The organism is Novosphingobium sp. MD-1 (assembly GCF_001014975.1).
In the GTDB taxonomy this organism is placed as follows: domain Bacteria; phylum Pseudomonadota; class Alphaproteobacteria; order Sphingomonadales; family Sphingomonadaceae; genus Novosphingobium.
In genome coordinates this window covers 57,672-288,357 of sequence record NZ_BBXA01000029.1, presented here as the reverse complement: position 1 = coordinate 288,357, position 230,686 = coordinate 57,672, and the positions used below count along the sequence as shown (strand labels likewise).

Below are 230,686 nucleotides of genomic sequence, written 5' to 3'. Positions count from 1 at the left end.
GGCGAAAGCGTTCGGCGGTGCGTACGGTGTCCTGCCAATAGCCCTGCGCCACCAACGGCCCGGCGTGCACCAGTTCGCCTTCCTCATCCGGCGCGGCTTCGGCGCCGCTGTCGGCCACGACCATGATCTCGGCAAAGGGAATCGCCCGTCCGATCGAGGTGGGGTGACGATCGACCAGATCGGGATCGAGATAGGTGGAACGGAACGCCTCGGTCAGCCCGTACATCGGATAGAGCCGCGCTTCGGGGAACGTGCCGCGCAAGGCGCGCACCAGCGAGGGCGTCAGCGCGCCACCGCTGTTGGTCAGCCGGCGCAGTTGCCGGGCGGCGTCTTCGGGCCAGTCCTGCTCCACCAGTTGCAGCCACAGCGGCGGAACCGCGGCAATGCTGGTCACGCCATCGCGCGCCACGGCCTTCACCACATCGCGCGGGGTCAGGTAATCGAGCGGCACCACCGCGCCCCCGGCGTACCACGTCGAAAGCAGCTGGTTCTGGCCGTAATCGAACGCGAAGGGCAGCACCGCCAGCACGCGGTCTGCCGCCGTCACCTTCAGGTAATACGCCACGCTGACCGCCCCCAGCCACAGGTTCGCATGGCTGAGCACCACACCCTTGGGCCGGCCGGTCGATCCGCTGGTGTAGAGAATCGCCGCCAGATCGTCGGACATGGCCTGGCTCGGTGGCAGCGGATCGGCCTCCCCGGCAAGACCCGCGCGCACGCCGGCTTCCTCGCACAGCGCGGCCTGCCCGGCATCGCCCGGCTCCAGCGTATCGAGCCGCGCCGTGTTGGAAATCATCAGCCGCGCGCCGCTGTCGGCCAGGATATGCGCCACCTGCGCCCGCTTGAGCAGCGGGTTCACAGGAACGTGCACCAGCCCGGCGCGCACCGCCGCCAGCGGCATAAGGCACGCCAGTTCGGTCTTGGCCAGCCATGTCGCCACCCGCGCGCCCTTTTCCGGCACCTGCCGGGCGAGCCATGCAGCAAGCCGGCCTACACGGTCATTTAACGCCTGGAAGCTAAGGGTCTCGTTCCGCAGGACCAGCGCCGGAGCTTCCGGCGCGCCGCGCAACGGCAGATGGTCCAGCGGATGAACGGTAGGATCGGGATCGGCGGACACGCGGCTTTCGGACCTTCGCAACGGGGAATTCGGTTCTTGGGCGCCATCGTCTATCACGCCAGTCTTAACGAAGCGCAAGAAGACGCCGCGCTTTCGCGCCTGCTCGGGCGCGAGATGCAGCACGCGCCGTTCGACCGGCTGGACTGGTACGCGCTGCTGGCGCGCGAATGCCTCGATCCCGCGCGCTGCTTCCTGGCAACCGCCAGCGATGGGGACGAACGCGCGGTGCTGCCGGTGCGCCAGACCGCGCCGGGCACGCTGGAACCGCTCGGCAACTGGTACAGCTTCTTCACCCGCGCGCGCTGGACCGATCAGGGCGTCGCGCTGCTCGAAGGCATCGCGCGCGACCTGTCACGCACGCACGACGGCATCGTGCTGTCACCGCTGCCCGAGGAAGACGTGGCGCCGCTGACCGCCGCGTTCCGCAAGGCGGGCTGGCTGGCTTTCGCGACGCCCTGCGATACCAACCATATCCTGCCGGTCGATGGCCGCAGCTTTGCCGAATACTGGGCCGCCCGCCCCGGCCGCCTGCGCGAAACCGTGCGCCGCAAGGGCAAGAAGGGGGTAGTCGATCTACGCATCGCCACCGCGTTCAACGAAGCGGACTGGGCCGCCTATGAAACAATCTATCGGCTGAGCTGGAAGCCGGAAGAAGGCAGCCCCGCCTTCCTGCGCCGCTTCGCCGAAGCCGAAAGCGCGGCCGGCAATCTGCGGCTGGGCATCGCCACGATCGACGGCAAGCCTGTGGCCGCGCAGTTCTGGACGGTGGAAGGCGGCACCGCCTTCATTCACAAGCTGGCGCACGATGAAAGCGCCAAGGCCCATTCGCCCGGCACGCTGCTGACCGCCGCGCTGTTCGAACACGTGATCGATCGCGACCGCGTGCGCGAAGTGGACTTCGGCACCGGCGACGATCCCTACAAGCGCGACTGGATGGAAAGCACCCGCACGCGCTGGCAGGTGGCGTTCTACCGTCCGCTCGCTCCGCGCCGCTGGCCGGCCATCGCCAAGGCGCTCGTGCGCGGCGGGCGGACGTAACGCCCCTTGCTCCGGACTCCCGCGCTGGCTAGACGCCGCGAAAACCATGATATCAGGGAAGGTTCGATAGTGACCGGTCTGGCCAACGACGAAACCGACACGCTGCTCCGCGCGATCCTGCGCGACGTTCTGGGTCTCGCGGCGGACCGCGTTGCCGCGTTCGATGCGGATACCGGGCTGTTCGGCGCGCTGCCCGAACTCGATTCGATGGCCGTGGCCGGCCTGCTCACCGAAATGGAAGACCGCTTCGACATCGTGATCGATGATGACGAAGTCGATGGCGAGTTGCTGGAAACCTACGGCAACCTGCTCGCCTTCGCGCAGGCCAAGCGCGCGGCCGCCTGATCGCGGTGTTCGCCGACTGGCCCTGCCCCGGCCCGGAAGGCCCCGCCAGCGAACAGGCGCTCGCGTTCGACCGTGACCGCGCGCACCGCCTGCTGATCGTGCCCGCGCTGTTCGAGGAAGCGAACCGCACGCGGCGCTTCCTGGTCGAAACCATGCGCCGGCTCGACGCCGCCGGGATCGACAGCTTCCTGCCCGACCTGCCCGGCTGCAACGAAAGCCCGCAGGACTTTGCCGCCCAGAGCCTCCACGCCTGGCGCACCGCCATGGCACAGGCGGCGGCGCACTTCGCCGTAACGCGTGTGCTGGCGGTGCGTGGCGGGGCGCTGGTCTTTCCCACCTCGCTGCCGGGCTGGGTGCTGGAGCCGGTCAAGGGCGCCACGGTCCTGCGCCAGATGCTCCGCGCCCGAACGCTCTCCGCGCGCGAGGCCGGGCGTGATGAGGACAGCGCGACGCTGCTGGAGCACGGCCGCGCCGAAGGGCTGGACCTCGCCGGATACCGCTGCGGCGCCTCGCTGATCGCGGGGCTGGAGACGGCCGTGCCGGCGGACGAGGGGCAGCGCACGATCCGGCAGGCGGAGCTTGGCGGCGGCGCGCTTTGGCTGCGCGCCGAACCGGGCGAGGATGCTGCGCAGTCGGATGCCCTGGCCGCCATGATCGCGCGCGAGATCGCGGCATGAACCGCCTGCACCTGACCTTCCCGTGCGCGGGCGCGGCGCTGGCCGGTACGCTGGACATGGCCACCGCCACGGGGACTACGGGCCTGCTCATCGTTTCGGGCGGTAATGAGGTCCGCGCCGGAGCGTGGGCCGGACAGGCTCAACTCGCGGCCCGGCTCGCGCGCCATGGCGTTCCCGTGTTCCGCTTCGACCGGCGCGGGGTAGGCGACAGCGAAGGCGCCAACGGCGGGTTCCGCTCCAGCAGCGATGATCTGGCCGCCGCGCTCGCCGCGTTCCGCAAGGCGGCGCCGCAAGTCCGCCGTGTGGTCGCTTTCGGCAATTGCGATGCCGCCGCGGCGCTGCTGCTGCACCACGCCGGGCTGGGCATCGATGCGCTGGTGCTGGCAAACCCGTGGACGATCGATGGCGAGGAAGCGCCCGCGGCGATGCCCGCCGCCGCGATCCGCCAGCGCTATCTCGCCAAGCTGAGGAACCCGCGCGAAGTGCTGCGCCTGCTATCGGGCGGCGTAAACCTCGCCAAGCTGTTCCGCGGCCTGCGCAGCGCCGCCGCGCCGGCGGCCGCGCCCTCCTCCCTGGTGGATGCGTTGCGCGCCGGGGCAGACGCATTCGCCGGGCCGCTCACCATCCTGCTCGCCAGCGGTGACCGCACCGCGCAACTGTTCGAGGCGGCGTGGCCCAAAGACGATGCGCGCGTCCAGCGGATCGCCAGCGCATCGCACAGCTTTTCCGACGACGCGGCGCGCGAATGGCTGTTCACGCGCCTGCTGGACGTGCTGGATTAGCCGACCGCTTCGGCCTTGCTGGCCGCGAAATCGAGTTCGGCCACGAACCGTTCCGCATCCAGCGCCGCCATGCAACCGGTGCCGGCCGCCGTCACCGCCTGGCGATAGGTGTGGTCCATCACGTCGCCGGCCGCGAACACGCCGGGGATCGCGGTCTTGGGCGTGCCGGGCTGAACGACGATATAGCCGCTTTCGTCCAGTTCCAGCTTGCCCTTGAACAGTTCGGTGGCCGGGGCGTGGCCGATCGCGACGAAGGCGCCGTCCGTCTCCACCACCGACTGTTCGCCCGTTTCGGTATCGATCACCGCCACGCCGGTCAGGCCCTTGCCGGGTTCGCCCACGAAACGGTCGACCTTCTTGTTCCACAGCACCCTCACATGGGGATGCGCGAACAGGCGGTCCTGCAGGATCTTTTCGGCGCGGAAGGAATCGCGGCGGTGGATGATCGTCACGTCTTGCGAATGGTTGGTCAGGTAGAGCGCTTCCTCGACAGCGGTGTTGCCGCCGCCGATGACCACGACTTTCTTGCCGCGATAGAAGAACCCGTCGCAAGTGGCGCAGGCGGAGACGCCCTTGCCGCCGAACTCGACTTCGCCCGGCACGCCCAGCCACTTGGCCTGCGCGCCCGTGGCGATCACCAGCGTATCGCCTTCGTAGATGTCGCCGCTATCGCCCACCGCGCGGAACGGCGGGCCTTCCAGGCTGACCTCGGTGATCGTGTCCCACAGCATCCGTGTGCCGACGTGCTCGGCCTGGGCCTGCATTTCCTGCACCAGCCACGGCCCCTGCACAGCTTCGCGGAAACCGGGATAGTTCTCGACATCGGTGGTGATGGTCAGCTGCCCGCCCGGCTGCAGCCCCTGCACCACGATCGGCTCCATACCCGCTCGCGCGCCATAGATCGCGGCGGTGAGCCCGGCAGGGCCGGAACCGATGATGAGCATGCGGGTCTTGTGCGTGGTGGCCATGGTGAACTCCGGTCGGGGCCTTGGCAACGGATGCCGAAACTGGGCACGCGACATAGGAAACCGGGGCGCGGAATGCGAGTCCGCGCGGTCCGGTTATCCGGCAAATTCGCCTTGTGATCGGCGAGGTCAGACTATCAGGCGCCGCTCCAGCGCCGCGATATCGGCTTTGCCGAAGCCCAGCACCGCATCGGCATAGGCCTCTACCGAGCCATGTTGTTCGCGAATCGCGGTAAGGCTCGTGTCGAGGTAATCGGCATGGACCGACATCAGCACCCGCACCGCCGCATCGTCCATGTGGCGGCCGAACCCGGCGCGAACGTGGCGCGCGCCCGCCGCGATACGCGCCTCGGCGTTGCCCGCCGTGTTGGTCAGCAGGTAATCTTCCACGATATCGTCGGGATGGACGCCCAGCAGGTGATGCACCAGCGCGGCGGCCACGCCCGTCCGGTCCTTGCCGGCCAGGCAATGCAGCAGGCTTGCCCCGTCCCGATCGACCAGCGCGCGCAGATAGAGGCGATAGGTGCCGACCAGCACGGGGCGGAACGGCAGGGTTTCGTAGAGCCGGATCATCGCGGCGTGCGCGTCGGCGGCGGTGCGGACTTGCTCCGCCGCTTCCTCGTGCGCCGCGCGGCCATGAGCGCTGGCCGTCTCGCCCGGGTGGAACAGGACATGCCCTTCGAATTCGGGATGGCGCAGGCACGGACAGGCTTCGCGCTCGCTATCGCCGCGCAAGTCGATCACGGTGGCGATGCCCAGCCGATGCACCGCATCGAGATCGTCCGCCGTGGCATCGCCATGCTGGCCCGATCGCCACAGCACGCCCTGGCGGATGGCACCGCCGCGCGCGCGATACCCGCCGTAGTCCCGAAAGTTGTGAATACCCTGCATGGGCAGGACGCGGGTGTCCGCATCGATCATCTAGTCAGGCTCCTCGTTCGGGATGCCTTGTTGCCCTGCGGCAGGCCGATTGCAAGACAGTGACGGTTAACGCGGGTGGTTCATATCTGCCGGGCGTCACCGCAAGCGCATTGCAGGGCACGCGTCACCACGACGGAGGCCGGCGTCGGTTTGGGCACGAGAATCCCGCCAAGATCGCGCACCGCCATGTCCAGCCGCTCGACGTCCCCGGTATGCAGCACATAGGGCACGCCGCGCGCGGCGAGCGCCCGCGCGACCGGCTCGCAGGTCTTGCCCTGCCCCAGCGACACATCGAGAATGGCCGCGCAGACCGGCTCGACATCAAGGATTTGAAGAGCTTCGTCAGGTTCAAGGGCGGTCAGCGGCACGCACCCGGCATCAGCGACGGCGCATTCCAGATCCAGCAGAATCAACGGCTCGTCGTCCAGAACCAGAATCCGCTTGGGACTTTCATGGTGACCGGCACCGGTCATGCCCGAATAGCTGTTGTCCTGCGTCACCAAACCGATTTGTCCCGGGCGCGGCCGCATTGCCGCTGGTCTTCTATACCGCCGACAATGCTTTTCCCGCCGGATGGTTCCAGCACACGGTAAATTTTGACAGCGACCGTGTTGATAGTTGGCGGCACGTTACTTCCGGTCGAGCGGAATGATCGCCACGGTCAGGCGTGAAACGCACACCAGCCGGCCTTCCCCGTCCTCGATGCGAATCGACCAGACGTGCGTGGTTCTGCCCAGCGCCTCCGGCCGGGCTGTCGCATAGACCCATCCATCGCGGACGGGACGAACGTGGTTGGCGTTGATCTCCATCCCGACCCCGACAAACTTGTCCGGATCGACGGTCATCGCCGCCGCCATCGAGCCGACTGTTTCCGCCAGTGCCACCGAAGCGCCGCCATGCAGCCGCCCGAACGGCTGGTGCGTGCGTTCGTCCACCGGCATTCGCGCCCGGATCCAGTCCGGCCCGCAATCGTCGAACTCGATACCCAGCAGCGCGGGCATGGCCTTCGTGCCCATGCGCGTCAGCCGCTCGAGCGAGGGCATCGCCCCATTCCACCAGATCATGCGAAACCTTCCGCCAGAAACGCCTCGGCACATCCCGCCAGCAATGCCGTTCCCAATGGAAGAACAGCCTCATCCACAACCATCCGCGTCGAATGGATGCCGCAGGCGTGCCGCCAGTCGGTCCCCTCGTGCGCAACGCCCAGGAAGAACATCGCGCCCGGCACCTTTTCCAGCACGTAGGAGAAATCCTCCGCCCCCATGATCGGGTCGGTCAGGCGGTGAAACGCATCCGGCCCGCGCAATTGCCGCGCCACCTTTTCGCCAAGATCGACCGCGCGAGCATCGCAGACCGTAACCGGGAAACCGGGCGTGAGCGTCACGTCTGCCGTCATACCGTGCGCCGCGGCGATATGCGTTGCCAGCGTGCGCAATCCCTCGCGCAGAGCCTCGCGGTTGGTGGGCGAGAGCGTGCGCAGCGTGCCCCCCAGCGTCGCGGTATCGGCAATCACGTTGTGCGCCGTGCCCGCTTCCACTTTGGCCACGGTGGCGACGACGGGATCGGCGACCGGGAATTTGCGCGTGACCATGGCCTGCAGCGCGGTCACGATCTCGCAGGCCACCGGCACGGGATCGAGTGTGTAATGGGGCATGGAGGCGTGGCCGCCGCTGCCCCGAACCACGATCTCGAACTGGTCGGCCGAGGCCATCAGCGGGCCGGCACGCCCGGCAACAAGGCCATGCGGGCTGTTGGGCATGATATGCAGCGCGAACGCCGCCTCGGGCAGCGGGCGATCATCGCCGCCCAGCAGACCGTCTTCGAGCATGAAGCGCGCGCCGTGCCAGCCTTCCTCGCCCGGCTGGAACATGAAGCGGACCTCGCCCGCCCAGCTTTCCCGGCGGGCCGCCAAAAGCTCGACGGCGCCGGCCAGCATCGCGGTATGCGTGTCATGCCCGCAGGCGTGCATCGCGCCGGGAATGGTCGAGGCATAGGGCAGCCCGGTTTCCTCGGGCATCGGCAGGGCATCCATGTCGCCCCGCAGCAGCACGGTGCGCCCTTCCCCCGCGCCGCCCTTCAACGTGGCGACAAGACCGGTGGTGGACGGCCCTTCCCGCCATTCGAGCGGCAGATGGGCCAGCGCGGCGCGCACCTTGTCGCGCGTCTTCGGCGTCTGCAGGCCCAGTTCCGGTTCGGCGTGAATCGCGCGGCGCAAGGAGACGATCCGTTCGGACAGTCCACGCGCCTGATCGAGCAGTTGGTCGGTGAGCATGACGGACATCATAGGCACGCCGCCGAAACGGTGTCGAGAGGGGCGGATGCGGATGCCGCATGGTTGCGCCCGGCGAATTGGACTTGCAGAGACCGCTCACGCGTATTAATCGATCGATTAAATACTTCATCCAGCGAGCCGCCGGACACCGTTGCCCGGCACCGCCACAGGGAGAGACTGACCATGGCCGAAGCCTATATCATCGACGCCGTCCGCACGCCGCGCGGCGTGGGCAAGCCCGGCAAGGGCGCGCTTTCGCACCTGCATCCGCAGCACCTTGCCGCCACCGTGCTCAAGGCGATCAAGGACCGCAACCACCTCGACACGTCCACCGTGGACGACATCATCTGGTCCACCTCGTCGCAGGTCGGCAAGCAGGGTGGCGACCTTGGCCGCATGTCGGCGCTGGCCGCCGGCTATGACATCACCGCCAGCGGCACCACGCTCGACCGGTTCTGCGGCGGTGGCATTACCTCGGTGAACCTCGCCTGCGCCTCGGTCATGTCGGGCATGGAAGACTGCGTGATCGCCGGCGGCACCGAAATGATGAGCTTCACCGCCGCCCACGGCGCGCAACAGGCCAATGCCGGCATCAAGCCGCTGGGCATGGGTTCGGGCAACGCGGCGCTCGACGCCATTCACCCGCAATCGCACCAGGGCGTTTGCGGCGATGCGATCGCCTCGATCGAGGGCATCAGCCGCGAAGCGCTCGATGCTCTCGCGCTCGTCAGCCAGCAGCGCGCCGACGTGGCGATCAAGGAAGGCCGCTTCGCCAAATCGGTCGTGCCGGTCTATAACGAGGACGGCTCGGTCGCGCTCGATCGCGAGGAGTTCCCCCGCCCCGAAACCACCGCCGAGGGCCTCGCCGCGCTCAAGCCCAGCTTCGCCGGGCTGGCCGATTTCGACCTTGGCGGAACCACCTTCCGCAAGCAGATCAACCGCCGCTATCCCGACGTGGAAATCCAGCATTTCCACCACGCGGGCAACTCCTCGGGCGTGGTGGATGGCGCCGCCGCCATCCTCGTCACCTCGAAGGACTATGCCGACAAGCACGGGCTGAAGCCCCGCGCCCGCATCGTTGCTTACGCCAACCAGGGTGACGATCCCACGCTCATGCTCAACGCCCCGGTTCCGGCGGCGAAGAAGGTGCTCGCCAAGGCCGGGCTGACCAAGGACGACATCGACGTCTGGGAAATCAACGAAGCCTTCGCGGTGGTCGCCGAAAAGTTCATCCGCGATCTCGACCTCGACCGGTCGAAGGTGAACCCCAACGGCGGCGCGATGGCGCTGGGCCACCCGATCGGCGCCACGGGCTCGATCCTGATCGGCACCGCGCTCGACGAACTGGAGCGCACCGGCGGCCGCTATGGTCTCGTCACCATGTGCGCCGCCGGCGGCATGGCGCCCGCGATCATCATCGAACGGATCTGATACAGTACACCGTCGCCCCCGCGAAAGCGGGGGCCTCAGGCCTTTACAGGGGAACAAGGCACCGCCCGACCTCACGAGATCCCCGCTTTCGCGGGGATGACGCGCTTTACATGCCGCGCGTCATTCGACCGGCTGGATCGGCTCCGCCGCGTTGGCCACGACCTTGAGCACCGCCGTCCACGCCGCGACGTTCTGCGCCAGCGCCTGCGGATCGACCTTGTCGAGCGTATCGTCGGGCGTGTGGTGCAGGTCGAAATAGTGCGTGCCGTCCTGGTTGAGATCGACCACGGCCAGCTTCTGCCTGGCGATCACGAAGCCCACGTCGGTTCCGCCCTCCACCTCGCCATGGCCGGCGACGATGCCCATCGGCGCAAGTGCGACGGCGATGCGATCGCCCAGCGCCTTGTTGCCCGCGGCGAACTTCGTGATCACGCGCCACACCCGATCCGCGCCAAAATCGCTTTCCATCGCCAGCGCGTGCGGTTCCCCATGCTTGTCCGCATAGGCCTTGCCGCCGAAGCCGCCCAGTTCCTCGCTCCCCGCCCACAGCACGCGGATCGTGCGCAAGGGCTTGCCCCCTTCCTGCGCCTTCAGCGCGGCGGCCGTCACGATCGCGCAGCCGGCGGCATCGTCGATGGCCCCGGTGCCGAGATCCCAGCTATCGAGATGGCAGCCCACCAGGATCGGCGGCAGCGATGGATCGCTGCCCGGCAGTTCGCCGATCACGTTGCCGGACGGCAGGTTGTCTGCCGTCTTGCCGGTTAGCGTGAGCGCGATGCGCACCGGCTTGCCGCCGGCCACCGTGCGCGCGATCAGATCAGCATCGGGATTCGAAACCGCCCCGGCCGGGATCGGCTTCACGCCATCGGGCCAGTTGGTGGCGCCGGTATGCGGGTTGCGGTGGCTGTCGGTGCCGATCGAGCGGATCACCACGCCGATCGCGCCCTTGCGCGCGGCGATGGCCGGACCCTGCCGCCGGGCATTGCCATAGGGGCCGTAGCCGCTGCCATCCTGCGCCGCGCGCATGGCGTGGTCGATGTAGGCGATCTTGCCGGCCAGCGAACCGTCCGGCGCGGCCTTCAGCGCGTCGAGTGTGGGGAAATAGACGAGTTCGCCCTCGATCCCAGCATCCGGGGTGGTGCCGCTATAGCCCAGCGCGGTCACGGCCAGATTTTGCGGCACCGGCGCGACCAGCCGCGCGCGATCCACGCCGCGCACATAGCCGCGGATGGGAAACGGCTCGACCGCGACATTGCGGAAGCCCAGCGCCTTCAGCTTTTCCGACGCCCATACCCGTGCCCGGGCCTCTGCCTCGCTGCCAGCAAGGCGCGGGCCGACATCGGTGGTCAGCCCCGCCACGATGTTCCACGCGACATCGTCCTTCGGCGGTTCCGCCTGCGCGGCAACGAGGGGAACGAAGGCGGCGGAGAGCGCGAGCGCGCGGAGCTTGTTTCGCATGAAACCTCTCCTATCTTTGGGGTGCTCTCCTGCCAACACCCTATCCGCCAAAACGCCCGCTTGCCCGGCCCTTCCCGCTTGGCTAGAGGCCGCATCAAGTGCCGAGTTCGCACGCCATTCCACCAAGGAACGATCATGGCCGCCCAATACGCCTACGTCATGAAGGACATGACGAAGACCTTCCCCGGCGCACAGAAGCCGGTGCTGAACAATATCAACCTGCAGTTCTATCAGGGCGCCAAGATCGGCATCGTCGGCCCGAACGGCGCCGGTAAATCGACCCTGATCAAGATCATGGCCGGGATCGACAAGGACTTCACCGGCGAAGCATGGCCGGGCGAGAACATCACCGTCGGCTATCTCGAGCAGGAGCCGCAGCTCGACGAGAGCAAGACCGTGCTCGAAAACGTCAAGGACGGTGCGCGCGCGACGGCGGACATGGTCGAGCGCTTCAACCAGATCGGCATGGAAATGGCCGAGGAAGACGCCGACTTCGACGCCTTGGGTGCGGAGATGGCCGAGCTTCAGGACAAGATCGACGCGGTCGATGGCTGGACGCTCGACAACCAGCTCGAAATCGCCATGGAAGCGCTGCGCTGCCCTCCCGGCGACTGGTCGGTGGCAAGCCTTTCGGGTGGTGAAAAGCGCCGCATCGCGCTGACCCGCCTGCTGATCCAGAAGCCTTCGATCCTGCTGCTCGACGAACCGACCAACCACCTTGACGCCGAATCCGTCGAATGGCTGGAAAACCACCTCAAGGACTATGCCGGTGCGGTGCTGATGATCACCCACGACCGCTACTTCCTTGACAACGTGGTGGGCTGGATTCTCGAACTCGACCGCGGAAAGTACTTCCCTTACGAGGGCAACTACTCGACCTACCTCGAAACCAAGGCCAAGCGCATGGCCCAGGAAGAGCGCGAGGAAAGCGGCAAGCAGAAGGCGCTGCAGCGCGAACTCGAGTGGATCCGCCAGACCCCGGCCGCGCGCCAGACCAAGTCCAAGGCACGTATCCGCAAGTTCGAGGAACTGCAGAACGCGCAGGATAACCGTCCGGTCGGCAAGGCGCAGATCGTGATCCAGGTGCCCGAGCGCCTTGGCGGCAAGGTGATCGAGGTGAAGAACATCTCGAAGGCCTATGGCGACAAGCTGCTGTTCGAAGACCTGTCGTTCATGCTGCCGCCCGGTGGCATCGTCGGCGTGATCGGGCCGAACGGCGCGGGCAAATCCACGCTGTTCAAGATCCTGACCGGCAAGGAAGTGCCAGACACCGGTTCGGTGGAAATCGGTTCGACCGTCCACCTCGGCTATGTCGACCAGAGCCGCGACGACCTGAACCCGGCCAACAACGTGTGGCAGGAAATCTCGGATGGCCTCGATTACATGAAGGTCAACGGGCAGGACATGTCTACGCGCGCCTACGTCGGCGCGTTCAACTTCAAGGGTCCGGACCAGCAGAAGAACGTCGGCAAGCTTTCGGGCGGTGAGCGCAACCGCGTGCACATGGCCAAGATGCTTAAGGCCGGCGGCAACGTGCTGCTGCTCGACGAACCGACCAACGACCTCGACGTGGAAACGCTGGCGGCGCTGGAAGACGCGATCGAGAACTTCGCCGGCTGCGCCGTGGTCATCAGCCACGACCGCTTCTTCCTCGACCGTCTGGCCACGCATATCCTGGCGTTCGAGGGCAACAGCCATGTCGAATGGTTCGAAGGCAACTTCGCGGCTTACGAGGAAGACAAGCGCCGTCGCCTGGGCGACGCGGCCGACCGGCCCACCGCGCTGGCCTACAAGAAACTGACACGCTGATTTCCATCGGCGGAGCCTGAAACACGGTGCGGGGCGGGAGCACGGTTCCCGCCCCGTTTCGCTGTGCCGTTTCGGGAAAGCTGAACGAATGCCCTTGCAAGCGGTTCAGCGGCGCGACAGCGCGACTCCGGTAACACTGTGTCACATGACGTCACGGGATGGGCCGTGACCACAGGTGCATCGGAGAGCGGCCATGGCCGGGATCACATTCTTCAGGAACAGCCTGCTGGCGGCGGCCGCGCTCGCCTCGACGGTGGCCGCGCTTCCCACGGCCGCTTTCGCCCAGCAGGGCGACTGGCGCGGCGCGGGGCGCGAGGCGCGCGGGACTGAGCCCGGTCCGGGCCGTGGTGGCAACCGGGGTGGCGGCTGGAACGGAGGGAGCAATGGTGGAGGCGGCGGCGGTGGAGGCGGCTGGAATCGCCCCGCTCCGCAACAGGCCCAACCGCAGCCCCAGCCCCAGCCCCAGCCCCAGCCCCAACCTCAGCCGCAACGCAACTGGGGTGGCGGCAATCCGGGCGGCTGGAACCAGAATCGTCCTCAATCGCAACCCTCCATGCCCCAGCAGCAGGCGCCACGCGCGCCCCGCTCCTGGCAGGGAGGCGGCGATGGTGGTGTCCGTCCGGCGCCGCAGGACCGCGGTGATCGCTGGCAAGGGGGTGGCTGGCAGGGGGGTGGCTGGCAGGGAGGCCGCAATGGCGACTGGCAGCGCGGCAATCCGAACCCGCGCCCGGACGGTCGCCGGCCCGATGGCCCGCGTCCCGACAATACCCGCCCCGGGCCGACCTATCGCGATGGCGTGGGCGTCCATTATGGCAACGGCCAGTGGCGGAACGACAATCGCGGATACGATCGCGGGCGGGACAATCGCTGGCGTGGCAACGATGGTTGGCGCGGCAACGACGGCTGGCGCTCGGGTGAAAGCTGGCGGGGGGACCGCGGACGCTGGAACAATGGCGGTGGCTGGAACAGCGACTGGCGGCGTGACCGGCGCTACGATTGGCGCGGCTATCGTGCCGAAAACCGCAGCATTTTCCGGTCCCGGCCCTACTATGCGCCCTATCGCGGGTATTCGTACAGCCGCCTCAGGGTAGGCTTCTTCCTGGATAGCGTGTTCTTCGGCAACCAGTACTGGATCAACGATCCGTGGTCCTATCGTCTGCCGGACGTGTACGGCCCCTATCGCTGGGTTCGCTACTACAACGACGTCCTGCTGGTAGATGTCTATTCCGGCGAGGTCGTAGACGTGATCTACGATTTCTTCTGGTAACGCCCAGATACTTCTGGTGACATCCAGACCGGAAACCGCCGGTTCTAAAGACGCGACGACCCGCCGGTGGCCCGTGCCAACCGGCGGGTCGAACGCTTCAGGAACGCGCCAGCGACGGCTCGCAGCGACCGTCGGGAATCACCGCGGTCCGCCGCTTCTCAGCTGATCGGCCCGATCGCGCGCAACACGCGCCGCATCACGGCATGGCCTTCATCGGTCAGGCGCACGAAGCGGCGGCGCGCATCTCCCCGGTCAGCCTTGCGGTAAAGCAGGCCTTCCTTTTCCAGTCGGGCAATCCACCGCAGGATGGTGGTGGAAGGGACACCGGCCTCGATGCACACGCTGGAAACCTGGATTTCCATGCCGCGTTTGCTGGCGATGTACAGGTCCAGAAGTATATCCCACGCCGGCTCGCCGAAAATCCGCCTTGGCCCCAGGGCGGAATCGCGCTTACGGCGCAAGTTATACAGGGCTTGAGCGAGCCGATAAGCTTCGGCCTCAGTATCGATCAGGGCTTCCAATGGAATACGACCTCCCTATATCAAAAGTAGGTCATCCCAAATTAGCGAAAGAAGAACATAGAATTCCTTGCCCGCTATTAGGCATAGCATTCCAATTCGACCCTTCCGCAAAGTTAGGACTTCGATTCCTACTTCCCGGTATTTATTTAACGACTTCTTCCTACGCCAATATTCACAGTATTTGCCCTGACTGGCAACGGCTCGCCACCGGATCGGATCAAAACCGCATTAACCTTAAATCGCCCCTGAACGCGGGGTGTGACATCCGTCACAAGGCGCCCACGCCTCTTGCTCCCCGTCCCGCCTTGGGTCATGAAAGCGGCGCCCATGATCTCCCTGTCTCGCAAGTCCCGTCCGCATCCGGACGCCGCCCTTCTCAAGCGTATCGGCCAGACCGTTCGCGCCCGTCTGGATGCCGATCCCGCGGCCTATCGCCTTCCGGTTGAAGGCCTTGAAATATATGGAGTTTCCAACTTCCTTTCCGAAGCGGAATGCCAGCGGCTGATCGCGACCATTGACGACGTCGCGCGCCCATCGCTTACCTACGATGGCAACCGCAGCGGGGGCCGCACGAGCTACTCCGGCGACGTCGATCCGTGGGACCCGTTCACCCTGATGTTGCAGCGCAGAATCGATGACCTGGTGGGGCTCGACCCCGACACCGGAGAGACGATTCAGGGGCAGCGTTACACCCCCGGACAGGAATTTTGTCCCCATTTTGACCATTTTAATCCGGACCAGCCGTTCTGGGATCGGGAGATGGGGCGTGGGGGTCAGCGAAGCTGGACCGCCATGGCCTATCTCAACGCCGTCGAGGAAGGCGGCTCGACCGATTTTCCAAAGGTCGACCTGTCGATTCCCCCCCAACGCGGCGCGTTGCTGGTGTGGAACAACATGGCCGTGGATGGCACTCCCAACCCCAACAGCCTTCATGCCGGCCGGCCGGTGCTCAAAGGCACCAAGTACGTCCTCACCAAGTGGTACCGGACACGCGCATGGGGCTGATCCGGGGGGCGGGCACGGCAAACCCGATGGTTCCGGCAAGAGGGGCTGCAAGCTGGCGCCTGCTTCGCGGCACCGCATTGGTCCTTGCCCTGGGGTTGACGGCAGCGGCAAGCGCCCCGCAGACCTCCCCACTGGCAGATCGGCCCGTCCCGCAAGCCACCGCGAAGGCCGGCTTCGTCCGGCAAAGCGAAGCAGCCCTGGCGCTCGACCGGTTGTTCATGGACGACAGCCGGGCGGAACAGGCGCTCGACCCGCTCGGTGCGCTGGAACAGGGCGAACAGATTCCGCTCGACCGCTTCCTGCTGCTGTTCACGCCGGAAATCGTCCACCGCCTGCGCGAAACCAACGCTGCCACGCTGGCCCGGCTGGACAGGATCGATCGCAATCAGCTCGATGACGCGCACCGCATTTCCTACGACGTGTTCCGCGATGCCAAGCTCCAGGAACGCGATGCGCTGGCTCCGCAGGTGGAGGCGCTCACCGCGGTTCGGCCGTTCAACCACTTCGGCGGCTTTCACGTCGAGTTTCCCGGCCTTGCTTCGTCCGAAACGCCTGTCCCGCTGGAAACGCCCGCCGATTTCGACGCGCTTCTGGCGCGTGACCGGGCGCTGCCGCAGGTCTTCGACCATGCCATCGCCCGTTTCCGCGAAGGCATGGCGGGCGGCGCGATCGAATCCCGCCTGACCGTGCGCAACATGATCGCGCAGATCGATACGATCCTGGCGCAGCCGGTCCAGCGATCCCCGTTCTATTCGCCCGTCGCGCAGTATCCCGCGCGATACGGCACCGGCGCCAAACGGCGCATCGCCGCCGCCTTCCGGCAGACAATCAGTCAATCGGTGTACCCCGCTTATCACAAACTTCGGGCTTTCCTTGCGGAGGAATACTACCCTGTCGCGCGCGAGGATGCCGGATTGTGGGCGATGAAGGGCGGAGACAGGCTCTATCGGCTGCTCATCCGCAATCACACGACCCTGCCGCTCGATCCCGATGCAGTGCACGATCTGGGCCTTGGTGAAGTGGCGCGCATCCAGCGCGAGATGGAAGGGGTGAAAACGGAACTGGGCTATGCCGGTCCGCTCAAGGCGTTCTTCGACGAATTGCGGGTGAACCCCCGATACCATCCGCGGACCGACGCGCAACTTGCCGAGGGCTTTCGCGCCGTGGGCCGCAAAGTCGAAGCGCAGGCGCCGCGCTATTTCCTGCACCTGCCGCGCACGCCACTGCTGATCCAGCCCTACCCCGCCTATCGCGCGCGCTACGAAGCCGGCGGCAGCTATAGCCAGGGCGCCCCGGACGGCAGTCGACCGGGCGTGTTCTTCTACAACACCTACGACCTCAAAAGCCGCTTCCTGACCGGCATCACCACGCTTTACCTCCACGAAGGTGCGCCGGGGCATCATTTCCAGATCAGCCTGGCCCAGGAGAACGCCAGCCTGCCCGATTTCCAGCGTTTCGGCGGCAATACCGCCTATGTCGAAGGCTGGGCGCTCTATGCCGAGACGCTGGGCTACGAGATGGGGTTCTACAAGGACCCGATGCAGCACTGGGGCACACTGGACGACGAGATGCTGCGGGCCATGCGGCTGGTGGTGGACACCGGCATCCACGCCAAGCGGTGGACGCGCGAACAGGCGATCGACTACATGCTGGCCAATTCCGGCATGGGTCGCAGCGATGCGACCGCCGAAGTCGAACGCTACATCGCCAATCCGGGGCAGGCGCTATCCTACAAAATCGGCGCGCTCACCATCCAGCGCCTGCGTCGCAAGGCCGAAGCGGAACTCGGCCCGCGCTTCGACATTCGCGCGTTTCACGATCAGGTGCTGGGCAGCGGCGCGCTGCCCATGCCGGTTCTGGAAGCGAAGGTCGACCGCTGGATCGCGGGGCAGCGGGGATAGCGTCACGACGCCCATCCCGAGCCCCTCCCGCAAGCGGGAAGGGAGTTCGTGGAGCACTCGACCCCTGGCGGGTTGGGCCAGAAGCGCTCAGCCTTCCAGCGCCTCGGCGATCAGCTTGCGCGTGTTCTCGATGCCGTAGAGCGCGATGAAGCTGCCCATGCGCGGCCCCTGGCTGGAGCCGAGCAGCGTCTCGTAAAGCGCCTTGAACCAGTCGCGCAGGCTCTCGAAGCCGTAATGCGGGTCCTTGCCGATCTCGTAGACGATGTTCTGCAATTCCTCGGCGGTGGTGTCGGCGCTGGCGGCGGCCAGTTCCTCGTCCAGCGCGGTCAGCGCCGCGATCTCGCCGTTCTCCGGCTTGCGCCGCTGCAACGTGGGCGCGATGAAATCGCGGTTATAGGCCAGCGCGCAGGTCACCAGCGTATCGAGCGCGGGATGCGCAGCGGGATCGGCATCCTCCACATAGTTGGCAAGATACGACCAGACCTGTTCGCGCGTCGCGCCCGCGCCGAGCACGCCCACCAGATTGAGCAGCAGGCCATAAGTGACCGGCAGCTTCTCGCCCGCCCCGGCGGCATCGCCGTTGGCGCGCAGCAGGTGCCACACCGGGTTGCCCAGTTGCTGTTCGATCGGCTGCGCGGGCAGCTTCTCGCGGAACTGCCAGTATTCGTCCACCGCGCGCGGGATGATGCCAACGTGCAGAGACTTCGCGCTCTTGGGCTCGCGGAACAGGTAGAATCCCAGGCTTTCCTCGCTGCCGTAGTCAAGCCACTGCTCGATGGTCAGCCCGTTGCCCTTGGACTTGGAGATCTTCTCGCCCTTCTCGTCCAGGAACAGCTCGTAGATCAGTCCTTCGGGCCGGCGCCCACCCAGCACTTGCGCGATCCGGCCCGACTGCGTGACGCTGTCGGTCAGGTCCTTGCCGCACATCTCGTAATCGACGCCGAGCGCCACCCAGCGCATCGCCCAGTCGACCTTCCATTGCAGCTTGGAGCGCCCGCCCAGGATCGACTGTTCGACCATCTCGCCGGTCACGTCCTCGAACCGGATCACGCCCGCTTCCGCATCGACCACGTCAACCGGCACCTGCAGCACCTGATGATTGGTCGGCGAAACCGGCAGGACCGGCGAATAGGTCTTGCGCCGTTCCTCACGCAGCGTGGGCAGCATGATGCCCATGATCGCGTCGTAATGGCGCAGCACGTTCTTCAGCGCATCGTCGAAACCGCCGGCATTGTAGCGGTCGCTGGCCGAGACGAATTCGTAGTCGAAGCCGAAGCGGTCCAGAAACGCGCGCAGCATCGCGTTGTTGTGGTGCGCGAAGCTTTCGTGCGTGGCGAACGGATCGGGGATGCGCGACAGCGGATGGCCGATATAGGCGGCGAGCAGGCCCTTGTTGGGCACGTTGTCGGGCACCTTGCGCAGCCCGTCCATGTCGTCGGAAAAGGCGACGAGGCGCGTGGGATGGCCGCCCGTGAGCGCTTCATAGGCGCGGCGGACCAGCGTGGTGCGCAGCACTTCCTGGAACGTGCCGATGTGCGGCAGGCCCGAGGGGCCATAGCCCGTCTCGAACAGCACGGGCGCCAGATTTCCGGCGGCATCGCGTTTGCCGCCCGGATACCGCTTCACGATCTTGCGGGCTTCCTCGAACGGCCAGGCCTTGGAGACCTGCGCGGCTTCGAGCACGGACGGCGGACGGGTTTCGGTGTCGGTCATAGCGGGCGTCCTTTCGCCCGCCTGCCCCGCTTGCGCAAGGAAAAGCTGGCGCCGCTGACGACGTGGCCCGATCGTGGGAAGGACACCGCGCCGCGCAACCCAAAAAAAGAACGGCCGCCCCGCCAGGGTGCGGGGCGGCCACGCTGCGGCGCAAGACGCGGGGGAGAGCCATTAGCGCAGCAGCGTCAGGACGGTCTGCTGGGCCTGGTTGGCCTGTGCGATCATGGCGGTCGAGGCCTGGCTGAGGATCTGCGACTTCGCTAGCGCCGTGGTTTCGGCCGAATAATCGGTGTCTTGAATCCGCGAACGCGCTTCCGACAAGTTGGTCACGTTGCTGGTGAGGTTGTTCACCACCGATTCCAGCCGGTTCTGACCCGCGCCCAGCGAGGCGCGCGTCGCGCTGACATCCGAAAGCGCGGCTTCCACGTTGCTCATCGTGGTCACGGCCTTGGCCGCCGTGGTGACGTCGAGCGCGGCTGCGGCCAGGTTCGTGCCGTCGATGGCCGTGCTGGTCAGCGTCACGGTATCGCCGCTGTTGGCCCCCGCCTGGATGTCGATCGACACGTCGGTGCCGGCCGTGGTGCTGAACAGCGCGTTGCCGTTGAACTTGACCGTGCTGAAGACGCTGCCGATCTGCTCGGTCAGCGCGGTCACTTCGGTCTGCATGTAAACGCGGTCGGTGGTGTCCTGATAGGTGCCCGAAGCCGACTGGTTCGCCAGCTCACGGATGCGCTGGAGCATGTTGGTCACTTCGCCCAGCGCGCCTTCGGCGGTCTGCGCCAGCGAGATGCCATCGTTGGCGTTGCGGATGCCCTGGCTCATGCCCTTGATCTGCGAGGTCATGGACGTGGTGATGGCAAGGCCGGCCGCGTCATCCTTGGCGCTGTTGATGCGCATGCCGGTGGACAGGCGCTCCATCGAAAGGCCCAGGGTCTTGGTTGCGCTGTTGGATGCGTTCGCCGCGCGTATCGCGTTGATGTTCGTATTGATAACGGTCATGACAAGTACCTCCACTCTGTCTGCCGGAACGATCCGGCGCGGACCTGCTGGTCCCGGGGCAAAGACCGGTGTGGAAGCGGGGGGTTTCAGGGCATCCGTGTCAGTACGTAGACCGCGGGCAAAGATCGCTTCAGCATGATCTCTGCCAATCATATGATTGTTTTAGCTTGATAATCCCCAATCTTCGCCGTTTCAGGCAGCGGCGCATCGGGAAACGCGACAGGCCATGGCTTGCCCCGCGTTCCAGTTCCGTTCTATGCGGAACGGATGGCTGCCCTTACCCTTCCCGCGCTCCATGCCAGCCATGGCGGCTGCTGGCTGCGCGATGCCGCGCTGACGGGCAGCCCGTCCACGCGCGCGGTGGGCAAGGGCGATGCGATCATGGCTGCGGCCGATACGCCGCTGCTGCTGCTGAACGCCCCGCTGGTGGCAAGCCGGCTGGGCTATCCGGACCTGTCCGGGCTGGACCTGCTCGAACTCTATGCCTTCGTTCACCCGGCGCGGTTCGTGGTGCCCACGCCCAAGGGCCTTGCCCATGCCCTGAATCTTGCGGAGCCGGCCAGCGACGATGCCGTGCCGCTGCTGTTGCAGGAAGCGGCGGAGGCCCTGCTGGCGGTGTGCGAAAGCCCGGACTGGGCCGAGCGCGAAGGCGCCTGGACGGCGCTCCAATCGCTGGTGCGGATGCGCTGGCCCTGGGCAACGCTGCTTGCCCCCCGCATCCGGCGGCCCGAACGCGCCGAACGCTGGCTGTTCACGCGCCTGCCCGAATGGGAAGAAACGGCCGAACGCCCGCAGCCGGCGCAGGTAACGCTGTCCGGGGAGGACGTGGAGCAGCGGCTTGCCGTGCTGACCGGCCGCGACGCCGAAGCGCGACCAGCGCAGCGAGCATATGCGCGCGAGGCCGCCGGGATGTTCGCGCCGCGCCCGCCGCGCGGCACCGGTTCGGGCCAGCCGCACATGCTGTTGGCGCAAGCCGGGACCGGCACCGGCAAGACCTTCGGCTATCTCGCCCCCGCCTCGCTATGGGCGGAGAAATCGGGCGGTACCGTGTGGGTTTCGACGTATACCAAGGCCCTGCAACGGCAATTGCGGCGCGAAAGCCGGCGGGCGTTTCCGGCCGAGCGCCACGGCAAGGCACCGGTAGTGGTGCGCAAGGGGCGCGAGAACTACCTGTGCCTGCTGAACCTGGAAGACGCGCTGCAGGGCGGCTTCGCCGGGCGCGCGGCGATCCTGGCGCAACTTGTCGCGCGCTGGGCCGCTTACAGCCAGGACGGCGACATGATCGGCGGCGACCTGCCCGGCTGGCTGGGCACGCTGTTTCGCAAGCGCGGGATCAGCGCGCTGACCGACCAGCGTGGCGAATGCGTCTATGCCGGCTGCCCGCACTACCGCAAATGCTTCATCGAGCGCGCGGTGCGCGCCTCCGCCGATGCCGAACTGGTGATCGCCAACCACGCGCTGGTCATGGTCAACGCCGCGCGCGGCCGCGATGCCGCGCAGCGCCCCACGCGGATCGTGTTCGACGAAGGGCACCATGTGTTCGAAGCCGCGGATTCGACGTTCTCCGCCGCACTCACCGGTGCGGAGACGATCGAGCTGCGCCGCTGGGTGATCGGCCCCGAAGGCAAATCGCGCGGGCGGCGGCGCGGGCTTTCGGCGCGGCTGGCCGACGTGGCGAGCTATGACGAGGAAGGCGCGCGGGCGATTGCGCAGGCGCGCGAGGCGGCGGAGGCGCTGCCCTCCGACGGATGGCTGGCGCGGCTGCAGGAAAACGCGCCGATCGGCCCGCTCGAAGCCCTGCTCGCGGCGACGCGCGCGGTGGTCCATGCCCGCGATGAAAGCGGCGGGCAGGAAGCCGGCTATGGCCTGGAAACCGAAATCGCGCAGATGGATGGCGCCTTCATCGAGGTTGCCGGCCGCGCGCAGGAAGCACTCGAGGCGCTGCGGCAGCCCCTCGCCCGGCTGGCGTTGCGGCTGGAAGCGATCGTGGAGGACGGCCCCGACTGGCTCGACGGGCCGGCGCGCGCACGGATCGAGGGCGCGCGCGGCGCCATCGGCTGGCGGACCGATCTGGTCGCCGGGTGGATCGCCCTGCTCAGCCGCCTCGGCGGCCCCGCTGATCCCGATTTCGTCGACTGGCTGGCGGTGGAACGCTCCGACGGGCGCGAGTGGGACATCGGCCTCTATCGCCACTATCTCGATCCGATGAAGCCGTTCGCCAACACCGTGCTGGCGCCCGCGCACGGGGTGATGATGACCAGCGCGACCTTGCGCGACCGGGCCGGTGGCGGTCGGGGGGATTCACCCGACAACGGCGACTGGGACAGCGCGATCCGCCGCAGCGGCGCGCCCTGGCTCGACATGACCCCGCGCCTGTTCTCGGCGGAAAGCCCGTTCGATTATGCCAGCCAGGCCGAAGTGCTGATCGTGACCGACGTGCCCAAGGGGGATATTCCCGCGCTGGCCGGCGCCTATGCCCGGCTGATAGAGGCATCGGGCGGTGGCGCGCTGGGCCTGTTCACGGCGGTCCGGCGGCTGCGCGCGGTATATGGCCGTATCGCCGACCGCCTCGCCCGCGCCGGGCTGCCGCTCTATGCCCAGCATGTCGATCCGATCGATACGGGCACGCTGGTCGACATCTTCCGCGACGATCCACGCGCCTCGCTGCTGGGCACCGACGCGCTGCGCGACGGGGTGGACGTGCCGGGTCATTCGCTGCGGCTGGTGATGATGGAACAGGTGCCCTGGCCCAAGCCGTCCATCCTTCACCGCGCGCGCCGTCTGGCCGGCGGGGGGCAGGCATATGACGACCGCATCATCCGTGCGCGGCTGGCGCAGGCCTTCGGGCGGCTGATCCGTTCGGCCGACGACAGGGGCTTTTTCGTGGTGCTGTCCTCCGCCTTCCCGTCGCGCCTGCTGGGCGCCTTTCCGCCCGGCACGCCCGTTCGCCGCGTCACGCTCGATGTGGCTTTACAAAGCGTGGCGGGCGGTGTTTCTGGAGCTTCGGCAACCATCGCCAACGCCGGCGCCAGCGCCGGATCTGCCGGGGATTTTTCGTGAAGACGCTTGCGCTTTTCCGTCACGCCAAATCAGACTGGTCCGACGCGCGCGCGCGCGATTTCGACCGGCCATTGAACGATCGCGGCATCAAGGGCGCGCAAGTGATGGGGCGCTTCATCCGCGATGGCGGCTGGCGCTTCGACCGGCTGCTCGCCTCTCCCGCCGTGCGCGTGGCGGAAACGATCGAGCAGGCGAGCACGGCGTGGGGCCACGGCTTTCCGGTGGAATGGGACCGGCGCATCTACCTGGCCAGTTCGGCCACGCTGATGGACCTGCTGCGCGAAGTGGAAGGCGATCCCGCCAGCATCCTGATGGTAGGGCACAATCCCAGCCTGGAAGACCTGATCTTCGATCTGGTGCCCGACGACGGCAGCAGCCCGTTGCGCGACGTGGTGGAACAGAAGTTCCCCACCGCGACCTTTGCTGTGCTGGAACTGGATATCGACCGCTGGTCGGACATTGACGAAAACTGCGCGCGGCTGGTGGCGCTTACCCGCCCGCGCGATCTCGACCCCGCGCTGGGACCGGTCTTGATCGACTAAACGGCTTCGGCTTCCGCGAGCGCGCCGGCAAGCCCATCGCGCACCGCTTCCAGACGGCCGTACAGCACGCGCAGAGCCGAAAGGACATCCTCTGCCCGCGCAAGCTCATCGCTGCTGGCCGGCGCCGGATCGGACACGAATGGAACCGCGACAGGCCGCGCTCCACGCGCCTTGCCCCCGAGCGCCTGCCGCGCCCCGCGGATGGTATAGCCTTCGCGGTGCAGCAAACGGTCGATCTCGGAAACGAGCGCCACATCCTCCGCGCGGTAATATCGCCGCCCACCAGCCCGCGTCAGCGGGCGCAGCATGGGAAACTGTTCTTCCCAGTACCGCAGAACATGGGGCCGTATGCCCAGCCCCCTGGCCACCTCACCGATGGTGCGGAGCGCGCCAGGATCCTTGCCGTCCTGGAAAACAGAGACGCCCCGGCCGCTCATCCACCGGCGCAGATGCGATCCTTGAGCATCTGGCTGGCACGGAAGGTCAGCACCCGGCGCGGCGTGATCGGCACTTCGATACCGGTCTTGGGATTGCGCCCGATCCGTTCGGTCTTGTCGCGCAACAGGAAAGTGCCGAAGCCTGAAATCTTGACGTTCTCGCCCGTGGCCAGCGCGTCGCTCATGTGCGTCAGGATCGATTCCACCATATCCAGCGAATCCGCGCGCGACAATCCGACGCGCCGGTTGATGCTTTCCGCCAGATCAGCCCGGGTCAAAGTGCCTATCGATCGCATCCGTTTGGTTCCCCCAATGCAAACCCCTCCGTCACACCATAATGCAAAACGTCTGCATGGCAATGCAATGCCTTGGGGTTGAAGGGAATTCGGATGAAATCTCCGCGATCAGACGCGCGCGAGGCAGGCACCCCAGGTGAAACCGCCGCCCATCGCCTCCAGCATCACAAGGTCGCCAGGCTTGATCCTTCCATCGCGCGCCGCCGTGTCATAGGCGAGCGGCACCGAGGCGGCGCTGGTGTTGGCATGGCGATCCACCGTGACCACGACCTTTTCCGCCGGCAGCCCCAGCTTGCGCGCGGTCGCGTCGAGAATGCGGAAATTCGCCTGATGCGGCACCACCCAGTCGATGTCGGACGGCGCGTAACCCGATGCCGCCAGCACCTCTTCCAGCACCGAAGCAAGATTGACGACGGCATGGCGGAACACCTCGCGCCCCTTCATCCGCACCTTGCCGACCGTGCCGGTGGTCGACGGGCCGCCATCCACATAAAGCAACTGGTTGTGCTGGCCATCGGCATGAAGCCGCGAGGCAATGATCCCGGGCGCCTGCCGGTCATCATCGGCCACCGTGCGCGCTTCCAGCACCAGCGCGCCGGCGCCATCGCCGAACAGGACGCAGGTGGTGCGGTCTTCCCAGTCAAGGATGCGCGTGAAGGTTTCGGCGCCGATCACCAGCGCGCACTTAGCCATCCCCGTGCGGATCATGCTGTCCGCCGTGGCCATCGCGTAGAGAAAGCCGGAACAGACCGCCGCCACGTCGAACGCGATGCCGCCGTTGCAGCCCAGGTTGTGCTGGACGATCGTGGCCGTGGCGGGAAACGTCTGGTCCGGCGTTGCGGTGGCGAGCACGATCAGGTCGACGCGCGAGGCATCGACGCCGGCCGCTTCCAGCGCCCGACGGGCGGCATCGGTGGCCAAGCTCGATGTGGTTTCGCCTTCCCCGGCGATGTAGCGGTTGCGGATGCCCGTGCGCTCGACGATCCATTCGTCGGTCGTATCAACCATCTTTGCCAGTTCGGCGTTGGAGACCGACCGTTGCGGCAGCGCCGAACCGCTGCCCGTAATCACCGATCGAATCATCACGCCGCCGTCTCGTCTTGCGCGGCGGCGGTCTTGCGGCGGCTGGAGGAACGGATGGTCTCAGCACCGACGCTGGCAAGGTCGGCCGCGATACGCTCGGTCAGATTTTCCTCCAGCAACCGAGCGGTGACCGCCACGGCATTGGCCACGCCCAGCGCCGAAGCGCCGCCGTGGCTTTTCACGACAATCCCGTTGAGGCCCAGGAACACGGCCCCGTTGTGGTTGTTCGGGTCAAGATGATGCTTGAGCAGTTCGGTCGCCGGGCGGGAGATCAGGAAGCCCACCTTGGACCGCAGCGAGCTGGCAAAGCTGCGCTTGAGCAGGTCCGCCACGAAGCGGGCCGCGCCTTCCACCGCCTTGAGCGCGATGTTGCCCGAGAAGCCGTCGGTCACGACCACATCCACGTCCCCGCGCGAAAGCTTGTCCGCCTCGGTATAGCCATCGAACGACATCGCGAGGCTGGCGTTGGCGTCCTTGAGCTGCTGCGCGGCGGCCTGGAGTTCCTCTGTGCCCTTGGTCTCTTCCGTGCCGATATTGAGCAGGCGCACGCGCGGCGCCGGCAGGCCGGTGACGATGCGCGAATAGGCCGCGCCCATGATCGCGAACTGGACGAGATTGCGCGCGTCACATTCGGTGTTCGCGCCAAGATCGAGCATGACGAGATCGTGCTCGCCCATCGTGGGCAGCAGCGCCGCAAGCGCGGGCCGGTCGATTCCCGGCATCGTGCGCAGCGAAAGCTTGGCCATCGCCATAAGCGCGCCGGTGTTGCCCGCGCTGACGGCGGCGCCGGCATCGCCGCGCTTCACGGCGTCGATGGCGAGCCCCATCGACGTCGTCTTCGCGCGGCGGAGTGCCTGAGTCGGCTTCTCATCGCCCGAGACGACATCGGGCGCATGGAGGATTTCCGTCGCCGCGCGCAGATTAGGGTGGTTTTCGAGAGCCTGCTTGATGCGTTCTTCGTCCCCGACCAGCAGGAACTTGAAGCGATCATGGCGACGACGGGCCAGCGCCGCGCCTTCGACCATCACGCGCACGCCCTCATCGCCGCCCATCGCATCAACAGCGATACGCGGCAGGCTCATTGTGCGAATACCCCCCAATTGATGGGATCAGAGCCCGACGGCGATGACTTCGCGGCCGTTGTAGTGACCGCAGGCGTTGCACAGCATGTGCGGACGCTTCAGTTCACCACAGTTCGAGCATTCGTGGAATGCTTCCGCCTTCAGCGCATCGTGGCTGCGGCGCATGCCGCGACGGGACGGCGAGGTCTTTCTTTTGGGGACGGCCATTTCGGCACCTGTTCCTGATCTTGCGAAACTGTTTGTTACGGGCGCGATAGGGAAAACAAGCCTTCCGCACAACCCCTGCGCGCGTATGCGGCGGAACGGCAAGTCGGGAGTCGCCCCTATCGCGGGCGAAGGCGCGCCTATACGGAATTTCTCGTGCTTTGCAAGCGCAACAGGGCTAGCAATCGTGCGGACAACAAGGGGAGTGGACGAGAGGATGATCCTGCCTGTCACATTGAGCACGGCCGCTGCCGCCGCGCTGCTGAATATCTGGCTTACCATTCGGGTCGGCATGGTGCGCCGCGCCACCGGCATCAGCGTGGGCGACGGTGGCAACGAAGCGTTGATCCGCCGGATGCGCGCACAACTGAACTTCATTGAAAACGCACCGGTGGTGCTGGTGATGGTGGGCGGGATCGAACTGGCACGCGCCGGCAACCCCTTCCTGCTGGGCGCCGCCGCGATCTTCATCCTGGGCCGCGTGGCGCACGGCATCGGCATGGACGGCGGCCCGCTGGGCTTCCTGCGCGGCGTGGGCACGCTGACCACGATGCTGACGCAATTGTGCCTTGCCGTCTGGGCCGTTTCGATCGTGCTGGACGCCTGACCGATTACGGGCCGGCCGCGCGCATAGCCCGGCCGGCCCATTGCTTATCCCAGCACGTAATCGCTGACATAGGAATTGGTCTGGCGCTCGAGCCCGAACGTGCTGGTCGGCCCGTGACCGGGCACGAACGTGACGTCGGAGCCGAGCGGCCACAGCTTCTGCGTGATCGAATCGATCAGATCCTGATGGTTGCCCATCGGGAAATCGGTGCGGCCGATCGAGCCCTGGAACAGCACGTCGCCCACGATCGCGAACCGTGAGGGCGCGTGGTAGAACACGACGTGGCCGGGCGTGTGGCCGGGGCAGTGGATCACGTCGAGCTCCAGTTCGCCGATCGTGACCTTTTCGCCATCCTTCAACCAGCGGTCCGGCTCGAACGGCTCTCCGGGGATGCCCCAGCGCTTGCCGTCCTCGTCCAGGCGCGAAATCCAGAAGCGGTCCGCCTCGTGCGGCCCCTCGATCGGCACGCCCAGGTCTTTTGCGAGAATGCCGGTCACGCCGCAGTGATCGATATGGCCATGGGTGACGAGCAATTTCTCGATGGTGACGCCCGCCTTGGCGATCGCTGCCTTCAACCGCTCGGGATCACCGCCGGCATCGATGAACGCGGCCTTCATGGTGCGGGTACACCACACCAGCGTGCAGTTCTGTTCCAGCGGGGTAACGGGGATGATGGCCACCTTCATCGGCGGCTGCACGGCGGTTTCGGTCATGCAAGGGGAAATGGCGGGTCGCGTGGCGCTTGGCAAGGGACGAGCCATCCACCGTGCCATAATCGGCGCGCTACAGGCGCCCGCCCTTCCACACCACGCGTCCAACCACGTCGACCTCACCCATCGCGCGTTCGCTGGCCGGATAGGCCGGGTTGTCGCTGATCACACGCATCGTGCCGGCCGGGCCGGGTTCGAGGCGCTTGACCAGCAACATGTCGTCAAGGCGGATGACGTGGATACCGGCACGCAACGCGCGCGGCGTGCGATCGACGAGAATCTCGTCCCCGTCGCGCAAGGTCGGCTCCATCGAATCGCCTTCCACCGCGATCACCGACAGCGCGACGGGATCGAGCCCCTGGGCCTTGAGCCAACGGGCCGAGAAGCGCAGTTGGCCCGATGGCGCTTCGTCCCGCGCCAGCGCTCCGGGACCGGCCGAGGCCCCCAGCGGCAGGCGCGGAATATCCGCCCAATCGGCCAGCGCGCGGGCGACGCCGCCCACCGCGACCGCGCTTCCCGAAGCCGCATGGGCCGGCGCGCCGAGCTCGCTTTCCGACACGCCGAAGAAATTGGCGAGAACGCGGCGGTCGTCCTCCTCCAGCTTGCGCGGACTGCCCTTGCGCACGAACTGCTGGAGATAGGCCGGATTGCGCCCCAGCAGGCCCGAGAGCGCCGAAAGGCTAACGCCGCGCCCGCCGGCAAGCTCCAGCAGACGCACCCGTGCACGGGCCTGAAGATCGGTTCCGGTCATGCACCCACCACTGTCGAAGGATTTTTCCTAGACTTGTAGGATTTGTCCGTCAACATAAGAAAAATCCTAAATGGATTCGCGAGGGAGATTGCACCGTGCTCATCCGCAAGATCGAAAAATTCCTGCTGCGCACCGGGATGCCGGTGACTCGGTTCGGCCGCATGGCCGCGCACGACCCGCGCCTGGTCATGGACATGCGCAACGGACGCGAGCCCCGCCCCGAAATGATCTCCCGAGTAGAACATTTCATGAACACCTACAAGCCGGAGACCTTCGCGAGCGATGCCCATGCTGGTTGATCATGCCCTGTTTCGGGACGCGCCGCGCGCCTCTCGCCCGCCGCGCCGCCACCGCACCGCCGGCGAGCGGCTATGGCACGCCCTCAGCGCCCTGGCGGGCGCACGCGCCATCCTCATCAGCCAACGCGAAACGCCGTGGGCCAGCGTGACCTTTTCCGGCGCGCGCCACAGCTTCACGCTGCGCTTCGACGAAACCAAGGCGATCGAGGACGGCGAACACCTGATCGCAGTGCTGCCCGATCACCCGTTCCACATCCCCGGCCATCTGGTGGCCGACGCCAGCGTGGCGCGGGCAGACCACACCCTGCTGCCCGCCCCGCGGCTGGAGCTGGACATCGACATCCTCTTGCTGGAAGCATCGTGAAACCGATCGGGGCCTGAACGCTCAAGGGGCCGCGCCCGGGTAAACCCCGGTGCGCGGCCATTCCTCTCCACAAACCGTCAGAAGCGCAAACTAGCGGTCGGGGCGGGCCATCAGCTGCGGTGCAGTTGTCGCCCCTACCCAGAGATTCATGTCGACAGCGTTCGAGACCCGGAACGGTTCCCTGCGATCGTTGAGGAACAGTTCCTCCATCTCACCACGGTTGAACGGACGCGATCCCAGCCGGCCGAAGATAGCGATCTGCCCGCCGGTTTCATCCACGCCGCGATCGCGATCCAGCCCCTTAGAGAGCGCCAGCGCCGGGCTGGGCGTGTGCGCCCACGCGATCAGTTCCGGCCGGGGTTCGGGCGAGAAGCCGTAGAAGTTCGGCTGGCTGGACGGTGAGGTAAGCTGCACCACCTTCATCCCGTTCCGCCCGTCCGCGACATAGGCGAACAGCGAGGCGTTGGTGGAAGCGACGATCACATCCTCGGCATCGTTCAACTGCCCGTCGGCGGTGAACGATTGCTGGATCGCCGGGCGCGTGGGCGCGGTCACGTCCACGATCACCAGTCCCTGCGCTTTGGCCGCGACATAGGCATAGGTGCGGGCGACATAGACGCGGCGGGCATCGGTCAGCGGAACGGTGGCCTGCGGCACCGGCACCGGCTGCGCCAGGTTGGTCACGTCCATCAGCTCAAGGCCGTTGGCCGTCGTCACCCACAGGTAGCGGAACTGCACCGCCGTGGCGCGCGGGTCCTTGAGCGGCACGACCGAGGTGACGCGTGGATCGAGGCAGGTCTCACCGCCCTTCTCCTCGCTCGCCTCGCAGGGCTTGCCCGGCGACCAGGGCTTGGGCAGGTGGACGGTGACCAGCGCCTTGTCGGTGACGATATAGGCATAGTCACCTGCAAGCGTGATGTGCCGCGCGCCCGTCAGGACGCCGTCCGGATTGAACGTCAGCGCGCGGCGGAAGAAGTTGTTGCGGAACTCGCCATCGGCCAGCGTATCGACGTTGACCGCGATCAGCCCTTCCACGGCATCGGTGACGAAGGCGTAATGGTAGATCGGCGAGAACGGCTGCTCCTGGTTGAGATGGCGCAGTTCCGGCGTGTTGCGCGTGGGCGCGATCGCCTGGTTGGTGGGCAGCGCCATGCAGGTGGCGTTCTTCGTATCCACATGCGTGTCATGCCCCAGCGGCGAGAACGGCGCGGTGGTGATCCGTTCCGAGAAGCCCTTGTTGCTGACCGAGGCGATATCATAGGCGCGGAAGCCGCCCTTCCCTTCGGCCACGAACATGTATTCGCCGCGCATCTGCAGGCAGCGGACCGCGTCCGAGGTGCCTTTGGTGACGTTGGTGAACTGTTCGCGTCCCTTGGTCTCTTCGGAGAGCTTGCCATCGATCACGCCGCCTCGCGTCCAGTCCTTCAGCTCGCGGCCGTTCTTCTCGACGTGCTGCTTCCAATAATCCGGATAGGCATAGCGGTGCAGGTAGCTGCCGATCACCGCCTGCGGCTCGTCCCATTCGGTGACGCGCACCGCCTCGAACCCGCCGTCCAGCCCGAACCAGGCGTTCATGCCGACGAAGTTCACGTAATTGGTGCCGAGCAGCAGCAGCTGCGCCATGATCGCGTTGTTATCGTCCTGCTGGCTGAGGTGGCAGTCGGTGCACTGCTTGGTCTCGTTCTTGCGGACGGTGTGCGGGAAGTGCGGCGCGAACGCCTGCGAGGAATAACCGATCGCCGAGATCGGCGGCTGTTGCACGTAGATCCGTTCGCGGTTGATGTTGGTGGACGACAGGATCAGCGCCGAGGACGAGCGGATCGGCGCGGTGATCGCCTTGCCGCTGACGGGGTTGCCATCCTTGTCGAACTGCACCGGATCGGAGCCCGAGGTCTTGTTGCGCTGGTGCTTGCCGAGCTGGAACATGTCGTCGCGCGCGACCTGCGGGTTATAGGTCGCGTAGTTGCGGGTGTAGTCCTCTTCGTACTTGTGCGTGGTGGACTTCCAGTTCGCCTCGATCGGCAGGTGGCAGCCGGCGCACGACGTGGTCCACGAGAGGTGGCAGGTGAAGCACGCCATGTCGTCATCGCGGTGGGCGCGCTGCTCCTTGGGCACGCCGGTGCCGAACTTGTACACCCCATCCTGCGCGGCGGATTTCGCCATGAGCTTGGCGCGCGCCGCCTTGGGATTGAAGATCGGCTTGCCCAGATCATCGACCTTGCCGGCAAAACGCGCATCGACCGAATCCTTCACCAGGCTGACCCGCCAGGAGAGGTTGGGATCGATGATCGAACGCTGGATCAGCACGCGGCGCCCGTCGGCCGCCTTCATCCATTCGAACCGGCGCTGGCCGTCGGCGTTGCGCAGCAGGCTGAGGTTGTTGCCCTTGGGCGGCGCGGCGAGGTTTGACGTCATCAGCGTGGGATAGGCGTCGGGCGTGCCGTGGCAGTCCTTGCAGCCGATCTCCACCGCGTTGGCCACTTCGCCCATGATCATGCCGTTGCCGTGGCTGTCCTGCGAGAAGTGGCAATCGGCGCACTGCATGCCGAGCTGGGCGTGGATGTCCATCATGTGGACCGCCTTGCCGGGATTGTCGGGACCCGGCTCGACGAACTTGCCCTCCATGGCCCCATTGGCACCGTTCTTGCGCCACTTTTCCGGATCGTCCGGATTGACGATGTGCGCCTTGTCGGTGCCGTAGCTCGACATATCGCCTTCATCATCCAGCAGGTTGCCGCGCCGGTCGCGCTTCAGGATCGCGCGGAAGTTCCAGCCGTGGCCGTGGTAGTCCGCGAACTGCGTGTTCTTGAGCTGCGGGTTCAGGTCATAGACGTTGCGCAGGAACTCCACGTCGCGCCACAGGCCATGGGTCGAGGCCGCTTCCGGATTGCGATCGAGAATCTCGCGCGCCTCGGCCATGTTCGGGTGGAACTGCTTCTTGAAGATGCGCTGGTAGTCCGCATCGGACATGCCCGCCGGCTTCGGCGCGCGATTCTCCGGCCCCGGCCACATCGAATCCGCGTCGGATTCGTAGTCCCACATGATGTAGCCGAGATAGGTGTTCAGGAAGATGTTGGGCTGGTGCATGTGGCAGTTCATGCACTGCGCCGTGGGGATGGCGCGGGTGAAGGCGTGGACCAGCGGATGCCCGCGCTCGCGGTCCTGCATCGCCACCGGGCCATCGTCATGACCGCCAGCGGCAGGGGGCAGGGCATGGCCCGCCTTGTCCAGGCCCGCCGTCGCGTGGGCTTCGACCTGGCCCATCGCGTGCGTGTCCATCGATCCGTGCGGCGCGACGCCGGCAGCGGGCGAGAACGTGAGCTGTTCCGCCGAAGCAATGGCGCGCGCGCAATCGCCGGCGAGGTCCTTGGAGGCGGCGGAATCGCTGGCATCGGCTGGCAGATAGCCGCCCTGCCCGCCCAGCACGGTGCCGCGCACGCGCGTCTTGTGCTCTTCCTTCGCCGCGTCATAGCTGCCGTACTTGCCGGCACGGTGCTGGCCTTCGCGCAGCGAATTGATCGTGGGATCGGTGGTGATCGTCTGCCCGTCACGCCCGCACTTGCCATAGTTCAGGCTGTGGCGCGGTTCGCGGTCGTTGGCGTAGATGACGTGGCACGAGGCGCAGCCCGAGGAGCGATAATCGCCCGGCTGGTCGTTGGTGCCCATCTGGAACAGGAACGGGTCGTTCAGGCGCGTCTTGTGGATGTTCAGCACCGGAATGGCGACGCGCAGGCCGGTGGCGGGGCCGCGGTTCGACTGCTTGAGATCGGGGCGCCCCGGCTCGTCGAGCCGCTGGATCAGGCCGGTCGAGTTGGGCAGGCCGATTTCGGGGAACTGCGGGTTGATCGCGCGACCGCCATCCTCGAACACGCGGAACACGTCCGCCGGCGGGATCGTGTGCCAGCGCGGCAGCGGATAGAGCACGGGCAGCGCGCCGCGCGCCTTTTCCTGCGGCGTCACGGTGCCCCACATCGGCTTGCCGTCCGGCCCGATTTCCTTCGATGCGGACTTGAGCAGCGCGGGTTCGCCCTGGCGGGTGAAGCTTTCCCCGAACATGTAGTTCTTGAAGGGGACGATGCCGTTGTTATAGGCCGCGCCGCCCCACAGCATCGCGCCGGTGGACATCAGCGAGCGTTCCGACGCCTCGATGATGTTCATGTGGCAGGCCCCGCAGGAATCGCGCGCGACGCGATAGTCCGACGGGTTCACGAAGCGGATGAATTCCGGGCTTTCCTTGGCCAGCAGCGCGTAGGAGCGCTTGGGATTGGCCGAGGAAGGCCAGCCCCACGCTACCGGGAAGCGCGGCAGGACGTGGGCGTCCTTCATCGCGCCCACGTATTCCATGCTGCCCCGGTTCCAGCTCCGGTCCGCGACGACCTGGTTGTTGCCGCCATGGCAATCGACGCAGGAGAGCACCACCGCCGGGCTGGCATGCATGGTCTTGTGATCGCTGGCGGTGTGGCAGCTGACGCAACCGGCGTTCTTCTGGTCGACGAAGGCCCATTGCTCCTCCGCCGTATCGCCCGGCTGGCCGCGCGGGGCGGCGGGGGCGCGGACGTACTTGACCTTCTGCGGCACTTCCTCGCCCGAGGCCCACAGCGCGCTGGGCACGGCCAGGACGGCCAAAGCGGCGAGCAGCCACGCCAGCGGCAGGGCGCGAAGCCGGCGAAACAGGGCGGCAGGACGGCGGAAGGCGGAAGGCTGGGTCATCAGAAGGCCAGTGTCGCGTTGGCGAGGACGGAGTAGTAGCGGCTGCCGCCACCTTCCTGCGCGAAGAGGTCACGGAAACCGCTGCCGGCGTGCAGCACGGCGCCCGACAGGCGGAACACCAGGTTCTGCGAGGCGTTGGGCCGCCAGATCGCGGAAACGGAGGTATCCCAGCCGATGCTGTTGGGAATCGAGCCCTCGTTGCGCAGGACCTGCAGGATGCGGGTGTTCTGGAACCACAGGTGGTTCACGTTGGCGGAGACGCGCAGCGTGGGCAGCAGATCGAAATCCCCCCCCACCCCGGCCAGCACCGTGCCGGGATTGAGGAAGTTCGACTGGCCCAGTTCCTTCGACGTGCGCAGCGAATTGAGAATGCCGTTGCGGCCGTTGAGCGACACCGCGCGGCCACCGCCCGCGAACGGGATCGACTGGCGAATCCAGTAGCTGGTATCGGCCCCGGCGAACTGCGGGTTCTCGAAGATGGCGTCGAAGCCGCCTTCGGTGCCGTCATAGGGATTGCTGTCGCCGCTGGCCCACAGGCCGGAAAGGCGGAAGCGCATCCAGTTGATGTCGTAGCTGGCTTCGGCCGCCGCCATGAACGCCTTGATGACGGCCGGGCGGCTGGTGATGAAGCTGTTGCGATCCTCCCCCAGCGCGGCATAGGCCTGAGCGGTCAGGTTCATCCGGCCGACGTGGCCGTCCGCCGCATAACCGATGTAGACCACGTCGTACTGGCGCGGGCGGATATCGCCGAGCAGCGCAGGGCGCGCGGGAAAGCCGTTCTTGTCCGACTTGTAGCGGTTTTCCCGGTTCATGTTGTAGGTGAGCGAGACCTGGCTGGTCAGCCCGACGAACGGGAAATCCTGGCGGTAGATGTTGCCGGTGAAGATCCAGTCGCGGCGCAGCGGCTGCGTCACGTCGTTCAGCCCGGAATTGGTGTCCTTCTCGATCCGCCAGAACGCGGCGAGGTTGAACTGCCAGCGGTTGTTGTCGCGGTTGCCGAACAGGCGCACGCCGAGCTGGTTATCGTTGAACAGGAAGCCGCGAAAGTCCGACTGAAACGGCTGGATGCCGGCGCGCAGCGAGACGAAATCGTAGCGCTTCGTATCGAACCGGCCGATGTGATAATCGATGAAGGCTTCCTGCAGGCCGACGAAGCCGGTGGTGCGCGTGGTGCCTTTCGAGGGTTCCACATAGAGCACGCGGCGTTCGGGCACTTCGACATGGGTGATGTTGGCGCCCACGGCCACGCGGTATTCGATGACGGGCGGCTTGAACGCGGTCATGCCCTTTAGCAGCGAAAAGCCCGCGATGAAGGTCTGCGACAGCACCAGGCTGTTGCTTTGCCCGAACACGTCGATCGAATTTGGCCGCGTGGTGGTCTGGTTGCCGACGGGAATCGGGAAGGTGCGCGGTTCGATCACCGTATCGGATACGGCGTTGGCGATGAAGAACCAGTCGTCGCCCTTGAGGAAGCCCGGACGCTGGCCTTTCGACAGCGGATGATCGCCCTTCAGCAGCGAATGGTGGAAGGGATCGAGCGTGGAATGGCAGACGTATTCCAGCTTGGGGAACAGCGTGAACAGCGCGCGATCGCGCGCGCCGGTCTGCGGGTCCTTCTTGGGGCAGAGCGACCCCATGATGCGCCAGCGATCCGGCACGCCGACATCGAGGCCAAGCGCGCCCACGGGGCCTTCGCCATCGTACTTGTCGTAATAGGCTTCGGGCGGCGGGGCGGAAACCGCGCCGGGGTTGGTCTGGTCGACCTTGTCGGGCAGTTCCTTGTTGAAGCCGGGGCGGCGGCGTCCGTCGATCAGGGCGTCGTCCGCTTCGGTTGCGCCGCCGGGCAACGCGGGTGGTGATGCCGCCTCCGGCGCGCCCGATGTTGCCGCCTCCGGCGCCGGCGCCGGTGCGCTGCCGCCTGCCGTTTCGGCAGGCGCAGGCGCGGACTGCATCAGCGCCACGGCCGGGACCAGGGCGCCGGGCGCGACAGCCGCCGCCGGCAGCGGTGTGGTGGCGGTAAGCACAGGCAGGAACAGGGCGGCGGTTTCGATCACAGGCCCTCGCAGACGTTCTGTTCGTTGCTGTCGAGGAACGGCGCGAACGGGCAATTCACGTAACGCAGCCGCACGCCCTGCCCCACGTTGACCACGATCGTATCGGCCCGCATGTCCTTGGGCGCGTTGCCGATCGTGCCCACACGCAGCCCGCCGTTGTTGGCGCCCAGAAACGCGATCATGTCGTCCTGATCGATGCCGTCACCGGAAATACCGATTGCGCCGACCAGCTGGCGACCGCGATAGATCGGGACCGAGCCGGGAAAGATCTGGATGCCGTTGGCCAGCCGCTTCTTGCCGTTGGGTGCGTCGGGAACGGCCGTACATTGCTGCACCACATCCTGCGCCTTCAGCGAGCCTTCGACGAAGACCGCGTGCTGGATCAGGTTCGCCTTGACCAGCGCGATCTGCAGGCCGGTAGCGAACGGGCTGAAATCGGTGATCGGGCGCGAGAGCGGGCCATTGGGCCGCCCCACTTCGCCATCGGGGAAGAACGGGCGCGAAAGGTTGCCGCCCGAACGGTCGGCAAAGGCGACCTTGCCGGTCAGCGCGGTCTGATCGCCCAGAAAATCGCGCACGCGCTGGACGAATGCCGGAATTTCGGCGTCAAGATCGCCGGTCAACTGCGCGGCGGCATTCGGCCCGGAGAAAAACGCGGCGGTGCGAGCCTTCTGGAGCGAGACATCGGTGCCGAAGATCGGCGCGTCTGGCCCGCGCACCACGCCGAGCGGCGCCCCATAGGTATCGACCATGGAGATCGTCACCTGCGCGCGGCTGTCCAGCGGGCGGCGAATCTGCGCGCGGGCGCGGCTCATCACCTTGAACGCTTCCTCCAGCACCGCGCGCACTTCGGCGGCGGTAAGCGGCTGGGTAACGTCCGCGCCATCGGTGCCGCCGCGAATGGGGTAGCGATCGTTGCCCGATCCGTCCGTCAGCACGAAGGCATCGGCGTTCGCGAACTCGCCCGACGTGGCATAGCGGTAGCCGCTGGCTTCGGTGCCATAGGCCGTTCCCGCCAGCACCACGCCGCCGGGATAGTATCCGTTCACCGGAACCAGCGTGCCCACGGTGTTGTTGATCGCGTTGAAATCGGTCTGGAGCGCGTGCAGCCCTTCCACCCGCGCGTCCGAAAAGCGCAAGGTCGAGCCATCGACCGGAATCATGTTGGCGACGATGCTGTCCGGCGGGGCAAAGCCCTGGATGCCGGCCAGTGCCATGTATTCCTCGGGATCGCCGTCCACATCGGCAACATTCGGGTCATAGCCGTAATCGCCATCGGCCATGACGCCGATCCCGCCAACCACCACGCCGTTCTTGTAGAGCGGGAACCCGCCCGGATCGGCAGCGAGGCCCAGCGGCGACCGCTTCGGCCCGATGAACGCTGCCGCGCCCAGGTTGCTGGTGATGTAGCGCGTATTGAGATCGGAACAGGGCAACTGGCTGAACTGCACCCCGAACAGCGGCCCGCTTTCCAGCCCCGGCGTGTTCGGCGCGGGCGGGAAATGCTCCTGCACGATCATGCTGGCCGTGCGCGTGGAAAAGGCATTGCCACTGCTCGACAGATAGGCGCCCGTAATCGCCTTGGCGATCGCGCCCATCGTCGCTTCCACGGTCAGCCCCTGCGCATCGACTTCACGCGGGCTGATTTCCCCGGTGGCGGTGCGGCGGCTGGTGTCCATCCGCGTCAGCGCGCCGTTCATCCGGAACACCGCGAGCACGTTGCCGACCCGGTCGACCACCGCGACGATCGCCGGATAGTTGAGCGCGCGCGCCTCTCCCACCGCTTGCGCGATGATCTTCTTCACGTCGTCCGGCGTCAGCGCTTCCTGCGCGGGCGTGGCATAGACGCGCGCGCTGGTGGTGGGTGTCGGCGTGGGCGAAGGCGCGGGCGAAGAACCGCCGCCTCCCCCGCAACCGGCCAGCGCGAGCGAAAACGATGCCAGAATCGCTACCGCCCGGTTGGCGATCACACCGGAAGCAGCCGCCTGACGCAGGGCCAGCTTTACCTTCATCCGTGCAGACTCCGGCATCAGCGCAGGCTCCGGATGCTGCGAATGGCCCCGCCCAACGCGCGGCGGAAAGCGATCGGCTGGAAGCCGTTGGGATCCCGCACCGCCGCATAGGCCTGGTTGATCTGCACGCGCAGGCCGTTGGCGGACCCGCCCGAAACCGCGCCCTGATTGACCAGGCCGTTGAGCAGCGTGTCGATCGCCATGACCGACTGCACCGCGCCTTCGTAATCGGTGAAGCGTTCCGACACCGCGTCGCTGGCGATGGCGTCCATCACCGCGAAGGTCTGTTCGCGGGTGAATGAGGCGCCGGCGAAACGGGTCGAAAGCGTGTCCGCCGCCTGCCGCAAGGCCTGCGCCGCCTGCACCGTCTGCGGCCGGCCTTCGCCCATCGCGCGGTGGAACGCCTTGCTGCGCGCATCGAACGTGGTGGCCAGATCGGGCGCGATCACCCGCGCCGCCGCCAGCAGCATGATCATGTTCTCGTCGTTGTAAGGCGGCATCCCCGCGTGAATCGGGCGGCCAGGATTGGGCATCGCCGTCACCGTCGCCTCGTCGCTGTCATAGATGCGGCGGTGGCAAGAATGGCAATCGAAGAACGTGAATTCGGGGAAGAGGCCGTCACTGGCCTTGCCCGGCTGGCTGAACAGTTCGAGCGAGCGCTTGACCGCTTCCGCCTGCCCCACGGCCCACATCCGCATCCCGTTGGTCTTGCCCCCCTTGCGCTGGGCATAGTCCGAATCCTCGTTGTGGTGGGCCTGGAGCGTCGAGAACAGGTCCAGTTCGAACGAGATGCGCGGGTGGCCCGCCGCCATGATGCGGTGGGCGATGAACTGGCCCTTGCCGTCCCCGGACAAGTGGCAATCGAGACAGACCTGCGCGCGCACGCGCGGGCTGGTCAGGTCGGTCATCCCCTGCGCAACGTTGCGCCCGTGGCTGGCGCCGACAGTATAGTGGGTGGAGAGCCAGCCGCCGGCATTGCCATGGCAGGCTTCGCAATCCACGCCATCGGCCACGCGCACGGCACCGGGCGTCGCATGACAGCCCAGGCATTCGCGCTGCACACCGGCGGCATCCAGCCCCATGCGGCGGACGATCGCCTGCCCCCGCGGCTCCACGATGGCGCGATAGGCGCGGCTGTGCGCGCCGGTGGGCGAGGATTCTTCCTGCCAGCGCAGCAATTCGTCCTGCCGCACCGGGGTGCCATCGGCGACGCTGCGGCCGTGGCAGGTTGAGCCGGCACAGCTTGCCACGCCCTGATGCGCGCGGAGCGAGCCACCCGCGTTCTGGGCCTGCAGAGGCGCGGCGGGAACGAACAGGGCAGCCGACAGCGCAGCGCACGCCATCAAGACGCACAGAATCGCAGCCAGATAACCCAATCGCGGGACGGACCGGAAAGCGGTCGAAAGCCGCTTCGGATGGATCGAATTGCCCAGCATTGCCCCTCGTTCCTGCCGGTAGCGGAAAGGAGTGGAAGCTTTTGCCTCTTCACTCCACGCGAACCGGTAGTGCTGCAATGCGACCCCGCGACTGCAGACTAGGCGAGACACCCCTTCGGGTTCAAGCCCTGATTTCGCTTTGGCGCTGGGATAGAAGGCGTTTTTTGTGGCGCGCGCCGGCTCAGGCGGGACGAATGACGATCGTCTGTCCCGCCGGATCGAAGCCCACCGCGCCGATACCGGGCGCGCTGGCGCATTCGCCGGGCCGCACGGCTTCCCCTTCAACCACCGCCTCGCCACGACGCGGCACGAGCAGGCACGGCCCGGCATAGGCATCGGCCAGCGCGGCATCCGGGACGCCATCGACGCGATGCGCGGTGAAGTAAGGCCCGCTGGCCAGCTCCACGGTGCCTTCCGGCGGAATCACGCGCCGCAGCGCAGGATCGAGCGGCACGCCCCGCGCCACAGCCATCCCCCGGTCCAGATGCAACTCGCGCGGGCGGCCGTAGTCATAGAGACGATAGGTGATGTCGCTGTTCTGCTGGATTTCGATCAGGCTGACCCCCGCGCCAATAGCGTGGACGGTACCTGCCGGAATGTAGAAGAAATCGCCCGCCTGCACGGGATGCCACACCAGCATATCCTCGATAGACCCGTCCAGCGCAGCGGCGCGCAGCGTTTCCCGATCGACCGTTTCGCGGAAACCGACTCCCAGCGTTGCGCCCGGCTCGGCATCGATCACCAGCCAGCACTCCTCCTTGCCGCCATCGGATTCGCCCATGGCGGCCGCTTGCGCATCGGAAGGGTGGACTTGCACCGAGAGCTTTTCGGACGTGAAGATGTACTTGACCAGCAGCGAGGGCAGTTCGAGCGGCGGCACGAACCAGATTTCGCCAATGCGCGCGCCGCCATGCGGCGGTGGGAATGGGGCCGGCAGGGTATCACGCCCCCAAGGCTTCTCAACGGATCGGGTGGTGAGCTTCATCAACCGGACCTCAACGCGTGCCGCAACCCCTGCGGGCCATCCCGCGAGCGCTACTGGTTTGCCGCGCCCGACAGCTTACCGACGAGTTGCGCGCCTTCCGGCGTGCAGACCAGCACTTCGTCCTTGTCGACCACCACGATCAGGTTTGTGGCGCCGACCACGGACACGCGCGGGCCATCGGTCTGCACCAGAACGTTGGCGCAATCCTTCAGTTCCACCCGCCCCTTGATCGCGTTGCCCGCACCATCGCGCTCCAGCGCCTCGTGCAGCGCCTGCCAGTTGCCGATATCGGACCAGGTCATCACCGCCGGCACCATGGCCGCACGAACGGTGTTCTCCATCACCGCGTAGTCTACCGATTCGCCTTCGATCGCGGCGAAGGCGGCCGCATCGGGATGGAAGCGATGCCCTTCCTCCACGCCCTTCTCCACCGCTTCGCGCACGGCGGCGGCAAGCGCAGGGCGATGCGCTGCCAGCTCGGCTAGGAACGCCCCGGCGCGGAAGGCGAAGATGCCGCCATTCCACGAATAGCCGCCATCGGCCAGAAACTGGCGGGCACGGTCAAGATCGGGCTTTTCGACGAAGCGTTCGACCCTGGAGCCGCCGGTATCGCCGATCGTTTCGCCATGCTTGAGATAACCGAAGCCGGTTTCCGGCGCGGTCGGCGCGATCCCGAACGAAACCAGCCAGTCATCCGCCGCGAGCGCGGCCGCAGCCCGTGCCGCCGCCTGAAACGCCGCGAGATCGCCGATGTGATGATCGCTGGGGCAGACCAGCATGATCGCGTCGTCCGGCAGACGCAGCGCCGCCAGAGCAATGGCGGCGGCCGTGTTCTTGCCTTCGGGCTCGACGATGATGGCCGTCCGATCCGGATCGGGCAGCTGCGATTCCACGTGCCCGAGGTGCGCGGTGCCGGTGACGACCACCGGATCGCCAAAGCCCGCATCCGGTGGACAGCGCAGCAACGTCGCCTGAAACAGCGTGGTGTCGCCAACAAGGGGAAGGAACGGCTTGGGCATCGCCTTGCGCGAACGGGGCCACAGCCGCGTGCCGCTGCCGCCACACAAAACAACAGGAATTATGGTCTTCATGATACCCCGTCTTACCTGCCGCCGCTCTGCCATAACCCCAACGCCATGACAAACTTTTTCCCGGCAAGGTTACAAGGCTAAAAGAACCAATGTAGCCGACAAGCATGTCCCATGTTAGGAAACGCCGCGCGAACGCGGGCAACAGTGCCGAAATAAAGACGAACTACACCCGCCGAATAACCATGTTACGAATTTCGGTCATGTCTTCCATCGCGAAACGGATGCCTTCGCGGCCCAGCCCTGAATCCCGCACACCGCCATAAGGCATGTTGTCGACGCGGTAGCTCGATACGTCATTGACGACGATACCGCCCACTTCAAGCCTGTCCCACGCTTCCAGCACCTTGTGCAGATCGCTGGTGAACAGGCCTGCCTGAAGCCCGAACTTGCTGTCGTTGACTTCATCGAGCGCCGCATCCCAGTCGGTAAACTTCGACAGGATCACCACCGGACCGAACGCTTCCTCACGATAGACGTCGCTGTCGCGCGGGGCGTCTTCCAGCAGGGTCGCTTCCAGCATGTTGCCTTCGCACCCGCCGCCCGCCAGCAACCTGGCGCCGCCGGCCACGGCGTTGTCGATCCAGCCCTTGAGCCGTTGCGCCTCCTTCGCCGAAATCATCGGGCCGATAAACGTCTCGCGCAGCTTTGGATCACCGGCCACGAGCGTTTTCACCTTGGCCGCCAGCATGTCGCGGAACGTGTCGTAGATATCGGCATGGATGATGACGCGCTGCACATGGATGCAGCTTTGCCCAGACTGGTAGTAGCCGCCGAAGATGATCCGCGCGAGCGCGTGGTCGAGATCGGCGTCCTTGTCGACCACCACGGCCGCATTGCCGCCAAGTTCGAGCACGACCTTCTTCTTGCCCGCGCGCGCCTTCAGGTCCCAGCCCACGCCGGGTGAGCCGGTGAACGACAGCAGCTTCAGCCGCTCGTCCGTGGTGAACAGGTCCGATCCGGCGCGGCTGGCCGGCAGGATCGAGAACGCGCCTTCGGGCAGCACGTCGCATTCGGCCAGCACTTCGCCGATGATGATCGCGCCCAGCGGCGTCATCGACGCGGGCTTCATCACGAACGGGCAGCCGACCGCGATCGCCGGCGCGATCTTGTGCGCGGCCAGGTTCAGCGGGAAATTGAACGGACTGATGAAGCTGCACGGCCCGATCGGCACGCGCTTCCACATGCCCATGTAGCCCTTGCTGCGCGGCGAGATATCGAGCGGCTGGATCTCGCCATAGTTGCGCGTCGCCTCTTCCGCCGCGATGCGGAAGGTGTCGATCAGGCGGCCGACTTCGCCTTCGGCATCGGCGATCGGCTTGCCCGCTTCGATGCACAGCGCATAGGAAAGCTCATCGAACCGTTCGCGAAAGCGGCCGACACAGTGGTCCAGCACATCGCGCCGCTCGAAGCTCGCCAGTTTCGTCAGCGGCTCGGCCGCGCGCACCGCGCCGGCGATGGCTTCGTCGATCACGTCCGGCGTGGCCAGCGCGGTGCGGAACGCGACCTCGCCGGTGAACTTGTCGGTCACCTCCAAGTCGGCGTTGGGCTGCACCGCCTTGTTGTTGAGGTAGAGCGGATAAACGTCCTTCAACTGCACCATATCTCGAACTCCCCCCTCCCGCTGGCGGGAGGGGCCGGGGGTGGGCCTTCGACGGAGCGGGAGTAGCCCACCCCTAGCCCCTCCCGCGAGCGGGAGGGGAACAGGTTGCGCCTAAAGCGCCTTCGACAGTTCCTTGATGTCCTTGTTCAGGATCTGGTCGTTTTCCGAATAGTCGACCGGGCAGTCGATCAGGTGGACGCCCGGCGTATCCCGGCAATGCGCCAGCAGTTCGACAAGGTGCGCTGCGCTTTGCACGCGATGCCCGCTGGCGCCGTAGCTTTCGGCATATTTCACGAAATCCGGGTTGTTGTAAGTCAGCCCGAAGTCCTTGAAGCCCATGTTCGCCTGCTTCCAGCGGATCATGCCATAGGCGCTGTCGTTGAGGATCAGCACGGTGAGGTTGAGGCCCAGGCGAACGGCCGTTTCCATCTCCTGGCTGTTCATCATGAACCCGCCATCGCCGCAGATCGCCATGACCTTGCGATCGGGATAGAGCATCGCGCTCATCATCGCCGAAGGCAATCCCGCGCCCATCGTCGCCAGCGCGTTATCAAGCAGCACCGTGTTCGGCCGGCACGCGGTATAGCCGCGGGCGAACCAGATCTTGTACACGCCGTTGTCGAGGCAGATGATCCCGTCATCCGGCATCGTGGCGCGCACCTGCTGCACCAGATGCGGCGGGAAGATCGGGAACCGCGCGTCCCCCGCGAGCTTGTCGGTATGCGCGACCTCCGCCTTGCGGAAGGCCAGCATGTGATCGAACGTCCAGCTGCCGGAAGGCACGATGTCCTCCTTCATCTGCCAGACCGCGTTGGCGATATCGCCGATCACTTCGATATGCGGGAAGTAGACAGGATCGACTTCGGCCGTCTTGGTGGAGACGTGGATCACGGTCGGCCCGCCTTCGTTCTTCATGAAGAACGGCGGCTTCTCGATCACGTCGTGCCCCAGATTGACGATGCAGTCCGACGCCTCGATCGCGCGGTGGACGAAGTCCCCGGCGGAAAGCGCCGCGCATCCCAGGAACCGGGGGTGGCGTTCATCGATCACACCCTTGCCGAGCTGGGTGGTCAGGAACGGGATGCCCGTCTTTTCGATGAATTGCAGCAACATCCGGCTGGTCATCGTGCGGTTGGCGCCGGCACCGATCACCAGCACGGGCGATTTCGCCGCCTCCAGCGCCTGCACCGCCTGCCGCACCGACTTGGCATCCGCGTTGGGCCGGCGAACCAGGCTGCGCTTCAGCGGCCGTGAATCGGTGTGTTCGTCGGCAATGTCCTCGGGCAATTCGATGTGCGTGGCGCCGGGCTTTTCCTCCTCGGCCAGCCGGTAGGCCTCGCGAATGCGGCTGGGGATGTTGTCAGACGACGCCATCTGGTGCGTGAACTTGGTGATCGGCTGCATCATCGACACCACGTCGAGGATCTGGAAGCGGCCCTGCTTGGATTTCTTGATCGGCTTCTGGCCGGTAATCATCAGGATGGGCATGCCGCCCAGCGTGGCATAGGCGGCGGCGGTCACGAAATTGGTAGCGCCCGGCCCCAGCGTGGCGATGCACACGCCAGTCTTGCCGGTATGACGGCCATAGGTGGCCGCCATGAACCCCGCGCCCTGTTCGTGCCGGGTCAGGATCAGCTTGATCCTGTCAGAGCGGGAGAGCGAATCGAGCAGATCGAGGTTCTCCTCGCCCGGCACGCCGAAAATGTACTCGCAGCCTTCTTCCTCAAGGCATTCGACGAAAAGATCGGACGCTTTCTTGCCAGTTCCTTCGGCCATGCAACGGTCGCTCCCAGCAGGCGCGCGCAGCCAGACGCGGACCTTTCCCCAACTCGGATACGACCCCGGACAGGCTAGCGTTGTCGTTCTGGCTTCCGCGCCTGTCCCTTGGCGTCAGGCCTAACAAACGGCAGGCGCGAAGTCACCCGGCAATGCGCGGAGACGCCGCCTTAATATCCCCGCGCCAGATCGACCACGTGCGTCAGCGGTTCGCCCGCCAGGAAGCGCGGCATGTTACCCAGGAAGCGCTGCACGGAACGTTGGAACATCCGGTCCTGCGCGCGGCCCGAAAGGTGCATGGTGACATGCGCGTTGGGCAGCGACCACAGCGGATGGTCCTGCGGCAGCGGCTCGGGCGTGGTCACGTCGAGAAAGGCCGCGCCGATGCGCTTTTCGGCCAGTGCGGCCACCAGCGCGGGCTGATCGACCACCGACCCGCGCGCCACGTTGACCAGCGTCGCGCTCGGCTTCATCGCCGCCAGTTCGGCCGCCCCGATCATGCCATCCGTTTCCCCCGTGGCGGGAACGGCCAGGATCACCCAGTCGAATGCCCCCAGCCGCGCGCGCCAGGCATCCGGCGTCAGCACGCCTTCCCCCGGCGTGCGCCGCACCACCGTCACGTCCACGTCGAACGCGCTCAGCAGGTGCGCCACCTTCTGGCCGATCGCGCCATAGCCCAGCAGCAGCGCCCGGCTGCCGGCCAGCTCCATCTTGCCCGGCGAATCCATCAGCCATTCGTGCCGGTCCTGCGCGCGCACCACCTCGCGATAGCCCTTGGCGATCGAGAGCATCCCCAGGATCACGTATTCGGCGATGGTGATCGCGTTGATCCCGGCGCCGTTGGTGAACGTCACCCCGCGCTGCGCCATGACATCCAGCGGGAAACCATCGACGCCGGCATAGATCGAATTGAGCCAGCGCAGCTTGCCCGCGCGGCGGATAGCCTCGGCCATGTCGCCCTTGTCGTGCAGATCGAACCAGCCGATCTCCGCCTCGGGCGCCAGATCCATCAGTTCGTCCGTGTGGCGGAAATAGCGCGGCTCGATCCCGGCGGGCAAATGCCCTTCCACAAGCGGCGCCGCGAGGGCGTTCATCACGAGCACGGTCATTGACGCGGTTCTCTCCCCGGTGTTGTCTGATGACAGCGTAACGCGGAGAGTTCGTCAATGAAACTGGTTACAGGACTGATCGTGCTGGCAGCGGCAGTCGTTCCGACGATCGCACACGCGCAGGACGAAGGAGCGGCCGAAGTGATCGTCTCCGCCATGCGCCGGAACGCGGACGACTACTCGGCCGACATGCCTGCCGTCGGGCTGCGCCGGACAGCCGACTTCGCCATTCAGGAAGTCACCATCACGGGCGATACGCGCGATGCCGGCCAGCGCGCGGACGAAATCTACGCCATGCTTGCCAACGCCATCGCGGGGGCGTCAAAGGCCGGAGTCCAACTCGCTTTTGGAGAGCGGGTAGTGCAGGCGGTCACGTTGAAGAACTATCGCGACCTTTCACTAGAGCGCGACAGCCGCCCAGACAGCCAGCAGCTCAAGTTCCTGGTGAAATCGCCACTGGCTGCCGGCACCGATGCGGCGAGCGCTCAAGCGCGCATCAACGCATTCATCAAGGCCGTGAAGCCTGTGGGACGGGCGCTGATGGAAGCGAGCGGCGACCTCACTCTTTCCGTTGTGGCCCCGGATCAGTATCGGGGCGCTATAGCCGATGCGATCGCCGCGGATGCCCGAACCCTGTCCGCTCGTTTCGGACCCGACTACGCCGTCGAGGTCGAAGGGCTTAACCGGCCAGTAGAATGGGCGCGCGCCGGCCTGTCGGAAGTGCTGCTCTACATCCCTTACAAGCTCGTCATCGTTCCCAAGCGATAACAGGCGTCACAACGCACCGCGAAAGCGTTCGCGCATCGGCGGCGCATGAAGGCACTGCGTGAAGCTGAAGGGCCGCGTGGTCAGAGGTGATATCGTGTGCGCCGCAGGATGCAGCGGGTTGAGCATGACCACGTCCGCTTCGGGCAGCACGCGCGAACGGATCGCGGCGAGGAGCGAGCGGCGATCGGCCAGCCAGGCCGTGACGAAAGCGCGCGCCTCGTCCTCGTCGTCGTCGGGCACGCGTTCGGGGATCGCATCGGCTTCGGTCCAGCCCAGCACGTAGTCGTCCGCCGCGCTGGCGGGTCCATCGGGCAGGTAGCGTAGGGCGACCAGCACGGCGAGGCCCGCTTCGGACGCGAAGTTCACCACCGGAACGCCCGGCGGGGAATAGCGGCCGCCGTGGCGCAGCGTGCCCGCCCCATCCAGCGCGACATGCGCGGAACGGGTCAGCCGCCACAACCGCATCAGCCGAGCTTCCACTCCCAGCCCAGCGGATCGCCGTCCATCACCTCCACGCCCTGCGCCGCCAATTCATCGCGCAGCGCGTCGGACTTCGCGAAGTCCTTGTCGGCGCGCGCAGCCTTGCGTTCGGCCAGTACGGTCTCGATTTCGACTTCGGCAATCTCCGCGCCCTTCGGCCGCAGCCGCAAGGCGGCGCGGTCGAGCGTAAGCAGGTCCAGCCCGAGTACCGCGTCCATCGCGGCGATCGCGGCCAGCTTCTCTGCGGGATCGACCTTCTTCAGCGCGATCACCTCGTCCAGCACCGTCAGCGCGATCGGCGTGTTGAGATCGTCAGACACGGCGGCATCGAAGCGTTCGAGCAACGGCGCCAACTTCGGCCCCGGCGCCGCGGCCGGACCACCGGGCGCGCGCTCTTTCAGTTGCCCCACCGCCATCAGCATCCGCTTGAGCCGGGTCAGCGCGGCGGTCAGCCCTTCCCACGAGAACTCCAGCTCGCTGCGATAGTGCGCCTGCAGGCACAGCATCCGGTAGGCGAGCGGGTGGTAGCCCCGGTCGATCAGCAGTTGCAGCCGCAGGAACTCGCCCGACGACTTGGACATCTTGCCCGACCGTTCGACCAGAAAGTTGTTATGCATCCACACCTTCGCGCCGGAATTGGCCGGCACGTCGAGCCCGTTGGTGCAGCAGAACGCCTGATTCTGCGCGATCTCGTTAGGATGGTGGATTTCGCGGTGATCGATGCCGCCGGTGTGGATGTCGAACGGGAAGCCCAGCAGCTTGCCCGACATCACCGAGCATTCGAGATGCCAGCCCGGCGCGCCGCGTCCCCACGGCGAATCCCATTCCATCTGCCGCTTTTCACCCGGCGGCGTCTTGCGCCAGATGGCGAAATCGGCCTGGTGGCGCTTGCCGTCGACCTGCTCGATGCGGCCTTCGCCCTCTTCCGTGGCGGCGCGGGCCAGCCGGCCATAGTCCGCCACGGTCGAAACGTCGAAATACAGGCCGCTCGGCAATTCGTAGCAATGCTTGTCCGCGATGCCTTCGGCGAAGGCGATCATCTGCGGCACATAGTCCGTGGCTATCGACCAGTGCGCCGGCTGGCGGATGTTGAGCGCGCGAATGTCGGCCCAGTAGGCTTCGGTGTAATGCTTCGCGATGTCCCAAATGGATTGGGCGCTGGCGCGCGCCATCTTCTCCATCTTGTCCTCGCCCGCGTCCGCATCGTCGGTCAGGTGGCCGACATCGGTGATGTTGATGACGTGGGTGAGCCTGTAGCCCTTGTAGCTCAGCGTCCGCCCCAGCACGTCGGCGAAGACATAGGCGCGCATGTTGCCGATGTGCGGGTAGTTGTAGACCGTCGGCCCGCACGAATAGACCCGTGCCTCGCCGGGATGGACCGGCTGGAATTGCTCAAGGCTGCGGGTCAGGCTGTTGAACAGCGTGAGCGGGGCGGATGGCGGGGTGGGTTGCATGGGCCATGCCCTTGCCCCGCCCCCCGCCATCCGGTCAAGCGTCTCCGTTCAGGCCTCGCCGTTCAAGCCCCGTCATTCAAGGCCGCGCGCAGTTTCCGCCCTCTTCGCGACACTGGCCGTCGCCCAGCAGGTCATCGTTGCCCGTGCCGGTCACCGGTTCGTCGATCAGCGGCGCGAAGCCCGGAGGGGTGATCTCGTTGATCTGCACCAGCGGGCTCTGCGTGAAGCTGTCGGCCGTGGGCACCGTGTTGGTGCCCGGAGGCGGATCGAGATAGGTGACGATCACGTTGCGCACGTCGCCATCGTCGACCCGCTTCGGCGTGCTGTCGCACGATCCCGGATTGGCCAGCAGGCACCCGTTCACGGTGGAGCCGGTCGCAAAGGCGCCATTCACGGAAATCCGCGGAATGGCGGCAAGGCCGGTCTGACCGCCGACGATGCCGTTGATCGCGATCTGCGTGGGCGCCTGCGTCCCGCCCGCGCGGATGGTCAGCGCATCGACCACCAGCCCGCGCCGGTCGTCATAGGCGGTGCCGGCCGCCGTGTTCTGGACCAGGAACCGCTGGCCCACGCCAACATCCAGCGCGCCCGCCTCGATCACGGTGCGGCCGGCGGCTACGCCGTCGTTGGCGTCCAGCCGCTTGCTGATCGCACCGAGATCGGTGAGGTCCGCAATGGCTGCGCGCGCCGCGCCCGTCACCGCGACAAGGCTCGCGCCCGAAACGGACAGCGTGCCCCCACGGCCCTGCCCTTCGAGCAGGCGGATCGAGCCCGTTACCGCGTCGATGAACGTGCCACCGCTGGCGTCGATCGCCAGCGTATTGCCGGCCATGCCGTTCATCGTCACGGCGCCGCCGAACGAGGCCGTGCCCGCCGTAATCAGCCGCAAGGTGCCGGTCGCGCCGATCTGGCCATCCGTGGACACGCCGTTGGCCGCAACGGTGCTGCCGGCCGTGCCGGTAAGCGTGCCGACCTGGAGCGAAGGTCCGGCATTGATCGTCAGATCGCCGCCCGAATGGATGTTGCCGAACTCCGCGTTGGACAGGCGATAGCCGGTCTGGCCGGTCAGCCCGTCGCCCAGCAACATGCCCGACTGGCCATTGTTGATCAGCGTGATCGCGGTGGTGCGCGCCGCTGTGCCAAGCACGCCCTGCGTTCCCAGATCGAGGTCGGCCGACCGGAACGTGATGGTCTGCCCCACCGCACGCTGACTGACCGCGATCAGCCCTTGCGCCGTCACGTCCACCGCCGTGCCCGCGTCGATGATGCCGCCACGGATATCGCCACCGATCAGGGTGATCGAACCGGTCGCCTGCATCGTGCCGAAGGTCAGCGAGATCGGATCGATCAGGATGTTTCCGCCAGATGTTGCGCTGCCGATCTTCGCCGTATTCACCACCGTCAGCGTCAGGTTTCCACCGGCGGAAAGGCTGGTCACGTCAAGGTCGTGGGCGGTGCCCACCAGCGTCGTGCCCGCGCTGATGCCCGCGCCGGTGAGGCCGCCGGTGGCCGTCAGATTGACCGCACCCGTCCCGGAAATCGTACCGAGATCAAGCGCCGTACCGCTGATGGTGATGTTGCGCACGCCGGTCGTGGCGCCAAGCCGCACGCTGCCGCTGGACAGCAGATCGACATCGCCGTTGGACAGCACAGTGGAGCCGATCGCGATCGGGCCGGTAGCCGTGATCGCCGCATTCCCGCCGATCGACAGCGTATCGAGCACGGTGAAGGCGCCCGGCGTCACGAAACGGGCCGTCGGCGCCGCATGGTAGCCGGTCAGCGTGCCGGTCGCGATCAGGCTGCCGGCAGCAATGTTTCCGCCAAAGCCCAGCCCGATGTCCCCGGCCGTGGCCTGCACGATCCCGTTGCCCGATAGATCGGTCGCGCCCGACAGGTTCAGCGATCCGGCGGTCAGGTTCGCGCCGGTGAGGACGATGCCCGCGCCGGTCGATTGCAAGTCTATCGTGTCAGCGATGTCGGCGGAGCCGCCGTCGAACGCCAGTGTGCCACTGGTACGGATGTCGAGCGTGCTGCCATTCAGCGTGCCTTCGCCCAGGAAGCCGAGAGGCGCGCCGCCCTCGCCCAGACCGATCGCGATGGCATTGGCCACGTTGACGTTGCCCAGGCAGATCGAGCCGGTTGCGCAAGCGCCCGGTTCGGGAGCGCTTGCGGGCGCGTACGGGGAGAGCACGTCGGCCGAGAAGTTGCCGCCGAAGAAGGACGCGCCCCGCGCATCGATCGTTTGCCCTTCGAGCCGGATATCTCCGCCTCCGGCGTCAACCGACGTACCGGCGCCGACGAACAGTGTCGTTGCCGGCACTGACGGCGGGTTGGTTGGCGGCGGGAAATTGGTGCCCGCCGAAAGCGTGATGCCAGGAGTGCCGCTGACCAGCCCACGAAGCGCGCCGCCCGCCTGGCGCTTCTGCCCGGACGTGCCGGTGTTCGCCAGCAGGCTGTTGTTCTCGGCGATCCGGATATCGGCGCCGCTGCCCATGTAAATGGTGGAGCCGGCGGTCACGCTGTTGCCAGCCGGCATCCGGATGTCCCGCCCCGCCCGGATGTCGACAAAATCGGACGCAGCGATGGTGCCACCGCCGTCATCCTCGCCCAGAATCACGTCGGCGGGGTTGGAAAAGCCGAAGGGCGTGCCCGCGTTGGCGGTAATCGTCAGACCGCTGGCGTTACGCAGCGTGATCGTGCCGATGGAACGCAAAAGGATGTCGCCATCAGCGAAATAGCCAGTGTGCGCGCCGCCATCGATAAAGCCGGTGGCATAGATGTCGATATTGCCGCCAGCCTGCACCGTGGCCGTGTCCGACAGAGAGAAGCCATAACCGTTGTGCGTAAGGTCTCCATCGAACCGCAGCACGGCGCAGGACTGATCAGCGCAATCGATCGAATAGATCGAGGTGGTGCCGTAGACATTGGTCAGGCTGGAACTGCTGGCGTGGATGTAGCCGCCACCCCCGCCCGTGATGTCCAGGCCATAGCCAGCGTTGATGTTCAGCACGTCACCAATATCGATCACGCCACCCGACAGCGCCTGCAGGTTGACCGGACCGGCTCCCAGAAGCGTTAGCGAGCCGGCGACATTGATGCCTCCGCCATCTGTCACGATGGAAGCGGACGGATAGGCTCCATAGTAACCGGAGGCATCGACAAACAGCGACTGGAAGTCCAGCGTTGCCGCGTTTTCACCGCCACGGTTCTCGATATAGAAGGAACCGCTGCCCCCTTGTCCGGCATTGACCGGCGGCCCTTCGCCTCCCGGGTACACGAACTGGCCCGTGACGTTCACAGCCGTATTTCCGGCCGCGAAGCTGCTGACGCCACCGCTCTCATCGGGGGCGACGAGCAACCGCACGGTTCCGCCCGACGAGGCATAGGCAAATCCATAGCCGGTATAGCCTGCCGCGCCCGCTGGAATCGGGTTCAACGGTGTACCGCCAGCCGGGCCGCCAGCGCCACCAAAGCCGCCCTGCGAATTGAACTGCGTGGTGCCAATGGCATTGAATGCGGTTTCGCCCAGCGTCAGGTTTCCACCGTAGAGGCTGACAGAAATCTGGCCACCGACACCTTCGCGATCTACGCCGCCATTACCCCCGTTTCCTCCGTTCCCGCCTATGGCGCTGTTGCTGGCACCATTCCCGCCATAACCACCGCCGCTGCCAAAGCCATTCGCCTCGAACGTGATCGATCCATCGACGCCCAGTTCGATCCGGCTGCCGATCTCGCTGGTGACAAAGATAGCGCCGCCGGTGGCCACGCCACCATCGCCGCCATCGCCGCCCCGCGCACCCGTGCCATCCTTGGCGTTGGAACCGCTGCCGCCGAAACCGGAAATCGCGCTCGCCAGGAACTTAGCGGTATACTCCTGGCCCAGGGAAACCTGCCCGCCCTGCGTGGCAACAAGGTTGATGGTGCCGCCCGTGGCGTCGCCGCCTGTGCCACCCCGCGCGCCGGCGCCGGTTGTCGCATCGGTGCCGAGCGAGCCTGCTCCATCGCCGCCCCATGCGCTCGCCTCGGCGGTGAAGCTGGTTCCCAGAAGCCGCGAACCTTCATCGCTCACGGTGAACGATACCGTACCGCCGGTCGCCTGACCGCCATTGCCGCCCAGCGACGCACCGCTTTGTTGCGGGAAGATATCGCCCGCAGCGAAGCCCCCGCTACCGCCATAAGCGTTCGCCTCGATATACGAGCGCCCCAGATCGATCAGGCCACCATTGCGGACGCTGATATCCAGGCTGCCGCCACTGGCATTCCCGCCCAATCCGCCGTTGGCGACCACGGTGCCACCGCTGAACCCGGCGTTGCCGCCCTGGCCACCATTGCCCCCTTGGCCGTCGGCTGAAAAGCCGTAGGTGCCCTCGCCACTGGTGAGCGTGAGCGACGATGGTCCGTTGATCGCCAGTACCGCGGAGCCGCCGTTGCCCGCGCCACCATTGCCGCCCGCGCCCGCCTGGTCGATCTGGCCCCCGCCTTGGCCACCCCGACCGCCGTACCCGTCGGCGTTGATGTTGACATTGTTGATGATGGCGCCGGTCTGATTGCCCGATACATTCAGGGCGACCGCGCCTCCGGTTCCCATGCCGCCATTGCCGCCGGCGAACCCAAGGCTGCTCGATCCGCCATCGCCACCATCGCCCTCGGCGGAAAGGTATGGCGAGAACAACGTGACGTTGCCGCCGGTGACATTGATGGTGGCCGATCCGCCCTGGCCATCACCGCCGCCGCCGCCGCTCGTTCCGCTGAGGCCCGACTGCCCGAACCCGTCAGCATTGACCGAGAACGTCTGATAGTTTCCGTCCAGCGTGCGCGACGTGAAATCCGATTCGATCGTGAGCGTGGCCGTGCCACCGACGGCATCCCCCCCGCGTCCGCCGCCACCGAACACGCCACCATAGCCGCCGGAACCACCGGAGCCGTAGTAATAGGACGAGAAATCGCCCGGCAGGCCGCCGCGAGCTGAACTGTCGAGCAGGGTACGCGTGGCGTCGAACCGCCCCGCCCCGATGGTCAGTTCGACCGTGCCGCCCTGCGCCGCGCCGCCATCGCCGGTGATCAGACCGGCGTTCGCGGACGATCCACCGCTGCCGTATTGATAGATGTTTCCGCCCTGTCCGCCCTGGCCGGCTGCGGAAAGGGTAACTTCCAGGTTCGTTGGGTTGTCTGGATCGTCCGGCAGGTCGATCAGTTCGCCCCCGTTCACCAGCAGCGATACCGTGCCACCCTGACCATAGCCACCCGTGCCGCCCTTGCCGGGCGCGGTATCCACCGTTCCGCCCTGGCCATAGCTTTCGGTGGAATAGCCATCGAAATAGTCGGTATTGCCTTCGGCCCGCAGCACGACCGCATTGCTGGCGAGCGAGCCGCCGTTGAGCGTCAGGCTGGCATTGCCGCCCACGCCGGCGCCGCCGTTGCCAGCGTCGATCCCGGCATAGGAGTCCTGATACGAACCCGCCCCGCCGCGTCCGCTCGCCTCGATCGTGAGGCTGGCAATGCTGGACGTGCCGCCGTTGACGGTGAGCGAAGCGGTGCCGCCCGTACCCGCCCCGCCATCGACCGGGGTGGTCAAGCCATAACTGTCGCCCTGCCCGCCAAAGCCGTTGGCCGAGATGGTCAGTGTATCGATCGTCGCGGTGCCGTCGTTGATCGTGAATTCGGTCGTCCCGCCAACGCCTTCGCCCCCGTGCGGATGGCCGGAGGAAGGCGGAGCAGCGAATGCCGAAACCGTGCCGCCGGACAAGGCCGCGAAACCGAGATTGCGCACGGCGGTGCCAAGGCTGTCAAGCGTGACCGATCCCGCCGTCAGCGAAGCGTTGAAGCCATCGAGCGAGAGGGACACATGCCCGCCGGTGCCAAGGCCCGACCGCGCACCTCCGCCATAGTTGTACCCCGCATAGCCGGAGGACGTAAGCGAAAGGGAATCCGTCGAAAGCGACGAATCCTCGATCTGCAACGTGATGTCGCCCGCGGTGCCGTTGCCGGCGCCGTCCAGATCCTCCGCGCCGGTTGCTTCGGTGGATGCGCTGAGCGCGCCAGAGAGAGCAATGGCGCTGCCACCGCTGGCCGTGATGGAGATGTTGCCCGAAACGGCATCCGTGGCGGCGCTGCTCGTCCCGCTCGCACGAGCGCTGGCCGAAAAGTAAGACGAATCGATCGTGCTCGCGCCGCTGACGTTCACCACGATGTCACCGGTGCGCGATGCGCCCGCGAACGGAGACGTGCTATACGTCTCGAGCGAGATACCCTGCGGCGTATCCAGCGTGGAACCGTTGGTCAGAGACAGCCGCAGAGTGTTCGGGCCTATGGGCTGGCCGGTCTGCGGGTTGACGGCGCCTGCAGTCCCAGCTGCGGTGCTGTACAGCGACAGGCCGTAGTTCGAAGCATCATCGAATGTCAGATGCGCGGCATCCAGCGTGAGCGAGACATCGCCGACGGCAGCGGATTTGCTAGCCGAGGCATCGTTGGACAGGCTGAGTCCGCCCAGGCTGAAACTGCCGTTGGCGAAGCTGGCGGAAACGCTTCCGGTGCGGGCATCGTAGAGGACGTTGTCGCTTCCCAGCGCGGTGCTGGAGCCGGCTTCCAGGAACGTGGCGCCGGCCGCGAAGATGCCATCCGCCACGTTCAGCGAAACGTTGCCCGCGCTCGACCCCGCGCCCGCGACCGGAAGCGTATAGATGTAATAGCTAGACGGGCTGTCAGGCCTGCCCAGCGCTTGCAACCGCAGCCACTGCCGATCGCCATCCGGGCCGATCTCCACGCTGGAATTGACGCCGCTCTGCGTGAAACTGATGGTCCCGGCGTCGGAACGGCCGAAGTTCAACGCTCCCGCGCCACCATAGGCGTTGGCAGCCAGAAGCGCCTGGCCAGTCACGGCAAGCTGGCCATTGGTGATCGTGGTGGTGATCGAGCCGCCACTGGCATCCTTGCCGGTGCTGCCCGCCAGGAATTGCTGCGGATTCTGGGGATCGAATTCGATGCCACCCTTGCCCGAAACGTCCACGTTGAGATCGCTGCCGACCGCCAGACGCCCCCCGCCGGTGAGGGTTATGGTCGCCGAGCCGCCAACCGGGCCGGTCGTGGCGTCGATCTCCAGAATGCCGCCGGTGCTGATCTGGTGGCCCGCCGCGGCCGAAAGCCCGACCGCGTTGCGCGCGCGCAGGGCGACAAGCTGGGTGGACTGGAAGTTCGTGGACGAGGCGGTGGCATCGACATCAATGCGGTCGCTGGCCGTCGCGAGGACCTGGTTGGACGTGGTGAGCCCGGAGACGGATATCCGCCCGCCCGCTGCCGCCGGAGTCGCGGGGAAGTTCACGTTTCCGCCCGACACGTTGTAACCGGCGGACAGCGTGATCGTGCCATCGATTTCGCTGTTGGCGGCAACGGCGGGCGCATAGCCCAGCGAACCCGACACCAGCATGGTGGTCACATCGTTCTTGGGCACGGTGACCAGATATATCCCGTGGTAGGGATCGCTGAAGGTGGCGGCCGCACCGGTGGTGGTGCCGGTGTGGACCACGCCGTTGGCATCGGTGGTGCCGGTATCGACCGTGATGTTGAACAGGCCGTTGTTCACCGTCAGCGTCGCGGCTTCGGCCCCGACATAGGCGACCGCCCCGTTGGCGCTGACCGTGCCGCCCTGCACCACGCGCGGCGCAACCAGCGCCACATAGCTGCCCGGCGCCACCGTGGTGATCTGCGCGCCATTCTGCACCGTGATCGAAGCGCCGGCGTTCGGCGCCTGCCCCAGGGTGATCGCGCCGTTCGCTCCCGCGAACTTCTGCCCATCGGGATTGCCGGCATTGATCGTCACCGGGCTGGCCGTCAGCAGCAGGCTGCCGACGTTGAACGCGCCGGAGGAGCCGACCACCCAGCCGGTCGGGTTATAGAACCAGATGCGGCCGGCATCGCCGGAATTGACCGTGCCGTTGATCTGCAACGGCGATGCCCCCGCCGCGGACGAGCTCACACGGTTGAGCACGGTATAGTCGCCGGAAACGCTGGTATCGGCATTGAAGGTCAGCGTGTTGCCGGTGGGCAGGAACACCCCGCCCGCGTCGGTCGCCGTCCAGTCCACCAGCGCGTCGTGCGCGTTCACGGTGATCGTGTCGCTGCCGGCCGCACGGACCGGCGCGTTGGCCCCGAATACGACCGTGGGCGCGCCATTGACGGCTTGAGCCCAGGCCGGCCCGGCCAGCGGAATGGCGTTGATGATCAGCGCCGCCGCGCCGGTCGAGGCGCCGGCGAGCAGCTTCTGAAGAACCCGGCGCGTGCCGGCCTTGCGGGAAGCCGGAGCGTTGCGCCCCGCGTGGAGTGCCGATTGAACCATGGCCTTGCCTTCCGTTCGCATCTGGAACGCCCCCTTCACAGCCGCCACGGGGCGAGCTGGATCGAAAGATTGATCAGGAAGCGGACATCACCCTTGACCTTCTGCAGCACCGTATCGCGCAGCGGCACCGCCACCACGCCATCGACCCGCACCGCGTCGAACAGCGTGGCGCGGACGCCTGCGCCGGCCGAGAACAGCCGCTGCGGATTGGGCACGCCGGCTACCTTGTCGCGGTTCCAGATCCACGCCGCATCGAAGAAGGCATAGGGCTGGAACGCCGGCTTGCCGGGTTCCTTGGGAAATTGCGATCCGATCCGCAGTTCCGTGCGCAGCCCGATGCCGCTGTCGCCGATGGCCGCCCCCGGATCATACCCGCGCCCGACCGTGTAGTTGCCGCCGGAGAACTGTTCGTAGGACAGCAGGTTGTCGAACGCGTATTGCGCGCGCGGCGCCACCGCGATCGTGACATTGCGGACCGGGCGATAATCGAACTCGCCCGAAGCGCGGATCAGCGACCCTTCGGGATCGCCGCTGAACCGGCTGGGCGTGACCGCGCCGCAAGCCGCCAGCGACAGGCCGGCGCAGCTCTTCGTGGCGTCGAGGATCGACAGGCCGTGCCGCGCCTCGACCGACAGCCCCCAGTTCCAGTGCGGTTCATAGGGGGTGAAGCCATCGCGGCCGAGCAGGCTCTGGCGTGAAAGCCCGTTCAGGTCGAGCCGCACGAAGGCAACTCTCAGCCGGTCCTCGTTGAAGCGGATCGCACCGAAATCGACCTGCTGGTTGATCAGATCCAGCCCGCCCGAAGCCGACAGGTTGAACGCCTGCCGCCGCACGAACGGATAGCGCGCCTCCAGCGAGGCGACCAGCGTGCGCGAATGGAACTGGCTGGCCCCCACGGTGGTGGGATTGGTCCAGGCATAGGTGAAATCCCCGCGCAGCGTGAAGCCTTCGCCGCCCAGCCGCATCTCGTGCCCGATCTGCAGCACTTTCTGTTCGCGGAATTCGGGCGTGGCGAAGAAGCTGACTGTGGTGGTATCGCCAAGCCCCGTCAGCCCGTTGAACTGCGCGCGCAACAGGCCATTGAACCGGCCGACCGCCTTCGAGCCGAAATTCTGGACCGAGAAATCGGCATAGACCGGCGTGCGCCGGACCGAGACTTCGCCGATCACCTCGCCCGGCGCGCCATCCACCGGGCGCAGCGCCAGCCGCACGTCCAGCCCCGGCACGTCCTTGGCCAGCAACAGGTATCGTTCCGCCTGATAGGTGTTGAACACCGGCTCGGCAGTCAGCTTGTTGAGATAGCGCAGCAGCGCGCCTTCGGACGCACCCGCATCACCCTTGATCTGGATGCGCGAAAGATGCGCCAGCAGCACGTCCAGCCTGACGTTGCCATCGGTGATCTTCTGCGGCGGCACCTGCACCGCCGCCAGATAGCCGGCGCCGCGCAGCTTGGTGGCGGCGCGATCGCGGATGTCGCAAATGATCGAAACCGGCTGGTCGGTGCCGACATATTCGCGGTAGCTGTCGGACAGGTCCACGCCCGGGAGCTTGTCCATGCCCGCGAACGTCACGCTCGACAGCTTGAGGCGGATGCCGGCGAAATCGGGCGAAGACAGCGGACACGGCGCGCGCTCGACCGCCGACGTGTCGACCGCGACCGGCCCGCTCTTGTTCAGCGTGCCTTCGGCTACGCCACGTTCGATTTCCTCGCGCGTGGGCGGCTGCGCGCCGACGGGCGCGGGCGGCGGCACCGCCTGTGCCAGTGCCTGCCCGGCGGGAACGAGAAGCGCCGCGGCCAGCGCGGCCGACAGGACTCTGCCTCCGGCGGCAGGCCGGCGGAAAACAACGGAAACAGGCTCGCTCCCGAACGGGCGCGCTGCGACGTAATCGGGCATCCGATCCGTAACTCCATCAGGCGCGACCCTGTTATGATTATCGGTTGTCAAACAGTGGCGTGATCCGGCCTCGTGCCGCCCATGCCGTGGTTTTCAATGCAGGTGCAATCCCCTGCCTATCCTTGTGCAGCCCCGTCAAGCTGTTCGAGACTGGCGGCCAGCCAATCGAACTGGGCCTTGCACCCGTTGTCGAGCAGGAGCGTTCCCAGCGAGGCGGCGTCAGCCGGCACCGCTTCCGGGTCCAGCATCACCACCTCGAAGTCCACACCCTTGTTCGGATCGCCTTCTTCCGCAACCCGGTAACTGTGTCCGTCGAACAATTCCACCTGCGCCCGTGGCCAGGCGACCCCGGCCGTCCGGCTCGGCAGGGCGACCCGCACGGTACCGCCGCCAGCGCTTTCCCCCAGCCAGACAAACCGCCGGGCTTCGGACGCCTTGCGCCACAGATAAAGATCGCTGCCGCGCGGCAGACATACCCGCCCGCCCTGGTCGATATCGGCCAGCCAGATGCTGACCGGGATGGGTTCAGCTGCTTGCCCGCCTTCACCGCCCTGCGCCGGCAATCCACCGCGCACCGCGCCGGCACGCACCGACACCGGATTGCTGAGCGAGCGCGCCAGCAGCGCCGCCGAGCCGGCATCACGGCTGGCCAGCGTGTTCATCGCGAAACTGCCCGCCCCGCGCAACACCCGCGTTCCCGCGCGATCCAGCACGGTCACCACGTCGCCGGCGCGCAAGGTCACGGTCGCCCCGGCGGGCAGCCGCTTCCCCGGCGGATAGCTAACCGCCGAAGGACCGGTCGATCGCACCACCACCACCTGCGCCATCGCCATGCCGGACACCGAAAGCCCCAGCGCCAGCACAGTGGCCGCGATCGCGGATTTCAGCCTGCCTGTTTTCAGCCTGCCCATCGTGCCTGCCCCCTTCATCCGCCCGACGCCTGCGGTGCGGCGGAATTGGCGATGACGTCAAGTTGCGCGTTGCAGCCGTTGTCCGCAAACACCGATGCCACGGCCATGTCCTCGGATGGGACACTCGCCAGCAGTTTCAGCCGGATGTTCACGGTCGGGCCGACCGGGTTGCTGAAGGTATAGCTCTGCCCGTCCACCACCGGCACCGATGCCACCGGCCAAAGCTTCAGCGCGCTGCCGGCCTTCCAGGCGACGTCGGCCATCGAACCATCGGCGGAGAGCAGCTTGCCCGCGCCTTCGCTCGCGCGATTGGGTCGCCAGAGGACCAGCGCGGTCGGATCGGCCACGCAGAACGTGCCGCCCTTGCTGACATCGACATACCACACGCTATCGGGCGCGTTCGCTTCCGCGGTCGATGCCGCCAGCGGCGCGCCGCGCACCGCCCCCGTCCGCACACGGGCGCCGGGAGTCCGCACGGTCAGGCTGGCAAGCGCGCTGCCCGCCGTTTCGTCGCGGTTGATCGCGCCGTTGAGCGCGAAGGAACCAGGACCGGACAGCACCCGCGTGCCGGCCTTGTCGAGCACCGTGAGCCGGTCGCCAGCGCGCAGCGTGACGGTGGCGTTGGCGGGCAGCTTGCGCCCTTGCGGATATTCGGCGGCGGAAGGCCCGGTCGATCGCACGACGATCGCCTGGGCCAGCGCGGAACCGGCCGAAAACAGGCATCCCGCAGCCATCAGCCCCGCGACGACGGCCTTGCGCGTCTTCGTGTCAGCCAAGGACATAACTTTCTCCCTTATGCGTATGCTGCAATCTCTGGAGGAGATTGAGCACTGCATCGTCTGAATGCGCCATTTCCAGCAGCTTGTCTGTGAGTCCAAGCACACGGTCGCTGTCCCCGGCGTCGTGCGCGGTTATCAGATCGGCCACCGCCGCGCGTTCCGCCGCGGGCATGTCGGGCAGCGGTTCGAACACGTCGACCGGCGTGGCGCGACCGCGCAGCGTGATCGTTCCCATCGGGCGGAACCAGTCCAGCCCGGATCGCTCCATCGCCGCCCGGCTGACCAGAACAGTGGTGTCCAGCGGCTTGTTGGCGCCTTCCAGCCGCGCGGCGGTGTTCATGGCATCGCCCAGTGCGGTGTACTGGATGCGGCCTTCGCCGCCGAAGTTACCGACGATCGCCTCGCCATAATGCAGCCCCACGCGGGTGCGGCCGATCCGGGGCACGCCTTCGGGCACGTTCTTGCGAAATTCCTCGCCGGCCAGATACATCGCGTAGGCCGCGCGGACGGCGCGCTCGCCATCGTCGGGATAGGCGATCGGCGCGCCCCAGAACGCCACCACGGCATCGCCGACGAACTTGTCCAGCGTGCCACCATATTGCAGGACCACCGCGCTCAGACGGTCGAGATAATCGTTGAGCAGCCGGGCGATCACTTCGGGTTCGACCGCGTGGGTCAGTTTGGTGAACCCTTCGAGATCGCTGAACAGGCAGAATATCTCGCGCTTTTCGCCGTGCAGTGACAGCCGTTCGGGATTGCGCATGATTTCCGAAGCGACCGAGCGCGGCAGATACTTGCCCAGCGCCCCTTGCGCGAATTCACGCTGTGCGGCGTTGATGGCGCGCAGCGCCGCGCTGATCGCGGTATAGGCGATCAGCCAGCCAACGAGCCAGCCCATCGCGGGCATCCGCAGCGTATCCATCCCCGCCCGCTCGATCAGGAACGGCAGCCCCAGGAACAGGCCGAATTGCCCGATCACCGCCAGCGCCAGCAGCCAGGTGCGCGTGCGCACCGCCGCGGTCACCGCGCCGAGGCCCACCGCCAGCAGCGCCGCCAGCACCTTGATGGCCACCGGCGGCGGCAGCGTCAGCGCCTTGTCGAGCAGTTGCGCCAGCATGCTGGCATGGACTTCCACGCCGATCATGCGGGTTTCGCCGGTCACCGGGTTGCCGGTGCGGGTGAAGGGCGTGTCGAACTGGTCGAAGTCCGAGAAATCGCCACCGATCAGAATATAACGCCCCTTGATCGCATCGGCGACCAGCGGCGCGGTTTCCGGATCGGCCAGCAGGTCGATCGGGATCTTGTCGAACACCGGGCGATCGCTCGCCGTCGGGGACCGGAAACGGATCGGCCCCATGTACGTCGCAAAGCGCGGATCGGCATCCCCCGCCACATGCTGCGTCATCGCCACCGAAAGCAGCGGCGGCAGCCCCGGATACTGCATGGGCCACGCCCGCGCGACGCCATCGTTGTCGGTTTCCAGCAGGATGCTTGCCGGCTTCACGTTTGCGGTCTGCGCCGCCGAGATGAAGCGGCGCAGGTCCTGCTCCTGTTCATAGGTGATCGCGTCGCGATTGGTCCGGTTGTCGGCATAGGCCAGGAAGACCGGTGTCTTCATGCCTTTCAGCGTCGACTGGAGCAGTGGGTCATCATCCTGCGGCGAATCGAACAGGATGTCGATGCCCACGCCTTTCACCCCGATGCGGTCGATCTGGGCGAGCGCTTTGGCAAGGATGGTGCGATCGACCGGCGATATCTGACCCGTGGCGCGGTTGGTATCGGCGGTATAGACGACCATGGCGATGCGCTTGTCAGGGTCGACGCGCGGCGCGAAGTTGGCCGCCCGAATATCGTAGAGCGCGCTTTCCGCATCGCGCAGCAGCGGAATTTGCCAACTGAACAACGCCGCGAACAGCGCCGTCGCCAGCAGCAGCACCGCCACGGCCACACGCTGGCGGCCAAGCTGCGCCACGCCGCGCCGAAAGCGGCGGCCCCAGTCAGACACGTCCATCAAGGCCGATTTCGCCTCCGGCATCCGCTTACCGGACTCTTCCGGCGGCGGTTCCGGAACCGGCACCCGCCGGCGCCGCATCGCGCAGCAATGGCCGCGCCGCATCGCCGATCACCGCGAAGCCCGCCCAGTAATAAGGGTGCGAGGTATCGACATCGTCCATCAGCTTGCGCTGCGCTTTCAGCAGCGCCTCGCCCGAGCTTTCGCCCGGCACCGCCTCGAACAGCCCGCCGATCAGGCGGGTCGTGGCCATGAAGTCATCGGGGGCGGGCCAATGGCTGGCCAGCACGGCGCGTCCGCCGGCACCGATGAACGCGCGCACCAGCCCTTCCAGCGCCGATCCGCCGCCGGTCGCCAGGCCGGTTTCACGCGTTACGCTGATGTCGGCCTGCCCGGCCGTGTCGCAAGCGGACAGGATCACCAGATCGGCATCGAGCTTGAGATCGAAGATCTCCGAGAAGCTGAGCAAGCCATCGGAGCCGGCCGGACCGAACGAGGTCAGCAGCGCGGGCCGGGTCGGGCAATCGTCCCGCGGAGGTGTAACCAGCCCGTGCGTGGCGAAATGCAGGATACGGAAATCGGCCAGATCGCGCCGCGCCTTGATCGCGGTGTCGGAGAACGCCGCGCCGATCATCAGATCGGTGCCTTCGTTGCGCAGCACCTTCTGCGCGCTGACCAGTTCCTCCTGCGAAATCGGCCGGTTCCACGCGGCCAGCGGCCAGTCGCAGCCGCTGCGGTCCATCTCCGCCTCCATGCCGCGCATCCGCGCCACCTGGATGGCCCCTGCCCCGGACACCGTGGCATTGTGCCCCAGCCCGAGATAGGCCGAATGCGCCTTCGACAGCGGCTGTTTGCGCGACTCCATGAAGGACCGCGCCGAAACCGACGTGGACACGATACGGTCACGCCCAAGCCATGCCACCCCGCGCATGTCGAACGGATCGCCTGCGGGATTGTCCGCCTGCTTCTGATAGGCGGCGAGCGAGGCGTCATCGGTGATGAGCAGGTTCGCCGGCAGACTGAGCAGCGCCCCGTCCGGCTCGAAGATCAGGTGATGCACCGAGGCCATGTCGGCAGCGACAGGATCGAACAGCGCGCGATAGACGCCGCGTGCGTCCTTCACGTCGAACGGATTGGTCACGTACTGGCGGCCATCGAACTTGGAGATCGAATCGCGCATCCGCGCGACCGCCGCCTGGATCTCGCCGCCGGTCATGGGCACGCGATAGGCGACCGCCTTGTCCTTGGTGGCGAAGTACACGAACACGTCCGGCCCCAGCGCGGCCATCTTCACATAGGCTTCACCCGGTGCCAGCCCCGCCTTGAGCTCGGGTTCGGGAATGGCGCGCTGAGACACCACGCGATAGCGCGCGAACGCGGCAAGCTGGACGACGGTGGTCTGCTCCTGCGCCTCCAGATCCTGGATCATCTGCTGCGCCTGCGCGATTTCGTCCTTGCGGGACGCGGCGTCCTCCAGCCTCTGCAGCGCGGCGAACTGCATCCGCGCGCGTTCGATCGAGCGGCCAAGGCTGACCGACTGGCGGAACAGCCGCGCGGCATCGTCGCTGCCCGCCGACAGCTCGCGCGACAGCACCGCCTGGGTTTCGGCCACGCCGGGGCGGACAATGATCTGCGACGCGGCGAGGAAATCACCGCTCGCCGCCGGATCGGTGCCCATGCGCGCGACCAGCATGTCGAGATAGGGCGACATCTGGCGCGAGAGACCGGACAGGCCGTTGCGCCGCTCGATCGAGCGGGCCACGACATCATGATAAAGCTTCAGCGCCTCGTCCTGCTTGCCGTGGCGCGTTAGGAAGGCGGCGAGCCGGGCCTGCGTGACGGCCAGGCTGCGCGTATCGGGGTACTGGACGCCGACGATGTCCATCGCCCCGCGCAGCAACGCCTCGGCGGAGGCAAGCTTCCCCTCGCTCTCGTCGATCGCGGCCAGCTCGGTCATCATCTGCGAACGCATCCGCACGATCGAGACCACACGGCCATTGCGGATCGCGATAGCGCGCTCCAGCCCCTGCCGCAGCGCTTGCCGCGCATCGTCATTGCGCCCGAGCAGACGCAGCGCCGATCCCTTCAGGTGCAGAGCCTGCGCATCGAGAATCAGGGAGCGTTCGTCCTCGGTCAGCTTGAGGTCGTCGACCATGCCGATCGCGCTGGCAGAATTGTCGGAGGAATTCACCCGTCGCGCCACCGATGGCGTCAGTTCCATCCGCTCGCGCAGCGCGTCCGCGCCGGTCGCTCCGATCGTCCGCAAGGGCACGCCCAGCCGGTCGAGCGCTTCGGCGTATTTCTCGCGGTTGAGCAGGTGGATCGCTTCATAATTGCGGCGCAGGCGCTCGACCGCAGCGGTGCCTGCCGGCATGGCGTCAGCGCGCGTGAACAGCGCCTCCGCTTCGGCGAACTGGCCAAGGTTGGAGCGTTGCAGCGCCGCGTTCACGAGGAACTCGACACGATCGATCGGCACATCGCCTTGCGACGCCTGCCGCTGGTCCAGCGTTTCGAAATAGGCGGCAGCATCGGCATAGTCGCCCGAATTGTTCCGGCGATAGCCTTCGGCCAGGGCCGTGGCGGGATCGAGCGTGAGCGCCTGGATGCGGGCATAGGCTTCGGAATCGTCGATCGACGTCGTGGCGACCTCGATCGGTTCGTCCAGCGCCTTGTCCGCCATGATCGACCGGACCGCCAGTGAAAGCGCGCCGTGATACGCCGAGAAACCTTCTACGATATAGGTCACCTTGCCGCGATCGGCGCGCAGGACTTCGTAACCGAGTTCGGGCGAGCGCCAGCGGCAGTCCTCGCGCGACCAGGAAGCCGGCGCGGCCGGCAGGGCGCCCGTGCAATCGACCGAGGCGCGGCGCCGCTCCGCCAGCCGCACGGCGGGATCGCCCGCATTGTTCCGCAGCGCGAAGACATAGCCGACGGGCAGCGCCGAATCGCGGCACACGATCGCCCACGTCCGGTCGAACGCGCCGGCGTTGGCGCTATCCCCGGTGCGTGACTGTACCTGGCACAGCGCGCTTCCGCCGCCGCTTCCCAGCGGGAAGCTGTCCCTGAGCAACAAGGAGTCGCCCTGTGCCTGGGCCGTGCCGCCAGCAAACAGGCCGCAACCTGCCACGCCCAGCAACAGCGCCTTCAGCGCCGCCTTGACTCCGCGTGCGGCGCCAGTCGCCGCTCCTGCCGAATGATACCGCATATGCGCTCCCCATGGCCGGACGGCTGCCGCCGTCGCTCCACGCCAGATAAGCGCGACCCCGCTTTGTAATTATGCTTGCTGGCACACCATAGAAGGATTTCCCAGCCGGTGCCAACAGCCTCGCGTAGTAGCGGGCATAAAGACGGCGCGATTGTATGAACACGACGGACCGGAACGTTCCGGCGCGGCGTCCGTCAGAAACCCTCGAAGGTCAGGACTTCCGCGAGCGGCGCGCGCGGCACCGGGAACCGGTTGACGACAGCATCGGCATCGCCATGCCCGATGGCAAGGCCGCAGAAGAAGATGTGATCCTGCGGAATCGCCACGCATTCGCGAATCTGCCGCTGATAGACCGCCCAGGCCTCCTGCGCGCACGAATCGAGTCCTTCTTCGCGCAGCAGCAGCATCACCGTCTGCAACCACATGCCGATGTCCGACCACTGCGGCCGCCCCATCGTGCGCGGCGTGTGGATCAGCATCAGCACCGGCGCGCCGAACGCGCGGAAGTTGTCCATGAACTGCGTCAGCCGCCCGCGCTTGTCCTCGCGCGCGATGCCCAGCGCGGCATAGAGCGCCTCGCCCACGCCGAAACGGCGCGCTTCGTAGGGGCCGGACAGTTCCGGCGGATAGATATCGTATTCCGGGGCATGGGCCGCACGGCCTTGAGGGATCACCGCCGCCACATGCGCGAACAGGCGTTGCAGCGGCTCGCCGGTGAGCACCAGCGCGTTCCAGGGCTGCACGTTGCCGCCCGACGGCGCACGCTGCGCCTTTTCCAGCACGCGCTCCAGCACGGCCCGATCGACCGGATCGGGCAGGAACCGGCGGACAGATCGGCGAGTGGCGACGGCTTCGGATACGGTGCTGGCCGCGGAAGCGGGGCGTGATGGCGTGCTCATCGCATTTAACTGATCGATTAAAACAAGCGCGTCAATCGTCCTCGAACAGGTCGGCCAGTTGTTCGACCATCGTGCCGCCCAGCTGTTCGGCATCCATGATGGTCACCGCGCGGCGATAATAGCGCGTCACGTCATGGCCGATGCCGATGGCGACGAGCTGCACCGGCGACTGCTTTTCGATCCAGTCGATCACCTTGCGCAGATGCTGCTCGAGATAGCCCGCGCTGTTCACCGAAAGCGTCGAATCGTCGACCGGCGCGCCGTCCGAAATGACCATCAGCACGCGCCGGTCCTCGGGCCGTGCCAGCAGACGGGCATGCGCCCACAGCAGCGCTTCGCCGTCGATGTTTTCCTTGAGCAGCCCTTCGCGCATCATCAGGCCAAGGTTGCGCCGCGCCCGCCGCCACGGTTCATCAGCCTTCTTGTAAACAATGTGCCGCAAATCGTTGAGACGGCCGGGATTCGCCTGCCGTCCGGCGGCCAGCCATGCCTCGCGCGATTGCCCGCCCTTCCACGCGCGGGTGGTGAAGCCGAGAATCTCCGTCTTCACGCCGCAGCGCTCCAGCGTGCGCGCCATGATGTCCGCGCTGATCGCCGCGATCGAGATCGGGCGCCCGCGCATCGAGCCGGAATTGTCGATCAGCAGGGTGACGACGGTATCCTTGAACTCGACATCGCGCTCCACCTTGTAGGACAGCGACTGCCCCGGCGAGATCACGACGCGCGCCAGCCGCGCGGCATCGAGCAAGCCTTCTTCCTGGTCGAAATCCCACGAACGGTTCTGCTGGGCCATCAGCCGGCGCTGAAGCCGGTTGGCAAGCCGTGTGACGACGCCCTGCAACCCCTTGAGCTGGGTGTCGAGGTAGGCGCGCAGGCGGGTCAGTTCCTCCTCGTCGCACAGGTCCGTCGCGGAGACCACTTCGTCGTAGACGGTGGTGAAGGCCTTGTAGTCGAAATCATCGGGCAGGTCGGTCCACGGCCGGTTCGGGCGCGTCGGCAGCATGCCTTCCTCGCCCTCGTCGGCCATGTCGGCGTCGGCCGCGTCCTCGGGGCTTTCGATTTCCTGCTCGGTATCGGTTTCCTCGTCGCCCTCCGTCGTCTCGCCCGCCGCCTCGACCGGCTGGCTTTCGGCGTCGCTCTCTGAATTGTCCTGCTCGTCCTCGCGATCGTTTTCCTGATCCTCGCCCTCGTCCTCCTCGGTTTCGGGCTGGTCGGGATTGGCGGCCTGCGTCAGTTCGAGATGCTGGAGCATGTCCAGCGTGAGATGCTGGAACGCTTTCTGGTCTTCGAGCGCGGCGGCCAGCGCATCGAAGTCGCCGCCCACGCGCTGTTCGATCCAGCTGCGCACCATCGAGGTACCGAGCTGCGCGCTGGCGGGAATCGGCTGGCCGGTCAGCCGTTCGCGCAGCAACAGCGCGACCGCTGCCTGCAAGGGCACATCATCGGGCTTGGCCGCGCGCGCGATGGGATCGGACGCCATCCGCGTGGCCAGCGCGGCGTCCAGATTGTCGCGCATCCCGGCATAGCCGTCCGACCCCAGCGCCTCATACCGGACCTGCTCGACCGCGTCGTAGCACGCCCGCGCCACCGCCTCGTTCGGCGCGCCGCGCTGATGGAGCACGGGATCGTGATGGCGCAGCCGCAACGCCATGGCATCGGCGAAACCCCGCGCCTCGGCCACCTGCGCGGCGGGCAGCGATCGACCCGGCATAGGCAGGCGGAAATGCGCGCCGGACTGGCTGGGCGCATCCGCCGTCCACGCGACGTCCACTTCCGGATCGTCCGACACCACGCGGGCGGTGCCGGCAAGGACAGAGCGGAACTGATCGAGGGGCGTTTCTTCGGCCAAGGTCTTTGCGTTCTTTCAGTGGCCGCGCGCCCATCCCGGCAGGCGCGCGGCGTCATTTCCCGGTTCAGCCGATCTTCTGGCCGGTCTTTGCCCAGTCGGCAAGGAAGCCTTCGATGCCCTTGTCGGTCAGCACGTGCTTGAACAGGCCCTTGATGACCGCGGGCGGCGCGGTGATCACGTCCGCGCCGATCTTGGCGGATTCCAGCACATGCACGCCATGGCGGATCGAGGCGACGAGAATCTCGGTGGCGAAGGCGTAGTTGTCGTAGATCAGGCGGATATCGCGGATCAGTTCCATGCCGTCGAAGCCGTTATCGTCATGCCGGCCGACGAAGGGCGAGATGAAGCTCGCCCCGGCCTTGGCCGCAAGCAGGGCCTGGTTGGCCGAGAAGCACAGCGTGACGTTGACCATCGTGCCATCGCCGGTCAGCTTCTTGCAGGTCTTCAACCCGTCGATCGTCAGCGGCACCTTGATGCACACGTTGTCGGCGATCTTCCGCAGGATTTCCGCCTCGCGCATCATGCCATCGTGATCGAGCGCGACCACTTCGGCCGAGACCGGACCTTCGACAAGACCGCAGATTTCCTTCGTAACCTCTATGAAATCCCTGCCAGATTTGGCAATCAACGAAGGATTCGTGGTCACGCCGTCGAGCAGGCCGGTGGCGGCGAGGTCGGCGATTTCGGCGGTATCGGCAGTATCGACGAAGAACTTCATGGGTGTGGTCCTGACCGGAAAGTGATTCCCTCAGGCCTATAGCGCGTGGCGGGCGCAAGTGTATCCCCATGCCAGAGGCTGCGCCCCTTTGCCCGTGCACGATCCGCCCCATATAACCATCCACGCATGAACCGCGTCCGCTGCCTCGTCTTTAACGCCGCCCTCGGCCCGCTGGACTACCGCGTGCCCGATGGCATGGCGGTGGAGCCGGGCTCGGTGGTGGTCGCGCCGCTTGGCCCGCGCCAGATCGTCGGCGTGGTGTGGGAGGCAGAGCGGCTGCCCGGCACCGAGGTTCCCGATTCGAAGCTGCGGCCGCTTCTCGCCGTGCTGCCGGTGCCGCCCCTGCCCGCGCCGCTCCGCCGGCTGATCGAATGGTGCGCCGACTATTACCTCGCTCCGATCGCCTCGGTTGCGCGCATGGCGCTCTCGAGCACGGCAGCGCTGCGGGGCGGCGGCACCGTCACCGAATACCGCCTGACCGGGCGGGAACCGACTGGGCGGCTCACTCCGCAACGCGCGCAGGCGCTGGACCTGCTGATCGACCAGCAGGCGACGATCCGCGAACTGTCGGAGATCGCCGGCGTTTCCGACGGCGTCCTGCGCGGGATGGTCAATGCCGGGCTGCTCGAACCCGTGCTGGTGGACAGCGACCGCCCCTACCCCGCGCCCGATCCGCGCCATGCCGTGCCGGATCTTTCGGACCAGCAGCGCGAGGCGGCGGCCAAGTTCGTCGCGGCGGTGGAAGAGCATGCCTTCCGTCCGTTTCTGCTCGATGGCGTGACCGGTTCGGGCAAGACCGAAACCTATTTCGAAGCCATCGCCCGCGCGATCGGCAAGCGGCAGCAAGTGCTGGTGCTGCTGCCCGAAATCGCGCTGACCGAAAGTTTCCTCAAGCGCTTCGAGGCGCGCTTCGGCGCCGCGCCGGTGACCTGGCATTCCTCGCTCAAGTCCTCCGAGCGCCGCCGCGCCTGGCGCGCCATCGCGGGGGGTGACGCGCGCGTTGTGGTGGGCGCGCGCTCCGCTCTGTTCCTGCCCTTCGCGCGACTTGGCCTGATCGTCGTCGACGAGGCGCACGAAATCTCGTTCAAGCAGGACGATGGTGTGCGCTACAACGCGCGCGACGTGGCGGTGATGCGCGCCCGGTTCGAAAGCGTGCCGGTGATCCTCGCCAGCGCCACCCCCGCGCTCGAAAGCCTGCAGATGGCCGAAGCCGGCCGCTACGAGCGGGTGGTGCTGCCCGATCGATTCGGCGGAGCGTCGCTGCCCGATATCGCAGTGGTCGATCTGCGCGAACAGCAGCCGCCCCGCGGCCGCTGGCTGGCGCCTGCGCTGGTGGAAGCGCTGAAGGACCGGCTGGAAAAGGGCGAACAGTCGCTGCTGTTCCTCAACCGGCGCGGCTACGCCCCGCTCACGCTGTGCCGCAACTGCGGCTATCGCTTCCAGTGCCCGAACTGTTCCGCCTGGCTGGTAGAGCACCGCCTGTCGCGCCGGCTGGCCTGCCACCACTGCGGACACGAAGTGCCGACGCCCGACAAATGCCCCGAATGCGGCGAGCCGGACTGCCTTGTCGCCTGCGGGCCGGGCGTGGAACGGATCGCCGACGAGGTGGCGGAAATTCTTCCCGAGGCGCGGGTTGCACTGGTAACTTCAGACACGTTGACAAGTCCTGCCAAGGCCGCCGAATTCGTGGAGCAGGCATCGAACAAGGCGATCGACGTGATCGTCGGCACGCAGCTCGTGACCAAGGGCTATCACTTCCCCGACCTGACGCTGGTTGGGGTGATCGATGCCGACATGGGCCTGGAAGGCGGTGATCTGCGCGCGGCGGAGCGCACCTATCAGCAGATCGCGCAAGTTGCCGGGCGGGCCGGGCGCGGCGAGAAGCCGGGCGAAGTCCTGATCCAGACCCGCCATCCCGAAGCGCCAGTGATCGAGGCACTGGCCAGCGGCGACCGCGACGCTTTCTACGCCGCCGAGACCGAAGCGCGCCGCGACGCCGGCGCGCCCCCGTTCGGGCGCTGGGCGGCGATCATCGTCTCGAGCGAGGAGGAGGCCGAAGCGCGCGAGGCGGCGCGCGCGATCGGCGGCACCCGTCCGGAACTGCCCGACATGATGATCCTTGGCCCCGCCCCGGCCCCGCTTTCGCTGCTGCGCGGACGCTATCGCTACCGCCTGCTTGTCAACGCGCGCCGCTCCACCGAACTCCAGCGCGTGATCCGTGCCTGGCTGGACCCGTTGCGCTTCCCGCAAGGCGTGCGCGTGGCCGTGGACATCGATCCTTACAGCTTCGTCTAAATCCGATCGAAAAGCCCGTTGCAAACGGCTGAAACCTTGTGAAACTTGCCGCGATCTTGGGCGGGGGAAACAAGGCGAATGCGCATTGGGATCACAAGGTTGGCGGTTTTGGCGTCCGCCGGACTGCTGCTAATGGGAACAGTGCCTTCGCACGCGGCGGCCTGGTATCGCGCCCGTACCGCGCATTTCGTGATGTACAGCGAAGGCGATCCCAAGGCGCTGCGGATGCTCGCGCAAAAGGCGCAGAAGTTCGAAACGGTTCTCAACGATCGCTACAAGGCGATATTCGACCCCGATACCCCGCCGATCGACATATACATCCTGCGCTCGCAGGAAAACGTCGCCAAGCTGATGGGAGGCTCCAAGACCACCGCGGGTTTCTACAAGCCGGACACCGAGGGCAGCATCATCCTCTCCAACCGGGAAGGCGCCAGCAACGAACTGGATCTGGACCGGGACTCCACGCTTTTCCACGAATACACGCACTATTTCATGCTGCATAACTTCGTCAGTGCCTATCCCGCGTGGTTCACCGAAGGCTTTGCCGAACTGCTGGCGACCGTGGAGTTTCCGGCCAAGGGCGGATACGAAATCGGCCGCCCGCCGAAGTACCGCGCCTACGGACTGTTCATGAGCACACCGGTGCCGATCACGGCGATTCTGGGCGAATCGTCGTTCAGCGGCAACGCTGAACAGCTGGACTTCCGCTATGGCCGGTCGTGGCTGCTGACCCACATGCTGGTGGTCGGCACGAAGCGTAAAGGCCAGATGGATGCCTACCTGAACCTGGTCAACACCGGAACGGCGCTCTCCGAGGCCGCGCAGCAGGCGTTTGGCGATCTGGCCCAGCTGGACAAGGATCTCGACAAGTACCGGTCGGGGCGGCTGACCTACTACAGGTTCGATATGCCCGCTTCGGACGCCCCCGAACCGGCCATCGAGCAACTGGACGCGGTGGAAACGCAGCTCATCCCCTATCGCCTCATGCGCCGGGCCGGCGACGATGCCGCTTCGGCGGTCGAACCACTGGCCCTGATCGCGCAGGCCAACCCCACTTCCGCGTCGGCTTGGTTCGAATTCGCCCGCGCCGCCACCGTTACCGCGAACGAAGCTTCGGACAGCAGTGCCAAGGCGGCTCTGCGGCAACGCGCCGCCGACGCACTGGATCGCGTGCTCGCGCTCGATCCAGTGCATGTTCGCGCTCTGCTCTACAAGGCCGAGGCGCAGGCCGAACATCTGCACTTCATCGGCAATAACGATCCCGCGCGCTGGAAGGAAGTCGGCACGCTGCTGCGCAGGGCGAACGCGGGCAATCCCAACGATCCGCTCGTGCTGTATCAATGGTACAGGAATTTCGGGTTGCGCCGCGAGGCACCTCCGCAGAATGCTCGGGACGCGCTGGCTCGTGCATTCCAGCTTGCGCCCGACGTGACGGATATCCGCGTCGCCTATGCCTTTGATCTTGCCCGGCATGACGATTTCACCAACGCGCTGGCGGTGGTCCGGCCCATCGCTTTCGACCCGCACAACGCCCAGGCGGGAATCTCCGTGCTCCTATCGTTGCGGGAAATGCAGAAGCACCGGGATCAGGAGAAGAAGGACGGCAAGGCCTCGGTCAACGCGGCGCACTGAAATAGCGCCTGTCATCCGCTTCCTTGCCGGGCCGGACTGCTGCTTTCCCGCCCGGAATCAAGCGCTTTCGCGTTCCAGCAGCGCGCGCTTGATGTCGAGGCCATAGGCATAGCCCCCCAGCGTGCCGTCCGAACGAATCACCCGGTGGCACGGGATCAGCACGGCGATGTTGTTCGCGCCGTTGGCGGACCCGGCCGCTCGCACGGCGGAGGGCTTGCCCACCGCGGCGGCGACTTCGGCGTAACTGCGCGTTTCACCCGGCGGAATGCGGCGCAGTTCGCGCCACACCGCCTGCTGGAACGCGGTGCCATCCACATCGAGCGGCAGGTCCGGCATTTCCGCCGGATTGTCGCAGGCGACGATGGCCGCTTCGCGCAGGGCCGCCACGTATTCGCCGCCGCGCACCAGCGTGGCATGGGGAAAGCGGGCGCGCAGATCAGCCTCGTCCTCGTTGAACGAAAGCCGGCAGATTCCCCGCGCGGTTGCCGCCAGCAGCATGGGCGCAAGGCTCGTCTCCGCGATGTCCCAGTGAATCTCGACGTTCGCGCCGCCGTTGCGCCAGGCCGATGGAGTCATCCCCAATTCCTTTCCGGTTTCCTCATAGAAGCGGCTGGGCGCGGAATAGCCCGCCGCATAGACCGCCTCGGTGACGTTGCCCGCCGTCTCCAACGCCTGCCTCGCCCGTTCGGCCCGCCGCTCGCGCGCATAGCGGGCAGGCGAAAGGCCGGTTTCGCGCTTGAACAGCCGCTGGAAATGGTGCGGCGCATAGCCGACCAGCGCCGCCAGTTCCTCAAGCCTGGGCGCGTTTTCCTCCTGCAACAGCGCCACCGCCCGTTCGACCGCGATGCGATCGCGGCCGACCTCGTCAGGCAGGCAGCGCCGGCAGGCCCGGAAGCCCGCTGCCCGCGCCGCCTGGCCATCGGGATAGAACACCACGTTCTCGCGCCGGGGACGCCGCGCCGGGCAGCTCGGCTTGCAGTAGATACCGGTAGTCAGCACCGCGCCAACGAACCGCCCGTCCAGGCTGCGGTCCCGCCGCTCGAACGCGCCATAGGCCCAGTCGAAATCGATGCCGGAGCCGCTTCCGGCGGCCCCGTAAGGCGTGCTGTCGATCAGGGCTTCGGGCGATGTCATGGCCCCCTTCTATCGCCATCGCATGGCAGCCGCTTCCCGAAACTTGCGGTCAAAGCAAAACGGCGCGAGAACGCTCGGCTATGCCGAGTATCCGCCGCACCGCCCGCGTCATCGCCCTTCTGCTCCTTGCCTTTATCGCCATTCCGGCGCCGGCGCTGGCCGATCCCGCCGACATCGCCGCGGCGAGCCGGAGCGTGGTCCGCGTGGTCATCATCCAGAACGATGGCAGCAACGCCCAGCTCATCACGCACGGCAGCGGCTTTGTCATCGCGCCCGATCTGGTGGTGACCAACGCGCATGTCGTCGAGCAGCTGCGCCAGGACGATTCGCTGATCGTGGGTGTGGTGCCCGCCGAAGGGCGCAGCGGCTATCAGGCACGCCTTGTCGCCTATTCGCCCCGCAACGATCTGGCGCTGCTGAAAATCGACGGCAAGGCCGCGCTTTCGCCCGTCACCCTGTTTTCGGGCGCTCCGGCGGACAGCGCCGAAGTCTATGCCGTCGGCTATCCGGGCAACGTCGATCTGGCGCAGGGCCTGTCGATGGCCGATCTGGTGACGCCGCAGGCCCCCGTGAAAGCACGCGGTTACGTTTCGGCCGGGCGCACGTCCAAATCGTTCGACACGCTGTTGCACACAGCCCCCATCGGCGCGGGCAATTCGGGCGGACCGCTGTTCGATTCGTGCGGGCGCGTGCTGGGCGTGAACAGTTTCGGCACCGTCAGCGACAACAGTACCGATTCGGCGTTCTATTTCGCCATTTCGATGCGCGAACTGGCCGCATTTCTCAGGCAGGCCAAGGTGGAAGCCCACGTCAGCGGGCTCCCCTGCACCTCGATCGCCGACCTCGACCGCGCCGAAAGCGAACGCGCCGCCAGCGATCAGGCCCGCCAGGCCGCCGATGCCGAAGCGAAGAGCGCCACCAAGGCGAAAGCGCTGGAAAAAGCGCGTCGCGATGCGGAAATCGCGGTTCTTTCGGAACGCGACAACGGCATGGCGCTGGCGGCCTTGCTGCTGGTGGCGGCGCTGCTGGCCGGCGGCAGTGCCTTGCTGTTCGCGCAGCGCGACGAGGCACGCAACGTCCGGATCGCGGGCGGCGCCGGGGGCGTGCTGCTGCTGGCCGCGATCGTGACCTGGCTGGTGCGCCCCTCGCTCGAATCGATCGAGACGCGCGCGGAGGACATCCTCGCCACCGCCAGCCCGACGCCCGGCGCCACGCCATCGGGCGGGGCAACCGACGGCACCGGGCGCCTGGTCTGCGTGATCGACACCCAGCGCAGCCGCGTCACCGTTTCGGACATCACCGACGTGCCGCTGGCATGGAGCGCGGACGGCTGCGTCAACGGCCGGGCGCAATATGGGCTGGCCCAGGACGGCTGGACGCGAATCCTCGTTCCGGACAGCGAGGAGACGATTTCGGTCAACCGTTACGACCCGGCGACGCGGACCTACATTGTCGAGCGGTTCCTGATGAGCCTTGATGACATGAACAAGGCGCGTGCCGAACGGAAGAAAATCGTAGCCCCGGCGTGCGGCGCCCCGACCGACGCCGCGCGCCGCTTTGGCGAGGCGCAGCAGGCGATCAAGGCGCTGCTTCCGGCCGAACCGAACGAGCGGATGCGCTACAACTGCCAGCCACAGCCCTGAGAGTCCGTTTCAAAGCCGGCCGGCGCGATACGATCCGTAACGAATACGATTGCGCGACCTAGGTCGAAGGCGCGAAACTCGCATCTTGTAATACGACGGTTACGTTGCTAGGCGCGCCCCGTCTGCGGGCTACCACGTGTTAAAGCGTGTGCGTGGCCCAATCGGCTTATCCGAATGAAGGGGGACCTGAGCGCGTGGAAGTTTCCAGCGGCATTACGGCCAGTCTGCAAGGGCGTTACGCATCGGCGCTCTATGATCTGGCGCGCGAGCAGGACGCCGTTTCCACCGTGGAAGGCGATCTCGAAAAGCTGTCTGCCGCGATCCGCGAATCGGCTGATCTGGCCGCGCTGATCCGCAACCCGCAAGTCAGCCGCGAAGCCGCCGGCAAGGTCGTCGAGGGAATCGCCAGCCTGCTGGATCTGGCGCCGCTGACGAAGAACTTCCTGGGCGTGCTGGCCGGCAACCGACGCCTGTCCGCCCTGCCCGACGTGGTGCGCGCCTTCTCGGCGATCGCCGCCGCCGCGCGCGGCGAGGTGACGGCCGAAGTGACCACGGCGCACCCGCTCGACGCCGCGCAGCTTGCCGACCTTTCGGCCAAGCTCAAGGAACGCGAAGGGCGCGACGTGAAGGTGAAAGCCAGCGTCGATCCCGAAATTCTGGGCGGTCTTGTCGTGCGCATCGGCAGCACGATGATCGACAGCTCCATCCGTACCCGTCTCAATTCTCTCGCCCAGGCGATGAAGGGCTGAAAAGCCCCACAGGTTCTACGAAAGGCTGAACATGGAAATCCGCGCCGCTGAAATCTCGAAGGTCATCAAGGACCAGATCGCCAGCTTCGGCACCGAGGCCCAGGTCTCGGAAGTCGGCTCCGTGCTGTCCGTGGGTGACGGCATCGCCCGCATTCACGGGCTGGACAAGGTCCAGGCCGGTGAAATGGTGGAATTCACCAACGGCGTGAAGGGCATGGCGCTCAACCTCGAAGCCGATAACGTCGGCGTCGTGATCTTCGGCTCGGACGCCGAGATCAAGGAAGGCGATACCGTCAAGCGCACCGGCACGATCGTGGACGTGCCCGTGGGCAAGGGCCTGCTGGGCCGCGTGGTCGACGCGCTGGGCAACCCGATCGACGGCAAGGGCCCGATCGAGGCCGCCAGCCGCCAGCGCGTGGAAGTCAAGGCGCCGGGCATCATCCCGCGCAAGTCGGTGCACGAACCCGTGCAGACCGGCCTCAAGGCGATCGACGCCCTCGTTCCCGTCGGCCGTGGCCAGCGCGAGCTGATCATCGGTGACCGCCAGACCGGCAAGACCGCCGTCGCCATCGACACCTTCATCAACCAGAAGGCCGTCAACGCCGGCACCGACGAAGGCAAGAAGCTCTACTGCATCTACGTCGCCGTCGGCCAGAAGCGCTCGACCGTCGCCCAGATCGTCCGCCAGCTCGAAGAGAACGGCGCGATGGAATATTCCATCGTCATCGCCGCCACCGCTTCGGAACCGGCACCGCTCCAGTACCTCGCGCCCTACACCGGCGCGACGATGGGCGAGTTCTTCCGCGACAACGGTATGCACGCCGTGATCGTGTACGACGACCTTTCCAAGCAGGCCGTCGCCTATCGTCAGATGTCGCTGCTGCTCCGCCGCCCGCCGGGCCGTGAAGCCTATCCGGGCGACGTGTTCTATCTCCACAGCCGCCTGCTCGAGCGCGCCGCGAAGATGAACGACGAGAACGGCGCAGGCTCGCTGACCGCGCTGCCGATCATCGAAACCCAGGCGGGCGACGTTTCGGCCTACATTCCGACCAACGTGATCTCGATCACCGACGGCCAGATCTTCCTTGAAACCGGCCTGTTCTACCAGGGCATCCGTCCGGCCATCAACGTCGGTCTCTCGGTGTCGCGCGTCGGTTCGTCGGCGCAGACCAAGGCGATGAAGAAGGTGGCCGGCTCGATCAAGCTGGAGCTCGCGCAGTACCGCGAAATGGCTGCCTTCGCGCAGTTCGGTTCGGACCTCGATGCTTCGACCCAGAAGCTGCTCAACCGCGGCGCGCGCCTGACCGAGCTGCTCAAGCAGCCGCAGTTCTCGCCGCTGGGCTTCGAAGAACAGACATGCGTGATCTTCGCCGGTACGCAGGGCTACCTCGATGCCGTGCCGACCAGCCGCGTGACCGAGTACGAAGCCGAGCTGCTCAGCTTCCTGCGCACGAGCCATGCCGACCTGCTCGGCCTGATCCGCGACACCAAGGACCTGGGCGACGAAGCCAAGGGCAAGCTGGTCGCCGCGCTCGACGCGTTCGCCAAGCAGTTCGCGTAACACACGTCATCCCGGCGCAAGCCGGGATCTCGTGCCGCCAGGTACGGCCTAGTGGATAGGGACCCCAGCGTTCGCCGGGGTGACGAATTGGAGAAAATTGAGTGGCTTCGCTGAAGGAACTCAAAGGCCGGATCAACTCGGTCAAGTCGACCCAGAAGATCACCAAGGCCAAGCAGATGGTCGCGGCGGCCAAGCTGCGCAAGGCGCAGGCGGCGGCCGAGGCCGCGCGCCCCTATGCCAGTCGCCTGGCCGAAGTCATGGGCAGCCTTGCCGCCAAGGTCGCCGGGCAGGACAACGGGCCGCTGCTGATGCGCGGCACCGGTTCCGACCAGCGCCATCTGCTTGTGGTGGTCAACACCGACAAGGGCCTGTGCGGCGGCCTCAATTCGAACATCGTCAAGGAAGCCAAGGCCCAGGCGCGCGCGCTGATCGCCGCCGGCAAGACCGTGACCTTCTACCTCGTCGGCAAGAAGGGCCGCGCCCCGCTGCGCCGCGATTATCCCAAGGCGATCGTCGAGAACTTCGACACCAGCACGGTGCGCACGCCCGGCTTCGACGAAGCCAGCGCGATCGCGCACCAGATCCTCGCCATGTTCGAAGCGGGCAAGTTCGACGTCGCCCACCTCGTGGCGCCGAAGTTCAAGTCGGCGCTGGCGCAGGACCCCGTGACCACGCAGATCATCCCGGTTCCCGCCCCCACCGCCGCCGCCTCGGCTGATGCGGTGGTGGAGTACGAACCGGGCGAGGAGGAAATCCTCGAGGAACTGCTGCCGCGCTACGTCACCACGCAGGTGTTCGGCGCGCTGCTGGAACGCGAAGCGTCCGAACAGGGCGCGTCGATGACCGCGATGGACAACGCCACGCGTAACGCCGGCGAGCTGATCAACAAGTTGACCATTCAGTACAACCGCAGCCGCCAGGCCGCGATCACCACCGAACTCATCGAAATCATCGCGGGCGCGGAAGCGCTCTGACGATCGGGACAGAAGGCAAGGAAAGAACCATGGCCACCGCAGTAGCGACCTCCACCGGCAAGATCAGCCAGGTCATCGGCGCCGTCGTCGACGTGAGCTTCGATGGCGAGCTGCCGGCGATCCTCTCCGCGCTCGAAACCGACAACAACGGCAACCGCCTCGTTCTCGAAGTGGCGCAGCACCTGGGCGAAAACACCGTCCGCACCATCGCGATGGACTCGACCGACGGTCTGACCCGCGGCCAGCCGGTGAGCAACACCGGTGCGCAGATCTCGGTGCCGGTCGGCCCCAAGACGCTGGGCCGCATCATGAACGTGATCGGCGAACCGATCGACGAACGCGGCCCCGTGGGCGCGGACCAGACCGCCCCGATCCACGCCAAGGCTCCGGAATTCATCGACCAGTCGACCGAAGCCGCGATCCTCGTCACCGGCATCAAGGTGATCGACCTGCTCGCCCCCTATGCGCGCGGCGGCAAGATCGGCCTGTTCGGCGGCGCCGGCGTGGGCAAGACCGTGCTGATCCAGGAACTGATCAACAACATCGCCAAGGGCCACGGCGGCGTCTCGGTGTTCGCGGGCGTGGGCGAACGCACCCGTGAAGGCAACGACCTCTACCACGAGTTCCTCGACGCCGGCGTTATCGCCAAGGACGCCGACGGCAACCCGACGCCGGACGGCTCGAAGGTCGCCCTCGTGTTCGGTCAGATGAACGAGCCCCCGGGCGCCCGCGCCCGCGTCGCGCTTTCGGGCCTGACCATGGCCGAATACTTCCGCGACCAGGAAGGCCAGGACGTGCTGTTCTTCGTCGACAACATCTTCCGCTTCACCCAGGCGGGTTCGGAAGTGTCGGCGCTGCTCGGCCGTATTCCTTCGGCCGTGGGCTACCAGCCAACGCTTGCCACGGACATGGGCCAGCTGCAGGAACGCATCACCTCGACCACCAAGGGTTCGATCACTTCGGTTCAGGCCATCTACGTTCCCGCGGACGACCTTACCGACCCGGCGCCGGCCGCCTCGTTCGCGCACCTTGACGCGACGACCACGCTGAACCGCGCGATCTCGGAACTCGGCATCTACCCGGCGGTCGACCCGCTCGACTCGACCTCGCGCGTGCTGACGCCCGCCGTTGTCGGCCAGGAGCACTACGACACCGCGCGCCGCGTTCAGGAAACGTTGCAGAAGTACAAGTCGCTGCAGGACATCATCGCGATCCTGGGCATGGACGAGCTTTCGGAAGAGGATAAGCTCACCGTCGCCCGCGCCCGCAAGATCCAGCGCTTCCTCAGCCAGCCGTTCCACGTCGCCGAAGTGTTCACCGGCATCAGCGGCAAGTTCGTGCAGGTCGAAGACACCGTGCGTTCGTTCAAGGCTGTCGTGGACGGCGAATACGACCACCTGCCCGAAGCCGCGTTCTACATGGTCGGCGGCATCGACGAAGCGGTCGCCAAGGCCAAGAAGCTGGCCGAAGAGGCCTGATGCTCCGGTAAGCCCCTCCCGCCTGCGGGAGGGGTTTGGGGTGGGCAAGTGCCGCACCCCTGCCCACCCCCGGCCCCTCCCGCAAGCGTGAGGGGAGAAGAGGTTCAAGATGCTGCACTTCGAACTCGTCACCCCGGCCCGCCTCGTCCGCTCGGAACAGGTCTACATGGTCGTCGTCCCCGGCACGGACGGGGAATTCGGTGTGCTGGAAGGCCACGCGCCGTTCATGTCCACGGTCAAGGACGGCACGATCAAGCTCTACAAGAGCCAAGGCGTCGCGCCGGAGGAAATCCAGGTCCAGGGCGGCTTCGCCGAAGTCAGCGCCAAGGGGCTGACCGTGCTGGCGGAGCACGTCGAGGGCTGACGCCTCTCTCGCTTGCCGGGCTCGGACCCATGAAAAGGGCCGCTCCTTTCCGGGAGCGGCCCTTTTCGTTTTCCCGGTCGCGTCAGCCTTACCAGCTGCCGGTGTTGGGCATGCTGACCCACGGCTCGGCCGGTTCGAGATGCCCGTCCTGCAGCAGTTCCACCGATATGCCGTCAGGCGTCTTCACGAAGGCCATGTGCCCGTCCCGCGGAGGGCGGTGGATGATGTGGCCGGCATCGGCCAGCTTCTGGCAGGTTTCGTAGATGTTCTCGACGCGATAGGCGAGATGGCCAAAGTTGCGGCCTCCGGAATAGGTTTCGCCTTCGCCGTCCTCGGGCGGCCAGTTGTAGGTCAGTTCCACTTCGGCCACGCCTTCCCCGCCGGGCGCGGCCAGGAAGATCAGGGTGAAGCGGCCCTTCTCGCTTTCCATCCGGCGCACTTCGTGCACGCCGATAAGCTCGAAGAAGCGGATGGTGGCCTCCGGGTCGGTCACCCGGATCATGGTATGCAGATACTTGGTCACGCGGCACTCGCTCTGTCTGGAGGACGTCCGCGCCCAAGGTAGTGCCCTTCCCCGCCAAACCCAAGGGCGGTGCGCGGAAAGGTTTTCCCAAACGAAAGGCCAGCACCGATTTCCGGCGCTGGCCCCCGCGTCATCCTGCCTTTCGGCCGGAAGGTCAGAAGCTGGCGGTTACCGAGAACACGCCCACGGCCTTGGCCGCGCGATAGGTTTCGAAGGGCGAAGCCGTGCCGGTCTGGTCGGCGAAAGGCGCCGCCGCCGCATCCGACTTGCTGACGTTGGTGCCGACGACCGAAGCGTCGAACGTCAGGTTCTTCCAGGTGAGGCTGGCACCCACGTTATAGTCGATGTACTGCTTCGTGTAGTTGAAGCCGCCGCCGGTGTGGCCCAGGTGCGAGTGCAGCGTGATCGGCGTGCCCGGAATGCCGCCGCTCAGTTCACCATAGACATAGGTGCTGTGGTGCGTCGGCGTCGCATCGAGCACGGTCTGCTTCGGAGCGAAGAACACGCCCGCCTTGGCATTGACCGGGCCGACCGTCTTGGCGAGCGAGCCGTAGATTTCGTAGTAGTTGAGGCCCGGCGCACCCGGATAGATATAGCCATAGAGACCCGCGTCGATCGTCACGCCGCTGCTGCCCAGACCGTGGGTGTAGCCGCCGTAAACATCGATTTCGGTGCCGCCGATGTTGACCGTGCTGTTGCCGGCCGAGGCGCTCGACCCCCAAGTCGAAACGTAGAAGCCCGAGCTGTGGGCCACGGTGATCGCACCCTGAACCGCCGGGCGGTTGTTCGACTGCGAGATGCCGCGGAACCGGTACTGGCTGACCACGGCGGCGCTGCCAGTGATCTTGAAATCGCTCGGCGGTGCGGTCTCGTCCGCCAGAGCGGGCGAAGCAGCGGCCAGCGTCGAGACGAGAAGAGTCGAGGCCAGAAGGGCCTTGATGGACGTACGCATGAGCATTTCCTTTTGCTTGTTCTTGACGCGTCGTCCCGCCTGCGGAGCCCCGCCGGTCTCGTATATCTGGACCGGCTTTGGGCTTGCCGGCCGAGAAGTGCATTTCCGTGCTGCAATGCACAAGATGAAAATTGCCTGATGTTGCCCGATTGTAAATGAATGTGTCTTTTCTGCATCATCAAGCGCAATCCGCTTGTTTCGCCTCGCAGCACTGCGCATATTCGTTACTGGAATCCCGGAAAGTCATGATCAGTACGCTCCGTTCCCTGTTCCGGCGTCGCGCCACGGATGCTGCCCCGATGGTGTCCTGGGCGGCGGTTCCGCCTGGCCAGCGCCTCTATGCGATCGGCGACATCCACGGGCGGCTCGACCTGTTCCGGACGATGATCGACCGGATCGACGCCGACGACGCGGCCCGCGATCCGGCCGAAACCACGGTGATCCTGCTGGGCGATCTGGTCGATCGCGGCCCCGACAGTGCCGGCGTGATCGACGCGGCGCGGACATGGGGCCGGCAACGCCGGGTCCGCCTTGTCCAGGGCAACCACGAGGAGATGTTCCTCGGCAGCTTTGACGACGACAAAACGCTGCGCCATTTCCTGCGATACGGCGGCCGTGAAACCCTTGCCAGCTATCAGATAGATCCGGACGCGGGCGACCATGCTGCCATGGCGGATCTGCGCAAGGCCATGGCGACACGCGTGCCCCCGGCAGACATCGCCTTCCTGCAGGCGATGGAAGAACGCGTCCATATCGGCGACTACCTCTTCGTCCACGCCGGGATCCGCCCGGGCGTGCCGATCGCCGAGCAGACCGGATCGGACCTGCGCTGGATCCGTGGCGAATTTCTCCAGGACCGGTCGGTTCGCGAATTCATGGTGGTGCACGGGCACACGATCGTGGACGAGCCGGAATTCAAATCCAACCGGATCGGACTAGATACCGGCGCCTTTCAATCCGGCCGGCTGACAGGGATCGGCCTCGAAGGCACGCGACAGTGGCTGGTAACGGTGTCGGATAGCGACCCGGCCGGAATTTCCTGACCAGAGCGGTGCCGCGCCATTGGCGAGGCCACTCTGCATCGAAAATTCCTGCTGCGTTGCAGTATGGCAACATATGCAATAATATTACGCAAAGTGACCGCAGGGAGGACCTTTTGCGTCTTCTCTTCGCCAAAGATCGCACATTTTTTCCGCGTGCGTCGGCACATGTCGTCACAATGTCTAAACATTGCAATATCGGTGTCATCTGCAACCTGTTCGAGTCTTCCGGCAGGGCCGCTAAGAGTTGCCCGCCCATTGCTCCGAGGGGTGATTCCGCATCCGCGAAGGATACGGAAAACGTCGGGCGATGGACGCTCAAAGGCTGGTTTTCCGGTCCAAAACGGGGTTCGACATGCAGTTCAGATTCTTCCTTGCCGCCAGCGTGGCTGGCCTTTCGCTGGCGACCGCCATCGCCACGCCCGCTTATGCGCAGGAAACCTCCGCCTCCATGCGCGGCTCGGTTACTGACGCCGGGACCGCTATCGCCGGCGCGACGATCACCATCGAGCACCTGCCCACCGGGACGATCACCAGCGCCACCACCGACGGTAGCGGTGTGTTCACCGCCAACAGCCTTCGTCCTGGCGGCCCCTACTCCGTCAAGGTCACCGCCCCCGGCCACCCCGGCGCGACCGTGACCGATGTCTACACCGTCGTCGGCCAGACCTTCTCGCTGCCCATCGAACTGTCCGCCGCCGAAACCGGCGCAGACCAGGGCGCCCCGATCATCGTGACCGCGACCCGCATCAAGGGCGCCGGCAATCTCTCCGCCGGCCCGGTGACCGTGCTGACCTCGGAACAGATTTCGAAGGTGGCTTCGGTCAACCGCGACATCCGCGACCTTGCCGCACGCAACCCCTTCGCCACGCTCGACACCAGTTCGACCAACGGTCGCCAGGTATCCTTCGCCGGCCAGAACCCGCGCTTCAACCGCTTCACCATCGACGGCGTGCCGATCACCGACAGCTTCGGCCTGAACCCCGACGCTCTGCCTTCCCGCCGCGGGCCGGTGCCGCTGGATTCGATCGGCCAGTTCGAAACCAAGGTCGCGCCCTATGACATCCGCGAAGGCTTCTTCCAGGGCGGCGTCAGCAACGCGATCCTGAAATCGGGCACCAACGATTGGCATGGCACCGCATTCTTCACCTACAGCTCCGATGCGCTGACCGGCAAGAAGACCGCGCCCTATATCACGCGCCCCGATGGCCGGATCCCGCTGCCCTCGTTCGAAAGCAAGGACTTCGGCGCCACGCTTTCCGGCCCGATCATCAAGGACAAGCTGTTCTTCATGGTTTCGGCCGAGCGCGTTCGCGCGGCACGCCCCGTGCAGCCCGGTACGGTCGAGGACAATTCCGGCACGCCCGTCACCGGCGCGACCAATGCCGACCTTGCCCTGATCCAGAGCATCGCGAAGACCAAGTACAGCTTCGATCCGGGTGGCATCCTGAAGACCGACGGCGACAAGGACGATCGCATCGTCGGCCGTCTCGACGCCAACCTTTCGGAAACGCAGCGCGTTTCGCTGACCGGCCTGTACACCAAGGATTCGCTGATCGTGAACACCACGACCGGCAGTACCAACCTGGGCCTCTCGTCCAACGCCTATACCAAGCCCAACAAGCTGCGCGCCGGCATCCTGAACTGGAACGCCGACTGGTCGGAAAAGTTCTCGACCGAATTCCGCGCGCTCTACAAGGCCTATGACAGCGGCCAGTTCCCGCTGATGGGCCGCACCGCGCAGTTCGCGATCTGCGCGGACCACAACGCACCCAACCGTAATGCCGCCTTGGATACCACCAATGTCAGCGTGATCTGCCCTACAGGTACACCACAGTACATTATGGGTTCGGGCGGCCCCAGCCAGTCGAACATTCTCCGTGTCCGCACATGGGGCGGCTCGATTTCGGCCAAGCTGCGCGCAGGCGATCACAACTTCCGCCTGCTGGGCGAATGGAACCACACCAAGACGTTCAACCTGTTCGTCAATCCATCGGCCGGTACTTATTACTTCGATACCATCGCCGATTTCCAGAACGGCAATGCCCAGTCGTTCAGCTACAACAATGCGGGTACGCTGAATCCAAATGATGCGGCCGCAAATTTCGCTTACGATGCCTTCACCTTCGGCCTTCAGGACGACTGGCGCGTCAACAGCGTGCTGAGCGTTTCGGCGGGCGTTCGCTATGACCTCTTTGGCACGTCGTCGCACCCGCAACTCAACCCTAATTTCCTGCGTCGTTATGGCTTTCCCAACACCTACTCCATCGAAGGCATGGGCCTCGTCCAGCCGCGCCTTGGCTTCACTTTCAAGCCAACGCCGCGCCTGACCGTTCGTGGTGGCGGCGGCATCTTCGGTGGCGGTTCGCCGGACGTCTATCTTGGAAACTCGTTCTCCAATACCGGCGTGATCAATACCTCCATCTCTGCCTTGGTCACCGATGCCGGCAATTATCAACTCAACGGCTCGGGCGCGGGCAACAACCCGACCATTGCTTCGCAGATCCTGAACAATCCCTCATTCACGGTAGTCCCCAACGCAGCAAACACGGCAGTTCAGGCTGCGGCGGGAGCGCTGACGTCAAACCCCAACGCCACGACCACGATCAACGCGATCGACCCCAACCTGAAGATGCCCAACCAATGGCGCGCGACGCTGTCGGCGGATTATACTGCCGATCTCGGTCCGCTCGGCGATGGCTGGCACTTCGGCGCCGATCTGCTCTATTCGAAGGTCCGCAGCCAGGTGACTATCGTTGACCTGCGTTCGAAGGCTATATCAAGTGCTTCGCCAGGGGCATTCACGCCTGACGGGCGTCAGCGCTACCAGAACGGCCTCGAAGTACCCAATCCGCGCGACACCGGGCAGGATCTGCTGCTGACCAACACCGACTACGGCCGCAGCTGGATCGGTGTGGTTCGCTTCGACAAGACCTGGGACTTCGGCCTGACCATCGGCGGTGCCTATACCCGGCAGGACGTGCGTGATGCCGGTGCGCTGACCTCGTCGATCGCTTCGTCGAACTACGGCAACTCGACGTACTACGACCCGAATTCGATCTCGCCCGGCCACGCGAACGACGAAGTGCGCTGGGCGTTCCGATACAACCTGTCTTACGAACATGCCTTCTTCGGCGACTACAAGACCCGGCTCGACCTGTTCGGCACGACCCGCGCGGGCAGTCCGTTCAGTTACTCCATGCAGGATGTTTCGGGCAGTCGGTCGAACACTTTCGGCACGGCAGGTACCAACACCCGCTACCTGTTCTATGTACCGACGGGACTGAATGACCCCAAGGTGCTCTACGATACACCGGCGACGGGTGCGCGAATTGACGCGATCATCAACGGTTCGGGCCTCGCCGCCTATCGCGGGCAGGTTGCACCGCGCAATGCCTTCCGTTCCAAGGCGTTCACCCGCATCGACCTGCATCTGGAACAGGAACTGCCTCTGCCGCTGGGCGCGCGCTTCTCCGTATTCGGAGACATCGAGAACTTCACCAATCTGCTGAAGAGCTCGTGGGGCCAGCAACTGCGCGCCAGCTTCCCCTATCGCAAAACCGTAGCGAAGGTGACCTGCACCGCTGTCGGCGCAAACCCGTGTGGTGCCTACACCTACTCCTCGCCCAGCTCTGACACTATTCTGGCCGACGAACTGGTGACCACCAACGGCTCCTCGCTCTACACCATCCGCATCGGCGCGCGCATCAGCTTCTGATCGCAGCGCAGAACGGCACACGCAAAGCGCGGGGGGAAGCACGGCTTCCTCCCGCGCTTTTCGTTGGCGAAACAGACATCTCCGAAACGGAATAGTGTGCGGATCGGTGTGCGATTCCCCACTGCGTCGGCGCGCGCTTCATGGCATGACATCGCCGCCGGTTTCCATCTCGGACCCGGCGCATGGGACCGTTTCTCGAAATGAAGACCAGACTGCTTCTTTCCGCCTCGTTCGCCCTCGCCACGATCGCGCTTGCCGATCCGGCTCTGGCGGCCTGTTCCGCCGACGGCGCCCGCGCCTTGCCCGTGGGCAAGCTTGAGCAGGTGCCGGCAGGCTCCGCCCCGCGCTTCGCCGTCGATCTCGCGGCCGGCGAAGGCCTCCAGATCGAGCTGGCGCCGGTTGCCGCGGCCGGTTCCGACGACGGTGACGAACACGACAGCAAGGCACCCGCCACCGGTCTTTCCGCCTGCGACGCGACCGGCAGGATCGTCGCACCGTTGCCCAGCGAAGTCTTCGCCAGCGGCGGCAGCCTGGCGCGCGCGGACGATGGCACGCTGACGCTGCGCCTGTCCGCCCCCAAGGCCGGACGCTACGTGATCGCCACCGACGCCGCCGACGTGGCCCGCGAAATCCTGCTGCGCCCGCGCGCTGTTTCCGCCCAGCCCCGCCCGGCCACACCGCTGGAGATCGGCGGCAGCGATTTCGTGAAAATCAGCAAGGGCGCGCCGCGCGTCTGGTCGTTCGCCGGCAAGGCGGGCCAGTGGGTCAAGATCACCGCGACCTCGGAAAGCGATACCGTGCTGCACCTGGCCGCGCCTGTTGCCGGCGGCGGCTATGAAGTGATTGCCGACAACGACGACAGCGACGGGCTGAACCCCAAGATCCAGCGCAAGCTGCCGGCCACGGGCACCTATTACGTCCAGCTGGAATCGCTGTCCGACGAAACCAACGACGCGACCGTGGTGGTGCAGCCGACGCAGGCCCCGCCGCCGCCGCCGCCGCCCGCCGCGCTCCGTGCCGGCGCTCCGGTTCAGGGCAAGCTGGCCAGCAGCGATGATACCCGGCTCTATACCCTGCCGGTCGTGGCCGGGCGGTCCTATCGCCTCGAACTCAACGCGCCCTATGACGCCGTGCTGGAAGTCGGCCAGCCCGATCCGCTGGAGCCCGAAGACGGCAAGGACGGCGCGGGCTTTGCCGCCAGCCGCACCGTGGACGACAACACCTCGGGCACCGAGAAGATGAACATCACCGCGCGCACCAGCGGGCAGTTGCTCGTGCGGGTCCGCGCGTTCAGCGTGGGCGACGATGGCGGCGACTACACGCTGATCGTCAAGGAAGCCGGAAACTGAAACCGCGGGCAGGCCGGGGATTTTCCCGGCCTGCCTTGCATAGCCGGCGCCAGCCGGACGCCACCTTTATTCTCCCGCCCGCCGCTTCATGAATTTTTGGACAGGCATCCTTTCCGCGGGTGGGAACGGCTGGTCCGCGTCGTCTCAACATCGAACCAACATCGCACAGGCCGGCGGTGCGGTCCGCGGCCGACTCGATCCCGGCCGGGGAGAACTCCTGATGCCTCGGGAGACGCCGGCAAGCCTCCTCCCGCTGCCAACTTCGTTCAGCGATAGACGCAGGTGTCGTAATCGGCGCGAACCGTGTTGACGCGCGCGGCGATGGCGTTGCCGTGGCGGCGGGTGAAGCCGGTAGCCCCGGTCACCGCGCGCACCTTGGGTTGCGGGAAAGCGGCGGCAATGCGGGCGGCCTCGATGCGGGAAAGGTGCCGCGCCCCCTTGTTGTAGTACCGCTGGGCGCCGGCTTCGACGCCATACGTCCCGATCCCGGTTTCGGCGACGTTGAGATAGACCTCCATGATCCGCCGCTTGCCCCAGATCGTCTCGATCAGCACGGTAAACCAGGCTTCCAGCCCCTTGCGGAAATAGCCCCCGCCCTGCCACAGGAACACGTTCTTGGCCGTCTGCTGGCTGATCGTGGAGCCGCCGCGAATGCGCCCGCCCTGCTGGTTGCGGCGCCAGGCAGTGAGGATCGCGTCCTCATCGAAGCCGGAATGGAGGCAGAACTTGGCGTCCTCGCCGGCGATCGCCGCATCGACCATGTTGCGATCGATAGCGTCCAGCGAGGTCCAGTCCTTGGTGAAACCGTTGGGGTCCATCAGCATGGTCGCCGTTACGGGCACGGGCACGAACTTGTACAGCACCGTCAGGCCCACGCTGAGCACCAGAAAGGCCACGATCGCGCGGCCTATCCACCAGCCGGCGCGATAGGCGAAGCCATGGTTGCGGGTCGGGCGGGAGGGCTTCAGGCTCTCGAACATGCCCATTGCTTACCGGACGCCACGCGGCAAGCAAAGAGGCTTTGAAAGGCGCGGAAATCCGTGATTCTTGCCTGCACATTACGCATGTTTAAGTTGACCCGGAACGGTGTGGACGGCCACTTCGCGGCCGTAATGCAGGCATGGTATGCTTGGCGCGCGCAGCGTTTTGACGTGGGGTATCGATGACTTTCGAACATGATGTTCCGGCGCTCAGCCGGTCGCGGCAGATCAGGCTGCTGATCATCGCCGTTGTTGCCGTGGTGGCAATCTACGGCGCGATCACGCTGGCGCGCGCGCTTTTCCGGCATCCCGAAACGCCTCCCCCGACTCTGCCGCCGGGCGAGCTGCAACTGACCCAGGGTCAGATCGCCAGCATGAAGATCCAGACGGTGCAGGCCGATGACGGCGAAATCCGCACCGGCGCCACCGGCATGATCGACGTGGACGGCACGCAAAGTACCCCGGTGTTCCTGCCCTATTCGGGCCAGGTGGTGAACGTCTTCGTCGAAGCCGGCGCGCGCGTCGGCGCGGGCCAGCCGCTGCTCAGCATCCGCACCGGCGATATCGCCGATGCCCGCAACGCGCTGATGTCCGCCGAGGCGCAGCGCGCGGCGGCCAGCACGTCGCTCCGCGTCGCGCAGGAGAACGCCGCGCGGGCCGAACAGGTCTACAAGACCGCCGGTGGCGCGCTGAAGGACTACCAGCAGGCCCAGGCCGATCTCGCCAGCGCCCAGTCGGCCGTCCGCGTCGCCGATGCGGCGGCGGCGGCGGCGCGCGGCAAGCTTTCGGTGTTCGGCGGTGGCGGCGGCAGCGGCGCGCTGGCCACCCTGCGCGCGCCGATCTCCGGCGTCGTGGCCACCCGCGCGGTGTCCGCCGGACAGTTCGTGCAGGTGGGCGGCAGCCAGCCAGCGTTCGTCATTGCCGACCTGTCGCGCGTATGGCTGATCGCGCAGGTCGCGGAAAGCGACGCCACGCGGGTGAAGGTTGGCGATCACGTCAACGTCACCACCAATGCCTGGCCCGGCCGCGTGTTCGATGCGGTGATCGACAATGTCGGTGCGCAGCTTGATCCCGTCACCCACCGCCTGCCCGTGCGCGCCACCATCGCCAATGCCGACGGCGCGCTGAAGCCGCAGATGTTCGCCAGCTTCACGATCAAGGCGCCCAGCAGCACGCCCGGCGCGCTGGCGGTGCCGGCCGTCGCGGTGATCAACGAAGGCGATACCGCCCGGGTCTGGGTCTATCTCGGCAAGGGCCGGGTCAAGGCGCAGAACGTGACCGTGGGCGAAAGCCATGATGGCTACGTCACCATCACCTCCGGCATCGCGCCGGGCACCAAGATCATCACCGACGGCGCCCTGTTCGTCAACGAAGCGGGGCTTGGCGACTGATGGTCAGACTCGTCCGTTTCGCCCTGCGGCAAAGGCTGACGATCGTCGGCTTCTTCGTCGCGATGCTCGTCGCCGGCGGCATCGCGTTCTACAACCTCAACATTGAAGCCTACCCCGATCCGGTTCCGCCGATGGTCGAGCTGGTGACGCAGTCTTCCGGCCTTTCGGCCGAGGAGATGGAACGCAACGTCACCATCCCGATCGAGGTCCAGATGTCGGGCCTGCCGCACATGAACGCGATCCGCGCGATCTCGCTGTTCGGCCTGTCGGACGTGAAGATCCAGTTCACCTACGACTACAACTACGATCAGGCGCTGCAGCAGGTGGTGAATCGCCTGGCCCAGTTGCCGCCGTTGCCCGGCGGTGTGGTGCCGCAGATTTCGCCCACCAGCCCGGTCGGCGAAATCTACCGCTACCGCATCAAGGCGCCGGCGGGCTATTCGGTCGAGGATCTCAAGACCCTGCAGGACTGGGTGCTCCAGCGCCGCTTCCGCGCCATCCCCGGCGTGGTCGACGTGACCGGCTGGGGCGGCAAGGAACGCTCTTATGAAGTGGTGATCGACCACGACAAGCTGGTCGCTCATCACACCAACGTCGGCCAGGTCATCACCGCGATCGGCCACAGCAACGCCAACGTCGGCGGCCAGACGATCAACTTCGGTGCGCAAGCGGCCATCGTGCGCGGCATCGGCCTGATCCAGTCGGTCAGCCAGATCGAGGACGTCGTCGTCGCCCGCGATGGCAATGCCCCCGTGCTGGTCAAGGACGTGGCCACGATCCGCATCGGCAACCTGCCGCGCAACGGCATCGCCGGCCTCAACAACGATGATGATATCGTCCAGGGCATCGTGCTGATGCGCCGTGGCGCGCAGTCCATGCCCACGATCCAGGCGGTCAAGGCCGAAGTCGAGAAGATCAACACCACCGGCGTGCTGCCGCCCGGCGTGCAGCTGGAACGCATCTACGACCGTTCGGACCTGATCGGCGTCACCACGCATACCGTGATGGAAAACCTCGTCGCGGGCGTGCTGCTGATCTTCTTCCTGCAGTGGGCCTTCCTCGGCAACCTGCGCAGCGCGCTGATCGTGGCGGCGACGATTCCCTTCGCCCTCGCCTTCGCCGTGCTGATCCTCACGCTCCAGGGGGAATCCGCCAATCTGCTCTCGGTGGGCGCGCTCGACTTCGGCCTTGTCGTCGACGCGACCGTGATCATGGTCGAGAACATATTCCGGCACATGGCCGAACGATCGCACGAGGTGGAAGCCCACAAGGATACGGGCGCGCACTATACTTTTGCCAGCCGGCTTTCGGCGGTGCTGGGCGCGTCCAGCGAAGTCAGCCGGGGCATCTTCTTCGCCGCCGCGATAATCATCGCCAGCTTCCTGCCGCTGTTCACGCTGACCGGCGTGGAAGGCCACATCTTCGGCCCGATGGCCAAGACTTATGCCTATGCCATCATCGGCGGCCTGATCGCCACGTTCACCGTGGCGCCGGCGCTTTCCGCCATGCTACTGCCCGACAAGCTGAGCGAAGTGGAAACGTGGATCGTCACCAAGATGCGTGGCGTCTATGGCCCGTCGGCCGCTTTCGCGATGAAGAACCGCCTGTTCACGATCGGCGGCGCCTGCCTGCTGCTGGTGGGCGCGCTGATCGGGGTGCGCTCGCTCGGTATCGAGTTCCTGCCGCACCTTGAAGAAGGCAACATGTACATCCGCGCCTCGCTGCCGGCCTCGATCTCGCTGGAAGCGGGCGAAAAGACCGCGCAGTCGATCCGGCGGGACATGCTGAAGTACCCGGAGGTCACCGCCGTCCTTTCGGCCCACGGCCGCCCGGACGATGGCACCGACGCCACCGGCTTCTTCAACATCGAATACTTCGTCCCGCTCAAGCCGTTCGACGAATGGCCATCGGGCATGGACAAGGAAAAGCTGATCAAGGAGCTCTCGCAGAAGTTCCAGGAGAAATACCCCGGCGTCGACTTCTCGTTCTCGCAGATCATCGAGGACAACGTGGAGGAAGCGGCTTCGGGCGTGAAGGGCGCGAACTCGGTCAAGCTGTTCGGCCCCGACCTCGAAACGCTGGAAAAGCTGGCCAGCCAGATCAAGGACCAGATGCAGAAGGTGCGCGGGATCACCGACCTTGGCATCTTCCAGTCGCTGGGCCAGCCGACCGTGCGCATCGACATCGATCGGGAAAAGGCGGCCCGCTATGGCCTGACGCCCGATGACATCAACCAGACCGTCGCCGCCGCCATCGGCGGAACCTCGCCCGGCGACATCTACGAACCGCACACCGACCGGCACTTCCCGATCGTGGTGCGCCTGAAGCCCGAACAGCGCGACAGCATCGAGGCGGTCAAGCGCATCACCGTGGGCGCGACCTCGCCCGATGGCACGCCGATCCAGGTGCCGCTGTCGGAACTGGCCGAGATCAAGCTGACGACCGGCGCCTCGTTCATCTATCGCGAGCACCAGTCCCGCTACATCCCGATCAAGTTCTCGGTCCGCGACCGCGATCTTGGCAGCGCCGTGGCCGAAGCGCAGGCGAACATCGCCAAGCACGTGGTGCTGCCGCCGGGCTATTCGCTGGAATGGGCGGGCGAACTCGCCAACCTCCAGAACGCGATCGCGCGGCTGGAAATCGTGGTGCCGATCAGCCTCGTCATCATCATCGGCCTGCTCTACGCCAACTTCGGCTCGCTGCGGGATACCTTCCTGGCGTTCAGCGTCATCCCCATGGCGATCATCGGCGGCGTGCTGGGCCTGCTGCTGACGGGGACGGCGTTCAGCATCTCCGCCGCGATCGGCTTCGTCGCCCTGTTCGGCATATCTGTAATGGACGGCATCCTTGTGGTGACCAACTTCAACCAGGCGATAGACGAAGGGGCGGACCGTGCCTCGGCACTCAAGACCGCGATGACCAATTCGCTGCGGCCGGTGGTGATGACCTGCCTCGTCGCCGCGATCGGCCTGCTGCCGGCGGCGCTTTCCACCGGCATCGGCAGCCAGGTGCAGAAGCCACTCGCGCTCGTCGTGGTCGGGGGGATGACGCTCGCGCCCGTGCTGATCCTGCTGGTCCTGCCCCTGCTGATCGACCGTTTCTCCAGCCGCCTGCAGCCCAACTGGGCGAAAAAGGCCGAGGGAGAAGGCGACGAAGGCGAAGAAGGAACGGAGGTGCCGGCATGACGCGTCCCCTGATGAACGCCGCGCTCAAGTTGGCGCTGCTGATCGCGACGGCCACGCCCGCGCTGGCAGCCCCGGCCAAGGTCGACCTGCCGCAGCCGCCCACGCCGGCGGGCAACGCGCCCGCCAGCGTGCTGGACACGCCGATCGCGCCCCAGGCCGGCACCGCCCAGGCGGTCCATCCGGGCGCGGCGGTGGAAGGCGAATGGTGGAAGGCGTTCGGCAGCCCCGCTCTCGACGGCCTTGTCGCGCAGGCGCTTGCCGCCAACAACGACATTCAGGTCGCGCAGGCCACGCTCAAGCAGGCAAGCGAGCTGACCCGTGTGGCGCGGGGTGGCCTGTTCCCGCAGATCGACGCGGGCTACCAGGCCTCGCGCCAGCGCGTTGGCAACGTGCTGTCGTCACCCCTGCCGACGCAAACGCCCTCGCTGTTCACGCTGCACACCGCGCAGGTCAACCTGACCTACACGCTCGACCTGTTCGGAGAGACGCGCTCGCGCATCCGCTCCGCGCAGGCGGCCACGCGCGCGCAGCAGGCGCGGCTGGCGGGGGTGAAGACCATGGTCGCGGGCAACACCGCGCTGGCGGTGATCCAGAACGCCGCGCTGGAAGCGCAGGCGGACGCCGCTCGCAGCGCCGTAGCCAGCAACCGCGATATCCTGAACCTGCTGCGCCAGCGGCAGGCGCTGGGCGCGGTGGGCGCGGCCGACGTGGCGGCGCAGGAAGCGGCCTTGGCGGCGGCCGAAGGCGCGCTGCCTCCGCTGGACCGCGCGCTCTCCGCCAACCGCAGCGCCTTGCAGGTGCTGCTTGGCGTCGCGCCGGGCGCGCCCCTGCCTGCCCTGCCCTCGCTCGACACACTGACGCTGCCGGCAGACCTGCCGCTCAGCCTGCCGTCCGATCTCGTCGCCACCCGGCCCGACGTGGTCGCCGCAGCGGCGACGATGGAAGGCGCGGCAGCGGACGTAAAAACCGCCATCGCCGCGCGCCTGCCCTCGATCACGCTGGGCGCGAACGCGGGCGGCGCCGCGCTGGACTTCGCCAGCATGTTTGCCACCGGCAACCCGTTCTGGGCGCTGATCGGCTCGATCGGGGCGCCGCTGTTCCACGGCGGCTCACTGCGCCACCAGCAGCACGCGGCGGAAGACGCGCTGGAAGCGGCCAAGGCCAATTACCGCGCCACCGCGCTCCAGTCCTTCGCCGATGTTTCGAACGCGCTCACCGCGCTCCAGACCGATGGCGCGGCGCTGGATGCGGCGGACCGGGGCGACCGTTCGGCCAGTACCAGCCTGGGCTTCGCCACGCGCCAGTTGCAGCTTGGCGCGGTCGGCACGCTGTCGGTGCTGAACGCCTCGGCCACGCAGGCGGCAGCGCGCCAGCAGCTCATCACCGCGCGCGCCGCGCGGCTGACTGATACGGTGGGCCTGTTCATGGCGCTGGGCGGCGGACAGATCCCGCCGGTGAAGGTCGCGAGCCAGCCCTGAAGCTCCCCAGCGGAGAAGCGGGCTTCCCAATGAAAAAGGCCGGGGAAATTCCCCGGCCTTTGTTCCTGTCCGCGCGAAGGAAAACGGTCAGCCGGCCGGCAGCAGATGCCGTTCGCCTGCGATCCGCTGCATCGCCTTCTGCAGCTTCTCGAACGCCCGCACCTCGATCTGGCGCACGCGCTCGCGACTGACGTTGTAGACCTGGCTCAGTTCCTCGAGCGTCTTGGGCTCGTCGATCAGGCGGCGGTCCGTCAGGATGTGGCGTTCGCGGTCGTTGAGGCTGTCCATCGCTTCCACCAGCATTTCGTGGCGGAACTGGGCTTCCTCGGCATCGGCCACCGTCTCGTCCTGCAACGGGCGGTCATCGGTCAGCCAGTCCTGCCAGCTGCCCTCGCCATCCTCGCGCATGGGGACGTTGAGGCTGGCATCGCCACCCATCATCATCCGGCGGTTCATGTTGACCACTTCCTGCTCGGGCACGCCGAGATCGGTCGCGATCTTGCGCACGTCGTCAGGATGGAGGTCCGAGTCCTCGAACGCCTCGAGGTTCTTCTTCATCCGGCGCAAGTTGAAGAACAGCTTCTTCTGCGCGGCGGTGGTGCCGATCTTCACGAGGCTCCACGAGCGCAGGATGAATTCCTGCATCGAGGCCTTGATCCACCACATCGCGTAGGTCGCCAGGCGGAAGCCGCGATCCGGCTCGAACTTCTTGACGCCCTGCATCAGGCCGATGTTGCCTTCGGAAATCAGTTCCGAAACCGGCAGGCCATAGCCGCGATAGCCCATCGCGATCTTGGCCACGAGCCGGAGGTGGCTGGTGACGAGCTGGGCGGCGGCCTGCGGGTCCTGATGTTCCTGATAGCGCTTCGCGAGCATGTATTCCTGCTCGGCGGTCAGCACCGGGAACTTGCGGATTTCGGCCAGATAGCGGTTGAGGCTGGCTTCCCCGTTCAACGAGGGGACGGACAGCGCGTTCTTCTGTTCACTCACCTGAACACTTCCTTTCTTCGCGTCGGAACCCCAGTGCCTGAACCCCTAATGGGCGTTCGACGGTGGGACCACACATGGAATCTTCGCGGGTTGATATCTATTATACCAGTGGATGCTAATGCTACAGTTTGGACATAGCCACGGCATTCTGCCCCTCAACGCACAATTCGACGATCAGTTCCCGCATATCGACGGGCGTCGGGCTGGCGAAGTGGAGCGGCTGGCCGCCGACCGGGTGAAGGAATCCAAGCTCGGCCGCGTGCAGCGCCTGGCGGCGGAAACCGAGCCGGGAAAGAAGCGGCCGAAGCCGGGAGGGCGTGCGTCCATATACAGGATCGCCCAATAGCGCATGGCCGATTGACGCAAGGTGAACACGCACCTGGTGCGTCCGCCCCGTCTCGAGCCGGCATTCGACCAGCGCCGCCTCGTCCAGCGGCGCCAGCGTGCGGTAATGCGTCACCGCGTGCTTGCCCCGGCCTTCCTCGACCAGCGCCATCTTCTTGCGATCGTGGCTGGACCGGCCGATCGCGCCGCGGATCGTTCCCGCCGGTGGCAGTGGCCGCCCGGCGGTGACGCAGCGATAGGCGCGCGTTATCGAATGGTCGGCAAATTGCCGGGCCAGCCCTTCATGCGCGACATCCGTCTTGGCCACGACCAGCAGGCCGGAGGTGTCCTTGTCGATGCGATGGACGATCCCCGGCCGCGCGACGCCGCCGATGCCCGAAAGCTGTCCCCGGCAATGGTGCAGCAGGGCGTTGACCAGCGTGCCATCGGGGTTGCCCGCCGCGGGATGGACGACGAGCCCCGCAGGCTTGTCGATCACGATCAGGTCGGCATCTTCGTAAACGACCGCCAGCGGAATATCCTGGGCCACCGCCTCGGCCGGCGCCGCTTCGGGTACGCGAATGGAGAACGGCACACCCGGACCGGGCTTGGACGAGGCCTGCGCCGCCACGCGGCCGGCCACTTCGACCCTGCCCTCCTCGATCAGCGCCTTGATCCGCTCGCGCGAGAGGCCCGATGCATCCGCCAGCGCCCGGTCAAGCCGCAGCCCACCGGTTTCGAACACGCCCGCGATGATCTCTTCGGTTCCCCCCATGCCGGCGGATATGGGGATTGTTCAGGCAAGAGCAAGAACCTGGAACCCAAGTGCCCGAAGAGAGTTTGGGTTCGCCAGGAAGGGAAAACAGCCGCAGCGCGCAACGCTCAGCGCGACGGCCAGAACGGAGAAAGCGGGAGCGGTCGTCCGAAAGGGGGACGCATCACCCCCGTTACCGCATCGCAACACAAACATGGCACGAACGGTAGCGCCCCGCTTCGAAAGGGTCCGTTTTGCGAAGTATCCAGCCCTTTCGCTGCGGGAATGCTGCAAGGCCCCATTATCTTGCAAAGCAACAATCGAAACGACGATTTTACAATTTGAGCCCAATATCCGGTTGCAACGATACAATTTTGGGACAAGTGTAAAATCTCGACGGTATGCCGCACTGCATAACTGCGCTATCAAAAGCAGGCGATACGAAGCCAGATTGCTATCAGTTTCTAAGGTGTCCGGGGTTGGCGATGGAGGAAGTGCAAGCTTGGCATGTGATGGCGTCTGCCGCGGCGGAAAGCCGCCGGTCGACGTCCAAATCCCTCCTGCGCCTGCGCATGTATCTTCTCATGCTGCTCGGCGACGTCATCGCCATTTCGGCGGGATTCCTGATCGCCGGCCAGATCCATGTGCTGCATCATGGCAACGGGCAGTGGATGGACCAGCTGATCATGCTGCTCCCCCTGTACGTGGCCACGGCCTTGCTGATCCGCGCCTATTCTCCCGCGATCGTTCATGAACGCTGGACATCCATGGGGCGCGGCATCAACGCGCTGGCGCTGGCCACGTCGACGATCATGCTGGTCGCCTTCTTCCTCAAGGCCAGCGACGGCTGGTCGCGCGCCACCTTCTTTGCCGGCGTGATGATGTCGGGCTTTTTCCTGATGGTGGTGCGCTACGCCTTCGTCAGGCATTCCAGCGCCCTGGTCGGCGGTGAACCTTACGAGATCGTGGTGGTCTGCGATGGCGTTCCGGCGCCATCGATGCCCTCCGCCAATTGCACGATCGTGATGGAATCGAGCGACGTTTTCGACCCTTCCCGCTTGAGCCCTGCGATTTACGACCGCTTCGCGGAAGTCATCCAGTATGCGGACCGGGTGATCGTACAATGCCCGCCGGAAAGGCGCCAGGTTTGGGCGCTGACGCTCAAGGGGGCCAACGTGCAGGGCGAGGTCATCGCGCCCGAAATGTCGGAACTCTCGCCCATCGGGATCGCCCGCCACAACGGCGTCCCCACGCTGATCGTCTCGCGCGGGCCGCTTGGCCTCAAGGACCGCATCATCAAGCGGCTGTTCGACATCACCGTGGCCGGCACCGTCCTGTTCCTGCTCGCTCCGCTGCTCGTGCTGGTGGCGCTGGCGATCTACCTGCAGGACCGTGGACCGGTGTTCTTCGTGCAGACGCGGGTGGGCCGGTCCAACCGGCTGTTCCATATCCTGAAGTTCAGAAGCATGCACGTGGCCAGTTCCGACGCGAAGGGCACCCTTTCGGCGAGCCGCAACGACAACCGCGTCACGCCCTTCGGCCGCTTCATCCGCGCCACGAGCATCGACGAGATGCCGCAGCTGATCAACGTGCTGAAAGGCGACATGAGCATCGTGGGGCCGCGCCCCCATGCGCTGGGATCGAGAGCGGAGAACCTGCTGTTCTGGCACATCGACGAACGCTACTGGCATCGCCACGCGATCAAGCCTGGCCTCACCGGGCTAGCGCAGGTTCGCGGCTATCGCGGGGCGACGGAGCGCAAGGCGGACCTTGTGAACAGGCTTCAGTCGGATCTGGAATACCTGCACAACTGGACGCTGTGGCGTGACGTCGTAATCCTGATCCGGACCGTCAGCGTCGTTCTGCACCAGAATGCCTACTGACGGCACGCATTTGGATCGCTGCCTCCCTAGGCAGCTCGCCGGCGCCGATCAGCCCGCCAGGAACACGTAAAGCGTGATCCAGAACGCCACGCCCAGTCCAAGCCCGAACAGCATGGCCAGGATCGCACGACCGCGAACCCAATCTTCTACAGGGTACGTATCATGACAATCAGGAGCCATCCTTTGCAACCTTTCCCGTTTTTTATTATCGTTAACTATGCTTTGTAAACGCCCTGCGTGCAAGAGATGTTCCGGCGCCATTTCGGAACCACCCTTGCCAAGGTTAACTCCGGTCGGGATAGAAGGCTCCGCACTTCAATCGGCAATAATCGGGCATGATTGACCCGTTGAGCGCAACACCTCCTCTACAACCAAGAGCATATTAGGTTGCATCTGCACGTCTGATCGATGCGCCAGCTTAACGCTCGATAGACGAATAATTATGATTATTTGAAATCATCATGCGATGCACACCGCTTCATCATCCCGACTTGCCATAAGGGATTAACGGTCGCGCTACTTACTTTGCGCTCGATTACATCACGCATACCCGCGCCCGGCCACCCGCGCGGATCGACGGACAAACTTTTCCACGTCCACGCAGCGTCGCGCAAACCGGCGCCGGCCTTAGGGCAAGTCAGCCGCCTTCGCCGGTGATGGTTCAGATGCCCGGCGCCCCTCCCTGGGAGCGACAGGAGCAGCGAAGGGGAAGTATCGCTTCAGCCGGTTGATCGGCAGTTCGATCAGGTGCCAGGACAGCGCCGCGACGGCAATCGTGATGGCCGTGCCAAGCAGAAGCGCTGGCAATCCTTGCTGCATATGCAAGCCAAACAGCCTGCCCGAGCCAAGCGCGTACAGGACGAAATTGTGGTAAAGGTAGATGCCGTAGCTGATCCGGCCGATGTATCGTAGTGGCGACCACTCGAACACCGTGCGGCCGGCACCGGAGAAGCCGCGGGCGGCGCCATGCACGAGCGCCATCCAGGTGATCGCTTCAAACAACAGCGCCGTCCCGGTGTTGCCACCTTCCCAAAGGTAGATTGCAAGCCAGACGAGGGCCGCGACCGGGCCGGCGACAGGCAACCATGCGAGCGCCCTGCCGGGCTGCCGATCCCATAGCGCGAGAAGCCCGCCGACGCTCAAGCTGACCAGACTGAACGGCAGGAGCATGCCAAGCAAATCGTTGTCGCCGAGCCAGGTGATCTGTCTCGCGATCATCAGTGCCAGCCAGGAGAGCACGGCGATAAGAGGAATGATCCACGATAGCGCCCGACGGGGGGCCATATAGATGAGAAAAGGCCAGACGATGTAGAATTGCTCTTCGATCCCCAGCGACCAGTAATGGTCGAGCACCCACGGTTCCCAGGTTTGGTGGGACCAGAAATACAGGTTCGTCGCGAACAGCAGGTGCCACGGGGCCGACGCCCTGACATCGTCCAGGTCGGCCACTATCGCGAGGATCGTTACGAGATAGTAGATCGGCCAGAGGCGCAAGCTGCGGCGGGCATAGAAGTTTCGTAGCGGCAGCCTGTGCCCGCCCGCGCCATCGCCGCGTCCGTCAAGCAACATTCCGGTGATAAGAAAGCCGGAAATGACGAAGAACAACTGCACGCCGCAGTGCCCCAGCGACGAATAAGAGTTGACGAAGTGTGCGTAGAGCACTCCGGACACGGCAAATGCGCGCAGTCCGTCAAGTTGCGGTCGATAGTGCACACTGCCCCTCTGGTGCGGCCGACAGGGTAAAAGTGAACAGTCTTGGGCAAACTGTCAGTGCCGCGTCTCGCCTGCCTCAAGCGCTCCAAAAGCCGAATCAGGAAGCCTGTTTTACAAGGATTGCTTTCCACCACTCCTGATTTTCCAGGTACCACGCGAGCGTATTGGCAAAGCCGGTTTGAAAATCATGGATCGGCACATAACCGAGTTCATTCCGTGCCTTGGTCTCGTCGATGGCATAGCGCCGGTCGTGCCCCTTGCGATCGGTGACGAAGGTCTTGAGCGAGGACGTGGCCCTGCCCTGCGCGGCCGGCGCATCGGGGAAGCGTGCCGCCAGCGAAGGATCGGCCGCGAAAGCTGCGTCGACGCCGGCGCACACCTGCTCGATCACTTCGAGGTTCGGCAATTCCTGCCCGCCGCCGATGTTGTAGGTTTCGCCCGGTCGGCCGACGCGCAGGACCTTCTCGATCCCCCGGCAATGGTCCTCGACATGCAGCCAGTCGCGCACGTTCATGCCATCGCCATAGATCGGCAGCGCGCGCCCGTGCAGCGCGTTGATGAGGAACAGCGGGATCAGCTTCTCGGGAAACTGGTAAGGGCCGTAGTTGTTCGAGCAATTGCTCGTCGTCGTCTCCAGCCCGTAGGTGTGGTGATAGGCGCGGACGAGGTGGTCCGACGATGCCTTCGACGCCGAATAGGGCGAGTTGGGCGCATAAGCGGTGGTTTCGCTGAACGCGGGATCGTCCGGTTCCAGCGACCCGTAAACCTCATCGGTCGAAACGTGGTGGAACCGGTGCGGCACGCCGCTGCCTTCGTCGAGCCAGACCGCGCGCGCCGCCTTCAGCAGGCTGTGCGTGCCGATCACGTTGGTTTCGACGAAAGCGTCTGGCCCGGTGATCGACCGGTCGACATGGCTTTCCGCCGCGAAGTGCACGATCGTGGCGACGCCGCGTTCGCGCAGCAGGCGCTTGACGAGATCGGTATCGCAGATGTTGCCGACGACCAGTTCCACGCCATCCACGCCATCGATGCTGGCCCGGTTGCCGGCATAGGTCAGCGCATCAAGCACGATGATCTGGTCATCGGGCGATACCTTGCGCCAATAGTGGACGAAATTGGCGCCGATGAAGCCCGCGCCGCCGGTGACGATGATATTAGCCATAAGTCCTGATCGCCTCGATCATGGCGCGCAGTTGCACGCGCCAGTGCGGTGCCGGCTGGCCGAGCGCGGCGAATGTCGCGGTCTTGTCCAGCACTGAATAGAACGGCCGCCGGGCCGGGGTGGGATAGTCCGCCGTCGCGATGGGAAGCACCGGCACGCAGCGGTCGAGCAGACCGGCAGCGAGGGCCTCTTCCTGAATGGCGACGGCGAAATCGTACCAGCTCGCCGCACCGCTGTCGGTGTAATGATGAATGCCCCGCGCGCCCTGCCCGGCAAGCGTCCACAGCGCGGCGGCAAGCCCCGGCGCGTACGTCGGCGTACCCACCTGATCGGCCACCACACGCACTTCGGGCCGCTCCGCCATCAGCCGCAGCATCGTGCGCACGAAATTGCCCCCGGTCGGCGCGTAGACCCAGGCGGTGCGCACAACCAGCGCATCGGCGCCCGCCGCCGCTTCGCCCGCCAGCTTGGTGCGTCCGTAGGCGCCGATCGGCGCGGTCGGCGCGTCCGGCGCATAGGGAATGCCCTGGCGGCCATCGAACACGAAATCGGTTGAAACGTGAATGAATCTGGCGCCGGCCGCGCGCGCCGCGGCGGCAAGATGGCCCACGGCCGTGGCATTCACCGCCAGCGCCGCCGCCTCATCGCTTTCCGCCTTGTCGACGGCGGTATATGCGGCAGCGTTGAAGAGAAAATCGGGGCGCTGCGCCTCCACTGACGCGCGCACCGCGTCGGCATCGGTTATGTCCAGCGTATCGGAACCATGCGCCACCACGGCGACACCTTCGGGCGCGTTCGCGGCAAGGCTGCGCCCGAGCTGCCCGTTCGCGCCGACGATCAGGGCCTTCACGCGTACCCCTCGATCTCTGCCAGAGTCAGGGCTGCCTGATCCTTACCCGAAAGCTGCGGGACCACGCCTTCCAGCGGCCACTCGATCGCCAGTGCCGGATCATCCCAGCGCAGCGAATGTTCGGACGCGGGATCGTAGAGCGCGGTACACTTGTAAAGGAACTCGGTGCCGTCCTCCAGGCTGACGAAGCCGTGGGCGAAGCCGGGCGGAACCCAGAACATGCGCTTGTTGGCGGCCGAGAGTTCGACACCGACCCACCGCCCGAAATTGGGCGAGGAGCGGCGGATGTCGACCGCAACATCCCACACGCGACCGGCGACGACGCGCACCAGCTTGCCCTGCGGGTTGGGGTTCTGGAAGTGCAGCCCGCGCAGCACGCCCTTCGCGGACCGGCTGTGGTTGTCCTGCACGAAATCGAAATCGAGCCCAGCTTCGCGGAACCGCGCCGCATTCCAGCTTTCTAGGAAAAAGCCGCGATCATCGCCGAACACCTTCGGCTCGATGATCACCGGGCCAGGAATGGCGGTTTCGATGACGTTCACAGCGGCGCCTTGTCGCGCAGCAGGGCCATCAGGTATTCGCCATAGCCGCTCTTGCGCAGCGGCGCCGCCAGCGCTTCCAGTTCGCCGTCGTCGATATACCCCATGCGCCAGGCGATCTCTTCCGGCGCGCAGACCTTCAGTCCCTGCCGCTCTTCCGTGACGCGCACAAATTGCGCGGCATCGAGCAGCGAATTGTGCGTGCCCGTATCGAGCCAGGCATAGCCGCGCCCCATCAGTTCGACCGACAGCGTGCCCGCTTCGAGATAGAGCCGGTTGAGATCGGTTATTTCCAGTTCGCCGCGGGGCGAAGGCGCGAGCCCGCGCGCCAGTTCCACCGCCTGGCCATCGTAGAAGTAAAGCCCGGTCACCGCATAGTTGGACTTCGGCGCGACCGGCTTTTCCTCGATGGTTTCGGCCCGCCCGCTGGCGTCGAACGAAACGACGCCATAGGCCGTGGGGTCCGCGACGTGATAGCCGAAAACCGTCGCCCCGGTTTCGCGCGCGCTGGCCTTAGCCAGCATCTCCGGCAGGCCATGCCCCCAGAAGATATTGTCCCCAAGAACGAGCGTGGAGGGATCGGTGCCGACGAAATCGGCGCCGATATGATAGGCCTGCGCGAGCCCGCCGGGCTCGGGCTGCACAGCATAGGAAATGCTGATGCCAAGCTCCCTGCCGTTCCCCAGCAGCCGCTCGAAGGATTCCCGGTCATGCGGCGTGGTGATCACCAGGATATCACGGATTCCCGCCAGCATCAGGATCGACAGCGGATAGAATATCATCGGCTTGTCGTAGACAGGCATAAGCTGCTTCGACACACCCTTGGTCAGCGGATAGAGCCGCGTTCCCGAGCCCCCCGCCAAAATCAAACCCTTGCGCATTCACCACCCTTTAGAAGCCGCCCCTTTCTGACAGATGGCGGATCGAAGGCAAGAGGATTCGTGCTGCATCGCAGCAACCTGGTGACAATGCCCGCGCGATGGGTATGCCAGATTCGGCTTATCCCGAAACGGGAATTGCCAGGACGGACGAGGCATGTCCGCGCATCAGCGCGGCGATATGACGCCCGAAAGAATATCGTTGATTCCGCGCTCCACGCCCTCGCCCCAGGCATTCCAGTTCAGATGCGTTTCGAACCGTCGCCGCGCCGCCAGCGACATCGCGCGGAACCGGACCTTGTCGCTCCACAGGTCCAGAATGCGGTCGGCATAGGCCCGCGCATCGGCGCCGAGATCAAGCAGCAGACCCGTTTCGTTGTCGATCACGACTGACGGGACGCCGCCGGTGATCGCCGCGACGGATGGGATGCCGTATGCTGCGGCTTCGCAGAACACCATGCCGAACGCCTCGGCGCGGCTGGGCATGAAGAACATCGATGCGCGATCGTACAGATGCGTAAGCTTGGCATAGTCGCGCGGGTCGCTTTTGCGCAGGCGGCCGTGCACGGTCACACCATCGATGTTCGCGGCGACCGCTGGCTTGCAGCCGACGATGTGCAGTTCGGCGTCGCCCGTCGCCTCGCGCAGAAGGCGCCAGGTGGCGAGCACCAGATCGCCGCCCTTGCGCTCCCAGTCATAGCCGACGAACAGGATCGTCAACGGGCCGTCAAGCTGGCGTTCGCGAAAACCCGGATCGACATCCAGATTCGCGCCGAACAGGTCCACCCGCGCGCGCGCGGGATCGAGATCGTAATGCGTCAGGGCGGAATCGTGCGCCCACTGCGAGGCGAACAGCGTCAGATCGACCTTGCACATGAATTGCTGAAGATCATTGTGGCCGGTTCGCAAAACAGCTTGCCGGAAACGGCCGAACTTCTCGTAGTAATTCACCATGGTCATGAAGAGACCATCGGACACGTGCAGAAGGCGCCATTTCGGATCGATACGGATCAGCTTGTGCGATGCGCCGATGGAAAGCACGATATCGGGTTTGATCTCGGCCAGCCGACGATTGATGATGCGGCCGTAAATCGCGGAGAGCAAACGCCTTTGCCGCACCGAGAAGCCGTACCGCTGCAACGCCGCCAGACGTTCGACAACCTTGTCCATCGCCGGCGTGTTGATCAACACGACATCATCGAAGCGGGCGCTGATCTCCTTGAAGCTGTACCACGGCATCCCACTCCAGGATTCCGCGCTCAAAGGAGAAGCCAAAGAAACGTACGCTATCCGCAAAATACTCCCCTTTCGAACGCGGGCTTATCGCCTATAGCGTGAAATGGTTAGCATGAAGTTCCACGCAGCCGAAATGATGTCATGGACCGTGGTCAAAATTGCACTTTCCAAAGTTAACGGACTCCCTGATGGAAACAGTCACCTCTATCATTCCTGCGTTCAACGCGGCGGACACCATCGAGCGCACCCTGCGCTCGGCGCTGGCCCAGACTCATGGGGCGCAGGAAATTCTGGTGATCGACGACGGTTCCACCGACGAGACCGGCCGGATCGCCGAAGCCCTGGCGGCAACCGACCCGAGGATCCGCGTGATCCACCAGCAGAACCGCGGCCTTGCCGGCGCGCGCAACCGGGGCATCGATGAAGCAACGGGGGATTTCATCGCCCCGCTCGATGCCGACGATCTGTGGCATCCGGAAAAGCTGACCCGCCAGATCGCCGCGATCCGGGCCATTCCAGGCAGCGCGATGGCCTATGGCTGGTTCCGGCGCATCGACCAAGACGACCGGGTTCTGCCCGGATCGGCATCGCCCGTGGTGGAAGGCTGGGCGTTCCATCGCCATCTCGACCACAACTTCATTTCCAACGGCAGCAGCCCGCTGATCCGCACCGACGCGGCACGGGCCATCCGCTATGACGAAAGCATCGACGCCTGCGAGGACTACCTGTTCCAACTCGAAATCGCGCGCCGCTGGCCGATAGCCTGCGCGCGCGCCTATCTGACGGGATACCGGCGGCGAACGACCAGCATGTCGGGCGATGCCGGGCGGATGATCCGCGCGCATCTGGCGTTGTTCCGGCGCTTTCATGCGCTTTGCGATGGCGCGGCGCTGGCGATCATCCGCGAACGCATCGCGCGGCTGGAAATCGAGCTGGCGCGCAACCGCTTGCGCCGCAGGGCGCCCGGCGATGCCGCACGTGCCATCGGACGCGCGCTGTCAACCGATGCCGGGGCAGCCTGTGGCGCGCTCGTCGAGGAAGCGGCGCGGGCGGTCCGGCGCGCGCGCGAACCGCTGTTTCCCCCGCCGGCCGCGCCGTTCGACCGCTACTTGCCCGAAGAGGCCGATGGCGCGTGGAACAGCGGGCGGTCGCCTCGGCGCGACGCTTGGCTGGCAACGCTCGATGAAGCGGCGGGCGCCGCCTCGCACTGAACGATCAGGCGGAATGCCATCGGGGCACGCCGCGTTCCCCCGCAACCCCCGCCTTCCATCCCTGGAACGCGTATCCGATCTGGCGCCACGCGCGGCTGCGCGCGAACCGCGCGAGCATGAAGGCCAGGCTAGCCAGCGCAACGACGGGGAAGCGCGAGGGAAAGCGATCGCGCATGACGAGAACGCGGTTGCGTTCATCCAGGTAGACCGGCAGCCGGGACCGGCCGCGCAGCCCGTTCGCCCAGCCGGTGGTGGTGCCCTGATAGTGCAGCACTTTCGCCGTCGGGGCGAAGCCCAGCCTCATGCCCTTCTGCTTGGCCCGCAAGAACCATTCGATTTCCTCGGCATAAAGGAAATAGTCATCGCACATCGGGCCCACCACTTCGAGGAAGCGGCGGCTGACGAGCATCGACGCGCCCAGCAAGTAGTCCATCCGCTGCTCCACCACAGCGGCATCCACCGGATCGCCAACGCGGCTGCCCGCGCCGATCGATACCGCCCTGGCCAGCCAGCCTTGCCAGTGCCCGCCCAGCGATTGCACGGTGCCATCAGCATAGTGCAGTACGCCGCCGACCGCATCGCAATCGCCCCGGGCCAACCGCGCGACCAGCGCCCCCAGCGCGTCGGGCGCGGGCACCGCATCGGGGTTGAGGCCCCACCAGGCATCCGCTTCGGCCGTCCGCGCAAGACCCAGGTTGATCCCGCCGGCAAAACCCAGGTTGCCCGGCGCCTCCACCAGCATAAGGGGTTGCCCGCCCGCCAGCCGATCGGGCAAGGCCGCGCGCAATGCCTCGAACGCGGCAGGTCCGCCGTTCTCGACCACCACGACATCGAAATCGGCGTAGTCCGATGCGCCCAACGCCTGCGTGCAGCGCACGATGTCGCCGGCATTGCGAAACCCGACGATTACTACGGAAACATGCATCCCTTTGGCTCCTGAAAGCGTGTCAGCGATGCCCGCCACCAAAGATCAGACCGATACCATGGCCCATGCGCCATAACCGCAACCCGGCAAGCGTGGCCAATGCCCGCAGCCTTGCCCCTGCATCGGGCAGATCGCGGCTGACCAGCACGCGGGGCGCGTGCGCCACGATCGAAAGTGGCAGGGCCAGGCTGCGCGCCACCCAACGCAGCTTGCCCCGCGCGTCGTGCGCCACCAGGCCGAAGCCCTCCACGTTCATTCGCTGCCACTTGCGCCGCAATTCGGCCCAGTTCGCGCGCGCGGGATGCGCGACGGCGGCGTCGGGCGCATAGACCAGCGCGAACCCCAGCGCACGTGCGCGATGGCACCAGTCGACATCTTCCGACACGCCATTGCGGAACGGACCAACCTTGTCGAACACGGCGCGACGCGTGAGCAGGTTGGCGGTGACGGAAAAGCCTTTTTTCTCGACATACTGCCGGTTGTCGAACGCGAAGACCCGCTCGAACGCCTCGGCGCCGGTCATCGCGGCCTCCGATGAGACCGAAACGATCATCCTGCCGCCGACAACATCGCCCCGGCCGAGCGCGATGACGCCAGCCGCCAGCCAGCTCGCTTCGGGCACGCAGTCGCAGTCTGTGAACGCGAGGATCGCGCCGCGCGCTGCCGCGACGCCGGCGTTCCGCGCCGGACCCGCGCCCTTTTCCGTGGCGATCACCAGCCTGGCCCGCGTGCCGATCGTCGCGGCCAGGACGCCAGGGTCAACAGGCGATGCGTTATCCGCGACGATGATCTCGAAGCGATCACGCGCGATCGTCTGGGCATCGAGCGCGGCAAGGCAAAGCGCGAGACGAGCCAGATCGTTGTAATGCGGGATAACGACCGAAATATCCGGACCTTCGCTTGTCATGCCAATCGGGAACTCCGCCATGCCGCTCCGCAGCATTCCATACCCAACAACGCCCCCGATTGCCACCTTCGGCTACTGCTTTTGTCAGCACCAGATTGGCACAACGCTGTGCGGTAATGCCTTACCACTGCTTGTTCGCGCAGCCGGACGTTGCACCCCATACACGAATCGGATAATCGCCCTAGTGAAATCGCTGCATTGCAATAGACGCGGCATTTAGAGCTTACGCGCTGCACAAAAAGGGGCAACGTCGACCATGAAGATCGCGGTATTAGGCCTGGGCTATGTTGGCTGCACGGCGGTGGCGTGCATCGCCTCGCAAGGCCACCAGGTCGTCGGCATCGACGTCAACACCAAGAAGGTCGACATGATCGCGGCGGGGCGCTCGCCCATCCGAGAGCCGGGCATCGACGAATTGCTGGCCAGCGCCCATGCCGAGGGCCGCCTTTCCGCCGTAACCGAAATCGGCAACGAGATCGACGATGCCGACATCGCCATCGTCTGCGTCGGCACGCCCAGCGGCACCGATGGCGCTCACAACATGAGCTACATCGTGCAGGTGACGCGGCAGATCGCGGCGGCGATCAAGCCTGGCCGCACACGGCGGCTGACGGTGGCCTACCGGTCCACCATGCGCCCCGGAACGATCGACCAGATCATCGCGCAGATCTTCCGCGCCGCTCTGGGCGATGACTACGCGAAAGTCATCGAACTGGTTTACAACCCGGAATTCCTGCGCGAAGCGACCGCGATCGAGGATTACTTCCACCCGCCCAAGATCGTGATCGGGACGATCGACGGTCAGCCGTCCGCAAACATGGAGGCGCTGCATGCCGGCATCGAAGCGCCGGTGTTCCATGTGGGGGTGCGCGAAGCCGAAATCACCAAGTTTGTCGATAACAGCTGGCACGCGGTGAAAGTCGCCTTCGCCAACGAAGTCGGCCGCGTCTGCGAGCTGCTCGATATATCCGCAGCGCAGGTGCACAGCATTTTCGTTTCCGACACCAAGCTGAATATCTCGCCCTACTACACACGCCCGGGCGGCGCGTTCGGCGGATCGTGCCTGCCCAAGGACGTGCGCGCGCTGCAGCACATCGGTGCCGACGTGGGCGCGAACACCCACCTCATCGATTCGCTGATGCGATCGAACGAGGCGCACAAGCACCACCAGTTCAGCATGGTGAACCGCGATCTCAAGCCGGGCTCGAAAGTGCTGCTGGCCGGCCTTGCCTTCAAGGCCGATACCGACGACCTGCGCGAAAGCCCCGCGGTCGACATGGCGCGCAAGCTGCTGGAGGCCGGGCACACGCTGCACGTGTACGACCCGGGCCTGACCCCGGAAAGCCTGGTCGGCCAGAACCTCGGCTATGCCTACGCCTATCTGCCGATGATCGATTCGCTGCTGGTGGACAAGCAGACCGCCGAAAGCACCCGCTACGACCTGGTCGTGGCGACCAATCGCATCGTGCGCGAACTGTCGCTGAACGGCACGCCCGTCATCGACATCAGCAAGATCGCCTGACCCGCCACGCCGCCCGACCACGCATCGCGTGATCGCCCGTCAGGGGCAAGCGAGAGGACCGTGATGACCGAAGTCCCGATGACCGAAGCCGCGATGCCAGCCACCGACGATCCGGTAAGTTCGGGCGATACCTTCGCCGTCGAAGGCGCGCCGCTTGCGGGGCGCAAGGTGCTGATCGTGGTGGAGAACCTGCCACTGCCGTTCGACCGGCGGGTGTGGCAGGAAGCGCGGACATTGACCGCCGCCGGCGCCACCGTCTCGGTGATCTGCCCGACCGGCAAGGGCTATGAAAAGCGCTACGAACTGATCGATGGCGTGCACATCCACCGCCATCCCCTGCCGCTCGACGCGAAGGGCGCGCTGGGCTTCCTTGTCGAATATGGTGCAGCCCTGTTCTGGGAAACGGTGCTGGCGTGGAAGATCTTCTTCACGCGCGGCTTCGACGTCATCCAGGGCTGCAATCCGCCGGACCTGATCTTCCTGATCGCGTGGCAGTTCCGCCTGCTAGGCGTGCGCTACATATTCGATCATCACGATATCAATCCCGAACTCTACGAAGCCAAGTTCAACAAGCGCGGTTTCTTCCATCGCCTGATGGTGCTGTTCGAGCGCGTGACGTTCATGACCGCCAAGGTTTCCATCGCGACCAACAACAGCTATCGCGCGATCGCCCTCACACGGGGGCGCATGAAGCCGGAGGACGTGTTCGTCGTCCGCTCCGGGCCCGATCTTCGCCGGTTGCGCCGCGTGCCCGAGGCCCCGCGCTGGCGCAACGGGCGCCGCTTCCTCGTCGGCTATGTGGGCGTGATGGGCGAACAGGAAGGCATCGATCTGCTGATCGACGCGGTGGATCACATCGTGCACCGGCTGGGGCGGCAGGACATCCAGTTCTGCCTCGTCGGCGGCGGCCCCAGCCTGGCATCGCTGAAGCAGATCGTCGAACGGCGTGGCCTTGGGGATTTCGTGACGTTCACCGGGCGCGCGCCCGATCAGGAGCTTTTCGAAGTGCTCTCCACCGCCGACATCGGCGTGAACCCCGATCGCGTGAACGCCATGAACGACAAGTCCACCATGAACAAGATCATGGAATACATGGCCATGGGCAAGCCGATGGTGCAGTTCGACGTTACCGAGGGGCGCTTCTCGGCGCAGGAAGCATCGCTCTATGCCCGCGCCAACGATTCGGTCGACATGGCCGAGAAGATCGTTTCCCTGCTGGACGATCCCGAAGCACGGGCCCGGATGGGCGATTTCGGGCGCCAGCGGGTGGAACGCGAACTGAGCTGGGAGCACCAGATCGAACCGCTGCTCGCCGCCTATACCCGCGCCCTTTCCTGAACGCGGATGCCTTGCGCGGATTGAAAGCCCGGCCCACCATCCAGCGCCAAGCCGGGGCCGAACCCCGCGTCAGCGGGTGGCCCGGGTGATCATTTTGGCAAGTTCGATGTTCTGGCTGGTCGAGCGTATCCAGAGATAGGGCGCGATCCCGTCTTCCCGGAACCGGTAACGGCCTTCGCGTTCGTCAAAGGCGGTCTGCAGCAGGCCGTACCGTTCGGTCAGGTCGCGGGCCAGATCGGGGAACGACGGCGTGGCGAAGAACATCTCGAGCTTGTCGGTATCCAGACGGCCCATCGAATGCATGGCATGGTTCACCAGCGGCAGGACGGTGCGTTCAAGGCCATCGGCGGTCATCCGGTCGATCGCTTCCACCGAAGGTTCGGCCAGCCGCAGCCGCAGTTCGTCGGCCGCCAGCTTCGCCGCACGCACGACATTGTCCAGCGTGACGCGATCTTCATCGCGATCATGGGCATCGAAGCCGGCGGACTGGCTGATGAGGCTGGCAAGGTAAGGCGATCCGTTGGCCAGCGTGGCGATCCGCGCGGTCGCATCCTCATCGAACTGCAAGCCGCTGACCCGTTCGCCGATGGTGATCATCTGGCCGATCTCGTCCTCGGTCATCTCCGGCACGCGATAGCTGAACACGTTGCGGCGGATCGACGGGATGTGCTCGATCAGTTCGCTGAGGTTGCCGGCCACGCCCGCGATCACCAGTTGCACCCGCACGGAACGATCCGACAGGTTCTTGATCAGTTCGGCGACATTGCGGCGAAAAAGCCCCGGCGAACTGCGATCGAACTCGTCCAGCATGATAAGCAGGCGCGTGTTCGATAGGTGCGACAACGCCTCGCTGAACTGGCTGACGCCGAAATTGCCCTCCGGCAGCTGATCCGCCAGGCTACCGCCGCGTTCGCTTTCTTCGGCGGAAGGGCCGAAGCGATCATGATACAGCAGCGGCACTTCCGAAGCGACCGCGCGGAAGACATCCGAGAACAGCTCGCCGTCGCTGCACGAATGGTACGCCACGTGATAGCGCGCCTCTTTCGCCAACCCCTTCAGCACGTGCAGCAACGATGTCTTGCCGATGCCGCGCTCGCCGTAGATCACGACGTGCAGCTTCATGTCCTGGATCGAACGGATCAGCGATGAAAGCGCCTTGGAGCGTCCCGCCAACAACCGCGTGTCCTGAATGGGAATGGACGGCGAAAACGCTTCGCGGACACGATCGCGCTCGCGCAGGGAACGCCCGACCAGCGATCCGATCTCGCTGCCCAGATTCTGGAACTTCGGCAGGTCGTTCGCACTGTCGAAAGAGGATTCGGCCCTTTCCGCCGGGATGATCGCGCGCATCGACACCGCTTCTTCATCCTGGCGCGCGCCCCGGAACAACTTGCTGAACCAACCCACAAGGCCTCCTGTCGCCGCCACAAGATCAAGGCTGCTTTGCACTGAAACATTCGATGCCCGCAACCGCCATAGCCATGCTGCAATTGCCAAGCAATGTATCTCGCACCCGCGATAGATTTTGATTTCGCTATCGCCCGCGTATGCAAACAGGGAATGGCATATTTGAAGGCCGTTGAAAACTTTTCACGCGCGTCAAAGCATTAGCCATCGGTTGTTGTGTTCTTCTGGGAATGTTCCGGCATCCGCGTCTCGACCCTGACCGACCCCACGTTTCGTTCACCACCAGTCCTGCGGCGACGCAATCGCAGCATTCCGCGAATTTTCGCCGGATTTCGACACTGCGCGCCGGATCACACGACGCCGGCGGCTTCGGCACGAATGCGCCGCGGCGGTGTCCCATTGCGGCAAAGCGCGTGCACGAACGACTCGCATTGCGCCGCGCGCCGCCGTAAGGGAAACGGGTTGGTCCGTGCTTGCGAAGCGATATGCGATTGTTGCCAGAACACCTTTTTTGCATGTGCGTACAACGTTGCGTTGTGGACCGGTCGGGCCGCATGTATGAACGATTCTCGTGCCCGATGAATGGCAGCCATGCTTAACTATCTGAAAATCCACTTTCAATCGATCGCTTCCATCGGCATCCGGGGCGCATCGGTGGTGGCCGGCTTTCTGATAACGTTCTTCATCGGGCATCAATTCGGTCCAACGGCCAACGGCCAGTATGCGCTGATCGCGCAAACCGCGATGTTCCTTTCGATCGTAGCCGTGGGTGGAATGGACATGGCGGTGGTGCGGCGCTTTGCTGCGGCAGCGGCCTACCATGTCCCGCTTGCCCCGGCTTCGCTGCTGCGCGCGCTCGGCTATTCGCTGAGCGCCGGCTTGATTCTCGTCCTGCTTGTCACGCTGGGCGGCCCGCACATCACCAGCCTGATGCTCAAGGGCCAGTTGCCCGCCTACGGCACCGTCATTCTGGCGATGCTGCTGCTTGCGCGAACGACCACGCGGCTGACCGCCGCCGTGCTGCGGTCCCAGGATCAGCACATGGTGGCGCAATCGATCGAAGTGCTGGTGATTCCCGGCATGGTCGCGCTGATGCTGGTGCTGCACGTGGTATCCAGCCTCGAAGGCGTGCTGATTGCCACCGCCGCCGTGGGCCTTTCGGCCGCCGCGTTCGGGATCTGGAAGTCCTGGCAACTGGTCGAAAAGAGCGAACGGGCGCTCGACGTGCCGTTTGGCGCCCTCCTCCAGACGTCGCTGCCGCTGTGGGCAACCGCGATCGCGCTGAACATCGCCGACTGGTACAGCCTTGCCACCGCCGCAACCACGCTGGGCGTCTATGAAGCCGGCCTGTTCCGCGTGGCATTCCAGATCGGCGGCGCGCTGTCGTTCAGCGCGATGGGCGCCTACAACGTGTTCACCGCGCGCATCAGCGGAGCGGTGGCCATGGGCGATGTCTATCGCGTGGCCAAGCTGGGCCGGGCGGCGACGCGGCTGGCGCTTTTGCTGGTAACGCCGGTCGTCATCGGCCTACTGCTGTTCGGGCGGCTGCTGCTGGGCTTCATCGGGCCGGAATTCGAAACGGCGGCGCCGTTGCTGATGGTCACCGTGATCGGCCAGGCGATCTACGTCGCCACGGGACCGGCGGGCCTCGTCCTGGCCATGACCGGTCACGAGCGGCTGAACCTGCTGATCTCAGCTTCCGTAACCGGCGCCCTGCTGATCTTCGCCCCGATCGCGGCGAACATGTTCGGGCTGTTCGGGCTGGCCATCGCGACCGCGCTGGTGCCCGCGATCGGCAATCTGGCCAACCTGCTCGCGGTCCACAGGCTTGAAAAGATCAACGTGATAACCGGCCACTATTTCGGCCCGCCGGTGGAACTGCGGCTTGACCTCGACGATGATGACGAGGACGAAGGCGATCCGTCGCTGGACGGGATCGCCACGCCGGATTGATAAAAAACGGCAGGCCGCCGCAAAAATTCAGGCCCGCTGCGATCTACGAGGTAACCATCATGGGCAACAATTCCTCACCCGACAGCAACGTTCGGCGTCGCCAATGGACAGTCGCAACGGCGCGCGTCGGAGCCGCCCTGCTGATTTCATTGGTTTTTCTTGGAATTGCGGTAGCCAGCGTCAGCGCGGACGACCTGCCCCAGCCGCTCCGCTGGGTGCATCGCCAAGTAACGAATATGTCGGGCGGTTTAACCGAACGCCTCCACAAGGATTTAATCCCGCAAACCCTATGCCCGGCCAATACCCGAGGGGAACAATGCGCAAACAACGCGCAAGGCCCCGACGGTTCTTTGGACGGGAACCGCGACATGCGCACTTATACAGCTTCTTCATCTGCTGATTTGCTGAAGTACCTAGCAAAAGCCAAGAACGGGGATGTGATCAAGCTCACAGCTGGCACATATGATTCCATCTCCATCCAGAACATCAAGGTCGCCGGCAATGTCACGATCACGTCGGCCGACCCGGCGCATCAGGCCGTCATTTCCAACCTGACCATCAACAACAGCAGCGGCATTTCGCTGAGCAACCTGGCGCTTACGGCGAATGCCGGCGCGAAGGATTACAACTTCCAGGTTGTGTCCAGCGCGAACATCAATCTGGACAAGCTGACGGTGACGGGCGCCGGCTTCGAGCATCAGGCGTTCCTGATCCGCGATTCACAGCACGTCACGCTGACCAATTCCGAATTCAAGAGCGCTTACAACGCGCTGACGATGTTCACCAACACCGACCTGAAGATCACTGACAACTTCTTCCACGATATCCGGTGCGACGGCATCCACGGCAACATGGTGACCGACCTGGTCATCGCGCGCAATCTGTTCACGGATTTCCACCCCCAGGGCCAGATCGGCGGTACCGGTGATCACGCCGACGCGATCCAAATCTGGACCGACAACACCACCTGGGCGCCGACCAACATCACGATCGACAGCAACGTGGTCCTGCGCGGCAACGGTTCGCAGATCCAGGGTATCTGGATGCGCGACAACAGCGAAAGCCAGCCGTTCACGCACGTCACGATCACCAACAACGTGATCACCGGCGGGATGTACAACGGCATCGCCGTGTGGAGTGGCAAGGACGTGGCCATTTCCGACAACATGGTCAACGGCTATACCGACCAGATGTCGTGGATCCGCCTCCACCTTGTCGATGATGCCAAGGTCACGGGCAACACGGCAGCCGCCTTCACCTACGAAAGCGTCACGCATCTTTCGACCTCGGCCAACGAGAAGATTCCGCTCGGCACGATCTACGACGACTGGTCAAGCAGGCTCCACCTGACGACCACGTTGATGGACGCGGCGACGACCGCGCTCAAGGTGTCGTCGAGCACCGATGTGGTCGCGCCGGTTTCAGCGACGCCGGAAACGGCGCTGGCGGTTGCCGCTCCCGCCCCGGAGACGAAGCTGCTGCACATCGACGGTACCGATGGGGCGGACACGCTGAAATCCACCCACACCGGGCCGCTGGAACTGGCGGGTGGCGACGGCAACGACACCTACTACGTCTTCCACGCGCAGACCTCGATCATCGAACTGGCCGGGCATGGCACCGATCGGGTCTATGCCGATGTCAGCTACACCCTGCCCGACAACGTCGAGGAGTTGTGGCTGCGCACGCCGGGCACCACCGCAACCGGCAACGACTTGGACAACCGACTGGTAGGCACCTCGGGCGACGAGACGTTCCATGGCCTTGGCGGCAACGATCTGATCAGCGCCGGCGCCGGCAATGATACGCTGTATGGCGGCGACGGCAACGACGACCTGCGCGGTGAGGATGGCAACGATCTTCTCGACGGCGGCGCGGGCAACGATATCCTTCGCGGCGGCGCGGGCAACGACAAGCTGTACGGCGGGGACGGCAATGACGTCCTGGAAGGCGGCAGCGGGGTGGACTATCTCTGCGGCGGCGCCGGTGCCGACGTGTTCCAGTTCCGCGACGGTGATCTCAACGCCAAGGACCTGAAGACCATTGCCGATTTCAGCCGCGCGGATGGCGATCACATCAGCTTCGCGCTGATGGACGCCGACACGCTGTCGCCGACCAAGGACAAGTTCGCGTTCATCGGCACCAGCGCCTTTTCCGGCCACGCCGGGCAATTGAACTACGAAATCGTCGATGGCGGCGTGATGATCCATGGGGACCTGAACGGCGACAAGATCGCAGACTTTTCAGTCATGGTCTGCGGCGTCAGCACGCTCGCGGCCCAGGATCTCTGGATCTAACCACCCGCTGGAAACTGGCCCGGCCCCGCGCCGCCCGAAGGGCGGAACGGAGCCGGGCCTTTTCATTGTCAGCCGGCCGGCCAGCCTATCGCGGATCAAGCCTGCCCGGGCGGCGGCGGATAGCGCCAGCTGTCGTATTTCAGATACAGCCGATAGCGCAGCACCTTCAGGAAGCGCGGCGTGTATTTGCGCAGCGTCCTGCGTACCCAGCGGCGCGTCTGGCGCCACACCTTCACGCCCACCGCCAGCCCGGGGATCTCGTGAAGACGAAGCTGACGGCGCAGCGCCCGGGACAGGACGGGGTCCGCAACACCGATCGTCTTGAGATAGTCGCGCAGCCACTTGAGATAGCGCCCCCTGGCCGGGTGCAACCCTTCCAGATCGTATTCGCCGCGCGCCAGGCTGCGATAGCAGCAGCTTTCCGAATGCTGGCGGTAATAGTCCAGCACCTCCTCGATCACCACCACGGGATGCGTGGCGGTCATCTTGGAAAGGAACACCTGGTCTTCGTAAAGCCCGCGGAACGAAGGTTCGAATCCGCCGATCCTGAGATAGGCATCGCGCCGGACCAGCAGGCTGCAGATGCCCGGAAGGCAGGCACCTTCGGTAACGATGAAACGGCGCAGTGCGGCCGGTGCCTCGATCAGTTCATCGGTGGGCAGGTCCAGATGCCCCAGGAAATCGTCCTGCCCTTCAACCGGCGGCTTTTCGCCCCGCGCTTCCGCCCAGGAGAACCAGTAAAGCGTGGGGCCATAGACCATGCCCGCTTCGGGATAATCGCCCGCCACTTCCACGAAGTGCTCGAGCCTTTCGGGCAGCCAGATGTCGTCGGCATCCAGGAACGAGACGTAGACGCCCCTTCCCTCCGCCACGCCGGAATTGCGCGACGCGCTCATGCCTCGGTTTTCATGGCCGGGATGATCGATATAGCGGATGCGATCGGGATGGCGCGCGGCATAATCCCGAGCGATGGCGGTGGCCCCGTCGGTGGAACCATCGTCCACCAGCACAAGCTCCCAGTTCGGGTAGGTTTGCGCCAGAATGCTGTCGATCGCCTCTGCGATGTATTTCTCGCCGTTGAGGAAGATCATCACCGCCGTGACCAGCGGCAAATCCTCGCTGCCGGGAACCGCGCCCGGATGTGCGATCACGTCCGTCATCACGCTGCCGCCAGCAGTCCGTGATCCTCGCGCAGCCAACGCGCGAAGTCGGCGCCGCCGCGATCGGTCACTTGCAGGCGCGGCAATTCGCGGCGGTTGTCGCCGATCGTCGCGGCCATCCCCACGCTGGTGCAGGCCACATCGACACCAAGCGCGGCGATTTCCGCGCGGGCGCCATCGTCGATCCTTCCGAACGGATAGGAAAACCGGTCGATCCGCTGTCCCATCAAAGCCTCTACCGCGCGGTGGCCCTCCACGATCTGCGCATGCTGCCGGGGCCGGGAAAGATCGGTCAACGATGCGTGATCGAGCGTGTGGCTGCCGATCGAAACCAGCGGATGCCCCGCGAGGCGGGCAAAGGCATCGGCGCTGGCCGGCAGCCGCCCGGCTGGTGCCGCCACCGGCATCCCGGCCCACGCCAGCAGGTAATCGACCGCCGCGTCCTGCTCATCCGGGGTCAGCACGACGATCGCGCTCCACAAGGCAAGGAAGAGAAATTGGCGCGGCGTGGCAGGATCATCGTTGTCCGCGCTCCAGGTCGCGTTGGCCAGTCGCTCCTCCTCGGTTTCCGAAAAGGTGAAGCTGCGCGGCCCATCGCCGAACGGAAAATCCAGCGTCGCCGGCAAATGCCCGCTCTCCATGATCGCGCGCTGCAGCGCGTCCCACCAGAATTCGCGCTGCCGCCCTGGGGCACGGCCCACGAGGAAAATGGTCGCCGGAATGCCGTGCCGCTCCAGAATGGGCAAAGCCTGTTCCAGATTGTCGACATAGCCATCGTCGAACGTCACGGCGATGCGCCCGCCCGCCGGGGTATAGGCGTCGTCGGTCGCGAAGGACGCCAGATCGACCGCCGCGCTGCGTTCCGCCAGAAACGCCATCTGCTCCTCGAAATGCGCCGGAGTCACGCACAGGCCCCAGGGATCGCAGGGCTCCTCCGCGATCCGGTGATACATCAGAATGCCGCCACGCCGCTGCGCGCGCCTCCACCGCACCCGCAAGGGGCGCGTCAGCCGGCGCAGCAAGCCGTTACCGCTCGACATAGAAAATGGTCTCGGTGCCATATTCCGTGGCCGACTTGATCGTTTCCTCGCGCACCGTGCAACCCGCGAAGAAACCGAGGATTTCATCGCGATCGAGCTGCAGATCGGGGATCGCGCCTTCACCGTTGTTGTCCAGCCGCTGCTCGCCGCCGCCCAGCGGCGTGAACACGATCAGCACCAGGCGCTTACGGAAGGACGCGACCGCGTTCGCCAGGATCGCGCGCCAGCCCCAGTTATGCTCCAGCACGTGCCGGATGAAGACGCAGTCTGCTTCGGACCGGTAATCCTGAAGGTCGGACTTGACCATGTCCGGCTCGGCCGCGCTGCCGTCGATGCCGACATAGCGACTCTTGGTGACGAAGCGCTTCGCATAGCCGGGGCCGCAGCCCCAGTCCTCAACTACATCACCTGCGCCGTCCAGGAACGCCATGCCCAGCTTGTAGCTGGTATCCTCGTCATAGGCGAACTGTTCGCCGGGAGCGTAGGTCCAGCGATCGGCCATCGCCTCATGCTGCGTTTCGTCACCCTTGCGCGCGGCGATCGCCACGGTGACGGGGTATTCGGAGTCTTTCTCGTCGAGTTCGTATTCGCGCAGTTCGGTCGCGGACAGGCCCTGGAGGAAGCTGACCGCCGACAGGACGTTGCCATAGGCGGTGACATCGACATTGCCCGGCGCGAACGAAAGCCCAAACAGCTTCACCGCGGCATTGCGGGTCAGCGCCCAGTACCACGTCTCGTTCCAGTCCGAATCCGCGACCTGCGTGATGCCAGGCACGGTGCACAGCAGCACGCCGCCCGGCTTGAGCACGCGGTACATCGTCTGCACCGCCGCGCGCATGTCGAAGATCAGGTGAAGCGTCTGCGTGATGATCAGGCAGTCGTAGATCCCGCTGGGCACGCTGGCGCCTTCGGTCAGATCATCGACATAGGTCGCGCCATCGACGTTATCGACGTGCAGCATATCGGACTGGGCCACGTTCTGGCCGAATTTCTCGGTATAGAGCCGCTCGCCGATTTCCAGCACCCGGCCGGTAATCAGGTGGGATTGCGACGACAGGAACTTCTCGATGTAATAGCGGTCGATCGGCACGCCCCGATCGAAGCCATATTCGCGGCTCATCGGCTCAAGCCGCCGGAAATCGCCGAAACGGACGCTTCCCACGGGGGGAATCTCGGGCCCTTTGACACGGCGCAGCACGCGGCCATAGGTCTCTTCGCCCATCAGGTTGCGCATTACCGAAGTAGCCGCAATCCGCACCGCCCTGATCATGTAAACCCCCGAAGTTAATGCGCTTACCGCCACTCAATGCGCGCGCTTGAACCCGCGATAAACCCGGCACGACGGATCATGCAACGCCGCAAACATGCTGCGCAAGCACAAACGGTATCCGCGGCGATTTTGCAATGCGCAATCGGCCTAATCGCGATGACTTGACTGAAACTCATTCCCAAAAGCGGACACTTCTATCCTTTGGTTAGTGATTTTTTATGCCGTTCGACCGACACGCTGTGATTTACCGCATTTGCGAAGCCCAAAAATTTGGCGTAAAACATTTACATGGCTATTGATTCGTCCTCGACTCTTCGCGCGCAGCGCCGGCGCAGATGGTTAACGTCGGCGTCGGCTCTGGCCGCCATCGCAGTGATTTCGCTGCTGGTGCGGGAAAACAGCCGCTTCGTGACGGCCGATGGTCCGCCCCAGGCCGCGGCGTTCGCCGCCAACGCCGCCACCCCGCCTTCGGGCAACGCCGCCGCATTCGCCGCGCAGGCGCTGGGCCGCGGGGGATTCTTCAATTCGACCCTGCCCCGCCTTGGGCGCGCGCTGGGCGGGCAAGCCGGCTCCCGCCAGGGCACGCCCGTGGCTCCGGCCGGCGCGCCCGGCTTCGTTACGCCCACGACTCCTGCGGGCCTTGGCGCCGCGCCGGGAACCGGCACGGCGACGCCGACCGGCACCGGGACCGAAACGGCGGGCCTGACGCCTTCGACGGTGGGTGGAACCGCGCCCGGCTCCGGCGGCACGGGCGTCAGCCGTGTTCCGGCCTTCCTCCCGACGAGCGCCCCCGGTTCGGGCGGCGTCGCCGTAAACGTCGCACCGACGCCATCACCCTCGCCCACGTCGAGCCCGACGCCGACGCCGACACCCACGTCGAGCCCGACGCCAACACCAACGCCGACGCCCACCCCAACTCCCACGCCGTCGCCAACACCGACTCCGACGCCAACGCCCACCCCGACGGGCACGCCCACGCCCACTCCAACCCCTACGACTCCCGTTCCAACTCCCACGCCGACACCGACCACACCCGGCGGCGTGCCCGAGCCGGAGACCTGGGCCATGATGGGTCTTGGCTTTGCTGTCGCAACGGCCGTGGCGCGACGCCGCAACAAGCGCGCGCGCAAATCGGTCATTGAATTGCCGGACTGAGTCCGCGCCCTGATCAGGGTTGTTGGGCGCGCAGCAGCATCGCCTTTAGACAAGCAGGGTGGCGTCCGGTAGCCGTCAGGGGCGGCTGATCGTCAGCCTGTCGCCGTCAATGGTCAGCCTGCCAAGCCGCGTCAGGACATCCTGGCCCAGCAGCGAAGTCTGCATGCCGTCGGCGATCACCATGGCGTCAACGTCGCCGATGACCTCGCCTTCCACGTTCGCGCTGCCGAGGTGAGCCCAGCGGGCGTTGCGCCGGCCTGCCACGGTCATCAGCGATCCCGCAACACCACCGCCCGGTGAGAGGCCTATCGCGCGGGCATCCGCCCCCGTCAGGACCATGTGCGTCGCACCGGTATCGATCAGGAAGCGAACGCTGGTGCCGTTGACATCGAGATTGGCGTAGAACAGCCCGTTATTGCTGCGCGATGCATGGATGAACGGCTTGTCCGAAGCCACCGTCACTGCGGCAGGCTCTGCCTCGGGCGCGCGCGCCACCGCGATCGGCGTCATCGCCGCGGGCGGAGCATCAAGGCCCAAAGCGCCGCCCAGCCCTGCCAGGGCCAGCGAAGCAACAGAGAGACGCCAATCGAACATGGCGCATCCATGCCCGCATCAGCGTTAAGTCCGGATTGGCCCTTTTGGTAAACGGGCTGATAAGAGAGGAATACGCGATCAGGCCGGATCAGCCGCTTCGAGCGCCCTTTTATAGATAGCTCTTTGAAATAACGTCGCAATGCACAGCACAATGAAGACCAGCGTCAATTGCACGGCGAGCACGTAGGTCGACCAGTTCAGGCTGGCGGCATTCATGTATATCACGGCATAAGGCCGGTCTATGGTGTAGCCAGCGCTGGAAAACCGCTCGATTACCTGTTCCGGCAGCCCGTTATGGACTGCAATACCGGCATATTCGGCACGATCGACCCGCGCCGACATCGGCGGCACCTCGACGATGTAGCGAACAGCGGGATGAGCGGCATCCCCGGATTCGACCGGGACGAACTGGAAACGCCGCGAAGCGAACAGAATCTTCTTTTCGTAGATAACGGCCTTGCCCGTCGCCTCGCGGCCGATCAGCGTCACCCCGCCGCGCGCCAGTTCGGGGGCGTGCGCGTCCACGCGCGGGCGCGGCCCGGCATCGCCGGGTGACATTGCCCACGATATCAGCACGAACAACAGCAGCAGCCCGGCAAGGCCCGAGAATGCCACGAAGGCATGGTAGGATCGCCGTGCCCTCGCGATCGCGAACTCTCGCGCCGACGTGGGGGCAGGTTCATCCCGGTACTTCAGCCGCCACGCGATCGCCCCCAGCACAATAGGCCCGGCCAGCAGCAGAAGCAGGCTCAACGCCGGGAAGTGCGTGCCGAATGCCGAAACCTGCCATGCCTCGGACATGGCGGTCAGCGACTGAAAACTGAAGGCCACCCATGCGGCCAGCAGGATCGCGGCCCCGGCGGCCACATGCCATTCACGAATACCGCGCGTTGGCTTCGATTGTTCGGTCATGACGGAGAACCTCCTGCAGGCGTGGCGGGCGCAAGGCCGGGCTGAAAGCGGATGGTCGAACGTTCGCGGGCCTCGCGCAGCCGGTCATCGACCGCCCGGGCAAGACGCTCAAGCGTAAGCGAACGCGCCGCGGCAGCGCTCGCATCCGCCCCGGAGAGCGGTATCGGGCGATATCCGCCGATTGCATAAGCCACAAGCGACGAGCCCGACGGAATGATCGCCAGCCTTCCGCCCCGGGCCTGCTCCAGCGCGGTAGCGACATCGGCGGGCACTGCGCCGGTATCGAGCGTGCCGGCGCTGACGCTTGTCTTCGCCCCCACGCTCGCGAGCTGGCCTACCGCTGCATCGAAATCAGGCGCGCCGCGCAACGCGCTTTCGGTGGCGGGCGTCCTGGCGACATCGATGCGGCGAAAATCAATCATCGCCCGGCGTCCGAACGCCTGCGGGTGCCGCGCGATATAGTCCGCAATGTCGGCAGGCCCCGGTGCGGGGATGGCCCGCCCCATGCGCTGCACATACATGTCCGCCAACAACTGTTCGCGATTCCGACGGACCGCGGCAAGGTATTCCGGCGTCCGGTCGATCCCGTCATCCCTGGCTGCGTTGGCCAGAAGGGTCCGATCCACCACCTTCCCCAGAAGGTCCATGGGAGGCATACCGTCCCCGCCCGCTTCCTGCGTTTCGACCGCCAGGTCCCGACGCGTTATGTCCGTACCGTTGACCTGGGCGAGCACTTGACCTTCGGGCGGCGGCTTTGCGCAACCGGCCGGCAGCGCCGCTGCCATACCGCCGAGAAGCATAGTCAAGCCGCGCTTCATTCCGCCCCCTCGTTCCTATCCGCAACAGACCGCCCGCAGCCCCTTCGCCAGCAGAATATCTAGGTTAACAATCAATAAGCTAACCGAACCTCTCATGGAAGTCCATTGAGCGGGGCACTGCGTCAATTCACCGCGCGCCGACCAGCAAGCCCGCCAGCGCCGCCGGCGAGGACCGGACCAGTTGCGATGCGAACTCCTCCAGCGTGCGCTGGCCGGAAGCGGCGTCGTCGACAACCATCGAAAGACGCACGAGAATCCCATCGAGCACGCGCCCGGCCAGCGCCGCGCCCGCCACCGCCACACCGGCCTGCCACCGCGAGACAGGAAACGTTTCACCGACGCGAACCCAGTAGAGAATCTGGTCGGCACGGCCCTCCAGCGTCGCCGTCAGAGCCGTGGCGGCAACGTCGCGGCCCTGGAGATCGAGGCGAACCTCGCGCGATGGGCTGAGCGCATAGCCATAGGGCGGATAGCAGCTTTCGGGCCGGTGCACTTCGATCCCGCCGCCTTGAGCCTGGCCATAGGCAATGAGCACGATGACGGGCGCCGCCCCGGGCCTGACATAGCTGCGCGCCACATAGTCGTCGTATATCTGATCCACATAGGAATCGCGCTGCGGCAAAAGCGGCGCAGCCTCGGGCGCAGCCTGCCAATCCGCGACACGCTGGGGCAGCAGAGCGTCGATAGGGGCCGGTCTGGCTGCCGGGCGGCGCCTGGCGAGGCCCAACGCACCCTCGGCGCCAAGCCCGGCCAGGAAAATGCCGCCGAGCAGCATGTCGCGACGGCCGATCACGACGACGCCCCGGCATTCTCGCGCCGGACCAGGCCCGCGCCCGCCGCGATCGCGTGGAACATCCCGAACACGGCGTCCACCAGCAGCAGCAGGAATACCGCGATCACGAACATGACAAGGCCGGTCGCGGTGTGAAGCGGTGTTTCGAGAATATAGACGCCCCAGTGGCTGGTCATGGCCCCCAGCATCACCACCCGGACGATATTGGCCGCCACCGCCACCGGCAGCGACGCCAGCACCAGAACGGCAATACGCGCCGGTGTCGTCCGGCCGCGCAGGTATGCATACATCAGCCCCACGGCGATCAGGCTGACGATCGAGTTCACGCCGGAACACGCGGCTTCCACCACCAGCTCGTACTGATCCACAAAGATGATGCTGCCGGTGCGGGCAACCTCATAGCCGGCGTCGCCAAGCACCGCGACGCTCGCCTCGGCCACCAGCAGTTTCAGGGACCGTGTCGCCGATGCGATGACTGATCCCGGCAGCGGCACGGCAGCGAGCAAGAACAGCAGGGGAAACCAAAGCCGCCGACAAAGCGCGACGCCACCGTGCCGATAGAGCATCAGCACGGCCGCAGCGTAAACCATCAGCAATTCGACGAACAGCACGCCGACCAGCCACGCCAGCAGATGAACCGCGACGATCGCCACGAGCCCGGCAAGAACCACCGTCGGATTGCCAGCGACGAACGCCCGATCACGCGGAAACTCGCGCCAGATCAACCATGCGGTGGCTGGAATGATCACGATATACTGGCCATCCTGGCCCGCCACCCCCGGCTGCGCCGCCATGCGCAGCAAGCTGGGCGCGGCCCAGGCGAGGCAGCACGCCAGGATTAACCATTGCGCCGCCGGCATCCGCGCCAGACCGCCCGGCCCGTCGGCCGCATCCGTACCTCCGGCTACAGCTTTTGCCTTTACCATCACCCAATCCGCATGCCACCCCGACAATCGCTTGGCAATCGCACGAATTCAACCTTATAGCCCCGTTAACATGGTCTTTTCGGCACAGTCGCCCGAACTCTTCGCAGTTGCATTAAATCCGTGCTGCGCTATTGATTAGGGGGGGATTTGAAATGACGTCTAAACGCTTCTTGGCTTTGGCCGGCTCGGCCGGAATGTTCATTTTGCCGGCATCGGCTTTCGCGCAAAGTGCGGGGGTGAGCGAATCTATCGGCCAGACTAGCCAATCGCAGGGCGCGCGCATTCCTCGCAAAGTGACCCGCGAACGCCGGCTTGACGTCAACCTTGGCGTCGTCGCCACGTACGACACAAATGTTGCACGCGCGAACAAGTCGGTCGCCTCGGCGAGCGGCCTGACGCCGGAGGATTTCTATTTCGCACCGGTGGCCGCGGTGGACATCTCGCTGCCGTTTGGCCGAAGCGATGCCTATCTCAACGGGTCCGCGTCCTATCTCAGCCATGTGCGCAACACGCGCCTTGACGGCGAACAGATCTCGCTGGCCGGCGGCGTGTCCACCAGCCTTGCCCGCTGCACCGCCGGCGTGGATGGCGATGTCGGTCGCAGCCGCACGAATATCGCCAATCTCCAGGCGCTTGGCGCCGGCATCCGGAACTTTGAAACCACCTACAGCATCGGCGCATCCGCCAGTTGCGGCGGCGTGGTCGGCCTGCAGCCCTTCGGGCAATTCTATTACACCCAGGGCCGGAACTCGAACCCGATCCGCGCGGTCTCCGATTACAACACCTATACCTACGGCGCGGGCATAAGCTACATACAGCCGTCGATCGGTGAGATCGGCATCATCGGCAGCATCGAGGATACCCGCTATCCCGAACGCGGCGGCGCAGGCGCTACGTTGGGGTTGAAATCTTTCCCGACGCGCAGCATCGGCGCCTATTACACGCGCGATGTGACCCGCTTCTTCAAGGCGACCGTTCGCCTCAACTACACGGCGGTCGATACGATCACCAACAACGGCTTCAAGGGATTGACCGGCGAAGCCTCGCTGCGGATCGCGCCGAGCGAGCGCGTCAGTTTCCAGCTGTCCGCTTTCCGGGCGACGCGGCCCAACCTTGCCTATAACGTCGATTACACGCTCGGCACCGGCGTTACCTTCGACACGCAGGTGGCGGTCACGCCGCGTATCAGCCTGAACGGTCGATATGAATACACGCATAGCCGGAATTACATCAGTTCCCCGCTTGTCATTAATCCTCTGCTCAACAACGATACGCATGATGTGAGCGGGGAAGCGAGTTACAAGCTCGGTGTCCGTTTCGCGCTAAGCCTTGGCATGGGGTACAGCACGCGCAGCGCGAACAGCACCTTGTACGAGTATAACGCGTTCCGCACATATCTGGCGCTTCGCAGCGCGTTCTGAGCGATTTGAAATCAGGTGAGGTACTAGAAATGATCGTGCTCTTGCGGAAATTCCTGGTTCTCATCGCCCTGTCGTGCACCTGCCTGATCGCCGCGCCCGTCGCGGCACAGGCGGGCGCGGCGATGACCTCCCCCGATTCCGTCGTGGGCTATGTCCTTGGCGCCGGCGACACGATCGACGTGGCGGTGATCGACAGCCCCGACTACAAGGCCCGCGTCACGGTCGATCCGGACGGCACTGTTGTCCTGCCCTTGCTCGGCCGCACGCCGGCAGCTGGTCGCACCCCGATTCAGCTCCGCGAAGACCTTCGCACGCGGCTGATTTCCGGCGGCTTCTTCGTCCGCCCCGAAGTTAGTGTCACGCTGGTCACGGCTATCAGCCGTTATGCCACCATCCTTGGCGAAATCAGCACACCCGGCCTTGTCGCGCTTGATCGGCCCTATCACCTTTCAGAAGTCGTCGCGCGCGCTGGCGGCGTGAAGAATGCATCGAACGACACCATCTCGCTCACCACCGCAGGCGGCGAAACCAAGAGCTATTCCTTGCGCGTGGCGGCGACGTCGGGCGGCGATGCCGATCCGCTGGTTCAGCCAGGCGACAAGATCTTCGTCGCGCCGGCCCAGAACTTCTACATTTACGGCCAGGTGTCGTCGCCCGGCACCTATGCCATCGAACCCGGGATGACGGTCCGTCAGGCGCTTGCCCGCGGCGGTGGCCTGACCGCGCTCGGAACCGAGAAGAAGATCAAGCTTCATCGCGGGGACCGGGAATTCAAGGCCAGTCTCGATGAGAAGATTCAGCCCAACGACACCATTACCATCGGCGAGCGCTTCTTCTGATCGCGTGCCACAACCAAGAAGAAGTCGACGGTCATGACCACCACGAATCTGGCTGTGCCTGCCATATCCCTGCCCGCCGTCGTTCCGCCGGTCAGCTATACGTTGAGCGAACAGGTTGTCGTTGCGAGCGCGCCTGACAGGGCCGATGCCGAATCGATCAGCGCGCTTCGCAACCATCTGGTCGCCAAGCATATTCACGAAGGCCGTCGCGGCCTGACCATTTGTGCGACGGAACGCGAAGACGGCGCGGCATGGCTCGCTGTCAACCTTGCCGCATCGCTAGCACAGACCGGCGTTCGCACGCTGCTGATTGACTGTGATCTTCGCGGCGGAACCCTGGGCGATTTCATCCAGCCTTCCGCGCCCGTTGCCGGGCTGGCGGACGTTCTGGCCAGCCGCGACGTCAGCGTCGCATCGGCCATGCAGTTCGACGTTATGCCAAACCTTTCCGTCATGTATGCGGGCAATCCCCCCGGCAACGCGCAAGAGCTTTTGTTCGGACAGCGTTTTGGAACTTTGATCGATCTCTGCCTGCGCGATTTCGATCTGACGATCGCCACCGCACCCGCTACCAAGTTTTACGCGGACGCACGCCGCATCGCGGCCCTCATGCGCTACGCGCTTGTCGTCGCGCGGAAAGACTCGACCCTGGTGTCAGACCTGAAAACGCTGATCGACGATCTTACGTCGGACGGCGTTCGCGTGATCGGGTCGGTCTATAAAGGCGATTGAAGCAGCGACGGCGATCGTTACCGAGCAGAAGAGCGGCCTCGCTCGGGGACCGCTTCCTAGACAGTTCCCGAGCGCGGCCGCTTTGACAGATACGCTTTAGAAAGACGGTAGTTGCAACCGCTTCTGCCCCGACGCGTCGAAAGCGCCAGCGCCCGTACGTTCCAGCTTATGGCGATAGATCAGCGCCACAATCAGTCCCAGCAGCATGAACGCCAGCGGCTGGTTTTCAGTCTGGCTGTAGATCGACTTCGATATGAGGAAGTTCAGCAAGGCGATCGCGGCAGGAAGCAAAAACAAAAGGTCCGTGTTGCGGGTCTCGATCGCGGTTCGCGATGCCTTGAACGCCGCCCACAGGAACATGCCGTAAAAAACCGCAAAACCCAGTACGCCGAATTCGAGCGCTACCGACAGATAGTAAGAATCGATGGTCGGAAAATCGGAACCTGGCGCGATGTAGTTTAGCGTCGTCGCGCCTTCACCGATGCCATGGCCCCATGGTGCATGAAAGACTTTGGGAAGGCCCTCTTTCATCTGGTCTGCACGCGATTGGCTGCTGAACTGCTGCGCGCCACCGCCCCATATCTTCACATAGAGCCGGCGCCACGTCAGCGACAGCACCAACAGCACGCTGAGAGCAATCGGATAGGACAGAACAATTGCTGGCGCCAGAATGCTCGTCTTCAGCTGCCGCCACCGCATGACGGCAAAAACGAACAAATAGATAATGATACTGGAAAAGTATCCGATGAATGCCAGTCGCGAATCGGTTCTTATCACGATGTAGAAAAGAACCGGCTGCACCAGAATTATCGTAGCTCGCAGCAGCTTGCTGCGCGATACCCAAAGCAGGTGGAGCGCGAATGGCATCGACATCGCGATAAACTCGCCAAGTCCGATGCTGGACGAAAACTTGCTCTGTACGCGATAGATGCCCGTCGCCGCACGGAACGACCCCTGCATGATGCGCTGCGCGTTAGGGTCCTCGACGTCAAGGAAGCTTGGAATATGCCCCACCCAAGGCAGCACGCTATACTTTGCTTCAAACAGGGCCGGAACAAGACATATCAAAAGAATATAGAACAGATACTTCGCGAATTTTTCGGCGCGGCCCGGTTCTTGAAAGTGCCAGCAAGACGCAAAGAAGACGCCAAACCAGGCCATGTAGGCCACGAAAAGGCGGTTCATCGATGGGCCAATCGCATGGGAAAAGACGACCGTTAAAGTCGCTATGACCATGAAGCCAATAAGCAGTCGGACGAGGACATTTTCCGCCGCGAGGATCTCTTTCAATCGCCTTCGAAACGCGGTCGACCCGAAGCTGCATATCAGCAACGTGACGATCAATGGCACGCCAACCAGTCGGACCGCCGTAATCCAGGGCATGCCGGGTAACGTCAAAGCAAGGTAGTCCGGCCATGCCAGAAGCGCAAAAATGAAGTAAACGTATAGCCGGTTCAGCACATTCACCGGCGGGTTTTCGATTTCCGGCATCGTCCAGAGAACAAGCGCGGCCCCGACACCGAACGGCACAAGAAATGGAACAACGCTTTGGCCGTCGACCAGAGCCTGGGCATAAAAGTGCCCATATGCGGCAAAAAACAGCGCCAGCAGCACATACCCTGCCGCCGCCCATCTGGCGAGCCAAGGCTCAGCCGTATAGAGCCCGATCGGACGATTTCTGCCCACTCTCCAGGAAAATAGTCGTGGCTTCACGTCTTTGAACGCCCTTCGATGCCAGACAGCCCCTGCCGGCGGCCTCGCCCAGCGAGACCGTCAGGTATAGGAAGGCGCCGCGACAGCACCCAGCAGTGGAACCTTCAGCGACTTGAGGTCTTCTGGCCCCCGGACGCGGCGATAAAGCAGCTCGATCACCAGGCTGATCAACACCCCCAACCCGAGCCCAAGACCAAGCGATCCGAGAATGATCACGATCGAGGCCGGCGGATCCGAGGCACGCGGAGGCACAGCGCTATCCAGCAGGGTGATCCCCGATTCCTTGGATGCCGCCTGTTGCCTGCGATCGGCCGCGCGCGCTGCCATCTTGGCATATTGATCGCGCAGCACACTGACATCGGCCTGCAACCGCTTGGCTTCTTCCACCTTGTCGCGCTGCGCCAGCACCTTTGCCCGCGCAGCCGCGACATCGCCGCCGCCGCCGCCGATGACGACCGGTGCCGAACCGCCGCCGCCCGCCCGCGCCGTGGCGGCAACCGTCGCGCGTTGCTGCCTCAGCTCCTGAAGAACCGGATGGTTCGGCCCAAGCGAGGCTGATGCGGCAGCGATCTTTGCGTCGATCGCGGCGAGCTGACCTGCCGCAGGATTTCCACCCCCGCCACCGCTCACAACCGATGCGGGCGGCGGCGCCTGCCCCGAAAGGGCCTGCAGCCGCGCAGCGTCCGCGTCCACGTCCTTATCGAGAAGGACGATGTTGTTGGCGCGTTCGAACGCAGTCTTCAGCTGTTCGGCCCCGGCAAGCTTGTTGCGCACCTCGCCGAGCTGGCGTTCGAACCACTGCGCATCCTCGGCCGCTTCCGCACGGCGGGAAGCGAGAGATTCCTCGGAATAGGCATTACGCACAACATCGGCCATCTTGGCCGCCGTCTCCGGATCGCCCGCGGAATAGCCGATCACCAGCACGTTCGTGCCTTCGATGTTGTAAGCCTTGATCCCATCGGAAACCTGCTCCGCCAGCCAGCGGCGGAAATCGACGCCTCGCTTGTCGCTCGCCTCGTAATCCTCGCGCAGCGCGGGTGACTTGGTCCAGCCGAGACTATCGACCACGCGCCCCGTCACCCGATAGTCGCGGATCAATTCCGTCTGCGTGGGAACATAGGCGCGCGCAAAACTGCTGGAGATAACGTCGCCCGTGATGGGATCGGGCTTGAGCACATCAAGCATCACACGGGATTCGGCAGTGTAGGTCTTGGGCCGCAGCAACGCGACCATGCTGCCCGCAAGGAGGCAGGCGGCTGTCGCTATAACGATTGTCCATCGCCAGACCCAAAGGATGCGAAGAAACTGCTGGAGGCTCATGATCCCGATCCATCGATAGACTTTGCCGCAACCGGATGCACGCCGCCGCAGCTTCACTGTGCACCCTAATTGAGCAATCTGGCGCTAGCAAGCGCAACAACGCAGCTGCGAAATCACAAGTTGGGACACTTACCTCACCCCAGCTTCGGCGCCACCAGCATCCCCGGCTCATTGCCACCAAAGCCGCCGCGATTGTCGTAGAGCAGGCTGCCGGGCGGCGTGGTGCCGCTGCCGGGCGCGCCGGTCACGTAGAGCACGTTGGATTCGGCGCCGGTCACCCAGGTGCCGGAAAGCTTGACCAGTTCCACCGCCTGCCCGTCGCCCCGGATGCGCGCGATCGTCGTCGCGTCGTTGGCAATCAGCGTGCCGCCGACATACCACTGGTCGAGCGCATTGGCGTTGCCGCCGCTTGCCACCGCCAGCGAAAGACCCGAACCGATCGTGGCCAGCGGCACCGTCAGCACCGTGCCATCTCCGCTGCGGTCGGCCGCGCCCGTGCGGAACTTGGCTTCGGGCACCAGCGTGCCCGCCAGCAAGCCGGAAAGGTAGGCCCCCATGCGCCGGCCGATGCGCTTGCCCGATGCATCGCCGAACGTCTCGTGCGGGCTCGATGCCGCATCCAGCACGACATCGTAGTAGTGCCCGCCGCGCCGCACCCACGCGCGCGTCGAAGCCCACATATCCTCGGCAAACTGGCGCGCGTTGTCCACCAGCGCGGCGGTGTTGTTGGTATCGCGGCCCTTGGCGCAGACCATCATCGGCGCATTGGCGACGCCGCTGTCCAGCCCGGCGCGCTGATAGCCGATCAGCAGGAGCCGCATCATCTCATACTTCGCCGCGATCGATGCGCGCGCACTCGCCCCGCCGCCCGCATCGCTCATGTTGGCGGTGGTCCACCACAACAGGCCCAGCGTCCAGCCAAAGCGCAGGCCCAGCGTGGCCACGTCGTCGTCGGCCTCGATCACGCCATAGCCGTTGATGTTCGCCGTCTTGTTCGCCGCGCTCGAATCGAGCGTGTCCGATTTCGGCTGCCAGATCATCGTGCCGGAGGTGCTGGCCGGCGTGGACGGGAACGTGAGGCTGATCGATGCCTTGCCGTTCGCCGTGCCGGCCACATAGGTGATCGTGCCGGTGATCCCGCCGGGGCCGGAAAGCGTACCGGCGCTGTCACTGACTTTGGTGTCGGTGATGACCACGCCACCGCCCAGGTCCAGGCTGAACGTGCCGGGCCGCACCTGGTGGATGAAGTTGCCCGACACATAGAGCGCGTTGGCATCGGTCGCGCCCAGCGCGGCGGCGAACTTCGATCGCACCGTGGCATCGGCAAGCTGGATCGTGGCGGTATAGGGACCGGTGCCGCTGCCGGCGAGCGCCAGCGCCTGCGAAAACGGCACGCGATCGAACACATGCTGGTCCACCGTCGTGCCCGATCGCGCCAGGTTCACGAACATCACGCTGACGCCGCGATCCGCGATGATGCGCGCGGCGATCTCGTGCACGCCATCGGCCCACACGCCGCGCCCGATCATCCGGTCGGGCCGCGCCTTCGCGCCGATCGCGCGGCGGGGCGCGTTCGCGTTGCTGGCCCGGCCGGCAAGGTCCATCACGCTGGCCCAGCGCGCGCCGGCACCTTCCGGCCCCTGCGTTGCCGAAAGGCCGGAATTGGCGCCGGCCACGGGCGTCAGGTCGGACGAGCTGGTCCAGGTTGCCGAATAGAGGATGTTGAGTTCGGATTGGCCGCAGGTCGGGATCACCACGCCCACGTCCATCGCATCCATCTCGTGATGGCAGTCGGTCACGTCGGCCACATTGCCCGCGCTGCGGTAGAACGGACGGGCCACGGCGCTGTCGATCGACGCCACGAAGCGCCCGCTTCCATCCGCCGTGGCGCGCACCTGGGCGCTGGTCGATCCGTCCAGATACCGCAGGAAGCAGGCGACCGTGGCGCCCGGCGCGGTCGATCCTTCGAACCACACCTTGCCCGATGCCGCGCCGACCGCCATCGGGAACACCCACCACGGCCCGAGCCGGTCGAGCCGCACGCCGGCCGTCCTGAACCCGCGCACCGCTCGCAGGCCAATCGCGCCGGAAAGCACGGTGGCGTCGCTGCCGGTGGCCGATGCCAGCGTGCCGCCCGATTGCGCGGCGTAGTCCAGCAGGTTGCGCCAGGCCACCGTAGCGCCGCACGCGGCGGCAAGGCCGGTCAACGATCCGCCGGTAACCACCGCCTGCGCCTGCGCCACGCTGGGCGCGGTGCCGCCGTGCATGGCAACGAACTCGCCGAAGTCCCCGCCCCAGCCAGCGCGATCGGCGCCGGTCGATGCCGCGCCCAGCGCGCCCAGCAGGTTGAACAGCGGGGCGGAAGGGCGAGTGCCGGTGATAGCGGTCGCCCCCGTGGCGGATTGGGCCGTGCCCGTCGCCATGTCGACAAAGGTGATGAACGGGTAATCCAAACCGGCGCTGGCCTTGATGCCCAGCACGCACAGGTATTCGGTATCGGACGCCAGCTGGATGCCGGCCAGGTCCGCGCCCACCGTGGTCTGCGGCCACCACTGCCACGACGTGCCCTGCCGGCGCGGGCTGATCCGCCCGGCGTTCGTCGCATCGAGCGCCTGCCCGGAGGAATTCGACCCGGCAAGGATCGCGCAGGACTTCATCGACAACGCCCCGCCAGACCCGCCCGAACCGGTCTGCCCGGCAACGCCCAGCAAGGTTTCCGAGCGGACGCCGGACGTTCCCGCCGCCGCCGTCCGCACGAAGAACGCATAGGCGAAATCGGTGCCCGCCGCCGGCATGTTCGGGATCGGCGCATTGATCGCCCGCGCGTAAACGCTGCCCAGCACCGGCGCGCCATTGGCCTGCGTGGCGGCGTTGGTACCGGAAAAGCCCTGATGGCTGTTCTCGATGCCAAAACGCGCGCCGCCTGTGACTGCGGCGGTAAAGGCAATATTCGAAGGGGCGCGGCGCGGCGCGTTGCCGAAGGCGGGTCGATTGCCACCCAGCAGATCCACGAACATGATCAGGCCTCGCCAACGATGTTGGAGGCGGTGGTGCCGGTTGCGCGTATGAACAGCGGGCGGACATTCAGATAAACGCCGTCCGCCACATTTCGATAGACCACATCCGCCTGCCCATCGACGCCGCGCAGCGTAACGTTGCCGCCCGTGCCCACGAAGATGCGCTTCGGCACGATCGCAAGCGGCGAGGCGTCGCTGGGCGAAATGGAAAAGGGCGCGCGGGATGGCGCAAAAACGGCGTCAGCATTGGCCTGGAACGGATCTGCCATGAAAGTCTCCAGTTTGCGGCGTAAACGTTCGCTGCTTGCAAAGCCGATTGCGCCGCAACGCTGCGCGGCCTTCGGCTTTTCAGATACGATTGGTGGCTATGCACGCAGGACAAATGTTCACTATTTGTTCTTACGTCGATCGCAACAATGTAGGAAAGAAAAAACTTTGCTACCTTATGCGAGCAGGGTCCGGCGTTCGCGCCATTTTCGCGCAAAACGCTTGCCGGCCGCTATTCCAGGGCGTTCAATGAGCAGGTGCGCAATCGCACTCAGCACCACTGTAACAGCGCTTGCGGTCATCAATACGATAGGAATTGAGAAGTCGCCAGAAATATCGGGACGGAAAAATGTAAAAATGGAATACAAAACTATCCCGTGAATGAGATATATGCCGAACGATATTTCGCCGAGGACAATAGACCCTCGCCAGGAAAAAATACCACCAAAACTGTTTCCAGAACAAATGGCGATAAACAGAACGCCATATATTAACAATTGCGGCAAATTATGCGGCTCATAAAAATAAATTGCCGATATAATTACAAGAGATAATAATATCGCTGAAGATATATGACCACTCAAAAGCCTTACAACACCTGAAAAACTTCTTACCTCTATCGCAAGCATTCCAAATGCGAAAAGGGGAAGATAAAAAATTATGGCGGGATGATTTACATATACTCTCAATAGAATACCGATCAAAAACAGAGCGACTGGCAAAACCCAAGATGGAACAAAATTTTTCGTCATATCTCTAAATATTGCCATGATCGGTATTATAAGAATGTAAAAAACCCACTCAAACCAAAGAGACCAAAGCACCTTGGCGTTAATAAACCCAGCATCTTCGTAATTTAAGAGCGGCGGCTCGGCGTAACCTGTCAACCACATCGCGATGTTTTTAGCTTCCACACGCCATGAAATTGGCGCGTCTTTGCCCATAAAATGCCATGCAATAATAATTGCTGCCGATATGGTCACAACCTGCAATGGCAAGATACGAAAAAGCCGCGATAAATAAAGAGATTTCCAGTCTATGGACGAAAATCCATCTCGAATACGCGGGTAAAAAACCGCACCCGTTGTCATAAAAAAGAGCGCCACACCGATGGGGCCGAGATTATGCAGCAACAGGCTCGAATTTTTCGCCCAACCGCCGCCTGAGTTGATCCGGTTGATCCAAATATCGAAGTGATGGATCATGACGACCAGGGCGAGGTAGCCGCGCAGACCGTCCAGGCACCCTATACGCCCACGACCGGTCGGAAGCGGAAAACCGCATATCGCCAGAACTTCGCCCAAGGCGAACGCGACGACCAGCGCCAGAACAACGGCAATCAGCATTGTGGCATCATCCGCCGATCAACCCGCGCCAGCCGTTTCCAATTCATTCGCCAGCCCCGTCTTCCACCACCCGCGCCGGGTTGCCGATGACCGTCACGCCATCGGGCACGTCGCGGTTGACCAGCGCGCCCGCCATGACGGTGCTGCCCTTCCCCACCGTAATGCCCGGCAAGACGATGGCGCGAGGGCCGAGAACGGCGCCCTCGCAGATGCGGGTATCGGTGAAAAGCCCGCGCGTCACGTCATGGGTCAGCAGCACCGCTTCCTCGTCTATCACGACGTCGGCTTCGATATGCACGCCCTTGGGCCATGTACGATCGATGAGCGCGGTCGGCGCGATGCGCGCCGATGGATGGATATCCATGCCCCACACCCGTGTCTGGACGAAACGCTGCCAGCTGCGCTTGAACACCCGCTTCCCCCCTGCCTGGGCCCGCGCCGGTGATAAGGGCTCTCCCCAGCCAATGCAATCCGGGTTACAGGCCTGAATCTATGGCGTTGAAATCGATCAATCAGCTCTACAAGGTCCGGATGGCGCTGCTTGGCGCCCGGCGCTGGTGGCTGGCCGTCCGCCACGGCGTTTCCATGCACTCCACATCGTCCATATCCCTGTCGGGCCGGGTGATATCGGGCGGCCGCAACAGCATTGTCGTCGGCCGCGATACGCTGATCGCGTTCAAGACGCTGCTGATCGCGCGCGACCAGGCCGGCGTGACGCGGCCGATACATATCGGCGACCGGTGCTTCATCGGCGGCGGATCAACCGTGATGCCGGGCGTGCGGATCGGCGATGGCACGATCATCGGCTCGGGATCTGTCGTGTTCGATGACATACCGCCACGCTGCATCGCGGCCGGCAATCCCGCGCGCGTGATCCGGCACGATGTCGAGGTCGGCCGGCGCGGGCTGCTGAAAGGCACGGAGAACTGGCCGGACGAAATGCTGTGACCGCGCCGGCGCATCCCGACGTTACCATCGCGATCGCCTGCTACAATCAGGCTCATTTCCTGGCCGAAGCGATCCAGTCGGCGCTTTCCCAGTCGCTGAGGCCCGAAGCGGTCATCGTCGTTGATGACGGATCGGTCGACAACACCGCTGAAGTGGCCGGCGCATGGGCCGGTGTGCGCTATCACCACCAGGCCAACGCCGGCCTGTCAGCCGCCCGCAATACCGGACTTGCGCTGGCCCGCACGCGCTTGGTGCTGTTCCTCGATGCCGATGACCGGTTGACGCCCGATGCTTTGAGAAACGCGGTCGGCCGTTTCGAAGACTGCCCCGATGCCGCTTTCGTCTATGGCGGGTATCGCGAGATCACCGAAGACGGCCAGCCCATAGGAGATCATGCGCCGCACGTACCCGCGGACGCGTTCCGCGCGCTGCTGCGGAACAACTTCATCGGCATGCACGGCACCGTGCTTTACGATACGGAACGACTGCGCGCGATCGGCGGCTTCGACACGCATTTGACCGCCTGCGAGGACTGGGACGTCTATCTGCGGCTGGCCCGCCGGCACCCCATCGCGGCCTATCCTGCGATCGGCGCCGAATATCGCCGGCACGGCGCGGGCATGTCGCTTGACGTGCGCCGCATGGCCGCGATGACGGAGCTGGTCATGGCGCGCCAGCGGGAACTTGGCCTCGATGCGGAAGGATCGCGCGCAGCCCTCAGCGGCATTGCCTTCGCCCGGCGCTGGCGGTCGCAACGCCTGATCGGCGTCATGCGCTCCACCCCGCGTCGCGCTCTCGGGATTGCGTGGACGGGATGGCGGAACGACGCGCTTTTTCCGCTGCGGCTGGTCGCGGCCGCGCTGCGTTCCCTGCGACGCTAGGGATCAGGCGGCGGCGCGGGTGGCGCGAACCGCAACGATCACCGGATAGCACGGGTCCCGCACCCGCAACTTGGCGATCGGGACCTCTTCCAGCGCGGCCCCCTGGAGAAAGGCGCAGGCCGCAAACACGTTACCGTGCACTTCCACGGTAACGTTGCCATCGCCGAACACCTCGCCAAACAGCCTCGTCGCCGATTGCCCCGTCAGCGACCAGTACCATCCGGCACCCCAGTCGTACCGATCGATCGACGTGATGCCGGGCACTGTCAGCAGCAGCGTGCCGCCCGGCCGCAACGCCCGATGCAGCGCCCTGACGCCAGCGCCCATGTCCCAGATCAGATGCAGCGTCTGCGTGATGACCGCGCAATCGAACGCCGCCTCGGGAAGGACTGCGGGATCGGAAAGATCGCCGACAATGGTGGCCGCGGGATTTCCGGCATCGATGTGCAGGACATCACGATGGCTTGTCCGCGCGCCGCCAAGCCGTGCGGTGTAGCTGTCGTCGCCGATTTCCAGCGTCCGGCCTTGCACCGCGTCCGCGTTGCGGGTCAGAAAATCTTCGATGTAGAATCGATCGATCGGCGTGCCGCGATCGAACCCGAACCGATCGCTGATCGGCACGGTCGCGCCCGCTTCCCCCCAGAATATGGGCAGGCCCGTCCGACGGCGCAACTTGTCGATCGCGCGCCACATCGCCGACCGGCGCAATGGCCCAGGTTGCGGCGCGTCCGTCACGCGGCCCCCAGTTCACCGCCGAGGTCCGGCGACATTTCCATCCGCTGATAGAAATCCAGGCCGCGCAACGGCCCTGCCTCGGTGATCCTCCCCGCATCTATCACGATGCCATCCGCGCAAGCGTTCAGCGTGCTGCGACGATGGCTGATCACCACGGCCATGCCGAACCGGCGATGTTCGGTCAGCAAGGTAATGATCGTATGCTCGGAAAGGCCGTCCACCGCGTTGGTGGCCTCGTCCAGGATCAAAAGGTCAGGGCGGCGCGCCAGCGCCCGCGCGAGGCCCACGCGCTGGCGTTGCCCGCCGGAAAGGTTCGATCCGAACGCGTTGATCCGGGCGTCGTAGCCACCCATGGCCATGATGAAATCATGCGCGTCGGCAAGCCGCGCGGCCTCCTCGATATCGGCGCGCGTCACGCCACCAGCGCCGAAGGCGATGTTTTCGGCGACGGTGCCTTCGATCAGGTCGATGTCCTGCCCCGCCAGCGCGATCCGTGACCGCCAGTCGTTGGGATGATAAGCGCGAATGGGCGTATCACCGTGCACGATCTCGCCCGCGTCAGGCTCGATCAACCGTGTCAGGAGGTTTATCAGCGTCGATTTTCCGGCGCCGGACCGTCCGATCAAGGCCGTCGCGCGGCCCGGACGGATCACGAAATCGGCCGCTATGATCGCCGGCTTGTCATCGTCCGGATAGCAATAGCTCAATGACTTGAAGTGCAGCGCCTGATCGATCTTTGCCAGCGGTTGGTGTTGCGTGCCCGGCACCACATCGTCGGGCTGGCCCAGCAACCATTCCGTATTGCGGATCGATCCCGATAGCGCCGCAAGATCCAGTACGCCTTCGGTAACACCCAGGATCTGCGGCTGCAGGCGGTATTGCAAGGCGAGGAACGCGATGATCTCTGGCAAGGTCATCCCTATCCGCTGCGCAACGACCAGGACGACGATGAACAAGGTCGCCTGCACGATCTCCATGACCGGCCCGAAGACCGATCCGAGCTTTTCGTTTTCGAACAGGGTCTTGCGCACATTCTCCGATGCATCGTGGAAACGATCGTACATTCGGTCCTGCTGGCCGAACAAACGCAGCATCCGCGCGAAATCGATCGTCGCCAGCATCTGTTCGCCGAGGCGCTCGTTCGCCTGGCTGACCTTCTCGCTCAATCGCTCCAGCCGACCGGCCAGCGATTGCTGCATCAGCCGGGCGATAACCGCACCGACCAGAACGATCAGGAAAAGCCGCCAGCTGGTGTAGATCGCCAGCGCGCCCAGCACGATCGTGGCCGCCAAAGCGCCTGCGATCGCGTAGATCGCCTGGATTGCCTGGCCCGTCCGCCAGGAATCGTTGCCGATAATATTGACCAGCTTGGGATATTCTTGAACGATAAAGAACTTATACGGCGCGTTGAGCAGTTTGCGCGCTATGGCATTGCGAACGTCTGCCTGTGCGAACCCGTCTATCCGGGAAATCACCAGCCAGCCCAGGGTGACGACAACCGCCTTCACCATGAGCAGTCCGAGCATCGCGATGCCGATCGCTTCGATCGCATGGCCGGGATAGGCGGCGTTCGCTCGCTCGACGATCCAATCGAGCACGCCGCCGAACTCGCCTTCGGCGTCGCCGCGGCCATGCATCATCACCGTCAGCAACGGGATAATGAGGCCGATGCTCGCGCCCTCGAACGCCGTTGAGACAAGCATCACCAGCACGACAAAAGGCAGCGCAAGAACGTACTTGCGCTCTATTTCGGCCAAAGGCCTGTCTTTTCCCCTGCCCCCGATCCTGAAAATCGCCTGAGCTACTGCGTCGATGTCGATCAAGCTTCCCCCGCTCGATTGCCTGTCAGGCCACATAGCATGCTATTGGGTAAATATAGCGTTCGCGTCCAATGTATTTATTCACCTTCCCAATGGATTGCGAGCGCGAAGGCAGCCCCGAACTTACAATCAGGTAGCAAAATACCTTGACCGCGCGTCGAACGGTCCGGCGATGGCGCTTCACGCGATCTTAACCTCGATAATTCATTGCGTTGGCAAGCTCGTCCATCTCCGTCATGCATTTCGAGGAACAGTTCCCGTGAAAACGTCCAGCACCGGCGAACTCCGCGAGGCCATCGGTTCCCTGCGCGGCGCGTTCTTCGTGGTCGCCCTGCTCAGTGGCGCATTGAACGTGCTGCTGCTCGGCGGCTCGATCTACATGATGCTGGTGTACGATTCGGTTCTGCCAAGCCGCAGCGTCCCCACGCTAGTCGGGTTGCTGGTGATGGTGCTGACGGTCTACGGCTTTCAGGGCATTTTCGACGCGTTTCGGTCGCGCCTTCTCAACGACATCGCGATTTCCTTCGACCAGCGCCTGAGCTCAAGGGTCCAGGATGCCGCGTTCACGGCGCGGCGCGGGGCCTTCACCGGCGCGACGCAATCATCCAACGCCACCCGCGATCTCGATACGGTGCGGGCCTTCCTTTCCGGGCCAGGGCCGGCCGCGTTCATCGACGCGCCATGGATGATCTTCTTCCTCGCGATCCTGGCAGTATTGCACATCTGGCTGGCGGCCACGGCGCTTGCCGGCGCATGCATCATGGCTTTCCTGACATTCCTGACCTACCGCGCCAGCGCCCGGCCGATCCATGAAAGCGTTCAGGTCGGCGTCGTGCGCCAGACGCTCGGGGAAGAGCGTTTCCGCCATGCGGAAACGATTTACACGCTGGGCATGGAGCAAAACCTGCGCAACCGGTGGGACAAGGCCAACCAGGCTTTCCTTGCCACGCAGGATCGCGTTGCCCGAGCGACGAATTTCTACGGTGGCCTCAGCCGCGTGTTCCGCATCACGCTGCAATCGCTGATTCTCACGGTGGGCGCCGTCCTGGTCATCAGCGATCGGGCGAGCGGCGGGGTGATCTTCGCCAGTTCGATCCTGTCCGCGCGTGCCCTGGCGCCGATCGACCAGATCATTGGCCAATGGCGCAGCTTTGCAGGCGCGCGGGAAGGCTGGAAGCGGCTTGACGGGCTATTGTCCACCGTCCCGCCCGCCACGGTAGCCACAACGCGCCTGCCGCGTCCCCAGACCAGCCTCACCATGGAAAGCGTCGCCGTCGGCCCTCCCGGTTCCGAGCGGATCACCGCGCACGGTGCCTCCTTCGTGCTGGAGGCCGGCGATGTGCTGGGGATTATCGGCGCAAGCGGATCGGGCAAGAGTTCCATCGCGCGGGCCATCGCCGGCGCCTGGCCCCTGTCGCGCGGCGCTGTCCGTCTTGATGGCGCGGCCCTGGAGCAATACGATCCCCAGGAACGCGGGCGTTTCCTTGGGTACTTGCCCCAAACGGTGGAGCTGCTGAGCGGCACCGTAGGCGAGAACATCTCACGCTTCTCATCGCAGCATGATTCCGCCGCGATCGTCGCCGCGGCGAGGCAGGCCGGCGTGCACGACCTCATCGTCTCGCTGCCCATGGGCTATGAAACACCCGTGGGCGCGGATGGCGAGCAGCTTTCCGGCGGCCAGCGGCAACGCATCGCCCTGGCGCGCGCGCTTTATGGCGACCCGTTTGTAGTGGTGCTAGACGAACCCAACTCGAACCTGGACGAAGACGGCGAGGTATCGCTCGACGCTGCCATCCAGACCGTGCGCGATCGCGGCGGCATCGTCGTCATCGTTACGCACCGAGGCCAGGCCATCCGGCGCGCCAGCAAACTACTCTACATGGCCGATGGCGTTGCCAGCCTGTTTGGTCCGCGGGAATCGGTGCTTTCCGTCCTCCGGAACAGCAAGGCCATACCCGCCGGTGAAAATGGCGCAAAACGGCGTGGCATCAAGCGCGACATGGAAGCCGCATGACACATCAAGTCATCCTTGCACCGACGTACGGCAACATCGCCCTGTGGCGGGACCCGGTGGATATCGCGGCACGGCTTGATCGCACACGGCGCATGGCCATCGCCGGACTCATCGTGTTCGTTACGGCGATGGTGGCGATATCCACCGTGGTTCCCGCGGGCGGCGCGGTCGTCGGACAGGGGCAGCTGGGTGTCGAGAGCCGTGTGAAGCAAGTCACCCATCCTACCGGCGGCGTGATCAAATCGATCCTTGTCCACGATGGCCAGCAGGTGGCGAAGGGCCAGCTGATGATCCAGCTGGACAGCGAAGTCTCAGGCCTGAGCGCCAGCCTCGCCGGACAAACGGTCGAACAGCTGCTGGCGCAACGCGCCCGGCTGATGGCCGAACGCGAAAACGCGCCCGCCATTTCCTTTCCCGATGATCTCGTCCGGGCCAACACGCCCTCCGCGCGGGAAGCGATGGCATCCGAACAGCGCCTGTTCGATTTGCGCCGGACAGAGCGCGCCAACATGCGGAGCCAGCTTGGCCAGCGCATCGTGCAATTCGAACAGCAGATCGCCAGCTATCGCGCGCAGATCGTTTCCCTCGATCGCCAGCGGATCTTGATCGAGCCGGAACGCAAGGGCGTGAAGGATCTTTGGGGCAAGGGCCTGGTCACGATCAACCGCCTCAATCAGCTAGAGCGATCCGCCGTCGATCTCGACGGGTCGATCGCGTCGATCGATGGCAACATCGCACAAACGCGGGCGCGGATCAGTGAAGCGCGCGAGCAGATGCTCGCCGTGGACCAGAATGCCCGCGCCGATGCCGGCAAGGAACTGGCCCAGGTCAACGCCACGTTGAACGACCAGCAGGCGAAAAGCGTATCCGCGTCCGATGCGTTTTCCCGCACGGAAATCCGGGCGCCTTACGCGGGCACGGTCGACAAGCTCGCCTTTGCGACCGTGGGCGGCGTCATCTCGCCGGCCCAGACGATCATGGAAATCGTGCCGCAAAACGAACGCCTGCTCGTCGAAGCGTCGATAAATCCGGCAGATATCGGCAAGGTTCGCACCGGGCAGCCAGCCCGCGTTCGGCTATCCGCGTTCAGCGCGCCCACCACGCCGGAAATTCCCGGAACCGTGGTCTTCGTCTCGCCCGAACGCACTACCGATGCCAATACCGGCGCCAGCTATTTCCGGGTCCACGTCCGCCTGGACGAGGCCGTTCTCAAGAAAGAGCGGATGACCCTGAAACCGGGAATGCCGGCCGAAATCTTCGTCAGCTCCGGCGAAAGGACACTGATGTCCTACATCCTGAAACCGCTGCGCGATCAATTCGCACGCGCGTTCCGGAATTAGGGTCATCGTGTAATCGCGGCTGTTTCCCTCGGCGGATCGGACCTGTCGATGGAAACCGCGCAGGTCTGCGGCTTTCCCGAAAATCGCAATGGCTCGATGCGGGCTTGCAGCCCACATGGCCGCCTTCGCGGACCGTTCGCGCCTGGAATTCACCTGCCGACGGCGTGATACTCCAGCCCGGCGGCCTCGGCCGCGCCGCGATCGTAGATATTGCGCAGATCGACCAGCACGGGCTTTGCCAGCAGCGCCTTCATCCGCCGGAAATCGAGCGCGCGGTAGGCGTCCCATTCCGTCACGATAACGGCAGCAACCGCGCCCTCGATGGCTTCCCACGGTCCGGCGACGAACTGCACACCGTCCAGCACCGCCCGCGCCTGCTCGACGCCTTCCGGATCGCACGCCGCCACTTCGGCTCCGGCATCCTGCAAGGCCCGGATGATCGCAATCGACGGCGAATCGCGCATGTCGTCGGTGTTGGGCTTGAAGGTGAGGCCCAGGATCGCGATGCGCTTGCCCCGCACATCGCCCCCGGCGGCCTGGATCACCTTGCGCCCCATCGCCCGCTTGCGATGATCGTTGACCGCGACAACCGCCTCAACGATGCGTTGCGGGGCTTCGAAATCCTGCGCGGTCTTGAGCAGGGCGATGGTGTCCTTGGGGAAGCAGCTTCCGCCATACCCCGGCCCGGCATTCAGGAACTTGTTGCCGATCCGGTTGTCCAGCCCGATCCCGCGCGCCACATCGCGCACGTCCGCGCCCACCTTTTCACAGAGATCGGCGATCTCGTTGATGAAGGTGATCTTGGTGGCGAGGAAGGCGTTGCCCGCGTACTTGGTCAGTTCCGCGCCACGGCGGCTCATCTCCACCATGGGCGACTTGCCGCCCAGGAACAGCGGGCGATAGACTTCGCGCATGACCTGCATGCCACGTTCGTCACTGCCCCCGATCACGATACGGTCGGGGTGCTTGAAATCGTCGATCGCCGCGCCTTCGCGCAGGAATTCGGGGTTCGACACCACGGCGAATTCCGCGTTCGGGTTGGTCCTGGCGATGATCCGTTCGACATCGTCGCCCGTCCCCACCGGCACCGTCGACTTGTTGACGATGACCGTGAAACCCTGAAGCACTTCCGCTATCTCGGCCGCGGCGGCGTGGACGTAGGAAAGATCCGCATATCCATCGCCGCGCCGCGAAGGGGTGCCGACCGCGATGAAGATGGCATCGGCGCTGGCCGCGGCTTCGGCCAGGTCTGTGGTGAAGGAAAGCCGCCCGGCCTGCACGTTCCGCGCGACCAGTTCTTCAAGACCCGGTTCGAAGATCGGAATCTTGCCGGCCTTGAGCGCGTCGATCTTCGCCTCGTCCTTATCGACGCAGATCACGTCATGCCCGAAGTCGGAAAAGCATGCCCCGGAGACGAGACCCACGTACCCCGATCCGATCATTGTAATCTGCATGGTCGAAAAACACCGTTTCGAACACCGGTAAGGTACCGGCAAAGGGCCGGTACAGTGCATCGCGCGGATGCCCCGTTACCGGCTCTGGCCCGTTATCCGGCTTCGGAACGTCTTTCAAGCGCGGGAGGGTTACAGCGCCGTCACAAACGCCTTGACTTGTCCATGATCCGGCGTTGCAACGCTGCCGTTTTCCGCGGCCGTTTGCTATGCCGTGCAGCTGTTCCCCGTTCCAGGCTTTCAGACCGCTTGCCATGCGCCCCGTTTACACCCTCCGCCGCGCGGCCCTTGAGGAAATGATCCGCGCCGCGAACGAAGCCGCGCCCGAGGAAGCCTGCGGCCTGCTGTTCGGCGCGGAACGCCATATCCAAAGCGCGATGGCGACCGCCAACCGCGCCAAAGATCCCTTGCGGCACTTCGAGATCGATCCCGCCAGCCTGATCGCCGCGCATCGGGCTGCCCGTGCCGGGGGGCCGGCCATCGTCGGCTATTTTCACTCCCACCCCAACGGGCTGGACAGCCCGTCCGCAGCCGACCAGGCCAGCGCCGCGGGTGACGGGCGGGTCTGGGCCATCGTGGCGCGCGGGCGCATCACCTTGTGGAAGGATGCGCCATCCGGTTTCGAACCGCTTTCCTATGACACGGTAGAAGGTTAAGGCGGAGGCAACGATGCCGTACCGATACGCCGAGAGGACCGCGCAAGCGCCGCTTTACGGGCCAACCCGCTCCCGGGCGGATCACGCGCGCGGGACCGTATCAACTTCGTCAACGTCACCAGCCCCGAACACTCCATTCCCGAAAGCAAGCGCCGGATCATGACCACCGAAGCACTCGAACTCGCCAGCCTGCTCTGCTCCCGGCTGTGCCACGACATGCTCAGCCCGGTGGGGGCTCTCTCCAACGGGCTGGAACTGCTGGCCGATGAAAAAGACCCGGAGATGCGCAAGCGCTGCTTCGAACTGCTGGAACAGAGCGCGAAGATCTCCACCGACAAGCTGCGCTTCTTCCGGCTGGCCTTCGGCGCGGCCGGCGGGTTCGGCGATTCGGTGCCGCTTTCCGAACCCAAGGCGCTGGTCGATGCGCTGGTCGGCAACAACGGCCGCGTGACGGTGAACTGGGTGCTGGGCGGGGACAGCCTGCCCAAGCCGGCGGTGAAGGTGCTGCTGAACCTCTCGCTGATCGCGCTCGATTCGCTGGTGCGCGGCGGCACGCTCGATATCGGCGCGGAGCCGCGCGACGGCACGAGCGAGATCGTGGTGCGCGCCTCGGGCCAGCGCATCGCGTTCGATCCCGCGATAGGCCGCGCGCTGGATGGCAGCGCCGGGGCGGAAGAGCTTTCCAGCCGTACCGCCCCTGCCACCATGCTCCACCAGCTTGTCGCCAGCATGGGCGGCGGCTTGCAGTACCACCTCTCCGACGACGCCCTGGTGATGGGCGCGGTGGTGCCCGCAGCATAGAGGCGCCCGGCATGGCGATGAACCGGTGGCTGATCCATCGCGAGGTTCCCTCGCCCAACTGGAACGAGCGCAAGCTGCCGGTATCGATGGTGGTGCTCCACTACACCGGGATGCGCACCGCCGCCGAAGCGCTGGAACGCATGTGCGATCCCGCTGCCGAGGTTTCCGCGCACTACATGGTCGACGAGGACGGCACCGTCACGCTGCTGGTGCCCGAGGATAAGCGCGCTTGGCACGCCGGGCGTTCCTATTGGCGCGGAATCACCGACATCAATTCGGCCAGCATCGGCATCGAACTGGTCAATCCCGGGCACGAATGGGGGTATCGCCCCTTCCCCGACGCGCAGATGGAAGCGCTGATCCCGCTGCTGGCGGACGTCGTGAAGCGCCACAACATTCCCCGCGCCAACGTGGTAGGCCATTCGGACATCGCCCCGGCGCGCAAGGACGATCCCGGCGAACTGTTCGACTGGCCGCTGCTCGCCCGCTACCGCCTGGCGCTGCCGATCCCCAAGCCAACGATGCGGCTGCTGTACGACAACGACAGCGCGTTCTTTCTCGCGCTCGAACGCTTCGGCTACGACATTTCCGACGGCCGCGCCGCCGTGCGCGCCTTCCAGCGTCGCTGGCGCCCGCACAAGATCACTGGCGAGATCGACGGACAAATCGGTGGCCTTCTGTTCGAGCTGCTGTTGGAACGCGACCTCGGCCATGCTAGGTGATCCCTCGCCAGGGGGCCGGGCAGCCGCGTCATCGCAAGATGCCGAGGAAAGTCCGGGCTCCACGAAACAGGGTGGCGGGTAACGCCCGCCGGCCTTCGCGCAAGCGGGGGTCAGGGAAAGTGCCACAGAGAGCAGACCGCCTATGCGTCGCAAGGCGCAGGCAAGGGTGAAAGGGTGCGGCAAGAGCGCACCGCGCGACCGGCAACGGAAGCGGCACGGCAAACCCCACCCGGAGCAAGACCGAATAGGGACGGCGCGCCGGGCAACCGGCAGGCGTGTTTCGCGCCAAGGTCTTCGGACCTGCAATGTCCGGGTTGGTTGCTGGAGCGGCACGGCAACGTGTCGCCGAGAGGAATGGCTGCCCCCGCCGATACGGTGCCGAATGGCATACCGTCGGCGGGACAGAACCCGGCTTACAGGCCCCCTGGCAAATTATCGTAACCGCAAAGCGTTTTCCTAGCGGCCCGGTTCGGGCTAGGAGGCGGTCATGTCGGCCGGCCATCATCACCACCACGATCACCATGGGCATGACCACGGGCAGGGTTCCGGCCACGCGCACGGGCATCACCACGCCCCCGCCAGCTTCGGCCGCGCCTTCGCGATCGGCATCGTGCTCAACCTGGGCTTCGTCGTGGTCGAGGCGGCCTATGGCATCATCGCCGGATCGATGGCGCTGGTGGCCGATGCCGGGCACAACCTTTCCGACGTGCTGGGCCTGGTGATCGCCTGGGGCGCGAGCGTGCTCACCGCGCGGCCGCCCTCCGCCCGATTCACCTATGGCTTCAAGTCCAGCTCGATCCTGGCAGCCCTCGCCAATGCCTCGCTGCTGCTGGTGGCGCTGGGGGCGATCGTCGTCGAAACGATCCGGCGGCTGATCGAGCCGGAACCGGTGGCCGGCGGCCCGGTGATGATCGTCGCCGCGATCGGCATCGTCATCAACGCCGCCACCGCGCTGATGTTCATGCGCGGCAGCAAGCACGACATCAACATTCGCGGCGCGTACCTGCACATGGCCGCCGACGCGGCGGTTTCGGCGGGCGTCGTCGTGGCCGGCTTCTTCATTACGATGACCGGATTTGCCTGGATCGACCCCGTCACCAGCCTCGTCATCGTGGCGGTGATCGCCATTGGCACCTGGGACCTGCTGCGTGATTCGGTAAAGATGGGCCTGCACGGCGTGCCCGCCAGCATCGACGAAGGCGCGGTGCGCACGTTTCTGTGTGGGCAGCCGGGCGTCACCGCCGTCCACGACCTGCACATCTGGCCGATGAGTACCACCGAAACCGCGCTGACCGCCCATCTCGTCATGCCACAAGGCCACCCCGGCGACGGCTTCCTGCGCGAACTGGCGCACGAGCTGGAGCACGATTTCCAGATCTGCCACACCACCGTCCAGATCGAAGCCGAGCCCATGCTGGATTGCGCACATGGATGCCAAGGCGGCGGCGACTGAACGCGAAAGAGGCGCTTGATGGAAAAAAGGCGGGCCTCCCGAAGGAAACCCGCCTCTTCAGAAGTTCAGCGAACGGGAAGCGTAGCCGTCAGGCCGCTTCCTCCTTGCCCTTGAGCACCTGCACCGGCTCCTTGCGGCCATCGACGACATCCTTGTCGACGACCACTTCGGTCACGCCTTCCAGCGTGGGCAGGTCGAACATCGTATCGAGCAGCAGCCCTTCGACGATCGACCGCAGGCCGCGCGCACCGGTCTTGCGCTCGATAGCCTTCTTGGCGATCGCTTCCAGCGCGTCGTCGGTGAAGGTAAGCTGCACGTCTTCCAGCTCGAACAGGCGCTGGTACTGCTTGACCAGCGCGTTCTTGGGCTCGCGCAGGATCTTCACCAGCGCCTCGATATCGAGGTCGTTGAGCGTGGCGATCACCGGCAAACGGCCGACGAATTCGGGGATCAGACCGAACTTGAGCAGGTCTTCCGGCTCCGCCTTCTGGAGCAGTTCGCCCACCTTGCGCTTGTCCGGATCGGCAACGTGCGCGCCAAACCCGATCGAACGCTTCTGCAGGCGATCGGCGATGATCTTTTCCAGGCCGGCAAAGGCGCCGCCGCAGATGAACAGGATGTTGGTCGTGTCCACCTGCAGGAATTCCTGCTGCGGATGCTTGCGCCCGCCCTGCGGGGGGACGGAGGCGGTGGTGCCTTCCATCAGCTTGAGCAGCGCCTGCTGCACGCCCTCGCCCGATACGTCGCGCGTGATGGAGGGGTTTTCCGCCTTGCGGCTGATCTTGTCGATCTCGTCGATATAGACGATGCCGTGCTGCGCCTTCTCCACGTTGTAGTCCGACGCCTGCAGCAGCTTGAGGATGATGTTCTCGACATCCTCGCCCACATAGCCCGCTTCGGTCAGCGTGGTGGCGTCGGCCATGGTGAAGGGCACGTCGAACGTCTTGGCCAGCGTCTGCGCCAGCAGCGTCTTGCCCGAACCGGTGGGCCCGACGAGCAGGATGTTCGACTTCGAGAGCTCGACCTCGCTGCCCTTGCCGCTGTGCTTGAGGCGCTTGTAGTGATTGTGGACGGCCACCGAGAGCACGCGCTTGGCACGGTCCTGGCCGATCACGTAGTCGTTCAGCGTCTCGAAGATGTCACGCGGCGTGGGTATGCCGCCATCCTTCTTCCCGGCGATCCCGGCCTTGGTCTCTTCACGGATGATGTCGTTGCACAGCTCGACGCATTCATCGCAGATGAACACGGTCGGCCCCGCGATGAGCTTGCGCACCTCGTGCTGGCTCTTGCCGCAGAAGCTGCAGTACAGGGTGCTCTTGGTATCCGATCCGGAAAGCTTCGTCATTCTATCATCCCAGGCGCCTTCCCACGGAAGGCCGGCCCGATCATCCTACTACCCCAAGGGCATTAATCAACCGGACACGTTCAAAGCGAAAATCGGGTTACCGCACGGTGCCTTTCGCCAAGGTTAAGCGCCGTGCGGCCCCTGTCAGTTCTTCCTCATCAGGCGGCCGGCGCGCCGCCCGAACCTTCCTCCACACCGGTCTGGTCGGTGGCCGGACGCGATTCGAAAACCTTGTCGACAAGGCCGAATTTCTGCGCTTCGTCGGCTTCGAGGAAGGTATCGCGATCCATCGCCCGCTCGATCTCCTCCAGCGTGCGGCCGGTGTACTTGACGTAGAGATTGTTCATCCGTTCACGGATGCGCAGGATCTCGCGCGCCTGAATCTCGATGTCGGACGCCATGCCCTGCGCGCCGCCGGAGGGCTGGTGAATCATGATTCGCGCGTTGGGCAGCGCGATGCGCATGCCCGGCTCGCCCGCCGCCAGCAGGAAGCTGCCCATCGAGCAGGCCTGGCCGATGCACACCGTGGACACGCGCGGGCGGATGTACTGCATGGTGTCATGGATCGCCATGCCCGCCGTGACGACCCCGCCCGGCGAGTTGATGTACATCGAGATGTCCTTCGACGGGTTTTCCGATTCGAGGAACAGCAGCTGCGCGGTGATCAGCGCCGCCATGTGGTCTTCCACCTGGCCCGTCACGAAGATGATGCGTTCGCGCAGCAGACGGCTGAAAATGTCGAAGCTGCGTTCGCCGCGGCTGGTCTGTTCGACGACGACGGGAACGAGCGCGCCGGTGACAGGATCGGTGGTGAACTTGCCTTGAGCGCCATAGGCGCCGCTGTTGTGGCCGAACAGGTCGAGCATGAATCCCTCTTATGGTTGCCGCGTCTATGTCGCGTGCCACGGGAAGATGTTCAAGGGCGTTAACCCGTCCATGCCGGAAATACCGTCCCCATCGGCGGATGAAACGCGAAAATATCCCGCGCGATCTTGACGGAACCGTGGCGAAACCGCCGTCCATGCCGTCAAACTGTCACCGCTTCGACGCGCAGCGGTCACGAAGGCATCCTACGATCGAGGATCGGAGGACACCATGGGTTCGCACACGCAACTTCGCAGACTTTCGGTCCGGCTGGCGCGCGACCACGGCGATCTGGTGGCCGTGCAGAAACTGCGCTGGCAGGTCTTCGCCGCAGAGATGGGCGCGAACATTCCCGTCAGCGGCGAATCCTGCATCGACAGCGATCCCTATGACTCGCTGTGCGATCACCTGCTCGTGGTCGACGAGGACGGGTGCGCCGAAGATGGCGGGAGGGGCCCGCTGGTGGTCGGGACCTATCGCCTGCTGCGCGAAAGCGTGGCGCGCAAGGCCAGCGGCTTCTATTCGGAAGGCGAGTTCGACCTGTCCCGGCTGGCCGGTGCGCGTAGCGGGGGCGGCGAACTGCTCGAACTGGGCCGTTCATGCGTGCTGCCCGCCTATCGCACCAGCGCGACCATCTCGCTGCTCTGGCGCGGCATCGCGGACTATCTCGCGCTCCATGACATCGGGCTGATGTTCGGCTGCGCCTCGTTCCCCGGCATCGACCCGGACGCGCACGCGGCGGCGCTGTCCTACCTCCACCACGTCTGCCTTGCGCCAGACTACCAGCGGCCTGCGGTGCTTCCCGGCAAGGGCATCGCGCTCGAACGGCTGCCGCGCGGCAGCTATGACGAGCGGCGCGCGCTGGTGCAATTGCCGCCGCTGATCAAGGGCTACCTGCGCGCCGGTGCCCGCTTCGGTGACGGAGCGTTCGTGGACCGTGAATTCAACACGATCGACGTCTGCGTGGTGATGCCGGTGGAGCTGATCTCGGAACGCTACGCCGCCCGTTTCAGCGTGGCAGCCTGATCTTCCGTCGGGGCGGCGCCACCGCCCAGCAGGTCGGCAAGGCGCAGCGCGATTCGGGCCTGCGCTTCACGGACGACCTGCTTGCGATCGCCCCCGCCTAGCAGTTTGCCGAAATCGACATCGATGGTCGCGCCCCCGGCAGCGGCCAGCGCCAGCGCGTGCGGCAGCAGGGCGTCGTCCCCGACCCAGGCGACCAACGCCCGCTGGCGCGGATCGCGGCAGGCCAGCGTGACCGGGCAGATCATGCCACGATCCGCCGTGGCATCCGGAACCATGCTGGCATGGAACGGCATCACGCCTTCGCCCGTACTGGTCGTACCCTCGGCAAAGAGAATCAGCGAGCGCCCCGACGCCAGCCGCACGACAAGCTCCCCCCGCGCCTCGACCACGCCCGCCCGGCGATGGCGGTCGACGAACACGCTGCCGTGCCGTTGCGCCAGAACGCCCAGCAGGGGCCAGCCGGCAACATCGGCCTTGGCCACGAAACCCACGTCCGCCACGCGCGCCAGTACCGCGATATCGACCCACGACAGGTGATTCGCCAACGCCAGCGTGCCCGGCGCCAGACGACGATCGCCATGGCACCGGACACGAATGCCGAAGCCTCGCAGCAGAATGTCCCACGCCGCGTTCTCGATCGCCCGGCGCGACGTGCGCCACCGCCCCGCCAGCCGCCAGGGCACCGACAGCATCAACACGAGAACGAGCGAACCGAGCGCGCGGCCGCAGCGATAGCCCGCGCGCAATTTCCGCCAGCCTTCGGCCATCGACGATCACTCCCGCGCGTATGTCCGCATCGTGGCGAGGCATGCGACACGGGCATGACAGGATCGCGACAAACAAAAAGGGCGCGCCCGGTGGCACGCCCTTCCTGTTTGTCAGTCAGCCCCGGAAGGGGGCGACAGCGCCAAAGATCAGGCCTCTTCGGCCTTCTTCTTGGCGGGAGCCTTCTTCTTGGGAGCCGGCTTTTCGGCAGCGGCTTCCTCGGCCGGCGCTTCGGCGGGAGCGGCCGCCTTCTTCTTCGGCGCGGCCTTCTTCGCGGCGGGCTTGGCTTCCTCGGCCGGGGCTTCGGCGGCGGGCGCTTCTGCCTTCTTCTTGGCCGGAGCCTTCTTCTTCGCGGCGGGCTTCGCTTCGGCCGCCGGCGTCACGCCTTCCTCGGCTTCGATCGCGGCCTGCAGTTCGTCACGCGTCACTTCGCGCTCGGCCACTTCGGCCTTGTCGAACAGGAAGTCGACGACCTTGTCCTCATAGAGCGGCGCGCGCAGCTGGGCGGCGGCAAGCGGTTCCGAACGGACGTATTCGATGAAGCGCTGGCGATCTTCCTCGCGGTACTGCTGGGCCGCCTGGCGGATCAGCATTTCCATTTCCTGCGCGGAAACCTGCACGCCGTTGGCCTGGCCGATTTCGGAGAGGAGCAGGCCCAGGCGGACGCGGCGTTCGGCGATCTTGCGGTAGTCTTCCTTCTCCGCCTCGATCTCCTTCAGCGCTTCCTCGGGGTTTTCCTCGTGGCTCGCTTCGTGGGTCAGCTGCTGCCAGATCTGTTCGAATTCGGCTTCGACCATCGACGGCGGCACGGCGAAATCGTGGCCGGCGGCCAGCTGATCGAGCAGCGCGCGCTTCATCTGGGTGCGGGTAAGACCGGCGGTTTCCTGCTCGAGCTGGCCCTTGAGGAGGCCGCGCAGCTGCTCCAGGCTTTCGAGGCCGAGCATCTTGGCAAACTCGTCATCGGCCACGAACTCGCCGCCGTGCTTCACCGCCTTCACCGTGATGTCGAAGGTGGCTTCCTTGCCCTTCAGGTTCTCGGCCGGATAGTCTTCCGGGAACGTTACGGTGATGACCTTCTCGTCACCCACCTTCACGCCCGTAAGCTGTTCCTCGAAGCCGGGGATGAAGCGGCCCGAACCGATTTCCAGCGCCTGGTCCTCGGCGGTGCCGCCCTCGAAGGCGACGCCATCGACCTTGCCGAGGAAATCGATGATCAGCTGATCGCCTTCCTTGGCCTTGGCGTTCTTGGGCGCGTCGGTGAACTTCTTCTGCCCGGCGGCGATGCGGTTGACGGCTTCGTCTACCTGATCCTCGCCCACGGGAACCACCAGCTTTTCAAGCTTCAGCCCTTCGAGCGACGGCGCGGCGATATCCGGCAGGACTTCGAGCGCGACGGTCAGTTCGGCATCCTGCCCTTCGGCATAGCCATCGCCCAGCGCAACCGAGGGCTGCACGGCGGGGCGCAGCTTGTGATCGGCGACGAGCTTGTCGAGCGCGGCGCGGATGGTGGTGTTGAGCGCTTCCTGGTGAAGCGCCGGGCCGTGAATCTTGCGCACGAGGTTCGCGGGCACCTTGCCGGGGCGGAAGCCGGGCATCCGCACCTGCGGCGTGATCTTCTTCACTTCCCCTTCAACGCGCGACGCGATGTCGGCGGCCGGGATGGTCACGGTGTAGGCGCGCTTCAGGCCCTCGTTGGTGGTCTCGACGATCTGCATCCTGATCCAACTTTCTGTACGTCATTGACGCACCGCGCGGCGCGTCGTCCTCGGGTCGGAGCATGGCGCAGCGGCTGGTGCGGGCGAAGGGACTCGAACCCCCACATCTTGCGATACTGGAACCTAAATCCAGCGCGTCTACCAGTTCCGCCACGCCCGCATCCGGCGAAAAGCAGGCGGTGCCCCTATCGCAGCGGCGGGAAAAGGGCAAGCGCCTTGGGCCTCAACGGGCCCTGATCGGGCAATGCGGTACGCGGGAAGCCTTTCGATCAGGGTGCAAGGCGCGCCAGCAAGGCCAGCCACCCCCGTCCCGGAAGGGGTGCGGGGCGCGCTGCGGACCGATCGTCTACCGCGCATTCCAGGCAATAGGCCTGCGCGCCGCGACCCGAGAGCAAGCGCGCGGCATCGGCCATCAGCCGGTCGGCCAGCGCGTGCTGGCGCAGCGCGACGAAGCCGGCAAGATCACCCGACGGCGCCGCCGCGGCGTCCCCGTCGTCGCTCACCATCTGTTCCAGCAGGCTGCGCACCGTACCGTCGCCCGATCCCAAAAAAACCGGATGCCACTTGTCGACCTTGGCCGCCTTGGCGGTCCACGCCAGCGCATCGTCCAGCCCGCCGAACTGGTCGACAAGCCCGTTCTGCCGAGCGGTGCCGCCGTCCCAGATGCGGCCCTGGCCGATCGCGTCGACCTGTTCGGGCGTCTTGTGGCGTGATGCGCCAACAAGGCCGATGAAGCGGCGGTAGTTGTTTTCGATCTGCCCTTGCAGCAACCCCTGGAACGCCGGTGTCAGCCCGCCCAGCAGGTCGGGCTGACCGGCCAGCGGCGTCGTGCGCAGGCCGTCGGCATGGACGCCATACTGCGCGATGGTGTCCTCGACGGTCGGGATCACCGCGAAAATGCCGATCGAGCCGGTAATGGTATCCGGTTCGGCGAAGATGCGCTGGCCGGGCGTGGAGACCCAGTATCCGCCGCTCGCCGCCAGATTCGCCATGGAAACGGCCACGGGCAGCCCCTTGGCCTTGATCCGTTCGATCGCCGCGCGAATGCGTTCCGACGCCAGCACCGATCCGCCGGGCGAATCGACGCGCACCACCAGTCCGGCGTAGTCATCGCTGGCCGCCGCCTTGTCGAGCAGCGCGGCAATGCGGTCACCGCCGGCGGTTCCCGGGCCGGCATCGCCATCGACGATCTCGCCCGCGATGGTGACCACGGCGATCGCCTTGCCTTCGCGCGGTTCCGGCCTATCGGCGAGATAGGTCGCCATGTCGGTCGAGCGGAACGCGCCCAGCCCGGCCGCAGGATCGGCGCCCGCCAGTTCGGCCACGCGCTTGCCGAAGGCGATGCGATCGCCCAGCTTGTCGACCAACCCGGCCTTGAGCGCGGCCTGCGCCGCATCGTTGTTGCTTTCGGCCAGCCACTTCACCGGATCGCCAGTCACCAGCGCCAGATTTGCCTTGGGCCGGGCCTTCTTCACTTCGGCTTGCCAACTGTCCCACAGCGCGGTGTACACCGCGTTTAGCGCTTCCTTCGCTTCGGGCGAGGCATCGTCACGGATGTAGGGTTCCACCGCGCTCTTGTACGTGCCGACCTTGAAGACGTGCGCCTTCACCTTCAGCCGGTCGAGCAGCGCCTTGTAATAAAGGTTGGTGCCGCCGGGGCCGGTCACGATCGCGCCGCCGATCGGATCGACCCAGACCTCGCTGGCATGGGCCGCCAGTTGCACGCCATCGTCCTGGTACATCACCGCGCGGACCAGCACCGGCTTTTTCGCCGCCCGGGCCTTGTCCATCGCCGCGCCGATATGGCTGAGATGGACCTGTCGCCCGCCCGCGAACTTTTCAAGGTCGAGCACGATTACCTTGATCCGCGAATCGGTGGCCGCCTGCTCGATCGCGCGCGCGATGTCGCGTTCGCGGTATTCCCGGCGCGGCTTTTCGCCGCTGGTGAGCAGGCTTAACGGATCGATATGGCTGCGCTCCTCCACCACCGGGCCATCGAGCACGAGATAGAGCGCGCCTTCATGCACCATGCCGGGCGCCGGACGCAGCGTGAGCACCGCATAGAGCGCCCAGAAGAACAGCAGGAGGAACAGGAGGACGAGAGCGTCCTTGACGGCGACGAGGAGCTTCCAGGCCGAGCGAGCGAACTTCATGGGGGATATCTACGGCCGGAACGCGAAGAGTTCCAGCCGCAAGGCTTGAGATGCCTACATCGCGGGTCTAGGGCGTGGTCTTCGATGCACCCATCGACCCCCACCTCCCCCGCCGCACCGCCATCGGCCCGCTATCCCGCGGGCGGCCTTGCCTTTCCCCATCGCGATCTGACCGGGATCGGCCCGCTTGCCCGGCACGAGATCCTGTTCCTGCTGGACGAAGCGGAACAGTGGGTGGAGCTGAACCGGCAATCGCAGAAGCGCGCCGAAGTTCTTTCCGGCCTGACCATCATCAACGCCTTCTTCGAGAATTCCACCCGCACGCTGCTGTCGTTCGAGATCGCGGGCAAACGGCTGGGGGCAGACGTCGTCAACATGCACGCCGCCACGTCCAGCGTGAAGAAGGGCGAAACGCTGATCGACACGGCGATGACGCTGAACGCGATGCGCGCGGACGCCATCGTCATCCGTCACGCCAGTTCCGGCGCGGTGCGGCTGATCGCCGAAAAGGTCGATTGCCCGGTGCTCAACGCGGGCGACGGCCAGCACGAGCATCCCACGCAGGCGCTGCTCGACGCGCTGACCATCCGCCATGCGCTGAAGCTCGCCCCCGGCAGCGACCTGAACGGCCTGCGCGTGACGATCTGCGGGGACATCCTGCACAGCCGCGTCGCCCGCTCCAACATCCTGGCCCTGACCGCGCTGGGCTGCGATGTCAGCGTCTGCGCGCCGCCCGCGCTGATGCCCGCCGAGATCGAGGCGATGGGCGTGACGCCGTTCCACGATTTCGACGCGGCGCTGAAAGGCGCGCAAGTGGTGATGATGCTCCGGCTTCAGCAGGAACGGATGAGCGGCCAGTTCATCCCCTCCCCCCGCGAATACCGGCATCTGTACGGGCTGACGCTCGACCGGCTCGCCAAGGCGGAAGCCGATGCCTTCGTCATGCATCCCGGCCCCATGAACCGGGGCGTGGAGATCGACAGCCAGGTGGCCGACCATCCCACCCGCAGCCTCATCACCCGGCAGGTGGAACGGGGCGTCGCCATCCGCATGGCCTGTCTGGACGTGCTGACACGGCGCGCGAGAGGCGTGCCCGGCTGGGCCGAAGAACAGGGAGTCCTCGCATGACCCCGCGCCCGCTGACCATCACCGGCGGCCGGCTGGTGCTGCCCGAAGGCGAACCCGTTGCCGGCGCGCTGCGCTGCGAGAACGGGCGGATCGTGGCGATCGGGAATGTTTCGCCGGCGGAAGGCGATGACGTGATCGACGCGCGCGGCGCGCTGATCGCGCCCGGCCTCGTCGATCTGGGCGTCTTCGCCATCGACAAGCCGGCGTTCCACTTCGGCGGCATCACCCGCGCCGCGCTGATGCCCGATCAGGGGCCGCCGCTGGACCATCCGGCGCGCGTCCGCTTCGCCGCGCAATCGGGCAAGCCCGATTTCTGGGTCCACCCGCTCGCCGCCGCCACACGCGGGCTGGAAGGCTCGGAACTCGCCGAACTGGCCCTGATGCGCGAGGCCGGCGCACGCGCGGTCGCGACCGGGCGGAACTGGATCGCCGATTCGGGCGTGATGCTTCGGCTGCTGCGCTATTGCGCGATGCTCGGGCTGGTCGTCATCACCCATGCCGAGGATGCCGGCGTCACCGGCGCGGCCGTGGCCACCGCCGGCGAGATGGCGACCCGGCTGGGCCTGCCATCCGCCCCGGCCGAGGCCGAAGCGCTCGCGGTGGCGCGCGACATCACGCTGGCCGAGCTATCCGGGTGCCACGTCCACTTCCGGCAGGTGACGACCGCGCGCGCGCTCGATCTGGTGCGCAAGGCCAAGGCGCGCGGGGTGCCGGTCAGCGCGGGCGTGACCCCGGCGCATTTCATGCTCTCCGATCTGGAACTCGCCGATTTCCGGACGTTCTGCCGCCTTTCGCCGCCGCTGCGCAGCGATGCCGATCGCAAGGCGGTGATCGCCGCGATCGCCGACGGCACGATCGACGTGATCGCATCGGGCCATGATCCGCGCGGCCCCGAGGACAAGCGCCTGCCCTTTGCCGATGCCGAACCGGGCATGGCCGGGGCGGAAACGCTGTTGCCGCTGACGCTGACGCTGGTGCGCGATGGCCATATCGATCTGGCCCGCGCGTTCGATCTGCTGGCGGGCGCCCCCGCGCGCCTGCTGGGCGTGGATGCGGGGCGGCTGGAAGCGGGCTGGGAAGCCGATATCGCGTTGGTCGATCCAGTCCGTCCCTGGATCGTCGATTCGGACAAGATGGCAGCCAGCGCCGGCAACACGCCGTTCGACCGACGGCCCGTGGAAGGCCGGGTCAACGCCCTGTTCAAGGGCGGCAAGCTGATCGCCTGAACGCGGGCGGGCCGAAGCCCGTCAGCGCAACCGCGCGAGACGGGTATCGGTGGTGCGGCCCGGCTGCGGCGGAGTCACGCGCGGCGCTGCCATGACCAGGCACGCGCCGCCGCGCGCCTTGACCGAGCGGCACAGCGTGGCGGCCGAAGCCTGTCCAACGAAGCCCGCCGCCTGCACGCGCCAGAAGCGACGGCCGTTCACGGTTACCTGGGTGGTCACGTTACGATAGCTGGCGAGAGCCGGATTGCGCGACGTAAAGTGGCGCCAGGCCCGGCGCGCGCCATCGGCGGTGGAGAACGCACCAAGCTGCACCAGATGCGTGCCCGGTGCGACCGTGGGTCGCACCGCCGGCTTTGCCGCGGACATCGCCACTGGCTTTGCCACCGGGCGCGCGGAAGGACGCGCCGCCGCTGCGGCGATCCGGTAGGGGCGTGCCTGCGGCTGGATCACCGCGACCGGCGCGGTTTTCGCTGCGGGCGCGTCGATCATCGCCAGTTGCGCGGGGCGCGGCTGCGTCGAAGCATCGGCCACGCGTGGCGCGGGCGCGGGATCGAGCGCCGGCAGTTCCTCCACGGCAGCCTTGGCCAGCGCGGGAGCTGCGCCAGCGTCTCCTGCCTTGGGCGTTTCCGCCTTCGCGGCAGCGGCAGCGGCCAATTGCGCCGTTTCCGGGAAGTTGGCCAACGCCAGCGCCGTCGGCTGGCCGGCATCTTCACGCACCGGTGCCCCGATCAGCGACGCCACACGGCGGCGCACGTCCTCGGGATTGCCGATGGCCGCCCATTGCTGGATGCGCGCATCAAGCTGGTCGGCCGGCACGTCGAACGAAGCCATCACCCGGGCTTCCTTCCACTCGCCATGAAGCGCCAGCGCGAACGCCAGGTTCTGGCGTATCTTGGGATTGGTCCCGCTGGTACGCAGCGCGTTGCCCATCAGTTCGATGCCTTCGCCGGTGCGGCCGGCCAGCGCCAGCGCCAGCCCATAGTCCTCGACCGGAATGGCATCGCGATAGCTGTTCAACGTATCGACCGCCTCGTTGCTGCGGCCCATGCCGATTTCCGCCAGCGCAAGGCTCAACGCGGCCTTGCCGCTGTCCTCGCCCAGTTCCATCGCCTCGTCATAGGCCTGCCGCGCGGATTCGAAGCGGCCCGCGCGCAAGTAGCTGTTCCCCAGCAACAGGCGATAGGCACCGTTGCGCGGATCGGACAGCACCGCCTTTTCCGCCAGCGCGACCGCCTTGTCGGCATGGCCGCTGCCCAGTTCCGCACGGGCATTCGCCGCAATCTTGTCGGCATGCGGCCCTCCGGCCGCGCAACCCGCAAGCAGGCCCGCCGCCAGCGCGGTGGCTAACCCCATGCGCAGCCGCCGGCGAAGCGGGGCAGCGCACGGTGCGGTAAAATCGATCGAGGGCTGCATGATCGGAAAATCCCCTGGCAAACGGATCAAGGCCGCTTGGCGCGGCAGGCCAGGTCTTCAAGACCGGGCACGGTTTCGAGAAAGCGGTCGAGCGCGTCGGTCACGACCTGCTGCGCGCTGCGGTTCTCCAGCGTACTGGCAAGCCGCAGGCGGAAATGGCGATCGGCGTCGAGACGCAGCGTGAAAGCGGCTTTCCGGCCCGAAGCGAGGGCAACGCCGTGGCGACGCGCCGGCTGCGGCGCAACTTCAGGTTCGGACGGTGCCGATACCGGCTCTGTGGCCGAAACTTCTTCCACAACCGGAGCTTCCTCGGCCACGGCCTGCGCGAGCGTCTTCATCTGGCGCACCACTTCGGGCACGGCAGGCGCGGCGTCGGCATGATCGGGCACTGGCGCACCATGGGACGAGCCATGCGACGGTGCCTCGCCCATGTCGTTCCAGCCCAGATCGTCGAGAGGAGCATGGCCGCCTCCCAGCCCGACACGGTGCTGTTCGTCATAGGAAATCGGCGCAAGCTGCGGGCGCATCGCGGGACGCGCGCCGCCTTTGCGGGCAAGAAGGCTTGGCGTCAGCGAAGCGAAAGCACGAGGTTCGGTCATCGGGCTCCTCCCTTCACGAACCGCTGACGCGGCGGCCGAAGCCCCCGGCAGCGCGTGGTGCAGCGCCAATGACCGGCGCCGGCTGGGCGGGCACCGCGAAGACCGTCCGGCGGAAATTGCGTTCCAGCCGTTCGGAAATATAGGTCCACAGCGCGGTGACTTCCTGCGCCGAACGTCCCTTGGGATCGACTTCCATCACCGTGCGCCCATCGATCATCGAGGCCGCGAAATCGGTGCGGTGGTGCAGCGTTACGGGGGCTACGGTGCCGTGCTGCGACAGCGCGATCGCCGCTTCGGAGGTGATGCGTGCCTTGGGCGTCGCGCCGTTCACCACGAAGATCAGCGGCTTTCCGGCGCGCTCGCACAGATCGACCGTGGCGCCAACGGCGCGCAGGTCATGCGGGCTGGGGCGCGTGGGCACGACGATCAGTTCCGCCACGGAGATAACCGACTGGATCGCCATCGTGATCGCCGGTGGTGTATCGATTACGGCCAGCTTGAAGCCCTGCTGGCGCAGAACGGCAAGATCGGCGGCCAGACGGGCCACGGTAGTCTGGGCGAAGGCCGGGTATTCCGCCTCGCGCTCATTCCACCAATCAGCCAGCGATCCCTGCGGATCGATGTCGATGAGAACGACCGGGCCGGCGCCGGCGCGCTGCGCCTGCACGGCAAGATGACCGGACAGGGTGGTCTTTCCCGATCCGCCCTTCTGCGATGCCAAAGCCAATACGCGCAATGGGTATCCCCCTCTTATACCGAAACGGTCCTGAACGGGAGATCGCAGAACAGACTGAAATTTCCGTTAATGCAGCGCGGGACGGTGAAGGGACAACACGCCCCCGATTTCGTGGCAATCTGGCTCGCAAGGCCGGAATTCTTTGCTAATGCGGGGTTAACCGATCACAAATACCATCGCATCAGCAGCAGCTATTACACGAGCGGGGGCCTTGCCGTGCTTCGACCGAAAGCGGGAATAACCATAGGAATTGCCATCATGGCAGCCTGCGCGGCTGTGCCGGTCATGTCCGTCCATGCCCAGACAACGGGGAGCGGTGCGAACGCCAACGTGGTCAAGTCCGGCGTCGAAGCCTGGCAGAGGCAGGACTTCGCGGGCGCGGTCCGTCAATGGGAAGCCGCCGCCGCCAGGGGCGATGCGGACGCGGAGTTCAACCTGGGTCAGGCTTATCGGCTGGGCAAAGGCGTGCCGCAGGACATGGCAAAGGCCGAATTCTATTTCGGCCGCGCCGCCCGCAAGGGGCATCCGCAGGCCGGCGACAACTATGGCATCGTGCTGTTCCAGTCGGGCCGCCAGACGGAGGCGCTGCCATGGCTCAACACGGCAGCCGATCGGGGAGAGCCGCGCGCGATGTACATCCTCGGCATTGCCGCCTTCAACGGCGACTACGTCGGCAAGGACTGGGTGCGCGCCTATGCGCTGATGACGCGCGCCGCTGCCAGCGGCCTGCCGCAGGCGACAACCAGCCTTGCCACGATGGACACCGTGATCCCGCTGGAGCAGCGGCAAATGGGCATTTCGCTGGCCGGCGATCTCGAACGGAAAGCGGAGCAGGCGCGCAGCGTGCAACTCGCCGCCAGCGATCTGGGCGCCAAAGCCCCGGCATTGCCGACGCCCGGATCCGCCGCGCCAAGACCGTTGCCCACCACGAGCATCCCCGCTTCCACCGTGGCGACGGCTCCGGCAACGCCCATGCCGCCGCGTCCGGTCGCACCCCGGCCGGCACCACCCCCGCCCGCTGCGGCCCGGCCACCGGCGCCCGCACCCCACGCCACAGGCAACTGGCGTATCCAGTTGGGCGCGTTCTCGCAGCGCGGCAATGCCGATGCGCTGTGGAGCCGGGTGAAGGCCCGGCCAGGCGTGGCCGGCCATCCCCGGATCGACATTCCCTCCGGCGGCGTGACGCGCCTGCTCGCCGGCGGCTACGCCGGACAGGCGGACGCGGAAAGGGCATGCGACGGCCTCAAGGCTGGTGGCATCGCGTGCCTGGTGATAAAGCCGTAAGGCTTTGACGGATCACGCTTCGGACCAGTCCGCTTCCCCCGCATCTCCATCGCGCGGCGATCCTTCGCGAATCGCGGCGATTGATTTCGTGCGCGGCATTGCCGTGCTGGGCATCCTGACGATCAACATCACCGGGTTCTGGGGTCCGACGCTGGCCAGCTTCTCCCCCGCCCTGCCCCGCGTCGAACCCGGCGCCGATGCGTGGTTCGCGCTTTCGTTCCTGCTGTTCGAAGGCAAGATGCGCGCGCTGTTCACGCTGCTGTTCGGGGCCAGTATGATGCTGTTCATCGAAGCCGCCGAACGGCGCGGGCTGAACGGCGATGCGATGCAGGCCCGCCGGCTGTTCTGGCTCGCCCTGTTCGGCTATGTCCATTACCTCCTGCTGTGGTGGGGGGACATCCTGTTCCCCTATGCCCTGTGCGGCCTGGGCGCGCTGGTGTTGCGCCGCCTGCCGCCTGCCGCGCTGACCGCCATTGCCATCGCGGTGTTCTGCGCCGCACACGGACTGGACGGCATCGGCGACTTACCCGGCATAGCGGCCGAACAGCGCGTGCTATCCGGGCATGGCACCGCAGCGGAACAGGCTGAACAGGCCGCGATGATGGCGCGGATCGCGCAATCGATGGCGCAGGACACGCAGATCCTGAACGCCGGCTTCCTTCAGGCGATCCGGCTACGGTTTGGTGCGGCGCCGTTCCTGCCGTTCAAGATCGCGCTGGCGACCGCGACCGAAACGCTGCCGCTGATGCTGGTGGGCATCGCCCTGTTCCGCAGCGGCTTTTTCACTGGCGGCTGGAGCCGGCAGGCGATCTCCCGCCTGGCGGTGGCCGGCATCGGCATCGGCGGGATGCTGACGCTGCCGGTCCTGTGGTGGATCTGGGCGCATCACTTCCCGCCACGCGCGATGCTGGGGGTGATGGACCACATTGCGGCTATCCCGCGCGCGATCATGGCGTTGGGCTACCTCGCCGCGCTGATGCTGTGCTGGCCGGGCACAAGCGCCCATCCGCTCGCCCGCCGCCTCGCAGCCGCCGGACGCTGCGCCTTCACCAACTACCTGGGGACCACGGTGCTGATGGGCGCCGTGTTTTCGGGCTGGGGCCTGGGCCTCGGCCCCGAACTGCCGCGCATGTGGCTGCCGGCTTTCGTCGTTCTCGGCTGGATCGCGATGCTGGCCTGGCCGGCATGGTGGCTTGCCCGATTCCGCCAGGGGCCGATGGAAGCGGCGTGGCGACACCTGACGTTCCTGTTCGTCGCGAGGCCATCCTGATCCCGCGGCTCAGGATGGCGTATCCGCCGCCTTCTGCGGATGCTTCGGACTCAGGATCAGGACACCGCCTTCCACGCGCCACGACTTCAGCCGCGACAGCAGGTTCATGCCCAGCACATTGAGGCCGCCGGTCGATCCGGTGACGATCACGTCCATGTCGCGCGCCACGATCGATCCGAAGCGCAATTCGCCCACCCGCGCCATGCGCGCCTCCACTTCTCCGTTCGCCGTGCGCACCGATACCGGCAGGCGCAACGGATCGGGCCTGATGTCGGCGGCGGCGGCGGCATCGTCGGACAGCGCCGTGATGGTGGCCCCGGTATCGACCATGAAGCGCTGGCGCACGCCGTTGACGCGCGCTTCGATCCAGTAGTGCCCGTCGGCCGCCAGGGGAATGCGCGTTTCGCCACCCGCCACGGTCTGCGCCGGCATCCCGATGTTGGAGGTGAGAGAATCGAACGTGGGATCGAGATGCACGAAGCGCACCACCGTCAGCGCGAACACCGCCAGCAACGCGACATTGCCGACAAGGCCCAGCAGCCGCCCGGTCAACGGTAGAAAGCCGCGAATCATGCCGGCGATCATCACCAGCACGATCGCGCCGCCCGCCGCCAGAAGCAGCGGCGGGGCACCGGTCAGCGCCGGCGGCAAGGCAGCGATCAGATTTCCCGGCATGTCCATCGAATCGCGCGTACCATGCCTTTCCTTTCACGCGGCTGACATCATCGGAACGCATGGGCGGTCAAACCATTGGAGCGATCATGATCCTCACCATAGCCACCCGCCTTTCCTGCCGCATGTATGGCGCAACCGATGCCTTGCTCCAGATCGAAGCGGCCCCGACCTCGCAACAGTCCATCCTTTCCGCAAACATCGCCAGCACGCCCACCCCGCACTTTCTGCGCGTGGGGGCACAGGATGGCATCGGCGAAAGGATATGGGTTCACCACGACGGCGAATTCTCGGTCAGTTACGATGCGCGGATCGAAGTGCTGCGCAACGATTTCGACCTGGCGTCGCTAGCCGGGCTGCCGCCGCACCGCCTGCCGGGAGAGGCGGTGCCCTATCTGCTCGATTCGCTCTATTGCCCGGCCAGCCGGCTCCAGCCCTTCGTGCAGGAGGAATTCGGTGCGCTGGCGGGCGGTGCGAAGGTGGAGGCGATGCGCGCCTGGATCGCCGGCCACTTCCGTTACGTTCCGGGATCGAGCAATTCCGCGACCACCGCGCTGGACAGCTTCGTCGAGCGACGGGGCGTGTGCCGCGACTATGCCCATACGCTGATCGCCCTTGCCCGCGCGGCGGCCATCCCCGCCCGCTTCGCGTCCGGCTATGGCCCCGGTGTATCGCCGCAGGACTTTCACGCCGTGGCCGAGGTGTTCCTCGCCGATCCGGCGGGCCAAGGCGGAAGCTGGCGCATCGTCGATGCCACGGGGATGATCACGCCCGACGCCTTCGCGGTGATCGGCGTGGGGCGCGATGCGGCGGACGCCAGCTTCTTCACCAGCTACGGCACGATGGACCTTGTATCGAAGGACATCACCGTCCGCAGCGAGTAACGGCTGCCGCCGATAGCGGGAGGAACAATCGGGTTTACTTCCCTTTCAGCCCTGTGTGTTAAGCCGTGCGCAAGGCCGCGCGAAGCATGGACGCACGGTTCGCGACCGAAGGCGATGAAAGGCCGGCACCCGTGAAAGACGATGGACCGATGAACCTGCTGCGCAAGCGCTGGATTCGCGTGCCCGCCGGTTTCGTTGCCATGTCGCTCGCCTCGATGCTGGCGTTCCACGTGGGCCAGGATGCGGCGCAGGTGTTTTTCCCGCACAAGGACGAGGCAGCGAAGCCCGCGCCGGCCAAACCCGCCGCCACGGCACCACAGCCTGCCGCTAACGCCGCCGTCCCGCAACCGCCGGCCGACGATCCCTTTGTGGTCAAGTCGATCCTGAAAATCGACGAACCGATCAAGTTCGGCCAGTTCTTCTGGGACGAAAGCAAGGGCGAGCCAGGACCGCTGGTCGTGACGGTCGATCTCGCGGCGCGCACCCTCTCCGTGTTCCGCAACGGCCACGAGATCGGCGCGACCGCGATCCTCAAGGGCTATGGCGACAAGCCCACTCCTGTCGGCGTCTTCCCGATCACCGAGAAGGACGCCGATCACGTTTCCAACATCTATGACGCGCCGATGCCCTACATGCTGCGGCTGACCAACGACGGCGTCTCGATCCACGGCAGCAAGGTGGAAAAGGGCTATGCCACCAACGGCTGCATCGGCGTGCCGGATGCCTTTGCCAAGCGCCTGTTCGAACAGGCAAAGCTGGGCGACAAGGTCATCATCACCGACGGCAAGCGCATCGGCGTGGGCGATCCCATCGTGGTGGAGCAGCAGACCCAGACGCCATCGGGCGCCTGAGCCTTGCGGCATAGGCGAATGGGCATCAGCGGGGCGCCATCCGGATCGCGCCGTCAAGGCGGATGTTCTGGCCGTTGAAATAGGAATTGCGCACCAGTTCCATCGCCAGCGAGGCGAATTCCTCGGGCTTGCCCAGCCGTTTCGGGAACGGGACCGAGGCGTTGAGGCCATCCAGCACCTTTTCCGGCAGGCGGCCCAGCAACGGCGTGCCGAAGATGCCGGGCATGATCGAGTTCACGCGGATGCCAAGGTCCATCAGATCGCGCGCCATCGGCAGCACAAGGCCGTTCACGCCAGCCTTCAGCGAACCGTAGGCGACCTGCCCCACCTGCGCATCCTGCGCGGCGACCGAGGCGGTGAGAATGATGGTGCCACGTTCGCCGTCCTCCAGCGGGTCCAGCCCAGCCATGCCGAGCGCCGACAAAGAGGCGACACGGTAGCTGGCGATCAGGATGCCCTGCGCAGCAAATTCGTAGTCTTCGGTCGAAAGGCGCACGAACTCGCCGGTCTCCTTGTTGCGGCCGACGGTCTTGCCCTTGCGGTTGGCCATGGCGCAGTGGACGCAGACGCGTTCCTGCCCGTGCGCGGCGCGCGCCTTTTCGAAGCCGGCCACCACCGATTGTTCGCTGGTAATATCGACCTTGCAGAACAAGCCCCCGATCGCGCTCGCGACCTCCTGGCCCAGTTCCTCGTTCAGATCGAAGATCGCGACCTGGACTCCGCTGGCGGCCAGCGCCTCTGCCGTGGCGCGCCCCAGTCCCGAAGCGCCGCCGGTAACGACGGCGGCCATGCCCGCATCAATCCGCATCTTGCTCTCCCATGATTTAACCGATCGATTAAATCATGGGAGCCGGCACGGCAAGAGCCGATCAGAGAATGTCGGCCTCGTCCCCCAGCGCGGCGCGCAGCTTTTCGAGCGCCTGCGCCTTGAGCTGGTGGACACGGGGAATGCTGACGTCGAGCACCTGCGCGATTTCGGCGAGGTTCAGTTCCTCGACGAAGTAAAGCTGGATGACGAGCTGGAGCCGTTCCGGCAACGCGGCGATGGCGAAGGCCACCCGCGCGCGCATCTGTTCGTCGGCCAGCAAGGCGAAGCTGTCCGGCCGGTCGTCGGCGAAGGCCGGGTCGCTGTCGGAATAGGCGCTGTCGATCGTTTCAAAGCGCACTGGTTCGCTCCCGGCGTGCAAGGTGGCAAGCTCCTGGTCGGTAAGGCCCATGGCGGCGGCCAGTTCGGCATCGGTGGGATCGCGCCCCAGTTCGTTGCGCAGCGTCGCGGTATGATCGGCCAGCATCCTGCGCCGTTCGGAAACGCTGCGCGAAAGCGGCGTCACACGACGCACCAGATCGACCATGGCCCCGCGCACGCGCATCTTGGCATAGGCGGCAAAGCCATCCTCCGTCGGGCCAGAGTGCTTTTGGGCGCATTCGGTCAAGGCGACCAGCCCGGCCTGCACCAGATCTTCCAGTTCCATGCCGGCGCGCCCGGACCCATGGATGTGCCACGCCAGGCGCCGGACCATGGGCAGAAACCGGCGGATACGATCCGCGGTATCGTCACGGTAGGCACGCGCGGCGGCAAATCGACGTTGATCATGTTTCATGCAGCAAGGCCCTCGGGGTGCAGCACTGACGGTTGGGGAAGCGCGGGAACGGGCCTGGGCGCCTCGTTTCCGATGACGGAAATGACCTCGATCGGCTGCGTCGGCGGCAGTTCGGAGATCGAAATGACAAGACAGGTCGGCGCACGCATCCGCAGCAGCGCGGAAAGCGCACGGCGCGCGCGGGGCTGGACCACCAGCGCCACCGGCGACGCGGTCGGCCCGCGATCGCTGATGATCTGCGCCACCCGTTCCCCGATCCCGCGCGCGAGATCGGGTTCGATCACTGGCTGGCCGGTTACCGGGTCCTGCAACCCCTGCACGATCATCTGTTCCAGCGAACCGTCGAGCGTCAACACCGGCAGGCGATCGTTCGGCCCGCACACCCGCGCGACGATCATCGCGCCAAGGCGCGCGCGCAGGATGTCCACCAGGCGATCGTGCTCGGTCGTCTGCAGCACCGCTTCGCTCAAGGCCGAGAGGATCGGCAGCGGATGGGCAATGCTGACACCGTCTTCCAGCAGCGCATGGAACAGGCGCGTGACGGCGCCCAGCGACAGCGGCTGCGGGTAGATCGTTTCGACCAGGCCGGCCGCGCGGACCTTGACCGCGTCGAAGATGGCGCGAACTTCGTCCGGTCCCAGAAGCACTTGCGGGCGTTCGCCGAGAAGCTGGTTGAGGTGCGTAGCGATGACCGTGCTGGCATCGACTGTCAGGAATCCTTCGGCGATGGCATGGTCGCGCTGGGCGGCATCGATCCACAGCGCCGGGCAGCCGAAGCTGGGATCGCGCGTGGCATCGCCCTGCAGCCCGTGGTTCTCGCGGGCCTCGCCCACATCGATGGCCAGAATCTTCTCGCCCTTGATGCTCGCCCCGCCCAGCGTGACGCCGCCCAGCACGATGCGATAATCGTTCGGCGGCAGATCGAGCGCATCACGCACACGGAACTGCGGCACGATGAAGCCGAAGGTCTGGCTGAGCTGCTTGCGCACGCCGGTAATGCGGGCAACCAGCGGCGAACCGCGCCGGTCGTCGACGAGATGGACAAGGCCATAGCCCAGCTCGATGGTGACGAGCGTCTGGTCGCTGACCTCTTCGAGCGTGATGCGCGAGGGATCGACCGGGATTTCCTCCTCGACCACTTCGGGCGCGGGGCGTTCGGCGCGCTTCTTCAGCGCCCACCACAGCCAGCCCGCAAGTCCGGCAGCCGGCAGGAAGATGGACTGCGGCATCGCCGGTATCATGCCGATCGCGCCCAGGATCACCGCAACCGGCAGCCAGGTGCGCGGATCGGCGAGCTGGCCGCCGATCTGCCCGGCAAGGTCGCGGGTATCCGACACACGGGTCACGATCACGGCGGCGGCAATGGAGAGCAGCAGCGAGGGGACTTGCGCCACCAGCGCGTCGCCAACCGCCAGCGTCACGTATTTCTGCGCGGCATCGCCGGCGGTCAGCCCGTGGCTGATCATGCCCAGACAGAAGCCCGCGATGATGTTGACCGCAAGGATCAGCAGGGCCGCAATGGCATCGCCCTTCACGAACTTGCTGGCACCGTCCATCGAACCGTAGAAGTCCGCCTCGGTCGCCACTTCGCGGCGACGGGCCTTGGCTTCGTCGGCGGTGAGCAGGCCGGCGGCAAGGTCGGCGTCGATCGCCATCTGCTTGCCCGGCAAGGCATCCAGGGTGAAGCGCGCGGACACTTCCGAAACGCGGCCAGCACCCTTGGTCACCACCATCAGGTTGATGATCATCAGGATCATGAACACGAACAGGCCAACAGCGAAGTTGCCACCGATCAGGAAGGCGCCGAACGCCTCGATCACATGGCCGGCCGCCGCGCCGCCCTGGTGCCCGTTGACCAGCACGATGCGCGTGGAGGCAACGTTGAGCGCCAGGCGCAACAGGGTGCCGAACAGGAGGACGGATGGGAAGGACGAGAAATCCAGCGGCTTCTCGGCATTCATCGAGGCCATCAGGATCGCCACCGAAAGGGCGATGTTGAGGACGAAGAACACGTCGAGCATGAACGACGGGATCGGCACGATCATCAGGACGATGAGCGTGAGAATCCCCGCCGGCAAGGCGAGAGCACTGGGTGAGCCTAGGCGCTTGAGCATCGTGGCTTAGAGTCCGAAAGAGCGGAGCCGGTCATAGGCGGCGCGGACATGGCTGGGCGTGGCGGAAGCGTCGTTCAGCGCGAAGGCATCGCGCAGCGTGTCCGCCATCGAGGAAGCCGGACGGGCCGGTTGCTGGCCGGCGGCATAGGCCGTCGCCTGGAATTCCTGCGCGATCGGGCCACCCGTGAACGTGGGCGTGCTATCGACCGGCATGACGTTGCCGGGCGCTGCCGGCAAATAGCCGCCGGCCCAGGCCATGTCGCTGCCCGTCGCGCCACCGGCGGCGGCAAGGCGGCCGCTGAGAAGGCTCATCACCCCCTGCAGCGAACGCGGCGCGCCGCTATCGTCATAGAAGATCGACCGGTTCGAAGCCGCGGCCTGCGGCAACAGTGCCGCTGCCGATTGCGAGGGATCGGTCGCCATGGCGGTCAGGAAGCGTCCCGCCCCTTCCGCGCCGAGAAAGTGCGCGAGATAGAGTTCGGAATTCCCCGGCTGCCGCCCCAGCACGCCGAACAGATAGTTGCGGTTGTCGTTGGCCAGTTCGCCCGCCATCAGCGCCGAAAGCTGCGGATCGGAGCGCATCGACATGATCTGCTGGCGCAGCGCCGGATCGCGGACGCTGCCGTTCTCGATGACGCTGCCGGCCCAGTCATAGCCATGATCCGCGCCATGCTTGTCCAGCGTGCGCAGCCAGGTGGAATTGGTGAACTGGTAAAGCCCGGTGGCGCTGGAAGTGCGCGCGCGTGCGTTGGGATTGAGGCCGGATTCAAGCCTTGCCTGCGCCAGCAGGTAGCCGAAGTCGACCCCCGTCGCCTGTGCGGCGCGCGAGATGGCGGCGCGCACATCGCCCGGCCCGGTTGTTCCATCCATGGCAGCGGCCCATGCGGCCGGCCCGGCGGGAGACTGGACTGAACTCACAAAAATCCCTTTCCGTCACGCTGCTTCCGATTTCGAAAGCGGCTTCAGGAAAGGGATCAGCAAATATCGTGCCAAACACCCCGATTAAGGGGCGCAGGGAAATAAATATCAGGCCCGGTAGTTCAGCCGGCGGGTCGAGCGATGCGCATTGTAAAGCGTCGGTGCCCCCACCATCGCGTCCAGACGCGCCGAAACATTCGAGGCGATCAGGTTGCGCACGCGGCGGTTGGCTTCATTAAGGCGCCGCGCAGCGTCCAGAAGGCCGCGGCATTCCTCATCGACCAGTTCCGGTGAAGCGTCACCCAGGCGCCCGCACAGGTTGCCCTTGTCCACCGCGCATCCCATGATCGCATCCACGTCAAGGCCGGCAAGCGCGTGCCGTTCCTTTTGCAGGACGGCAACCATCTGCCGCAGCGTGTCGCGCATTTCGATGGGACGGACGGCGGCTTCATGGCTCATTGCGGGCTCCTCCAGAGCATACCGGCAGCAATCATCGCGTCAGCGATCTTGGCGGGGATCAGGGGATAGCGGCCGCTCTCGATCGCCTTGCGGATTTCCGCAACCCGTTCGGAGTTGACCGGCGCAGTGCCGGCTTTGACCGCTTCGCTGGTTTCCACCTGCGGTGTGGACGAAGCCACACTGCCGGAGGTTGCCGGCTGATCGTCCGCTTTGACCGATTGCAGGCCAGTCTCGGTGTTCACAGTCTTGACCTGAACCGCGCCAACCGGGCGCGTCGGTCCGATTTCAAATGATGGCATGGTCCCGCTCCTATAGCGTTTCTCATGCCCAAGAACGGCGTTGAAGCCGGTGCGTTAAGGCCACCCGGAAAAAAATTGCCGAATGGCGGTCATTCGATCGGTAGTTCCACCAGTCCCGGACGCACGATCTGCGCACGCACGGGGTCGGATTTGGCCGAGGTCTTGACCCGTATCCACGCGCCAACAGCCCCGGAATCCATGGCTTCTCCGGGTTGGGAGACGGCAAAGCCCTCGCCCGTCACGGAAACCGTCACGGCTTCGCCGCGCAGAACCGCCGGGGCGGCAGCTTCTTGCCGGGTTGCCGGCGCAAGGCCGACCACCGGCACGAAAATGCGCCAGCTGCCGGCGTCCGGACACTGAACGATCACGCTATCGCGCGTGCCGCCCCGCCAGGAGAGCGCCAGTGGCGCACGGCAGGCGGCGAGGCGCATCCGGCGATCCACCGGCAAGGCAGCGCCCCCAGGCACGCCGATCGGCGAACCGGTAAAGCGCGCCACGGCGATGTCGATATCGGTCAGATCGGCAAGCCCGGCCCGCTGGGCCTGTGCCGGCGTGCCGATAGCGGCGCCAGCCAGCGCCATGGCCAGAAAGCTGAAAGAAGGAATCTTGCGCGTCATGGGTAAGGACCCCGGATAAGTAAGTGTCTCTCGCAAATAAGCAAACATCGTGCCATCCATCAGGTTGCCGATGCGCTTTCTTCGGTATCGAAGCCAAGCGTGACCGTAGCCCCGCGCGAGATGCCCGGCTCCACGACAACGCGCGCGTTTTTGCCACGTTCGCCCGCGCTCTGCGCCAGCGCCGCGGCGCGCGCGAACGCGGCCGCCTGGTCGCCGGGGCCATGGCGCACCACGATCGTCACGCGCAAACGCGGATCGCTGCCCTGATCGGCAAGCCATTGCGCCAAAGGCGGAGCGCCCGCGCCATCGGACCACACGCCCACCGGCTCGGCGCGAACCGAGGCCTGGACGGGTGCCGGCGGCGGGGTATGAGCGGCGGCGGCATGGGCTTTCGCCACGGGCTGCGCTTTCTCCGGCGTGTTGGCCAGCGCGGAAGCCGCGATCATGAACAGGATCATCGACAGGTCGGCCAGAATGGTCTGCCAGCCGGTCGACGGGCGAACGATCATGCCGCTTCCCCCGCACGCGTCGCGGCAGCGGCATGTTCGTCCGCACCGTGGCGCGCAGCGGTGTGGCCACCATGGTGATCCGCCTCATGGCGCGCATGGCGCGGCGTGGCGAGCGCGACCTGCTGAACCAGCCAGTCGATCACCGACTGACGCGCAGCTTCTTCGTCACGCGCGCGCCGCTCGACCATCTTGGCCAGCGGACCGAGCACCAGATTGGCGAAGATCAGCCCGTAAAGCGTGGTCAGCACCGCCATCCCGATGGCGCTGGAAAAAGCGCCGCGTGCCACACCGTCGGCCGGCAACTGCGTCAGCGATACGAGCGTTCCGGCAAGGCCGAACACCGGTGCCAGATCGGCCGCCTGCGCCAGCATCCCCGCCGCCTCGCCCGCTTTCGTCCGGCGCGCGGCGCGAAAGGCCTCGTGCTTTTCCAGCAGGCCAGAGACCGACCGGGCCGACAGCATGGCGTTGGTGGCTTCATCGAACTCGCGATCACCGCTGCGGCACGGCTGGGCGCGCAACAGGCCGTTGGCGCGAATGTCGGCGGCCTGCCCGGCCAGGACGGCGCGGACGGCATCGGCACGGAAGCGCGGCCGGAACAGGTCCGTCAGCGCCTTCCCCGTCGTTACGGTCGCAGACAGGCCACAGCGCAGCACAGCGGCCAGCGCGGTGCCGCCAAAGACGATGACGGCGGCGGCGGGATTGTAGAAATGCGTGAAATCCATGGATCAGGAACTCCTGCTCGGGGCGAAGAACGGCTTTGTTTTCCGAGGTTTCAGGGAGTGGCCGAACTTTGCCGGTATCCGCCGCCAAACGGCAATCCCTTGCCGGAAATGCGCCGCGATTTTGCCGCTTGGACGATGCGCGGGAGCGGCAAAACGATTTGGCACGATGCTTGCAAAATCGATGTCGGCAACACCTATGCGGAGCTGACCGACGATGAGCGACAGTCTTTTCGGGATACATGGCAAGGCGCTTGAGCTGCGTTCGCAGCGCATGGGCCTGCTGACGTCCAACATCGCGAACGCCGGAACACCGGGCTACAAGGCCAAGGACATCGATTTCCAGGCCGCGCTGAAGGCGCGCGCCACGGGCGCGAGCGAAGACCAGGCGATGGCATCGGCCACGCGCTATCGCGTGCCGGTCATGCCCAGCCTTGACGGCAACACCGTCGAGATGGCGACCGAGCAGACCGCCTTCGCCGAAAACGCGGTGGGATACACCGCGACACTCTCCTTCATCCGCGGACGCATCGACAACGTCACGCGCGCGCTCAAGGGCGAATAACCATGGCAGGCCCAAACACCTCCCCCATGACGCTGTTCAACGTGGCTGGCCGCGCGATGTCCGCGCAGCTCGTGCGCATGAACGCGGCGGCATCGAACCTCGCGAACGCGGGCACGGTCTCGTCCAGCGAAAGCACGGCCTACCGCCCGCTGCGTCCCGTCTTCTCCGAAGAACTGGACCGGTCGACGGGCCTTGCCACCGTCAAGGTCAACGGCGTGTACCGTTCGTCCGCGACGCCGATCAAGGATCACCAGCCGGACAACCCGCTCGCCGACCAGAACGGCGATGTCTGGTCCGCTCCGGTCGATGAAAGTGCGGAAATGGTCGAGATGCTCGAAAGCTCTCGCCAGTACCAGAATGTTGTCGAGGCGATGCAGACCGCCAAGCAACTGATGCTCGATACGATGAGGATGAAATAATGACCAGCAGCGTTTCCAATACGTCGGGCACCGGTTCGACGACCAACACGTCCACCGCCAAGAACTCGTGGGGCTCGCTGGGTGCGGGTGATTTCCTGAAACTGCTGACCACGCAGCTTCAGAACCAGGACCCGACCGCCCCGGTGGACAACACCCAGATGGTCGCGCAGCTCGCGCAGTTCTCGAGCCTTTCGACCTCGAACGACATGAGCAGCACGCTCAAGACCATCTCCAGCCAGATCGCCACTCTGAACACCAAGCTCACGGGCACGGCGAGCTAAGACCTTCAACCGGAAAGGACCTCCACCATGTCTTTCTACACTTCACTCACCGGCCTGAAGAACGCCCAGACCGATCTTGGCGTCATCAGCAACAACATCGCCAACGCGGAAACCAACGGCTTCAAATCGAGCCGTACCGATTTCGCGGATATCGTGGCCACCACCGCGCAGACCTCGCCGACCATGACCATCGGCATCGGCGCGCAGGTTTCGGCGATCAAGCAGAACTTCAAGGCCGGCGCCACCGACCTGACGGGCAACGCGCTCGATGTCGCCATCACGGGCGAAGGCTTCTTCACCACGCGCGATGGGGTAACGGGCAACACCTATTACACCCGCAACGGCTCGTTCGACCTGGACAGCAACGGCTATATCCATGACGACACGAACAACCGCCTGCAGATCTATGCTCCGGGCGGCTCCACGCTGACCGACGCGCAGATCCCGCTGACCAACGGCGCCGGTTCGGAATATGCCGGCATCACCATCGCCGAGAACGGCGATGTCACGGCGTCCTACGCGGATGGCTCGAACACCGTGATCGGCACGGTCGCGCTGGCCTCGTTCACCACGCCCACCGGCCTGCGCCAGGAAGGCTCCTCGAACTGGAGCGTGACCGGCATTTCCGGCCCGGCCGCTTATGGCACGCCTTCGACCGGCAAGTATGGCGGGCTTCTCGCCGGCGCGGTCGAGCGTTCGAACGTCGACATCGCCGAGGAACTGGTCGGGCTGATCACGGCCCAGCGCAATTTCCAGGCGAACGCGAAGGCGATCGATACGGCCACGCAGATCTCGCAGACCGTGATCAACCTGCGGAGCTGAGGCTAAACCATGGACCGCCTGATCTACACCGCCTATTCGGGCATGAGCACGTCAATGACGAAGCAGCGGATGATCGCCAACAACATGGCGAACTCGCAGACCGTGGGCTTCCGTGCCGAAATGCTCACGACCACGCCGATGACCCTGAAAGGCCCCAGCCTGGAGGCGCGGGCCATGACGGACGGCGAGGTCTATGGCGCGGACATGAAGCAGGGAGCGATCATCGCGACGAACAATCCGCTGGATATCGCGATGAACGGCAAGACCATGCTGACGGTCCAGGCGGACGACGGTTCCGAGGCCTATACCCGTCGTGGCGATCTTTCGGTCGACGCGACCGGGCTGCTCGTCAATGGCGACGGGCGGCCGGTGATCGGCAGTGGAGGGCCGATCACCGTGCCGCTCGGTTCGAAGATCACCGTCGCGCCCGACGGCAGCGTCATGGCCGCCGACCCGGCGACGCCTGACACCCCGCCGCAGGTGGTGGACCGGATCAAGCTGGTCAGCACCGATGGATCGCCCATCAAGAAGGGCATCGACGGCTTCTTCCGCGTCGAAGGCGGCGGCGTGCTGCCCGGCGATGAGGATGCCCGCGTCGTGACCGGATCGCTCGAGCAGTCGAACGTCAATCCGGCCGACGTCCTGGTCCAGATGATCGAGGCGCAGCGCAGCTTCGACATCCGCACAAAACTGATCTCGACCGCGCGCGAGGTCGATGAAAACAGCGCCGCGCTCATGCGCATCAGCAGCTAACGGAGTACCGAACGATGCCCAGTTCAGCCCTTCACGTCGCCCGCACCGGGCTTGAGGCGCAGGACACGCGGATGCGCGTGATCGCGAACAACCTCGCCAACGTCGGGACGACCGCCTTCAAGCGCGATCGCGCCAACTTCGCCACGCTGGCCTATCAGGACGCGCGCGTCGCCGGACAGCAATCGTCGAACGAAACCGCCTATGCCACGGGCCTCAACCTCGGCACCGGCGTCGGCATCCAGTCGACCACGCGCATCGAATCGCAGGGATCGCTGCAGAACACCGACAACGCGCTGGACCTGGCGCTCGATGGCGACGGCTTCTTCCAGGTGACTCTGCCCGGCGGTCAGCTGGCCTATACCCGCGCGGGCAACTTCAGCCGTTCGGCCGAAGGCCAGCTCGTCACCGCGCAGGGCTATGTCGTGCAGCCCACGATCACGATTCCGGAAGGCGCATCGGCGATCACGGTCGCCCAGGACGGCACTGTATCGGCCACGCTGCCGGGCAACGCCGAACCGACGCAGCTCGGTCAGTTGACGGTCGCCAGCTTCGCCAACCCGGCGGGCCTGCGCGCCAGCAGCGACAACTTCCTGATGGAAACCGCCGCCAGCGGCACCGCGCAGATCGGCATTCCCGGTGACAACGGCCGCGGCCACATCAAGCAGGGCTTCCTCGAAGCGAGCAACGTCAACGTGGTGCAGGAGCTGGTCGACATGATCGAGACCCAGCGCGCCTACGAGATCAACTCCAAGATGATCTCCGCTGTCGACGAAATGCTCAAGAACGCGAACCAGACGCTGTGACCATGATGCTTTCCCCCTTCAATCGCGCGCGCGCCGGCAAGGCCCTGCTTGTCGGTGCGGCGCTGCTCGCGCTGAACGTCGCAGGCCCGGCATGGGCCGGTCGCAAGCCGCCGGTCGGCTTCGGCGCCACCTTGCCGCAGCAGCCCGCCCCGCGCCCCGCGGACGGCGCCATCTTCAATGCGTCGGCCGGGTATGCGGGTCTGGTCGAAGGACGCCGCGCCCACGCGGTCGGCGATCCGCTGACAATCGTGCTGGTCGAACAGATGACCACCTCGAAGTCGGCCAGTTCCAAGACCGACCGTGCCGGCAGCGCCAATATCGTACCGCCGAGTGCAGGCCCTTTGTCGTTTCTTGACCCCAACGCCCTTAAAGCGTCGGCCGGATCGTCGTTCAATGGCAAGGGCAATGCCGCGCAGACGAACTCTCTCGGGGGTTCGCTGTCCGTCACGATCGCGGAAGTGCGACCGAACGGCACCGCCCTCGTCAGAGGGGAAAAGCGCTTGCTGTTGAGCCAGGGTCAGGAATGGGTTCAGTTTTCCGGGATCGTGCGCCTTGGCGACATCGACCAGAACAACAGCCTCGTTTCGACGCAAGTCGCCGACGCGCGGATCGAATATGCCGGAAACGGCGCGATCCAGCGGGCCAGCCGTGAAGGTTGGCTCAGCAAGTTCTTCAACATTCTCAGCCCCTTCTGAGGCTTTCCTCGAGGTCCGTCATGCGCCGCCTGCTCCTTCCCCTGACCGCCGCCATCGCCGCCGCGCTCGCCGCTGTCGCCCCCGTGGCGGCCCATGCCGAGCGCGTGCGCGATCTGGGCGCGTTTCAGGGCGTCCGCACCAACCAGCTCACCGGATACGGCATCGTCGTCGGGTTGGCCGGAACGGGCGATGACAACCTGGAATACCTGACGCAGGCGATGAAAGGCACCGCTGGCAGGCTGGGCGTGCAATTGCCGCCGGGCGTGTCGCCGGGCCTCAAGAACGCGGCCGCCGTGCTCATCACCGCCGACCTGCCCGCCTTCGCCAAGCCGGGTCAGCGCATCGACGTTACCGTCTCCACGCTGGGCAAGGCCAAGTCGCTGCGCGGTGGCGCGCTCATCATGACGCCGCTCTACGGCGCGGATGGGCAGATCTATGCGATGGCGCAGGGCAACCTGGCTGTCGGCGGCCTGGGCGTCGCCGCCAAGGACGGTTCGCAAGTCACCGTGAACATTCCCACCGTCGGCCGGATCGCCGAGGGCGCCAGCGTGGAACGCGCGGTCGCCACCGGCTTCGACGACAACCCGATCCTGCGCTGGAACCTGTTCAACGCGGACTTCCTGACCGCATCGCGCGTGCGCGACGCGATCAACGCGCGTTATCCCGGCATGGCTTCGGTGGAAGACGGCGTGACCCTGGCGCTGCACCTGCCCGAAGGCGCCGACGCGCGTGCGAGCACGATGGCCGCGGTCGAGATGATCGAGGTCAACCCGGCCGAAACCCCCGCGCGCGTGATCGTCAACAGCCGCACCGGCACCGTGGTGATCAACAGCGCCGTGCGCCTTGCGCCGGCCGCGATCAGCCACGGCAAGCTGGTGGTGAAGATCGACGAAAAACCTCAGGTTTCGCAGCCCGCGCCCTTCAGCAACGGCCGCACCACGGTAACGCCGAACAGCCAGATCGACGTGCAGGAACAGCAGGCGCACGTCGCCCTGTTCAAGCCGGGCGCCTCGCTGTCGTCGATCGTCGATGCCCTCAACAAGCTGGGCGTCACGCCCTCGGACCTCGTCGCGATCCTGGAAGCGCTGAAGCAGGCCGGATCGCTCAAGGCGGAAATGGTGGTGATATGAGCATTCTCCCGATCAACGTCGGCGGCGTGGTATCCGCCGCCACCGACGCCCTCTCGACCGAGCGCGGGAAACTGCGCCAGGCGGCGCAGGGTTTCGAGGCGATTTTCCTGCGGCAGATGCTGTCGGCGGCCCACAAGACGAATTTTGCCGGCGAGGACGATCCTTTCGCGGGCCGTGGCAACGAAACATTTACCACGATGCGCGATGAACAGTTCGCCGACATCGCTTCCAAGACGGGCACGCTTGGTTTCGCCAAGCAGATCGAGGCGCAGATTGCCGCCCGCTTCCCGCAGGCTTCGGCGAAAAAGGAGTAACCGGCGATGTCGTCAGACCTTCTCTCGATTGCCCGCAGCGGCGCGAAAGCTGCGCGGATCGCGCTGGACGTCACCGCCCAGAACATCGCGAACGCGTCGACGGAAGGCTATGTCCGCCGCACGGCCAAGATGTCCGAGGTTTCGACCACGGGCTATTTCGGACAGACGTCCGACGTTTCGCTGTCGGGCGTCCGCGTCAGCCAGGTGGTGCGCAACGCCGATGCCTTCCGGCAATCGGAAGTGCGCCGGACCGGCTCCGACACGGCGCGCGCCGATGCGGAAGTAACCGGCCTCAGCAACGTCGAAACGGCGCTGGAACAGTCCAACGTCTATGATTCAATCACGTCGTTCGAATCCACCCTTCAGAAGCTGAAGGAAGATCCGACCGACAGTTCTCTGCGCGCATCCGTCGTGGAAAGCGCGCGGACGATGACCAACACCTTCCAGATCGCCTCGCAGCAGCTCGATGCGGTGGGCAACGGCCTGCACTTCGAAGCCAACGCGGGCGTGACCGAGGTGAACCGCCTGGCGCAGGAACTGGCCCGCACCAACGTCCGCCTCGCGCGGGCATCGGACGCGACCAGCGACCAGACCTCGCTGCTCGACCAGCGCGACAATCTGTTGCAGCAGATGAGCCAGTACGGCGACATCGCGACCACGTTCTCGCCGGACGGCACCGTGAAAGTGCAGATCGGCGGCGCCGCCGGCCCCGCGATCGTCAACGGCGGGTCCACCGACGCGCTGGCCGCCGCGACTGCCGCGGACGGCACGATCACGTTCTCGACAGCGTCGGGCGCCAGCGTTGCCCTTTCCGGCGGTTCGCTGGCCGGCCAGAACCTCGCGCTCGGCAAGCTGTCGCAACTTCATGGCGATCTCGATGCGCTCGCGGCGAACATCGTCACCACGGTGAACGGCGTCCAGACCGGCGGCGTGGACGTGGACGGCAACCCCGGCGTGGCCATGTTCTCCGGCACCGATGCGGCCAGTTTCTCGCTGGCGCTGACAAACGGCTCGCAAATCGCCACGGCTCCGGCTGGCGCGGCGGCCAAGAGCCTCGACACGACGAACCTTGACGCGCTGCGCAACGCGCTCGGCAACGCCGACCCGGCAGGCAAGATGGACTCGATCCTGTTCGACGTCTCGTCGGCCGTATCGGGCCGCACGGTCACGCGCGACGCACTGAAGACCATTTCCGATTCCGCCAAGACCACGCTGGCCGCACAGTCCGGCGTCGATCTCGATAGCGAGGCGGTGAATCTCGTCCGTTACCAGCAGGCGTTCCAGGCATCTGGGCGCGTCATGCAGGTAGCCTCCAACATCTTCGACACGCTGATAGGCATCAGGTGATATCATGACCACTTTCGCTACCAGCACCAGCGCGTTCTACAGCCGCTCGACGCTCGACCTCACGTCGCTTCGCGCCCAGGCGGAAAAGCTGCAGACGCAGATCAGTTCGGGCAATCGGCTGACGACCTCGTCGGACGATCCGGTCGCGGCATCACGGCTACGCGCGCTGTCGCGCACCGACACGCTGTCCAAGATCGATACCGACGCCGCCAACCGCGCGACATCGGATCTCAATCTGGCGGATTCGGCAATGACCGAGTTTTCAAACACGATCATCCGCGTGCAGCAGCTGGCGACGCAGGCCGCGAGCGGCACGATGTCCGACACGCAGCGTTCGAGCATCAGCACCGAGCTGAAGCAGTTGCAAGGCAACCTGGTGGCGCTCGCCAATACGCGCGATTCCGCCGGGCACGCGCTGTTCGGTGGCCAGACGGGCGGCGATGCCTACACTGTCGATGCTTCGGGCAACGCCTCCTATATCGGTACCGGTTCGGCCGGGCAGCTTGCGCTCGGCGACGGGCAGACCGTCACGCGTGGCGTGACCGGTCCGGAATTTCTGTCGTTCAACGTGAACGGGACGCAGACCGACATCATGTCGGTAGTGAAGACCCTGTCCGACGCGCTCGACGCAGGGGGCGCCGGGGCCACCACCGCCGCCAACAATGCGCTGACGTCGCTCCAGGCGGGGCTGGATTCGGTCACCACCGCGCAAACGGTGGTCGGTTCGCGACTGTCCTGGATCGACATCAACGTCCAGCGGCAGACGGCGATGGCCACATCGCGCGCGACCGAACAGAAGGACATCGGTGGCACCGACATCACCGAAGCCTTCACGCGGCTGCAGGAACTTTCGACCGTGCTCGAAGCCAGCCAGGCAAGCTTCACCAAGCTTTCGGGCCTCTCGCTGTTCAGCATGTTGAGCTGATCCCGAACAACACCGCTTTCGAATTCTGAAGGGTTGAACTTCCATGTACGCTGGTATCGGCATCATTATCCTGCTGGTCATGGTCTTCGGCGGCTTTGCCATCACTGGCGGCGCGCTGGGGCCGGTCATGGAGGCGATCCCGCACGAAATGCTCATCATCGGCGGCGCGGCTGTCGGCGCGCTGGTCACGGGCAACTCGATGCACGAGCTGAAGGCGATCGGCGGCGGTTTCGCCAAAGTGTTCAAGGGGCCGAAGCACACCAAGCAGGATCACATCGACGCGATCATCCTGTGCACCAAGCTGATGAAGATCCTGCGGTCGGACGGGCCGGTGGCGCTGGAAAGCCATGTCACCGATCCCGCCAGCTCGCCGATTTTCGCGGAATTCCCGCGGCTTCTCGCCAACAAACCCTTGATTTCGCTGATCTGCGATACGCTGACCCTGATCGTCGTCTCCTCCGGCACGCTTGAAGTCCACGCCGTCGAGGACGTGATGGATCACGCGATGAAGACGCACTTCCATGAAGAAGCCGAACCGCAGCACGCGCTGCAGGGCCTGGCCGACGCCCTCCCCGCGCTGGGTATCGTCGCGGCGGTTCTGGGCGTCGTGAAGACCATGGGCTCGATCGACAAGCCGCCGGCCATCCTGGGCGGCATGATCGGTTCGGCGCTGGTCGGTACCTTCATGGGCGTGCTTCTGGCCTATGGCATAGTCGCCCCGCTGGCGAGCCGCCTCAAGCAGGTGCTCGATCAGGACGAGATGATCTTCCAGGCGGTCAAGCAGGTCATCATCGCTTCGCTTCACGGTTGGCCGCAGCCGCTGGTGGTGGAAAGCGCGCGGTCGGGTCTTGGCCACGCCTTCCGCCCCGGCCTGTCCGAACTGCTCGACGCGCTGCGCGGCCGCTAAGGGAAGGCTGAACCCATGGCCAAACCTCCCAGAGGCAAGAACGAGCCGCCTCCGGCGCCAATCATCGTCAAGAAGGTGACGGTGGTAGCCGGCGGCCACCATGGCGGCGCGTGGAAAGTCGCCTACGCCGACTTCGTGACCGCGATGATGGCCTTCTTCCTGCTGCTGTGGCTGCTGGGCGCAACCACGGAGAAGCAGCGCAAGGGCCTTGCCGACTATTTCACGCCCACCCTGGTCAAGATGAAGGAAGGCGAAGCCGGCTCCTATGGCCTGCTCGGCGGCTCCTCGATCACCGACGCGGACAACTATCCGCACAAGGCCGCGCAGACCGGCACCAAGACTCTGACCGTGCCGCGCGACGCCACCGGCGGCGCCAAGGATGGCGGATCGAAGGCCAAACGCACGGCCGTCGAGAAGAAATTGCAGGAAAAGCTGGCCGCCAACGCCAAGCTGCGCCAGCTTGCCCGGCAGGTCCGCATGGTGGACACCACCGAAGGGACGCGCATCGACCTGGTCGACGACGCCAACTTCTCGATGTTCCGCCTCGGCACCACGCTGCTGACGCCCGACGCGACCGAACTGTTGCAGGCGATCGGCCAGGCGATCGGCCCCGATCCATCCGGCATCACCGTGCGCGGCCATACCGATTCGGTGCAGTGGAAGCCCGGTCAGGCCGCCAACAACTGGTCGCTTTCCGCCGGCCGCGCGGAAGCCACGCGACAGGCACTGATGCACCAGGGCGTGGCCGAAAGCCGCTTCCGCCGGATCGAAGGCGTCGCCGACCGCGAACTGCTGGTGAAGGACAACCCGTCCGATCCGCGCAACCGCCGGATTTCCATCCTGCTGGTGAACTGACGCCTGCCCTTCAGGTTTCGCCGAAAATGTCCCGCTGCGCGCTTTCGAGTTTCTCGAAATAGCGCCGGCGGGCATGGCGTTCGGTAACCACGCCGACGACGTGCTGGGCGGCATCGACCACCACCATTTCATCCACGGCCAGCCGATCGAACAGGGCCAGCATCTCCTGAATGCCCGTCTCGGGATGCAGCGTGGTATCGACCAGCGTGGCTACTGAACTGACCAGGCCATCCGGGGCGAGATCGGACCGATAGACCAGCGCCGTGGGAACGATCCCGCGATAACGCCCTTCGCGATCGACAAGCACGGCCTTGCTGGCCGATCCCAACGGAATCGCCGCGCGAAACGCGGCAATGGTGCTGTCGTCCGCGATGCTGACCCAGTCCTTGCGCATGATGCGGCCGGCGTGAAGGTCAACGACCCAGCTGATGTCGCGCGGACTTCGCACGATCGATCCGCGCACGTGAAGGCGCCAGGTGGAAAAGGAATACCCGAAGGCTTCGCGCGTGACGGCGCTGGAAATAAGCGATGCGGTCAGCACCACGCCCATCAGCGCGAAATCGTGCGTGGTTTCCAGCATCAGCATGGCCAGCGTCATCGGACCACCCACCACGGACACGCTGAATGCGGCCATGCCCACCAGTGCCGCATCGTTGGAATCGATCGCCAAGCCCGGAAACAGCATGTTGCCCGCACCGGCAAAAATCTGCCCGGCCAGTGAACCGAGGAACAGCGAGGCGAAGAAAAGCCCCCCGCGAAAACCGAAGCTGAGCGAGATCACGGACGCCGCGATCTTCAGGGCCAGCACGGTCAGCAGAAACATGATCGGCGGATGCAGCAGAAGGTTGAGGTGCAGCGCGCCATGTCCGGCCGACAGCGCCTGCGGCGAGAGCCAGGCGATCGGCATGAGCAGGAAGCCGCCGATCACCGGCCGCCACACGCCGATGCGCGTCCAGGCTTGCACCACCAGCTCCATCGCCGTGACCAGGCGCATGACCACGATGCCCATGAAAGCGCAGACCAGTCCGAGCGCCGCATAGACAAGATAATCGGGCGTGTGCAGCACCCGGTCCGCCGTCGTCGCGATCAGATAAGGCTCCACGCCAAGCAGGCGCGTGACGAAGACGGCCGACAACGCGGCCGTGACCACCGGTGCGATCGCGGCCGGGGTGTAGGTTCCGATCACGATCTCGAAGGCATAGAACGCGCCGGCCAATGGCGCGCCGAAAGCCGCGCCGACGGCCGCGCCGGCCCCTGCCCCGGTCAGCGTGCGCAGATCCGCGCGGCGCAGCTTGAACCATTGCCCCAGCGCGGAGGCGATGCCGCCGCCCATCTGGGCATAGGCGGCTTCGAGCCCGACCGAAGCGCCCGCACCATTCGATACGATGGTCTGCCCGGCGATGATCAGGCTGTCGGACAGTGGCAACCGCCCGCCGTGCAGCGCATTCGCCTCGACCACGTCGATCAGCGTCCGGCGGCGGCGATGGAGCCATCGCGCCATGAACACCAGCAACAACCCGCCGATCGGCAGCGCCAGCAGGCGCCAGGGGTGATGGATCGATCCGAGCGCGCTCAGGCGGTTGATCGTGACGCCATAGAAGAAGTGCTGGATGCCGTGCGCCAGGAACTGCTGCGCATTGGTGAGGATACCGGCCGCAAGCCCGGCCAGCAGCGCGAGCACGATAAAGGCCGCCTCGCTTTCGCGCAGACGGCGGCGGAACCGGATGGCGGCGGACCGCACGAGATATTTGCCAGACGAAGCCACGGCTTCGGCCAATCGCCTCGCGCGCGCGGAGTCAAGCCTCGCGCGCGCGGAGTCAAGAAGGCATGACGCATGTCCGCGCTCAAAACGCCAAAGGCCCGGCGATCTCGCGATCGCCGGGCCGCCACCTGGTGGAGGCAGGTGTCAGGTTGCGTCAGGCTTAGCGGAGCAGCGAGAGAACGTTCTGCTGGCTCTGGTTGGCCTGGGCGATCATCGCCGTCGAAGCCTGGCTCAGGATCTGGGCCTTGGCGAGCGCCGTCGTTTCCGCCGAGTAGTCGGTGTCCTGAATGCGCGAGCGGGCATCCGACAGGTTCGTGACGTTGCTGGTCAGGTTGTTGACCGCCGACTGGAGGCGGTTCTGGCCGGCACCCAGCGTCGAACGGGCGCTGGAGATCGATTCGAGTTCGGTGTCGAGCGTCGACAGAAGGCCATTGGCCGCCGTCGCCGTCGAAACGTCATAGGAACCGGCCGCACCGCCGCTGGCAGCCAGCGTGGTCAGGTCGGCCATCGAAAGGTCAACCGTGTCGCTGGCGTTGGCGCCGGCCTGGATCTTCACCGTCGCGGTCGAACCGTCGAACAGAGCAACACCGTTGAACTTGGTGTTGGTGACGACCTGGTCGATCTGCGAGGTCAGCTGGTCGACTTCCGTCTGCATGTAAGCGCGGTCGGTGGTGTCCTGATAGGTGCCCGAAGCCGACTGGGTGGCCAGTTCGCGGATACGCTGCAGCATGTTGGTGACTTCGCCCAGCGCGCCTTCAGCCGTCTGCGCCAGCGAGATGCCGTCGTTGGCGTTGCGGATGCCCTGGTTCATGCCAGTGATCTGCGAGGTCATGGAGGTGGCGATGGCGAGGCCGGCGGCGTCGTCCTTCGCGCTGTTGATGCGGGTGCCGGTGGACAGGCGCTGCATGGCAGTGCCCAGCATCTGGCTGGCCGAGTTCGAAGCGTTCGCCGCGCGCAGTGCGCTGATGTTGGTGTTGATAACGGTCATGTCAGTCTCCAGTGAGGATCGTTCCCGAGAGGACCGCCGAGTCACGGGGATAACGCGGCTGTCGAGGCAAAGACCGGCATGGGGATCGGGTTTTTAAGGGGAAAAAATGCGCGGCGTGCAAAAAACTACGCTCAACGCCTAAGTACGAACACTGAGGTTAATGGTTCATTTAGGATTTAGAGGCAAACCGTCACCAGATATGGTTAAGACGGGGGCCATTAACATGGATCAACATACGGACGGATTGAACGTCTCTGAACAAGCCGGAAGCGTTAACGCGCCACTGGTTCAGCGGGCGGATGCTATTGTCGGGAGCTTCGGCAGCAGCGCTGGTACGTATGTGTACGCATCGGAAGAATGCGTGCAGCATGATCCCAGAAAGATCGCGATCGCCCTTGAACGCGCACCGCACAACGAACTGATCCGCGCGCCGGGAGGCCGCCAGTTCACGCTGCGCTATGTCGATGGAGCTTCGGAAGGCGCGCTCGCCGCGCTGCTTGCCTGTGCCGCCCCCGCCGGCACGCCCGTAGCCGCCGATCCAGAAAGCCTCTCCGTCCTCGCCCTGGCCGAACGCATCGCCGCGAGCGACATTCCCGTGCTCATCAACGGCCCGACCGGAACCGGCAAGGAAGTGTTGAGCCGCTTCATCCACGATCGTTCGCGCCGCGCCGACAAGCCGTTCATCGCCATCAACTGCGCCGCGATGCCGGAAACGATGCTGGAAGCGCTGCTGTTCGGTCACCAGAAGGGCGCCTTCACCGGCGCCAACGCGGCCAGCGAAGGTTTCTTCCGCGCCGCCGACGGTGGCACGCTGCTGCTCGACGAAATCGCGGAGATGCCGATTTCGCTCCAGGCAAAGCTGCTGCGCGCCCTGCAGGAAGGCGAAGTCCTGCCGCTGGGTGCGACGCAGCCGGTCAAGGTTGACGTGCGCGTGATCGCCTGCGCCAACCGGGATCTGCCGCTGGAGGTCGAGGAAGGCCGCTTCCGCGCGGACCTTTACTACCGCCTCAACGTTTTCCCGCTCTCGCTGGGCGCGCTGTGCGAGCGCCCGGAAGATATCGCGCCGCTCGCCTTCGCGATGATGCTGCGCCACGTTCCGCGCGGAATGAACACGCCGTGGATTTCCGATGCCGCGATCACGCTGCTGGCCCAGCACACCTGGCCGGGCAACGTCCGCGAACTGGAAAACGTGGTGCGCCGCGCGCTGCTTCTTGCAGGCGATGCGCCGGAAATCCTGCCGCAGCACATCGTGTTCGATCGCCCTGCCCGCCTGGTCACTGATCGCAACGGCGCGCAGGCCGCACCGATGCCGGGCACGGTGACGCCGATCAACCCGGCAGTACCGGCCGCGCCCGCCGAAATCGTCGCGGACGACATGGGCGCGTCCGGAGCCAAGCTTTCCAACATCGTTCAGATTTCCGAAGCGCGGGCAATCCTGGCCACGCTCGAGGCCTGCGGCGGCAGCCGCGTGGCCGCGGCACGCCAGCTCGGCATTTCGGAACGCACGCTACGCTATCGCCTTGCCAGCTTCCGTGAAGCCGGCATCGCAGTCGCTGGAGGTCGTCGATGAGTGGTATCAACGGAATCGGCGGAAGTGCCGCCGGGGTGCAGCAGATCATCGCGCTGCGTCAGCAGATCATTGATCGTTCCAACCTGCTTCAGCAGATCCACAAGCCCGATGCAGCCGCGTCGGGCGCGGCCGAGACCCAGAGCAGTGGTCCGGCCGGCGGTTTCACCGAAGCACTCAAGTCCGCGCTCGACAGCGTCAGCGCCACGCAGAACAAGGCGGAAGCGGTCAGCGAAGCCTACGAACGTGGCGAAGTGACCGATGTCGCGAAGGTCATGCTCGCCCGGCAGGAAGCCGGCGTCGCCTTCGAAGCCACGCTCCAAGTTCGCAACCGCCTGCTGTCCGCGTACCAGGACATCATGCGGATGGGGGTCTGATAAATGAGTGACCTTGTTCCCGCTGTCGCTGGCGGCAGTACTCCTTCTGTGCTGACGCCGCTGACCGATCCCGCGCTCGGCGGCGCTTCGGCGCGGCTACGCGCCTTCATGGGCCAGACGTCGGTTCGACGCGCCCTGCCCTGGTTTGCCGGCATGTCGGCAGCCGGGCTTGCCGGCGTGCTGTGGATGACCATGGCCCCTGCCCCGCAGCGGATGCTCTATTCGCAGCTTTCCGACAACGAACGCGCCCAGGTCGTCGCCGCGCTCGACAAGGCGTCGATCCCCTACACGATCGACAATTCGACCGGCGCGATCACCGTGCCGGAAAGCGATCTTTACAAGGCCCGCATGGTCGCTGCCTCGGACGGGGCGATCGCCGCGCCCGAAACCGGGCAGCAGATGATCGACAAGCTGCCGATGGGCGCCAGCCGGACGCTGGAAGGCCAGCGCCTTCAGGCCGCGCGCGAGCGCGAGCTGGAACTGACGATGATGGAAATCGACGGCGTGGAAGCCGTGCGGGTCCATCTTGCCGAACCGGAAAAGTCGGTGTTCGTGCGCGACAACGTGGCGCCTTCGGCATCGGTCATGGTCAAGCTTGCCCGTGGCCGCCAGCTTTCCGACAGCCAGGTTTCCGCGATCGTCAATCTGATGGCGGGGTCGGTGCCCGGCCTGTCGGTCGATTCCGTCAAGGTGATCGACCAGCACGGCCGCCTGCTGTCCGCCGCCAAGGCGGGTGATAGCGACCGCATCGAAATCCAGGGCCGCATGGAGGACAAGCTCCGCCAGCAGGTTTCCCAGTTGCTGACCCCGATGCTGGGCGATGGCAACTTTTCGAGCGAGATCCAGGTCGATCTCGACATGGATCAGGTGACCTCGGCCCGCGAAAGCTATGACAAGCAGGGCGCGGTCCGCACGGAATCGCAGTCCGCTTCCCAGTCGGCCGGAGCGGCCGGCGCGATCGGGGTACCGGGCGTACTGTCGAACACGCCGCCGCCGGCGACCACCGCCCAGCCGGGTGCGCCGCAAGGCACGCCGGCTCAGGGGGCGCAGGCCGCCAACGGCCAGGCGCCGGGAACTCCGGGCACGCCCGGAACACCCGCCACACCGCCATCCAATGGCGAAAGCTCGTCCACGCGCACCTACGAACTGGGCCGCGAAGTGGCCGTGTCCAACGTGGCGCCGGGCAAGATCAAGCGCCTGTCGGTTGCCGTGGCCGTGAGCCAGGAGGCGATGGCCAAGGCCAAGCCCGCCGATATCGAACAGATCAAGCAGCTCGTCAGCGCCGCCGTGGGCGCGGACCCGACGCGGGGCGACCAGGTCGCCGTAGCCATCCGCAGCTTCAAGCCGGCGGTTGTCGAAGCGCCCAAGTTCTACGAGACGCCGTGGTTCGCCACGATCCTGCGCAATGCCGTTGCCCTGCTCGCGGTGCTGCTGGTGCTGCTGCTGGGCGTGCGCCCGCTGATCAAGGCGCTGAAGCGCGATCCGGCCGCATCGAAGCGCAGCAAGGCTGAAAACGACGATGAAGAGGCAGCGGAGGATGGCGAAGGCGCCGTTTCCGCCCCCAAGCCGCTGGTCGCCAAGGCCGATCTGCGCCCGGCGCAGGACGCCTCCACGGGCGTCGTCGATACCGAACTGCTGAGCCGCCAGGTTGGCATCGCCCAGCGGCTGGTGAAGGAAAAGCCTGACAGCGCCGTTGCCGCCCTGCGCCAGATGCTGAAGGAAAATACGGAGGAAGCGGTATGAGCGACCTGTCTCCCATCAGCGGCGCCGAACGCGCCGCGGTGATGGTCATGCTGCTTGAGGACGAGCAGGCCGCGGAAATCCTTGGCCAGCTGGAACCCGAAGAGCTGCGGACGCTGGGCGAGAAGATGTGCGCGCTGGGCGAGATCGGCCCGATGGCGATCGCGCAGGCGATCACCGGCTTCGTCGAACGCACCGAACGCCTTGGCCTGACCGCGCACGACCGCATCGGCCAGGTCCGTTCGCTGATGACCCGCGCCGTGGGCGAGATCAAGGCGGAAAGCCTGATGCAGCGCATCACGCCGGCCGACCTGCCGCGCACCTCGCCGCTGGAACTTGCGCGCTGGCTGACGCCCCAGGTGCTGACCCCGCTGATCCGCGACGAACATCCGCAGGCGATCGCGGTGCTGCTGGTGCAGCTTGATCCGGAAGTGGCCGCCGCCGTGCTGCACGCGCTGCCGGACAACATCCAGCCGCAGGTCGTGCACCGCATCGCCACGCTGGGGCCGGTTTCGCCGGATGCCATCGCGATGCTCGAACAGATGCTGAATCGCCGGATCGGCGAATGCCATGGCCAGTCGGTGATGACGATGGGCGGGCCGCGCGAAGCGGCCGACATCATCAACGCCGCCGCGCGCGCGGTCGAAAAGCGGGTGATGCCCGAGATCAACAAGATCGACAAGCAGCTCGCCAAGCAGATCGAGAACGAGATGTTCAAGTTCGAGCACCTGTTCGTGCTCGACAGCAAGTCGATGGGCTCCCTGCTGCGCGAAGTGGACAGCGACACGCTGATCGCCGCGCTGAAGGGCATTCCGGACACGCAACGCGAGGTGTTCTTCGACGCCATGTCCTCGCGCGCCGCCGATGGCGTGCGCGACGAGATCAACGAGCGGGGCCGCATGAAGATGGCCGAAGTGATCGAGGCGCAGAAGGCCATGGTCACGGCCGCGCGCCGGCTGGCTGCCGAAGGCGTGATCGTGTTCGGCGCGAGCGACGACGATTATGTCTGAACCGACCCGCGCGGTTGCGCTTTCCGCATTGACGGAACGGCGCGTAGGCTTTGCCCCGGACAAGCGCTTCGTTGGTGGCGGCCGCATGGAAGTATCGCCGCTGGCGCGTCGCGCCCACACGCCGCCTGCCCCCATTGTCGAACACGTCCCCGAACCGGAACCGGAAAATCCGGTCACCCGCGCTTTCGCGGATGGCTATGCCAAGGGCCACGCCGAGGGACGCAGCGCCGCCGAAGCCGAAGCCGCGATCGCCGACGCAACGCGCCACCGGATCGAAATGGCGATGACGCGGATGGATGGCGATCAGCTTGCGTTGCTGCATGAACGGCTGCGCGAAACGGTTCTGGCCTTGTGCCAGTCCGTGCTGGACGAAGCCGCCATCGCGCCCGATCGGCTGACCGAACGGGTCCGGATCGCCGCCGGAATGCTCGCGCGCGCGCAGGACGCGCGCGTGATCAGGCTGCATCCCGAGGATCTCGCGCTGGTTGCCCATAACCTGCCCGAAGACTGGCACTTCGAACCCGATCCCGCCCTCGAACGCGGCTCCATCCGCGTGGAAGGCGCGCAAGGCGGCGTCGAGGATGGGCCGGAACAGTGGCGCATCGCATTGCAGGAGGCGCTTCGCGCATGTTGAATCCCGCGCTCGCGCCGGACGCCATCCCTCCTTCCCGCATGAACCCCGCCCTGGCGATGCTCCACCGCTTCGCCGCGGCGGATCCGGACCTGGCGCCTGCGCGCTATGGCCTGCTGACCGCCTGTGATGGCGGCATGCTGGAAGTGACCGGACTATCCGTGCCGATCGGCACGCAGTGCCGGATCATGCACGGACGCGGTTCGCTGGCGGCCGAGGTCATCGGCTTTCGCAACGGCAATACCCTGATGATGCTGCTCGGCGATCCCGTGCTGCTGCGCCCCGGCGCGCGCGTGCGGCCCGAAGGCCGCCCCGGCATGTTGCCGGTGGGTGAAGCCTTCCTGGGACGCGCGGTCGATGGCGAAGGCAAGCCGATCGATGGCGGCGCCCCGATCGTTGCGCAGAAGGAATGGCCTTCGGGCGGCGTCCGCGCCGGCGCGCTGGATCGCAGCCCGGTCCGCCAGACCTTCGATACCGGCGTTCGGGCGCTCAATGCCATCACCACGTTCGGCGTCGGCCAGCGCATCGGCATCATGGCCGGTTCCGGCGTCGGCAAATCGGTCCTGCTCGACATGGTCGCGCACGGGGCCGAAGCGGAAATCGTCATCGTCGGCCTGATCGGCGAGCGCGCGCGCGAAGTATCCGATTTCGTCGAACGCCACATGAATGGCGAAAAGCGGTCGCGCAGCGTCGTGGTGGCCGTTCCGGCGGATCACGCGCCGAACCTGCGCATTCGCGGGGCGTTGCTCGCCACCAGCCTGGCCGAATACTTCCGCGCGCAGGGCAAGCGCGTCCTGCTCATCATGGACAGCCTGACTCGCGTGGCCCATGCCGGGCGCGAGATCGCGCTGCTGCTGGGTGAACCCGGCGCGGCGCGCGGCTATCCGCCGTCCGCGCTGGCGACGATCACCAAGCTGGTCGAACGCGCCGGCAACTCTGCCGCCAGTGGCGGTTCGATCACCGGACTCTACACGGTGCTGGCGGACGGCGACAACCAGGACGATCCGGTGGTCGATACCGCCCGCTCGATTCTCGATGGTCACGTCGTGCTCTCGCGCGATCTCGCGCAGCGCGGGCAATATCCGGCGATCGACATCGCCGCCTCGCTCAGCCGCGTGATGAACGACATCACCGCGCCGCAGCACCAGAAGCTGGCGCGCGATTTCCGAGCGCTGATCGCCAGTTACGAAGCCAATCGCGATCTTGTGCTGATGGGAGCCTATCGATCGGGCGCGGACCCGCAACTGGATCGCGCCATCGCCATGCATGACGAGCTGACGCAGTTCCTGTGCCAGCCCGCGCCCGAAATCGTCCCGCTCGATGCGAGCGTCGCCGCGTTGACCAAGCTGCTGGACCATGAAGGCTGAACGCGCCAAACTTGCGCGCCTGCAACGCCTGGAACGCATCCGCGACATCGCGCGACGGAATGCGCTGGTCGAAGCCGGGCTCGCGGAGGGCACCCTTGCCCAGTTGCAGGGGCTGGCCGAACGCACCGCGCGCATGTCGCTCGACTATGCCGCGCGCAGCGATGCCCAGGACGCGGCCGCGCTCCAGCACCTGCACCAGTTCGTGCGCGGGCTGGACGAGGTTACCAATGGAACCCGCGCCGACATGGAACGGGCGCGCGCCATCGCCGATGCCAAGGCGCGCGAAGCCGCTGAAGCCGAACGCAGGCGGGCGGCGGTGGAGGACAGGGTCGAGGCCCAATCCCAGCTCATTGCCCGCAAAACGGCGGCCAACACCGTGGCATTGACGGCAAAAAAGGCATTTGGCACGAACCTTGAATAGAAGATCGCGGAACCACCAGGGAGTCCGCGATGTTCGAAATTGCCGCCTTCAATTCTGCGACGGCCGCGCGTGCAGGCAGCGATGCCGCACTGTCCGCGATCGACGAGAATGCAGGCAGTCCGGCATTTCAGGCCGTTCTGGATCAACGCCGGGCGTCCGCCGCTCGCAATGCGAACGATGATCGTGCCGCGTCCACCGCACGCGATACGGCAAAGCCGGCAGACGATTTGCCGGCAAGCGGCAAAACCTTGCCGGTTGCCGGCAAGGCATCCGGCAACGATGACGATGACGCATCCGAAAAGGACGAGGATCGCAAGGATGCCGAGGCCAAGGCAGCGGCAAGCATCGATCCCTCGCTGATCGCCAGCCTTCTGCGGCAAACGCAGGCGAACGGAAACGCCGCTGGCGCTTCCGAAGCCACCGCTGACGGAAGCGCGGCCGCAACCGCTCCCGCCCTGCCCGTCGCCATCGCGCAAACGGCCAAGGCCGCTGGCGCGCAGATCGCCGGTGCCCTGGGCATTCCCGAAGACGTCGCGACCGCCAAGCTCACGCTCGAACCGCAAGGCGCGGCACCGGCGGCGACCACCGGCGACAAGGCTCAGGCCGCAGCCCACGCCGCAGCGCCGCAGACGGCGGACATGCTGGCGCAGGCGATGGCGCCTTCCGAAACCTCCCACAAGGCACAGTCCGCCACGCTTGCCGCCGCCGTCTCCGCCACCAAGGTAGAGAGCGATGCCCTGCCGACCGACGGCTACTCGCTTGCCGCCGTTCAGAGCGCGCCGGTCAACGCCGCGCAGCCCCAGGGCGCCGCGCCAGCCAACGGCGCTTCGGCGGCACAGCCCGTCAACTTCGCCACGCTGGTGGAAACGATCGCCCGCGCGAAGGAAGAAGCCGGCATTGGCACGGTCGGCGTCTCGCTCGCCCACGCCGAATTCGGCAAGGTTTCGCTGCAGTTCCGCCAGGAACACAATGGCCTCTCCGTTGCGATGAGCAGCACCGACCCGGCCTTTGCCCCTGCCGTGGCCGCCGCCAGCCGCGCAGACGCCGGCTCCACCAACGCCGACGCCAACGCGCCGCGATCGGAAGCGCAGCAGCGCCACGCCGGCGGCCAGACGCAGACCTCGGCCGACGGCGCGAACGCGCAGGGCCGCCAGGGTCGCGCGCCGATCGCCGATACGCTTCCCCGGACCGCCGCGCCGCGCGTCGGCGGTCAGGAAACCACAACCGATCCCAACGCTGACGGCATCTACGCCTGACGCGCCCCACCATTCCACGAATACCGATCGAAGGACCTCGCATGAGCGATAAGAAGGACAAGGAAGCCAAGCCGAAGAAGGGCGGTGGCATGATGATGAAGATCGGCATGGCCGTTGGCCTGATCGCCGTCGGCGGTGGCGGGGCTTACGGTCTTGTCGCGGCCGGGATCATCGGCGGCTCGCACGAAGCCAAGAAGGAAGACAACACGCCCAAGCTGATCCGCAAGGGCGCCAAGGATCCCTTCGCGCCCGTGGCCAAGGAAGGCGAAGGTGAGGGCGCGGCGGCCGAAGGCGCCGAGGGTGACGGCGGCAGCGAATACCGCACGCTTTACTTCAGCTTCGCCGAGGATTTCACGTCGAACCTCAGGGATTCCGACGCGCTTGTGCAGACCAGCATCGCTGCTTCCACGCGCCGCGACTATCGCGTGATGCTGTGGCTCAAGAAGCATGAACTGGCGCTCCGATCCGCGATCCTCGCCGATCTGGCCGACACGCCCGAAGCAGACATCCACACTGCCGAAGGCAAGGATCGCCTGCAGAAGCGGCTGACCGCCACGATCAACAAGGTGCTGACTTCGGCCGAAGGTTTCGGCGGAGTCGACGCGGTCTATTTCAAGACTTTCATCGTCCAGTAAGGCAACCATGAAGCCAGAACGCGCCTTTATTGCCGAACGCCCGCTGGCCCAGCACAGCGAAGCGTTGCTGCGCCCCGGCCCCGGACCGGCGGAACTGATCCCGGCGCTTTCCCGCGCCACGGAACGGTTCGCCCGCTCGCTCCGCGTCGCGCTTGCACCGCTGCTGGGCAACGAGGGACCGCAGGTGGCGGTTGCCGAACCGACGAGCTGCAACTTCAAGGAATTCGTCACCACGGTTGAATCGCTGGCGGCGAACAGCCTGATGGCAGCCGGTTCCCAGGCTGCTCCGCTGCTCTGCACGATCGAGGCGGAAGCGGTGCTCAGCCTGGTGGACCGCGCGTTTGGCGGCCGCGGCCAGGTGCCGGAGGTGCTTCCCCGCGAATTCCCCCTGTCGGCGGAACTGATGATCGACCGGCTGGAACGCCAGATCGGCATCGGGCTGGCCGCCGCGCTGGGATCGAATTCGGCGGACGCCGTCCAGCCGATCCGCCGCGACAGCAGCCTGCGTCAGCTCCACCCCTTCCCGGCGGGGACGCAACTGGCCGTGCTGACCGTGTCCGTGACGGAGGAAGGCCTTGCACCGTGGACCATGCGGATCGCTTTCCCGCTGACCACGCTGGCGCACCTGTTCGGGCATGGCGAGAAGCCGCCGATCGCGCGCACCCGCGTTGGCCCGGCCGATCCGTTGTCGCAACCGTTCGCGGACATGCCGCTGCCGGTCAGCGCGCTGCTGGTCGATGTGGCACTGCCGCTTTCCACGATATCATCGCTGGAAGTGGGACAAATCCTGTCCTTGCCGATCGCCCGCAACATTCCGGTCCGTGTCGGCAAACGAACGATCGCGCACGGAACGCTTGGCTCGGTCGATGACCGGGTCGCCATCCAGATCACCAATCCTTCCTGATTTTGCCAGACCACACGCATTCGAACGAGGCACCCCATGAGCTTTATTCCCCGCAGCTTTGATCTTCTGAAGGACGTGGACGTCCGCCTGACCGTGGAACTCGGTCGCACCGAAATGAAGTTGAAGGACGTTCTCGGCCTGAGCGAGGAAAGCGTCATCATGCTTGACCGCCAGACCGACGAACTGCTCGACGTCATGGTCAACGGCAAGCTCATCGCGCGCGGCGAAGTCGTGGCGCAGGGCGATCGCTTCGGCCTTCGCATCGTCGAGCTGGCAGGCGACGCAACGCCTGTCGCCTTCACCGGAAAGGGCGAGGCCGCCTGATGTTCTGGTATATTCTCAAGCTGCTGATCCTGCTGCCGCTGATCGGCGGCCTGGCCTGGGCCAGCCTGAAGTTCGCCAAGCGGATGGAAGGCAAGTTCGGGCAGGGACAGGGCACGCGTTCGGTGAAGATCATCGAAACGCAGATGCTCTCGCCCACCCTGCGGCTTGCCGTGCTGGAATTCCACGGTCGCGAAATCCTCGTCTCGGCCTCGAAGAACGGGCTTGTTGCCCTGGCGGAAGCGCCGGCGCGCAGCGCCTCGCACGAGCCGCTGATCGACACCACGGCCTGACGCCGCCTACCCGCAGGATCTTCTTCGCATGCGTATCTTAGGCCCCATGGCATCCGCCCTGTTCAGCGCGTTCCTGGCCATTTCCCTGATTTTCGGCAGCGTGCCGGCCGCCCATGCGCAAGCCGTGGCGCCCGCTTCCGCCGCCCCTGCTTCCACCATCGCCGCGCAGGCCGCGCCCGCTTCGGCTCCGGCCGCCGCGACCCCGTCGCCTTCGGCCGTTTCGGGCGCGCTCGACCGCGCCTTCGGTCAGATGGCCGGCAACCAGCAGGGTGGCAGCCTTTCGCTGTCGCTGCAGCTCCTGCTCATCATGGGGCTGCTCACGATCCTGCCTTCGCTGGTTCTGATGATGACCAGCTTCACCCGCATTCTCGTGGTGCTGGCGATCCTGCGGCAGGCGCTGGGGCTTCAGCAGTCGCCGCCGAACCAGGTGCTGATCGGCCTTTCGCTGTTCCTGTCGCTGTTCGTCATGGCGCCGACGCTGGACAAAGTGAACGCCAACGCGATCCAGCCCTATGCCGCCGGCACGATCAACGCCGAGCAGGCGATCAGCGCGAGCGGCAAGGAATTCCACGCCTTCATGATCCGGCAGACGCGTGAGCACGATCTGTCGATGTTCGCCGACATGGCCCACGCGCCCAAGTTCACCAACGCCGCCGACGTGCCCTTCTCGATCCTGCTGCCGGCCTTCGTGACCAGCGAGTTGAAGACCGCCTTCCAGATCGGCTTCATGCTGTTCCTGCCCTTCCTGGTGATCGACCTGGTGGTTTCGTCGGTGCTGATGAGCCTGGGCATGATGATGATGTCGCCCACGGTGATATCCTTGCCATTCAAGCTGTTGCTGTTCGTTCTTGTGGACGGGTGGGCACTGTTGATGGGCAGCCTTGCGGCAAGCTTCGGCTAGGAGAAGACGCGCCATGGACGATACTTCCGCCCTCCTTGCCCTTGCCGACCGGATGCTGTGGGTGACCGCGCTGGTCGCCGCCCCGGTCCTGCTCGCCTCGCTGGCCGTCGGTCTTGTCGTCGGCGTCATCCAGGCGGCGACCTCGGTGAACGAACAGACGCTGACCTTCGTGCCCAAGCTGGCGATCATCGCCCTGGTTCTCGTGCTGCTGGGCGGCGCGATGATGGGCCTGATCGGCGATTTCATGAAGGACATCTTCGCCCAGATCGCGGCCACCGGGAACTGAGCGCCACCCGATGATCCAGCTCAACTTCGGCTTCGGCGGACTGGAACACGAGTTCTGGCGGATGCTGTTCGTGATGACACGGATCGGCGCAGCCATGCTCGCCGCTCCGCTGTTCGGCGCGATGGCCGTCCCCTATCAGCTGCGCGTCGTGCTTTCGGCGTCGCTGGCCATCATGATCTGCGCCTGGTCGCCCGTCGCCCCGCCCCCCGCCCTGCTGTCGCTGGCCGGGCTGATGGCCACGCTCAACGAGATCATGATCGGCCTGTCGCTCGGCTTCGTGCTCCAGCTTTCCTTCGCCGCGCCCACGATCGCCGCCGAAGTGATCGGCGCCAGCATGGGCATGAGCATCGCCACCGCCGCCGACCCTTCCAGCGGCGCGCATTCGCCCGCGCTCGGCCAGTATTTCGCTGTGGTGCTGACCGTGCTGTTCCTGGGCCTTGGCGCGCATCTCAACTGGATCGCGCTGATCGTGGAAAGCTACCGCGCATTCCCGCCCGGCAGCGCCTGGTTCGCGCCCGGCCGGTTCGAAATCATCATGGGCTTCGGTTCGGTGATGTTCGCCACCGCGCTTTCGATCGCCCTGCCGGTCACGCTGCTGCTGCTGCTGGTGCAGGTGATGACCGGCGTGATCAGCCGCTCTGCCCCCAGCCTCAACCTGTTCTCGCTGGGCTTGCCGGCCGGCATCCTGGCCGGGCTGGTCGCCCTGATCGCCGCGATGCCGCTGCTGACCGACCGGCTGGAAGACCTTTCCGCCGCCGCCGTCACGCAGGCCGGCGCCATGATCGCCAAGTAGGAGCGCCGCGGTGGCCGAGGAAAATGGCGAAAAGACATTCGCCCCAAGTGAGAAGCGCAAACGGGACGCCGCCAAACGCGGCGACGTATTGCGCTCCCGCGAAGTCACTACGGCGATCGCCGTGCTCGTGGGCGCCGCCTGGCTGAAGTTCGCCGGCCCCTGGGTGCTGACCGAACTGGGCGCCACCGCCCGCGCCGGCTTCAGCTGGGATCGCGGCACGCTGGAAGATTTCTCGCCCGATCAGATGATCGTGCCGGCCATCGTCGCGCTGCTGCCGCCGGTGCTGGTCCTGGGCGGCCTGATCATGGCAGCCTCGCTCGGATCGCAGATCGGCCTCAGCGACGGGCGCTGGGTGGGCAGCAACCTTGCCCCCAAGGCATCGCGGATCAACCCGCTTTCGGGCCTGAAGCGGATGCTCGGCCTGCAGGGCTGGATCGAGCTGGGCAAGGGCCTGGCCAAGCTCGTTCTGCTCGGCAGCATCGCCTACTTGTGGATGCGCGGGCGGATTTCCGGGCTGGTTGGCCTGGGCGGAGGCGAAGTGCGGATGCAGCTTGCCTATGCCTGGGATTCGCTGCTCTCGCTGCTGTTCATGCTCGCCGGGGGACTGGTCGTGATCGCGATGATCGACTTCCCGGTCCAGTGGGCACGCCGCTTCATGCGGCTGCGCATGAGCCACCAGGACATGCGTGACGAAAGCAAGGAAGCCGAAGGTTCACCCGAAAAGAAGGGCGCGATCCGCAACAAGCAGCGCCAGCTTGCCATGGGCGGCGTGCAGAAGGCGATGCGCGAGGCTCAGTTCGTGATCACCAACCCGACCCACTTCTCGGTCGCGCTGGCCTACGACCCGGGCAAGGCCTCCGCCCCGATCGTGCTGGCCAAGGGCCGTGGCGAAAAGGCGCTCGCGATGCGCGAACTGGCCGCGGAACTGAACGTGCCGACGCTGGAATACCCCGCGCTCGCCCGTGCCGTGTACTTCACCACGCGCGAAAACCAGGTGATCCGCGAGGAGCTTTACGTCGCGGTCGCTTCGGTTCTGGCGTTCGTCCTCTCGCTGAAGCGTGGCGAAACCCCGCCCACCCCGCAAGTGGAGGTGCCGATCGAGGTGCGCTTCGATGCGGACGGCCGCCCGGAACGCCAGACAATGCATTGATCCGTCACCCCTTAACTCACCGGCCCAGGGACCGTTCTTTTCGTCATGGCTACGACCTCATCCACTTCGAGCACGACCTCGTCGACATCATCCTCGTCGGTCACGTCGACATTGCTGTCGGCCCTCGGCGGTGGCAGCGGCATCAACATGGCGTCGCTGGCTGAGCAGCTTTCGTCGGCCCAGTACGCGAGCCGGATCGACCAGCTCAGCACCAAGTACGACAAGCTGACGACGCAGATCTCGGCCGCGTCCACGCTGAAAAGCATGATCTCCTCGCTGGCCACCTCGCTCGGCACGCGCGTGCGCACGGGCGACCTTGCCGTGACGCCGACCATCACCAATGCGAGCGTGGCCTCCGTCACCAAGGGAACCCTTTCGGGCAGCGGCACCTATTCGCTGGAAGTGACTTCGGTCGCCAAGAGCCAGACGCTCAGCTCGCCGGTCTATGCCGCGTCGACCTCGACCGTAGGTTCGGGCACGCTGACGCTGAAGTTCGGCACCGTGTCCGGCTCCTCCTTCACCGAGGATACGAGCCACAGCGCCGTGAACATCACCGTGCCGACCGGCGCCACGCTGTCGGATGTAGCAACGGCGATCAACGCTTCGAGCGCAGGCGTCACCGCCTATGTCGCGAACGGCTCCAACGGCGCGCAGCTCGTGCTCAAGGGCAAGGATGGCGCGGCCAACGGCTTCGTCCTGGAAGCATCTGAAAACGCCTCCGATCCGGGCCTGTCGAATCTCGCCTGGTCCCCTTCCGGCGATCTTTCGCGCTTGACCACCACCGCGACCGACGCGGTGTTCAAGCTGGACGGCGTGCAGCGCACGAGCACGTCCAACACCATCACCGACGCCGCGCCGGGCCTGACGCTCAAGCTGACCGGCACCAATGCCGGCTCGCCCACGACCATCGGCTTTTCCGACCCCACCAGCGCCATTTCGACGGCCATGTCCGATCTCGTCGACGCGCTGAACTCGGTCGCGGGCGAACTGAAGAACGACACGGATCCCAACTCGGGTGCGTTGAACAACGATCCCGGCGCGCGATCGCTGCAGAACACGCTGACGACGCTTGGCAGCACGGTGATCATGCCCAACGCCGCCGCCGGCGCGCCCAAGACGCTGTCCGATCTCGGGCTGGTGATCCAGCGCGACGGCACGTTCACGCTGGATTCGAACCGCCTGTCCGCCACGCTGGCGAACTACCCTTCCGAATCCGCGGCCATGTTCACCAACGGCCTGTATGGCGTCTACGCCTCGTTCGACAAGATCTCGCGCAACCTCACCTCGGCAGTGGACCCCAGTTCGCTGACCGGGACCGTCAACCGCCTGACGGCGGCGCAGACCAAGGCCGCGAGCGACAAGAGCGATCTTGCCGCCCAACAGGAAACGCTGCGCCAGCAGATGGTCAGCCGCTTCGCCTCGCTCGACACGCGGCTTAGCGCGTCGAAATCGACGCTGTCCTTCCTGCAGGCGCAGATCTCCGCCTGGAACTCCAAGAGCTCCAGTGGCTGATGCGGTATCTCCGGGATCCCAGCGAGGCCTATCGCCGGGTCGATTTTGACGCCCGCGTGTTCGGCGCCGATCCGCGACAACTGGTGGACCTGTGCCTGGAACAGTTCACCGGCTCGCTATCGCGCGCGATCTATGCGGCGGGGCGCGGCGACAATGCCGCGAAAAGCGCGGCGCTCACGCGCGCCGTTTCCTCGCTGCTGGCGCTGGAAATGGGGGTGGATACCGCCAACCCTACCGGCCCCGCGCTCATCCAGCTCTACCAGGCTGCACGCCGCTCGGTGCTTGATTCCGCGGTGAACTTCGACGCGGAACGGTTGACCACCATTCGCGCGGACTTCCTCGAGATCCGTCAGGCCATGCTGCAAGCGGCGCGCGGCTGAACGCCGCCGCCGTTCGTCGCGCTTGCGATCAGGCTCTCATCATGGATTGCGGACGGATTGATCGATCCGGACCGGTCGCGGACACATCTGTCCGCCGGTCACGATCCCCCGCACCGGCCCCGCCCCTTGTCCCCGAAGGCTATGGGACGCACGGTCCGGATCGATCGCCGTGCCGGCATCGGGTCAACACCGCCCGCTGCCGGCCTCAACCAATATTGCAACAGCCGATCATGGCGGCCGCGAGTTCATCCAGCGCCACCTCGCGCGAAGCGGCATCGAGTTCGATGGCGGCCGTCGGCGCTTCGGCTACCAGCGCGGTCTTGCGGTCCTGCGCGAAGGTATCGCAGCCGGCTTCGCGCAACAGCTTCAGTCCCTTCGCGCCATCGCTGCCCATACCGGTCAGCACCGCGCCCACTGCGGGAACCGCGCCACGCGCGATCGAGCCGTAGAGCAGATTGGCGGAAGGTCGCGCGCCCTCGATCGGTTCGCGCGCGATCAGGCGGATGCGCGGCGGCGTACCCGGTTCCACCACGACATGGCATTCGGGATCGGCGGCGATGTGGATCGTGCCCTGGCTGAGCGCCGCGCCGTCCTTCGCCGCCTTCACCGCGCACTTCAGGTCGGTGTTCAGCCGTTTGATGAACGTTTCGACGAGGGCCGGCTCCGCCTGGAGGGCGACGATGGTCGGCGGGCAATTGGACGGAAAATCGGAAAGGAGCGTCGTCAGCGCGTCGATCCCGCCCATCGAGGCGCTGCACGCCACGATGCGGCCGTTCCATTCGAACTGGGCATCGACCTGCTTCTGGTCCCGCACGGTCTTGCGATCGCGCACGTTGCTGTTGGCGGCCGCCAGCACGATCTTGCCCAGCTTGCCGACCGACTTGTTGAACTGTTCCGGCGTGGCGCGCAGCGGCTTGGGAAAGCACTCCACCGCGCCCAGCTCGAACGCCTTGAGCGAGGTTTCGGTGCCCGCCTGCGTCAGGCTCGACAGCATGACGACGGGCAGCGGATTGTACTCCATGATCTCCTCAAGGAACTCGATTCCGCTCATGCCCGGCATTTCGACGTCGAGCGTGATCACGTTCGGGCGCAGCGCGTCGATCTGGTCGCGCGCCTCGGCGGCATTGGCCGCCGCGCCCACGACCCGGACGTTCTTCGCCTGGTCCAGAATATCCGAAAACAGCGCGCGCATCGCGGCTGAATCGTCAACGACAAGAACTCTTGCTTCGTGCATTTGCTTGCAAACCTTCGCCTGCAGGCGTGCCCAGGCGGCACCCCTTCACGGCAAACAGGCTTAACGCTTTATCACCAAGCAAATTGCATCCGCGGGGATAGGTATCTCAACCTAGGTTCCCCTCAAGGCAGCCTTTGCGCCTCGATGGTTAAGAAGCATCCCAGCGAAAACGGCCGGGCCGCCAGCCCGCCGGGATCGGATGCACGCCACGCGAAGGAACCGTCACGATGCCGACCATAACCCTGCCATCGCGCTGCGATCGGGCTGCCGCCGAAGCGGTGCTGCCCGCGATGATCGCATCGCTTGGTTCAGGCCCGCTGCAGATCGACGCGCGCGAATGCACGCAGATCGGGCAGGCCATGTTGCAATTGCTGGTCAGCGCGCGCCGTTCGCAAGGCGGAGCAACCATTCTCCCCTCGCCCGTCCTGCAGGACATCGCCCGCCTGGCGGGCCTGCAAGCCGACCTGTTCGATGGAGGCGCGGCATGACCAGCGAGGAAATCCAGGCCATCTTCTTCGCGGAATGCGAGGAATCGCTGGCCGCCGCCGAAACCGGGCTGGCCGCCTGCCAGCAGGGCACGCAGGATGAGGATACCGTGAACGCGGTGTTCCGCGGCGTCCATTCGATCAAGGGTGGCGCCGGCGCCTTCGGCTTCATCGCGCTCCAGGCGTTCACGCACACGTTCGAGACGCTGCTTTCGGATGTGCGCGATGGCACCGTGCCGCTGACCGAACCGCTGATCGAGTTGCTGCTGCGCGCGCTCGATACGCTGAGCGATCATGTCGCCGCCGCGCAGGGCGCCGGCGAGACCCCGGAAGACACCGCCTTGCTGGCCGAGCTGACAGCGGCGCAAGCCGCCAACGCCGGCGGCGCGGCCGCTCCGGCTCCCGAACCGCCGGCTCCCGAACCTAAGGCCAAACCGGCCAAGAGCGCCAAGGCGAAGCCGGCACCCGAACCCGCTCCGGAGGCGCAGGACGCCCCCAATGCAGATCTCGACATCGATCTCGACGCTATGCTCGACGATCTCGCCGGGGCCATGGGCGGATCGTCGCCCGAGGCTGACAGCGAGGACGATGATGCCGAGGGGCGCTGGGAAATGCGCGTCCGGCCTCAAGCCGGCGCGATGCGCAACGGCAGCGAACCGGTGCTGATGCTGCGCGAAGCCATCGAACTGGGTGGCCGCTGCGAGCTGTGCGATATCTCGGAAGTCCCGCCGCTCGACAAGATCGATCCGGAAACCGGCTATCTCGGCTGGCATTTCAGCTTCCCGGGCGACGTTAACGAAACCGCCGTTCGCGACATTTTCGATTTCATCGGCGACGAATGCGATCTCGTGATCGGGCGGGGCCTTGCCATGCCGCCGGTGCAGTTGCCCGAGCCGAAGCCCGGCAACGGCGCGCCCGCTGCCCCTGCCCCGGCTTCGGCGGCGGTACGGGAACCACCGCGCCAGGCGCCTTCCGCCGCGCCGCCGGCAGCGCCGGCTGCTGCTGCGGCGGCGAACCAGACGATCCGCATCGAACTGGGCAAGCTGGACCGCCTGATCGACGCGGTCGGGGAACTGGTGATCGCGCAGGCGATGATGGCACAACGCCTGGTCAGCGAAGGCGTGGCCGCGACCGAGGAGCTGACCATCCTCGAAAGCCTGACGCGCGACATTCAGGAAAGCGCGATGTCCATCCGCGCACAGCCGATCGGTTCGGTGTTCAGCCGTGTCCCGCGCATCCTGCGCGAACTGACCCAGTCCACCGGCAAGCATGTGCGGCTGGACGTGTCGGGCGAAAGCACGGAACTGGACAAGACCGTGATCGAGCGGCTGGGCGAACCGCTCACGCACCTGATCCGCAACGCGGTGGACCATGGCATCGAGGAAGCCGACCAGCGGGTGGCCGCCGGAAAATCCCCGGAAGGCACGCTGACGCTTTCCGCCGAACACCGTTCCAGCCGCATCGTGATCCGCATTGCGGACGACGGGCGCGGCATCGATCGGGAACGCGTGCTGGCCAAGGCGATCGAGAAGGGCCTCGTGCCCGCCGATGTCCAGCTGTCGAAGGAAGAAATCGACCAGTTGATCTTCGCACCCGGCTTTTCCACCGCGCAGACCATATCCAACATCTCCGGCCGTGGCGTGGGCATGGACGTGGTGCGCCAGAACGTGAAGGATCTGGGCGGCCGCATCACCATCGAATCCGAACCCGGCAAGGGCACGGCGTTCATCCTGACGATGCCGCTGACACTGGCCATTTCCGATGGCATGGTCGTCAACGTGGGCGACCAGACGCTGGTCATTCCGCTGGCCAACGTGGTCGAAAGCCTGCGTCCCGACATCGAGCAGGTGAAGGGCCTGGGCACGCAGCGCGCGATGATCAACGTGCGCGGACGGTTCATCCCGATCATTCCGCTGCACGCGTCCGTGGGCGCGGTGGGCGCCACCGAAGCGCCCGACCACGGCGTGCTGATCGTGGTGGAAACCGAAGGCGCGGGCCGCGCGGCGCTGCTGGTCGATGCCATACGCGATCAGCGGCAGGTCGTGATCAAGAGCCTCGACACGCATTACCGGTCCGTCGAAGGCGTGGCCGGAGCGACGATCCTCGGTGACGGGCGCGTGGCGCTGATCATCGACGTGGACGGCCTGGTTGCGCGCAGCCTGTCCGCCTCCGCCGCGCAGACGCCGACGCAGGCGCAGGAGGCCGCATGAACATCGCCGCCGCGTTCGAGCCATCGATGCCCGGGATCAGCCCGGGCATCTACGACAACGACGATTTCACCGCCATCAGCGAGATCGCGCACCGCGAGGCCGGGCTCGTCCTGCCGCCGGGCAAGGCCATGCTAGTCTATTCGCGCCTGGCCCCCCTGGTGCGGGATTCCGGCTGCGCCACGTTCGGCTCCTATGTCATGCGCATCCGCGAGGACAACGAGGAACGGTCGCGCGCGATCTGCGCCCTCACGACGAACCACACGTTCTTCTATCGCGAAGCGCATCATTTCGAGCATTTTGCGCAGGAATTGCGGCCGGACTTCGTGAAGCGGCTGGAACGCGGCGGGAAGCTGCGCATCTGGTCCGCCGGCTGCTCCAGCGGCGAGGAAACGTGGTCGCTGCTGATGACCCTGCTCGGCCCCGAACGGAACGCCGGGCTGGCGATCGCCCAGCGCGACGTGCGGATGCTGTCCAGCGACATCGCGGTCCACGCGCTGCACAAGGCCAGTGCCGCCCGCTACCGCGCGGAGGATCTGAAGCCGGTGCCCGAACGCCTGCGCGAAGCCTGGTGCCGGATCGACGGCGCAGATGCCACGATCGCGCCGGAAATGCAGGCCCTCGTCCGTTTCCGCTCGCTCAACCTGCAAGGCCCCTGGCCCATGCGCGGGGAGTTCGATGTCATCTTCTGCCGGAACGTCATGATCTATTTCGACACGCCCACCAAGGAACGGCTGGTGGCCCGCTTCGCACAGCAGCTGGCGCCAGGCGGGCATCTCTACATCGGCCACAGCGAGCGCGTGACCGGGCCGGCGCTGGAACACCTTACCAGCGTTGGGCCCACGATCTATCGCAAGGGAGACAGACGATGAGCCAACGCCCGATCCGCGTGGTCGTCGTCGAGGATTCTCCGACCATGCGCGCTATCCTCCACACCCGCCTGTCCAGGGAGGGCGACATCGAGGTGGTCGCGTCTGCCGCGAACGCCGCCGAAGGCCGCCAGATGATCCGCGAGCTGGACCCCGACGTGGTCACGCTCGACGTGGAAATGCCCGGCATGAACGGCCTGGATTTCCTCGAGAAGATCATGAAGCTGCGCCCCACGCCCGTCATCATCGTCTCGGGCGCGACCCAGCAGGGCAACGAAACCACCGCCCGCGCGCTCACGCTGGGTGCGGTGGAGTGTTACGCCAAGAGCCAGATTTCGGGCACGCTGCCGCTCGACGATGGCGGAAAGCTGGCGCGCCTGGTGCGCGATGCCGCGAAAGTGCGCTTCGCGAACGACGCCGCGCCGGCCGCGCCCATCACCGCCGCGCCCCCTCCCCCGCCTCCGGCGAACAGAAAGGGACCGCCCAAGGTCATCGTCATCGGCTCGTCCACCGGGGGCGTGGAAGCCCTGCACACGTTGCTTTCGGAGTTTCCGGCCGATTGCCCGCCCACGCTGGTGGTCCAGCACATCAACGAGCGGTTCACCGCCGCGGTGGCGCGCACGCTGGACGGAACCTGCGCCGCGAACGTGGTGCTGGCGCAGCCCGATCTTCCACTCCGGCCGGGCCACATCTATTTCCCGCCGGACAACGACCGCCACCTTCTGGTCAGCGGCCCGCAAATCCTGCGCACCAAACTGCGTGAGGGCGATCGCATCTCCGGCCACCGGCCCAGCGTGGACGCCCTGTTTCAGTCGGCGGCGGACGTGGTGGGCAAGGACGCGATCGGCATCCTCCTGACCGGCATGGGGGCCGACGGCGCCAAGGGTCTGCTGTCCATGGCCCGCGCCGGCGCGCTGACGATCGCGCAGGATGAAGCAACCTGCGCGGTCTTCGGGATGCCCCGGGCAGCCATCGCGCTGGGCGCCGCCAGCATCGTCGCCCCGATCGACCAGATCGCCCGGCACACCTTCAGCAAGGCCGCCTGACATGTACCATCGACCTCTTGTTGTTTCCCATCCGCAGCGGCGAACGGTCATGCAGGGTCAGGCCTTCGCCAGCGACAGCGTGGACGAGGAATTCACCACCGTCCTGGGCAGTTGCGTGTCCACCTGCCTCTATGATCCGGAGGTGCGCGTGGGCGGCATGAACCACTTCCTGCTGGCGGAACCGCCCAGTTCGAACCCGTCCGCGGCGATCGACGTTCACTACGGCGTCTATCTGATGGAAGTGCTGGTCAACGAGATGCTGGCCCGGGGCGCGCGGAAGCACCGGCTGAAGGCGCATCTTTACGGCGGCGCGAACGTGAACCGGACGATGATGAAGATCGGTTCGATCAATGCGGAGTTCGCCCGCGGTTTCCTGACCCGCGAAGGCATCGTGCTGATGCGCGAGGACCTGGGCGGCACGCAGGCGCGCCGCGTCGATTTCCGGCCGGCATCGGGGCAGGTCCGCTGCCGCTTGGTGGAGGAACGCCTTGCCCCGCCCGTTCAACCCACCACCCGCCCGCAAAAGGCGTCGGGCGACGTCGAACTGTTCTGACAGGACACCCTTCATACTCGAAAGCGAACCACGACATGACCAAATCCACCCGAATCCTGACCGTCGACGACAGCCCGAGCATGCGTGCCCTGCTCAACCACGCCCTTGCCTCGAACGGCTTCGACGTGGCGCAGGCCGAAGACGGCATGGCCGCGCTCGACTGGCTGGAAAGCAACGAAGTCGATGTCGTCATCACCGACATCAACATGCCCCGTCTGGACGGCTTTGGCCTGATCGAGCGCCTGCGCGAAGGCGAACGGCACCGCGATCGCCCGATCCTGGTGCTCACCACCGAAAGTTCGGACGAGAAGAAGGCGCGCGCCCGCGCCGCCGGCGCGACCGGGTGGATCGTGAAGCCGTTCGATCCCGCCAAGCTCGTCGCGGCGGTGCGCCGTGTCACCCACTGATGGCTGGACGGGAGACAAGCCGATGATCCGCGAACTGATCACTTTCGAAGTCGAAGGCCAGGTCTTCGGGCTGGACATCATGTCCATCCGCGAGATCCGCGCCTGGTCACCCACCACGCGCCTGCCCCGCGTGCCTTCCTATGTCGCGGGCGTGGTCAACCTGCGTGGCACCGTGCTGCCCGTGGTCGATCTTGCCGCCCGCCTGGGCTGGAACCCGACCGAACCCACCCCCCGCCACGCGATCATCGTCACCCAGATGGATGCCCAGATCGGCGGATGGATCGTGGATGCCGTCAGCGACATCGTCACCGTGCCGGAAGAGGCGTTGCAGCCGCCCCCGCCCAGCACCGGCCACGACACGGTCATTCCGTTCCTCGAAGGGCTTGCCGCCATCGACGAACGCATGGTCATGGTTCTCAACCTCGCCGCGCTGAGCAACGAAGCCCAGCTCGCCGAAGCCGCCTGACGCATGGAGGATATCGATGAACCAGGAGGCAACCCACCGGCAGATCGCCATCGTCCTTGAGGAACTGTCGCAGGAAGTCGAAGCGCTTGGCGCGTCGCTCTGCCTCGATCCCGATATCGTCGTCCGCCACATGACCACCCTGCAGGCGATCGACATGATCGGCCAGAAACAGCGTTCGCTCGCCTCGCTGCTGACGGCCGATTGCCCGGCCGCCAGTATCGAGAAGATCGCCATCGACGCGCTGCGGGAAAGATTGCGCCTGTTCGGATAGCATCTCGACCTGCCCGGAGCGGGCAGCGCGCGCCGACGCGTCCGCCCGCTCCGACCGTCTGCCGCCCGTCTGCCTTCCCCCAGGCGGATGCGAAATTGTGGGGAACCCCGCCGATGGCGGCTGGACTTCGCCCGTGGCCCTGCGCCATGGAATGTCCCCATGTGGCAACTCTATCAGTTTCCCCTTTGCCCGTTCAGCCGCAAGGTTCGCCTGCTGCTTAGCGAAAAGGGTGTCGGCTATGAACTGTGGCGCGAAAATCCGTGGGAACAGCGCGACGAATTCACGCGCATGAACCCCGCCGGCCGCACGCCGGTGCTGCACAATCCGGAGCGCGAGATCACGCTGGTCGACAGCCGGGCGATCTGCGAATACTTCGAGGAAACGGTCGACAAGACGCCGATGATCAACGGCACCGCCGCCAACCGCGCCGAAATACGCCGGCTGGTGGCGCTATTCGACGAAAATTTCTTCGCCGACGTAACGCACCCGCTGATGGAAGAACGGATGCGCAAGCGGCTGATCTACCGCCAGCCGCCGGACAGCCGTCTGCTGCGTGAAGCGATGCGGCTGGCCAACGCCCATCTCGACTATATCGACTACCTGATCGACAACCGTCCCTGGCTGGCCGGCGCAACGATGAGCCTCGCCGACCTTGCCGCCGCCGCGCAGATTTCGGTGGCGGACTACCTCGGCGGCATCGACTGGTCACAGCACGAACAGGCGCGCGGCTGGTATTCGGTGTTCAAGAGCCGGCCCAGCTTCCGCCCGCTCCTGTCCGAACGCATGGACGTGATCCAGCCGCCCTCGCACTATGGCGACGTGAACGCCTGACCCCGGCGTTCACGCGCTGCCTTGGCAGGAATCAGGCCGCGCGGGGCTTGGAACCGAAACGGCCCTGCTTGCGGAAGCGAACCATCCACCGCTCCAGGAACAGCGCCAGCGGTCGCGGATGCACGCCCAAGTCGCGGATGCCCGGCAACGTTCCCGTCGCGGCACTACCCGCCTTGAGCAGCAACCACTGGTCCCGCGTCAGCGGTGCGCCGGGCAGCCAGCCGAAAGCCGCGATCAGGCCGGACACGCCATCGGGCAGATCGATGAACGTGCGCTCGCGCGCTTCCGCCCGGGCGATCCGGCGGTTGAGATCGCCCATCGTGATCACTTCGGGACCCGCCAGCTCATAGACCTTGCCCGCATGGGCTTCAGGATGGGCCAACGCGTTGCCGACCGCTTCGGCCGCGTCGTCCACGCTCAGCGGCTGCAACCGCGCATCCGGACCGAATACCGGCACCACCGGGAACACCGCGATGATCCGCCCGAACATGGTGACGAACTGGTCATCGTCGCCAAACAGCACCGACGGGCGCAGGATCGTCGCGCCGGGGAACGCGGCGCGCACCGCCGCCTCGCCTTCGGCCTTGGTCCGCGCGTAGGCCACGGGCGACCCGGCGTCGGCGCCCAGCGCCGAGATATGCACGAACGCGCCCGCCCCGGCCTGCGCCGCCGCGGCGGCGATGCGCCCGGCGCCCTCGCCTTGAATCGCGTCGAGATCGCCCTTGAAGGCCCCGACCAGGTTCACGACCGCGTCCGCACCAAAGACGGCGGCGGCGACCGCATCAGGCTTGTTCACATCCACGCGCAGGAACTGCACCTGGCCAAGATTGCCCAGCGGCTTGAGATGAAACGCCTTTTCCGGATGCCGGCTGCAGATCCGCAGGCGCGCGCCGCGTGCCAGCAGTTCCTGCGCCAGATGCGTGCCGAAAAAGCCGCTGCCGCCGATCAACGTGACCAGCCTGCCTTCAAGATCGCGCGTCCTGCCCTTGCCCATATCCGTCAACCCGCCAGAAAATAGCCGTGCGCGGACCGGATTGCCCGCCGCGCGTGCGAAAGCCTTTGCACGCTGCAATGGCCAAATTCAATGGCCTAGAAAAAGAGTCGGCACCATTCGACACGTCGCGGTTGACACCCGCGAATCCATCCCGTATCGGCGCGCTCCTACCCGGCGATGAGCGTTCTGGCCCATCGCCTCCGTGCCCAGATGGCGGAATTGGTAGACGCACCGTCTTCAGGTGGCGGCGCTCGAAAGGGCGTGGAGGTTCGAGTCCTCTTCTGGGCACCACTTGTTCTCAAAGCATTGATAATGCACGGGGATCGTCGGAAAGACGGTCCCCGGAGAGCCTTCGCTGCGGCAAACGGCTTCGAGATTTGCCGCATGGCGTGCTTCGACGGGGGCACAAGCTCTACTATCGCCACAGCATATTCCGGTTGATGCTCAACGCCTGCTGCACGCGCCTCCCGGTCGATGCAACGCTCCTCCAACCGCTGAACGACGATCCCGGCGCGCGCTTCCTTGAGATCGCTCCATCGCCACCCGCGAGCATCCAGTCTGGTGACGACCTCATGTCTGGCGAAGCGTATTGCAGCTACATCGACGATCCGACGCGCGCTTGGTCTGCTAATACGCGGGAGGCGTCTGAAACGAGCCGCGAGCTCACCATCGCGGTGATTGGCCAGGCGACGCCTGTGCTTTCGTCTCGCGAACGCATTGCCGTGACCTGCCGGACGTTCTTCGATTCCTTTCTGCCAACCCCGCCAAGCCTTTCCGAAGCTGTCGCCCCCGCGAGGCAGCGGAGCGAGCACGGCTGGGTGGCGGCATCAAGATCATCCGCGCGGCGAACGCCAACTCGATTATGTCGAACAGGCGCAGCTTTCTGAACTGGGCCATCAATGAGGAACTGCTCGCTCGCAACCCGCACAAGCCAGCCATTTCGAGCCGCGACTTGTCGCGTTCGGTGTGTATGAGTTTCCAGCTTCCACGGCTGGCAGCGGCATGGCTGCCCGATTAGCACACTGGACGCTTGCCCCGCTCACGTTGAGAAATGTTGAGGTGTGCGCCGATGGAGCGAATCCAGCCGCTGGCGTTCGCCTCGAGCGCAGCGCCCATCGGGGAGCGGTTATGGGAACCGGCGGCCCAATCCGAAATCAATCAAAGAAAATGAATATAATTTGGCGGAGCGGGAGGGACATAATAACACTTGAATTAAAATGATAATTTATAACTTTCCGAGATTGCCATAATTGGAGCCATAAAATTCGATACGAACTTCAGCGCATCAAGATGAACCGTTCAACCCATCCGGACCCCGACAACCTCGCCTGCCTCGATTTGAAAGTCGATCACGACTGCATCGCTGCTCTGGGCCTCAATCGACAGCGCCGGCTTCATCGCCGCCATGATCGCGCGATCGCCTCTGACAATATTATCGAACAAAGTGTTTTCACTGGCCAGCAGCGCCATCTTGCTCTCGTAGGATGAGATCGCCTGTAGTTTTTCACGCAGCACCCGATCGATTGTTGCCGTGGCCTCGCCATCCGGCAGAAACGGACGAAAATCCTCGGCGATGGCATCGAAACGCGCCTGCTTGCCGGTTTCACGCCCAGGATAGGCAGACATCAACTGAAAGCCACATGCCCGCGCACGCAGACAGAGCAAGATTTCGTCGTACCGGCTCATGACAGTCGCCTGGGCTTCTTGGAGCGCCTTGACGTATTTGCTCGACCCAAAAGTATCCTTCTTGATCGCTCGCAATGCTTCCGTTGCTGCACGCAGATCCTTCACGAGATGATCGTGTATCTTGATCAACTCGGCCTCATGATTCTCGATGGAGTGCAGCACTTCGGGAGCAAGTTCGCCAGACAATACTGCCCGTGCTATTTGCCGGAAATAGCGGATCGCACCCGTCAAGATCGAATGGCGCTCGTCTTGCTGAAAGCGCGAAACTTCGGCAAGCATCGCTTTGATTTCGTCGAGCCCTTCTTCAATGCGCTGCATCTGCTGTTGTTGGGCAATGGCAGTGGCTGCAGTCAGCAAAATCGCTGGGCCAGAAATGCCAATGGCAGCGACCTGTTGTAGGTCTGCCATACCCTTGTTCCCCTTGGCCACCCCAACAAAGCCGCCGACCTTGTCGCTCCAAGAAAGCGCCACTTCGGAACTATAGATGTGCTTTCCCGCAAGCATCTGTTCGGCGTTGAAAAAGGGCTGCAAAGCCTGAATGAAGGGTGTCAGCTTGCTGATAGTCCGGCCATCAGGCACGATGAAACTCCAACCCTCGGCATGATCCTGCGGAACTGTCGCGAGCGAAAATGCATGCTGCCCATCATCGCCGACAATGCTGACCGCATTACCGTACTCAACCCGTCGAGCCGGCACGGTAGCCTCAGCCGTGCCGACCGCGTCCACCAGCCGACCATCTGCTGTCATGATTCCACGCAGGTAGCTGATCTCGACCAACGCCGAGACGAACGGCAGCCATGCATTGGTGCTCATTACCCCAGACGCCGCTTTTCCAGCCGCCTTTGCGGCCTCGCTAACCAGCGCGGCGCGGTCTGCGGGCTCCGCAGTCAAAAGGTGTTGCCTGGCAAATACATTAACGAGCATCGCTTCGCGCTGGGCGACATCGAGACCAGCGACGGGAATGCCGATCTGCTTGCATGCTATGGCGAGCAGATCAGCATAACTGTGCTTTTCACGATCCATGCTCCCCGATGGGGTGGTTAAGCCTGCGGACAGCCAAAAACCGAGGCGATAGATATCGTCGGCGATTTGGTCTCGATAGCGCCCATGGTCAGGGCTGTAGCGCAGATAGGCGCGCGCATGCTTGAGATAACTAAAAGGCGAGTCGATCAGAAGATTGACGATTGGCGCAAGCTCGTCGTTGTTGGCATGGTCGAGAACGTCATAAAGGTCACACGAGCATTCGTTTGCAGCCTGATCGGTCACAAAACCCCCAGATGGATTTAAGGCAGTTCGCCCAAATTGCCGCAGTCCACTACCAACAGCAATCCAGAAACGATATGTTCCTGCGATCTTGCAGGTTGAGGGCAGGCCCCGCCCTAGCGCAGACCAAGTCCGTCAGAACTTGCGATCAGTTGATCGCCCTCAGCCCCTTCCCTCAAGGAACCTCAGCAGCGCCTTTCGCAATGATTCCATGTTGCCCAGCTGGCATTCCCATACAAGCAAGACTTTCCATCCCATCGCCTCGAGTGCCGCCACATTGGCCCCGTCCCTCGCGCGGTTGCCCTCAAGTTTAGGCTCCCAGAACTCGACGCGGCTCTTCGGCATCCGCGCGAGTTTGCAAGAGGGATCCGGGTGCCGGTGCCAGAAACAGCCGTGAACGAAAATAGCGAGCCGCCGGCGGCGAAAGACAATGTCGGGCTTTCCAGGCAGTTCGCGGGCGTGAAGCCGATACCGATAGCCCATGGCATGGAGCGCGCGCCGGACGGTCATTTCCGGCTTTGTGTTCTTGCCCCTGATCCCGGACATCATCCGGGAGCGGGTTTCGGTATCCACAATATCGGCCACTTCAATTTTCCTGGCCACCTGGTACCGACCTGGTAATAGGCATGCAAACAGGAATAAGTCGATCGATGAGCTCGAATTTCAAGACAGTTGATATTTTCGCAGGTCCAGGCGGCCTTGCGGAGGGCTTTTCTTCACTGCGTGACGCGGGTGGCGAGCGCATTTTCGACATAGCCCTCTCGGTGGAAAAGGAACCTTCGGCTTTTGCCACATTGCGGCTGCGCGCGTTCACCCGTCAGTTCTCCGAGTTGCCGATCAGCTACTACGACTACATCTCTGGACGGATTTCGCGAGAGCGGCTGATGGACCTGCATCCCGCCGAGTGGGAGGCCGCTGTCCGCGAGACCACCATGCTGGAACTTGGCAGTGACAGCGCGCGGGAATGGCTTGGTCCGGCTCTCCGGAAAATACGCGAAAACGCCGGAGACAGGACCGTCTTGATCGGTGGACCGCCCTGCCAAGCCTATTCGCTCGTCGGCCGGGCGAGAAACCGGGGGATCGCCAATTACGACGCGGCTTCCGATCACCGCCATTTCCTATACCGCGAATACATCCACATTCTTGAACAGCTTCAACCCGTTGCGTTCGTGATGGAGAATGTGAAGGGCATGCTTTCGGCAAAGGTAAATGGGGTCGGCATGATCGCCCGGATCATGGCCGATCTGAGGTCCGCTGGCGGGAAGGTCGACAACTACCATATCCTGCCCCTCGTCGCCGATACGCGCGGGGGTATGTACGGGCACATTGTGCGCGCCGAGGAATTTGGCATCCCCCAGGCCCGGCACCGGGTCATACTGCTGGGCATTCGGACTGATGTCCTTATCCGCCGTGGCTTGCCAACCGGGGCGCTTCAGCCCCTCCTCGCCAGTCCTGTGAAGGTGACGGTCAGGGATGTGCTGGAGGGCATGCCAAGGCTACGGAGCGGCCTGAGCCGAACGGCTGATACGCCGGAAGGCTGGCGCACGGCAGCAATGAGCGCATTTCGTGAAGCGGCGACCGCGTGCGATGCTCATGCAACAGACCTCAAGGATGTTGCGCGACGGTTGAGGTCACATGCGGATAGCATGCCGGGGGTGGACACGATGCCACCCAGAACAAGCACTAGCCCCGGGCCAATCCGCGACAACCGTCTTGCCGACTGGCTAGTAGATGCAAGAGTCGGCGCACTGCCCAATCACGAGAGCCGTGGCCACATGGCTGGAGACCTTGCGCGATACGCTTTCGCAGCAACGTTCGCGGAAGTTTTCGGCCGGTCACCCAAGGCGCAGGAATTTCCCCCGGGCCTCGCTCCCGATCACCGCAACTGGGAAAGTGGCAAGTTCGCCGACCGGTTCAGGGTTCAGACCTGGGATGCCCCGTCAACCACCGTAACCAGCCACATCTCAAAGGACGGGCATTACTTCATCCATCCCGATCCAATGCAATGCCGTAGCCTGACTGTCCGCGAAGCCGCGAGGTTGCAGACATTCCCCGACAACTATTTTTTCGAGGGCAACCGGACACAGCAGTATGTACAAGTCGGCAATGCGGTCCCGCCACTACTTGCCAAGCAAATTGCCGAGCTTTTGTCCGATCTCCTGTCCCGGGCCTGATTCGGGCTGGGCAATGGTCACCTTATTCCACCGGATAGAACTGTTCGAGCTTTTCAACGATCGCCAAGGCGGCCTGGCTCTGCCGTTCAGTCGGGATTCGCGTAGGCATGAAGGTGCAAGCCTTCAGAATTCCGCTTTCCCTGGCATCCAGCTTGCCGATCGATTCGCCGAATGCGAGAACCTGCCGCCAGTATTCGGCACCCTGTAGAACCACCTCCCGCTGGGCCGCCACGCCACTTCTGGCCTGACGCTCCTTTCGTTCCTCACGCTTGTTCGCCCTGGCTTCCTCCGGATCGATGAGGGTGTCGGCGAACTCCGGTTCATACCAAACCTTGCGTTTCGCCAACTCCGCCCAGCAGCCCTGCTTCTTCGCCCACTCGCTAATGTTGCGCATGCCGGCGTGGGGGTTGGCGATGACCTCGTTGGCCACTTCCGCAGCCGAGATAAAAGCCCGCTCCAGCAAAACCGGCACGCGCTGCAGACGCCAGACCTGATCGAGATCCACAACCCTCTTTAGTTGTTCAGCGTCGTGCACAACCTTCGCGAAAGCATAGGTGACGATATTGGCGCGATAGCCTTTCACGTACCATGGCTGAGCGGGAACTAGTCGTTCAAGGTTCCGGAAGATGATCGCCTTCGCAACGAGGCGCCGGAACCAGACCTCATCAAAGGTTTCGCCATCCTTTCCCCACTCAGCTCCAATCAGCCTGGCGAAATCGGCAAAGTTCTTTTCCGCTCCAAGGCTCACGACATGAGGCTTGCAACGGTACGAGTTCTCGAACTTGGCGAGGTCGACCTTCGTGAAGAACTGGTCCTTGGGGAATTCCGCCTCGAACTTTTTCCGCTCCGACGGGGTGCGGCGGGACCTCTCGTCGGCGTACTGCCCCCGGGCTCTTTCATAGAACCACTTTGTTTCGCGATAGCTGCTATCCCCCGCCGGCGACAGCACTCGGCGCGAGAACTCTTGCATGCGGATATGGAAGGGATGATTGGCGAAAAAGTCGGCCGCGTTGACCTTGTTCTGGCTGTTTGCGAATTTCGAGATGCTGGGCACAATTTCCTCGGGACTTCCCGGCGGAACCACAGTCAGCTTCATCTGGACGAAAACGTCCTTGAGCCTGTCGGGCGCACTCTTTCTCGCGGCATGGATCGAGGCCGTTGTCTGACCGCCATTCACAATCTGGAAATTCGCTGCCGACATGAGCAGCAGGCCCTCTCCAAGGTCCGCGATCTCGACGCTGTCGGCCGTGGCCGATAGGCCATTGTTATAGGAAAAGAACATCTCAGGCTCATTGCGGATAGTGTCCCGGATGCCGTGGTTGACCTTGCCTCTCGCCTGAAGAAACGTCCGGACGTTGGCCTCGAGCAGTCGAGCCCCCCACTTGTCATAGATCGCTGCAAGCTGGTCACCAGGCACAACAGCCAAATAGCTGTCCAGCGGCGCCCCCTCGAACGAGGCCTTCAACACAGGGATGGGTTCCCCGAAGTCCTCGGCAAAGTCGATCACCAAGTCCTCACGCGTCTGCCCAGAGGAAACGAACCGTTGAAGACGTGAGAGATCCCAGACATTCGAGGTGACCGGAATATCTCCGAACGAACCAATAGGCTGCGCGTCTGTGCGCGCCTTATTGATCCTGTTTGTCACTAGGATAAGCTTGATCTTGCTGACATGCTTCCATGCCCGCGCGACCAAGTCCGCCACAACAAATCCGTTGCTTGTCTGCTCGAGACGCTCCCTGAAATCCCGCTTGTTAGCCGCGATCACGAAATCCGCGAGGCGGCGCAACTGGCGCTTAATTCCTGCCGCATCGATGGATTGCGGCTCCTCGGACAGCACAAAGTCGCAGATGACAAGGCTGAGCACGCCCTCGTCGTCCCCGGGATCCCATCCATAGGCATCCACCTGAACCTTCTTTCCCGAGAATTCGCCGCTGAAATAGCCTTGCGCGAGTGAGCTGGCCTCGCCGGCCTCGTCGAGGATATCGATCACTTTTTCCATGAAGGCGTCAGCGGTGATCATGCCCTCCGCGTCTGCTCCACCCTGGATGTCGGCGATGAACTCGCGATGAAATTCAGTCAGTTCGTCCATGAGCCGGCCTCCCGACCAATCAGCTCATCCACAACATCCGCCTCGACAACATATGGGGCGCACGCATCAAGCCCGATACTGTACCTGATGCCACTCACCCCCGCTGGCACCGGAGGCGTCACGCGTGGAAAGCCTTCCATCACCTCGTGGAACTGGCTTTCCCCGATTACCCAGCGCCGTTCAGAATAGTCATCACCGAAATCGAAGCCAGTCCCGGCGATTGCCTCTTCCCAAAGGTCGTATGCCTCCGGCTCCGCAACGGAGAATAGGCGGTCGAGCTCCCTGACATGGTCTGTCAGGGTCTGCCCCTGTGGCTTCACAACAGCATCGACTGGACTGACAAGCAGGAAGAGGCGGCATCCGGGTACGTCAGCGAGTTGATCCTCGGAAGAAATCTGCACATGGGGTTTCGACGCCCCGCGCCGCGCCTTCACCTCGACTAGGCAGCCCTCGAGCTCGAAATCCTTGGACGAGCCTGAGGGCCCTTTCCATGCCTCGATTGCCGCCCTCGGGCCAATCAGATTGACCAGGTGGCCAAGAAAGCGCAACTCGCCCATTAATCCTCGCTGTTCCTCCAGCGAAAGTTGCCCAAGCCTGCCGCCGCGCAGAAGATGGTGCCAGCGCATTGTCCTCCGGATCGCCCGCTGCAAGGCGTCCCCATTACCCGTAGCTGCCTCCCCGGCGCGAACGATGTCATGACACAGACTGGCAAAGAGCTCCTTCTGTTCAGCATCCCGGAGCAGGAGCACGAGCGACGGCTTTCCCGCGACTTCGCGATATCCGAGATCCAGATTGCGCATCCTTGGCAATGGTCGCACCTCGGCGGTGTCATCGGCCAGCCGCAGCAGCAGGCCCGCCTCGGCATTCCCCGAAACCACCCAAAAGAAGTCCTGACGCCCGGACGGATCAACACGTCGCGCATCGATCCCGCCGGGTGTCAGGCCGTGCCAGGGATTGTCACTCGCCATCGTCGCCCCCGTCCTCGTCATTATCGTCGTCGCCGAAAAGCTCGCGAAGCTTGGTCGTGTTCAAAATGTATTCGACCTTCTGGTCCGGCCGCGAGGACACAGGAAAACTGATGCCCCAGCCGACGACAGGTTCCCCAGGCAGCAGGGCTTTGTTGGGTTCCGCCACCTTGTCGTCCTTAATCCGGATATTGTAGAGCAACAGAAGTGGGCTTCCCCGCTGCGCCCGGAAAATATTGTCAGGGTAATTCGGCGCCTTGCCGGAAGGCTCCGGTTGCCCTCCCAGAAAATCCTTCTTCGCGAGAGCTATTTGCTCGTCGGTGAGTCCGGCCATTTCCATGCCGCGTGAAGCCACGCGCGAACTGGGACCACTTACGGAAAGGATGCCCCTAGGAAGATCGTCGGCACCAATGGAGCGGCGGATCGGAACCAAGTTCCATCCGCAAATATTCTCGACCGGTTTTTCCGTCGAGGGTTTGAGGGATGTGATCAGAATATCCCATTTCCCCAACTCATCCACTCGCCGGTCTCCCATGTACTGGCGGATGGGCTCGACTGCGCTGAGCGGCGAGTCGGGATGATTCTGGAAATCGCGCAGGAAACCGTCGACAATGTCGAATGGAACCTCGCGCAAGAGCTTGCCGCCAGGAACGGGGATCGCGCGTTCCTCGTCCAAGCCCGCATCCCTCAGTGCAGTAAAAAGGCGATCCCGCGCCTGCCGGTTGTGGGCAATGTTGGCCAATCCCAGCCGCGTGGTTTCCACAAAGCTGTTCGAGAGACCGACCAGAACATGCTTGACGCCGGAGCCCATCTTGTTCCGGGCCGTCACCATCAGGGCGCTTGGGTGGCTCCTGACCGCCAGGCCGAACTGCATCGGGGTGGCATTGGCCTGTTCCATGCGTTTCAGCTCGAGCTGAAGCTCCTCGGTCGCCTCCGCGATGTGGGCGTACCAAGAGGCGGCTTCCTCCGGCATCCAGACCCGGCAAAGATCCTCGTAGTCGGCGCGGTATCCGAACCACCGGCCCATCTGCATCAGCGTATCGTACATCATCGAGTTGCGCAGGAAGTAGGATACCGTCAGCCCTTCGAGGGTTAGGCCCCGGGAGAGTGAAAAGCCGCCAACAGCGACAACGGTAAGCCCGTTCTCGCCAGTCGTGTCGTAATCAAGACTGCCCGGCGAATCCTTGTTAACGGAGATCACTGTCGCGGACGCCAACACCGGCAAAAGGGCTTCGCGGACGGCGCTCCAGTCGGGCCAGGCCTCGGCATATTCCATGGCCCAGCAATCCCGCAGTGCCGCGATTACCGGGTTGCGATCGGCATCCGGCCTGGCACCGTCCACGCGAACGGCGTCCTCGATCGTCCTCAACTGCTCGATCAGCCGGTTTCTCAGCATATTCTGAATGCCCGTGAACCGGGAGGCGTTCACCAGCATGGAGGCGTGCTGCGCCTTCTGCCCCCTGAGGTTGCGTATGGCGCGGGCGACGAGGAATGCCCTGAGCGCATCGACCATGCTGTCCGGAAGCTCGGTCACCGGATGGCCGATTGGATGCTTCACGGGCAGCAGGTCGCCGTTGTCGGCAATATAGCGCAGATGAAGCGGGCTCTCGTCCTCCCCATCGGGCACACCGTCGAGAAAGACCTTGCGGGCTCCGAAGTAGTTGCTGGGCGCATCGAGCCCGATAATGAAATGGCGCGGAAACAGGTCCTGCTTGTCCATCTCATCCTTTGAATCGGGGTCGATAAAGATGTTGGCGAACGGCGTGGCGGTGTAACCAACGTAACAGCTGCGCCGGAACAGCCCGAGCAAATCACGGATCTGGCCGTTGATTCGCGAGACCTCCTCCTTGCCGTATTTTATGTTGATGGAGGCGTTGTCGGCCTCGTCATCTATCAGGAGCATCGGCTGATCGACCATCTCGGAATAGCGCCCCACGCTATGTTCCCGCAGCCAGTCGACAAGGTTAGCAAGCGTCCGGGAGTTCTTCTTGATCACCAGCACCACAGGTTCCTTGTAGGACGCGATCTGGCTGGTGTTGGTCGTCGCGGTGGCCTTGTTGAAGTCCTTGAGGGTCGTGGTCAGGCTGACAGGAACCCGCCGGTCATCGAAGGTCCCGACACCGATGATCTTCGGCTTGTCACGGGTATCGCGTTTCTCGAGGCGGCCGGTGTCGCGCCCGACAAAGCCCTCGTCGATGCGTGCCTGAGTCTGGTTGCGCAGGTTGTTGTGAATGCCCGCGATGACAACGATCAGCCTGTACCCGGCATCGGCGGCCTTGCAGACAAGGCCGGTGTAGTTGGCTGTCTTCCCGCTCTGGACATGGCCAACGACCATGCCCTTCCGATCCCACGGATTGGTATCGTGGGGATTGCCCATGCGGTCGAGGATCCGGTTTGTCACCTCGTCTGTGGACGCGATCACGTCCCGCGGGAGACGCTTCTTCTGCAGCAGGCTGCGGTACCGGTTCCAGTAGTAAGGATCGATCCGCCCTGCCGCCTTCGCATCGTTCAACCATGGGACCCATTCGGCGTCGCTCACAACCGCGCCGATTCCCATGCTGATCCCCACACGCTCCTCGACCTGGCGCGCGAGAAGTTCCGCCTGTTCATCGGTAACATCGGCGAACATGGGTGACACCCGCATGAGCGCTATCGTCTCGCGAATGCTGTCCTCGGTCGGGCGCTCCTGGCCCGCCACAAGCTGGGAGACCACACCATCAAGCTTGTCGAGGGCGTCAGACATGTCCCGTCTCCCGTTCAATAATCTCGTCAATCAGTGGCTGCGCGACGGCCCATGCCGACTGGAAGGGCTCGACCTGCCGGAGGATATCCGGGATGCGATCACGATCCGTCCCCTGCGCGACCAGCCTTGGCACCATGGCCTCGGCCATTTGCCGAATGGCCTCCGCATCAGCCTGGTCGGCCACGATTTCCTCCGGGCAACCGGCGAAGTCGGAATGAAGCGCCGCGATAGGCACCGTCGATCCGATCAGCCCTATCAGGCTCGCGAAGTCCGCCTGCAGTTCCGCCGGAAGCCGGGCCGAGAAATCGGCAAACACCGGGTGCGTGGGGTCCGGACTGTAGACAATGGCCCCGTCCTTCTGCACCCGCTGCCAGACGGGCATGTACTCGGTGTTGACGAGCTTCTGCCCGCGTCCCCGGTAAGTCCGTTTTGATGTCTGGGTCAGGCGTTCGACCAGCAGGCGCATCCTTTCTCGCACGGCTGGAGGAAGCTGGGCGGACGCCTTCTTGACGTCGATCTTCCAGTCGGCGTCCATGGTGTTGGGGATGTCGACCCGGATACGGCACAGCTTGGTCAACTCGGTCTGACGGGCGAGGCCCAACCAGCTTCCCGCGATGATCAGGCGGCGGCCACGATAAACATAAAAACCCTGGGTCCTAAGGTGCCCCTCCGGTCCACCGAGGTCTTCCCAGTCGGCCCTGGATATGGATTTGTGATGAGGCAGCGTGAAACACTGGAATTCCACGACTCCATTGCCAAGTTCCAGCCGGTCTGGCCGGTCTTCCTGATGGGATGGAAACCGGGTGCCGAATGGATCGATGGGTTCCAGATCGCGGCCATTCAGCGAGATGGCCAAACCCGGCCGGTCCTCCATCATGAAACGGTGAAAGACGAGCCGGATGTGCCGCTCCGCGCTCGCGATCGCCCGGTTCAGATACTCGGCGCGCTTGCGTGGCTGGTTATCGAGGCCGCCGGACAGGCGGTCGAGCGAGCGCCAGACAACGAGGGTGCCGTTTTTGCCAAGCCGGTCGGCCCACGGAATCGAGCCGGGTTCGGAGTGGAGGCGCACCTCCCACCTGTTGGTGGCGGCAACCTCGTCCAGATCCCAGGTCGCGCCAACGAACACGCCATCCCTGCGGGAAGCGACGGTGAGTCGCTTGCACTGCGAGAAGCTCGCACTCTTTAGCCCCAGCCCGAAGCGCCCCAGATCGTGTCCGGCCCTTTCGGCAAGGGGATTTCTGCTGCCTGGACGCATGGCCTCGATCAGCTCGGCAAGGGTCATTCCCATGCCGTCGTCGAGAACGGCCAGGGCCGGATCACCGCCATCTACTTGGGACAGTATTTCTATCCTGCGCGCACCGGCCGTGATAGAGTTGTCGATAACGTCCGCCAGAGCCGTTTCGCAGGAATAGCCAATATCTCGCAGGCTCTGAATGAGCGACGAGGCATGCGGTGTCGCGTCGGCGGTGGCTTCGTCCTCACAGGGTTTCATCGAAGGCTTTTCTATCGTGATCATCGCTGGAACTTGCGAGTTCCACTGATGGCATCATCAGGAACTCTGATCAACAACCCCCGTCCGCCCCGTAATTGGTGAAAGGTAAGCGCGCACAAATGCTTCTCTAAATTTTCCTCGAATCAGGAACTTCAGCCTTGTGCACCAAGGCGCCAAAAACTGTCATTCACTTCGCGAATTACGGGCGAGCCTGGATGCTGCAGGGTTTCGGGCACCGTAAGGCGTAGCAAACCCGAATAGGTACGTTTCCGCAATCAAGATTATCGCGAACCAAGCTCTGACCGGTTAAATGCCGAGTAGCTTGGGCCAATTCATGACCCAGAGCGCATCTGTCGAACTGCTCGCACATCTGGCGCAGCTCATTGCGCCCGTTCAACACGCTGAATTGCGGACCGGCTAACCCCGAACTCCTTCGCGAGTTCACCAAGCGACGCCCCCTCTTTGCGCCGCCGGCGGACGGCCTGCTGCTGCTCAACCGTCAGAGCGCTAGGACGACCCAGTTTCTTCCCTTGCGCCTTCGCGCGCGACAAGCCCGCTTGGGTTCGCTCGACCAAGAGGTCGCGTTCAAACTCCGCGACGGCTGCGATCACCGCCATGGTCATTTTGCCGGCGGGGCTGGTCAGGTCCACACCGCCCAATGCCAAGCAGTGAACCCGGACACGCATTTCAGCGAGCTTCTCGACCGTGGCGCGAACATCCATCGCATTGCGCCCCAGACGGTCGAGCTTGGTGACGACAAGAACGTCATCCCAGTCGAGCCGGTCCATCAGCTTGCGAAAGCCCTCCCGCTCCATTGCTGGCGTCGAGCCTGAAACCGTCTCAGCGACGATGTGCCTCGGTTCGAGTTGGAAACCCGCAGCCTGAATTTCGAGAACCTGGTTTTCGTGGGTTTGTTCAACCGTGCTGACACGGCAATATGCAAATACGCGCGACATGACACACCTGTATTGAAAATATGTCACGAATTATGTATTGTATCGAAATTAGGAGCAAGCTATTTTTCGAAACAGCTCACTTCCCTGTATTGAAAATGCTCGTTTTCAATACAGGGACGGTTCGTCGATGCGTGGCGCCCAACGCGTGCCTCGAGAGGGATCGGCGACATCTCCTCGACATTGATAAAAAAGGCTGATTAGAAGAGCAGCGACCTGGTCCGAAAGGTAGAGAATGGTTCTGGATTCTGAAGAAGCATCACCGTCCAACGTTAGCAAGCTCTTCGACAGCCGAGTGAATTGCTGGTCGGTAATGACGGAGACCACAGTCGGGCGCTATCTTGACTTGATTGAGACCGCCTACCAGCAGCGCGGTGGCCTTAGCCATCAGCGGGAGGCTCTTAAAACAGCATCCGGTCGGAGAATTCGTGCGCGAATGGTCGACGATATCAATCGTGGTGCCATTTTGCCTCCTGTTGTCATAGGCGTTGTACCGGGTCAGGAATTGCTGGAAGCCTTGGAAGAAACCAGCTGGCGGGATGCGCTGGAGCAGCTTGCTACCAAGCAAGGTGATAGTTTGGCGATCATCGATGGGATGCAGCGCACAACCGCCCTCCGTGAGGCTGTTGCCCTAAATGAAGCAACTAAGAGCCGCTGCATGCGAGTTGAGCTTTGGGCTGCTCAGAGCACCGACAGTTTGATTTACCGGATGCTAATCTTGAATACCGGACAGGTTCCATGGAACCTTAAGCAGCAATTGCAGGTCGTCTACGAGCCTCTTGTGAAAGGTCTTTCTGAAAATATTAAATTTGGTCGTTTTCTCGGCGAAAAGGAACGGCGGTGGAAGGGTGGAGAATTTAGCGCCGACAGTTTGATTGAAGCGTATATAGCATTTGGCCTGCGCCGGACTGAAGTGGACACTCAGGAGAGTTTGGCCGATGAGTTTTCCCGCCTTGATATGGCGGAAGCATTAATGTCTAAAAAGTATGACAAATATTTTTATCCTGTCATCCAGATAATGGTTGATCTTGATCTGGCGTTTTCACGGTTCGATCCGGCGCCAGAAATCATTTTGGATAACGGTGATGCTGATAAATCAAAGAACCGGCGAGAATATGCGCGAGGTCGAAACATATTTGATACCCAACCGTCTCGTATTGGCTTCATTGTGGCATGCGCAATTTATGTCCTAGGCCGCATCGGGATGGACAAAACTGAACAGGAAAGTGACGATCGCTTGACAAAGTTGTCATCTTCATTTGCCCGCCTCAGAGAAAAATTGGATAACTTATCAGCTGATAATCTGGGATCTTTTCTATCTTTGGACACTCTGGCGGAGAAAGCAAGCAAGAGGCCAACCTCGGCAGTTGGTCGTTGGGAGCGTTCATTCTTCGAGAGCGCCTTCAAGGTTCTCATCGAAGAAAACTTTGAAGTGCCAAGTTTGGAAACCTGCTGGCGATCATAAACGCATGGCCACGCGGAATAGGATTAAGATGAGCCAAGCTCTTTTTGGCAGACTAATGGCGTCTGCTGAGCAGGCTGGTACGCCAATCGACGCGCCTGACAAGGGGCGATGGATTAAGAAGCGTGACGATGCCGACATCGCCGTGATGGCCAAGGCTGAATCGCAGTCTCTCGTCCTAGGTCGGCATAGCCGCACTCTGATGGTTTCGCTTGACGAATCTCGATATTATTTGATGGCAGGCTTTCGGCTGTCGATTGCGGTGGTAGATGGCTTCGAGCTATGTGACTTAACACCCGGCCTCTTTGCCCTAGCAGTGTTAGAGCTCGACTTAGATCCTGTCGCAAGCGCCGCCACAATCAGAGATGCGTTGGAGGGAAGGTACAATGGTGTAGCCGGTTATAATGGCCATGATCTTGAAGAAATATCTAATCTTTTTCCGGATATTTTATGCTTCCGGGCGGATAATAATTTTTCTTTCACAGAGGATATAGTTAGGTCGGTGGGAAGTTACTTAGCCCATACGTATGAACATGGCGCATTACCTATTTCCAAGGAAACTCGAAATAGCTTAGCGCGCATATTTGAAACAGGAAATAAGCATCTTCCGTACGCCTTGATTTTGCAAGGTATGCTATCCTTCTCTTGGCAATCTTTTTATTTGGAGGTCTATAGATGCATTGAAAATATGTATCCACTTTCCCGTCTAAAAAGACTATCCTCCTCCTTTCCTACAAATATACCTCTTCGAGACTTGGCGATTTTACTTGAGAAAGAGCTGGCATGGCGGCCGCGTGAGGAAGAAGCATTAGCAGCCATTCTCCGGGAGTGTTCATCATCGACGTTGAAGGCGCTCCACGCCGCAATGTGCGCGACTTCGCCACCCAACGATTTGCATGCGGCATCCGCTAAACTGGTTTACAGTACGCGAAATGAGTTGGTTCATTTCAGGCCACGCTTGCCCACTTTGGCCAAGGATGACGATACATGGGATGCCCAGGTTCGCGCACTCGTTGACTGCCTTGACGAGATCTACGGCGCCTGTGGCGACGTCTTCCACGAGTTACAAGTCAATTAGGAGTGGATGGAAACAATCTTCGTGATGGCAAACTCGAGGGGTTGGCGTCTTTTAACTCATTGGGGGCAACTCGAGGACACTGCCACGGCATTCTGCAACTTCTCGCGGCAGCTATCCAAAAGAGCGCTTTGAAGCCTGCCCTTCCGGATACTCCCCTAAGCCTGACTAAGCAAAGCGACCTCTCGCAGAGCAACGAATTACCGGTTTCAGTAGGTTCGGACATTCCCAGTAGCAGTGGCGACTGGTTGGATTGTCCCACCGCGCGTCGATCCGCCATCACGCATGCAAGGTAAACCTGCGGCGATTTCTGACGCTCCGACTTGGCGGCGTGAACTTCTGCATTACGGGATCGTAATTCGCACGACACCACGCGACCACTCTCGTGGGTGCAGCATCCTCGGGCATTTTGCACTGGAGGATCGTCATGAAGCTCAAGTTCACGGCTGCTATGTTCGTTGCCGCACTGGCTCTGCCCGTCGCAGCGCATGCCGCGCCCTGCAAGGACGCCAAGGGCAAGTTTATCAAGTGCCCGCCTGCCGCCACTGCTCCGGCCGCGCACCCGAGTGCCGCCGCAAGCCATGCCGCTGCCGCACCGGCCGCTGCGGCAACCCATGCGGCAGCTTCCCCGCGTCGCGCACCCTGTCGCGACGCCAAGACCGGCCGCTTCAAAAAGTGCTGACCCTGTCGGCCTGATATTGCCAAAGTAGATAGAAGGGAGCCGCTCCCAGACGCCAGGGCGGCCCCCTTTCGTTGTCCCGTCAATCAGCGGACGCTACCGCGTTTCACAAGATTGTAGATTGCCAGCAGCACCACCGCGCCGAGAAAGGCGACGACGATGGTCATTGGATCGAACGGGTTGCTGGTCAAGTGGGCATGTCCCGAAAGTGAGCCGAACAAAAGACGGCCAACGATCGAGCCCACACAACCCACGAGGATATTCCAGATATATCCCCCCTCGGTTCGCATCACCATGCCGGCGATCCAACCGATGAAGCCACCAATAATGAGCGCGATTATGAAATGCATGGCGACGGTATCCTTCTCAATGGTTTGTCTTCGTCCCCGCCACAGAAGATGACACCGTCGCGCATGCGGCGCTACGGGCCATTCCGCCGGAATGGAGTTGATCTTCGGCGCATGTGCACGGGCGCATCAGCGCTGATGCGCCCGTGCAGATGAAAAGCAGCCCCTATGCCGTCGTGCCTCTATCGGGCAGCTCGAAGGCGTAGAACCAATCGCCCTTGGAATTCGCGCGGATTTGGCAGTGATATCCTCGCCCCCGGCCGTCCTTGTCGGCCTTGTTCAAGCTGCGGAATTCGGCAGTGCCCTTGAGCGCATCCCAGTCGGGAAACATCTGGCCGCCAAATGTGGGCGTCATCAACAGGATCGGCTTGCCCTTGACCGGGCGAATGAATGCACCTGCCCTTTCCATCTCCTCCTTGCTCCAGGTCGGAAGATTGCGCGGATCAATCGTGATGGTCTCGGGCCTATCGGCGATGGCCAACAGTCGTTCGGGCAGCGATTGCCGAACGGGCACCGTGCTGCGGAAGTTGGCGTAACAATGCTCGGCCGCGCCAAGGCAATCGAAGGCGCTGGGCAGGACGCTGTGAAACTGGGCAAAGCTGCCCGCCGCATAGACCAGCCCGAACGCTTCCGCGACGCGCGCGTCCGAACCATTGTTGTCGCTGACGCCGACGCGCCGCTTGAACGTGGCGATGTGTTTCTGGATTTGGGCGCGGAGCTTGGCCTCATCCTCGTACCGGGCGCGAACGAGCGCGCGCAGGAACTTGGGCATGGCAGAGCCGTGCTCTTCCGCCATGGCCTTTTCCAACGCCAACGTGAACTCCCTGTACGTCGCATAGCCGGGCGGCAAAGGCCCGAAGACGCCCGCGTCGCCCTCGGGGACCGTGATCGACATGAGCCGGTCGGTCG

General features: G+C 65.1%; 200 protein-coding genes, 2 tRNA genes and 1 other RNA gene (2 of these 203 only partly in view). 101 read left to right on the top strand and 102 right to left on the bottom strand.

Annotated elements, in window-relative coordinates:
• A protein-coding gene (locus NMD1_RS12800; protein WP_125955043.1) for an acyl-CoA ligase (AMP-forming), exosortase A system-associated crosses the window boundary here: on the bottom strand, window positions 1-1,117 show its 5' portion. 419 nt of this gene lie to the left of the window's left edge; only the first 1,117 of its 1,536 coding nucleotides appear in the window; its start codon is at window positions 1,115-1,117; its stop codon lies off the left edge, out of view.
• Between the two features lie 36 nt (window positions 1,118-1,153).
• Here NMD1_RS12800 and NMD1_RS12795 point away from each other — a divergent pair, with 36 nt between their 5' ends.
• From NMD1_RS12795 to NMD1_RS12780, 4 genes are all read left to right on the top strand, one after another.
• Complete coding sequence (locus NMD1_RS12795; RefSeq protein WP_233497600.1) at window positions 1,154-2,155, top strand: GNAT family N-acetyltransferase; 1,002 nt, start codon at window positions 1,154-1,156, stop codon at window positions 2,153-2,155.
• A 69-nt stretch (window positions 2,156-2,224) separates the two neighbouring features.
• Window positions 2,225-2,500 (top strand): phosphopantetheine-binding protein, encoded by a 276-nt coding sequence (locus NMD1_RS12790; RefSeq protein ID WP_124807955.1) that lies wholly within the window; start codon window positions 2,225-2,227, stop codon window positions 2,498-2,500.
• 5 nt (window positions 2,501-2,505) lie between these two features.
• Window positions 2,506-3,177: a hypothetical protein gene (locus NMD1_RS12785; protein ID WP_199558121.1), complete on the top strand. Its 672-nt coding sequence runs from the start codon at window positions 2,506-2,508 to the stop codon at window positions 3,175-3,177.
• Complete coding sequence (locus NMD1_RS12780; protein ID WP_125955040.1) at window positions 3,174-3,959, top strand: hydrolase 1, exosortase A system-associated; 786 nt, start codon at window positions 3,174-3,176, stop codon at window positions 3,957-3,959. Before NMD1_RS12785 ends, NMD1_RS12780 begins: the two co-directional genes overlap by 4 nt.
• Here NMD1_RS12780 and trxB read toward each other — a convergent pair.
• The 5 genes from trxB to NMD1_RS12755 all read right to left on the bottom strand — a co-directional run bounded on the left by trxB (window position 3,956) and on the right by NMD1_RS12755 (window position 8,117).
• Window positions 3,956-4,927, bottom strand: a complete 972-nt coding sequence (gene trxB, locus NMD1_RS12775; RefSeq protein WP_125955039.1) for a thioredoxin-disulfide reductase — start codon at window positions 4,925-4,927, stop codon at window positions 3,956-3,958. The genes NMD1_RS12780 and trxB overlap by 4 nt on opposite strands.
• A gap of 126 nt (window positions 4,928-5,053) precedes the next feature.
• Window positions 5,054-5,845 carry a tyrosine-protein phosphatase gene (locus NMD1_RS12770; RefSeq protein ID WP_125955038.1) on the bottom strand — a complete coding sequence of 264 codons (792 nt, stop codon included), beginning with the start codon at window positions 5,843-5,845 and terminating at the stop codon, window positions 5,054-5,056.
• An 80-nt stretch (window positions 5,846-5,925) separates the two neighbouring features.
• Window positions 5,926-6,345, bottom strand: a complete 420-nt coding sequence (locus NMD1_RS12765; RefSeq protein WP_233497599.1) for a response regulator — start codon at window positions 6,343-6,345, stop codon at window positions 5,926-5,928.
• 129 nt (window positions 6,346-6,474) lie between these two features.
• Window positions 6,475-6,909, bottom strand: coding sequence for a hotdog fold thioesterase (locus tag NMD1_RS12760; protein WP_125955037.1), 435 nt, complete (start codon window positions 6,907-6,909; stop codon window positions 6,475-6,477).
• Window positions 6,906-8,117, bottom strand: a complete 1,212-nt coding sequence (locus tag NMD1_RS12755) for a M20 family metallopeptidase (protein ID WP_125955036.1) — start codon at window positions 8,115-8,117, stop codon at window positions 6,906-6,908. The genes NMD1_RS12760 and NMD1_RS12755 overlap by 4 nt, the downstream gene beginning before the upstream one ends.
• A 183-nt stretch (window positions 8,118-8,300) precedes the next feature.
• Here NMD1_RS12755 and NMD1_RS12750 point away from each other — a divergent pair, with 183 nt between their 5' ends.
• Entirely contained in the window at window positions 8,301-9,548 is a 1,248-nt protein-coding gene (locus NMD1_RS12750) for an acetyl-CoA C-acetyltransferase (RefSeq protein WP_125955035.1), read from the top strand.
• A 120-nt stretch (window positions 9,549-9,668) separates the two neighbouring features.
• Here NMD1_RS12750 and NMD1_RS12745 read toward each other — a convergent pair whose 3' ends face one another.
• Window positions 9,669-11,006 carry a M28 family peptidase gene (locus NMD1_RS12745; protein WP_125955034.1) on the bottom strand — a complete coding sequence of 446 codons (1,338 nt, stop codon included), beginning with the start codon at window positions 11,004-11,006 and terminating at the stop codon, window positions 9,669-9,671.
• 135 nt (window positions 11,007-11,141) lie between these two features.
• Between NMD1_RS12745 and ettA the strand changes: the two genes are divergently transcribed.
• Both ettA and NMD1_RS12735 read left to right on the top strand, forming a co-directional pair.
• Window positions 11,142-12,815, top strand: coding sequence for an energy-dependent translational throttle protein EttA (gene ettA, locus NMD1_RS12740; RefSeq protein WP_124807964.1), 1,674 nt, complete (start codon window positions 11,142-11,144; stop codon window positions 12,813-12,815).
• A gap of 193 nt (window positions 12,816-13,008) precedes the next feature.
• Window positions 13,009-14,082 (top strand): RcnB family protein, encoded by a 1,074-nt coding sequence (locus tag NMD1_RS12735; RefSeq protein WP_125955033.1) that lies wholly within the window; start codon window positions 13,009-13,011, stop codon window positions 14,080-14,082.
• Between the two features lie 158 nt (window positions 14,083-14,240).
• Here the strand turns inward: NMD1_RS12735 and NMD1_RS21555 are convergent, their stop codons facing one another.
• A complete protein-coding gene (locus NMD1_RS21555; protein WP_233497598.1) occupies window positions 14,241-14,444 on the bottom strand; it encodes a winged helix DNA-binding protein in 204 nt (67 codons plus the stop codon).
• A 486-nt stretch (window positions 14,445-14,930) separates the two neighbouring features.
• Here NMD1_RS21555 and NMD1_RS12725 point away from each other — a divergent pair, with 486 nt between their 5' ends.
• Both NMD1_RS12725 and NMD1_RS12720 read left to right on the top strand, forming a co-directional pair.
• Window positions 14,931-15,608, top strand: coding sequence for a 2OG-Fe(II) oxygenase (locus tag NMD1_RS12725; RefSeq protein ID WP_125955032.1), 678 nt, complete (start codon window positions 14,931-14,933; stop codon window positions 15,606-15,608).
• Window positions 15,599-17,509, top strand: coding sequence for a DUF885 family protein (locus tag NMD1_RS12720; protein ID WP_125955031.1), 1,911 nt, complete (start codon window positions 15,599-15,601; stop codon window positions 17,507-17,509). The genes NMD1_RS12725 and NMD1_RS12720 overlap by 10 nt, the downstream gene beginning before the upstream one ends.
• Before the next feature lie 87 nt (window positions 17,510-17,596).
• Here NMD1_RS12720 and NMD1_RS12715 read toward each other — a convergent pair whose 3' ends face one another.
• Complete coding sequence (locus NMD1_RS12715) at window positions 17,597-19,222, bottom strand: lysine--tRNA ligase (RefSeq protein ID WP_125955030.1); 1,626 nt, start codon at window positions 19,220-19,222, stop codon at window positions 17,597-17,599.
• A gap of 171 nt (window positions 19,223-19,393) precedes the next feature.
• The gene (locus NMD1_RS12710; RefSeq protein ID WP_124807970.1) at window positions 19,394-20,221 is read right to left on the bottom strand and encodes a flagellin; all 828 of its coding nucleotides are present in this window, start codon (window positions 20,219-20,221) and stop codon (window positions 19,394-19,396) included.
• Window positions 20,222-20,488: 267 nt separating this feature from the next.
• Between NMD1_RS12710 and NMD1_RS12705 the strand changes: the two genes are divergently transcribed.
• Together NMD1_RS12705 and NMD1_RS12700 are read left to right on the top strand one after the other, a co-directional pair.
• Entirely contained in the window at window positions 20,489-23,281 is a 2,793-nt protein-coding gene (locus NMD1_RS12705) for an ATP-dependent DNA helicase (RefSeq protein WP_125955029.1), read from the top strand.
• Window positions 23,278-23,823 (top strand): histidine phosphatase family protein, encoded by a 546-nt coding sequence (locus NMD1_RS12700; protein WP_124807972.1) that lies wholly within the window; start codon window positions 23,278-23,280, stop codon window positions 23,821-23,823. Before NMD1_RS12705 ends, NMD1_RS12700 begins: the two co-directional genes overlap by 4 nt.
• Here the strand turns inward: NMD1_RS12700 and NMD1_RS12695 are convergent.
• The 5 genes from NMD1_RS12695 to rpmF all read right to left on the bottom strand — a co-directional run bounded on the left by NMD1_RS12695 (window position 23,820) and on the right by rpmF (window position 26,928).
• Complete coding sequence (locus tag NMD1_RS12695) at window positions 23,820-24,260, bottom strand: MerR family transcriptional regulator (protein WP_124807973.1); 441 nt, start codon at window positions 24,258-24,260, stop codon at window positions 23,820-23,822. The two genes, NMD1_RS12700 and NMD1_RS12695, sit on opposite strands and share 4 nt — an antisense overlap.
• Window positions 24,257-24,556, bottom strand: coding sequence for an integration host factor subunit alpha (locus NMD1_RS12690; RefSeq protein ID WP_124807974.1), 300 nt, complete (start codon window positions 24,554-24,556; stop codon window positions 24,257-24,259). The genes NMD1_RS12695 and NMD1_RS12690 overlap by 4 nt, the downstream gene beginning before the upstream one ends.
• Window positions 24,557-24,664: 108 nt before the next feature.
• Window positions 24,665-25,639 (bottom strand): beta-ketoacyl-ACP synthase III, encoded by a 975-nt coding sequence (locus NMD1_RS12685; RefSeq protein ID WP_190287121.1) that lies wholly within the window; start codon window positions 25,637-25,639, stop codon window positions 24,665-24,667.
• Complete coding sequence (gene plsX / locus NMD1_RS12680) at window positions 25,639-26,721, bottom strand: phosphate acyltransferase PlsX (protein WP_125955028.1); 1,083 nt, start codon at window positions 26,719-26,721, stop codon at window positions 25,639-25,641. The genes NMD1_RS12685 and plsX overlap by 1 nt, the downstream gene beginning before the upstream one ends.
• 27 nt (window positions 26,722-26,748) lie before the next feature.
• Window positions 26,749-26,928 carry a 50S ribosomal protein L32 gene (rpmF, locus tag NMD1_RS12675; RefSeq protein WP_124807977.1) on the bottom strand — a complete coding sequence of 60 codons (180 nt, stop codon included), beginning with the start codon at window positions 26,926-26,928 and terminating at the stop codon, window positions 26,749-26,751.
• Window positions 26,929-27,142: 214 nt separating this feature from the next.
• On the opposite strand from rpmF, the gene NMD1_RS12670 reads away from it, so the two are divergent.
• A complete protein-coding gene (locus tag NMD1_RS12670) occupies window positions 27,143-27,532 on the top strand; it encodes an MAPEG family protein (protein ID WP_124807978.1) in 390 nt (129 codons plus the stop codon).
• 44 nt (window positions 27,533-27,576) lie between these two features.
• Here NMD1_RS12670 and NMD1_RS12665 read toward each other — a convergent pair whose 3' ends face one another.
• A complete protein-coding gene (locus tag NMD1_RS12665; RefSeq protein WP_125955027.1) occupies window positions 27,577-28,245 on the bottom strand; it encodes an MBL fold metallo-hydrolase in 669 nt (222 codons plus the stop codon).
• Between the two features lie 70 nt (window positions 28,246-28,315).
• Window positions 28,316-28,993, bottom strand: coding sequence for a S24 family peptidase (locus NMD1_RS12660; protein ID WP_125955026.1), 678 nt, complete (start codon window positions 28,991-28,993; stop codon window positions 28,316-28,318).
• A 95-nt stretch (window positions 28,994-29,088) separates the two neighbouring features.
• Between NMD1_RS12660 and NMD1_RS12655 the strand changes: the two genes are divergently transcribed.
• A complete protein-coding gene (locus NMD1_RS12655) occupies window positions 29,089-29,292 on the top strand; it encodes a hypothetical protein (RefSeq protein ID WP_125955025.1) in 204 nt (67 codons plus the stop codon).
• On the top strand, window positions 29,282-29,656 hold the full coding sequence (locus NMD1_RS12650; RefSeq protein WP_125955024.1) for a hypothetical protein: 375 nt from the start codon (window positions 29,282-29,284) through the stop codon (window positions 29,654-29,656). Before NMD1_RS12655 ends, NMD1_RS12650 begins: the two co-directional genes overlap by 11 nt.
• Window positions 29,657-29,746: 90 nt before the next feature.
• On the opposite strand, the gene NMD1_RS12645 is transcribed toward NMD1_RS12650, so the two are convergent.
• The 9 genes from NMD1_RS12645 to NMD1_RS12605 form a co-directional block, all read right to left on the bottom strand.
• On the bottom strand, window positions 29,747-34,366 hold the full coding sequence (locus NMD1_RS12645) for a multiheme c-type cytochrome (protein ID WP_125955023.1): 4,620 nt from the start codon (window positions 34,364-34,366) through the stop codon (window positions 29,747-29,749).
• Entirely contained in the window at window positions 34,366-36,318 is a 1,953-nt protein-coding gene (locus tag NMD1_RS12640; protein WP_125955105.1) for a hypothetical protein, read from the bottom strand. Before NMD1_RS12640 ends, NMD1_RS12645 begins: the two co-directional genes overlap by 1 nt.
• A 98-nt stretch (window positions 36,319-36,416) precedes the next feature.
• Window positions 36,417-38,432 carry a heme-binding protein gene (locus tag NMD1_RS12635; protein WP_125955104.1) on the bottom strand — a complete coding sequence of 672 codons (2,016 nt, stop codon included), beginning with the start codon at window positions 38,430-38,432 and terminating at the stop codon, window positions 36,417-36,419.
• A gap of 17 nt (window positions 38,433-38,449) precedes the next feature.
• Window positions 38,450-39,775: a cytochrome c family protein gene (locus tag NMD1_RS12630; RefSeq protein ID WP_233497628.1), complete on the bottom strand. Its 1,326-nt coding sequence runs from the start codon at window positions 39,773-39,775 to the stop codon at window positions 38,450-38,452.
• A 274-nt stretch (window positions 39,776-40,049) separates the two neighbouring features.
• The gene (locus NMD1_RS12625; protein ID WP_233497587.1) at window positions 40,050-40,853 is read right to left on the bottom strand and encodes a class I mannose-6-phosphate isomerase; all 804 of its coding nucleotides are present in this window, start codon (window positions 40,851-40,853) and stop codon (window positions 40,050-40,052) included.
• Between the two features lie 50 nt (window positions 40,854-40,903).
• Complete coding sequence (locus NMD1_RS12620) at window positions 40,904-41,944, bottom strand: mannose-1-phosphate guanylyltransferase (protein ID WP_125955020.1); 1,041 nt, start codon at window positions 41,942-41,944, stop codon at window positions 40,904-40,906.
• A gap of 163 nt (window positions 41,945-42,107) precedes the next feature.
• Complete coding sequence (locus NMD1_RS12615; protein ID WP_125955019.1) at window positions 42,108-43,544, bottom strand: aldehyde dehydrogenase family protein; 1,437 nt, start codon at window positions 43,542-43,544, stop codon at window positions 42,108-42,110.
• Between the two features lie 111 nt (window positions 43,545-43,655).
• Window positions 43,656-45,320: an acetolactate synthase large subunit gene (locus tag NMD1_RS12610; RefSeq protein ID WP_125955018.1), complete on the bottom strand. Its 1,665-nt coding sequence runs from the start codon at window positions 45,318-45,320 to the stop codon at window positions 43,656-43,658.
• Window positions 45,321-45,490: 170 nt separating this feature from the next.
• Window positions 45,491-46,429, bottom strand: a complete 939-nt coding sequence (locus NMD1_RS12605) for a D-2-hydroxyacid dehydrogenase (protein ID WP_125955017.1) — start codon at window positions 46,427-46,429, stop codon at window positions 45,491-45,493.
• A gap of 57 nt (window positions 46,430-46,486) precedes the next feature.
• Here NMD1_RS12605 and NMD1_RS12600 point away from each other — a divergent pair, with 57 nt between their 5' ends.
• Entirely contained in the window at window positions 46,487-47,197 is a 711-nt protein-coding gene (locus NMD1_RS12600) for a TonB-dependent receptor (RefSeq protein ID WP_199558120.1), read from the top strand.
• A gap of 6 nt (window positions 47,198-47,203) precedes the next feature.
• Here the strand turns inward: NMD1_RS12600 and NMD1_RS12595 are convergent, their stop codons facing one another.
• The 11 genes from NMD1_RS12595 to fsa all read right to left on the bottom strand — a co-directional run bounded on the left by NMD1_RS12595 (window position 47,204) and on the right by fsa (window position 69,730).
• Entirely contained in the window at window positions 47,204-47,662 is a 459-nt protein-coding gene (locus NMD1_RS12595; RefSeq protein ID WP_125955016.1) for an RES family NAD+ phosphorylase, read from the bottom strand.
• Window positions 47,662-49,131, bottom strand: a complete 1,470-nt coding sequence (cysS, locus tag NMD1_RS12590; protein WP_125955015.1) for a cysteine--tRNA ligase — start codon at window positions 49,129-49,131, stop codon at window positions 47,662-47,664. The genes NMD1_RS12595 and cysS overlap by 1 nt, the downstream gene beginning before the upstream one ends.
• 76 nt (window positions 49,132-49,207) lie before the next feature.
• A complete protein-coding gene (locus NMD1_RS12585; protein WP_125955014.1) occupies window positions 49,208-57,463 on the bottom strand; it encodes a hypothetical protein in 8,256 nt (2,751 codons plus the stop codon).
• A gap of 35 nt (window positions 57,464-57,498) precedes the next feature.
• A complete protein-coding gene (locus tag NMD1_RS12580) occupies window positions 57,499-59,358 on the bottom strand; it encodes a ShlB/FhaC/HecB family hemolysin secretion/activation protein (protein WP_125955013.1) in 1,860 nt (619 codons plus the stop codon).
• Window positions 59,359-59,474: 116 nt separating this feature from the next.
• Window positions 59,475-60,269: a hypothetical protein gene (locus NMD1_RS12575; RefSeq protein ID WP_125955012.1), complete on the bottom strand. Its 795-nt coding sequence runs from the start codon at window positions 60,267-60,269 to the stop codon at window positions 59,475-59,477.
• A 14-nt stretch (window positions 60,270-60,283) separates the two neighbouring features.
• Window positions 60,284-61,045 carry a hypothetical protein gene (locus NMD1_RS12570; protein WP_125955011.1) on the bottom strand — a complete coding sequence of 254 codons (762 nt, stop codon included), beginning with the start codon at window positions 61,043-61,045 and terminating at the stop codon, window positions 60,284-60,286.
• Window positions 61,038-63,059 (bottom strand): adenylate/guanylate cyclase domain-containing protein, encoded by a 2,022-nt coding sequence (locus tag NMD1_RS12565; protein WP_124808057.1) that lies wholly within the window; start codon window positions 63,057-63,059, stop codon window positions 61,038-61,040. The genes NMD1_RS12570 and NMD1_RS12565 overlap by 8 nt, the downstream gene beginning before the upstream one ends.
• Window positions 63,060-63,087: 28 nt before the next feature.
• The gene (locus NMD1_RS12560) at window positions 63,088-66,264 is read right to left on the bottom strand and encodes a CHAT domain-containing tetratricopeptide repeat protein (protein WP_125955010.1); all 3,177 of its coding nucleotides are present in this window, start codon (window positions 66,262-66,264) and stop codon (window positions 63,088-63,090) included.
• Between the two features lie 194 nt (window positions 66,265-66,458).
• A complete protein-coding gene (locus NMD1_RS12555) occupies window positions 66,459-67,163 on the bottom strand; it encodes a nitroreductase (protein ID WP_125955009.1) in 705 nt (234 codons plus the stop codon).
• A gap of 31 nt (window positions 67,164-67,194) precedes the next feature.
• Window positions 67,195-69,012 (bottom strand): cobaltochelatase subunit CobT, encoded by a 1,818-nt coding sequence (gene cobT, locus NMD1_RS12550; protein ID WP_125955008.1) that lies wholly within the window; start codon window positions 69,010-69,012, stop codon window positions 67,195-67,197.
• 64 nt (window positions 69,013-69,076) lie between these two features.
• Entirely contained in the window at window positions 69,077-69,730 is a 654-nt protein-coding gene (fsa, locus tag NMD1_RS12545) for a fructose-6-phosphate aldolase (protein WP_125955007.1), read from the bottom strand.
• 126 nt (window positions 69,731-69,856) lie between these two features.
• Here fsa and NMD1_RS12540 point away from each other — a divergent pair, with 126 nt between their 5' ends.
• Together NMD1_RS12540 and NMD1_RS12535 are read left to right on the top strand one after the other, a co-directional pair.
• Window positions 69,857-72,025: a primosomal protein N' gene (locus NMD1_RS12540; RefSeq protein WP_125955006.1), complete on the top strand. Its 2,169-nt coding sequence runs from the start codon at window positions 69,857-69,859 to the stop codon at window positions 72,023-72,025.
• A gap of 132 nt (window positions 72,026-72,157) precedes the next feature.
• Complete coding sequence (locus tag NMD1_RS12535; RefSeq protein ID WP_125955005.1) at window positions 72,158-73,657, top strand: hypothetical protein; 1,500 nt, start codon at window positions 72,158-72,160, stop codon at window positions 73,655-73,657.
• A gap of 57 nt (window positions 73,658-73,714) precedes the next feature.
• Here NMD1_RS12535 and NMD1_RS12530 read toward each other — a convergent pair whose 3' ends face one another.
• On the bottom strand, window positions 73,715-74,791 hold the full coding sequence (locus tag NMD1_RS12530) for a bifunctional transcriptional activator/DNA repair enzyme AdaA (protein WP_125955004.1): 1,077 nt from the start codon (window positions 74,789-74,791) through the stop codon (window positions 73,715-73,717).
• A gap of 80 nt (window positions 74,792-74,871) precedes the next feature.
• On the opposite strand from NMD1_RS12530, the gene NMD1_RS12525 reads away from it, so the two are divergent.
• The 6 genes from NMD1_RS12525 to NMD1_RS12500 all read left to right on the top strand — a co-directional run bounded on the left by NMD1_RS12525 (window position 74,872) and on the right by NMD1_RS12500 (window position 81,560).
• On the top strand, window positions 74,872-76,434 hold the full coding sequence (locus NMD1_RS12525) for a S1C family serine protease (protein WP_233497586.1): 1,563 nt from the start codon (window positions 74,872-74,874) through the stop codon (window positions 76,432-76,434).
• A 194-nt stretch (window positions 76,435-76,628) separates the two neighbouring features.
• On the top strand, window positions 76,629-77,183 hold the full coding sequence (locus tag NMD1_RS12520) for a F0F1 ATP synthase subunit delta (RefSeq protein WP_124808002.1): 555 nt from the start codon (window positions 76,629-76,631) through the stop codon (window positions 77,181-77,183).
• A 31-nt stretch (window positions 77,184-77,214) separates the two neighbouring features.
• Entirely contained in the window at window positions 77,215-78,744 is a 1,530-nt protein-coding gene (atpA, locus tag NMD1_RS12515) for a F0F1 ATP synthase subunit alpha (RefSeq protein ID WP_124808003.1), read from the top strand.
• Between the two features lie 101 nt (window positions 78,745-78,845).
• Window positions 78,846-79,718, top strand: a complete 873-nt coding sequence (locus NMD1_RS12510; RefSeq protein ID WP_125955002.1) for a F0F1 ATP synthase subunit gamma — start codon at window positions 78,846-78,848, stop codon at window positions 79,716-79,718.
• 29 nt (window positions 79,719-79,747) lie between these two features.
• Window positions 79,748-81,196 carry a F0F1 ATP synthase subunit beta gene (atpD, locus tag NMD1_RS12505; protein WP_124808005.1) on the top strand — a complete coding sequence of 483 codons (1,449 nt, stop codon included), beginning with the start codon at window positions 79,748-79,750 and terminating at the stop codon, window positions 81,194-81,196.
• 109 nt (window positions 81,197-81,305) lie between these two features.
• Window positions 81,306-81,560 (top strand): ATP synthase F1 subunit epsilon, encoded by a 255-nt coding sequence (locus NMD1_RS12500; protein WP_125955001.1) that lies wholly within the window; start codon window positions 81,306-81,308, stop codon window positions 81,558-81,560.
• An 88-nt stretch (window positions 81,561-81,648) separates the two neighbouring features.
• On the opposite strand, the gene NMD1_RS12495 is transcribed toward NMD1_RS12500, so the two are convergent.
• Window positions 81,649-82,083 carry a VOC family protein gene (locus NMD1_RS12495; protein ID WP_125955000.1) on the bottom strand — a complete coding sequence of 145 codons (435 nt, stop codon included), beginning with the start codon at window positions 82,081-82,083 and terminating at the stop codon, window positions 81,649-81,651.
• 154 nt (window positions 82,084-82,237) lie between these two features.
• Window positions 82,238-83,035, bottom strand: a complete 798-nt coding sequence (locus tag NMD1_RS12490; RefSeq protein WP_124808008.1) for a TorF family putative porin — start codon at window positions 83,033-83,035, stop codon at window positions 82,238-82,240.
• A 245-nt stretch (window positions 83,036-83,280) separates the two neighbouring features.
• Between NMD1_RS12490 and NMD1_RS12485 the strand changes: the two genes are divergently transcribed.
• From NMD1_RS12485 to NMD1_RS12475, 3 genes are all read left to right on the top strand, one after another.
• Window positions 83,281-84,078 carry a metallophosphoesterase family protein gene (locus NMD1_RS12485; protein ID WP_125954999.1) on the top strand — a complete coding sequence of 266 codons (798 nt, stop codon included), beginning with the start codon at window positions 83,281-83,283 and terminating at the stop codon, window positions 84,076-84,078.
• A gap of 352 nt (window positions 84,079-84,430) precedes the next feature.
• Entirely contained in the window at window positions 84,431-87,793 is a 3,363-nt protein-coding gene (locus NMD1_RS12480; RefSeq protein ID WP_125954998.1) for a carboxypeptidase regulatory-like domain-containing protein, read from the top strand.
• A gap of 200 nt (window positions 87,794-87,993) precedes the next feature.
• Window positions 87,994-89,142 (top strand): PPC domain-containing protein, encoded by a 1,149-nt coding sequence (locus NMD1_RS12475; RefSeq protein ID WP_158453958.1) that lies wholly within the window; start codon window positions 87,994-87,996, stop codon window positions 89,140-89,142.
• Window positions 89,143-89,408: 266 nt separating this feature from the next.
• Here NMD1_RS12475 and mtgA read toward each other — a convergent pair whose 3' ends face one another.
• Window positions 89,409-90,122, bottom strand: coding sequence for a monofunctional biosynthetic peptidoglycan transglycosylase (mtgA, locus tag NMD1_RS12470; protein ID WP_124808013.1), 714 nt, complete (start codon window positions 90,120-90,122; stop codon window positions 89,409-89,411).
• A 182-nt stretch (window positions 90,123-90,304) separates the two neighbouring features.
• On the opposite strand from mtgA, the gene NMD1_RS12465 reads away from it, so the two are divergent.
• From NMD1_RS12465 to NMD1_RS12455, 3 genes are read left to right on the top strand one after another with little or no spacing between them, the layout of a single operon-like run.
• Complete coding sequence (locus NMD1_RS12465) at window positions 90,305-91,513, top strand: efflux RND transporter periplasmic adaptor subunit (RefSeq protein ID WP_124808014.1); 1,209 nt, start codon at window positions 90,305-90,307, stop codon at window positions 91,511-91,513.
• Window positions 91,513-94,698, top strand: a complete 3,186-nt coding sequence (locus tag NMD1_RS12460; RefSeq protein ID WP_125954996.1) for an efflux RND transporter permease subunit — start codon at window positions 91,513-91,515, stop codon at window positions 94,696-94,698. The genes NMD1_RS12465 and NMD1_RS12460 overlap by 1 nt, the downstream gene beginning before the upstream one ends.
• Window positions 94,695-96,176, top strand: a complete 1,482-nt coding sequence (locus NMD1_RS12455; protein WP_125954995.1) for an efflux transporter outer membrane subunit — start codon at window positions 94,695-94,697, stop codon at window positions 96,174-96,176. The genes NMD1_RS12460 and NMD1_RS12455 overlap by 4 nt, the downstream gene beginning before the upstream one ends.
• 87 nt (window positions 96,177-96,263) lie before the next feature.
• On the opposite strand, the gene rpoH is transcribed toward NMD1_RS12455, so the two are convergent.
• Both rpoH and NMD1_RS12445 read right to left on the bottom strand, forming a co-directional pair.
• Entirely contained in the window at window positions 96,264-97,166 is a 903-nt protein-coding gene (rpoH, locus tag NMD1_RS12450) for an RNA polymerase sigma factor RpoH (RefSeq protein ID WP_124808017.1), read from the bottom strand.
• Between the two features lie 121 nt (window positions 97,167-97,287).
• Window positions 97,288-98,265 (bottom strand): RluA family pseudouridine synthase, encoded by a 978-nt coding sequence (locus NMD1_RS12445; protein WP_125954994.1) that lies wholly within the window; start codon window positions 98,263-98,265, stop codon window positions 97,288-97,290.
• A gap of 491 nt (window positions 98,266-98,756) precedes the next feature.
• Here NMD1_RS12445 and NMD1_RS12440 point away from each other — a divergent pair, with 491 nt between their 5' ends.
• A complete protein-coding gene (locus NMD1_RS12440; protein WP_158453957.1) occupies window positions 98,757-100,127 on the top strand; it encodes an exopolysaccharide biosynthesis polyprenyl glycosylphosphotransferase in 1,371 nt (456 codons plus the stop codon).
• Between the two features lie 48 nt (window positions 100,128-100,175).
• Here the strand turns inward: NMD1_RS12440 and NMD1_RS21550 are convergent, their stop codons facing one another.
• The 7 genes from NMD1_RS21550 to NMD1_RS12405 form a co-directional block, all read right to left on the bottom strand.
• Window positions 100,176-100,388, bottom strand: coding sequence for a hypothetical protein (locus NMD1_RS21550; RefSeq protein WP_125954992.1), 213 nt, complete (start codon window positions 100,386-100,388; stop codon window positions 100,176-100,178).
• A 366-nt stretch (window positions 100,389-100,754) separates the two neighbouring features.
• A complete protein-coding gene (locus NMD1_RS12430; RefSeq protein WP_125954991.1) occupies window positions 100,755-101,840 on the bottom strand; it encodes an acyltransferase in 1,086 nt (361 codons plus the stop codon).
• 97 nt (window positions 101,841-101,937) lie between these two features.
• The gene (gene rfbB, locus NMD1_RS12425; RefSeq protein ID WP_125954990.1) at window positions 101,938-103,002 is read right to left on the bottom strand and encodes a dTDP-glucose 4,6-dehydratase; all 1,065 of its coding nucleotides are present in this window, start codon (window positions 103,000-103,002) and stop codon (window positions 101,938-101,940) included.
• Complete coding sequence (gene rfbD, locus NMD1_RS12420; protein ID WP_125954989.1) at window positions 102,995-103,852, bottom strand: dTDP-4-dehydrorhamnose reductase; 858 nt, start codon at window positions 103,850-103,852, stop codon at window positions 102,995-102,997. The genes rfbB and rfbD overlap by 8 nt, the downstream gene beginning before the upstream one ends.
• A complete protein-coding gene (gene rfbC / locus NMD1_RS12415) occupies window positions 103,849-104,394 on the bottom strand; it encodes a dTDP-4-dehydrorhamnose 3,5-epimerase (protein WP_125954988.1) in 546 nt (181 codons plus the stop codon). Before rfbC ends, rfbD begins: the two co-directional genes overlap by 4 nt.
• Window positions 104,391-105,272: a glucose-1-phosphate thymidylyltransferase RfbA gene (gene rfbA / locus NMD1_RS12410; RefSeq protein ID WP_125954987.1), complete on the bottom strand. Its 882-nt coding sequence runs from the start codon at window positions 105,270-105,272 to the stop codon at window positions 104,391-104,393. The genes rfbC and rfbA overlap by 4 nt, the downstream gene beginning before the upstream one ends.
• Window positions 105,273-105,437: 165 nt before the next feature.
• On the bottom strand, window positions 105,438-106,532 hold the full coding sequence (locus NMD1_RS12405) for a glycosyltransferase family 4 protein (RefSeq protein WP_125954986.1): 1,095 nt from the start codon (window positions 106,530-106,532) through the stop codon (window positions 105,438-105,440).
• Window positions 106,533-106,693: 161 nt separating this feature from the next.
• On the opposite strand from NMD1_RS12405, the gene NMD1_RS12400 reads away from it, so the two are divergent.
• Entirely contained in the window at window positions 106,694-107,716 is a 1,023-nt protein-coding gene (locus tag NMD1_RS12400; protein WP_125954985.1) for a glycosyltransferase family 2 protein, read from the top strand.
• A gap of 4 nt (window positions 107,717-107,720) precedes the next feature.
• Here the strand turns inward: NMD1_RS12400 and NMD1_RS12395 are convergent, their stop codons facing one another.
• Both NMD1_RS12395 and NMD1_RS12390 read right to left on the bottom strand, forming a co-directional pair.
• Window positions 107,721-108,641: a glycosyltransferase family 2 protein gene (locus NMD1_RS12395; protein WP_125954984.1), complete on the bottom strand. Its 921-nt coding sequence runs from the start codon at window positions 108,639-108,641 to the stop codon at window positions 107,721-107,723.
• Window positions 108,642-108,663: 22 nt separating this feature from the next.
• On the bottom strand, window positions 108,664-109,548 hold the full coding sequence (locus NMD1_RS12390; RefSeq protein WP_125954983.1) for a glycosyltransferase family 2 protein: 885 nt from the start codon (window positions 109,546-109,548) through the stop codon (window positions 108,664-108,666).
• A gap of 256 nt (window positions 109,549-109,804) precedes the next feature.
• Between NMD1_RS12390 and NMD1_RS12385 the strand changes: the two genes are divergently transcribed.
• On the top strand, window positions 109,805-111,070 hold the full coding sequence (locus tag NMD1_RS12385) for a nucleotide sugar dehydrogenase (protein ID WP_125954982.1): 1,266 nt from the start codon (window positions 109,805-109,807) through the stop codon (window positions 111,068-111,070).
• 63 nt (window positions 111,071-111,133) lie between these two features.
• Window positions 111,134-112,408: a glycosyltransferase family 4 protein gene (locus NMD1_RS12380; protein WP_233497585.1), complete on the top strand. Its 1,275-nt coding sequence runs from the start codon at window positions 111,134-111,136 to the stop codon at window positions 112,406-112,408.
• A gap of 69 nt (window positions 112,409-112,477) precedes the next feature.
• On the opposite strand, the gene NMD1_RS12375 is transcribed toward NMD1_RS12380, so the two are convergent.
• Window positions 112,478-113,758, bottom strand: coding sequence for an ATP-binding protein (locus NMD1_RS12375; RefSeq protein ID WP_233497583.1), 1,281 nt, complete (start codon window positions 113,756-113,758; stop codon window positions 112,478-112,480).
• A 648-nt stretch (window positions 113,759-114,406) separates the two neighbouring features.
• Here NMD1_RS12375 and NMD1_RS12370 point away from each other — a divergent pair.
• Window positions 114,407-115,768 carry a lipopolysaccharide biosynthesis protein gene (locus NMD1_RS12370; protein ID WP_125954980.1) on the top strand — a complete coding sequence of 454 codons (1,362 nt, stop codon included), beginning with the start codon at window positions 114,407-114,409 and terminating at the stop codon, window positions 115,766-115,768.
• A gap of 59 nt (window positions 115,769-115,827) precedes the next feature.
• Window positions 115,828-118,065, top strand: a complete 2,238-nt coding sequence (locus NMD1_RS12365) for a right-handed parallel beta-helix repeat-containing protein (RefSeq protein WP_125954979.1) — start codon at window positions 115,828-115,830, stop codon at window positions 118,063-118,065.
• A gap of 95 nt (window positions 118,066-118,160) precedes the next feature.
• Here NMD1_RS12365 and NMD1_RS12360 read toward each other — a convergent pair whose 3' ends face one another.
• Genes NMD1_RS12360 through NMD1_RS12350 form a run of 3 tightly spaced genes read right to left on the bottom strand, consistent with a single transcriptional unit; the run spans window position 118,161 to window position 121,535 of the window.
• On the bottom strand, window positions 118,161-119,225 hold the full coding sequence (locus NMD1_RS12360; RefSeq protein WP_125954978.1) for a glycosyltransferase family A protein: 1,065 nt from the start codon (window positions 119,223-119,225) through the stop codon (window positions 118,161-118,163).
• Window positions 119,225-120,265 (bottom strand): polysaccharide deacetylase family protein, encoded by a 1,041-nt coding sequence (locus tag NMD1_RS12355; RefSeq protein WP_199558119.1) that lies wholly within the window; start codon window positions 120,263-120,265, stop codon window positions 119,225-119,227. The genes NMD1_RS12360 and NMD1_RS12355 overlap by 1 nt, the downstream gene beginning before the upstream one ends.
• The gene (locus NMD1_RS12350; protein WP_199558118.1) at window positions 120,252-121,535 is read right to left on the bottom strand and encodes a methyltransferase domain-containing protein; all 1,284 of its coding nucleotides are present in this window, start codon (window positions 121,533-121,535) and stop codon (window positions 120,252-120,254) included. Before NMD1_RS12350 ends, NMD1_RS12355 begins: the two co-directional genes overlap by 14 nt.
• 372 nt (window positions 121,536-121,907) lie before the next feature.
• On the opposite strand from NMD1_RS12350, the gene NMD1_RS12345 reads away from it, so the two are divergent.
• Window positions 121,908-122,690 (top strand): PEP-CTERM sorting domain-containing protein, encoded by a 783-nt coding sequence (locus NMD1_RS12345; RefSeq protein WP_125954977.1) that lies wholly within the window; start codon window positions 121,908-121,910, stop codon window positions 122,688-122,690.
• Window positions 122,691-122,765: 75 nt separating this feature from the next.
• Here the strand turns inward: NMD1_RS12345 and NMD1_RS12340 are convergent, their stop codons facing one another.
• From NMD1_RS12340 to NMD1_RS12320, 5 genes are all read right to left on the bottom strand, one after another.
• Window positions 122,766-123,284 (bottom strand): TIGR02281 family clan AA aspartic protease, encoded by a 519-nt coding sequence (locus NMD1_RS12340; RefSeq protein ID WP_125954976.1) that lies wholly within the window; start codon window positions 123,282-123,284, stop codon window positions 122,766-122,768.
• A 78-nt stretch (window positions 123,285-123,362) separates the two neighbouring features.
• Window positions 123,363-124,196 carry a hypothetical protein gene (locus NMD1_RS12335; RefSeq protein WP_125954975.1) on the bottom strand — a complete coding sequence of 278 codons (834 nt, stop codon included), beginning with the start codon at window positions 124,194-124,196 and terminating at the stop codon, window positions 123,363-123,365.
• A complete protein-coding gene (locus tag NMD1_RS12330; RefSeq protein WP_125954974.1) occupies window positions 124,193-125,002 on the bottom strand; it encodes a hypothetical protein in 810 nt (269 codons plus the stop codon). The genes NMD1_RS12335 and NMD1_RS12330 overlap by 4 nt, the downstream gene beginning before the upstream one ends.
• A 139-nt stretch (window positions 125,003-125,141) precedes the next feature.
• Window positions 125,142-125,807 carry an exosortase C-terminal domain/associated protein EpsI gene (locus NMD1_RS12325; RefSeq protein WP_125954973.1) on the bottom strand — a complete coding sequence of 222 codons (666 nt, stop codon included), beginning with the start codon at window positions 125,805-125,807 and terminating at the stop codon, window positions 125,142-125,144.
• Window positions 125,804-126,667, bottom strand: a complete 864-nt coding sequence (locus NMD1_RS12320; protein ID WP_158453956.1) for an exosortase/archaeosortase family protein — start codon at window positions 126,665-126,667, stop codon at window positions 125,804-125,806. The genes NMD1_RS12325 and NMD1_RS12320 overlap by 4 nt, the downstream gene beginning before the upstream one ends.
• Window positions 126,668-126,969: 302 nt before the next feature.
• Here NMD1_RS12320 and NMD1_RS12315 point away from each other — a divergent pair, with 302 nt between their 5' ends.
• Genes NMD1_RS12315 through NMD1_RS12305 form a run of 3 tightly spaced genes read left to right on the top strand, consistent with a single transcriptional unit; the run spans window position 126,970 to window position 129,725 of the window.
• The gene (locus NMD1_RS12315) at window positions 126,970-128,154 is read left to right on the top strand and encodes a hypothetical protein (RefSeq protein ID WP_125954971.1); all 1,185 of its coding nucleotides are present in this window, start codon (window positions 126,970-126,972) and stop codon (window positions 128,152-128,154) included.
• Window positions 128,155-128,183: 29 nt separating this feature from the next.
• Window positions 128,184-128,993 carry a polysaccharide biosynthesis/export family protein gene (locus NMD1_RS12310; RefSeq protein ID WP_125954970.1) on the top strand — a complete coding sequence of 270 codons (810 nt, stop codon included), beginning with the start codon at window positions 128,184-128,186 and terminating at the stop codon, window positions 128,991-128,993.
• A 33-nt stretch (window positions 128,994-129,026) separates the two neighbouring features.
• A complete protein-coding gene (locus tag NMD1_RS12305; RefSeq protein ID WP_125954969.1) occupies window positions 129,027-129,725 on the top strand; it encodes a CpsD/CapB family tyrosine-protein kinase in 699 nt (232 codons plus the stop codon).
• Between the two features lie 96 nt (window positions 129,726-129,821).
• On the opposite strand, the gene NMD1_RS12300 is transcribed toward NMD1_RS12305, so the two are convergent.
• From NMD1_RS12300 to NMD1_RS12275, 6 genes are all read right to left on the bottom strand, one after another.
• Window positions 129,822-131,339: an O-antigen ligase gene (locus NMD1_RS12300; protein ID WP_125954968.1), complete on the bottom strand. Its 1,518-nt coding sequence runs from the start codon at window positions 131,337-131,339 to the stop codon at window positions 129,822-129,824.
• A 159-nt stretch (window positions 131,340-131,498) separates the two neighbouring features.
• Complete coding sequence (locus tag NMD1_RS12295; protein WP_158453955.1) at window positions 131,499-132,758, bottom strand: Wzz/FepE/Etk N-terminal domain-containing protein; 1,260 nt, start codon at window positions 132,756-132,758, stop codon at window positions 131,499-131,501.
• Window positions 132,759-132,892: 134 nt separating this feature from the next.
• Window positions 132,893-135,775: a hypothetical protein gene (locus NMD1_RS12290; protein WP_125954966.1), complete on the bottom strand. Its 2,883-nt coding sequence runs from the start codon at window positions 135,773-135,775 to the stop codon at window positions 132,893-132,895.
• 2 nt (window positions 135,776-135,777) lie between these two features.
• Complete coding sequence (locus tag NMD1_RS12285; RefSeq protein WP_125954965.1) at window positions 135,778-136,044, bottom strand: hypothetical protein; 267 nt, start codon at window positions 136,042-136,044, stop codon at window positions 135,778-135,780.
• Window positions 136,045-136,218: 174 nt separating this feature from the next.
• Entirely contained in the window at window positions 136,219-137,388 is a 1,170-nt protein-coding gene (locus NMD1_RS12280; protein WP_125954964.1) for an acyltransferase, read from the bottom strand.
• Between the two features lie 43 nt (window positions 137,389-137,431).
• Window positions 137,432-137,800 (bottom strand): acyltransferase, encoded by a 369-nt coding sequence (locus NMD1_RS12275; RefSeq protein WP_125954963.1) that lies wholly within the window; start codon window positions 137,798-137,800, stop codon window positions 137,432-137,434.
• Window positions 137,801-137,886: 86 nt separating this feature from the next.
• On the opposite strand from NMD1_RS12275, the gene NMD1_RS12270 reads away from it, so the two are divergent.
• Together NMD1_RS12270 and NMD1_RS12265 are read left to right on the top strand one after the other, a co-directional pair.
• Window positions 137,887-138,336, top strand: coding sequence for a DapH/DapD/GlmU-related protein (locus tag NMD1_RS12270; RefSeq protein WP_158453954.1), 450 nt, complete (start codon window positions 137,887-137,889; stop codon window positions 138,334-138,336).
• Window positions 138,333-139,217, top strand: coding sequence for a glycosyltransferase (locus NMD1_RS12265; protein WP_158453953.1), 885 nt, complete (start codon window positions 138,333-138,335; stop codon window positions 139,215-139,217). Before NMD1_RS12270 ends, NMD1_RS12265 begins: the two co-directional genes overlap by 4 nt.
• Window positions 139,218-139,220: 3 nt before the next feature.
• On the opposite strand, the gene NMD1_RS12260 is transcribed toward NMD1_RS12265, so the two are convergent.
• Both NMD1_RS12260 and NMD1_RS12255 read right to left on the bottom strand, forming a co-directional pair.
• Complete coding sequence (locus NMD1_RS12260) at window positions 139,221-139,952, bottom strand: methyltransferase domain-containing protein (protein WP_199558117.1); 732 nt, start codon at window positions 139,950-139,952, stop codon at window positions 139,221-139,223.
• Window positions 139,949-141,709 carry an ABC transporter ATP-binding protein gene (locus NMD1_RS12255; RefSeq protein ID WP_158453952.1) on the bottom strand — a complete coding sequence of 587 codons (1,761 nt, stop codon included), beginning with the start codon at window positions 141,707-141,709 and terminating at the stop codon, window positions 139,949-139,951. The genes NMD1_RS12260 and NMD1_RS12255 overlap by 4 nt, the downstream gene beginning before the upstream one ends.
• A gap of 235 nt (window positions 141,710-141,944) precedes the next feature.
• Between NMD1_RS12255 and NMD1_RS12250 the strand changes: the two genes are divergently transcribed.
• Window positions 141,945-143,786 (top strand): type I secretion system permease/ATPase, encoded by a 1,842-nt coding sequence (locus NMD1_RS12250; RefSeq protein ID WP_233497581.1) that lies wholly within the window; start codon window positions 141,945-141,947, stop codon window positions 143,784-143,786.
• Window positions 143,783-145,126 carry an HlyD family type I secretion periplasmic adaptor subunit gene (locus NMD1_RS12245; protein ID WP_125954958.1) on the top strand — a complete coding sequence of 448 codons (1,344 nt, stop codon included), beginning with the start codon at window positions 143,783-143,785 and terminating at the stop codon, window positions 145,124-145,126. Before NMD1_RS12250 ends, NMD1_RS12245 begins: the two co-directional genes overlap by 4 nt.
• Before the next feature lie 149 nt (window positions 145,127-145,275).
• Here the strand turns inward: NMD1_RS12245 and NMD1_RS12240 are convergent, their stop codons facing one another.
• Complete coding sequence (locus tag NMD1_RS12240; protein ID WP_125954957.1) at window positions 145,276-146,580, bottom strand: UDP-glucose/GDP-mannose dehydrogenase family protein; 1,305 nt, start codon at window positions 146,578-146,580, stop codon at window positions 145,276-145,278.
• Between the two features lie 251 nt (window positions 146,581-146,831).
• Between NMD1_RS12240 and NMD1_RS12235 the strand changes: the two genes are divergently transcribed.
• The 5 genes from NMD1_RS12235 to NMD1_RS12215 all read left to right on the top strand — a co-directional run bounded on the left by NMD1_RS12235 (window position 146,832) and on the right by NMD1_RS12215 (window position 150,209).
• A complete protein-coding gene (locus NMD1_RS12235; protein ID WP_125954956.1) occupies window positions 146,832-147,233 on the top strand; it encodes a Mov34/MPN/PAD-1 family protein in 402 nt (133 codons plus the stop codon).
• 159 nt (window positions 147,234-147,392) lie between these two features.
• Window positions 147,393-148,034 carry a histidine phosphotransferase family protein gene (locus NMD1_RS12230; protein WP_125954955.1) on the top strand — a complete coding sequence of 214 codons (642 nt, stop codon included), beginning with the start codon at window positions 147,393-147,395 and terminating at the stop codon, window positions 148,032-148,034.
• A 17-nt stretch (window positions 148,035-148,051) separates the two neighbouring features.
• Window positions 148,052-148,756: an N-acetylmuramoyl-L-alanine amidase gene (locus tag NMD1_RS12225; RefSeq protein ID WP_125955099.1), complete on the top strand. Its 705-nt coding sequence runs from the start codon at window positions 148,052-148,054 to the stop codon at window positions 148,754-148,756.
• A 7-nt stretch (window positions 148,757-148,763) separates the two neighbouring features.
• Window positions 148,764-149,188, top strand: an RNA gene (rnpB, locus tag NMD1_RS12220) — RNase P RNA component class A.
• A gap of 55 nt (window positions 149,189-149,243) precedes the next feature.
• The gene (locus tag NMD1_RS12215) at window positions 149,244-150,209 is read left to right on the top strand and encodes a cation diffusion facilitator family transporter (RefSeq protein ID WP_125954954.1); all 966 of its coding nucleotides are present in this window, start codon (window positions 149,244-149,246) and stop codon (window positions 150,207-150,209) included.
• An 88-nt stretch (window positions 150,210-150,297) separates the two neighbouring features.
• Here NMD1_RS12215 and clpX read toward each other — a convergent pair whose 3' ends face one another.
• Window positions 150,298-151,554 carry an ATP-dependent Clp protease ATP-binding subunit ClpX gene (gene clpX, locus NMD1_RS12210; protein WP_124809217.1) on the bottom strand — a complete coding sequence of 419 codons (1,257 nt, stop codon included), beginning with the start codon at window positions 151,552-151,554 and terminating at the stop codon, window positions 150,298-150,300.
• 158 nt (window positions 151,555-151,712) lie between these two features.
• Window positions 151,713-152,420 (bottom strand): ATP-dependent Clp endopeptidase proteolytic subunit ClpP, encoded by a 708-nt coding sequence (gene clpP / locus NMD1_RS12205; protein WP_124809218.1) that lies wholly within the window; start codon window positions 152,418-152,420, stop codon window positions 151,713-151,715.
• 229 nt (window positions 152,421-152,649) lie between these two features.
• Here clpP and NMD1_RS12200 point away from each other — a divergent pair, with 229 nt between their 5' ends.
• Entirely contained in the window at window positions 152,650-153,444 is a 795-nt protein-coding gene (locus tag NMD1_RS12200) for a GNAT family N-acetyltransferase (protein WP_125954953.1), read from the top strand.
• Here the strand turns inward: NMD1_RS12200 and NMD1_RS12195 are convergent.
• The 4 genes from NMD1_RS12195 to sppA form a co-directional block, all read right to left on the bottom strand.
• Complete coding sequence (locus NMD1_RS12195) at window positions 153,414-154,211, bottom strand: lysophospholipid acyltransferase family protein (protein ID WP_125954952.1); 798 nt, start codon at window positions 154,209-154,211, stop codon at window positions 153,414-153,416. The two genes, NMD1_RS12200 and NMD1_RS12195, sit on opposite strands and share 31 nt — an antisense overlap.
• Before the next feature lie 147 nt (window positions 154,212-154,358).
• Window positions 154,359-155,924, bottom strand: a complete 1,566-nt coding sequence (gene tig, locus NMD1_RS12190) for a trigger factor (RefSeq protein WP_125954951.1) — start codon at window positions 155,922-155,924, stop codon at window positions 154,359-154,361.
• Between the two features lie 75 nt (window positions 155,925-155,999).
• A tRNA-Leu gene (locus tag NMD1_RS12185) sits at window positions 156,000-156,084 on the bottom strand.
• A gap of 109 nt (window positions 156,085-156,193) precedes the next feature.
• Window positions 156,194-158,077, bottom strand: coding sequence for a signal peptide peptidase SppA (gene sppA / locus NMD1_RS12180; protein ID WP_125954950.1), 1,884 nt, complete (start codon window positions 158,075-158,077; stop codon window positions 156,194-156,196).
• A gap of 84 nt (window positions 158,078-158,161) precedes the next feature.
• Between sppA and NMD1_RS12175 the strand changes: the two genes are divergently transcribed.
• Window positions 158,162-159,205 carry an aspartate carbamoyltransferase catalytic subunit gene (locus NMD1_RS12175; RefSeq protein ID WP_125954949.1) on the top strand — a complete coding sequence of 348 codons (1,044 nt, stop codon included), beginning with the start codon at window positions 158,162-158,164 and terminating at the stop codon, window positions 159,203-159,205.
• A complete protein-coding gene (locus tag NMD1_RS12170) occupies window positions 159,202-160,431 on the top strand; it encodes a dihydroorotase family protein (protein ID WP_125954948.1) in 1,230 nt (409 codons plus the stop codon). Before NMD1_RS12175 ends, NMD1_RS12170 begins: the two co-directional genes overlap by 4 nt.
• A 21-nt stretch (window positions 160,432-160,452) precedes the next feature.
• On the opposite strand, the gene NMD1_RS12165 is transcribed toward NMD1_RS12170, so the two are convergent.
• From NMD1_RS12165 to NMD1_RS12155, 3 genes are all read right to left on the bottom strand, one after another.
• Entirely contained in the window at window positions 160,453-161,784 is a 1,332-nt protein-coding gene (locus NMD1_RS12165) for an SPOR domain-containing protein (RefSeq protein ID WP_158453950.1), read from the bottom strand.
• Window positions 161,785-161,870: 86 nt separating this feature from the next.
• Window positions 161,871-162,443, bottom strand: a complete 573-nt coding sequence (locus NMD1_RS12160) for a hypothetical protein (protein ID WP_125954946.1) — start codon at window positions 162,441-162,443, stop codon at window positions 161,871-161,873.
• Window positions 162,444-162,456: 13 nt separating this feature from the next.
• Window positions 162,457-163,179 (bottom strand): ParA family protein, encoded by a 723-nt coding sequence (locus NMD1_RS12155; RefSeq protein ID WP_124809227.1) that lies wholly within the window; start codon window positions 163,177-163,179, stop codon window positions 162,457-162,459.
• A gap of 258 nt (window positions 163,180-163,437) precedes the next feature.
• On the opposite strand from NMD1_RS12155, the gene NMD1_RS21715 reads away from it, so the two are divergent.
• On the top strand, window positions 163,438-164,463 hold the full coding sequence (locus NMD1_RS21715; RefSeq protein WP_304413631.1) for an SPOR domain-containing protein: 1,026 nt from the start codon (window positions 163,438-163,440) through the stop codon (window positions 164,461-164,463).
• Between the two features lie 4 nt (window positions 164,464-164,467).
• Window positions 164,468-165,733 carry a DUF418 domain-containing protein gene (locus tag NMD1_RS12145; RefSeq protein WP_125954944.1) on the top strand — a complete coding sequence of 422 codons (1,266 nt, stop codon included), beginning with the start codon at window positions 164,468-164,470 and terminating at the stop codon, window positions 165,731-165,733.
• A gap of 9 nt (window positions 165,734-165,742) precedes the next feature.
• Here NMD1_RS12145 and NMD1_RS12140 read toward each other — a convergent pair whose 3' ends face one another.
• Window positions 165,743-166,408 carry a TIGR02281 family clan AA aspartic protease gene (locus NMD1_RS12140; protein ID WP_125954943.1) on the bottom strand — a complete coding sequence of 222 codons (666 nt, stop codon included), beginning with the start codon at window positions 166,406-166,408 and terminating at the stop codon, window positions 165,743-165,745.
• An 86-nt stretch (window positions 166,409-166,494) separates the two neighbouring features.
• On the opposite strand from NMD1_RS12140, the gene NMD1_RS12135 reads away from it, so the two are divergent.
• Entirely contained in the window at window positions 166,495-167,289 is a 795-nt protein-coding gene (locus tag NMD1_RS12135; protein ID WP_124809231.1) for a transglutaminase family protein, read from the top strand.
• Window positions 167,290-167,504: 215 nt separating this feature from the next.
• Window positions 167,505-168,140 carry a L,D-transpeptidase family protein gene (locus tag NMD1_RS12130; RefSeq protein WP_370449683.1) on the top strand — a complete coding sequence of 212 codons (636 nt, stop codon included), beginning with the start codon at window positions 167,505-167,507 and terminating at the stop codon, window positions 168,138-168,140.
• Window positions 168,141-168,165: 25 nt separating this feature from the next.
• On the opposite strand, the gene NMD1_RS12125 is transcribed toward NMD1_RS12130, so the two are convergent.
• The 9 genes from NMD1_RS12125 to NMD1_RS12085 all read right to left on the bottom strand — a co-directional run bounded on the left by NMD1_RS12125 (window position 168,166) and on the right by NMD1_RS12085 (window position 175,379).
• Window positions 168,166-168,948 carry an SDR family oxidoreductase gene (locus NMD1_RS12125; RefSeq protein WP_125954942.1) on the bottom strand — a complete coding sequence of 261 codons (783 nt, stop codon included), beginning with the start codon at window positions 168,946-168,948 and terminating at the stop codon, window positions 168,166-168,168.
• A 61-nt stretch (window positions 168,949-169,009) separates the two neighbouring features.
• A complete protein-coding gene (locus NMD1_RS12120; protein WP_124809233.1) occupies window positions 169,010-169,741 on the bottom strand; it encodes a sigma-70 family RNA polymerase sigma factor in 732 nt (243 codons plus the stop codon).
• Entirely contained in the window at window positions 169,738-171,855 is a 2,118-nt protein-coding gene (locus tag NMD1_RS12115; RefSeq protein WP_124809234.1) for a flagellar biosynthesis protein FlhA, read from the bottom strand. Before NMD1_RS12115 ends, NMD1_RS12120 begins: the two co-directional genes overlap by 4 nt.
• 6 nt (window positions 171,856-171,861) lie before the next feature.
• Window positions 171,862-172,725: a transglycosylase SLT domain-containing protein gene (locus tag NMD1_RS12110; protein WP_125954941.1), complete on the bottom strand. Its 864-nt coding sequence runs from the start codon at window positions 172,723-172,725 to the stop codon at window positions 171,862-171,864.
• Between the two features lie 156 nt (window positions 172,726-172,881).
• Window positions 172,882-173,232 carry a flagellar protein FlgN gene (locus tag NMD1_RS12105; RefSeq protein WP_125954940.1) on the bottom strand — a complete coding sequence of 117 codons (351 nt, stop codon included), beginning with the start codon at window positions 173,230-173,232 and terminating at the stop codon, window positions 172,882-172,884.
• Entirely contained in the window at window positions 173,229-173,531 is a 303-nt protein-coding gene (gene flgM, locus NMD1_RS12100) for a flagellar biosynthesis anti-sigma factor FlgM (RefSeq protein ID WP_125954939.1), read from the bottom strand. The genes NMD1_RS12105 and flgM overlap by 4 nt, the downstream gene beginning before the upstream one ends.
• Before the next feature lie 89 nt (window positions 173,532-173,620).
• A complete protein-coding gene (locus NMD1_RS12095) occupies window positions 173,621-174,148 on the bottom strand; it encodes a flagella basal body P-ring formation protein FlgA (protein WP_233497576.1) in 528 nt (175 codons plus the stop codon).
• Window positions 174,149-174,207: 59 nt separating this feature from the next.
• Window positions 174,208-174,657, bottom strand: coding sequence for a hypothetical protein (locus NMD1_RS12090; protein WP_124809238.1), 450 nt, complete (start codon window positions 174,655-174,657; stop codon window positions 174,208-174,210).
• Window positions 174,654-175,379 carry a MotA/TolQ/ExbB proton channel family protein gene (locus tag NMD1_RS12085; RefSeq protein WP_125954938.1) on the bottom strand — a complete coding sequence of 242 codons (726 nt, stop codon included), beginning with the start codon at window positions 175,377-175,379 and terminating at the stop codon, window positions 174,654-174,656. The genes NMD1_RS12090 and NMD1_RS12085 overlap by 4 nt, the downstream gene beginning before the upstream one ends.
• Between NMD1_RS12085 and NMD1_RS21100 the strand changes: the two genes are divergently transcribed.
• Genes NMD1_RS21100 through NMD1_RS12020 form a run of 14 tightly spaced genes read left to right on the top strand, consistent with a single transcriptional unit; the run spans window position 175,365 to window position 185,192 of the window.
• Window positions 175,365-175,634, top strand: a complete 270-nt coding sequence (locus tag NMD1_RS21100) for a hypothetical protein (RefSeq protein WP_158453949.1) — start codon at window positions 175,365-175,367, stop codon at window positions 175,632-175,634. The two genes, NMD1_RS12085 and NMD1_RS21100, sit on opposite strands and share 15 nt — an antisense overlap.
• Window positions 175,594-175,941, top strand: coding sequence for a flagellar basal body rod protein FlgB (flgB, locus tag NMD1_RS12080; protein ID WP_125954937.1), 348 nt, complete (start codon window positions 175,594-175,596; stop codon window positions 175,939-175,941). Before NMD1_RS21100 ends, flgB begins: the two co-directional genes overlap by 41 nt.
• Before the next feature lie 2 nt (window positions 175,942-175,943).
• Window positions 175,944-176,360, top strand: a complete 417-nt coding sequence (gene flgC, locus NMD1_RS12075; RefSeq protein WP_124809242.1) for a flagellar basal body rod protein FlgC — start codon at window positions 175,944-175,946, stop codon at window positions 176,358-176,360.
• Window positions 176,360-176,641, top strand: coding sequence for a flagellar hook assembly protein FlgD (locus NMD1_RS12070; RefSeq protein ID WP_124809243.1), 282 nt, complete (start codon window positions 176,360-176,362; stop codon window positions 176,639-176,641). The genes flgC and NMD1_RS12070 overlap by 1 nt, the downstream gene beginning before the upstream one ends.
• Window positions 176,642-176,668: 27 nt before the next feature.
• Complete coding sequence (locus tag NMD1_RS12065; RefSeq protein WP_125954936.1) at window positions 176,669-177,463, top strand: flagellar hook-basal body protein; 795 nt, start codon at window positions 176,669-176,671, stop codon at window positions 177,461-177,463.
• 9 nt (window positions 177,464-177,472) lie between these two features.
• Window positions 177,473-178,216, top strand: a complete 744-nt coding sequence (locus NMD1_RS12060) for a flagellar basal body rod protein FlgF (RefSeq protein WP_125954935.1) — start codon at window positions 177,473-177,475, stop codon at window positions 178,214-178,216.
• A 14-nt stretch (window positions 178,217-178,230) separates the two neighbouring features.
• Window positions 178,231-179,019 (top strand): flagellar basal-body rod protein FlgG, encoded by a 789-nt coding sequence (gene flgG, locus NMD1_RS12055; RefSeq protein ID WP_124809246.1) that lies wholly within the window; start codon window positions 178,231-178,233, stop codon window positions 179,017-179,019.
• Window positions 179,020-179,021: 2 nt separating this feature from the next.
• On the top strand, window positions 179,022-179,714 hold the full coding sequence (locus NMD1_RS12050) for a flagellar basal body L-ring protein FlgH (RefSeq protein WP_125954934.1): 693 nt from the start codon (window positions 179,022-179,024) through the stop codon (window positions 179,712-179,714).
• Window positions 179,715-179,734: 20 nt separating this feature from the next.
• On the top strand, window positions 179,735-180,844 hold the full coding sequence (locus NMD1_RS12045; protein ID WP_125954933.1) for a flagellar basal body P-ring protein FlgI: 1,110 nt from the start codon (window positions 179,735-179,737) through the stop codon (window positions 180,842-180,844).
• The gene (locus NMD1_RS12040; RefSeq protein ID WP_124809249.1) at window positions 180,841-181,158 is read left to right on the top strand and encodes a rod-binding protein; all 318 of its coding nucleotides are present in this window, start codon (window positions 180,841-180,843) and stop codon (window positions 181,156-181,158) included. The genes NMD1_RS12045 and NMD1_RS12040 overlap by 4 nt, the downstream gene beginning before the upstream one ends.
• Before the next feature lie 6 nt (window positions 181,159-181,164).
• On the top strand, window positions 181,165-182,505 hold the full coding sequence (gene flgK / locus NMD1_RS12035) for a flagellar hook-associated protein FlgK (RefSeq protein WP_125954932.1): 1,341 nt from the start codon (window positions 181,165-181,167) through the stop codon (window positions 182,503-182,505).
• Between the two features lie 4 nt (window positions 182,506-182,509).
• Complete coding sequence (locus NMD1_RS12030) at window positions 182,510-183,430, top strand: flagellar biosynthesis protein FlgL (RefSeq protein WP_124809251.1); 921 nt, start codon at window positions 182,510-182,512, stop codon at window positions 183,428-183,430.
• Window positions 183,431-183,473: 43 nt separating this feature from the next.
• Entirely contained in the window at window positions 183,474-184,337 is an 864-nt protein-coding gene (gene motA, locus NMD1_RS12025; protein WP_124809252.1) for a flagellar motor stator protein MotA, read from the top strand.
• Between the two features lie 15 nt (window positions 184,338-184,352).
• On the top strand, window positions 184,353-185,192 hold the full coding sequence (locus tag NMD1_RS12020; RefSeq protein WP_124809253.1) for a flagellar motor protein MotB: 840 nt from the start codon (window positions 184,353-184,355) through the stop codon (window positions 185,190-185,192).
• A 10-nt stretch (window positions 185,193-185,202) separates the two neighbouring features.
• Here the strand turns inward: NMD1_RS12020 and NMD1_RS12015 are convergent, their stop codons facing one another.
• Complete coding sequence (locus NMD1_RS12015) at window positions 185,203-186,933, bottom strand: chloride channel protein (RefSeq protein WP_233497573.1); 1,731 nt, start codon at window positions 186,931-186,933, stop codon at window positions 185,203-185,205.
• A gap of 181 nt (window positions 186,934-187,114) precedes the next feature.
• Window positions 187,115-187,942 (bottom strand): flagellin, encoded by an 828-nt coding sequence (locus NMD1_RS12010; protein WP_125954931.1) that lies wholly within the window; start codon window positions 187,940-187,942, stop codon window positions 187,115-187,117.
• A 361-nt stretch (window positions 187,943-188,303) separates the two neighbouring features.
• On the opposite strand from NMD1_RS12010, the gene NMD1_RS12005 reads away from it, so the two are divergent.
• From NMD1_RS12005 to fliS, 18 genes are read left to right on the top strand one after another with little or no spacing between them, the layout of a single operon-like run.
• Window positions 188,304-189,512: a sigma-54-dependent Fis family transcriptional regulator gene (locus NMD1_RS12005; RefSeq protein ID WP_223806612.1), complete on the top strand. Its 1,209-nt coding sequence runs from the start codon at window positions 188,304-188,306 to the stop codon at window positions 189,510-189,512.
• Complete coding sequence (gene fliE, locus NMD1_RS12000; protein ID WP_124809256.1) at window positions 189,509-189,886, top strand: flagellar hook-basal body complex protein FliE; 378 nt, start codon at window positions 189,509-189,511, stop codon at window positions 189,884-189,886. Before NMD1_RS12005 ends, fliE begins: the two co-directional genes overlap by 4 nt.
• A 3-nt stretch (window positions 189,887-189,889) precedes the next feature.
• Entirely contained in the window at window positions 189,890-191,629 is a 1,740-nt protein-coding gene (gene fliF / locus NMD1_RS11995; RefSeq protein ID WP_125954930.1) for a flagellar basal-body MS-ring/collar protein FliF, read from the top strand.
• Entirely contained in the window at window positions 191,626-192,636 is a 1,011-nt protein-coding gene (fliG, locus tag NMD1_RS11990; protein ID WP_124809258.1) for a flagellar motor switch protein FliG, read from the top strand. Before fliF ends, fliG begins: the two co-directional genes overlap by 4 nt.
• Window positions 192,629-193,270, top strand: coding sequence for a FliH/SctL family protein (locus tag NMD1_RS11985; RefSeq protein WP_125954929.1), 642 nt, complete (start codon window positions 192,629-192,631; stop codon window positions 193,268-193,270). The genes fliG and NMD1_RS11985 overlap by 8 nt, the downstream gene beginning before the upstream one ends.
• A gap of 56 nt (window positions 193,271-193,326) precedes the next feature.
• A complete protein-coding gene (locus NMD1_RS11980; RefSeq protein ID WP_370449684.1) occupies window positions 193,327-194,634 on the top strand; it encodes a FliI/YscN family ATPase in 1,308 nt (435 codons plus the stop codon).
• On the top strand, window positions 194,624-195,055 hold the full coding sequence (locus NMD1_RS11975; RefSeq protein WP_124809260.1) for a hypothetical protein: 432 nt from the start codon (window positions 194,624-194,626) through the stop codon (window positions 195,053-195,055). Before NMD1_RS11980 ends, NMD1_RS11975 begins: the two co-directional genes overlap by 11 nt.
• Window positions 195,056-195,084: 29 nt before the next feature.
• A complete protein-coding gene (locus tag NMD1_RS11970; protein ID WP_125954928.1) occupies window positions 195,085-196,311 on the top strand; it encodes a hypothetical protein in 1,227 nt (408 codons plus the stop codon).
• 41 nt (window positions 196,312-196,352) lie between these two features.
• On the top strand, window positions 196,353-196,946 hold the full coding sequence (locus NMD1_RS11965) for a flagellar basal body-associated FliL family protein (RefSeq protein ID WP_124809262.1): 594 nt from the start codon (window positions 196,353-196,355) through the stop codon (window positions 196,944-196,946).
• A gap of 7 nt (window positions 196,947-196,953) precedes the next feature.
• A complete protein-coding gene (locus tag NMD1_RS11960; protein ID WP_125954927.1) occupies window positions 196,954-197,850 on the top strand; it encodes a FliM/FliN family flagellar motor switch protein in 897 nt (298 codons plus the stop codon).
• A 36-nt stretch (window positions 197,851-197,886) separates the two neighbouring features.
• Complete coding sequence (gene fliN, locus NMD1_RS11955) at window positions 197,887-198,174, top strand: flagellar motor switch protein FliN (RefSeq protein ID WP_124809264.1); 288 nt, start codon at window positions 197,887-197,889, stop codon at window positions 198,172-198,174.
• Entirely contained in the window at window positions 198,174-198,464 is a 291-nt protein-coding gene (locus NMD1_RS11950; RefSeq protein ID WP_124809265.1) for a flagellar biosynthetic protein FliO, read from the top strand. The genes fliN and NMD1_RS11950 overlap by 1 nt, the downstream gene beginning before the upstream one ends.
• Before the next feature lie 28 nt (window positions 198,465-198,492).
• On the top strand, window positions 198,493-199,365 hold the full coding sequence (fliP, locus tag NMD1_RS11945) for a flagellar type III secretion system pore protein FliP (protein WP_125954926.1): 873 nt from the start codon (window positions 198,493-198,495) through the stop codon (window positions 199,363-199,365).
• Window positions 199,366-199,378: 13 nt separating this feature from the next.
• Window positions 199,379-199,651, top strand: coding sequence for a flagellar biosynthetic protein FliQ (locus tag NMD1_RS11940; RefSeq protein WP_124809267.1), 273 nt, complete (start codon window positions 199,379-199,381; stop codon window positions 199,649-199,651).
• Between the two features lie 10 nt (window positions 199,652-199,661).
• Complete coding sequence (fliR, locus tag NMD1_RS11935; RefSeq protein ID WP_124809268.1) at window positions 199,662-200,444, top strand: flagellar biosynthetic protein FliR; 783 nt, start codon at window positions 199,662-199,664, stop codon at window positions 200,442-200,444.
• Window positions 200,445-200,454: 10 nt separating this feature from the next.
• Entirely contained in the window at window positions 200,455-201,594 is a 1,140-nt protein-coding gene (locus NMD1_RS11930) for a flagellar biosynthesis protein FlhB (RefSeq protein ID WP_125954925.1), read from the top strand.
• Between the two features lie 45 nt (window positions 201,595-201,639).
• Entirely contained in the window at window positions 201,640-203,106 is a 1,467-nt protein-coding gene (gene fliD / locus NMD1_RS11925) for a flagellar filament capping protein FliD (RefSeq protein ID WP_125954924.1), read from the top strand.
• Window positions 203,106-203,486, top strand: coding sequence for a flagellar export chaperone FliS (gene fliS / locus NMD1_RS11920; RefSeq protein ID WP_124809271.1), 381 nt, complete (start codon window positions 203,106-203,108; stop codon window positions 203,484-203,486). Before fliD ends, fliS begins: the two co-directional genes overlap by 1 nt.
• 205 nt (window positions 203,487-203,691) lie before the next feature.
• Here the strand turns inward: fliS and NMD1_RS11915 are convergent, their stop codons facing one another.
• Window positions 203,692-204,720, bottom strand: coding sequence for a chemotaxis protein CheB (locus NMD1_RS11915; protein WP_125954923.1), 1,029 nt, complete (start codon window positions 204,718-204,720; stop codon window positions 203,692-203,694).
• A 227-nt stretch (window positions 204,721-204,947) separates the two neighbouring features.
• Here NMD1_RS11915 and NMD1_RS11910 point away from each other — a divergent pair, with 227 nt between their 5' ends.
• From NMD1_RS11910 to NMD1_RS11870, 9 genes are all read left to right on the top strand, one after another.
• Window positions 204,948-205,208, top strand: a complete 261-nt coding sequence (locus tag NMD1_RS11910) for an STAS domain-containing protein (protein WP_125954922.1) — start codon at window positions 204,948-204,950, stop codon at window positions 205,206-205,208.
• The gene (locus tag NMD1_RS11905; RefSeq protein WP_125954921.1) at window positions 205,205-207,415 is read left to right on the top strand and encodes a chemotaxis protein CheA; all 2,211 of its coding nucleotides are present in this window, start codon (window positions 205,205-205,207) and stop codon (window positions 207,413-207,415) included. Before NMD1_RS11910 ends, NMD1_RS11905 begins: the two co-directional genes overlap by 4 nt.
• The gene (locus NMD1_RS11900; RefSeq protein ID WP_125954920.1) at window positions 207,412-208,284 is read left to right on the top strand and encodes a protein-glutamate O-methyltransferase CheR; all 873 of its coding nucleotides are present in this window, start codon (window positions 207,412-207,414) and stop codon (window positions 208,282-208,284) included. The genes NMD1_RS11905 and NMD1_RS11900 overlap by 4 nt, the downstream gene beginning before the upstream one ends.
• Window positions 208,281-209,327, top strand: coding sequence for a chemotaxis-specific protein-glutamate methyltransferase CheB (gene cheB, locus NMD1_RS11895; protein ID WP_125954919.1), 1,047 nt, complete (start codon window positions 208,281-208,283; stop codon window positions 209,325-209,327). Before NMD1_RS11900 ends, cheB begins: the two co-directional genes overlap by 4 nt.
• Window position 209,328: 1 nt before the next feature.
• On the top strand, window positions 209,329-209,880 hold the full coding sequence (locus NMD1_RS11890) for a chemotaxis protein CheD (protein WP_125954918.1): 552 nt from the start codon (window positions 209,329-209,331) through the stop codon (window positions 209,878-209,880).
• Window positions 209,881-209,915: 35 nt separating this feature from the next.
• Window positions 209,916-210,287 (top strand): response regulator, encoded by a 372-nt coding sequence (locus tag NMD1_RS11885; protein ID WP_125954917.1) that lies wholly within the window; start codon window positions 209,916-209,918, stop codon window positions 210,285-210,287.
• 22 nt (window positions 210,288-210,309) lie between these two features.
• Complete coding sequence (locus tag NMD1_RS11880; RefSeq protein ID WP_124809310.1) at window positions 210,310-210,753, top strand: chemotaxis protein CheW; 444 nt, start codon at window positions 210,310-210,312, stop codon at window positions 210,751-210,753.
• Between the two features lie 16 nt (window positions 210,754-210,769).
• Complete coding sequence (locus tag NMD1_RS11875; protein ID WP_124809279.1) at window positions 210,770-211,024, top strand: hypothetical protein; 255 nt, start codon at window positions 210,770-210,772, stop codon at window positions 211,022-211,024.
• Window positions 211,025-211,183: 159 nt separating this feature from the next.
• Window positions 211,184-211,855, top strand: a complete 672-nt coding sequence (locus tag NMD1_RS11870; RefSeq protein WP_124809280.1) for a glutathione S-transferase family protein — start codon at window positions 211,184-211,186, stop codon at window positions 211,853-211,855.
• Window positions 211,856-211,886: 31 nt separating this feature from the next.
• Here NMD1_RS11870 and NMD1_RS11865 read toward each other — a convergent pair whose 3' ends face one another.
• Entirely contained in the window at window positions 211,887-212,849 is a 963-nt protein-coding gene (locus NMD1_RS11865) for a complex I NDUFA9 subunit family protein (protein WP_125954916.1), read from the bottom strand.
• Between the two features lie 204 nt (window positions 212,850-213,053).
• Here NMD1_RS11865 and NMD1_RS11860 point away from each other — a divergent pair.
• Window positions 213,054-213,140 (top strand) — tRNA-Leu (locus tag NMD1_RS11860).
• A 1,008-nt stretch (window positions 213,141-214,148) separates the two neighbouring features.
• On the opposite strand, the gene NMD1_RS11855 is transcribed toward NMD1_RS11860, so the two are convergent.
• Window positions 214,149-215,801 carry a hypothetical protein gene (locus NMD1_RS11855; protein WP_125954915.1) on the bottom strand — a complete coding sequence of 551 codons (1,653 nt, stop codon included), beginning with the start codon at window positions 215,799-215,801 and terminating at the stop codon, window positions 214,149-214,151.
• Window positions 215,802-215,960: 159 nt separating this feature from the next.
• Window positions 215,961-216,383: a very short patch repair endonuclease gene (locus tag NMD1_RS11850; protein ID WP_125954914.1), complete on the bottom strand. Its 423-nt coding sequence runs from the start codon at window positions 216,381-216,383 to the stop codon at window positions 215,961-215,963.
• Between the two features lie 65 nt (window positions 216,384-216,448).
• Here NMD1_RS11850 and NMD1_RS11845 point away from each other — a divergent pair, with 65 nt between their 5' ends.
• Entirely contained in the window at window positions 216,449-217,972 is a 1,524-nt protein-coding gene (locus NMD1_RS11845; protein ID WP_125954913.1) for a DNA cytosine methyltransferase, read from the top strand.
• A gap of 22 nt (window positions 217,973-217,994) precedes the next feature.
• Here NMD1_RS11845 and NMD1_RS11840 read toward each other — a convergent pair whose 3' ends face one another.
• From NMD1_RS11840 to NMD1_RS11820, 5 genes are all read right to left on the bottom strand, one after another.
• The gene (locus NMD1_RS11840; RefSeq protein ID WP_125954912.1) at window positions 217,995-220,061 is read right to left on the bottom strand and encodes an AIPR family protein; all 2,067 of its coding nucleotides are present in this window, start codon (window positions 220,059-220,061) and stop codon (window positions 217,995-217,997) included.
• On the bottom strand, window positions 220,049-221,029 hold the full coding sequence (locus tag NMD1_RS11835) for a PD-(D/E)XK motif protein (protein ID WP_125954911.1): 981 nt from the start codon (window positions 221,027-221,029) through the stop codon (window positions 220,049-220,051). The genes NMD1_RS11840 and NMD1_RS11835 overlap by 13 nt, the downstream gene beginning before the upstream one ends.
• On the bottom strand, window positions 221,019-223,769 hold the full coding sequence (locus tag NMD1_RS11830; protein ID WP_125954910.1) for a Z1 domain-containing protein: 2,751 nt from the start codon (window positions 223,767-223,769) through the stop codon (window positions 221,019-221,021). Before NMD1_RS11830 ends, NMD1_RS11835 begins: the two co-directional genes overlap by 11 nt.
• Complete coding sequence (locus NMD1_RS11825) at window positions 223,762-225,285, bottom strand: ATP-binding protein (protein WP_233497568.1); 1,524 nt, start codon at window positions 225,283-225,285, stop codon at window positions 223,762-223,764. Before NMD1_RS11825 ends, NMD1_RS11830 begins: the two co-directional genes overlap by 8 nt.
• Window positions 225,286-225,641: 356 nt before the next feature.
• Window positions 225,642-226,217 (bottom strand): recombinase family protein, encoded by a 576-nt coding sequence (locus NMD1_RS11820; RefSeq protein ID WP_125954909.1) that lies wholly within the window; start codon window positions 226,215-226,217, stop codon window positions 225,642-225,644.
• A gap of 232 nt (window positions 226,218-226,449) precedes the next feature.
• On the opposite strand from NMD1_RS11820, the gene NMD1_RS11815 reads away from it, so the two are divergent.
• From NMD1_RS11815 to NMD1_RS21370, 3 genes are all read left to right on the top strand, one after another.
• Complete coding sequence (locus NMD1_RS11815) at window positions 226,450-227,679, top strand: hypothetical protein (protein ID WP_125954908.1); 1,230 nt, start codon at window positions 226,450-226,452, stop codon at window positions 227,677-227,679.
• A 28-nt stretch (window positions 227,680-227,707) separates the two neighbouring features.
• Complete coding sequence (locus tag NMD1_RS11810; RefSeq protein WP_125954907.1) at window positions 227,708-228,754, top strand: hypothetical protein; 1,047 nt, start codon at window positions 227,708-227,710, stop codon at window positions 228,752-228,754.
• Window positions 228,755-229,178: 424 nt separating this feature from the next.
• Entirely contained in the window at window positions 229,179-229,433 is a 255-nt protein-coding gene (locus NMD1_RS21370) for a hypothetical protein (protein WP_199558115.1), read from the top strand.
• An 83-nt stretch (window positions 229,434-229,516) separates the two neighbouring features.
• On the opposite strand, the gene NMD1_RS11800 is transcribed toward NMD1_RS21370, so the two are convergent.
• Both NMD1_RS11800 and NMD1_RS11795 read right to left on the bottom strand, forming a co-directional pair.
• Window positions 229,517-229,780, bottom strand: a complete 264-nt coding sequence (locus tag NMD1_RS11800) for a GlsB/YeaQ/YmgE family stress response membrane protein (protein WP_125954906.1) — start codon at window positions 229,778-229,780, stop codon at window positions 229,517-229,519.
• A 163-nt stretch (window positions 229,781-229,943) separates the two neighbouring features.
• A protein-coding gene (locus NMD1_RS11795) for a DUF927 domain-containing protein (protein ID WP_158453948.1) crosses the window boundary here: on the bottom strand, window positions 229,944-230,686 show its final stretch. It continues 808 nt past the right edge of the window; 743 of the gene's 1,551 nt are visible here — the last part of the coding sequence; its start codon lies off the right edge, out of view; the stop codon is at window positions 229,944-229,946.

Coding starts and splice junctions, on each gene's coding strand:
- NMD1_RS12780 (WP_125955040.1), top strand. CDS start 3,174: ATGAACCGCCTGCACCTGACCTTCCCGTGCGCGGGCGCGGCGCTGGCC.
- trxB (WP_125955039.1), bottom strand. CDS start 4,927: ATGGCCACCACGCACAAGACCCGCATGCTCATCATCGGTTCCGGCCCT.
- NMD1_RS12770 (WP_125955038.1), bottom strand. CDS start 5,845: ATGATCGATGCGGACACCCGCGTCCTGCCCATGCAGGGTATTCACAAC.
- NMD1_RS12760 (WP_125955037.1), bottom strand. CDS start 6,909: ATGATCTGGTGGAATGGGGCGATGCCCTCGCTCGAGCGGCTGACGCGC.
- NMD1_RS12755 (WP_125955036.1), bottom strand. CDS start 8,117: ATGCTCACCGACCAACTGCTCGATCAGGCGCGTGGACTGTCCGAACGG.
- NMD1_RS12750 (WP_125955035.1), top strand. CDS start 8,301: ATGGCCGAAGCCTATATCATCGACGCCGTCCGCACGCCGCGCGGCGTG.
- NMD1_RS12745 (WP_125955034.1), bottom strand. CDS start 11,006: ATGCGAAACAAGCTCCGCGCGCTCGCGCTCTCCGCCGCCTTCGTTCCC.
- ettA (WP_124807964.1), top strand. CDS start 11,142: ATGGCCGCCCAATACGCCTACGTCATGAAGGACATGACGAAGACCTTC.
- NMD1_RS12735 (WP_125955033.1), top strand. CDS start 13,009: ATGGCCGGGATCACATTCTTCAGGAACAGCCTGCTGGCGGCGGCCGCG.
- NMD1_RS21555 (WP_233497598.1), bottom strand. CDS start 14,444: ATGGAAATCCAGGTTTCCAGCGTGTGCATCGAGGCCGGTGTCCCTTCC.
- NMD1_RS12725 (WP_125955032.1), top strand. CDS start 14,931: ATGATCTCCCTGTCTCGCAAGTCCCGTCCGCATCCGGACGCCGCCCTT.
- NMD1_RS12720 (WP_125955031.1), top strand. CDS start 15,599: ATGGGGCTGATCCGGGGGGCGGGCACGGCAAACCCGATGGTTCCGGCA.
- NMD1_RS12715 (WP_125955030.1), bottom strand. CDS start 19,222: ATGACCGACACCGAAACCCGTCCGCCGTCCGTGCTCGAAGCCGCGCAG.
- NMD1_RS12710 (WP_124807970.1), bottom strand. CDS start 20,221: ATGACCGTTATCAATACGAACATCAACGCGATACGCGCGGCGAACGCA.
- NMD1_RS12705 (WP_125955029.1), top strand. CDS start 20,489: ATGGCTGCCCTTACCCTTCCCGCGCTCCATGCCAGCCATGGCGGCTGC.
- NMD1_RS12695 (WP_124807973.1), bottom strand. CDS start 24,260: ATGAGCGGCCGGGGCGTCTCTGTTTTCCAGGACGGCAAGGATCCTGGC.
- NMD1_RS12690 (WP_124807974.1), bottom strand. CDS start 24,556: ATGCGATCGATAGGCACTTTGACCCGGGCTGATCTGGCGGAAAGCATC.
- NMD1_RS12685 (WP_190287121.1), bottom strand. CDS start 25,639: ATGATTCGATCGGTGATTACGGGCAGCGGTTCGGCGCTGCCGCAACGG.
- plsX (WP_125955028.1), bottom strand. CDS start 26,721: ATGAGCCTGCCGCGTATCGCTGTTGATGCGATGGGCGGCGATGAGGGC.
- rpmF (WP_124807977.1), bottom strand. CDS start 26,928: ATGGCCGTCCCCAAAAGAAAGACCTCGCCGTCCCGTCGCGGCATGCGC.
- NMD1_RS12670 (WP_124807978.1), top strand. CDS start 27,143: ATGATCCTGCCTGTCACATTGAGCACGGCCGCTGCCGCCGCGCTGCTG.
- NMD1_RS12665 (WP_125955027.1), bottom strand. CDS start 28,245: ATGACCGAAACCGCCGTGCAGCCGCCGATGAAGGTGGCCATCATCCCC.
- NMD1_RS12660 (WP_125955026.1), bottom strand. CDS start 28,993: ATGACCGGAACCGATCTTCAGGCCCGTGCACGGGTGCGTCTGCTGGAG.
- NMD1_RS12650 (WP_125955024.1), top strand. CDS start 29,282: ATGCTGGTTGATCATGCCCTGTTTCGGGACGCGCCGCGCGCCTCTCGC.
- NMD1_RS12645 (WP_125955023.1), bottom strand. CDS start 34,366: ATGACCCAGCCTTCCGCCTTCCGCCGTCCTGCCGCCCTGTTTCGCCGG.
- NMD1_RS12640 (WP_125955105.1), bottom strand. CDS start 36,318: ATGCAGTCCGCGCCTGCGCCTGCCGAAACGGCAGGCGGCAGCGCACCG.
- NMD1_RS12635 (WP_125955104.1), bottom strand. CDS start 38,432: ATGAAGGTAAAGCTGGCCCTGCGTCAGGCGGCTGCTTCCGGTGTGATC.
- NMD1_RS12630 (WP_233497628.1), bottom strand. CDS start 39,775: ATGGCGTGCGCTGCGCTGTCGGCTGCCCTGTTCGTTCCCGCCGCGCCT.
- NMD1_RS12625 (WP_233497587.1), bottom strand. CDS start 40,853: ATGAAGCTCACCACCCGATCCGTTGAGAAGCCTTGGGGGCGTGATACC.
- NMD1_RS12620 (WP_125955020.1), bottom strand. CDS start 41,944: ATGAAGACCATAATTCCTGTTGTTTTGTGTGGCGGCAGCGGCACGCGG.
- NMD1_RS12615 (WP_125955019.1), bottom strand. CDS start 43,544: ATGGTGCAGTTGAAGGACGTTTATCCGCTCTACCTCAACAACAAGGCG.
- NMD1_RS12610 (WP_125955018.1), bottom strand. CDS start 45,320: ATGGCCGAAGGAACTGGCAAGAAAGCGTCCGATCTTTTCGTCGAATGC.
- NMD1_RS12605 (WP_125955017.1), bottom strand. CDS start 46,429: ATGACCGTGCTCGTGATGAACGCCCTCGCGGCGCCGCTTGTGGAAGGG.
- NMD1_RS12600 (WP_199558120.1), top strand. CDS start 46,487: ATGAAACTGGTTACAGGACTGATCGTGCTGGCAGCGGCAGTCGTTCCG.
- NMD1_RS12595 (WP_125955016.1), bottom strand. CDS start 47,662: ATGCGGTTGTGGCGGCTGACCCGTTCCGCGCATGTCGCGCTGGATGGG.
- cysS (WP_125955015.1), bottom strand. CDS start 49,131: ATGCAACCCACCCCGCCATCCGCCCCGCTCACGCTGTTCAACAGCCTG.
- NMD1_RS12585 (WP_125955014.1), bottom strand. CDS start 57,463: ATGGTTCAATCGGCACTCCACGCGGGGCGCAACGCTCCGGCTTCCCGC.
- NMD1_RS12580 (WP_125955013.1), bottom strand. CDS start 59,358: ATGCCCGATTACGTCGCAGCGCGCCCGTTCGGGAGCGAGCCTGTTTCC.
- NMD1_RS12575 (WP_125955012.1), bottom strand. CDS start 60,269: ATGGGCAGGCTGAAAACAGGCAGGCTGAAATCCGCGATCGCGGCCACT.
- NMD1_RS12565 (WP_124808057.1), bottom strand. CDS start 63,059: ATGGACGTGTCTGACTGGGGCCGCCGCTTTCGGCGCGGCGTGGCGCAG.
- NMD1_RS12560 (WP_125955010.1), bottom strand. CDS start 66,264: ATGCGGTATCATTCGGCAGGAGCGGCGACTGGCGCCGCACGCGGAGTC.
- NMD1_RS12555 (WP_125955009.1), bottom strand. CDS start 67,163: ATGAGCACGCCATCACGCCCCGCTTCCGCGGCCAGCACCGTATCCGAA.
- fsa (WP_125955007.1), bottom strand. CDS start 69,730: ATGAAGTTCTTCGTCGATACTGCCGATACCGCCGAAATCGCCGACCTC.
- NMD1_RS12540 (WP_125955006.1), top strand. CDS start 69,857: ATGAACCGCGTCCGCTGCCTCGTCTTTAACGCCGCCCTCGGCCCGCTG.
- NMD1_RS12535 (WP_125955005.1), top strand. CDS start 72,158: ATGGGAACAGTGCCTTCGCACGCGGCGGCCTGGTATCGCGCCCGTACC.
- NMD1_RS12530 (WP_125955004.1), bottom strand. CDS start 74,791: ATGACATCGCCCGAAGCCCTGATCGACAGCACGCCTTACGGGGCCGCC.
- NMD1_RS12525 (WP_233497586.1), top strand. CDS start 74,872: ATGCCGAGTATCCGCCGCACCGCCCGCGTCATCGCCCTTCTGCTCCTT.
- atpA (WP_124808003.1), top strand. CDS start 77,215: ATGGAAATCCGCGCCGCTGAAATCTCGAAGGTCATCAAGGACCAGATC.
- atpD (WP_124808005.1), top strand. CDS start 79,748: ATGGCCACCGCAGTAGCGACCTCCACCGGCAAGATCAGCCAGGTCATC.
- NMD1_RS12500 (WP_125955001.1), top strand. CDS start 81,306: ATGCTGCACTTCGAACTCGTCACCCCGGCCCGCCTCGTCCGCTCGGAA.
- NMD1_RS12490 (WP_124808008.1), bottom strand. CDS start 83,035: ATGCGTACGTCCATCAAGGCCCTTCTGGCCTCGACTCTTCTCGTCTCG.
- NMD1_RS12485 (WP_125954999.1), top strand. CDS start 83,281: ATGATCAGTACGCTCCGTTCCCTGTTCCGGCGTCGCGCCACGGATGCT.
- NMD1_RS12480 (WP_125954998.1), top strand. CDS start 84,431: ATGCAGTTCAGATTCTTCCTTGCCGCCAGCGTGGCTGGCCTTTCGCTG.
- NMD1_RS12475 (WP_158453958.1), top strand. CDS start 87,994: ATGAAGACCAGACTGCTTCTTTCCGCCTCGTTCGCCCTCGCCACGATC.
- mtgA (WP_124808013.1), bottom strand. CDS start 90,122: ATGTTCGAGAGCCTGAAGCCCTCCCGCCCGACCCGCAACCATGGCTTC.
- NMD1_RS12465 (WP_124808014.1), top strand. CDS start 90,305: ATGACTTTCGAACATGATGTTCCGGCGCTCAGCCGGTCGCGGCAGATC.
- NMD1_RS12460 (WP_125954996.1), top strand. CDS start 91,513: ATGGTCAGACTCGTCCGTTTCGCCCTGCGGCAAAGGCTGACGATCGTC.
- NMD1_RS12455 (WP_125954995.1), top strand. CDS start 94,695: ATGACGCGTCCCCTGATGAACGCCGCGCTCAAGTTGGCGCTGCTGATC.
- NMD1_RS12445 (WP_125954994.1), bottom strand. CDS start 98,265: ATGGGGGGAACCGAAGAGATCATCGCGGGCGTGTTCGAAACCGGTGGG.
- NMD1_RS12440 (WP_158453957.1), top strand. CDS start 98,757: ATGGCGTCTGCCGCGGCGGAAAGCCGCCGGTCGACGTCCAAATCCCTC.
- NMD1_RS21550 (WP_125954992.1), bottom strand. CDS start 100,388: ATGGCGCCGGAACATCTCTTGCACGCAGGGCGTTTACAAAGCATAGTT.
- rfbB (WP_125954990.1), bottom strand. CDS start 103,002: ATGGCTAATATCATCGTCACCGGCGGCGCGGGCTTCATCGGCGCCAAT.
- rfbA (WP_125954987.1), bottom strand. CDS start 105,272: ATGCGCAAGGGTTTGATTTTGGCGGGGGGCTCGGGAACGCGGCTCTAT.
- NMD1_RS12400 (WP_125954985.1), top strand. CDS start 106,694: ATGGAAACAGTCACCTCTATCATTCCTGCGTTCAACGCGGCGGACACC.
- NMD1_RS12395 (WP_125954984.1), bottom strand. CDS start 108,641: ATGCATGTTTCCGTAGTAATCGTCGGGTTTCGCAATGCCGGCGACATC.
- NMD1_RS12390 (WP_125954983.1), bottom strand. CDS start 109,548: ATGACAAGCGAAGGTCCGGATATTTCGGTCGTTATCCCGCATTACAAC.
- NMD1_RS12385 (WP_125954982.1), top strand. CDS start 109,805: ATGAAGATCGCGGTATTAGGCCTGGGCTATGTTGGCTGCACGGCGGTG.
- NMD1_RS12380 (WP_233497585.1), top strand. CDS start 111,134: ATGACCGAAGTCCCGATGACCGAAGCCGCGATGCCAGCCACCGACGAT.
- NMD1_RS12375 (WP_233497583.1), bottom strand. CDS start 113,758: ATGCGCGCGATCATCCCGGCGGAAAGGGCCGAATCCTCTTTCGACAGT.
- NMD1_RS12370 (WP_125954980.1), top strand. CDS start 114,407: ATGCTTAACTATCTGAAAATCCACTTTCAATCGATCGCTTCCATCGGC.
- NMD1_RS12365 (WP_125954979.1), top strand. CDS start 115,828: ATGGGCAACAATTCCTCACCCGACAGCAACGTTCGGCGTCGCCAATGG.
- NMD1_RS12360 (WP_125954978.1), bottom strand. CDS start 119,225: ATGACGGACGTGATCGCACATCCGGGCGCGGTTCCCGGCAGCGAGGAT.
- NMD1_RS12355 (WP_199558119.1), bottom strand. CDS start 120,265: ATGTCGAGCGGTAACGGCTTGCTGCGCCGGCTGACGCGCCCCTTGCGG.
- NMD1_RS12350 (WP_199558118.1), bottom strand. CDS start 121,535: ATGATCAGGGCGGTGCGGATTGCGGCTACTTCGGTAATGCGCAACCTG.
- NMD1_RS12340 (WP_125954976.1), bottom strand. CDS start 123,284: ATGTTCGATTGGCGTCTCTCTGTTGCTTCGCTGGCCCTGGCAGGGCTG.
- NMD1_RS12335 (WP_125954975.1), bottom strand. CDS start 124,196: ATGACCGAACAATCGAAGCCAACGCGCGGTATTCGTGAATGGCATGTG.
- NMD1_RS12320 (WP_158453956.1), bottom strand. CDS start 126,667: ATGCCGGCGGCGCAATGGTTAATCCTGGCGTGCTGCCTCGCCTGGGCC.
- NMD1_RS12310 (WP_125954970.1), top strand. CDS start 128,184: ATGATCGTGCTCTTGCGGAAATTCCTGGTTCTCATCGCCCTGTCGTGC.
- NMD1_RS12305 (WP_125954969.1), top strand. CDS start 129,027: ATGACCACCACGAATCTGGCTGTGCCTGCCATATCCCTGCCCGCCGTC.
- NMD1_RS12295 (WP_158453955.1), bottom strand. CDS start 132,758: ATGAGCCTCCAGCAGTTTCTTCGCATCCTTTGGGTCTGGCGATGGACA.
- NMD1_RS12290 (WP_125954966.1), bottom strand. CDS start 135,775: ATGTTCGTGGATCTGCTGGGTGGCAATCGACCCGCCTTCGGCAACGCG.
- NMD1_RS12285 (WP_125954965.1), bottom strand. CDS start 136,044: ATGGCAGATCCGTTCCAGGCCAATGCTGACGCCGTTTTTGCGCCATCC.
- NMD1_RS12280 (WP_125954964.1), bottom strand. CDS start 137,388: ATGCTGATTGCCGTTGTTCTGGCGCTGGTCGTCGCGTTCGCCTTGGGC.
- NMD1_RS12250 (WP_233497581.1), top strand. CDS start 141,945: ATGGCGCTTCACGCGATCTTAACCTCGATAATTCATTGCGTTGGCAAG.
- NMD1_RS12245 (WP_125954958.1), top strand. CDS start 143,783: ATGACACATCAAGTCATCCTTGCACCGACGTACGGCAACATCGCCCTG.
- NMD1_RS12240 (WP_125954957.1), bottom strand. CDS start 146,580: ATGCAGATTACAATGATCGGATCGGGGTACGTGGGTCTCGTCTCCGGG.
- NMD1_RS12235 (WP_125954956.1), top strand. CDS start 146,832: ATGCGCCCCGTTTACACCCTCCGCCGCGCGGCCCTTGAGGAAATGATC.
- NMD1_RS12230 (WP_125954955.1), top strand. CDS start 147,393: ATGACCACCGAAGCACTCGAACTCGCCAGCCTGCTCTGCTCCCGGCTG.
- NMD1_RS12225 (WP_125955099.1), top strand. CDS start 148,052: ATGAACCGGTGGCTGATCCATCGCGAGGTTCCCTCGCCCAACTGGAAC.
- NMD1_RS12215 (WP_125954954.1), top strand. CDS start 149,244: ATGTCGGCCGGCCATCATCACCACCACGATCACCATGGGCATGACCAC.
- clpX (WP_124809217.1), bottom strand. CDS start 151,554: ATGACGAAGCTTTCCGGATCGGATACCAAGAGCACCCTGTACTGCAGC.
- clpP (WP_124809218.1), bottom strand. CDS start 152,420: ATGCTCGACCTGTTCGGCCACAACAGCGGCGCCTATGGCGCTCAAGGC.
- NMD1_RS12200 (WP_125954953.1), top strand. CDS start 152,650: ATGGGTTCGCACACGCAACTTCGCAGACTTTCGGTCCGGCTGGCGCGC.
- NMD1_RS12195 (WP_125954952.1), bottom strand. CDS start 154,211: ATGGCCGAAGGCTGGCGGAAATTGCGCGCGGGCTATCGCTGCGGCCGC.
- tig (WP_125954951.1), bottom strand. CDS start 155,924: ATGCAGATCGTCGAGACCACCAACGAGGGCCTGAAGCGCGCCTACACC.
- sppA (WP_125954950.1), bottom strand. CDS start 158,077: ATGAAGTTCGCTCGCTCGGCCTGGAAGCTCCTCGTCGCCGTCAAGGAC.
- NMD1_RS12175 (WP_125954949.1), top strand. CDS start 158,162: ATGCACCCATCGACCCCCACCTCCCCCGCCGCACCGCCATCGGCCCGC.
- NMD1_RS12170 (WP_125954948.1), top strand. CDS start 159,202: ATGACCCCGCGCCCGCTGACCATCACCGGCGGCCGGCTGGTGCTGCCC.
- NMD1_RS12165 (WP_158453950.1), bottom strand. CDS start 161,784: ATGGGGTTAGCCACCGCGCTGGCGGCGGGCCTGCTTGCGGGTTGCGCG.
- NMD1_RS12160 (WP_125954946.1), bottom strand. CDS start 162,443: ATGACCGAACCTCGTGCTTTCGCTTCGCTGACGCCAAGCCTTCTTGCC.
- NMD1_RS21715 (WP_304413631.1), top strand. CDS start 163,438: ATGGCAGCCTGCGCGGCTGTGCCGGTCATGTCCGTCCATGCCCAGACA.
- NMD1_RS12140 (WP_125954943.1), bottom strand. CDS start 166,408: ATGCCGGGAAATCTGATCGCTGCCTTGCCGCCGGCGCTGACCGGTGCC.
- NMD1_RS12135 (WP_124809231.1), top strand. CDS start 166,495: ATGATCCTCACCATAGCCACCCGCCTTTCCTGCCGCATGTATGGCGCA.
- NMD1_RS12130 (WP_370449683.1), top strand. CDS start 167,505: ATGCTGGCGTTCCACGTGGGCCAGGATGCGGCGCAGGTGTTTTTCCCG.
- NMD1_RS12125 (WP_125954942.1), bottom strand. CDS start 168,948: ATGCGGATTGATGCGGGCATGGCCGCCGTCGTTACCGGCGGCGCTTCG.
- NMD1_RS12120 (WP_124809233.1), bottom strand. CDS start 169,741: ATGAAACATGATCAACGTCGATTTGCCGCCGCGCGTGCCTACCGTGAC.
- NMD1_RS12115 (WP_124809234.1), bottom strand. CDS start 171,855: ATGCTCAAGCGCCTAGGCTCACCCAGTGCTCTCGCCTTGCCGGCGGGG.
- NMD1_RS12110 (WP_125954941.1), bottom strand. CDS start 172,725: ATGGATGGAACAACCGGGCCGGGCGATGTGCGCGCCGCCATCTCGCGC.
- NMD1_RS12105 (WP_125954940.1), bottom strand. CDS start 173,232: ATGAGCCATGAAGCCGCCGTCCGTCCCATCGAAATGCGCGACACGCTG.
- flgM (WP_125954939.1), bottom strand. CDS start 173,531: ATGCCATCATTTGAAATCGGACCGACGCGCCCGGTTGGCGCGGTTCAG.
- NMD1_RS12095 (WP_233497576.1), bottom strand. CDS start 174,148: ATGACGCGCAAGATTCCTTCTTTCAGCTTTCTGGCCATGGCGCTGGCT.
- NMD1_RS12090 (WP_124809238.1), bottom strand. CDS start 174,657: ATGATCGTTCGCCCGTCGACCGGCTGGCAGACCATTCTGGCCGACCTG.
- NMD1_RS21100 (WP_158453949.1), top strand. CDS start 175,365: ATGCGTGAAATCCATGGATCAGGAACTCCTGCTCGGGGCGAAGAACGG.
- NMD1_RS12085 (WP_125954938.1), bottom strand. CDS start 175,379: ATGGATTTCACGCATTTCTACAATCCCGCCGCCGCCGTCATCGTCTTT.
- flgB (WP_125954937.1), top strand. CDS start 175,594: ATGAGCGACAGTCTTTTCGGGATACATGGCAAGGCGCTTGAGCTGCGT.
- flgC (WP_124809242.1), top strand. CDS start 175,944: ATGGCAGGCCCAAACACCTCCCCCATGACGCTGTTCAACGTGGCTGGC.
- NMD1_RS12070 (WP_124809243.1), top strand. CDS start 176,360: ATGACCAGCAGCGTTTCCAATACGTCGGGCACCGGTTCGACGACCAAC.
- NMD1_RS12065 (WP_125954936.1), top strand. CDS start 176,669: ATGTCTTTCTACACTTCACTCACCGGCCTGAAGAACGCCCAGACCGAT.
- NMD1_RS12060 (WP_125954935.1), top strand. CDS start 177,473: ATGGACCGCCTGATCTACACCGCCTATTCGGGCATGAGCACGTCAATG.
- flgG (WP_124809246.1), top strand. CDS start 178,231: ATGCCCAGTTCAGCCCTTCACGTCGCCCGCACCGGGCTTGAGGCGCAG.
- NMD1_RS12050 (WP_125954934.1), top strand. CDS start 179,022: ATGATGCTTTCCCCCTTCAATCGCGCGCGCGCCGGCAAGGCCCTGCTT.
- NMD1_RS12045 (WP_125954933.1), top strand. CDS start 179,735: ATGCGCCGCCTGCTCCTTCCCCTGACCGCCGCCATCGCCGCCGCGCTC.
- NMD1_RS12040 (WP_124809249.1), top strand. CDS start 180,841: ATGAGCATTCTCCCGATCAACGTCGGCGGCGTGGTATCCGCCGCCACC.
- flgK (WP_125954932.1), top strand. CDS start 181,165: ATGTCGTCAGACCTTCTCTCGATTGCCCGCAGCGGCGCGAAAGCTGCG.
- NMD1_RS12030 (WP_124809251.1), top strand. CDS start 182,510: ATGACCACTTTCGCTACCAGCACCAGCGCGTTCTACAGCCGCTCGACG.
- motA (WP_124809252.1), top strand. CDS start 183,474: ATGTACGCTGGTATCGGCATCATTATCCTGCTGGTCATGGTCTTCGGC.
- NMD1_RS12020 (WP_124809253.1), top strand. CDS start 184,353: ATGGCCAAACCTCCCAGAGGCAAGAACGAGCCGCCTCCGGCGCCAATC.
- NMD1_RS12010 (WP_125954931.1), bottom strand. CDS start 187,942: ATGACCGTTATCAACACCAACATCAGCGCACTGCGCGCGGCGAACGCT.
- fliE (WP_124809256.1), top strand. CDS start 189,509: ATGAGTGGTATCAACGGAATCGGCGGAAGTGCCGCCGGGGTGCAGCAG.
- fliF (WP_125954930.1), top strand. CDS start 189,890: ATGAGTGACCTTGTTCCCGCTGTCGCTGGCGGCAGTACTCCTTCTGTG.
- fliG (WP_124809258.1), top strand. CDS start 191,626: ATGAGCGACCTGTCTCCCATCAGCGGCGCCGAACGCGCCGCGGTGATG.
- NMD1_RS11985 (WP_125954929.1), top strand. CDS start 192,629: ATGTCTGAACCGACCCGCGCGGTTGCGCTTTCCGCATTGACGGAACGG.
- NMD1_RS11980 (WP_370449684.1), top strand. CDS start 193,327: ATGCTCCACCGCTTCGCCGCGGCGGATCCGGACCTGGCGCCTGCGCGC.
- NMD1_RS11975 (WP_124809260.1), top strand. CDS start 194,624: ATGAAGGCTGAACGCGCCAAACTTGCGCGCCTGCAACGCCTGGAACGC.
- NMD1_RS11970 (WP_125954928.1), top strand. CDS start 195,085: ATGTTCGAAATTGCCGCCTTCAATTCTGCGACGGCCGCGCGTGCAGGC.
- NMD1_RS11965 (WP_124809262.1), top strand. CDS start 196,353: ATGAGCGATAAGAAGGACAAGGAAGCCAAGCCGAAGAAGGGCGGTGGC.
- NMD1_RS11960 (WP_125954927.1), top strand. CDS start 196,954: ATGAAGCCAGAACGCGCCTTTATTGCCGAACGCCCGCTGGCCCAGCAC.
- fliN (WP_124809264.1), top strand. CDS start 197,887: ATGAGCTTTATTCCCCGCAGCTTTGATCTTCTGAAGGACGTGGACGTC.
- NMD1_RS11950 (WP_124809265.1), top strand. CDS start 198,174: ATGTTCTGGTATATTCTCAAGCTGCTGATCCTGCTGCCGCTGATCGGC.
- fliP (WP_125954926.1), top strand. CDS start 198,493: ATGCGTATCTTAGGCCCCATGGCATCCGCCCTGTTCAGCGCGTTCCTG.
- NMD1_RS11940 (WP_124809267.1), top strand. CDS start 199,379: ATGGACGATACTTCCGCCCTCCTTGCCCTTGCCGACCGGATGCTGTGG.
- fliR (WP_124809268.1), top strand. CDS start 199,662: ATGATCCAGCTCAACTTCGGCTTCGGCGGACTGGAACACGAGTTCTGG.
- fliD (WP_125954924.1), top strand. CDS start 201,640: ATGGCTACGACCTCATCCACTTCGAGCACGACCTCGTCGACATCATCC.
- fliS (WP_124809271.1), top strand. CDS start 203,106: ATGCGGTATCTCCGGGATCCCAGCGAGGCCTATCGCCGGGTCGATTTT.
- NMD1_RS11915 (WP_125954923.1), bottom strand. CDS start 204,720: ATGCACGAAGCAAGAGTTCTTGTCGTTGACGATTCAGCCGCGATGCGC.
- NMD1_RS11910 (WP_125954922.1), top strand. CDS start 204,948: ATGCCGACCATAACCCTGCCATCGCGCTGCGATCGGGCTGCCGCCGAA.
- NMD1_RS11905 (WP_125954921.1), top strand. CDS start 205,205: ATGACCAGCGAGGAAATCCAGGCCATCTTCTTCGCGGAATGCGAGGAA.
- NMD1_RS11900 (WP_125954920.1), top strand. CDS start 207,412: ATGAACATCGCCGCCGCGTTCGAGCCATCGATGCCCGGGATCAGCCCG.
- cheB (WP_125954919.1), top strand. CDS start 208,281: ATGAGCCAACGCCCGATCCGCGTGGTCGTCGTCGAGGATTCTCCGACC.
- NMD1_RS11890 (WP_125954918.1), top strand. CDS start 209,329: ATGTACCATCGACCTCTTGTTGTTTCCCATCCGCAGCGGCGAACGGTC.
- NMD1_RS11885 (WP_125954917.1), top strand. CDS start 209,916: ATGACCAAATCCACCCGAATCCTGACCGTCGACGACAGCCCGAGCATG.
- NMD1_RS11880 (WP_124809310.1), top strand. CDS start 210,310: ATGATCCGCGAACTGATCACTTTCGAAGTCGAAGGCCAGGTCTTCGGG.
- NMD1_RS11875 (WP_124809279.1), top strand. CDS start 210,770: ATGAACCAGGAGGCAACCCACCGGCAGATCGCCATCGTCCTTGAGGAA.
- NMD1_RS11870 (WP_124809280.1), top strand. CDS start 211,184: ATGTGGCAACTCTATCAGTTTCCCCTTTGCCCGTTCAGCCGCAAGGTT.
- NMD1_RS11865 (WP_125954916.1), bottom strand. CDS start 212,849: ATGGGCAAGGGCAGGACGCGCGATCTTGAAGGCAGGCTGGTCACGTTG.
- NMD1_RS11845 (WP_125954913.1), top strand. CDS start 216,449: ATGAGCTCGAATTTCAAGACAGTTGATATTTTCGCAGGTCCAGGCGGC.
- NMD1_RS11840 (WP_125954912.1), bottom strand. CDS start 220,061: ATGGACGAACTGACTGAATTTCATCGCGAGTTCATCGCCGACATCCAG.
- NMD1_RS11835 (WP_125954911.1), bottom strand. CDS start 221,029: ATGGCGAGTGACAATCCCTGGCACGGCCTGACACCCGGCGGGATCGAT.
- NMD1_RS11830 (WP_125954910.1), bottom strand. CDS start 223,769: ATGTCTGACGCCCTCGACAAGCTTGATGGTGTGGTCTCCCAGCTTGTG.
- NMD1_RS11825 (WP_233497568.1), bottom strand. CDS start 225,285: ATGATCACGATAGAAAAGCCTTCGATGAAACCCTGTGAGGACGAAGCC.
- NMD1_RS11820 (WP_125954909.1), bottom strand. CDS start 226,217: ATGTCGCGCGTATTTGCATATTGCCGTGTCAGCACGGTTGAACAAACC.
- NMD1_RS11815 (WP_125954908.1), top strand. CDS start 226,450: ATGGTTCTGGATTCTGAAGAAGCATCACCGTCCAACGTTAGCAAGCTC.
- NMD1_RS11810 (WP_125954907.1), top strand. CDS start 227,708: ATGAGCCAAGCTCTTTTTGGCAGACTAATGGCGTCTGCTGAGCAGGCT.
- NMD1_RS21370 (WP_199558115.1), top strand. CDS start 229,179: ATGAAGCTCAAGTTCACGGCTGCTATGTTCGTTGCCGCACTGGCTCTG.
- NMD1_RS11800 (WP_125954906.1), bottom strand. CDS start 229,780: ATGCATTTCATAATCGCGCTCATTATTGGTGGCTTCATCGGTTGGATC.